Source organism: Maridesulfovibrio ferrireducens (assembly GCF_016342405.1).
GTDB lineage: Bacteria > Desulfobacterota > Desulfovibrionia > Desulfovibrionales > Desulfovibrionaceae > Maridesulfovibrio > Maridesulfovibrio ferrireducens_A.
On sequence record NZ_JAEINN010000002.1, the window covers coordinates 171891 to 396132 of the forward strand.

222 protein-coding genes and 1 pseudogene (1 of these 223 running past the window's edge) are annotated in these 224242 nt (G+C 42.3%); 145 read left to right on the forward strand and 78 right to left on the reverse strand.

From position 1 onward, the window contains the following. Both JEY82_RS02675 and JEY82_RS02680 read left to right on the forward strand, forming a co-directional pair. On the forward strand, window positions 1-87 hold the final stretch of the coding sequence (locus JEY82_RS02675; protein ID WP_304082312.1) for a helix-turn-helix transcriptional regulator. The gene continues 141 nt to the left of window position 1, outside the view; only the last 87 of its 228 coding nucleotides appear in the window; the start codon falls outside the window, past its left edge; the stop codon is at window positions 85-87. Window positions 88-242: 155 nt separating this feature from the next. Further along, window positions 243-422, forward strand: coding sequence for a hypothetical protein (locus tag JEY82_RS02680; protein ID WP_304082314.1), 180 nt, complete (start codon window positions 243-245; stop codon window positions 420-422). Here JEY82_RS02680 and JEY82_RS02685 read toward each other — a convergent pair. Beyond that, complete coding sequence (locus tag JEY82_RS02685) at window positions 403-630, reverse strand: hypothetical protein (protein WP_304082315.1); 228 nt, start codon at window positions 628-630, stop codon at window positions 403-405. The genes JEY82_RS02680 and JEY82_RS02685 overlap by 20 nt on opposite strands. A gap of 121 nt (window positions 631-751) precedes the next feature. Here JEY82_RS02685 and JEY82_RS02690 point away from each other — a divergent pair, with 121 nt between their 5' ends. The 6 genes from JEY82_RS02690 (at window position 752) to JEY82_RS02715 (ending at window position 7275) form a co-directional block, all read left to right on the forward strand. Continuing rightward, window positions 752-1219 carry a phage regulatory CII family protein gene (locus JEY82_RS02690; protein WP_304082317.1) on the forward strand — a complete coding sequence of 156 codons (468 nt, stop codon included), beginning with the start codon at window positions 752-754 and terminating at the stop codon, window positions 1217-1219. Window positions 1220-1221: 2 nt separating this feature from the next. Beyond that, window positions 1222-3588 carry a phage/plasmid primase, P4 family gene (locus JEY82_RS02695; protein WP_304082318.1) on the forward strand — a complete coding sequence of 789 codons (2367 nt, stop codon included), beginning with the start codon at window positions 1222-1224 and terminating at the stop codon, window positions 3586-3588. 417 nt (window positions 3589-4005) lie between these two features. Beyond that, entirely contained in the window at window positions 4006-4440 is a 435-nt protein-coding gene (locus JEY82_RS02700) for a hypothetical protein (RefSeq protein ID WP_304082319.1), read from the forward strand. A 100-nt stretch (window positions 4441-4540) separates the two neighbouring features. Further along, window positions 4541-5110, forward strand: a complete 570-nt coding sequence (locus JEY82_RS02705) for a hypothetical protein (protein WP_304082320.1) — start codon at window positions 4541-4543, stop codon at window positions 5108-5110. Next, the gene (locus tag JEY82_RS02710; protein WP_304082322.1) at window positions 5088-7049 is read left to right on the forward strand and encodes a terminase gpA endonuclease subunit; all 1962 of its coding nucleotides are present in this window, start codon (window positions 5088-5090) and stop codon (window positions 7047-7049) included. Before JEY82_RS02705 ends, JEY82_RS02710 begins: the two co-directional genes overlap by 23 nt. Window position 7050: 1 nt before the next feature. After that, window positions 7051-7275: a transcriptional regulator gene (locus JEY82_RS02715; protein ID WP_304082324.1), complete on the forward strand. Its 225-nt coding sequence runs from the start codon at window positions 7051-7053 to the stop codon at window positions 7273-7275. 24 nt (window positions 7276-7299) lie between these two features. Here JEY82_RS02715 and JEY82_RS02720 read toward each other — a convergent pair whose 3' ends face one another. From JEY82_RS02720 to JEY82_RS02745, 6 genes are all read right to left on the reverse strand, one after another. Beyond that, the gene (locus tag JEY82_RS02720; RefSeq protein WP_304082326.1) at window positions 7300-7536 is read right to left on the reverse strand and encodes a type II toxin-antitoxin system BrnA family antitoxin; all 237 of its coding nucleotides are present in this window, start codon (window positions 7534-7536) and stop codon (window positions 7300-7302) included. Further along, the gene (locus JEY82_RS02725; RefSeq protein ID WP_304082328.1) at window positions 7526-7786 is read right to left on the reverse strand and encodes a BrnT family toxin; all 261 of its coding nucleotides are present in this window, start codon (window positions 7784-7786) and stop codon (window positions 7526-7528) included. The genes JEY82_RS02720 and JEY82_RS02725 overlap by 11 nt, the downstream gene beginning before the upstream one ends. Before the next feature lie 169 nt (window positions 7787-7955). Then, on the reverse strand, window positions 7956-8987 hold the full coding sequence (locus tag JEY82_RS02730; RefSeq protein ID WP_304082329.1) for a toll/interleukin-1 receptor domain-containing protein: 1032 nt from the start codon (window positions 8985-8987) through the stop codon (window positions 7956-7958). A 94-nt stretch (window positions 8988-9081) separates the two neighbouring features. Further along, on the reverse strand, window positions 9082-9675 hold the full coding sequence (locus JEY82_RS02735) for a hypothetical protein (protein WP_304082331.1): 594 nt from the start codon (window positions 9673-9675) through the stop codon (window positions 9082-9084). A gap of 3 nt (window positions 9676-9678) precedes the next feature. Next, a complete protein-coding gene (locus JEY82_RS02740; protein WP_304082333.1) occupies window positions 9679-10083 on the reverse strand; it encodes a hypothetical protein in 405 nt (134 codons plus the stop codon). Between the two features lies 1 nt (window position 10084). Continuing rightward, window positions 10085-10720 (reverse strand): hypothetical protein, encoded by a 636-nt coding sequence (locus JEY82_RS02745; protein ID WP_304082335.1) that lies wholly within the window; start codon window positions 10718-10720, stop codon window positions 10085-10087. Between the two features lie 360 nt (window positions 10721-11080). Here JEY82_RS02745 and JEY82_RS02750 point away from each other — a divergent pair, with 360 nt between their 5' ends. The 3 genes from JEY82_RS02750 to JEY82_RS02760 all read left to right on the forward strand — a co-directional run bounded on the left by JEY82_RS02750 (window position 11081) and on the right by JEY82_RS02760 (window position 12188). Next, complete coding sequence (locus JEY82_RS02750; RefSeq protein WP_304082337.1) at window positions 11081-11593, forward strand: Rha family transcriptional regulator; 513 nt, start codon at window positions 11081-11083, stop codon at window positions 11591-11593. Window positions 11594-11713: 120 nt separating this feature from the next. Next, window positions 11714-11956, forward strand: a complete 243-nt coding sequence (locus JEY82_RS02755) for a hypothetical protein (RefSeq protein WP_304082339.1) — start codon at window positions 11714-11716, stop codon at window positions 11954-11956. Then, window positions 11949-12188 carry a hypothetical protein gene (locus JEY82_RS02760; RefSeq protein ID WP_304082341.1) on the forward strand — a complete coding sequence of 80 codons (240 nt, stop codon included), beginning with the start codon at window positions 11949-11951 and terminating at the stop codon, window positions 12186-12188. The genes JEY82_RS02755 and JEY82_RS02760 overlap by 8 nt, the downstream gene beginning before the upstream one ends. Window positions 12189-12238: 50 nt before the next feature. On the opposite strand, the gene JEY82_RS02765 is transcribed toward JEY82_RS02760, so the two are convergent. Further along, window positions 12239-12796 carry a hypothetical protein gene (locus JEY82_RS02765; protein ID WP_304082343.1) on the reverse strand — a complete coding sequence of 186 codons (558 nt, stop codon included), beginning with the start codon at window positions 12794-12796 and terminating at the stop codon, window positions 12239-12241. A 179-nt stretch (window positions 12797-12975) separates the two neighbouring features. Between JEY82_RS02765 and JEY82_RS02770 the strand changes: the two genes are divergently transcribed. The 24 genes from JEY82_RS02770 (at window position 12976) to JEY82_RS02885 (ending at window position 31261) form a co-directional block, all read left to right on the forward strand. After that, entirely contained in the window at window positions 12976-13185 is a 210-nt protein-coding gene (locus JEY82_RS02770; protein WP_291329977.1) for a hypothetical protein, read from the forward strand. Beyond that, window positions 13182-14645, forward strand: a complete 1464-nt coding sequence (locus JEY82_RS02775) for a phage portal protein (RefSeq protein WP_304082345.1) — start codon at window positions 13182-13184, stop codon at window positions 14643-14645. The genes JEY82_RS02770 and JEY82_RS02775 overlap by 4 nt, the downstream gene beginning before the upstream one ends. Beyond that, complete coding sequence (locus tag JEY82_RS02780) at window positions 14638-16725, forward strand: Mu-like prophage major head subunit gpT family protein (RefSeq protein ID WP_304082347.1); 2088 nt, start codon at window positions 14638-14640, stop codon at window positions 16723-16725. The genes JEY82_RS02775 and JEY82_RS02780 overlap by 8 nt, the downstream gene beginning before the upstream one ends. 11 nt (window positions 16726-16736) lie before the next feature. Then, window positions 16737-17063 carry a DUF2190 family protein gene (locus tag JEY82_RS02785; protein WP_304082349.1) on the forward strand — a complete coding sequence of 109 codons (327 nt, stop codon included), beginning with the start codon at window positions 16737-16739 and terminating at the stop codon, window positions 17061-17063. Window positions 17064-17125: 62 nt separating this feature from the next. Continuing rightward, complete coding sequence (locus tag JEY82_RS02790; protein WP_304082350.1) at window positions 17126-17695, forward strand: phage holin family protein; 570 nt, start codon at window positions 17126-17128, stop codon at window positions 17693-17695. Further along, the gene (locus JEY82_RS02795; protein ID WP_304082352.1) at window positions 17688-18065 is read left to right on the forward strand and encodes a D-Ala-D-Ala carboxypeptidase family metallohydrolase; all 378 of its coding nucleotides are present in this window, start codon (window positions 17688-17690) and stop codon (window positions 18063-18065) included. Before JEY82_RS02790 ends, JEY82_RS02795 begins: the two co-directional genes overlap by 8 nt. A 9-nt stretch (window positions 18066-18074) precedes the next feature. Continuing rightward, entirely contained in the window at window positions 18075-18542 is a 468-nt protein-coding gene (locus JEY82_RS02800; protein WP_304082354.1) for a hypothetical protein, read from the forward strand. Continuing rightward, entirely contained in the window at window positions 18508-18759 is a 252-nt protein-coding gene (locus JEY82_RS02805) for a hypothetical protein (RefSeq protein ID WP_304082355.1), read from the forward strand. Before JEY82_RS02800 ends, JEY82_RS02805 begins: the two co-directional genes overlap by 35 nt. Continuing rightward, window positions 18759-19052: a hypothetical protein gene (locus JEY82_RS02810; protein WP_304082356.1), complete on the forward strand. Its 294-nt coding sequence runs from the start codon at window positions 18759-18761 to the stop codon at window positions 19050-19052. Before JEY82_RS02805 ends, JEY82_RS02810 begins: the two co-directional genes overlap by 1 nt. Window positions 19053-19064: 12 nt before the next feature. Further along, complete coding sequence (locus JEY82_RS02815) at window positions 19065-19583, forward strand: hypothetical protein (RefSeq protein ID WP_304082357.1); 519 nt, start codon at window positions 19065-19067, stop codon at window positions 19581-19583. Next, window positions 19565-20107 carry a hypothetical protein gene (locus tag JEY82_RS02820; protein ID WP_304082358.1) on the forward strand — a complete coding sequence of 181 codons (543 nt, stop codon included), beginning with the start codon at window positions 19565-19567 and terminating at the stop codon, window positions 20105-20107. Before JEY82_RS02815 ends, JEY82_RS02820 begins: the two co-directional genes overlap by 19 nt. Then, window positions 20076-20897: a phage baseplate assembly protein V gene (locus JEY82_RS02825; protein ID WP_304082359.1), complete on the forward strand. Its 822-nt coding sequence runs from the start codon at window positions 20076-20078 to the stop codon at window positions 20895-20897. The genes JEY82_RS02820 and JEY82_RS02825 overlap by 32 nt, the downstream gene beginning before the upstream one ends. Next, window positions 20894-21235, forward strand: a complete 342-nt coding sequence (locus JEY82_RS02830) for a GPW/gp25 family protein (RefSeq protein WP_304082361.1) — start codon at window positions 20894-20896, stop codon at window positions 21233-21235. The genes JEY82_RS02825 and JEY82_RS02830 overlap by 4 nt, the downstream gene beginning before the upstream one ends. After that, window positions 21232-22113 carry a baseplate J/gp47 family protein gene (locus JEY82_RS02835; protein WP_304082362.1) on the forward strand — a complete coding sequence of 294 codons (882 nt, stop codon included), beginning with the start codon at window positions 21232-21234 and terminating at the stop codon, window positions 22111-22113. Before JEY82_RS02830 ends, JEY82_RS02835 begins: the two co-directional genes overlap by 4 nt. After that, on the forward strand, window positions 22113-22793 hold the full coding sequence (locus JEY82_RS02840) for a phage tail protein I (protein ID WP_304082363.1): 681 nt from the start codon (window positions 22113-22115) through the stop codon (window positions 22791-22793). Before JEY82_RS02835 ends, JEY82_RS02840 begins: the two co-directional genes overlap by 1 nt. Then, a complete protein-coding gene (locus JEY82_RS02845; RefSeq protein WP_304082364.1) occupies window positions 22790-24985 on the forward strand; it encodes a phage tail protein in 2196 nt (731 codons plus the stop codon). The genes JEY82_RS02840 and JEY82_RS02845 overlap by 4 nt, the downstream gene beginning before the upstream one ends. Before the next feature lie 13 nt (window positions 24986-24998). After that, on the forward strand, window positions 24999-25604 hold the full coding sequence (locus JEY82_RS02850) for a hypothetical protein (protein ID WP_304082365.1): 606 nt from the start codon (window positions 24999-25001) through the stop codon (window positions 25602-25604). A 2-nt stretch (window positions 25605-25606) separates the two neighbouring features. Then, the gene (locus tag JEY82_RS02855) at window positions 25607-26809 is read left to right on the forward strand and encodes a phage tail sheath C-terminal domain-containing protein (RefSeq protein WP_304082366.1); all 1203 of its coding nucleotides are present in this window, start codon (window positions 25607-25609) and stop codon (window positions 26807-26809) included. Continuing rightward, window positions 26810-27319 carry a phage major tail tube protein gene (locus JEY82_RS02860; protein WP_304082367.1) on the forward strand — a complete coding sequence of 170 codons (510 nt, stop codon included), beginning with the start codon at window positions 26810-26812 and terminating at the stop codon, window positions 27317-27319. It abuts the gene before it with no gap. Between the two features lie 2 nt (window positions 27320-27321). Then, window positions 27322-27561 (forward strand): phage tail assembly protein, encoded by a 240-nt coding sequence (locus JEY82_RS02865; RefSeq protein ID WP_304082368.1) that lies wholly within the window; start codon window positions 27322-27324, stop codon window positions 27559-27561. Window positions 27562-27687: 126 nt separating this feature from the next. Next, window positions 27688-29700 (forward strand): phage tail tape measure protein, encoded by a 2013-nt coding sequence (locus JEY82_RS02870; RefSeq protein WP_304082369.1) that lies wholly within the window; start codon window positions 27688-27690, stop codon window positions 29698-29700. A 9-nt stretch (window positions 29701-29709) separates the two neighbouring features. Further along, the gene (locus tag JEY82_RS02875; protein ID WP_304082370.1) at window positions 29710-30090 is read left to right on the forward strand and encodes a phage tail protein; all 381 of its coding nucleotides are present in this window, start codon (window positions 29710-29712) and stop codon (window positions 30088-30090) included. After that, window positions 30087-30287: a tail protein X gene (locus JEY82_RS02880; RefSeq protein WP_304082371.1), complete on the forward strand. Its 201-nt coding sequence runs from the start codon at window positions 30087-30089 to the stop codon at window positions 30285-30287. Before JEY82_RS02875 ends, JEY82_RS02880 begins: the two co-directional genes overlap by 4 nt. Next, window positions 30278-31261, forward strand: coding sequence for a contractile injection system protein, VgrG/Pvc8 family (locus JEY82_RS02885; RefSeq protein ID WP_304082372.1), 984 nt, complete (start codon window positions 30278-30280; stop codon window positions 31259-31261). The genes JEY82_RS02880 and JEY82_RS02885 overlap by 10 nt, the downstream gene beginning before the upstream one ends. A 5-nt stretch (window positions 31262-31266) precedes the next feature. Here the strand turns inward: JEY82_RS02885 and JEY82_RS02890 are convergent, their stop codons facing one another. The 3 genes from JEY82_RS02890 to JEY82_RS02900 form a co-directional block, all read right to left on the reverse strand. Beyond that, the gene (locus JEY82_RS02890) at window positions 31267-32304 is read right to left on the reverse strand and encodes a retron St85 family RNA-directed DNA polymerase (RefSeq protein ID WP_304082373.1); all 1038 of its coding nucleotides are present in this window, start codon (window positions 32302-32304) and stop codon (window positions 31267-31269) included. Between the two features lie 221 nt (window positions 32305-32525). After that, window positions 32526-32834, reverse strand: a complete 309-nt coding sequence (locus JEY82_RS02895; RefSeq protein ID WP_304082374.1) for a hypothetical protein — start codon at window positions 32832-32834, stop codon at window positions 32526-32528. Next, a complete protein-coding gene (locus JEY82_RS02900; RefSeq protein ID WP_304082376.1) occupies window positions 32834-33694 on the reverse strand; it encodes a hypothetical protein in 861 nt (286 codons plus the stop codon). Before JEY82_RS02900 ends, JEY82_RS02895 begins: the two co-directional genes overlap by 1 nt. A 697-nt stretch (window positions 33695-34391) precedes the next feature. Here JEY82_RS02900 and JEY82_RS02905 point away from each other — a divergent pair. Next, window positions 34392-34649 carry a hypothetical protein gene (locus JEY82_RS02905; protein ID WP_304082378.1) on the forward strand — a complete coding sequence of 86 codons (258 nt, stop codon included), beginning with the start codon at window positions 34392-34394 and terminating at the stop codon, window positions 34647-34649. Between the two features lie 541 nt (window positions 34650-35190). Here the strand turns inward: JEY82_RS02905 and JEY82_RS02910 are convergent. The 7 genes from JEY82_RS02910 to JEY82_RS02940 form a co-directional block, all read right to left on the reverse strand. After that, window positions 35191-37200, reverse strand: a complete 2010-nt coding sequence (locus tag JEY82_RS02910) for an HD domain-containing phosphohydrolase (protein WP_304082380.1) — start codon at window positions 37198-37200, stop codon at window positions 35191-35193. Between the two features lie 28 nt (window positions 37201-37228). Next, entirely contained in the window at window positions 37229-38524 is a 1296-nt protein-coding gene (locus JEY82_RS02915) for an HlyD family type I secretion periplasmic adaptor subunit (protein ID WP_304082382.1), read from the reverse strand. Window positions 38525-38526: 2 nt separating this feature from the next. Then, a complete protein-coding gene (locus JEY82_RS02920; protein WP_304082384.1) occupies window positions 38527-40785 on the reverse strand; it encodes an ATP-binding cassette domain-containing protein in 2259 nt (752 codons plus the stop codon). Between the two features lie 85 nt (window positions 40786-40870). Continuing rightward, window positions 40871-41734 carry a hypothetical protein gene (locus JEY82_RS02925; RefSeq protein ID WP_304082386.1) on the reverse strand — a complete coding sequence of 288 codons (864 nt, stop codon included), beginning with the start codon at window positions 41732-41734 and terminating at the stop codon, window positions 40871-40873. A gap of 42 nt (window positions 41735-41776) precedes the next feature. Continuing rightward, complete coding sequence (locus JEY82_RS02930) at window positions 41777-64237, reverse strand: Ig-like domain-containing protein (RefSeq protein ID WP_304082388.1); 22461 nt, start codon at window positions 64235-64237, stop codon at window positions 41777-41779. A gap of 38 nt (window positions 64238-64275) precedes the next feature. Further along, window positions 64276-65934 (reverse strand): TolC family protein, encoded by a 1659-nt coding sequence (locus tag JEY82_RS02935; protein ID WP_304082390.1) that lies wholly within the window; start codon window positions 65932-65934, stop codon window positions 64276-64278. A gap of 55 nt (window positions 65935-65989) precedes the next feature. Then, the gene (locus JEY82_RS02940; RefSeq protein ID WP_304082392.1) at window positions 65990-67057 is read right to left on the reverse strand and encodes a hypothetical protein; all 1068 of its coding nucleotides are present in this window, start codon (window positions 67055-67057) and stop codon (window positions 65990-65992) included. A gap of 573 nt (window positions 67058-67630) precedes the next feature. Between JEY82_RS02940 and JEY82_RS02945 the strand changes: the two genes are divergently transcribed. From JEY82_RS02945 to JEY82_RS02975, 7 genes are all read left to right on the forward strand, one after another. Beyond that, the gene (locus tag JEY82_RS02945; RefSeq protein WP_304082394.1) at window positions 67631-67765 is read left to right on the forward strand and encodes a hypothetical protein; all 135 of its coding nucleotides are present in this window, start codon (window positions 67631-67633) and stop codon (window positions 67763-67765) included. Between the two features lie 245 nt (window positions 67766-68010). Beyond that, window positions 68011-68322: a tetratricopeptide repeat protein gene (locus JEY82_RS02950; protein ID WP_304082395.1), complete on the forward strand. Its 312-nt coding sequence runs from the start codon at window positions 68011-68013 to the stop codon at window positions 68320-68322. A 270-nt stretch (window positions 68323-68592) separates the two neighbouring features. Beyond that, on the forward strand, window positions 68593-69900 hold the full coding sequence (tig, locus tag JEY82_RS02955) for a trigger factor (protein WP_304082397.1): 1308 nt from the start codon (window positions 68593-68595) through the stop codon (window positions 69898-69900). 285 nt (window positions 69901-70185) lie between these two features. Beyond that, the gene (clpP, locus tag JEY82_RS02960) at window positions 70186-70794 is read left to right on the forward strand and encodes an ATP-dependent Clp endopeptidase proteolytic subunit ClpP (protein ID WP_092163430.1); all 609 of its coding nucleotides are present in this window, start codon (window positions 70186-70188) and stop codon (window positions 70792-70794) included. Window positions 70795-70800: 6 nt separating this feature from the next. Next, on the forward strand, window positions 70801-72051 hold the full coding sequence (clpX, locus tag JEY82_RS02965; RefSeq protein ID WP_304082400.1) for an ATP-dependent Clp protease ATP-binding subunit ClpX: 1251 nt from the start codon (window positions 70801-70803) through the stop codon (window positions 72049-72051). Window positions 72052-72270: 219 nt separating this feature from the next. Further along, window positions 72271-74724, forward strand: coding sequence for an endopeptidase La (lon, locus tag JEY82_RS02970; protein WP_304082402.1), 2454 nt, complete (start codon window positions 72271-72273; stop codon window positions 74722-74724). Window positions 74725-74869: 145 nt separating this feature from the next. Further along, complete coding sequence (locus JEY82_RS02975) at window positions 74870-76027, forward strand: serine hydrolase (RefSeq protein WP_304082404.1); 1158 nt, start codon at window positions 74870-74872, stop codon at window positions 76025-76027. Here the strand turns inward: JEY82_RS02975 and JEY82_RS02980 are convergent. From JEY82_RS02980 to JEY82_RS02990, 3 genes are all read right to left on the reverse strand, one after another. Next, window positions 76017-76322 (reverse strand): hypothetical protein, encoded by a 306-nt coding sequence (locus tag JEY82_RS02980; RefSeq protein ID WP_304082405.1) that lies wholly within the window; start codon window positions 76320-76322, stop codon window positions 76017-76019. The genes JEY82_RS02975 and JEY82_RS02980 overlap by 11 nt on opposite strands. A 193-nt stretch (window positions 76323-76515) precedes the next feature. Further along, window positions 76516-76824 carry a hypothetical protein gene (locus JEY82_RS02985; RefSeq protein ID WP_304082407.1) on the reverse strand — a complete coding sequence of 103 codons (309 nt, stop codon included), beginning with the start codon at window positions 76822-76824 and terminating at the stop codon, window positions 76516-76518. 261 nt (window positions 76825-77085) lie between these two features. Further along, the gene (locus JEY82_RS02990; protein WP_304082408.1) at window positions 77086-78414 is read right to left on the reverse strand and encodes a M23 family metallopeptidase; all 1329 of its coding nucleotides are present in this window, start codon (window positions 78412-78414) and stop codon (window positions 77086-77088) included. A 290-nt stretch (window positions 78415-78704) separates the two neighbouring features. On the opposite strand from JEY82_RS02990, the gene hysB reads away from it, so the two are divergent. The 3 genes from hysB to hysD all read left to right on the forward strand — a co-directional run bounded on the left by hysB (window position 78705) and on the right by hysD (window position 81865). Next, window positions 78705-79649, forward strand: a complete 945-nt coding sequence (gene hysB / locus JEY82_RS02995; protein ID WP_304082410.1) for a NiFeSe hydrogenase small subunit — start codon at window positions 78705-78707, stop codon at window positions 79647-79649. Window positions 79650-79673: 24 nt separating this feature from the next. Beyond that, window positions 79674-81131, forward strand: a complete 1458-nt coding sequence (gene hysA / locus JEY82_RS03000) for a NiFeSe hydrogenase large subunit HysA (protein WP_369681146.1) — start codon at window positions 79674-79676, stop codon at window positions 81129-81131. Window positions 81132-81391: 260 nt separating this feature from the next. Further along, the gene (gene hysD, locus JEY82_RS03005; protein ID WP_304082412.1) at window positions 81392-81865 is read left to right on the forward strand and encodes a NiFeSe hydrogenase maturation protease; all 474 of its coding nucleotides are present in this window, start codon (window positions 81392-81394) and stop codon (window positions 81863-81865) included. A gap of 57 nt (window positions 81866-81922) precedes the next feature. Here hysD and JEY82_RS03010 read toward each other — a convergent pair whose 3' ends face one another. Further along, entirely contained in the window at window positions 81923-82360 is a 438-nt protein-coding gene (locus JEY82_RS03010; protein ID WP_092163406.1) for a CBS domain-containing protein, read from the reverse strand. A 366-nt stretch (window positions 82361-82726) separates the two neighbouring features. Here JEY82_RS03010 and JEY82_RS03015 point away from each other — a divergent pair, with 366 nt between their 5' ends. The 19 genes from JEY82_RS03015 (at window position 82727) to JEY82_RS03105 (ending at window position 100842) form a co-directional block, all read left to right on the forward strand. Continuing rightward, window positions 82727-83371 carry a protein-L-isoaspartate(D-aspartate) O-methyltransferase gene (locus JEY82_RS03015; RefSeq protein ID WP_304082414.1) on the forward strand — a complete coding sequence of 215 codons (645 nt, stop codon included), beginning with the start codon at window positions 82727-82729 and terminating at the stop codon, window positions 83369-83371. Between the two features lie 23 nt (window positions 83372-83394). Further along, window positions 83395-84354 (forward strand): DUF368 domain-containing protein, encoded by a 960-nt coding sequence (locus JEY82_RS03020; protein ID WP_304082416.1) that lies wholly within the window; start codon window positions 83395-83397, stop codon window positions 84352-84354. 53 nt (window positions 84355-84407) lie between these two features. Next, complete coding sequence (locus JEY82_RS03025) at window positions 84408-85298, forward strand: Mrp/NBP35 family ATP-binding protein (protein ID WP_304082418.1); 891 nt, start codon at window positions 84408-84410, stop codon at window positions 85296-85298. Window positions 85299-85434: 136 nt separating this feature from the next. Beyond that, the gene (gene pgsA, locus JEY82_RS03030) at window positions 85435-85980 is read left to right on the forward strand and encodes a CDP-diacylglycerol--glycerol-3-phosphate 3-phosphatidyltransferase (protein ID WP_304082420.1); all 546 of its coding nucleotides are present in this window, start codon (window positions 85435-85437) and stop codon (window positions 85978-85980) included. Between the two features lie 40 nt (window positions 85981-86020). Next, a complete protein-coding gene (locus tag JEY82_RS03035) occupies window positions 86021-86299 on the forward strand; it encodes a hypothetical protein (RefSeq protein ID WP_092163382.1) in 279 nt (92 codons plus the stop codon). Between the two features lie 9 nt (window positions 86300-86308). Then, the gene (locus tag JEY82_RS03040) at window positions 86309-86635 is read left to right on the forward strand and encodes a septum formation initiator family protein (protein ID WP_092163381.1); all 327 of its coding nucleotides are present in this window, start codon (window positions 86309-86311) and stop codon (window positions 86633-86635) included. Continuing rightward, window positions 86619-87482 carry a M48 family metallopeptidase gene (locus tag JEY82_RS03045; RefSeq protein WP_304082424.1) on the forward strand — a complete coding sequence of 288 codons (864 nt, stop codon included), beginning with the start codon at window positions 86619-86621 and terminating at the stop codon, window positions 87480-87482. Before JEY82_RS03040 ends, JEY82_RS03045 begins: the two co-directional genes overlap by 17 nt. An 88-nt stretch (window positions 87483-87570) precedes the next feature. Next, complete coding sequence (locus tag JEY82_RS03050; protein WP_304082426.1) at window positions 87571-88371, forward strand: hypothetical protein; 801 nt, start codon at window positions 87571-87573, stop codon at window positions 88369-88371. A gap of 89 nt (window positions 88372-88460) precedes the next feature. Beyond that, a complete protein-coding gene (fbp, locus tag JEY82_RS03055; RefSeq protein ID WP_304082429.1) occupies window positions 88461-89477 on the forward strand; it encodes a class 1 fructose-bisphosphatase in 1017 nt (338 codons plus the stop codon). Next, complete coding sequence (gene tsaD / locus JEY82_RS03060; protein ID WP_304082430.1) at window positions 89477-90553, forward strand: tRNA (adenosine(37)-N6)-threonylcarbamoyltransferase complex transferase subunit TsaD; 1077 nt, start codon at window positions 89477-89479, stop codon at window positions 90551-90553. Before fbp ends, tsaD begins: the two co-directional genes overlap by 1 nt. 207 nt (window positions 90554-90760) lie before the next feature. Continuing rightward, complete coding sequence (gene trxA / locus JEY82_RS03065; protein ID WP_092163361.1) at window positions 90761-91081, forward strand: thioredoxin; 321 nt, start codon at window positions 90761-90763, stop codon at window positions 91079-91081. 4 nt (window positions 91082-91085) lie between these two features. Next, window positions 91086-92009: a thioredoxin-disulfide reductase gene (trxB, locus tag JEY82_RS03070; RefSeq protein ID WP_304082432.1), complete on the forward strand. Its 924-nt coding sequence runs from the start codon at window positions 91086-91088 to the stop codon at window positions 92007-92009. After that, a complete protein-coding gene (locus JEY82_RS03075; RefSeq protein WP_304082433.1) occupies window positions 92002-92733 on the forward strand; it encodes an outer membrane protein assembly factor BamD in 732 nt (243 codons plus the stop codon). The genes trxB and JEY82_RS03075 overlap by 8 nt, the downstream gene beginning before the upstream one ends. A 196-nt stretch (window positions 92734-92929) precedes the next feature. After that, the gene (locus JEY82_RS03080) at window positions 92930-93742 is read left to right on the forward strand and encodes a histidinol dehydrogenase (protein ID WP_304082435.1); all 813 of its coding nucleotides are present in this window, start codon (window positions 92930-92932) and stop codon (window positions 93740-93742) included. Window positions 93743-93798: 56 nt separating this feature from the next. After that, window positions 93799-95850, forward strand: coding sequence for an elongation factor G (gene fusA / locus JEY82_RS03085; RefSeq protein ID WP_304082437.1), 2052 nt, complete (start codon window positions 93799-93801; stop codon window positions 95848-95850). Window positions 95851-95943: 93 nt separating this feature from the next. Further along, window positions 95944-96447, forward strand: a complete 504-nt coding sequence (locus tag JEY82_RS03090; protein WP_304082439.1) for a DUF2062 domain-containing protein — start codon at window positions 95944-95946, stop codon at window positions 96445-96447. A gap of 174 nt (window positions 96448-96621) precedes the next feature. Further along, complete coding sequence (locus tag JEY82_RS03095) at window positions 96622-98910, forward strand: chemotaxis protein CheA (RefSeq protein WP_304082441.1); 2289 nt, start codon at window positions 96622-96624, stop codon at window positions 98908-98910. Next, a complete protein-coding gene (locus JEY82_RS03100; RefSeq protein WP_304082442.1) occupies window positions 98904-99767 on the forward strand; it encodes a protein-glutamate O-methyltransferase CheR in 864 nt (287 codons plus the stop codon). Before JEY82_RS03095 ends, JEY82_RS03100 begins: the two co-directional genes overlap by 7 nt. A 7-nt stretch (window positions 99768-99774) precedes the next feature. Further along, a complete protein-coding gene (locus tag JEY82_RS03105; protein ID WP_304082445.1) occupies window positions 99775-100842 on the forward strand; it encodes a chemotaxis response regulator protein-glutamate methylesterase in 1068 nt (355 codons plus the stop codon). 103 nt (window positions 100843-100945) lie between these two features. Here JEY82_RS03105 and JEY82_RS03110 read toward each other — a convergent pair whose 3' ends face one another. Further along, window positions 100946-101290 (reverse strand): DUF190 domain-containing protein, encoded by a 345-nt coding sequence (locus JEY82_RS03110; RefSeq protein ID WP_304082447.1) that lies wholly within the window; start codon window positions 101288-101290, stop codon window positions 100946-100948. A gap of 43 nt (window positions 101291-101333) precedes the next feature. Continuing rightward, window positions 101334-101714, reverse strand: a complete 381-nt coding sequence (gene crcB, locus JEY82_RS03115) for a fluoride efflux transporter CrcB (protein ID WP_304082449.1) — start codon at window positions 101712-101714, stop codon at window positions 101334-101336. 73 nt (window positions 101715-101787) lie between these two features. Between crcB and JEY82_RS03120 the strand changes: the two genes are divergently transcribed. The 4 genes from JEY82_RS03120 (at window position 101788) to aat (ending at window position 106057) form a co-directional block, all read left to right on the forward strand. Further along, a complete protein-coding gene (locus JEY82_RS03120) occupies window positions 101788-102366 on the forward strand; it encodes a class IV adenylate cyclase (protein WP_304082452.1) in 579 nt (192 codons plus the stop codon). A gap of 126 nt (window positions 102367-102492) precedes the next feature. Then, window positions 102493-102801: an ATP-dependent Clp protease adapter ClpS gene (gene clpS / locus JEY82_RS03125; protein ID WP_092163324.1), complete on the forward strand. Its 309-nt coding sequence runs from the start codon at window positions 102493-102495 to the stop codon at window positions 102799-102801. A 6-nt stretch (window positions 102802-102807) separates the two neighbouring features. Then, entirely contained in the window at window positions 102808-105150 is a 2343-nt protein-coding gene (gene clpA / locus JEY82_RS03130) for an ATP-dependent Clp protease ATP-binding subunit ClpA (protein ID WP_304082455.1), read from the forward strand. 181 nt (window positions 105151-105331) lie between these two features. Next, the gene (gene aat / locus JEY82_RS03135; protein WP_304082457.1) at window positions 105332-106057 is read left to right on the forward strand and encodes a leucyl/phenylalanyl-tRNA--protein transferase; all 726 of its coding nucleotides are present in this window, start codon (window positions 105332-105334) and stop codon (window positions 106055-106057) included. Window positions 106058-106135: 78 nt separating this feature from the next. Here aat and JEY82_RS03140 read toward each other — a convergent pair whose 3' ends face one another. Then, on the reverse strand, window positions 106136-106627 hold the full coding sequence (locus JEY82_RS03140) for a hypothetical protein (RefSeq protein WP_304082459.1): 492 nt from the start codon (window positions 106625-106627) through the stop codon (window positions 106136-106138). 102 nt (window positions 106628-106729) lie between these two features. Between JEY82_RS03140 and uvrB the strand changes: the two genes are divergently transcribed. The 5 genes from uvrB (at window position 106730) to JEY82_RS03165 (ending at window position 114564) form a co-directional block, all read left to right on the forward strand. Then, a complete protein-coding gene (uvrB, locus tag JEY82_RS03145) occupies window positions 106730-108736 on the forward strand; it encodes an excinuclease ABC subunit UvrB (RefSeq protein WP_304082461.1) in 2007 nt (668 codons plus the stop codon). 27 nt (window positions 108737-108763) lie between these two features. Then, window positions 108764-109801, forward strand: a complete 1038-nt coding sequence (locus tag JEY82_RS03150) for a TrkA family potassium uptake protein (protein ID WP_304082463.1) — start codon at window positions 108764-108766, stop codon at window positions 109799-109801. A gap of 82 nt (window positions 109802-109883) precedes the next feature. Further along, a complete protein-coding gene (locus tag JEY82_RS03155; protein ID WP_304082465.1) occupies window positions 109884-111731 on the forward strand; it encodes a BRCT domain-containing protein in 1848 nt (615 codons plus the stop codon). 42 nt (window positions 111732-111773) lie between these two features. Then, window positions 111774-112550 carry a 4-hydroxy-tetrahydrodipicolinate reductase gene (gene dapB, locus JEY82_RS03160; RefSeq protein ID WP_304082467.1) on the forward strand — a complete coding sequence of 259 codons (777 nt, stop codon included), beginning with the start codon at window positions 111774-111776 and terminating at the stop codon, window positions 112548-112550. 148 nt (window positions 112551-112698) lie between these two features. Continuing rightward, on the forward strand, window positions 112699-114564 hold the full coding sequence (locus JEY82_RS03165) for a potassium transporter Kup (RefSeq protein WP_304082468.1): 1866 nt from the start codon (window positions 112699-112701) through the stop codon (window positions 114562-114564). Between the two features lie 31 nt (window positions 114565-114595). Here the strand turns inward: JEY82_RS03165 and JEY82_RS03170 are convergent, their stop codons facing one another. The 4 genes from JEY82_RS03170 to JEY82_RS03185 form a co-directional block, all read right to left on the reverse strand. Next, on the reverse strand, window positions 114596-114970 hold the full coding sequence (locus JEY82_RS03170) for an Hpt domain-containing protein (RefSeq protein WP_304082470.1): 375 nt from the start codon (window positions 114968-114970) through the stop codon (window positions 114596-114598). 12 nt (window positions 114971-114982) lie between these two features. Then, a complete protein-coding gene (locus JEY82_RS03175; protein WP_304082472.1) occupies window positions 114983-116410 on the reverse strand; it encodes an RtcB family protein in 1428 nt (475 codons plus the stop codon). Window positions 116411-116486: 76 nt separating this feature from the next. Beyond that, entirely contained in the window at window positions 116487-116918 is a 432-nt protein-coding gene (locus JEY82_RS03180; protein WP_304082473.1) for an ACT domain-containing protein, read from the reverse strand. Window positions 116919-116945: 27 nt separating this feature from the next. Then, a complete protein-coding gene (locus tag JEY82_RS03185; RefSeq protein WP_304082476.1) occupies window positions 116946-118253 on the reverse strand; it encodes a phenylacetate--CoA ligase family protein in 1308 nt (435 codons plus the stop codon). 77 nt (window positions 118254-118330) lie between these two features. Between JEY82_RS03185 and JEY82_RS03190 the strand changes: the two genes are divergently transcribed. The 4 genes from JEY82_RS03190 to JEY82_RS03205 all read left to right on the forward strand — a co-directional run bounded on the left by JEY82_RS03190 (window position 118331) and on the right by JEY82_RS03205 (window position 120896). Then, on the forward strand, window positions 118331-118453 hold the full coding sequence (locus JEY82_RS03190; protein ID WP_304082477.1) for a hypothetical protein: 123 nt from the start codon (window positions 118331-118333) through the stop codon (window positions 118451-118453). Between the two features lie 254 nt (window positions 118454-118707). After that, the gene (gene rsfS, locus JEY82_RS03195; RefSeq protein ID WP_304082479.1) at window positions 118708-119088 is read left to right on the forward strand and encodes a ribosome silencing factor; all 381 of its coding nucleotides are present in this window, start codon (window positions 118708-118710) and stop codon (window positions 119086-119088) included. Between the two features lie 30 nt (window positions 119089-119118). Continuing rightward, window positions 119119-120651, forward strand: coding sequence for a 2,3-bisphosphoglycerate-independent phosphoglycerate mutase (gene gpmI / locus JEY82_RS03200; protein WP_304082480.1), 1533 nt, complete (start codon window positions 119119-119121; stop codon window positions 120649-120651). A 2-nt stretch (window positions 120652-120653) separates the two neighbouring features. Next, entirely contained in the window at window positions 120654-120896 is a 243-nt protein-coding gene (locus JEY82_RS03205; protein WP_304082481.1) for a hypothetical protein, read from the forward strand. Between the two features lie 80 nt (window positions 120897-120976). Here the strand turns inward: JEY82_RS03205 and JEY82_RS03210 are convergent, their stop codons facing one another. From JEY82_RS03210 to JEY82_RS03240, 7 genes are all read right to left on the reverse strand, one after another. Next, on the reverse strand, window positions 120977-123235 hold the full coding sequence (locus JEY82_RS03210) for a carboxyl transferase domain-containing protein (RefSeq protein ID WP_304082482.1): 2259 nt from the start codon (window positions 123233-123235) through the stop codon (window positions 120977-120979). Between the two features lie 9 nt (window positions 123236-123244). After that, the gene (locus JEY82_RS03215) at window positions 123245-124663 is read right to left on the reverse strand and encodes a biotin carboxylase N-terminal domain-containing protein (RefSeq protein WP_304082483.1); all 1419 of its coding nucleotides are present in this window, start codon (window positions 124661-124663) and stop codon (window positions 123245-123247) included. Between the two features lie 415 nt (window positions 124664-125078). Further along, a complete protein-coding gene (locus JEY82_RS03220; RefSeq protein ID WP_304082485.1) occupies window positions 125079-125678 on the reverse strand; it encodes a lipopolysaccharide assembly protein LapB in 600 nt (199 codons plus the stop codon). Window positions 125679-125852: 174 nt separating this feature from the next. Continuing rightward, the gene (locus tag JEY82_RS03225; RefSeq protein WP_304082487.1) at window positions 125853-127124 is read right to left on the reverse strand and encodes a Y-family DNA polymerase; all 1272 of its coding nucleotides are present in this window, start codon (window positions 127122-127124) and stop codon (window positions 125853-125855) included. Further along, window positions 127121-127561, reverse strand: coding sequence for a LexA family transcriptional regulator (locus JEY82_RS03230; protein WP_304082489.1), 441 nt, complete (start codon window positions 127559-127561; stop codon window positions 127121-127123). Before JEY82_RS03230 ends, JEY82_RS03225 begins: the two co-directional genes overlap by 4 nt. A 152-nt stretch (window positions 127562-127713) precedes the next feature. Then, window positions 127714-128628: an exopolyphosphatase gene (locus JEY82_RS03235; RefSeq protein ID WP_304082490.1), complete on the reverse strand. Its 915-nt coding sequence runs from the start codon at window positions 128626-128628 to the stop codon at window positions 127714-127716. 164 nt (window positions 128629-128792) lie between these two features. Continuing rightward, window positions 128793-129215: a universal stress protein gene (locus JEY82_RS03240; protein ID WP_304082492.1), complete on the reverse strand. Its 423-nt coding sequence runs from the start codon at window positions 129213-129215 to the stop codon at window positions 128793-128795. 766 nt (window positions 129216-129981) lie between these two features. On the opposite strand from JEY82_RS03240, the gene JEY82_RS03245 reads away from it, so the two are divergent. From JEY82_RS03245 to JEY82_RS03260, 4 genes are all read left to right on the forward strand, one after another. Further along, the gene (locus tag JEY82_RS03245; RefSeq protein WP_304082494.1) at window positions 129982-130554 is read left to right on the forward strand and encodes a TetR/AcrR family transcriptional regulator; all 573 of its coding nucleotides are present in this window, start codon (window positions 129982-129984) and stop codon (window positions 130552-130554) included. A gap of 375 nt (window positions 130555-130929) precedes the next feature. After that, window positions 130930-133032, forward strand: coding sequence for a transporter substrate-binding domain-containing protein (locus JEY82_RS03250; RefSeq protein ID WP_304082496.1), 2103 nt, complete (start codon window positions 130930-130932; stop codon window positions 133030-133032). Window positions 133033-133061: 29 nt separating this feature from the next. Beyond that, window positions 133062-133964: a TIGR01777 family oxidoreductase gene (locus JEY82_RS03255; protein WP_304082498.1), complete on the forward strand. Its 903-nt coding sequence runs from the start codon at window positions 133062-133064 to the stop codon at window positions 133962-133964. Window positions 133965-134094: 130 nt separating this feature from the next. Next, complete coding sequence (locus tag JEY82_RS03260; protein WP_304082500.1) at window positions 134095-135471, forward strand: esterase-like activity of phytase family protein; 1377 nt, start codon at window positions 134095-134097, stop codon at window positions 135469-135471. Window positions 135472-135506: 35 nt separating this feature from the next. Here JEY82_RS03260 and JEY82_RS03265 read toward each other — a convergent pair whose 3' ends face one another. Continuing rightward, window positions 135507-136547 (reverse strand): IS481 family transposase, encoded by a 1041-nt coding sequence (locus JEY82_RS03265; RefSeq protein WP_304082502.1) that lies wholly within the window; start codon window positions 136545-136547, stop codon window positions 135507-135509. 248 nt (window positions 136548-136795) lie between these two features. Then, the gene (rsgA, locus tag JEY82_RS03270) at window positions 136796-137845 is read right to left on the reverse strand and encodes a ribosome small subunit-dependent GTPase A (protein ID WP_304082504.1); all 1050 of its coding nucleotides are present in this window, start codon (window positions 137843-137845) and stop codon (window positions 136796-136798) included. A 219-nt stretch (window positions 137846-138064) separates the two neighbouring features. Between rsgA and JEY82_RS03275 the strand changes: the two genes are divergently transcribed. Genes JEY82_RS03275 through JEY82_RS03290 form a run of 4 tightly spaced genes read left to right on the forward strand, consistent with a single transcriptional unit; the run spans window position 138065 to window position 140940 of the window. Further along, window positions 138065-139030, forward strand: coding sequence for a serine/threonine protein kinase (locus JEY82_RS03275; RefSeq protein WP_304082506.1), 966 nt, complete (start codon window positions 138065-138067; stop codon window positions 139028-139030). A 40-nt stretch (window positions 139031-139070) separates the two neighbouring features. Further along, the gene (locus JEY82_RS03280; protein ID WP_304082508.1) at window positions 139071-139559 is read left to right on the forward strand and encodes a universal stress protein; all 489 of its coding nucleotides are present in this window, start codon (window positions 139071-139073) and stop codon (window positions 139557-139559) included. A gap of 24 nt (window positions 139560-139583) precedes the next feature. Continuing rightward, entirely contained in the window at window positions 139584-140570 is a 987-nt protein-coding gene (locus tag JEY82_RS03285; protein ID WP_304082510.1) for an ABC transporter substrate-binding protein, read from the forward strand. 40 nt (window positions 140571-140610) lie between these two features. Next, entirely contained in the window at window positions 140611-140940 is a 330-nt protein-coding gene (locus JEY82_RS03290) for a multidrug efflux SMR transporter (RefSeq protein ID WP_304082512.1), read from the forward strand. A gap of 7 nt (window positions 140941-140947) precedes the next feature. Here JEY82_RS03290 and JEY82_RS03295 read toward each other — a convergent pair whose 3' ends face one another. Further along, window positions 140948-142435, reverse strand: coding sequence for an ATP-binding protein (locus JEY82_RS03295; RefSeq protein ID WP_304082514.1), 1488 nt, complete (start codon window positions 142433-142435; stop codon window positions 140948-140950). 245 nt (window positions 142436-142680) lie between these two features. Here JEY82_RS03295 and JEY82_RS03300 point away from each other — a divergent pair, with 245 nt between their 5' ends. The 14 genes from JEY82_RS03300 to JEY82_RS03365 all read left to right on the forward strand — a co-directional run bounded on the left by JEY82_RS03300 (window position 142681) and on the right by JEY82_RS03365 (window position 159481). Then, the gene (locus JEY82_RS03300) at window positions 142681-143124 is read left to right on the forward strand and encodes an arsenate reductase ArsC (protein WP_304082516.1); all 444 of its coding nucleotides are present in this window, start codon (window positions 142681-142683) and stop codon (window positions 143122-143124) included. 46 nt (window positions 143125-143170) lie between these two features. After that, complete coding sequence (gene arsB, locus JEY82_RS03305; protein WP_304082518.1) at window positions 143171-144361, forward strand: ACR3 family arsenite efflux transporter; 1191 nt, start codon at window positions 143171-143173, stop codon at window positions 144359-144361. Window positions 144362-144556: 195 nt separating this feature from the next. Then, window positions 144557-145768: an L-serine ammonia-lyase gene (locus tag JEY82_RS03310; protein ID WP_304082520.1), complete on the forward strand. Its 1212-nt coding sequence runs from the start codon at window positions 144557-144559 to the stop codon at window positions 145766-145768. Window positions 145769-145845: 77 nt separating this feature from the next. Beyond that, window positions 145846-146880, forward strand: coding sequence for a metallophosphoesterase (locus JEY82_RS03315; RefSeq protein WP_304082522.1), 1035 nt, complete (start codon window positions 145846-145848; stop codon window positions 146878-146880). 202 nt (window positions 146881-147082) lie between these two features. After that, window positions 147083-148201 carry an FIST signal transduction protein gene (locus JEY82_RS03320; RefSeq protein WP_304082524.1) on the forward strand — a complete coding sequence of 373 codons (1119 nt, stop codon included), beginning with the start codon at window positions 147083-147085 and terminating at the stop codon, window positions 148199-148201. Continuing rightward, the gene (locus JEY82_RS03325) at window positions 148198-151137 is read left to right on the forward strand and encodes a PAS domain S-box protein (protein WP_304082526.1); all 2940 of its coding nucleotides are present in this window, start codon (window positions 148198-148200) and stop codon (window positions 151135-151137) included. The genes JEY82_RS03320 and JEY82_RS03325 overlap by 4 nt, the downstream gene beginning before the upstream one ends. A gap of 621 nt (window positions 151138-151758) precedes the next feature. Then, a complete protein-coding gene (locus JEY82_RS03330) occupies window positions 151759-152235 on the forward strand; it encodes a cytochrome c3 family protein (RefSeq protein WP_304082527.1) in 477 nt (158 codons plus the stop codon). A 5-nt stretch (window positions 152236-152240) separates the two neighbouring features. Further along, window positions 152241-153380 carry a 4Fe-4S dicluster domain-containing protein gene (locus tag JEY82_RS03335; protein WP_304082529.1) on the forward strand — a complete coding sequence of 380 codons (1140 nt, stop codon included), beginning with the start codon at window positions 152241-152243 and terminating at the stop codon, window positions 153378-153380. 72 nt (window positions 153381-153452) lie between these two features. After that, entirely contained in the window at window positions 153453-154424 is a 972-nt protein-coding gene (locus JEY82_RS03340) for an RnfABCDGE type electron transport complex subunit D (protein WP_304082532.1), read from the forward strand. 3 nt (window positions 154425-154427) lie between these two features. Continuing rightward, a complete protein-coding gene (rnfG, locus tag JEY82_RS03345) occupies window positions 154428-154997 on the forward strand; it encodes an RnfABCDGE type electron transport complex subunit G (protein ID WP_304082533.1) in 570 nt (189 codons plus the stop codon). A gap of 9 nt (window positions 154998-155006) precedes the next feature. Beyond that, window positions 155007-155693 (forward strand): electron transport complex subunit RsxE, encoded by a 687-nt coding sequence (rsxE, locus tag JEY82_RS03350; protein ID WP_304082535.1) that lies wholly within the window; start codon window positions 155007-155009, stop codon window positions 155691-155693. Between the two features lie 17 nt (window positions 155694-155710). Next, window positions 155711-156286 carry an electron transport complex protein RnfA gene (locus JEY82_RS03355; RefSeq protein WP_304082537.1) on the forward strand — a complete coding sequence of 192 codons (576 nt, stop codon included), beginning with the start codon at window positions 155711-155713 and terminating at the stop codon, window positions 156284-156286. A gap of 24 nt (window positions 156287-156310) precedes the next feature. Beyond that, window positions 156311-158425: an FAD-dependent oxidoreductase gene (locus tag JEY82_RS03360; protein ID WP_304082538.1), complete on the forward strand. Its 2115-nt coding sequence runs from the start codon at window positions 156311-156313 to the stop codon at window positions 158423-158425. A 3-nt stretch (window positions 158426-158428) separates the two neighbouring features. Further along, window positions 158429-159481: an FAD:protein FMN transferase gene (locus JEY82_RS03365; RefSeq protein WP_304082540.1), complete on the forward strand. Its 1053-nt coding sequence runs from the start codon at window positions 158429-158431 to the stop codon at window positions 159479-159481. Between the two features lie 244 nt (window positions 159482-159725). Here the strand turns inward: JEY82_RS03365 and JEY82_RS03370 are convergent, their stop codons facing one another. From JEY82_RS03370 to JEY82_RS03390, 5 genes are read right to left on the reverse strand one after another with little or no spacing between them, the layout of a single operon-like run. Continuing rightward, on the reverse strand, window positions 159726-160709 hold the full coding sequence (locus JEY82_RS03370; protein ID WP_304082542.1) for an ABC transporter ATP-binding protein: 984 nt from the start codon (window positions 160707-160709) through the stop codon (window positions 159726-159728). Next, complete coding sequence (locus JEY82_RS03375; RefSeq protein WP_304082543.1) at window positions 160658-161587, reverse strand: ABC transporter ATP-binding protein; 930 nt, start codon at window positions 161585-161587, stop codon at window positions 160658-160660. The genes JEY82_RS03370 and JEY82_RS03375 overlap by 52 nt, the downstream gene beginning before the upstream one ends. Next, a complete protein-coding gene (locus JEY82_RS03380) occupies window positions 161587-162438 on the reverse strand; it encodes an ABC transporter permease (protein ID WP_304082545.1) in 852 nt (283 codons plus the stop codon). Before JEY82_RS03380 ends, JEY82_RS03375 begins: the two co-directional genes overlap by 1 nt. Further along, on the reverse strand, window positions 162431-163381 hold the full coding sequence (locus JEY82_RS03385) for an ABC transporter permease (protein ID WP_304082547.1): 951 nt from the start codon (window positions 163379-163381) through the stop codon (window positions 162431-162433). The genes JEY82_RS03380 and JEY82_RS03385 overlap by 8 nt, the downstream gene beginning before the upstream one ends. An 11-nt stretch (window positions 163382-163392) precedes the next feature. Beyond that, complete coding sequence (locus tag JEY82_RS03390; RefSeq protein ID WP_304082549.1) at window positions 163393-164928, reverse strand: ABC transporter substrate-binding protein; 1536 nt, start codon at window positions 164926-164928, stop codon at window positions 163393-163395. Window positions 164929-165042: 114 nt separating this feature from the next. Here JEY82_RS03390 and JEY82_RS03395 point away from each other — a divergent pair, with 114 nt between their 5' ends. Together JEY82_RS03395 and JEY82_RS03400 are read left to right on the forward strand one after the other, a co-directional pair. Further along, a complete protein-coding gene (locus JEY82_RS03395) occupies window positions 165043-165864 on the forward strand; it encodes a class I SAM-dependent methyltransferase (protein ID WP_304082551.1) in 822 nt (273 codons plus the stop codon). A gap of 101 nt (window positions 165865-165965) precedes the next feature. Continuing rightward, the gene (locus JEY82_RS03400; protein ID WP_304082553.1) at window positions 165966-166448 is read left to right on the forward strand and encodes a GNAT family N-acetyltransferase; all 483 of its coding nucleotides are present in this window, start codon (window positions 165966-165968) and stop codon (window positions 166446-166448) included. Between the two features lie 75 nt (window positions 166449-166523). Here JEY82_RS03400 and JEY82_RS03405 read toward each other — a convergent pair whose 3' ends face one another. The 5 genes from JEY82_RS03405 to JEY82_RS03425 all read right to left on the reverse strand — a co-directional run bounded on the left by JEY82_RS03405 (window position 166524) and on the right by JEY82_RS03425 (window position 170088). After that, a complete protein-coding gene (locus tag JEY82_RS03405) occupies window positions 166524-167639 on the reverse strand; it encodes a carbon-nitrogen hydrolase family protein (RefSeq protein ID WP_369681147.1) in 1116 nt (371 codons plus the stop codon). A 353-nt stretch (window positions 167640-167992) separates the two neighbouring features. Beyond that, window positions 167993-168271, reverse strand: coding sequence for a hypothetical protein (locus tag JEY82_RS03410; RefSeq protein WP_304082555.1), 279 nt, complete (start codon window positions 168269-168271; stop codon window positions 167993-167995). 99 nt (window positions 168272-168370) lie between these two features. Further along, complete coding sequence (locus JEY82_RS03415; protein WP_304082557.1) at window positions 168371-169006, reverse strand: hypothetical protein; 636 nt, start codon at window positions 169004-169006, stop codon at window positions 168371-168373. A gap of 115 nt (window positions 169007-169121) precedes the next feature. Then, window positions 169122-169451: a hypothetical protein gene (locus JEY82_RS03420; RefSeq protein WP_304082559.1), complete on the reverse strand. Its 330-nt coding sequence runs from the start codon at window positions 169449-169451 to the stop codon at window positions 169122-169124. Then, window positions 169420-170088 carry a nucleotidyltransferase family protein gene (locus JEY82_RS03425; RefSeq protein ID WP_304082561.1) on the reverse strand — a complete coding sequence of 223 codons (669 nt, stop codon included), beginning with the start codon at window positions 170086-170088 and terminating at the stop codon, window positions 169420-169422. The genes JEY82_RS03420 and JEY82_RS03425 overlap by 32 nt, the downstream gene beginning before the upstream one ends. A 132-nt stretch (window positions 170089-170220) precedes the next feature. On the opposite strand from JEY82_RS03425, the gene JEY82_RS03430 reads away from it, so the two are divergent. From JEY82_RS03430 to JEY82_RS03455, 6 genes are all read left to right on the forward strand, one after another. Then, on the forward strand, window positions 170221-170769 hold the full coding sequence (locus tag JEY82_RS03430; RefSeq protein WP_304082563.1) for an RNA polymerase sigma factor: 549 nt from the start codon (window positions 170221-170223) through the stop codon (window positions 170767-170769). After that, window positions 170762-171328: a hypothetical protein gene (locus tag JEY82_RS03435; protein WP_304082565.1), complete on the forward strand. Its 567-nt coding sequence runs from the start codon at window positions 170762-170764 to the stop codon at window positions 171326-171328. Before JEY82_RS03430 ends, JEY82_RS03435 begins: the two co-directional genes overlap by 8 nt. Continuing rightward, window positions 171318-172064 carry a hypothetical protein gene (locus JEY82_RS03440; protein WP_304082566.1) on the forward strand — a complete coding sequence of 249 codons (747 nt, stop codon included), beginning with the start codon at window positions 171318-171320 and terminating at the stop codon, window positions 172062-172064. The genes JEY82_RS03435 and JEY82_RS03440 overlap by 11 nt, the downstream gene beginning before the upstream one ends. 86 nt (window positions 172065-172150) lie before the next feature. Next, window positions 172151-173110, forward strand: a complete 960-nt coding sequence (locus JEY82_RS03445; protein ID WP_304082568.1) for a tetratricopeptide repeat protein — start codon at window positions 172151-172153, stop codon at window positions 173108-173110. 23 nt (window positions 173111-173133) lie between these two features. Then, window positions 173134-173931: a helix-turn-helix domain-containing protein gene (locus tag JEY82_RS03450; RefSeq protein ID WP_304082570.1), complete on the forward strand. Its 798-nt coding sequence runs from the start codon at window positions 173134-173136 to the stop codon at window positions 173929-173931. Between the two features lie 186 nt (window positions 173932-174117). Continuing rightward, window positions 174118-175062, forward strand: coding sequence for a proline iminopeptidase-family hydrolase (locus JEY82_RS03455; protein ID WP_304082572.1), 945 nt, complete (start codon window positions 174118-174120; stop codon window positions 175060-175062). A gap of 219 nt (window positions 175063-175281) precedes the next feature. Here the strand turns inward: JEY82_RS03455 and JEY82_RS03460 are convergent, their stop codons facing one another. Next, entirely contained in the window at window positions 175282-177195 is a 1914-nt protein-coding gene (locus JEY82_RS03460) for an ankyrin repeat domain-containing protein (protein ID WP_304082574.1), read from the reverse strand. A 283-nt stretch (window positions 177196-177478) separates the two neighbouring features. Here JEY82_RS03460 and JEY82_RS03465 point away from each other — a divergent pair, with 283 nt between their 5' ends. Next, on the forward strand, window positions 177479-177691 hold the full coding sequence (locus JEY82_RS03465) for a type I restriction-modification system subunit M N-terminal domain-containing protein (RefSeq protein ID WP_304082681.1): 213 nt from the start codon (window positions 177479-177481) through the stop codon (window positions 177689-177691). 100 nt (window positions 177692-177791) lie between these two features. Here JEY82_RS03465 and JEY82_RS03470 read toward each other — a convergent pair whose 3' ends face one another. The 6 genes from JEY82_RS03470 to JEY82_RS03495 form a co-directional block, all read right to left on the reverse strand. Next, window positions 177792-178073: a peptidylprolyl isomerase gene (locus JEY82_RS03470; protein ID WP_027722859.1), complete on the reverse strand. Its 282-nt coding sequence runs from the start codon at window positions 178071-178073 to the stop codon at window positions 177792-177794. Window positions 178074-178508: 435 nt separating this feature from the next. Beyond that, on the reverse strand, window positions 178509-178820 hold the full coding sequence (locus tag JEY82_RS03475; protein WP_031483976.1) for a HigA family addiction module antitoxin: 312 nt from the start codon (window positions 178818-178820) through the stop codon (window positions 178509-178511). A 10-nt stretch (window positions 178821-178830) separates the two neighbouring features. After that, window positions 178831-179115 (reverse strand): type II toxin-antitoxin system RelE/ParE family toxin, encoded by a 285-nt coding sequence (locus JEY82_RS03480; protein WP_304082579.1) that lies wholly within the window; start codon window positions 179113-179115, stop codon window positions 178831-178833. Window positions 179116-179510: 395 nt separating this feature from the next. After that, window positions 179511-180563 carry an ABC transporter ATP-binding protein gene (locus JEY82_RS03485; RefSeq protein ID WP_304082581.1) on the reverse strand — a complete coding sequence of 351 codons (1053 nt, stop codon included), beginning with the start codon at window positions 180561-180563 and terminating at the stop codon, window positions 179511-179513. Between the two features lie 9 nt (window positions 180564-180572). Next, the gene (locus JEY82_RS03490; RefSeq protein WP_304082582.1) at window positions 180573-182234 is read right to left on the reverse strand and encodes an iron ABC transporter permease; all 1662 of its coding nucleotides are present in this window, start codon (window positions 182232-182234) and stop codon (window positions 180573-180575) included. 1 nt (window position 182235) lies between these two features. Further along, window positions 182236-183237 carry a Fe(3+) ABC transporter substrate-binding protein gene (locus JEY82_RS03495; RefSeq protein ID WP_304082583.1) on the reverse strand — a complete coding sequence of 334 codons (1002 nt, stop codon included), beginning with the start codon at window positions 183235-183237 and terminating at the stop codon, window positions 182236-182238. Window positions 183238-183899: 662 nt separating this feature from the next. On the opposite strand from JEY82_RS03495, the gene JEY82_RS03500 reads away from it, so the two are divergent. Further along, window positions 183900-187052: a transporter substrate-binding domain-containing protein gene (locus JEY82_RS03500; protein WP_304082585.1), complete on the forward strand. Its 3153-nt coding sequence runs from the start codon at window positions 183900-183902 to the stop codon at window positions 187050-187052. Window positions 187053-187110: 58 nt separating this feature from the next. Here the strand turns inward: JEY82_RS03500 and JEY82_RS03505 are convergent, their stop codons facing one another. Both JEY82_RS03505 and JEY82_RS03510 read right to left on the reverse strand, forming a co-directional pair. Beyond that, a complete protein-coding gene (locus tag JEY82_RS03505) occupies window positions 187111-187341 on the reverse strand; it encodes a hypothetical protein (RefSeq protein ID WP_304082587.1) in 231 nt (76 codons plus the stop codon). Between the two features lie 154 nt (window positions 187342-187495). After that, window positions 187496-187816 (reverse strand): annotated as a pseudogene (locus JEY82_RS03510) (DUF3987 domain-containing protein); the annotation flags it as partial. A gap of 403 nt (window positions 187817-188219) precedes the next feature. On the opposite strand from JEY82_RS03510, the gene JEY82_RS03515 reads away from it, so the two are divergent. Continuing rightward, the gene (locus tag JEY82_RS03515) at window positions 188220-189413 is read left to right on the forward strand and encodes a site-specific integrase (RefSeq protein ID WP_304082589.1); all 1194 of its coding nucleotides are present in this window, start codon (window positions 188220-188222) and stop codon (window positions 189411-189413) included. Here the strand turns inward: JEY82_RS03515 and JEY82_RS03520 are convergent. The 11 genes from JEY82_RS03520 to JEY82_RS03570 form a co-directional block, all read right to left on the reverse strand. Continuing rightward, window positions 189408-189635 (reverse strand): hypothetical protein, encoded by a 228-nt coding sequence (locus JEY82_RS03520; protein ID WP_304082591.1) that lies wholly within the window; start codon window positions 189633-189635, stop codon window positions 189408-189410. The two genes, JEY82_RS03515 and JEY82_RS03520, sit on opposite strands and share 6 nt — an antisense overlap. Before the next feature lies 1 nt (window position 189636). Then, on the reverse strand, window positions 189637-190032 hold the full coding sequence (locus tag JEY82_RS03525) for a hypothetical protein (RefSeq protein ID WP_304082592.1): 396 nt from the start codon (window positions 190030-190032) through the stop codon (window positions 189637-189639). Between the two features lie 66 nt (window positions 190033-190098). After that, window positions 190099-190260 (reverse strand): hypothetical protein, encoded by a 162-nt coding sequence (locus JEY82_RS03530; protein ID WP_304082594.1) that lies wholly within the window; start codon window positions 190258-190260, stop codon window positions 190099-190101. Next, entirely contained in the window at window positions 190257-190706 is a 450-nt protein-coding gene (locus tag JEY82_RS03535; RefSeq protein ID WP_304082595.1) for an ASCH domain-containing protein, read from the reverse strand. The genes JEY82_RS03530 and JEY82_RS03535 overlap by 4 nt, the downstream gene beginning before the upstream one ends. Before the next feature lie 41 nt (window positions 190707-190747). Then, complete coding sequence (locus JEY82_RS03540) at window positions 190748-191014, reverse strand: hypothetical protein (RefSeq protein WP_304082596.1); 267 nt, start codon at window positions 191012-191014, stop codon at window positions 190748-190750. Continuing rightward, window positions 191014-191847: a hypothetical protein gene (locus tag JEY82_RS03545; RefSeq protein ID WP_304082597.1), complete on the reverse strand. Its 834-nt coding sequence runs from the start codon at window positions 191845-191847 to the stop codon at window positions 191014-191016. Before JEY82_RS03545 ends, JEY82_RS03540 begins: the two co-directional genes overlap by 1 nt. Window positions 191848-191916: 69 nt before the next feature. Further along, window positions 191917-192651, reverse strand: a complete 735-nt coding sequence (locus tag JEY82_RS03550; RefSeq protein WP_304082598.1) for a hypothetical protein — start codon at window positions 192649-192651, stop codon at window positions 191917-191919. Further along, window positions 192651-193064 (reverse strand): hypothetical protein, encoded by a 414-nt coding sequence (locus JEY82_RS03555; protein WP_304082599.1) that lies wholly within the window; start codon window positions 193062-193064, stop codon window positions 192651-192653. Before JEY82_RS03555 ends, JEY82_RS03550 begins: the two co-directional genes overlap by 1 nt. A gap of 588 nt (window positions 193065-193652) precedes the next feature. Further along, on the reverse strand, window positions 193653-193925 hold the full coding sequence (locus tag JEY82_RS03560) for a type II toxin-antitoxin system RelE/ParE family toxin (protein ID WP_304082600.1): 273 nt from the start codon (window positions 193923-193925) through the stop codon (window positions 193653-193655). Window position 193926: 1 nt separating this feature from the next. Further along, window positions 193927-194493 (reverse strand): hypothetical protein, encoded by a 567-nt coding sequence (locus JEY82_RS03565; protein WP_304082601.1) that lies wholly within the window; start codon window positions 194491-194493, stop codon window positions 193927-193929. Window positions 194494-194802: 309 nt separating this feature from the next. After that, window positions 194803-195123, reverse strand: a complete 321-nt coding sequence (locus JEY82_RS03570; RefSeq protein WP_304082602.1) for a hypothetical protein — start codon at window positions 195121-195123, stop codon at window positions 194803-194805. A 54-nt stretch (window positions 195124-195177) separates the two neighbouring features. Between JEY82_RS03570 and JEY82_RS03575 the strand changes: the two genes are divergently transcribed. From JEY82_RS03575 to JEY82_RS03625, 11 genes are all read left to right on the forward strand, one after another. Then, the gene (locus tag JEY82_RS03575; protein ID WP_304082603.1) at window positions 195178-195432 is read left to right on the forward strand and encodes a hypothetical protein; all 255 of its coding nucleotides are present in this window, start codon (window positions 195178-195180) and stop codon (window positions 195430-195432) included. Window positions 195433-195670: 238 nt separating this feature from the next. After that, a complete protein-coding gene (locus tag JEY82_RS03580; RefSeq protein ID WP_304082604.1) occupies window positions 195671-196144 on the forward strand; it encodes a hypothetical protein in 474 nt (157 codons plus the stop codon). Continuing rightward, window positions 196141-196320 carry a hypothetical protein gene (locus JEY82_RS03585; protein WP_304082605.1) on the forward strand — a complete coding sequence of 60 codons (180 nt, stop codon included), beginning with the start codon at window positions 196141-196143 and terminating at the stop codon, window positions 196318-196320. The genes JEY82_RS03580 and JEY82_RS03585 overlap by 4 nt, the downstream gene beginning before the upstream one ends. Beyond that, entirely contained in the window at window positions 196298-196492 is a 195-nt protein-coding gene (locus tag JEY82_RS03590) for a hypothetical protein (RefSeq protein WP_304082606.1), read from the forward strand. The genes JEY82_RS03585 and JEY82_RS03590 overlap by 23 nt, the downstream gene beginning before the upstream one ends. Window positions 196493-196589: 97 nt before the next feature. Continuing rightward, window positions 196590-197627, forward strand: coding sequence for a hypothetical protein (locus JEY82_RS03595; RefSeq protein ID WP_304082607.1), 1038 nt, complete (start codon window positions 196590-196592; stop codon window positions 197625-197627). Next, entirely contained in the window at window positions 197596-197991 is a 396-nt protein-coding gene (locus JEY82_RS03600; protein WP_304082608.1) for a hypothetical protein, read from the forward strand. Before JEY82_RS03595 ends, JEY82_RS03600 begins: the two co-directional genes overlap by 32 nt. Continuing rightward, complete coding sequence (locus JEY82_RS03605; RefSeq protein ID WP_304082609.1) at window positions 197967-198413, forward strand: hypothetical protein; 447 nt, start codon at window positions 197967-197969, stop codon at window positions 198411-198413. Before JEY82_RS03600 ends, JEY82_RS03605 begins: the two co-directional genes overlap by 25 nt. Then, a complete protein-coding gene (locus JEY82_RS03610; RefSeq protein ID WP_304082610.1) occupies window positions 198403-198879 on the forward strand; it encodes a hypothetical protein in 477 nt (158 codons plus the stop codon). The genes JEY82_RS03605 and JEY82_RS03610 overlap by 11 nt, the downstream gene beginning before the upstream one ends. Next, window positions 198880-199104, forward strand: a complete 225-nt coding sequence (locus JEY82_RS03615; RefSeq protein WP_304082611.1) for a hypothetical protein — start codon at window positions 198880-198882, stop codon at window positions 199102-199104. 149 nt (window positions 199105-199253) lie between these two features. Beyond that, a complete protein-coding gene (locus JEY82_RS03620) occupies window positions 199254-199865 on the forward strand; it encodes a tyrosine-type recombinase/integrase (RefSeq protein ID WP_304082612.1) in 612 nt (203 codons plus the stop codon). A 4-nt stretch (window positions 199866-199869) separates the two neighbouring features. Continuing rightward, a complete protein-coding gene (locus tag JEY82_RS03625) occupies window positions 199870-200073 on the forward strand; it encodes a helix-turn-helix domain-containing protein (RefSeq protein WP_304082613.1) in 204 nt (67 codons plus the stop codon). 41 nt (window positions 200074-200114) lie between these two features. Here the strand turns inward: JEY82_RS03625 and JEY82_RS03630 are convergent, their stop codons facing one another. The 3 genes from JEY82_RS03630 to JEY82_RS19675 form a co-directional block, all read right to left on the reverse strand. Then, window positions 200115-201233, reverse strand: a complete 1119-nt coding sequence (locus JEY82_RS03630; RefSeq protein WP_304082614.1) for a hypothetical protein — start codon at window positions 201231-201233, stop codon at window positions 200115-200117. A 104-nt stretch (window positions 201234-201337) separates the two neighbouring features. Next, the gene (locus tag JEY82_RS03635) at window positions 201338-201754 is read right to left on the reverse strand and encodes a type II toxin-antitoxin system HicB family antitoxin (protein ID WP_304082615.1); all 417 of its coding nucleotides are present in this window, start codon (window positions 201752-201754) and stop codon (window positions 201338-201340) included. Between the two features lie 47 nt (window positions 201755-201801). After that, window positions 201802-202044 (reverse strand): type II toxin-antitoxin system HicA family toxin, encoded by a 243-nt coding sequence (locus tag JEY82_RS19675; protein WP_369681148.1) that lies wholly within the window; start codon window positions 202042-202044, stop codon window positions 201802-201804. A gap of 325 nt (window positions 202045-202369) precedes the next feature. On the opposite strand from JEY82_RS19675, the gene JEY82_RS03640 reads away from it, so the two are divergent. The 14 genes from JEY82_RS03640 to JEY82_RS03705 all read left to right on the forward strand — a co-directional run bounded on the left by JEY82_RS03640 (window position 202370) and on the right by JEY82_RS03705 (window position 211272). Beyond that, window positions 202370-202552: a hypothetical protein gene (locus JEY82_RS03640; protein ID WP_304082617.1), complete on the forward strand. Its 183-nt coding sequence runs from the start codon at window positions 202370-202372 to the stop codon at window positions 202550-202552. After that, window positions 202549-202995 carry a hypothetical protein gene (locus tag JEY82_RS03645; protein ID WP_304082619.1) on the forward strand — a complete coding sequence of 149 codons (447 nt, stop codon included), beginning with the start codon at window positions 202549-202551 and terminating at the stop codon, window positions 202993-202995. The genes JEY82_RS03640 and JEY82_RS03645 overlap by 4 nt, the downstream gene beginning before the upstream one ends. Window positions 202996-202997: 2 nt before the next feature. Then, the gene (locus tag JEY82_RS03650; RefSeq protein WP_304082621.1) at window positions 202998-203249 is read left to right on the forward strand and encodes a hypothetical protein; all 252 of its coding nucleotides are present in this window, start codon (window positions 202998-203000) and stop codon (window positions 203247-203249) included. A gap of 15 nt (window positions 203250-203264) precedes the next feature. After that, a complete protein-coding gene (locus JEY82_RS03655; protein WP_304082623.1) occupies window positions 203265-203474 on the forward strand; it encodes a hypothetical protein in 210 nt (69 codons plus the stop codon). Continuing rightward, window positions 203474-203836 (forward strand): HNH endonuclease, encoded by a 363-nt coding sequence (locus tag JEY82_RS03660; protein ID WP_304082624.1) that lies wholly within the window; start codon window positions 203474-203476, stop codon window positions 203834-203836. Before JEY82_RS03655 ends, JEY82_RS03660 begins: the two co-directional genes overlap by 1 nt. 207 nt (window positions 203837-204043) lie before the next feature. Continuing rightward, the gene (locus JEY82_RS03665; RefSeq protein WP_304082625.1) at window positions 204044-204472 is read left to right on the forward strand and encodes a phage terminase small subunit P27 family; all 429 of its coding nucleotides are present in this window, start codon (window positions 204044-204046) and stop codon (window positions 204470-204472) included. A 3-nt stretch (window positions 204473-204475) separates the two neighbouring features. Beyond that, the gene (locus JEY82_RS03670; RefSeq protein ID WP_304082627.1) at window positions 204476-206167 is read left to right on the forward strand and encodes a terminase large subunit; all 1692 of its coding nucleotides are present in this window, start codon (window positions 204476-204478) and stop codon (window positions 206165-206167) included. After that, window positions 206168-207493: a phage portal protein gene (locus JEY82_RS03675; RefSeq protein ID WP_304082629.1), complete on the forward strand. Its 1326-nt coding sequence runs from the start codon at window positions 206168-206170 to the stop codon at window positions 207491-207493. Beyond that, on the forward strand, window positions 207490-208248 hold the full coding sequence (locus tag JEY82_RS03680) for a head maturation protease, ClpP-related (protein ID WP_304082631.1): 759 nt from the start codon (window positions 207490-207492) through the stop codon (window positions 208246-208248). The genes JEY82_RS03675 and JEY82_RS03680 overlap by 4 nt, the downstream gene beginning before the upstream one ends. A gap of 42 nt (window positions 208249-208290) precedes the next feature. Continuing rightward, a complete protein-coding gene (locus JEY82_RS03685) occupies window positions 208291-209583 on the forward strand; it encodes a phage major capsid protein (RefSeq protein ID WP_304082632.1) in 1293 nt (430 codons plus the stop codon). A gap of 13 nt (window positions 209584-209596) precedes the next feature. Next, the gene (locus JEY82_RS03690; RefSeq protein WP_304082633.1) at window positions 209597-210070 is read left to right on the forward strand and encodes a hypothetical protein; all 474 of its coding nucleotides are present in this window, start codon (window positions 209597-209599) and stop codon (window positions 210068-210070) included. Window positions 210071-210080: 10 nt separating this feature from the next. Further along, window positions 210081-210305, forward strand: a complete 225-nt coding sequence (locus JEY82_RS03695; protein ID WP_304082634.1) for a hypothetical protein — start codon at window positions 210081-210083, stop codon at window positions 210303-210305. 59 nt (window positions 210306-210364) lie between these two features. Beyond that, window positions 210365-210952 (forward strand): phage head-tail connector protein, encoded by a 588-nt coding sequence (locus JEY82_RS03700; RefSeq protein WP_304082635.1) that lies wholly within the window; start codon window positions 210365-210367, stop codon window positions 210950-210952. Beyond that, entirely contained in the window at window positions 210952-211272 is a 321-nt protein-coding gene (locus JEY82_RS03705; RefSeq protein ID WP_304082636.1) for a phage head closure protein, read from the forward strand. The genes JEY82_RS03700 and JEY82_RS03705 overlap by 1 nt, the downstream gene beginning before the upstream one ends. Before the next feature lie 168 nt (window positions 211273-211440). Here the strand turns inward: JEY82_RS03705 and JEY82_RS03710 are convergent, their stop codons facing one another. From JEY82_RS03710 to JEY82_RS03735, 6 genes are all read right to left on the reverse strand, one after another. Further along, on the reverse strand, window positions 211441-211677 hold the full coding sequence (locus tag JEY82_RS03710; RefSeq protein ID WP_304082637.1) for a hypothetical protein: 237 nt from the start codon (window positions 211675-211677) through the stop codon (window positions 211441-211443). Further along, complete coding sequence (locus tag JEY82_RS03715) at window positions 211670-212482, reverse strand: Bro-N domain-containing protein (protein ID WP_304082639.1); 813 nt, start codon at window positions 212480-212482, stop codon at window positions 211670-211672. The genes JEY82_RS03710 and JEY82_RS03715 overlap by 8 nt, the downstream gene beginning before the upstream one ends. Further along, on the reverse strand, window positions 212479-212916 hold the full coding sequence (locus JEY82_RS03720) for a hypothetical protein (RefSeq protein ID WP_304082641.1): 438 nt from the start codon (window positions 212914-212916) through the stop codon (window positions 212479-212481). The genes JEY82_RS03715 and JEY82_RS03720 overlap by 4 nt, the downstream gene beginning before the upstream one ends. A gap of 75 nt (window positions 212917-212991) precedes the next feature. Then, window positions 212992-213159 (reverse strand): hypothetical protein, encoded by a 168-nt coding sequence (locus tag JEY82_RS03725; protein WP_304082643.1) that lies wholly within the window; start codon window positions 213157-213159, stop codon window positions 212992-212994. 96 nt (window positions 213160-213255) lie between these two features. Beyond that, the gene (locus JEY82_RS03730; protein WP_304082645.1) at window positions 213256-213810 is read right to left on the reverse strand and encodes an HIRAN domain-containing protein; all 555 of its coding nucleotides are present in this window, start codon (window positions 213808-213810) and stop codon (window positions 213256-213258) included. Further along, a complete protein-coding gene (locus JEY82_RS03735; protein ID WP_304082647.1) occupies window positions 213807-214181 on the reverse strand; it encodes a lipoprotein in 375 nt (124 codons plus the stop codon). The genes JEY82_RS03730 and JEY82_RS03735 overlap by 4 nt, the downstream gene beginning before the upstream one ends. A gap of 73 nt (window positions 214182-214254) precedes the next feature. Here JEY82_RS03735 and JEY82_RS03740 point away from each other — a divergent pair, with 73 nt between their 5' ends. The 9 genes from JEY82_RS03740 to JEY82_RS03780 form a co-directional block, all read left to right on the forward strand. Beyond that, window positions 214255-214653 carry an HK97 gp10 family phage protein gene (locus JEY82_RS03740; protein WP_304082650.1) on the forward strand — a complete coding sequence of 133 codons (399 nt, stop codon included), beginning with the start codon at window positions 214255-214257 and terminating at the stop codon, window positions 214651-214653. A gap of 244 nt (window positions 214654-214897) precedes the next feature. Continuing rightward, on the forward strand, window positions 214898-215296 hold the full coding sequence (locus tag JEY82_RS03745; protein WP_304082652.1) for a hypothetical protein: 399 nt from the start codon (window positions 214898-214900) through the stop codon (window positions 215294-215296). Between the two features lie 5 nt (window positions 215297-215301). Beyond that, a complete protein-coding gene (locus JEY82_RS03750; protein ID WP_304082654.1) occupies window positions 215302-216006 on the forward strand; it encodes a hypothetical protein in 705 nt (234 codons plus the stop codon). A gap of 77 nt (window positions 216007-216083) precedes the next feature. Then, window positions 216084-216479 carry a hypothetical protein gene (locus tag JEY82_RS03755; RefSeq protein WP_304082656.1) on the forward strand — a complete coding sequence of 132 codons (396 nt, stop codon included), beginning with the start codon at window positions 216084-216086 and terminating at the stop codon, window positions 216477-216479. A gap of 17 nt (window positions 216480-216496) precedes the next feature. Continuing rightward, window positions 216497-216856: a DUF1799 domain-containing protein gene (locus JEY82_RS03760; protein ID WP_304082659.1), complete on the forward strand. Its 360-nt coding sequence runs from the start codon at window positions 216497-216499 to the stop codon at window positions 216854-216856. After that, entirely contained in the window at window positions 216846-221417 is a 4572-nt protein-coding gene (locus tag JEY82_RS03765) for a phage tail tape measure protein (protein WP_304082661.1), read from the forward strand. The genes JEY82_RS03760 and JEY82_RS03765 overlap by 11 nt, the downstream gene beginning before the upstream one ends. Beyond that, complete coding sequence (locus JEY82_RS03770; protein ID WP_304082665.1) at window positions 221414-222553, forward strand: hypothetical protein; 1140 nt, start codon at window positions 221414-221416, stop codon at window positions 222551-222553. Before JEY82_RS03765 ends, JEY82_RS03770 begins: the two co-directional genes overlap by 4 nt. Further along, window positions 222550-223389, forward strand: a complete 840-nt coding sequence (locus tag JEY82_RS03775; RefSeq protein ID WP_304082667.1) for a hypothetical protein — start codon at window positions 222550-222552, stop codon at window positions 223387-223389. Before JEY82_RS03770 ends, JEY82_RS03775 begins: the two co-directional genes overlap by 4 nt. Then, on the forward strand, window positions 223386-224242 hold an 857-nt coding region (locus tag JEY82_RS03780), incomplete at its 3' end, for a hypothetical protein (protein WP_304082670.1). The genes JEY82_RS03775 and JEY82_RS03780, both read left to right, overlap by 4 nt.

The window sequence follows — 224242 nt, forward strand, 5'->3', positions numbered from 1 at the left end:
CATATTAATCTTGGTCTTCCGCTCAAAGTGCTTCGCCCTGATCTTTTTTGCTCCAACAATGAACCTCCACCACCGGAGGCACCATAAAACATATCATCATTCCGCTTTAAACCAGACCTGACTAAGCGCGGTTTGTTTCGAATATTTATATCAATCTTAAAAAGCTAAATAACACCAGAGTGAAGGGGCTATCTACTACAGATCGGTTTTAACTTTGGAAGTCAAAAGGGGAGGGGGAAGTCATGAACAAGAATGAGTTAGCAAGTCAGTTTGAAAAAGCTGTGAAATTAAAAGGAAGCGAAAAAGGCTCTAGCGATGTTTTGAAAGAATTCGCTAGAGCCTTGGGATGGGATGTGAACAAATTGTATGTGCTGTCCAAAACGTTAGTTACAGAAGAACGTATTAGACACCTTCAAGAATAATCACGAGGTCTTCTGTGTTTAATCGGCGTGTCTGATCAGGTAGCCAATTATATTTGTCTGCGCAGTATCTGCAAATGGCATCCATTCCCCTTAAATTGGGGTAGCCATAGTTTTCCCCGATTAAATCGCCCTGCCTGATCAACTGATACATGAGTTTTTTGTCGGCTTTTAAAAGTTTTAAGCGAGAATCATCTTCTTTAGCACTCATAAAGTTCTCCTTATAAAGTTTATTTGATTGCTTTTGATATCATCGATGGACCTAGATAAAAAGAGTAATGATTTACTTAATTATTAGCCTAATTATTGACCGTAACTTTAGAGGGTTATTCATGAATAAATCACGCAAAAGCGTAGCAGTAGAAATTCAAAATATGGTGTTACGGCATCATAATATGTCGGTTGAGGTCATAACAGAACAGACTTTCGGTTCTACCAAAAGTCACTGGACCTTATACAAGGAACTGAACCCCGAAGATTCCACCGCGAAGATGGGCGTGCTGGACCTTGTGCCACTTATGAAGACATGCGGATCAGTGGCCCCGCTTGAGGCCATAGCCCACCAGATGAATATGGTGGTTGTCCCGCTACCTGAAGCGGGTATTTTTTCGGCCTGTCTGGAAGACGACATGAACCGGACTACTAAAGAATTCAGCGATTCCGTAACTAAATTTGTTGCCATCATGGAAGACGGCAAGATTGATCGGGCAGAGTTTGAGCAGTTTGATAAAGAGATAATGGAACTGATTTCAACAGCTCTTTACTGGCGTGACGGTATTAAAGCTATGGTGAAGGGCTAAATATGGGGTGGGCTGGAACACATCTATCTGAAGAAGAGCGCAAGACCATAGCGCGTTCACTGTTTGAGGATGCAAAAGAAGAGGGTAAATGGCTGAACGGTAAATGTCCGTTTCATGCTGATGATAATCCTTCCTTTGGCTACAACTTTGAAGACGACTATTTTAAATGCCTTGCCGGATGCACCGACTGTGGCGATTTGATCAAGCTTTACAGCTTGGTTAACGGTTTGCCCAATGATGAAGGTTTTACTGAATTTAAAAAGAAGTTCGGACAGGGCGTAAACGATGGGCCGCAATCTAAAACCACTGTTCAGCAGAAGCGTAAGCCTAGTAAACGCGGTGCTAATGTCGTGATACCGGAATCAGCATGGGGCCGTATGGCTTTGTTACCTGATGATTGGTTTTTCATTCTGAAAAAAGAGCGCGGTTGGAATCCAGACGTTATCAAACGGCTAGACCTACGTATGCAGATGGTTTTCCGAAATAGTGAAGGTGCAATACTTCCTGTTAACGGTGCGCCTATGCGTGTGGCTATCCCCATTCGTGGCAATGATGGACAGCTTTATAATGTGCGCCTTTATCGTAAGCCCGGCACGAATTTGAAGAGTAAGATCATATCGTGGGGCAGGGGCTACGGTAATGCCCGTTTGTTTCCTGCACCTTGTACGCTCAGTAAGTCCGGACCTGTTCTGCTATGCGAAGGAGAACCGGATACCATATGCGCTATTTCTAACGGCTTCAGTTCCATTACTCAAACTTCCAAGACGGCTAAGTGGTCTAAAGAACATATGGAGCCGTTCACGGGCCGTGATGTGATTATAGCTTATGATGCTGACCAGCCGGGACAGGTTCATGCTGAAAACGCGGCGCGGTCTTTGGTTCAGGTGGCGCGTTCGGTGCGTATTATCGAATGGCCGGAATTCATGGGCCGTAATGCGGACGGTAGCTTGCCTGAAAAAGACGGGCTCGACCTTACCGACTTCTTTGTGCGTTTCAAGCAAGGGGCGAAGGATTTGCAAGCCCTGTTCGCCACGGCCCGCAAGGTTGAGATTCCGCAGGGCTGTGAAACAGGCGGGGAGTGGGCCTTTTTCCTTGATAATAGGTTCAAGCCTCGTTTGTTGGCGGATCAGCTTCTACGGGATCAGCCTTTGCTTGCTGATGATATGACGGGTTTGTTGTATCGCTGGAACTCAAAATACTGGGAACAGATTTCACGCGGCAACCTTCAGCAGTCGGCTACTCATTATCTCGGCATAGAGGCTTCAACCGCCCGTGTGAATGATGCAACGTCGCTGGCTATCAATTTAGCTAATCTTCCGCATGGGCGCGCGGTCAACGATCAAGGTGATTGGGTGTGTCTGCAAAACGGTATGCTTAATCTTAGAACTCTTGAGCTAAAGCCGCATGACCACGATTACTATTCCACTATATGTCTCGGTGTATCTTTCAATCCGGATTCAGAAGCTAAGTGTGATCGCTGGCTTAAATATCTGGCTGATACGGTTCAAACACCTGAACCTATTGCCCAGCTTCAAGAGTTCATGGGCTATAGCCTTACCCGTGATACGCACTTTGAAAAGTGTTTGTTGTTGCTGGGTGACGGTTCGGACGGTAAATCAACATTTCTAAATATCACGCGCGCGTTGGTTTCACCTGAAAATTGTTCGGCAGTTGCCTTTCAGGATTTGGAAGACCAGTTCCGGCGCGCCAGTCTCTATAACAAGCTGCTTAACATTTCTACGGAAATAGGTTCGGCGGCTATGGAAACACCCATATTTAAGGCTGTCGTATCCGGTGACCCTATTCAGGGCGCATTTAAGCATAAAGATTCATTTGAATTTATGCCGTTCTGTAAGCTGGCTTTTGCCGCTAACAAGTTGCCACGTGTGCTTGATAATACAGACGGTTTTTTTAGGCGCATGTTGCCCATCAAATTCAAGCGGCAATATCTGGAAGGTGATCCAGACCGCAATCCGAACTTGTTTAAAGAATTGGTTGCAAACGAATTGTCCGAAATCTTTCATTGGGCATTGGTCGGACTGCATAGGCTGTATGAGCAGGGGCGGTTTTCATCCTCAGATGAAACCATTGATCTGCTGATGGATTACAGGCGGCTTAATAATCCAGTTCAGGCTTTCGTTGAAGATAAATGTGAGCTTGCGGACGGGGCTAAAGAGGCCAAGGACTCACTTTATAAGGCTTATCGTGAATACTGTTCTTTAAACGGCTATCAGGCCATGCACAAAGAGAATTTCTTTAGAGAGTTATACTCAGCGGTCAAGACTCTGCGTGAAACTCGTCCTCGTGTAGATGGGCGGCGTTGTCGTATGATTTCAGGCATTAAAACTAAGTTCGAGCTTACAGCCTAATGAACTTCTTTACTGGCATATATGTAAGTGGGGCGGCCTGTGCTGTTTCCCCCGCACCCCCTTCAGTAATAACCCAGCGGCGTAGCCACGCCTTACCTACTGGACAAATTAATACATGTTCGGAATTTCTGCTTCCCCCGGCGAAGCGGTTCCAATGTGTCGGTACCACACGGTCCACGTGTCAAAGCTTGGCAAGCCCCGTGAATACTGGATCGGTCCACGGTGGTACCAACGGTCCACGGTGCAGGGTGAAAGTCCCTTATATGCGTGCGTGGGCGCGTACGCATACGCGATACTCTCAGCATTTGGTTTTTAGCCTTGGTACATGGACTTCTGGAACAGAAAAGAAAAAGAGTAATGTTCTCAGTGGTTTTAATCATCAGTTGACTCGGGTTTAACCTTGGAACCGGAACCAATATGAACGCATTAACAAAGCTTCAAAGCAAATACAAAAAGGCAGAACCTGAAAGTCTTTTCAACAAGTACTGCCGTATGTGTAGGCAGGACAGTATTGAATCTATGCCGGAAAATGAATTCAATCAGCATTGGCAGACTTTCGAAACGGGGCATGAAGCAATGAAGACGCTAGGCCGGATGATTCGTGAACAAGGCCAGCGGTTCATGGTCAAGCGGAACAAGGCTGATGATTTGGTTGTGGTCATTGATGAAGCATGGGGCAGGGCCAATGGTGAAACCGTGTGGCAAATGTGGGAGCTATACGAAAAGGCCGCGCCGTTGATATGTTTATGCTACCTGAATCGCTTACCTTTTCACGGTGAAGAACCACCGAAGAAAATTACAAGCACCATGTTAACTTTAGGTACTCCCCAGCGGTTCGCGAAACACGGGTAACGTGAGGCTCGAGTCTTTTGCACACGGAATGTTTTAAAAAATATGCACACTGCACAAACTGTATCAAACGTGTCACTTTCACAATTCAGGTGCTACTTAAATGGTTGAAAAATTTCACAAATCGATAAATCAGGCGTGGGTTCAGTTCGGGCAGGAGAACTGGCAGATTTCGCGGCGGACCTTCTTTAATTACGTCGGGAAGAACAAACAGGTGAAGCCCATCGGCGGCAAATATTACGAAGACGATATTTCAGAACTTGCTCAGCAACTTGGCTGGGTTCCCATCGGTAAAAAGGTGGAAGCGGACCAGCCGGATGAGGAAGGATTAACTGGAGATTCGGCAAAGCGTTTTCAGGAAGCTAAAGCCAAGGACAAGGAATACGAAGCGGAGCTTAGACGGCTGAAACTTGAGCAGACACAAGGCAAGCTCATTGACCGTGAAAGCGTGGAAATGCTCATGGCTGGTAAAACTTCGGTACTGGATACGGGCCTTCGCCAACTGTTTTTGATGAAAGGGCGTGAATTAATCCATGCTGTTGAAGGTAATCCGGAACATGAGGAAGCATTTATCCAGCTTATGAATGATGAGCTTGACGAATTACTGAGCGAGTTTGCGCGTACTGATCAAATCACAATGGAGTTTGTAAGTGGAAGCCAGTTCGATAGTTAAAAATATGGTCGGAAAGCCGGTACTCGTTCCGGTAGGTCGTTTTTCATTGTCTCCGGAAATGATTGGGAAGCGGTTCACCTTTTCATTCAGCCGTGGTGAAAAGCAGATTTTGCGGAAGCGTAAAAAGATCAAGGTCAGCAAGTGGGCGGAGCAGTCGCGCATTCTGGTTCCTGAATCCAGTTCCTTACCGGGCATGTGGCGCAATGATGTAACGCCTTACCTTACCGATATAATGGATAGCCTTTTTCATAGCGGAGTTCAGACCGTTGTTGTTTGTGCCGCTCCGCAGGTTGGTAAAACCGAAGTGCTGCTTAACGCGCTGGGCTATGCCGTGGATCGCGAACCGAGTCCGGCAATGATCATCTATCCCGATATGACAGCGGCGAAGGATTCGAGCAGGGATAGAGTTCTGCCCATGCTTAAAACTTCACCTAAACTATCCAAGTATCTGACTGGCTCAACGGATGATGAAGCATCACTCCGCATAAACTTGCGGCACATGCCGATCTATATGGGCTGGGCGCACTCTGCATCCCGTCTGGCATCGAAGCCTATCCGGTATGTTTTCTTTGATGAGATTGATAAATATCCAACCACCGCAAACAAGAAAGAAGCTGATCCGCTCAGTTTGGCGGAAAAGCGCGGGCGTACTTATCGCAATCGCAAATTTTTGAAAATTTCCACACCGACAAATGAAAGCGGCCCTATCTGGACGGCTCTGAATATCGAAGCGCAAGTTGTATTCGGCTATAAGGTGCGTTGCCCGATCTGCGGGCATGAGCATGAAATGGATTTTGATCAAATCAAATGGCCGGAAAGAGAAACGGCTGATCCTTCCCAGCATGCCGAACGGGTCGAGGCTGAAAAGCTGGCGTGGTACGAATGCCCGAACATGGGTTGCAAGTGGGATGATGGAACACGGGATAAGGCCGTAAGTTTTGGCGCATGGTTCGATCGTGTGTCCGGCACTCCGCTTGAAGCTTACCTTAAATCGAAGCGGCCCAAGAAGATCGGTTTTCATATTCCTAGCTGGCTATCAAGATTCGTTTCCTTGTCCGAAGTAGCCGCCGCATTTTTGCGGGGTCAGAAGTCCGGCCTTAATCCTGAATGGCGCGAAAAGCTGAAAGACTTCATGAACTCTCACAAGGCGGAACCGTGGGTTAACTATCAGCAGGAGCGCAGTGAAGATAAGATTCTTGCGCTTAAAGATGATCGTCCGCGCTTGCTTGTTCCCGGTGGTGATGTGGTGGCTTGTCTCACTGCCGCCATTGATACGCAGTCCGGCAGGGGCGGTTATTTTCCCTATGAAATCCGCGCGTGGGGTTACGGCATGGTGCATGAATCATGGCTGGTTGCTGATGGCGAAGTTGATAGCTTTGAAGCTTTGGCGGAAGTTTTGTGGGATCGGGAATACAAGGACGCAGAAGGCAACCCTTACCTTGTGCGGCTGGCTCTAATAGATGCAATGGGGCATCGGACAGATGAAGTTTACGATTTTTGCCGACTGAATCGGGGTCGAATTCTGCCGCTGAAAGGTGAGCAGACAATGGCCCGCCCGTTTTCATACAGTCAGATTGATATTTTCCCCGGTTCAAACAAGCCGATTCCCGGCGGCCTTAAGCTTTTGCGGGTGAATGTGACGCATTACAAGAACGCTTTATCCAACCGCCTTGCCATTAATCCCGCTGATCCGGGAGCGTATCACCTGCACAGTGAAGTTTCGGATGCGTGGGCGCGGGAAATGACCGCTGAATACGTGAATGAAAAAGGGTTTTGGGAATGTCCGAAAGGAAGGCCCAACCATGCATGGGATATCGCCGGATACAATCTTGCGGCTGCGGACCTGCTGGGCGTTAAGTCTTACAAGCAAGCGGGTATGAAGACCAAGAAGAAAGCTCCGAAAAAGAAAGTAAACCCTTACACTAACGGCGGTAGATAGTATGTCAGCCAAGTTAATAGCGGCGGCAATGGCTAAAGCGAAAGAGGGCGTGATATTCAGCCCTAAAGATGGCGCTGTGTGTCCGTGGTGCGGAGCTGTGAGGATTCCGGTTACTTCATCGCCTAAGTGGGATGGGGGGATTAAAGTTCGGTATCATAAGTGTAAGGAGCATGGTTGTTTGCTGGCTCAGATGGGGCAGGGGGTTAAGAGTATTCAGGGGGAATAGGTAACCCCGCCGGAGCGGGGTATATTAATGTTCTGCGGGGTGTTGTGAGTCTATGCGGTTTGCAATCCATGTTTTGATTACAGCCTGTCGGTTGACTCCCAGCCGTTTTGCTTCACGATCCAAAGCTATTATCATCCATGCGGGGAAATCTACGTTTACCCGTTTAATGTCTTTATTCGGTCTGGTGGCTTTGGATAAGTCTAGTTGTTCAGTTATGTCCTGATCTGATTCAAAAGCTTCATCAAATTCTTTAGCTTTCATAAAGTTCCACCTCCTTTTTTCTGGAACGGCGCACTGATATAATGCGGGTAACTCCATTGCGTGGAGTTGTTACGGCTGACCAGTGTTTGCCGTTCATGATTCCAATAAAAAAAATACGGGGTTCGTCTTGAGTCCGTGCCGGAATTTTCAGCAAGTTTGGATCATTCCAAAGGGCTTGCGCCTGTTTGAAGTCAATCCCGTGTTTTTCTAAATTGGATGCACTTTTGTTTTCATCGTATTCAAACTGCATACCTGTATTGTATATTTTTGTTGTTTGTTGTCAAGATGGGGTAGCGGGATTACGGTTCGGTATCATAAGTGTAAGGAGCATGGTTGTTTGCTTGCGGAGATGGGGCAGGGGGGTAAGAGTATTCAGAGGGAATAGACAACCCCGCCGGAGCGGGGTTGTCCTAGGGCTCTTATACATCTAAGCAAATAGACCAAAATTCTCTGGAATCTAAAGAGAATTTTTCTTCATGCTCTTCTTCAAAAATTCCAGCAAATTCTTCATAGTTCTCTTCCATAAAAATAGCTAATTCGTGGATTGCAGTCTCTGTTTTTTGTGCTTTAGGACTCTCTTCATCAATGTGATATCCATCATTAGCTTCATATACAAGTGTCTTATCCAAAGCATCTTGTATCTGATATGCTTCATAATCTGCTGTTTTGTATGGAAGGTCTAAGCCTTTAGTATTGTAGTAAAAAACGTCACAAACGAATATACTAAATGAATTAAGTCGTTGTTTTACATTATCACATAACTTTTCAAACTGTTCTTTTTGAGGTAAAGCTTCAAATTCAATTCTTTTTACTTCGTCATTATTTTTAGCATTTTTTATTTGTTCAATTAGTTGACTCTGCATGTTGGTTTTGTCTTTTAAAACATCTACCCTGTTTTTATATGAATCTAAAGTCTCCTCTAGTTGGGAATACTTTTCTGGAGTTATCAAGGTTGGACTAGGGGTATCTGCAATTATTTGCGGAATATCGGTTAGAAAATCTTTTAAATTGTCGTCCCATAGGGCCGCATCAAAAGCTTTAAGCTCTAGTTGTTTTATTATGCTATTGCAAACTTCACCTAGATCAGAACTTTCTGTAATATTAAGTAGTTGTGAGTTAGAAATAATTGATCCTAAATCACTAAAACTAAGGTCAGAAACTTTTAAAGGAATTAAATCATGTTTTTTCGCCCAAATGGCCCCCCATTCACATAAGCAAAATTGGCTTTTCAAATAATTGGAAGTTATCAACGCTATTGCAACTTTGGGTTCTTGTATCTCGTTATGAATTCTATTCATAAAATTTTCGCCTGGTCCAATTTTTGACCCAACCACTGACGTGCAAAAAAAATCATTACTAGACAGATTAAGACCAAGCTTTAAAAAAATCATTAAACGCTTAACAATTGCATGATCTGCACTAGCATGACTTACAAATATATCCTTACTCATTTTAACCCTTTTCGTTGTTAGTTTTATTTCTGAACACCATCAGCCAAAATCCGAGCAACCCATTTCGTCCCAGCCGTAACCTGCTTAGTCCGTCTTACGATGACCTGTCTTTAACTTTTAGTTTAATATTTTCAATAGATTCTTTGTATTTATCTAAATCAATTCCTCTCATTGGAGCTGATAAATAAAAAAGCATATTGGTTACAGACATAGCAAATATAAATTTAAGCCGACTAACTGATACCTCTTCAGGATTCTTTGATGATTTCTTTTCAGCCTTATTTAACAAATCCCATACATTGGAATTTACATCAGCTAATGATAGTCTCATAATTTCATCTTCAATATCATCAAGTGAAAAATTTGAATAATTATGGGCTGTACTATTACGTATCTTTTTTATTAAAGATAATTCATCATGCACATCTTTGGGGATAAAACCAAGAGCATGGCAAGCAGTCATACGTTTATGGTATGAGTGTAAAGATTTTATAAACTCTTCTTTTACCGTTTTATTTGAATTGCATTTCTTTAATTCATATCGGAGTAGTTCTACCATAAAACTATCTAGTAAGGCTGTTGCAACAATGAAAACGCCTCTATCTGATTCTTGTAATAGTGTTTTAAACATTTCTTCATAGGCTTCAGTTGCAGGCTGGCCTTTGATATCAAATTTCATGTAGTTCATTTGCTATCCTTTCACTCCATCCCCCAAAACCCGCGCAAACCGCTTCTTCTCAGCCGTAACCAGCTTTGCAATCTTCTTCTTCTCAACTTCGAATTTTGCAAGCTTGGCTTCATACTCTTTCATGAGTTTATCAAGTCCGTACTGCGTTACCCATTTTAAAACATGGGCATACTCAGCCTCGCGCCCATTCATATATTCAGGATTCATGATTGAACTGTCACCCTTGATGAGAGCCGCTTTGTGCTTGCACATTTGACCTCGTGATCCGGCGGGGCAGTCACAAGAAACCATTAAGCCTTCACCGTCTTCGTATGCTTCGAAGGAAACAACATAGCCACTTCCGGTGCTACCAAGAACGTAAATCTGGATTATTTCTTCATCTTCTAAAAGTTCTTCAATTGTACTCATTTTATCCCTCAATCAAGAATTTGATAAATTCATCTTGGCTTAATGTCTTAAGTTCTATTTCATCGTTCTGGCTAAATTCAAAAGTCACTTTTCCTGAATACCTTTTGTGGTGGATTTTTTCTTTAGTTTCTCTATCGATAGTTGTGTACGCTGGCACTGCTTCATTTGCATCTTTTACAAGGATATATGTGGTGGATTTATCGGGCCATCCTTCAATCCGGATAGGATTTTTATTGCCTTCAGAGTCGACTAATACATAAGCCGCAGGTGTCTTTTTAATTACGTCATTTTTCTTGAAGCAAAAGGCTGATGATTGAAACTCAATATCTCTGGCAATACTTGTCATGCCTTTTTCATCAGGTTTGCACATTATCTTTTCTTTTTCAGTAAGTTCTTCATATTGCAAACGGGATGTTTCTTTTCCCACTTTGCATCCAAGGCGATTGTGAAACCATTCAGGAACAGCAAACTCCCAGCCTCTAACAAAGTGGTAGTATTTAGGGCCATCTGGAAAATCAAAAAAAGGTATATTCTTACTCTGTTTTGCTGTTTTACGTGGCGTTGAAACTAATTTGTCGAGTAATTTAAGGGCTTTTTGTTTAGATTCTAATCTATGTAGCTCAGAGATATTATTCATTCATACACTCCATTATTTCTCTTAAGTAGTTAATAATTGGATTGCTATATTTTTTCAACGTCTAAATATAATTCCTTGCTTGACAGTAGCTCTGTAGGTTTGTACGTATGGGGTTATGGAGAGAAAGCTTAAGTCAATCACAATCAAAGTGGATGAGGTAACGCACAGGAAGTACAAGGTGTACTTGGCTGAAATGGGATTAACCTTCAAAGATATTTTTAATGAGGAAATGGAAAGAAGAATAGCCGAAGCAGAAAAGCAAAAGAAAGAAGAAAAGTAGCCCAAATAAAATCGGCCCGGAACGGTGCGCCAACACCAGAACCGAGCCTAACCACAAACAACCTAACAGAGGAGGTTGTCATGGCTGGAAAGAACTTAGCCAATTCAAACACTTCTGACAACAGTTCAGTTGTCGGTTTCCCTACGCTTGTCATTACGAATGGTAGGCCTGTTGTTTCGTCCCTTACTGTTGCCGAGCATTTCGGAAAGCAGCACAAGAATGTTTTGCAATCCATTGAGCGGCTTGAAGTTCCAATACATTTTACTGAGCTGAATTTTCAGCCCAGTGAATATTTAGACAAGACTGGCCGTAAACTTCCCGCTTACAACATAACCCGTGACGGTTTCACCCTGCTAGTAATGGGCTTTACCGGAAAGAAGGCCATGCAATGGAAGATTCGCTATATCGAAGCTTTTAATGCAATGGAGCAGGAACTTTTGCGTGTGCGGAACAGGCCGCTAGAAAATAAAACTATAAAAGCAATCTCGGATTGCCTGATCCGTGACAATTCGGTGCATGCTTTTATTGAAGAAGCTTGCGAAGTAGCCTCATGGGGCAGGGTTTCAAAAACTGAGCTTTTCGAAAGCTATTAGACTTATTGCAAACGCACACAATGCCGTTCTGTGCATCGTGCAAGATTTTTTACCGACCTTTACGCCATGATAAGAAGCGTTAAGGAAACCCGCCCTCGTGTAAAGGGAGCGCGGCCCCGTATGCTTTTGGGCATTGCTCCATACAATCAGCTTCCGGCAGGATCGGAGCCGTTAGAGCTTCCAGTGTCCGCAAATCATGATTACAGCCTGAATTCTCCAGAATCCTGCATTGCCACCGCAAAAGAACTCCTGCTTAAAAACCTGTCCAGCCTCCCAAGGTCGGAAAGACAAGCCATGCTTTTAGCTTATGATGCCCTGATCGAAGCGGAACAGGGGCTTTGTGCGGAGGTGCGTCATGCTTAAAGATGAATTATGTCACCATGTTTCGGATATGATGTCTGCGGCCTGTACGCTTGAGTACTTGCAAGAAAAGCTAGAAGATGAACACCGTTATGGCGAAGCTTTTATGTTGGGCTTAATCAAAAAGACAATTTCAGAAGGTGCCGAAGCTTTCAGTATGTATGAGACACAGGAGCAGAGGAAGAAGGCGGGTAGGGGTAAGCCTGCGGCGGTTTTGGAGTTGGTGCGGAAGTGAGGGGAATAAGCGAAGATGGAAAGAAAGAAGCCCCGCTTTAGCGTGGGGCTTTACTTTGTCCTGTTATCAACCGTCTGCGTGCTATATGTAGAGTTATCTATTTTATTTTCTATAGCAGTGTTATTCTTTGAAGATTCAACTTCTTTTGGATTAAAATGTGCGAGGTATGCAATATAAAATGCACCTATGGTAAAAAACAGGGTAAGAGTCGATACAATTGTGTGTTTCGTAAATTGATACGATATCCACCGACATACAACGTTAAATGTTTTTTGAAATAAGTTTTCATGAAATAATTCAACTTCTTTTATTGATGAATTAAGAAAGATTTGAGCTTCTTTTAAGCCTTTCAAATAGGCTGTCTTTTTTTGTTCATGGCTTCTAGTTATAGAGTCCTCAGTAACAACGCCCCAGCAACTATATAATGCCCAAAAATCAATTTCTTGGAACTGTTCTAATCTTTTAGGGTTGTCTTTAAAAATATTTTCGATAACTCTGCTAGTGTCTTCATACCAAGTTTTAAAATCTTCTTCCATTTCTTGATTAGATAATTGAGAAATACTTTTAAGTTGATTCTTTAATATTGAAATTGCTTTGTGTTTATTCATGGTTATACATGGGGTGTTGGTTGTTTTTTACTTGTAATTAGGCAAGGAATAATCTTTTATTGTTAAGATTTCAATCAGTAAATTTTACTCCCCAGTAAACAACCCCATTCCAAAATAACCACCTCGATTGTTATGATTGTCCCAACTTGAAGGACAACCATAATAATCGAGGTTTTTTAATGCTCCAGAAACGGCTGGACTCTCTAAATAAGGCAATCGAAGCAATTGAAGGCGGCGCACAGTCCTATACCTTGAATGGTCGGACTCTCACCCGTGGTTCTTTGCAGTCGCTTTATTCTGAGCGGGACAAAGTGGAAATGCGCCTTGCTTTTGCTGGTAACGGCGGCAAGGGATTCATTGCCCGTGCTTCGTTTCGGGGGCGTAGATGAACGTCTATAATGGCTGGACTTCTTTTGTTGCTCAGTGTGTAGGTGCTTTTTCGCCGGATGCTGCTGCAAGCTGGTGCCGTAGCCGTGCGAATCTTTCTGCTTACTCTGCGGCTTCCCGTCGTGGTCCCAATTCTAACTGGCGACCAACCAACCGCAGTGCCGATAACCTTTCCCGTCATGAACATGCTTTGATTGTGGCCCGTGCGCGTGATCTGGTTCGCAACTCTACTCATGTTTCCGGTGCGCTGGAGCGCATAGCAAACAACGTGGTTTATACCGGAATCAAACCGCAGGCCGCACAGCTCAATGCTGATGGTGATCTTGACCACGCATTTAACCGTAAAATCGAACAGCATTATAAAGACTGGTCGGAAGCGGATGAAGTTGGTTTTGAAGATAAGCAACGGCTTATTATGAATCACCTTTGGCAGGATGGAGAATGCCTTCTCCGTTACTATCCTGATCCTGATTTGATGAAGCAGGGGCTTGCGCCTTTAGGTGTTGAACTTCTGGAATGTGACCACTTGGACAGCTCCGTTGATGGTCCTTTAGAAGGTGGCGGCTATGCCATGCGGGGTGTTGAGTTCAACCGTAAAGGGCATCCTGTCGCTTATCATCTATTCAGTGAACACCCCGGTGATATGCGCCGCTTGATGAGCCGCGAATCTGTTCGAGTTTCGGCTCAGTGGGTGCGCCATATATTCCGGCCTATTCGCTCCAGCCAGAACCGTGGCATTTCGTGGATGGCTCCGGTTGTTATGGAAATGCGCGATTTCAGTGAATTTCAGGACTCGCACCGTATTGTTGCACGGCTGATGGCGGCTTTCGGATTCTTTGTTGAAACTCCTTATGCCGAAATGGTGAATCCACTCGGTGGCGAAATGGGTGATCAGTCCGAAGGCGTGGACGGGTACATTCCCGACTACGTTGAACCGGGCCAGATTGTGACCCTGCCGCAAGGTACTAAAGTTCACGAAGCCCAATTTCAGCACCCCGGCCCGACCTATGAACCGTATGTAAAAACAAGCTTGCGCGGTTCTTCCACTGGTTTCGGCATGTCTTACGAAGCCTTTTCAAACGATTATTCAGATGCCTCCTTTGCGTCCGCTCGTTCCGCCACTCTGGAAGAACGGCGCGGCTATCGCGTTCAGCAAAATCTTCTAGGTCGTAAGGGCATTATGCCAACTTGGAAAATGTTCTGCCGGATGCTTTGGCTGGGCGGGCTTGAGCCTTTAATGACTGGCCCGAGTGTTCCGGCAAGTTGTCAGTTCCCCGGTTGGCCTTGGGTTGATCCTATGAAGGATGCCAAGTCCGCAGACATGATGCTGTCTATGGGATGCACAACGCGCCGCAAAATATGCGCGGAGCGGGGCGAAGATTATGATGAAGTTGTTGAACAGTTGGCCCGTGAAAATGACGACCTCAAGAAACGGGGACTGATGGAGAACAAAAGTGAATAAACATTTCCCTTTGAATCTTGCAGAAAATGAAAATGCACCACTGCAATTAACAGCGGGCCTGAACCTTTCAGAACAGGAAGAAGGCAAGCCGCGCCGTTTCCATATTGTCGGTTACACCGGATCAGTTATTCAGCGTTATTTTGTACGTTTTGTAATTGAGCTTTCCGGCATTCGCACTGAAAAGCGCATTCCTATTCTTGAAGAACACGACCCTAAAAAGAAGATCGGTATTGCTGATTCTATCAAGCTTGAAAAATCCGGCTTGGTGCTGGAAGGGTTCTTTCTGGATACGGACGAAGCCAAGGAAGTCGTTAAACTCTCTGACCAGAAATTCCCGTGGCAAGCATCCATAGGCGTGTGGCCTGAAGCTGTTGAAGAAGTAAAAGCAGGCGCAACCGTTATTGTTAACGGTGAAGAGCTTGCTGGACCTTTATATGTGTGGCGCAAGTCATTTGTGCGTGAAACATCCTTCTGCGTTCTTGGCGCGGATGGGGAAACCGAGGCCGTAGCGATGAATGAACGGCCAAAACCTAAACCGGAGGAATCAGTCATGAAGAAATGGTTGAAACTTTTCCTGCGGGCTAATGGCCTTGAAAATGTCACTGAGGACTCTGCCCGCACCCTACTAAAAGAAATGGGGCTTGATTACGAAGCCCTGAATAATCTTGAAAATGCACCTGCATGGATGAGCGCGGTTGATGCTCCTAAAGTAGATCCTGTGCAAACTCCAACTCCGCAAGCACCTGCGAATCAGAGTGCTACTCCCCAACTACCGCAGGTTAACGAACAGGAGGTGGCTCTTGCGGAACGCCAGCGCATTAATTTTATTGATGATCAGGTAACTATGTTCGGGCTGTCTGCTGATTTCCGTAAAAAGCTGGTTGATGGCGGTAAAGGGGCAAACGATTTGAATAAGCTTATCCTGTCTGAACTAAGTTCCCAGCACCAGCCGCTTGCTCCTTCAGGGCATATTTTTGCCGGACGTACTGAGGGTGAAAAGCTTCATGATGCCGCCGTATCCGGAATGCTTTTCCGTGCTGGAATAAGTGAAGAAAAACCCGCACCGGGTTATGAAGATTTCCGCGTGATGCGTCTTACCGATCTTGCGCGGGATATTCTGGAAAGAAGCGGCGTATCTACCCGTGGAATGTCACAATCAAAGATAGCTTCTCAAGTTCTCAGACCGCAGAACTTCGGAGCATCCACAAGTGATTTTCCGTCAATTTTTGCAGCAATAACTAATAAAGTATTGCTCAAAGCTTATGCAGAAGCTCCGGCAACATGGCGGCCTTGGGTAAACATCATCCCCGCCAATGATTTTAAAGAAATTCACGGCGTGAGTTTGTCCGAAGCTCCCGATCTGGAACTTATCAACGAACACGGCGAATACAAGACCGGATCATTCAAGGATTCCATGGAAAGCTACCGCATTGCCCGTTACGGCAAAAACGTGCGCCTTACCCGTGAAATGCTGGTTAATGATGATCTGCGAGTCTTCACCCGTATTCCGCAACTGTTTGGTAATGCTTCGGCCCGCAAGGTTGCAGATATTGTTTACGGTTTGCTTCTTTCCAATCCAAGAATGAGCGACAATTACAACCTGTTCCATGCAAAGCATAACAACCTTGAAGCCACTGTTAAGGGGCATGTTTCTGCTGCAACTTTGAATGCTGGTCGTAAGGCTATGCGTATGCAGAAGGGACCGAATGGAGCGCGTCTTGATTTGCGTCCACGCTTTCTGCTGACTCCAGTCGCACAGGAAACCGAAGCAGAAGTGCTTATCCGTTCTGCGGCTCTGCCTGATGCAAATATGTCTTCCGGTGTCCACAATCCTTGGGCCGGAAAGCTCGAACCCATTTCTGAACCCCGCCTTGATGATATTGACCCCGATGCACATTATCTGATCGGTGATCCCGCACAGGTGGATACTATTGAAGTGGCCTTCCTTGATGGTATTGAATCCCCATTTGTTGATGAAGAGCCTGATTTTGATTCAGACGGCCTTAAAATCAAGGTTCGTCTCGAAGCTGGTGCAGGGCTTATGGATCATCGCGGATTCCAGAAGAACCCCGGTAAATAAGGAGAACTAACATGGCTGGTAATCACGTTCAGATTGGCAAAACCATGACTTGGGTAAATAGCACCGGAGCGGATGTTCTGTCTGGTTCTCCGGTCATTGTCGGGGTTTTGGTGGGCATTGCGCTTGTTGATATTCCCGATGGCGCAACTGGTGAACTGGCAACCGAGGAAGTGTGGGAGCTTCCTAAAACAGCGGCGGCAATTGAGCATGGCGCACAGGTTTATTTAACTCCCGGAAATAGCATTACAGCATCTTCAAGCGGCAATACTAAAGCGGGCGTGGCCTTCGCTTTTGCGGCGGATATTGATGCAACAGCGCAGGTGAAGCTTAACGCTTAATCATTTTCAGGTTCGGTTCCGGCTTATCAGGGCCGGACCTGAAAGAAGAATCAGAGACAGATATGAACCAATTTTTCGACAATATCACAATCAAAGCAGTCTGTTCTGTATTTTGTACATGTATTTCATGGCTGATGGGCGGTTATGATTTGGCCCTTGCCGCTGTTTTGGTTCTTATGTGTGCGGATTTTATTTTAGGGCTTTCCTTCGCCCTGTGCGCCGGAACCTACAACCGTAATAAATTTCTTTATGGTTGTGCCAAGTTCCTCATTTACGCAGGAGTAATCGCCATTTCTAACATGGTGGACGTTACTATCGTAGAAGGTGAGTTTCCTTCGGTTTTGGCAAAGTTTCGTGAATTTGCAGTCTTTTTTTTGGCTGCTACCGAGTTCATCAGTATTTCAAATCATTTTAAAAAGTTCGGTATTTCCTTTGTTCCCAAGCGACTTATTGAACGTCTTGAAAATTTCCGTGATGGGTATGACCCGCTTACAGGGCGTATGGATTACGGACACGGGGTTGGTCGGCACAACTCTTATCCCGGTGGATACCAGCCTATAAGGGGGCAACGAACACCGCCGAGTTCGCCACATGTAAATAATAATGAAAACGAGGAAGATCTTTATGGTTAATTCAGAATTCTTTTCACTGGAAACCGATCCAAAGCTTGCCTGTGGATGTTGCGGAACTTGTGATCTTGTTCCCGGCTTGCTTGAAAAGCTGGACGTAGCCCGTTCACTTGCCGGGGTGCCGTTTACAATTAACAGCGGATTCCGTTGTCCTGAACATAATGCTGATATCGGCAGTAAGCCCACATCTTCACATGTGGGCGGGTATGCTGTGGATATTGCGACCGGAAACGGACCTGAACGTGCTGCAATTCTTAAAGGGCTGATCATGGCAGGGTTTGAGCGTATCGGCATCGCTAAAAGTTTTATCCATGTGGATATTGACCCCGACAAGCTTAATAGCTGGGGGCCTGTAACTTGGGTCTATTCCTAAGAGGTTATTATGAATCCCATTTCATTAGTCATGGGCTTTCTAGGCGGTGGCAAAGGCAAGCTCGTAATCGGGCTTGTTGCCGCCTTGATCCTGCTGGTTGTTATCGGTGGCATGTATGTTCGGATTCAATCTTTGAAAACTGATGTTGCTAAGACTGAAAAAGCCAACGCTGAACTTGAAGCGGACATAGCTGGTTACAAGCTGGAAATAAGAACCGGGGAAACTGAAATTACATTACTTCAGCAAAGCCGTAATCAGTCCATGCGGGTAGTTCAGAGTTTACAGGGACAACTTGCAAAGGTTCAGGAATCAGCAAAGTGGTTCCGTGTTCAAAGAACTAAGGCTTTAAAGCTTTTGAATTCAGCCTGCAATTACCCGGTAACTAATTCAACAGGAGTTATCAGTCATGAAAAGAGTTGTCTTGCTGCTGAGTTTATTAACAATGCTCTCGGCTTGCAATCAGAAGCGAGTCAGTAAAATTGATAAAGTTCGGCGGGTTGAAGTTGTCGCTAAATATGAAAAATGTCCTGCTCCTGAAAAACCTGAACTTAAACCTCTACTTGAAGGTTTACATCTAGGTTCTAAGGAAAACGTAAACCGGATCATGGAAAATACAGTTGAAAATCAGGCTTACATCAAAGGTCTTAAAAGCACTATTGAGTGCTACGAATTTCAATCAAGCACAGGTGAGTAATGGGCATTAATGATGATCTGGATATCTTCTTTATCGGGATGGATGCTGTGGAAGTAACGGTCTTCGGGCGGGAGCAACCATTCAAAGCATACAAAGACAACGACATGGATGAAGCCGTATTAGGTCGCGCAATGACCTTTAATCCTGATGAGCCTGTTTTAACATGTAAGCAGGTTGATGGAACCGGACTTGAGCGAGGCGACAGCGTGATTTTGGAAGGCAAGAGTTATGACGTTTTAGGGTTTCAACCTGATGGCTCCGGACTTGGAAAACTTGAACTTGTTTTGGCTTAGTAAGGGGCGGAAATGGCTACTACTTATCTTAATATCAAAGGCGATAGGCTTAAAGCGATTGCGGACGATTTTGCCGTTACGCAAAAGCAGATTGATTTAGCATGTAAGAGGGCCATTTCTAAGCTTGCGAGGCATCTGAAAACTATTGCTTTACGCAATATTTCTGAACTTACCGGAATTAAACAAACAGTGATCAGGCGAAGAGTTTTTTTGAGTTTAAACGGGCAACGTCAAACCGCAAGAATTTGGTTTGGTGTTTATGCAATCCCTTTAAGAGAAATGAATCCTCGGCAAACAAGGACGGGCGTAAGAGCTGGGAAAATTGAACGTAACCATGCTTTTATTCAGCAGAAAAATGGTGGGCCTGAAGTCTATAGGCGCGTTGATGATAGGCGCAAGCCTATAGCTATTCAATACGCACGGATTGAGAGCGAAGTTTCAAGCGTAATTGACGCTGATGTTCTCAAGGCATTCGATAAGAAATTTTATGTATTTTTTGAAAGGGAAATAAAATGGGAATCAAGCAAATAGACATATCCGAAGCACATGAAGCGATTGTTCAAAAGCTTAAAGAAGCTTTTCCCGCTTGTTCCGTGGGTGATTATCGTCGCGAGTCCGGAAAGGTAATTGCTCCAGCTCTTGCTCTTGAGCTTGCCCATGTTGAGCCGGGTGAGAAAGACCCCGGAACAGGACAGCTTGAAGTCAATTTTAACTGGGTTGTTTATCCGTTGGTTCATTTCAAAGTGAAGAACGCGGCCCGCGAAGTTGCCGCTCTTGTTTGTGCTTTGGCTAAATTTATTGATGGCAACCGCTTCGGGCTTCCGGTTTCGGCTACAAAGTTTATCGGTGGTTACCCTGAAGACTTCAAGCCTTCAAAAGATGGATACGAAGAATGGCGGGTTGAATTTGAGTTTAGCGGGATGCTTGGCGAATCCGTCTGGACTGGTGAAGGCAACACCCCGCAGACGGTTTTTCTTGGCTATACTCCATTAATCGGCGCGGAAAACGAAGAGGAATATACGGATGTCACAGGGCAACCCTTACCAGCAGTCTGAGACTGACCGCCGCTTATCAAACTTAATCCGCATAGGAACCGTTGCCGAAGCTGATTACAGCAAGGCACGTGTTCGTGTGTCCTTCGGTGAAGCTGTTTCTGATTGGCTTCCTTGGGTTACTTTCCGCGCTGGTGGCGACCACACTTGGTGGGCTCCGGAAGTGGGCGAACAGGTGATTGTTTTGTCTCCGTCCGGTGAGATTTCCGGCGGTGTTGTTTTGGGTTCTATTTTTTCCACTGACCATCCGGCCCCGGCGGATCGACCTACTATTCATCGTACTACTTATGAAGATGGCGCGGTTATCGAGTATGACCGTTTGAATCATATTTTACACGCTTATATTCCCGGCTTTGAAAATCGCGAAATTGATAAGGATATGACTGTTCAGGTTCACAGGGATGTTTTCAGAACCATTGACCGTGATGATTTTAAGCAGGTTGTGCGTGATGTTTTTAACGATATTGGCGGCAACCGTACTGATACTATCGGCGGTAATGTTTCAGATGATATTGGCGGGGATGTAAACCGCACTGTAGGCGGTAAGGTCGTGCTTGATGTGCAGGGCGAAGTTGTCATTAACAGCGCAAGCCGGATAACCCTTTCCGCTCCTTTACTTGTGCTTGATGGTCCGTTTGTTCAAGGCAACAGCAATCATGGTGGTGGCGGTGAATTCTACGGAAAAATAAATCAGCATAACGGTGATTTTGTTTCCGATGGTGTCTCTCTGCAACATCATGTTCACCCTGAAAAAGGCACTGTCACAGATGAACCCACTGGCGGTGCATTATGAAAGGTGTATGCGCTCAGACTGGCAAGCATTTAGACGGGATTGCACACCTTCGCCAGTCCATTACCGACATTCTTACTACTCCAATCGGTTCAAGAATTATGCGCCGCACTTACGGCAGTCGTTTATTCCAATTAGTTGATAGGCCGTACAGCTCCGACTTGTTGGTTGAATACTATTCTGCCGTTGCTGAAGCTCTTAAGAAATGGGAACCACGCTATAAACTTACTCGTGTTGCCGTTGAAAGTCTCGATGCTGGCGGGCAAATCATTATCAATTTGGTTGGTAAATATCTGCCGGAAGGAAAGGAAGTAACCTTAGACGGGATAGTTATATCATGAGTGGATTTACACCAATTGATATGTCTAAGGTTCCGGCCCCTGATATTGTCGAGCTGCTTGATTATGAATCAATTCTTGCTGAACTGCTGGTAGACCTCCGCGCCCGTGATCCGCAATTCACCGCTATTGTTGAATCTGATCCGGCTTATAAAATTTTAGAAGTTGCCGCTTACCGTGAACTCAATTTGCGCCAGCGCGTTAACGATGCCGCCCGCGCGGTGATGGTTGCTTATGCGCGTGGCACTGATCTTGAAAATTTGGCGGCTCTTGCGCCAGTTGAGCGCAAGCTAATTGATGCTGGTGACTCTGAAGCCCGTCCGGTTATCCCACCTACTTATGAAGCTGATGAAGAATTTCGCGCCCGCGTTCAAATGGCCCCGGAAGGATTTTCTTCTGCTGGACCTGATGGGGCGTATGTTTTCCATGCTTTGAAAGTGCCCGCTGTACGCGGTGCTACTGCTTTAAGTCCGTTGCCGGGCGAAGTTGAGGTTTACGTTTTATCCCGTGACGGCGACGGCTTGCCGGATGCTGAAACCCTTGCCGCTGTAAACGGTGTGGTCAATGACCGTGAAGTCAGACCATTAACCGATCATGTGACCGTAAAACCTGCTGATATTGTAAACTACGAAGTTAAAGTAACACTTTACATTCAGCCCGGTCCGGCTCCTTCGTCTGTTATTGAATCAGCCCGTGCCGCCGTAATTAAATACGCAAATGAAAGGCATAGCCTCGGTTCAACCGTTCCGCTTTCTGGTATTTATGCCGCCTTGCACGTTGAAGGCGTGGCAAAAGTTGAACTTGTTTCTCCGGTTTCAGACTTGGCTATGCAACCAGAACAGGCCGCTTATTGCGCCTCATTTGAAGTAGGAGAAGGCTAATGTCTGATCTTCTACCCATTAGCGCAACTAAACAGGAACGGGATTTATCCAACGCTGTTGCTAGAATTGAAGTCGTTCCGGTCGATATTCGCGATTTGTGGAACCCTGATAAATGTCCGGTTGTTTTTCTGCCTTGGCTGGCGTGGTCGCTTTCCGTGGACCTTTGGAAAGACTCATGGCCCGAAGAAACAAAGCGCGCGGTTATTAAAGCAAGCATAGCCATTCATCGTATCAAAGGCACTCCGGTTGCTGTTGAAAAGTACCTTGAAGCCCTTGGCATTTCAGCCGACGTGCTGGAGTGGTTTGAATATGATGGTGATGAATACAAGTTCAAGGTGCGTACTTTTAACCGTATGGCTAATGTGGATTATTACAAAGTTTTAGAGGCAGTCAGTGTTTCAAAAAATGTGCGTTCGCATTTAGATGCAATTCAGGTTCCACATGATTCCGAAGCACAACCTAGTGCTGTCGGTCTGCCGTTGCTCGGAATCTCCATAAACGGACACATATGGATTGATGTAAAAATTAAAGAAGTCCCAACATATGCGACGGGTGTACCTCTGCTTGGGGTTAGCCTTGAGGCAAAAATGCCTGATCCTACAATTCGCACTAATCAAGAAAATATTTATTCATCCGGCTTTGTCCGTTTAGGCAATCAGATAACAGGAGTAATGCAATGAGTGATTTTAGAAAAATGTCTCTGACTGAGTTGGGCAAAGACTTGTTAGCCCGTACTCATACCGGGGTAATTCTTGACCTTGAAAACATTGTTATAGGTAATGGCGAATGGACTGCTGAAGAACAGAACGGCAACCCGCCTACCGAGTTGAAATTCTTACAGAGAACCGTGGCTATTTCCAGTGTAGAACAAAACGGCAAAGTTGCTGTTGTTCACGGAATACTTTCAAACGCAGATCTCGAAAATGGTTTTTCGATTACTGAAATCGGGGTTACGGCTAAACATCCGATTGAAGGTGAAATCTTATATATGGCGGACTATGCGCCAGAAGATAAGTCTTCTTACATTCAGGATAAGGACGGCGCACCCATCGAAATACCTATCAAGCTAGAAATTATGGTCAGTGATACTCAAGATGTGACGCTGACCATAACTGATAGTTTTTTCAGTGCCAGTAAAGAGGATTTGGCAAATGATCTTGCCACACATAATGCGGATGAAACTGCACACCCGGAGCTGTTTGCACAGGTAAGCAAAGAACTTCCCCGGATTTTGAAACCTGAGAATGTTTCTCCAGTTGATTTAAGCGCCGGAGTTGTCGCCCCTATCTCATTTCAGGGTTCTGCATATTTTAGCCTTTATTCAATCCCACAAAAAGCCTTGCACTATTGGATAGCAACAGACGCTAACATGGTGAATATAGTTAAATCCGGCACCGTGAATGGAGTCGGAACCGTATTCGATTTATCAAATGAAGACGTTGCTGTTGACGAGAATTATTGGTGGACAATTCAATATGAGGACAAAAAAGACAATCTATCTGAAGTTTCAGAGCCAACAGCGTTTTCGACAGCATCTATCTTTTTAGAAATAGCCAATGACGGAATAATTGCACCTGTAAACGGCGCAACTCATATTATGGATGGTCCAGAAATTTCTGGATTCTACCCCATCATATCCGGCCCGACATCCGCAGATTACAGCCATATAAATACTGATTGGATACTCGCTCGTGATGAAGCTTTGACTGACATTGTTGAGCAGAGTCTTGCCGATACTGTCAACCTCAATAGCTGGCTAAGTTCCAAAGGACTTGCCGAAGATTTGCCCTATTGGGTTGGTCGTCTGGTTCGTTTTTCTGATGGAGCAAATACTGTTGACGGAAATTTGCAAAAAATCAGCTTTCAAACAGCTCCTAGTTTTATCACAAACTATTGGGGCGACGGAACCGACGGCGATGTCACAATCACAGCTAATACGTTCCTGCCAGTCCCCAATGGCGATATGATCGTCAAAAATTACAAATCGCTAAAAATCAACTCCGATGCAACGCTGACAGTTGATGACCCGTGTCGAGGGCTACTTATCTATGTTGACGGTGATTGTGAGATAAACGGAGCCTTATCATTTGATAATATGGGATTGTGTACAGTTGATCCGACTAAAACAATAAGTAGTGACGGAGCTAAAATGCCTACCTCCGGTCTTGTAATAGCAAAACATATGGGTGGCGGGACTGATAGCGGAAACAGTAATTTACTCGGTTGTGGTTTCGCCGCTTTAAATTCTGAGCAACAGCAGCAACGAGTTGACAACGGTTTTGTACTTACGCTGACTCCTGGTTGTTGTGGAAAAGGCGGCGATGGCGGAAATGGTAATACATCAGGTTGGGGACTCGGAGGTCCGGGGGTTCTAGGTAATTATTGTGGTGGATCTGGCGGAGGTGGTGGAGCTCCATTTGTCCCGGGAGGGAGGGGTGGCGGCGGCGGTGCAGGTGGAGCAGGAACAGGTGGCAGAGGAGGAATAACTTCTCAAATGCATCCACAAAACTCACCACAAAGTGGTCTTGGTGGACTAAATGGAATTGGTGGAAATGGAGGTAGCGGAGGAGCTCCTAACTATTCTAATTCTGGAGAAAATGGAGGTAATGGCGCAGCTGGATTGCTCATACTGATTGTTCGAGGGGAATTAAAGGGGACTGGAGTTATATCTAGTTCTTCTACTTTTTCGGGAGGCGACGGTGGGACGGGTGGCGGTGGCCCCGGCGGCGGTTGTGTCACTGTTCTTCATGGGCAGGCATTAAGCTCAACATTGTCAGTACGCGTGGATGGAGGTTCGGGCGGAATTGGTCTTGCTAATAACGGCCATCCCGGAGCTGCCGGAACAATCGTAACCCAGCAAATTGATATATAATAGGTACACTTAAATGATCATATTATTTAACAAACATGATTCGGCAAGCGTAGCTTTTGCCGAGCAGTATAAAGATTCTGCAAATGTCATTGACTGGTACGAAAATCAATCTCTTATAAAAATAGAATTTTTAACTCGCGATATTTTGCCCCGCTCGTTTCCGTCAATCGCTAGTGACGTTTTACCCGTCATTATTGAGCCCGAAACCGATCCAGCAAGTGAACTGCTAGAAGCTGAAAAAAAATATCTACAGGCCCATCTCTCCACTTATGGAGCAACATGTTTTGGATACTCTTTTTCATCTATAGTTGCAGATGGCGTGCTTGATTTAGATCAGGCACGAAACGCAATTACTGCTGCGATAAAAGTTGAATCACAAAGGCGTATTCTCGAAATATGGTCCGCAAACGATATTGAAGAATCACTTATCAAGCAGATGAATGTATTACGAGCTGATATGAATGATTCTCGCTTTATTAAAACTGATGCTATCCGCACCGCAAGTAATGACTTTGAAATTTCTCTCAAGAATATGACGCGTAAGGCGTTGTCCGCGTTGGTTATAGCTGAGTGGGATGGTTGGCCTAGCATCGAAACCGAAACAATTGAAGGAGAATAATTATGCCTGAACAATTTTTACATGGCGTTGAGGTTGTCGAAATTGACTATGGCCCGCGCTCAATCCGGACCGTTCGGTCCTCGGTTATTGGTATCATAGGCACGGCCCCTGATGCTGATGCAACGGCATTCCCGCTTAACACTCCGGTGTTGATTGCTGGTCGCCGTACTGAGGCCGCAAAACTCGATACTACTGGCGATGGTAAAGGAACACTTCCAACCGCATTAGATGCAATCTTTGATCAAATCGGGGCGGTGGTGGTTGTGATCCGCGTTGATGAAGGCGCGAATGATGCCGCAACAATGACCAATATAATCGGCGGGGTTGATGCGAATACCGGACAGTATGAAGGCGTTCATGCTTTGCTTGGCTCAAAATCAGCAATCGGATTTACTCCGCGTATCTTACTCGCTCCGGGCTTTACTCACCAGCAAGAAGAGGATTCAGAAAATCCTGGTACTTTTTTTAAGAATCCAGTTGTTGCGGAACTTGAAGGGCTGGCCCCTCGTTTACGTGCAATCGTTCTTGTTGATGGTCCTAACACTAATGATGCTGATGCAATCGGTATGATGAAAGATTTAGGCGCACGGTGTTACATGGTTGATCCGTGGGTGAAAGTTTTCCGTAACGGGGTTTATGTGAATGAACCGCCATCCGCACGGGTTGCCGGACTCATTGCCAAAATCGATAACGATAAAGGGTTTTGGTGGTCGCCTTCCAATCAGGCCATTATGGGCATTTCCGGTACGGCCCGCCCTGTTGATTTTGCGCTCGGTGATGCTAATTGCCGCGCTAATCTGCTGAATGAAAAGAACGTATCCACCATTATCAATGAAGGCGGCTTTCGTCTTTGGGGCAACCGTACAGGTTCTATTGATCCGAAATGGGCTTTTCTTTCCGTGCGCCGCACTGCGGACATGATTAACGAATCTTTGCTTCAGGCTCATTTGTGGGCGGTAGATCGCAACATAACCAAAACATACATGGAAGACGTGGTTGAAGGCGTGAATGCTTATCTTCGCCACCTTATGAATGTAGGCGCGATTCTTGGCGGCACTTGTTGGGCCGATGAAGAACTGAATTCACCGGATCAGATTGCGGCGGGTAAGGTTTATTTTGATTTCGATTTCACACCGCCAGCACCAGCGGAACACGTAACTTTCCGTAGTCGTATGGTTAACGATTACTTTGAGGAGATTTTTTAAATGCCAGTAGCAGATAAGGTTTTAAAAGATTTAAATCTGACTGTGGACGGCTTCGGATTTGCCGGAAACATTGAGGAATTCAAGCCGCCGAAGCTTGCCCTTAAAACTGAGGATCACCGCGCGGGGGGTATGGATTCATCCGTGCCTGTTGAAATGGGTATGGAAGCTCTTGAAGCTTCTTTTATTTTGACCGGGCACTTTCCCGAGGTTCTTACAAAGTGGGGCGTTTCCGTTGGTGAGAAAACACAACTTACCGCGCGCGGCTCTCTTGAATCATATGATGGTTCTGTAATTCCGGTGGTGGTTAATTTGCGCGGTCTTATCACCGAAATTGAAGATGGTGCATGGAAGCCCGGCGAAAAGAATAACCAGACTTTCGCTATGAAGCTTGAATATTACAAGCGTGAACAGAACGGCGTTGTGCTTCATGAAATCGATATCCCAAACATGAAGCGACTTATTAACGGAAAAGACCAGCTTGCAGAAAGACGCAAAGCATTAGGATTATAAAAATGGCCACTATTACACTTGAATATCCGGTTGAAGAGAATGGTTTGAAAATCGATAAACTTGAAATGCGCCGTCCCAAAGTTCGTGATCAGATTTCAGCGAAGAAAACTAGCAATGCGGATGAAGATGTTGAAGTTAAACTCTTTGCTAATCTTTGCGAAGTTTCCCCGGCAGTAATCGAAGACATGGATATGAAGGATTATAAAACTCTTCAGAAGGAATATAAAAGTTTTTTATCCTAGAAGCTAAAAGTGTTCGGCGCGCGGTTCTGGCTCTGGCTCATTTTACGGGCTGGAGCCGTGCCGAAATTATGAACATGGATACGGAAGACTTTAATAATGATCTGCACGAAATGAGGCGGCTTTTAGATGGCAAATAAAAAATATTCCGCAATAGTTGAAGTGGGCGGAGCTGTTAAAGAAAGCTTTAGCAGTTCTATGGGGTCCGTTCAAAGCGGCCTTGTTTCGGTAGGTAATAGCATTAAAAAGACAGATTCTAGGTTCGGCGATTTTAATACAGGAGCCGTGGAAACTGAAAGCGTGATTGATAAGGTCGGTTCCGCTTTTAAAGAAATGGAAAATCGGCAGGGGCAAATAGGGGATTCGTTGAAAATTCTGTCCGGTGATGTTTCTCATTATGCTGATAGCTTGAAAGATGCCCGGTCAAAAATGGATTTGCTAAATAAATATGATCCTGCCGCCGTGCGTGAATCCGGTAAAGCTTATCGTGAATTAAATCGTGATGCCGTGAAAATGCGTAAGGAATATGAAAAGCATCCGAAGCCCACTAAAAAGATGCTGAACGAACTTAAACGAACCGAAGCCGCCGCAAAAAAAGCAGGTAAAGCCTACAACGCTAATCAGGATAAACTTAAAGGTTTAGGTGAAGAATTAGCAAGGGCGGGTGTTGATACTAAGAACTTTACCGGAGCGCATAGAAAGCTTTCCAAGGAACTTGATAAGTCCCGCAAGGCTTATAAAAAAATGTCCGCTGCTGTTAAAGCTGGCGGCAAGATGAAACAGCAAGTCGGTGATTTGGCTCGGACTGGTGGCATGGTTGGCGCAACTATTGTCGCCGGGGTTGGGGCTGTTGGTGCGGCTGTTACAATCGCGAATCAGGCCACGGGTGAACAGGTTAAGCTTGCAAGGGCTCTCGGTGTTTCTGCTGAAACTTTTCAAGCATGGGGCGGAGTTGCCAAGGAAGCAGGATTCGAAGTTGATACAATTGGCGACCTGATTGAAGAAATGAATAATAAGCTCGGTGAAAGTGCCGGGCTGGAAGAAATCACTCCGGTAACTGAATCTTTAGAAATGTTGGGGCTATCATTTGAAGAGCTTCAGGGGCTTAAGCCAGAAGAGCAATTCAAGCGCATAGCCGAGGCTATCAAGGCCATGCCGGACGGACAGCAAGCTTCTGCCGCCGCTGATATCCTTATGGGCGGTGAGGCTAATAAATTTTTTGGTTATCTGCGTTCCCGCAAAGAAGGCGTGAATGAAATAATAGATCAGCAAAAGCGGCTTAATGTTTTATCCGAAGAAGGGCGCAAAGGCGCGGCTGATTACAATACGGCTTTTTCTCAGTTCACCACGGTTGTAGGTTCGGCGGCCTCGGAAGTTTCCGGTCTTATTGGTGGTGCGTTGGCTCCGCTCATTTCAGAATACGCTCCTAAAATTGCCGACTTTGTACGTTCCCACAAAAAAGACTTGATGGGCATAGGCGATGCCGTGCGTGATATGATTCCGGCGGTAATGGATTTCGGGCGCGGTATTTATAAGGTCGGTTCTATGGTGGCGGGTTTTATCTCTGCCGTGGGTGGGATTGAAAATGTAGCTCTCATCATTGGTGCTGTGATGGCTGGTAAGGCGACTATAGGAATGGTCAGTTTTGCAAGTTCGCTGGTGACAGTCGGGCAGAGTCTTCCCTTTGTTGCTACCGGAATAAAGGCTATCGGGGCCGCTGTAATGGCAAATCCTATAGGTTTAATTGTTGGTGCCGTTGTCGGCGGGGCTTTGCTTATCTGGAAATATTGGGAGCCGATTAAAGAATTCTTTTCAGGGCTGATTGATACGGTTGGAAGTGTTGTTTCCAGTGTAGGAAGCTTTTTCGGTTTTGGTGATGATGAAGAGGAAGCAGAATCAGTTCCGAAAGTCGGGGATGCCGTTAAAAGGTCTATCCCCGTTGCCACTGCCCGTGCTGAAACCATAACGGAAGCTATGCCCGTTGAGCTTCTTTCAAATAAGTCACAGCAAAGCGTTTCCAATAAATATGAAATTAATATTCACACCGTGCCGGGACAGTCTGCCGATGAAATAGCGGAGGCTGTAATGCAAAAATTGGCTGAAACTGATCGCGATAACGCACGTCTTGCGATGCACGATTAGGGGAACATTATGGGAATGTTGAAACTAGGTAAATTTATTTTCAGCGTTGATACTGCCGCGTATCAGGCTTTGCAACGGTCAACCGCTCAGAAATGGGCAAGGATTGAACGTATAGGCAAACGTGCCGCTATGCAGGACTTAGGGCCGGGCAAGGATGAAATTACCCTGCCCGGTGTTGTCTATCCTCATTACAAGGGCGGTCTAGGTCAGATTGATAAAATGCGAGAAATGCAAGCGGCGGGTGATCCGTTGATGCTGGTAGACGGGTTGGGCAATGTCCATGATGAGTGGGTGATTCTTTCCGTTAGTCAAAAAGACTCCGTTTTTTTTAAGGACGGAGTAGCTCGTAAGCAAGAATTTACCTTAAAAATTCAGCGGTACGAAGAATGATATACAGAACTAAAGACGGCGATATTTTAGACCGGATATGTTTTGACTATTACGGTTTCGAATCTACGGTTGCAATCGTGCTTGAAGCTAATCCCGGCCTTGCTGATAATGGTCCGGTTTTTATTGCCGGCACTGAAATATTATTGCCAGAAATCGCCACGCCGGAACCGGATCAGGGAATCAGCTTATGGGATTAACTTATAAGCCAGCATATAGAGTTGAGGCCGACGGCAACGACATAACTGAAGCCATTCGGGAAAATTTAATATCTCTTACCATAACCGATGAAGCTGGCGTTAAGTCTGATTCATTGGCTATTTCTCTGCACGATAAAGGTTACAGACTGCCGAAAGCGGGTGGACAACTCAAAGTGTGGTTAGGCTACGGACAAGCGGCAACCTTTATGGGGCTGTATGTTTCGGATGAAATCACGCTTTCAGGTCCGCCGGATAAAATGGACATTAAAGCGGCTGGCGCACCGCAGGAAAAGAGCGCGGCTTATTCCCATCTTCAGACGCAGAAAACCCGCTCATGGCTTCCGCAAACTATAGGCGCATTGGTGGCAACCGTCGGAGCTGACCACGGCCTTGACCCTGCCGTTGCTTCTGATTTGTCCGGTGTAGGTTTGCCGCATATCGACCAGATAAACGAATCTGACATGCACCTGCTTACTCGCATTGCGGCGGATCACGATGCAATAGCAAAGGCCAACGGGGGCAAGCTTGTATTTGCTCACAAGGGGCAAGGTAAAACTATTTCCGGCAAATCAATGCCCACCATGGCCCTGATCCCCTCAGAAGTTACAAACTACCGCGCAACTATCACCGCCCGAACTGACTATAATAAAGTTGTCGCTATTTGGCGTTCTGTAGAGTCCGCAAAGGATATTGAAGAGATTGCGGGAGTAGGGGAACCTGTTCACCGTATTCGGCATATTTATCCAACACCTGAAGCGGCGGCAAAAGCGGCAAAGGCTAAGCTTGAGGCTTTCCAAAGGGGTAAACAAAGCCTTTCGGTAAGCCTTCCGGGAAGGCCAGAATTAAGGGCAGAGTGTAGGCTTTCGCTTTCCGGCTTTCGTGATGGGGTTAATGGTCTTTGGAGTATTACCCGTGCTACTCATAAGTTGGGGAGTGGTGGGTATGTAACTAGTGTTGAGGGGGAGAGGGTGTAAGTTATTTATTTTTTGTTTAACAAAGGTTTTAAAACGGAAAGAGCATTAAGGGCATCAGCGTCTTTTGGGTTTATGAAAAGTATATGATTAGCTATTCCAAGTAGATGTCTTACGTAATTTGATTTGTATATTTTTTCATGATTTTGGTGTGAGGAAATTCCATATTTTTTTATATAGAATATAGATTGGCGCAGATTTCGTCTTGTTTTACGAGGTACCTGCATTTTTTCATTTACGACTATCCCCGTGACTCTTTGTTGCTGACCTTGGCCTAATATTCGTGTTTTAGTTGGATTAAGATCCATTTTTAAATCAGATAATGCGGATGTAATAAATCTGATTATTTCTTTTGGAAAAAAAGTGCCTGAAAAAGTTAAATCGTCGGCATATCGTGTATATCTTATTTCGCGTTTTTTGCAAAAACCAGCTGCCCTTTGGTCAAATCCTTTCATAATAATATTAGATAGAGCCGGACTTGTTGGTGCTCCTTGTGGCAATGCGTCATCGTAAATACATAAGTTTGTTAATAAGCTTGCAATGCTCGATCGATAGCCTATTGTTCGAAATAAATTAAATATTATGCCTCCGTGGATACTTCCAAAAAAATCTTTTATATCAAGGCATAAAACTGTGGGTTGTTTGCGGTGGAATCGGGCATTTGATTTGATAGATTCTTTGCTTATGTATGCCTTAGCATACTTGCTGACAGGAATGTTGTTTAAGATGTTTGTAAGAATCCAGTGTTGAATTTCTTTTAGGCTGGGGAGTGGTTCAGTTATGTTTCTAGATCCACCATTTTTTTTAGAAATTGAAAATTGTCTATAAAAATTATCAGGACTATTAGTTACAGCCATTATATATTTGGGAGAATAACCTACTAATAAGCTAAAATGTACAGGGTCAAATATTATAGGAGCTGATCTTTTATACAATTGTTCTGCATAGTTGAGGCAAGTATGTATATATTCTTTGCTGTGCCCTTCTTTTTTGCCTTTTTTGGCGAATGCTTGAGAATATTTTTTCCAGATTAAAGAGCTAGGCATGACAAACTCCACTACACACAAATCGTATCTTAGCACTATCCTTCCAGCCTGCTTCAGGGTGGAAGGATAGTGCGCGAGAGCCCGCAGCGTTATGATTGTAGTAGCTGTCTCCTCCGGAGCAGCTGCTACGATCATAAAAGGCTTGAAAGGATGTTCGTTCGGGAATGGCGACTCGCCACTCTATTGGGAGTAATCCCAAAGTTCTAATGAAGCTGTCATGCCTAGTCAAAAGTAAATTCCTTAGGAATGTATGTTTCGTCAACCTTTATTTTGTCAATCCTAAAATCGTTAGCAGGTTCAATCCAGCCTGCGTCGGTTCTAGGTTTGCTCATAGGGCCATTTGTTTGAAGAAATTGATTACCTTCAAATGTCAAAGTGAGACCTTCCGTTGATTCTTTCAAATAGCTAAGTGATATTGCTATGCCAATTAAGTCAAATATTTGTGAATAATCTAAGCCTTGATTTAATAACGCCTCAATGCTTGATGATTTTTTTACTAGCCGAAGAAGTAGACCTAGTTTGGGCTCCATTAAAACCTCGGAAATGGTACATCAAGTTTTTTGTTAGTGAACCAAAAAAGTGGAAAAGTGTTGTTAGGTGTACGTATCATAGAAATAAGTGCTTCAGAGCGACCGTATCCCAGTTCGTACGTAGGGGGAACTGAAAATTCTTTTTCAATGTCTAACATGGTATTTATGTTTTCGGTGATTTTTCCTGATAGATATGGATCATCACTAATTCCTTTGTTTGCCATTTCTCCTACTCCAATATTAACACCGGAGTCGTAAAGTCTTTCAAGCCCATGCTGCATTGCTACTAGTGATATCAGATATATGTCTTTAAAATCAATATTATACTCATCAGAAAATTCATTTATAGTTCTAATTGCGGTATCTCCAGTTCCAATGAAATCATCAAAAAAAATAAAGCATTTTTTTTGAGTTTTAAATGATTCTTTTTTGGAATCGTAAGCAACATAGTCTCTAAGAATTTCGATTTTTTTACCGTGCAGTGGTGGAGCTATCTTTATAAATGATTGATTTTGGATTTGATATAAAAAACTGTGACCGCTTTTAAATTTTTCTTTCTTTATATCTTTCCAATGTACTAAAGGAATAAGATAAATTATTTTTGCATCTTGATGATTTGAAAAACTTATATCTTCAAATGCTTTTTTTAATAAAAATGAATAGTTATCAGCTTTGTATATCTTGAACTTGCTAATAAGGTGAAGTAAGAGAAGGGATTGTTTTTCATTTAACTGTTCCATAATCTCAGCGAAAATCTGGAAAAGTTTTTTTCCAGATTTCTTTTCTTCGCGATCTGTCCCCCATCCTTTTTCAGTTAAGATGGTATGTAGTTTTGTTATTAGTTTTATATTAGTGCTCATGATTAAATTAATTAATAAGAAATAAAGGTGTTGATGTAAAGGAAGATAACCATATACTTGTTTAAAATACGTGTTAGGGACAAAATGCGCATTAGAGCCTATTGAAGATGGTCTGGGCGTGTGTGAAATGTGTAGTTTATAGTTTTATGAATTTTCAAAGTAATTGTTTGTACCATCTGTAAAGTACTGAGTTGCCAGTATGGAAATTATACATATTTATGGGCTAAAATGTCACTCACGATTTACTCACCTTTCCACCAGCAATAACCATATTTCAAGGGAATAGAATGGGTGTTAACTAGCTGAAATAACATGATGCACATTCCCTTTCGTGGACTCCGGAGCTGAAGGTCGCAGGTTCGAATCTTGCATTGCCCACCATATTTTAAAAGCCCATCCTGTGTAAACAGGGTGGGCTTTTGTTGTTTGCTGATCAAAATTAGTTAAAAATATATAGTTCACCACATTCGGCATATTTACCCAACACCTGAAGCAGCAAAGGCTCTCCCTTTACCCGCTTTCTTTTGGTTCATCCGGCTCGAGTTTATTTTTCGCAAAAAAGGTTTTGTGGCGAAATTGCAAGTGTCTTTCCTGTTTGATTGCGGTTTATTCGAATAATTACGCTATTTCCTAAAGATTTTAAGAACATGTGTCGATAATAATTACAAGAATAAAAAAGAGATCCAAGGAGGATTGCATGGAAATCAGTGGAATCAGTCAAACGATGGTACTGCCCAAGCAGCAAGCAGCTGAGCAGAGAGTGACGGAGCAGCAGCAAAGCGGTGCAGAATCGAACGCGAACGATATTAAGAACATCAAAAAAGCAAAGATGGAGCGGCAGGTCATGGCTGATCCTTCCCTTGCGGGCAAGCTTGTAGCAACTAAAGCTGCTCCCACTTACAACACAAATGGGTCTGTTATCCAAGCCACGTCTAACTCTCTGGGTGAAGTATAGTCGGCAACGTTTCTTTTATATGACAAGATAGGCCCTCTGTATTATGTGCAGGGGGCTTTTCTGCTTCTTCGTCTTATCATGCAATTTGTTGTTTTTATAGTTTGAGATTAAAAGAAGGAATGCGGAAAAGTTAAATTTTTCTATTGAAGAGTATTAGATAAATAGTCTTAATTGGAGCCGACACGGGGGGCTAAGCATCCAGCTTTTTTTTGGGGGGGGCGGATGTAAAAGAAAAATTATTCTTCAGTAAGTATGTTCGTTAGCAAATCTAAGGCAATCTTGGCTATTGCTGTTGCGAAAACTAGAAGTAAAACATGGTCCCATGACGGTTCACAGGCTACCTTAAATATGGCGTAAAAGAATGGAGCCCAAAAGGGGAATGAAAAGATAATCGCTATGATAGCCAATATATACTTCATTTCTTTTTATAGAGTAGTCGAATGTTAGTAGTAAATACTAATTGTTATAACTGATAGAAGTGAGTCTGCTGCGCGAAGCTCTTACTACTAATCAGTGTTTATCTTGAATTCGGGCAGTAATTTTAAAACTCAATTTTATTTTCAGTGAGAATCTTTTTACCGCGTTGTGAATTGATAACAGCATTCAGAGCATGAATTACTGTTCCATCAAATTTTTTATCTGCCATGCTTTGCAGAACTCCAACGGCTTCTTGAGCTGTTTTAGCTTTTCTGTATGAGCGATGCTGTACCAATGCACTGAAGGTGTTTGTTACCCCCAGAATTCTTGCGAGGAGTGAAACTTCTGTTCCCTTTAGTCCGTTTGGATACCCTGAACCGTCGATGTTTTCCTGCATCTGCCAAAGAGTTTGTGTGATGGGAAGAGAAAATTCGATTCCTTCTAATATCTTACAAGTGTGCTCAATATATCTTTGTGTTTCAAGAAGTTCTTCCGGAGTAAGCTTACCCGTTTTTTGCATAATTTCTTTTGGAATAAAACTTTTCCCGACCTGAGACAAAATAGCCGATGCTTCAACGGTTGCACAGTCTGCATTGCTTAAAAGCAGGGTCTCAGCAATTTCTACGGAGAGGAGACGCATGAGAGCGGTGTGACCGTCGAGGAAAGGTACGCTTTCTACAGCACGGACCAAAGCATCAATAATCTGCTGGCGCATTTCAACATTTTGTGTGTTGGTTATTTTTTCTTCGGATATATCTCTAAAGAGTCTTAGTATTGAGTCGTTATCCTTTTTTTGTTTATACGGTATTCCAAGCACTTGAAGATGAGTTTGGTTAGAGCCTCTGTCTAAAGTCATTTCTTGAGAATAGATATTTTCTGACATATTAGTCATTTGCCCAATATGCGTTAATATTTTTGTCTCAGAGTTAAGGAAAGTTCTTTGGTCTGTTGAGCCTATTGCATTGTTAAAATTAGTTCCGGTTAAATCGGCAAAAGCTTTATTCACAAAGACATATGATTCTGTTGTGTTGTCTTTTAAACAGAGTGGAATCGGCAAAGTTTTGCAAATTTTTTCCAGCATGTCTTTACGTATTTTTGTCGGGATAAGTTCTGAATTAAGTTCCTGACTTCGGTTAAGATATTTTTTGCGTGAGAAAAGTAAGATTATGGTCAGGAGAAGAAAAGTTGTAGCAGCATAAGCAATAATAGCTATTGTTTCAGCAAGTTCCTTATTCTTATTTAATTGAGCGTAAATTTGATCTGCATCAGTTTCCACCATAACCCACCAATGAATTGTCGGGATGCTTATAGCAGAGGAATAGACTTGTTTTGCTTTATATAAATCGGAGCGTATTCCAAACTGTATTTCAGAAACACCTTTTAAAGAAACACCTACAGATTGCAGTTTGAGGTTGTCCGGGTAGCTAAAAGAAACTTCCTGAAATTTATTTTCATCTTCTTGAATAATATGAACCGTACTTCCATAATTCAGTCTTTGATCGGTGGCTAAAAAGATGCGAAGAATTTCAGTCATGGGAACGGTCAGTACAAGTACTTTTATCGGGGCAACAGAATCCGAAAGCGCTTTGGCGGGAAAGATAGGAAGAAAAAGTTCTGATACTAACTGACCATATGACGGGCGCAGTCTGGAAAAAACAGGAGTTCGAGTTTGTAATACGTACTGAATGGATTTTTGATATGAATTTTCAGAACCTTCGAGTCTTCCTTCAGTGGTTGCAAATAATTTGCCGTCTAAGTTAAAAAGATGGCCGGCTGTAAAACCGGATACTTTGATAAAGTTGTCAAAATCTTCTTGAGCTTTTTGGACTTTTTCTTCTTTTGTACTGGCTAAACCTTCAAGGGAAAGCCTGAAAATTCTGGCTTTAGCAAGATTTCTTCCCTGAACAACAAATTTAACCAGTTGTGAAGAGAGTGATTCAGTCTCACTATTCAGCACTACCGATTGATATTTTTCCAAGTCATTGATTAAAATATTCTCTTGTTTTTCCAAAAAGATTGAAACGAAGTAAATTGTTCCTGCTGCAATGAAAAGTAGAGCACACAAGAGGAAAACTTTTTTTCTGTTAAAAAGTTTTTTAATCTTATTCAATACATTTAATATTTTATTTGCCATCAGAAGTACCTAATTTTTCGTAAATTAACTATCGCGTATTGTGTTCGGAAAGAGCGCCACGCATCCCGCGGGTGATGGGCGAGAGGAGATATTCCAGTACGCTTTCTTCCCCTGAAAGAATGTTGACCTCAACAATCATTCCTGGCAAAAAATTCTTTGTTTTGTCCATGTCATCTCCAACAGTGTCAAATATCACACGGTAATACCATGCTCTAGTCAGGTCATCGAAATATGTCTTTGCAGAGATATTAACAATCTTTGCATGAAGCATAGTGTCATTTGAAAATTCATATGACGAAGGCCTTATTTTTGCCAGCATCCCGTTCCAAATTTTAGTACGGTCGCTAGGTTGTATTTTTCCCTCAATGCGAATGGTTGCGGCAGAAGGAACAATTTCAGCAAGGGCCTCACCGGATCTAACAATTCCGCCGATGGTATTTGCGCTGAGTTTGTAAATGGTTCCCTCAATAGGAGATCTTATTAAACTTCGTATTATTTGTTCATTAGCCGCATTAAGTTCTTCAGTTACAGTCTGAATCTCAGAGCTGACGGTGCTCATTTCTTCACGGATATCACGATAAAAATTAAGTTGTTCACCTTTTATACGCTGTTTAAGTTCTGTAATTTCCAAAGAATATTCTTCGCGTTTACTGAAAATTTCAGCAATGCTGGTAGTAATTTTAGCAAGCTCTGCTTTTCTTTGTAAAAGAAGCTGTCTTGAGCCTATTCCTTTTTTTACCATTGGTTCCAGCATGTCATATTGCTGTTTCAAAACGGACTCTTCATCAAGCATGTTTTTCATGTGATTTTCACTGGCAGCGATGGCGGCTTGAGTCTGTTGTATTTGTGTTTTTAATATGTTGATTTTTTCGTCTAAAGAATCCTGTCTGTAGCGTGCGAATTGTAATTCTCCAAGTTCTTCAGAATCCATTGAATCTTTTTGAAGATCGTCAGTTGTATTGCCTATTTCTGCTGAAAGACGACCCAGTTTAGCCTTTAAAAGTTTAAGCTTAATCAAAGATTTATTTCTTTCTTTGGTAATGTTTAAATTGGCGATAGTAAGCAGCTTTTGCCCCTTTTTAACCTTGTCGCCTTCCCGAACAAATACATTTTCAACGATTCCACCTTCAAAATGGCCTACGATCTTATCTGTCAGGTTGGTTTCAACGACTCCTTGGGCTCGAACCGTTTTTTCAATTTGATTAAAATTAGCCCAGACCAAAAAAGAAATTACAAATATAAGAATGAGAATGAGGACAACAAGGTTGCCCATACTTCTTTCAAGAGACCAAAAAAGGTTATATTTCCAAGAATTACGTTTCATATCTATTGGTTGGATAATTTAGAAATTATGCGGTCTCTTGTGTCATCCGCGACTATTTTTCCCTGATCAATAACTAAGATTCTATCCACAATCTGTAAAATATGGGGTCTGTGTGTCACTATAAAAAGTGTTTTCTTCGCCATAGTGTTTTTCATACGTTGAATGAAAATTTTTTCCTGTGTGGAATCCATTGAACTGGTTGGTTCATCCAGCAACATTAAGGGAGGATTATCAATGAGAGCTCTGGCTATTGCTACAGCTTGCCGCTGTCCTCTGGAGAGGTTTTTACCACCTTCAAGTATTTGCATTTTTAGCCCGAGTGGATGTTTTGATACAAATTTTTCAATTCCGGAAATAGCCAGCGCATTCTGTAAAGTTTCCTGGGTAACTGTGCGGGCCCCCATCAAAAGATTAAATTCTAATGTACCATAAAAAAGAACCGGAGATTGCGGAACAACTCCCATATGCTCGCGTACTTTTTCGATATTCAAATAAGCCATGTTGTGGTCGTCCAAAAGAATTACTCCCTCTGTAGGAGTGGCAAGTCCGGCAATCAATTTCAAAAGGGTTGTTTTTCCGCTTCCCATAGGCCCGATGATACCTATTTTCTCGCCCGCTTTTGTTTTAAATGAAACATTTTCTAAAACAAACGGAGATTCTGGAAAGTAGCGAAAAGAGACTCCGTCAAAGCTTATAGCTCCATGAACTTGTTGAACTTTATATTGTTTTACTTCAGTGGTTTCTTTTTCGAGGCTGAGTAATTCTTTTAAATCTTTGTAGGATCTTCTGGCGAAAAGGTAGGATGTTATCAAGTTTGACATGCTTGCAGATGCAGCAATGCAGCGGCCTGAAAGTACCATCGTGGCAAGAAGAGCTCCGCTTGTCATTGATCCTTCGCTAATCAGAAAAAAGGCAACTATCAGTAATCCCGCAGAGTTAAGTTGACCCAAAAAGCCTGTAGTCATGGAACATCGGGCTTGAGCAATGCGGTATTTGGAACTCATTTCGCCTGATTTTTCTACTTCGGTAGTCCAGCGTGAAATAAAGAGGCGGGCCGCATTTGTGGTCTTAATTGATTCGATGCCTTGAAACACTTCATTCAAGAAGGAGCTTTTACGCGATTGTAGTTTGCTTTGTGCCGAGACATTGTTGTCAATGAAGAAACCGTAAACAATAGAAACAAGAAGAACCAGAAAGGATATTAATGCTGGTACGATAAAAAGCATTCCGCTGTTCAGATAGATAACGAAAAGGAAAAAGAATAAGAAGAAAAAGTCAATAGATCCAACAACAAGCTGAGTTGTGAAAAGAGATTTTATGCGAGAAAATTCTTGAACAGAGTGAGTAAGGTGGCCTGATGATGATGGAAGCTTTGCATGAATGGTGTCGAGTATCTGGGCCAATAAGTATGGCTCTGCTTCCCGTTCAACTCGTAATGCCGCTTTTTCAACCAATGATGTGCGGATATTTTTCAGGATGTAATCAAAAAATAAAACGAAAATTGCGCCTGTTATAAGAACCCGCAAAGAGTTTTCTGCAAGGTTGGGGAGAATTCGGTCATAAAAAATCCCCATTAATAACGGGATTACCAAAGTAAAACAATGAATAAGAACTGTTGCCAGAATTACTTGAGAATACAAAGGCCACATTTTTACGACCTGTCCGATAAACCAAGATAGGCTTAGGAATGAAACCCTGTCCGTTTCGAATATTATATCGAAAGAGCAAGTCCAATCGTTAAAATGGCATAAGTCTTCTTTATTATTTCTAATTGTTTCATTTTTGCCACTCCATATTGAAAGTTGTTTACCTATTTTTTTTTCAATTACGGCAAAACTTCCATCGGGATATTGAACTATCGCAGGGATATCTTCTTTGGTCAGTTTTGGAGGAAGTGGAGTGAATGTGGTGTCAAGTCCCATGTTTTCGGCTTGCAGTCGCAGATACTCATTGAGTGAAGAAGTGTTTCCCATCTGTAAGGACTGTTCCGTTGCCACTATACCGAATTTGTCTGCAACTTTCTTCAAACATGAAGCAATGGTCGTGCCTAGTTCTTCTATTTCGTCATCTTCATTATCGAAGATTCCGATATCTTCATCAGCTTCTGCGCTATCACTGTCATTTTCTATTTTCGTACTCACAAGAGAACCGTCGGTTGCTTCTTTAGAAGTAGCAACACCGACTGAACCGGAGTTAACAGTTGTACAATCCTCGTTTTGAGTTTGTTCAGAAGAGCTGTTTTGATCATTTGAAGAAGTCAATAATACTGTCCTTTAAATAAAAACATAATGAGACTGGAGCTTAACATGTTGTATTAGGTTATCGCACTTTAATTACGGGTAATTTTTATTTTTTACCTAAATTAATGACCACCTGATTAGTTCCGGGGACACCATCACCTAATGCTCTGAATGTGATTTTGGCTTTCGGGATTTTTCCGTCCTGATTAACAACCTTTATCAGCCCGTAGAGCCTTTTATATGAGACTGAGTTAGACATGCTGGAAGAAACACCATTGTGGTTGAGAGTTGCAGTTAACTGCAATCCTTTTTGCATAATGGCTGCTTTGTTTTTCGCAATCCATGACAGTAATTCAGTTCTTGTTGAATCTTCAAGAGTACTTGTGAGCTGGTTATATAGGATAATAATACGGTTTTTACTATCTATACCTTTTACCAGTTTAGTCACGAATGGTGTGTTCTGAGGCGTTTCTTTTGCGTCTATTTCGCGTTCTATTCCTCCGCTGGAGGATTCGAGCTCTGCAATTCTAGCTAAGGCTTGTTGCAGTTTTTTTTCTGTTGCCGGATCATTTACAAATAGCCTTATTTTTTTTGCGGCAGCTTCAGCTTTGATAAGGCGTGCTTGAAGGACTGCTTTTTCCTGCTCAATTTGTTCAATAGTAACTTCCGGTTGAGCCGGGGTGGGCATGAGGTCTTCTTTTTTTAATACAACAGCCTCATTCAATGTATCTTGCAGGGCCGTCATAGCTGTAGAGCTTTCCGGAGATGCAAGGTCTTGAGAGGCGGCGACCATTGTCTCAACCTGTTCTGTTGAGGCCGACGCATTCGGGGTGACTTCTTTTAACGCAACAATATACGACAAAGTCCCGACGACTAAGACCATGATCAAGGTAAAGAATACCATCATCATTAAAACTGTTGATAGAGCATCAACAAATCCAGGCCACGGAGGCCCGTTATCAGCGGACATATAGTTTCATTCCCTTTTTGTTATTAACGTAAAGTTTTATAATCAAGCTAAGCTGTCAATATGTTCAGGTTCAACAGGCGGGGTGTCAACTCCGTCAGTTGTAAAATGAGAGTTTTCTTCTGCCGGTCCATCACTTTCAGCCGGAGGTTCACTGGAACTTTCAAATAAACTTTCGTTTTGGACGGCTTCTGACAGTTCGCTTGCAAGCACAGAAAAGTCATATGTCTGATCGCCTGCTAAATCAACAACCTCACCACTTGTATTTAAAGCTTCAAAGTTGAGGTCATAAGTTCCTTCACCAAGCTCATCAAGGAAGTCGTAAGACCAACTGCCATTCTCTCCATCTACTGAAATTGTTTCTTCAATGACAATATCAGGATTGTTGTCTCCGTCAGTATCCCCTTCAATAGTAAGCTTTATTTCAGTTACATCAGAATTATGAACAACTCCTTCTATCGTGGGAGTGTCCGTGTCGGCAATGTCATCACCATCTGCATCGGAAGATTCAGAGAGAGACATTGATGATTCTTCGCTGCTGTCTGCTTCGTCATCAGGAGTGTCCGCTTCTGGCTCGTCAGTGGAATCCGAGGAAGGTTCAGACTCTTCCGGAGCGGCGGCATGTACCTCTTCTTCAGGAGAAGGATTGCGGTCCGGTTCCGAATCTGGTTCTGCGTCAGGCTCTGTGTCCGGTTCAGGTGCGGCCGCGTTCATCATCATAGGAGCCGCCATTGCACTCGATGTCGGTGCAGGTGCCGGCGGAGTTATTCCGTCAGTTGTATCAAGATCTACAACAGTCTGGGCAGATACGTTACCTGCCGGGTCCAAAACTTCGGCAGTCACATAGTCATATTCGGAAATTTCAGGCAGGGAAACAGCAATACTACCTGAGCGCTGGGCTAAGATTGTTATGACTTCACTCGCATCACTACCGTCTATGCCGTGGAATGTCAGTCTTACCTTACACTCATGGTCTTCCGCTACTGCAAATCCGGTGTTACCGACAAGCAGGAGGGTTCCCCATGCATCCACCAGATTCAAAGTTGGAGCCGCCAGAACTTTATCGTAAACAGTAAAGCCTATTGAACTGTTACTGACGTTACCGGCGAGATCTTCTGTGTGAGAGGTCGCCACGTAGTGAGCGTTGTCAAGAGAACTCAAATCTCCTTCACCGAAGTTAATTTCCCAATTACCGTCAGCATCAAGTGTCAGATTATCCTGTGTGAAAGTTTTGAAAGCCGCACCGTCTTTAGTGATGGTGATGCTGTATTTTCCCGTATCGGTGACTATCCGTCCGTTTAAACTGAGATTTTCATCACAGGTCAGATTGTCATTATTATGAAATCCAAGGTCATCAGCTGCTGGTAAATCAATTGAGGTGACGGGATTTTCAGTGTCAACAACCAAATTGAAGGACTTGGAGTCTGCGTTATTGTAGTTACCCGCTGTGTCACTGAATCGCACTGTTACTGGATATGAGCCGTCGACCACCGCAGGATCGACTGTGAATTGAACAATACCGTCTTCATCTGTGTCTTTTGCCCAGTGTCCACTGAAACCTGCTCCGCTGATGGAAGCCCATGTTCCCTTTTCCACATTAATTTGCAGAGTGGGATTGTTTACATTGGTTATGAAGTCGCCTTGAACTCCGCCGTCCTGCAAAAGAACAACAGGGGTATCCTGAATGAATGGATTATTTGTATCAATGGTTATGGTCAGGGGAGAGGATTGCTCTACATGTCCTGCCTGATCCGCTGTTACCAGTTTATAGATGTGTTCCCCGTCTGGAAGATCATCGTCAGGTGTGTAGCTCGCATAAGTACCGTTGAACACGTCTGTTTTTACGAGCACATCATTTAAAAACAACAGGTAAGTTGCTCCGTTGTCTCCATATAAGGTGAATGAAGGTCTGGATGTGTTGGTAATATTATCATGCAGATAGCTGCTTAGGGACGTTCCAAACGGGCCGTGATCCGAGGACTCATGCATATCAATGGATGTAGATCTTGTCTGGGTATCTATGGTTACATCAAGTGATGGAGTGTGAAATTCATTACCTGCCATATCTACAGACGTAACAACGAAAGAGTAAGACCCGTCCGGCATTACTCCGGTGGGGTAGGTCCATTTTCCGCTATCATCCACGATGAACACATCGGATTCACCATAAAGTTCGCCACCATTATAGTAGGTGGTTATTTTTATTCTTGAGCCTGCTTCGGCTGTTCCTTCCAACGGAAGATTGTTCACGCTTGTGAATCCGTCTTTATGGGAGGAAAAGTTATCCGGTAAATCTGATATCTTAGCCGGAAGTGGAACAGATTCAACCATTGTGTCGGCACTGTCCGGCAGATCCACAAAAGGCATATTCAAAGTAGAGTCAACTTTTAAAGATTGCTCAACACCTACAACAGTGTTGCCGGCTTCGTCGGTGTTGATGATTCTGATGGTATATTCGTCATTAGCCAACTGTGGGAAAGTGAAAGCCCAATCTCCGTTAGTTTCCATAGCTTCTGGGGTAATTATTCCCATGTTGATAAATTTGAAGCCGCCGGGAGATTCTGAGTCTTCAACTTTTCGTTGAACTTGAACAGTACTGCCGATTTCAACAGAACCCTCAATAGTAGGACTGGCATAGTTAGTTTCCCAGTCCTTGTAGGTTTCAGTGTTAAAATCTATTCCTTCTGCAATTTCTTTAGGGGTGCGCCATTCATTATCAAGACCTGTGTCAACATTTTCAGCAAGTCTCAGAGTAGATGCTGCTGTCCCTGAATCTATTTTCAGTTCAAACGGTTCGGATGTATAAGTTGTTCCGTTAAAATAGGTACTTTTGACGTAGTAGGAGTAATCACCGTCGGCAACTTCTCCTTCTGAGTTTTCAGGAAGATCCCATTTCCATATACCGTTACCGGCAGATCGGACAGTTGTAACGAGGGCATTGTTTTTGTCGTATATTTCAACATCTGTGAATGATTCGGCAATACCTGTCAGGGTTACGTCTTTATTAATATTTGTTATTCCATCTAGTAAAACATTGGAATCATCTTCTTCGATCAAACCGATGGTGGGCGGCTCAGGGTCGACCGCACTGACCAGAAGGCTGGTAGTGCTTGTACTGCTGTTACCGGCATCGTCTGTACTGGTTATGATCGCGTCATAAGGTCCGTTAGGAAGTTGATCCGAATCCGGAATCTGATATGACCATTTGTTGTCCGTACTATCTACTTTGAAAGAGTATTTTCTGAATTCATCCTCTCCACCATACGCTAGTGTCACAGTAACCGTTGTTCCGTGTTCAGCTGTTCCGGAAAGCATCGGAGTAACATCTTTGGTCATATTCGGGGTTAAGGGATCAATATCCCCACCGGTTCCGAATTGCATGGTAGGAAGCTCTGGATCTACCGTGTCTATAGATACTACAGTTGTGACAGTTCGCGTATGCCCGGCTTTATCTTCCGAAACAACGGTGATTTTATATGATCCGTCACCGGTTGTAATGCTTGGAGTATAATCCCATGAATTTGTATCGTCTGGGAGTATAAATTCTGATTTTAAACTGCCGCGTTCTGTACTTTCTTCCGCTATTGTTTTGGTTTCATATCGTTCGCTGACAAAGACCTGGATAGCACTTCCGGCTTCGGCGTTTCCGCCGAATTTAGGTGAAGGTGTATTTGTCAGACCGTCTGAGTTTGAAATTCCGGAATCTGAATCAGTATGAAGCTGAACAGAAAGTTCCGGAGTATACGAAAAGTCAACAGTTATAGGCAGTGTCGTTGTACTGGAATTTCCGGCACGATCAGTACTTACTATAGTATAAGTGTGATCATCGTTCGTCAGTTTGTCGACTTGCTTATAAGTGTATGAGCCTGTGTTTGCTCCCGGTTCAAGGGTAAATGCAGGAGTAGCTGAACCGTCCAGGAATATTTTAACCTGAGTATCGGCTTCTGTTGTGATCTTGAACTGCGGAGTTTTGGAACTGGTTATGTTATCCGTATCGCTTCCAAAGAATGTTCCTTTGGAGTCAAACGCTTCCAACATATCTACGCCTGGTTCCATGGGGTTCACAAGGTCTACCGTATAACTGAGAACTTTATCTACGGTATTTCCTACGCTGTCAGTTGCCCGCAGGGTGTAGGTATGTGTTGTTGTCGTTCCGTCTGTTTCGGCAGGGAAAGAAAATGTCCAGTCTCCGTTAGCATCTACTGCTCCGGCTGAATAAACAACATTCTCACCATCAAGAATTGTGATAATAGAACCGGTTTCTCCGTTGGTCCCGAGTATCGTTACAATCTCTGTATTTACTATGTTGTCATTATCAAACAGTCCGGTGTCGGTTGCAATTTTAAAATCAAAATCTGGCAGAGCTCCGTCGATGGTCAATGTTTCTGAATGGGTGGAAGGATTTCCTGCTTTGTCCTTCGCTTCAATCACGATTGTGTATGACCCCGTATCAAGGGAAATGTTGGCCTCAGAAAGTGCCGGTTCCCATATGCCATTTGCCGGAGGTGTGTTTTCCGTGAGAGAGTAAAGGGTATCACCATCGCTGTTAAGGATGGTGAGAACTGCTTTGTCTGAATTAGGTTCCAGAGTGATATGAAATGTCGGGTCAAGGACACTTGTTTTCATATCGGTGTTGGATATACCGGTATCGTGGGCGGAAACAAGAGCGATAACCGGAACATCTCCAGCTTTGTCTATTGTTACAGTGATCGGATTCGAGTGTTCGGAAAGATTGCCAGCCACGTCATAGTCTTTGACAGTAACGAGGTGATTCCCTTCAGAAAGGGCTGCCTTATCGGCGGGGAAGGGGAGTTCCCATTCTCCGGCTGCGTTAGCTGTAGTTGTTCCGTATAGTTTATAGTCAACGTAGACCTGTACTTCAGTATTGGCTTCTGCTCCGCTACCTTTGAGGTCGGGAGTGTCATCACTTGTGTAACCGTCAGAAGTATTTTCACCTGTGTCGGAAGAGCTTGTTACTTCCGTCAGTAAAAGATCTTTATTCGGTGCGGTTGTATCTATTACAACTACACCTGTTATAGAAGCCGTGTTTTCAGCTTCATCCTTGATGTCGGCTATGAAAGTGTTCTCTCCTTCAGTCAGATTCACTTTATCAACTTTTATAGACCAGTTACCTTCGTCGTCAGCCAGAGCTGTATGTGAGCCTGCCAGTATCTTGTTTCCGGACCCATCTTCCCAATATAACGTAACAGTTGAACCCGGCTCGGTTTTACCTGTGATAGTCGGGTTTTTGTTGCTGGTAATATTATCTGTAGTGTCGCCGGTATTGGAGATAGGATCGGAACTAAGTAAAACTTCACCTGTTGGAGAAACTGAACGGTCGATCGTAAGTGTTTTTTCAATAGAAGTTTTGTTGCCGGCAACATCCTCTGTTACAACTTCGATGGAATTGTCGCCGTCGTGAACAGAATCTGCAGGCAGGGTGTAAGACCAGTTTCCGCTAGCGTCGACTGTTAGGTAACCGTCCCCTTCGGTATTAACTTGACCTTTTTTGACGTAAATATAGAGACGGGATCCGCCTTCGGTAGACCCGGTTAAAGTCAAGTTTGCAACATTACCGTTAGTGGTCCAGTCTCCTTTGGTACCTGCGTCGGAGTCGTTGTGCAGGTTAACTTCAACAGCAGGGCCGATGTTATCCACGACAAGGTCACTGACGATTTCTGTGGCGGAAATGTTGTCGGACACATCTTTGAAAACAGCTTCTACCCTGTAATTGCCGTCATCAAGGGATTCTTCACCGGGGATACTCCATATATTGTTTCCGGTTGGGGAATTTACCGTGAAGGTTTTAATCAGAGTATTGTCATCTTTGTTATATACTGAGATCGTTGCAGTTAAATCTTCTTTTGCGATCCAAGTAAAAGTTGGTGTCGCATTCTGCGTGTTATGGTCATTGTTTTCAAAACCTGAGTCGTTTCCATCTCCGGCAAGCATATTAAAGTCGGTGGAATCTACGCTTTTATCAATTTCGAAATCATAAGTAGTGGTCGCAGAGTTACCGGCGTAGTCGGTTGATTTGATGGTGGCTGTATAGTTACCTTCATCAAGTTTTGCCTGACTGTCAGGAACAGCGTATGTCCATTCACCAGCTCCGTTTGCGGTTGTTGTCCCGGTTTTACCGTTGATAGTTACTTCAATGGTTGATCCGGCTTCCGCCTTACCTTCAATTTGCGGGCGGGTGACATTGGTGATGGCATCATTTAATGCTCCGGAATTGGATATATCGGAGAGTGATACTCCTAATATCTCTTTTGCGTAGGTATCAACATTGAAAGTATAAGTCACTGTCTGCGAAGAATTACCAGCCTCATCTACCGCTGTTACGGATATGTTGTGTTCTTCGTTGGGGGTAAATGTGGTGTTGTCGTATGTATATGTGCCGCTTGCGTCGACAATTGGAGAATCTACGGTTACGCCGTCTACTTTGATATTAAGCTTGGTTCCTTCTTCAAGGTTGGTTAAGTTGAACGAAGGTCTTGTGGAATTTGTGTATACACCGTCGTTTATGCCGTTATTGATATCAGCATGAGCGGTTGTCATGGATATTATCGGGTCAACTGGGTCAACGCGATCGACAGTGACTGTGATATTTTCTGACGTTTCAGATTCATTCCCTGCAATATCGATGGCTTTTACATAAAATTTATACTCGGTATTATCGGGTATGGAACTCTTAGGAACAGTGATACTCCAGCTTGTCGCATCATCAGTAAGGGTTACTGAACCTACAGGTGTATCCACTCCTTCGATATAGAGATAAACTTCGGAGCCGGCTTCAACTGTTCCAGTCAAAGTTATATTATCTTTGTTTGTTAAATTGTCGCTATCGCTACCGAAAGCGAAACTACCATCTTTATAATTTGAATCGGAAGTAGTCTCGAGATCAATATCACCGGGTTTGTCTATTTTCCTGTCTATTTCAACGGGAACAGATGCTGATGAATTAGGGTTTCCGGCATCATCTTCAGTTTCGATATGGAAAGTGTAGGAGCCGTTAGCATCAATCTGTGTTTTGTCGGCATTGTCAGCATGGGCTGAACTGCCGATTGTGTAAGTCCAGTTTGCGTTTTCAGCAACAAAACTTCCTACTTCTGCTTTGGCTCCATTTTCATAAACTTTATAGACAGTTACAGTGTCTCCTAAATCCGAAGTTCCAGAGAAAACTAGATCCGCTGCGTTTGTGATATTGTCGTCGTTCTCACGTCCGAGGTCCGATTCCGTATTTAAAATAAAAGTCGGGTTGGTGATTTTTCTGTCTATTTCAATAACAACATCAGCATGGCTTTCGTTGCCGGCATTGTCAGTTGTTATACCTCTGAAAGTATAGAACCCGTTGTCAAAAGCTGAGGCATTCATTTCAAGAGACCAGTCAGAACCACTTGTTGGATAGCTAATGTGTCCTTCCACTTCTGTCAGCGAGTTATCGCTGTTCACAAGGTAGACTTTAAATTTACTGTCACCAGTTAAATCTGTGTCACCGCTGAAATTCAGTGTGGTGGCGTTGGTCAGATTATCGTCGCTTGTGCCTTGTCCGCCCATGGTGTCGGAATCAAGATTGATGGTGGTATCTGCGATAGTCCTGTCGACCGTGATATCAAGAACATCGGACCATGTTTCATTTCCGGCTTCATCCTGAATGCGGACTTTAAAGACATGGTTTCCTTCGCTAAGGTTGTTGTCGGCGAGTGCATCATTGTCATTAAAAGTATAGCGCCATCCAGACCCGGCGTTATACTCGGCTTCACCTATTTCGGTAGGTTCTGCTCCGCTTACTTCAAATAGGGTGACGGAAACTTTGTCAGAAACTTCTACGACATTGCCGATATTCAGTCTGATAAGCTTGGAATTGGTTAGCGAATCACTCTTGTCGGCAGAGTTGGAGGTGTCATCCAGCTCCAAAGTAGGTTTTTCAGGGTCTACACGGTCAGAAGTTACAGAAATGGTTGCCGGAGCCGTGTTGCCAGCCAAATCTTCTGCAACAGCGGTGAGATCCATTACTTCATATGTATTATCTGTCGTATCGACTTGTGCTGTCCATGTTGTTACACCGTCGACCGTTGTGACAACTGCTGTGGCTACATGTGTGCTGTCATTAAAAGTGTCTGCGCTGTTGTAAATTTTTACAATGCTTCCTTTTTCAACCGTTCCCGTGAGATTGAGAGTTTCAGCATTGGTAATAGAGTCTGTATCAGACCCGATATGCTGACCTTTCGAGTCTGAGTCGGTATGAAGGTCAATATCGACGGCAGGGGGGCTGTTATCAACCACAACTTCCTGCACTGGGGATGCGGTAATGTTGCCGGCGTTATCTTCCACCAGAATCTGATATTTATATGTTCCGTCGAGATTATTAAGGTTGTCTCCGCTGAAGGTCCATGTCTTGTCTGCGTTGATGGTAGCTTCACCGAGAGCTGGTATTGCTTTGAGTTGCTCGGCGGTGTTCTCTCCGTTTACAAGGTAAACATGTACGGAAACATCATTCGCCCCTTCGTCAAGTGTGCCTTCAAGTACGATATTTGTAGCACTGGTAATATTATCATCAGTGTCACGTCCAAGGTCTGTTGCATCAGTAAGTGAGGGGGCGTGTGCAACAGGTGCGGTGCGGTCTATGGTAATGTCCAATTCTTTTGTCAAAAAATTACCCGCAAGGTCTTCTGCAACGGCTATAATTTTATAGCTTCCGTCATTTAGCGCAGTGGAAACATCTTCGGGTATGTCAATGTTCCATTGTTTGTCACTGCCGACAGTATATGTGTACTCAATTGCAGTCCCTTGAACAGTCAGCGTTACGGTGCTTCCGGCATCAGCTTCACCGTCAAAAGAAAGAATCTTTGCGTTGGTCCGGTTGTCTGTATTTGATCCATCAGGCTCGTTACCCGAAGAATCTGAAATATCCATAAGATTTAGACTTAAAGTCTCAAATGTTCTGTCGACTGTTACAACCAGCTCTGTCGATTCATCGGACTTGTTACCTGCATTATCAACTACATATGCAGTGAGTTTGTGTTTATCTTGTGTTGGAGTATAGCTGTAGGTCCATGTGTTTGTTCCGTTGTCTATGGTGGCTTCACCTACAAAGACGTTGTCATCATAAAGATAGACAGACACAGCGTCACTGTCTTCTGCCACAGCTCCGGTAAGAACCAGCGGAGAGCCTTGTGTGTTGTTATCCTCGGCAGATGAACCTGTGTCGCTTCCGGTGGCAATATTGACTGTGGTTGCATCAGGAGTGGTGCGGTCAACAGTTATGTCATGTGTTGAAGTCTTGTGGTTGTTAGCGTTGTCTTCCACTCTAGCTTCAATGGTAAGCCCCTTGGTCTCTCCGTCAGCCACGTAAGAACTGACATCTATTGTGGTGGACCAGTTGCCGGAGGCATCAACATTTATTCCGGCAACAGATCCGACCGAAGGGTCTACTTCGGCGATAAGTACTGTTCCGATATATAAAGAAACTGTGCTGTCTGTGTCTATTTTCCCGGTTAGTTCCAAGCTTGTATTTTTTGTAGTGTTATCAAAGTCTGTTCCGGTATTTGCACCGTCCGGGTTTTCGAAATAACTGTCTGATGTCGCTTCAAGGTCAATGGTCGAAGCCGAAATCTCTCTATCTAGGGTTATGGTGAGATCTGTAGAATTTATATTTCCTGCAATATCAGTGGCAACGGCGGACAGAGTGTATTCTCCGTCGTCAGCGAAATCTGCATCTCCGTCGATATTAATCGCGAAGGTGTAATCTCCGGTGACTGCGTTTGTTATGGTAGCGTTACCTAGTGAGCGTGTGCCGTAGAATATTTCAACAGTGCTGTCTGTGTCAGTTGAACCGGAGAACTGTAGGTTTTCAATATTGGTAAGGGTGTCCTCAGGGGTTCCGACGTTTCCTATAGAGTTTGAATCAAGCTGAAAGTTGGGTGCTGCGAGTGTCCGATCGATTTCAACAGGAAGTGCGTCAAGAGTCGTTTGATTTCCTGCGTTATCTTCAACCACGGCCGAAAATGAATGATCTCCTTCGGTTATGTAGTTTAGCACAGAACCGTCATTGCCGACAGTGAAGCTCCACTTGTAACCATCGGTTGCATTTCCGGTTACGTCTGCAAGGCCGAGTTTTGTTGTACCATCAAAGATTGTTACTTTAACAGCTTCGGCACCTTCTGCACCTTCTGCAAGAGTTCCGGTTAAGAGAATCTCTTTAGCATTGGTAATTTCATCGTGTCCGTCTTTTCCAAGGTCGGAAGCATCAGCAAGGTCAATGATTCCGGCAACCGGATTTACATCATCGAGAGTAAAAGAATATTCTTTTAAATCTGTGTTTCCGGCTCCGTCGGTAGAAACCGCAACAAATGTCAGGTCTGTAGTCTGTCCGACATAGGTTGAGGCTGAGGCATCAAACGGAACCAGTGACCAGTCTCCGTTTGAGTCTACAGTCGAAGTGCCGACATAAAGATCATCACCACCGGATACTTTGAGAAAAACTTCGATGGTACTGTCAGAGTCTCCGCTAACACGCAGATTCAGGATGTTTCCATTACCTTCAACGAATCCGGTGTAATCATCCCCGACAACTCCGGCAGGGCCGCCTGTTGTATCTGTGCTGCTGTCGAGGCTTATGTCCGGAGTATTGATATCCCGGTCGACTGTTACGGCTAATGGGTCAGAATAAGTTGTGTTACCTGCTTTGTCCTGCACGAGAACACTGAAATTATATTGGCCCTTATCCAGTTTCACATTGGTGTCAGCGTAATTGTAAGTCCATTCACCCGTAGTAGCGTTTATGTCAGCCTGTCCGACAATGTCGTCACCGTTTTTAAGGTAAACAACTACATCGTCATTTGGATCGTTTAACCAGCCTTTGAGTACAAGATAGTCTGAGTTGGTTATATTATCCGCTATACCTGTGTCGCTATCGAGTGAGATTGCAGGGTCACCGAGTTCGGGAAAATCTTTATCAACAACCAGTTCAAGGTCAACAGTCTTGTCATTGCCTGCAATATCGACAACTTTTGCTTCAAAAGTGTAGGTGTCTGAATCTTTCACCCAATCACTGTCGACGGCATATTCCCATGTTCCGTCTGTTGCAGTGACTGTGCCCAGTATATGCGTAACACTATCACTGTCACTGCCTGTTACAGAGATTGTTACGGAGCTGCCTTTTTCGGCATTACCTAAAAGTTTAAATTTCGTGAGCGATGTATATTTGTCTGTGTTGTCGCCGTAGTATTCACCATACGTATTATGATCCTCAAAAAGTTCAATAGTCGGGTCTGTAAGTTCAGTGTCGACCGAGACTGTGAGTGATGAGGACTGATTAGTGTTTCCGGCATTATCTTCAATGATAACATAGAAGCTGTGATCACCGTGTGTGACATCAATATCGGGATATTCCCACACGTATTCTGTTCCCACGAGGGATATAGTAGCTTCTCCGGCGGCTTTGGTCCCATCAACGTACAAAAATACCGCAACAGGGTCAGTTGTCGGATTATATGAAGCAAATTTACCTGTGAGGGTAATCTGTTTAAGTTTGGTTATGGTGTCACTTTGGCTTCCGGTATTGCTTGCATCTGCCAAGGTAATAGACGGAGCGTCAACAATTGTTGTGTCGCGAGTCACAACAAGATTTTCGGTCGCGGACCTGTTACCTGCGGCATCAACAGCGACAGCAGTAAAATTGTATTTGCCGTCAGCATCACTGGCGTCAAAGGTTGCGGTGTGTTCCCATTTGCCGTGAACATCTGCGGTAACGGTTGCTATGTAAGTTCCGTTCCTGAATATTTCAACAGTGGAATCGGCTTCGGCATTTCCGTTGAAAGTTGTGTTGAAAAATTTGGTCTGGTTGTCCTGAGCTGTTCCTTCGTTACCGTAGGAATCAGACGTATCGAGCATGTCGATGGTTGTCTGATCTATGGTGCGGTCAAGGGTAACCTCAAGAACGTCCGAGACGCGGCTGTTGCCCGCAGTGTCGGTAACCTTGGTGACAAAATCATGTTTGGCGTTAGCCAGGGATGAAGCGTCATAGGTTAACTGCCATGTGCCGGTGGCGGAAATATATACAAGATTACCGGACTCTACAGTAAGCGCCGCGCCTATGGGGTTTCCGGATGCGTCGGCTTTGTAAAGTTCGACAGTGTTTTCCTGTCCTGACTTAATATCGAAAACAAGAGTTCCATCCGCACGAGCCTGTGTGATTTTGTCAGAGTTCGACCCCACATCAACGTGGTGGTCTGTTACGCCGTAAGTATCACTTCCGGCTTGAAGGTCTAATTCAGGAATCTGAAGAGAGTTGTCATAATTCACGACAAATTGTGTTGAGTCGGAATAGTTTCCGGCATTGTCTACTGCCCGGGCGACAAATGTATATTCAATTTCACCTTCTGAAAGATTATATTCGAAACTCCATGTCCCATCGGTAACAGAATCCGCATCTGCGACATAAACTAATGTCCCGGCACCGTTTACACGGTAGATTTCAACACCAACAGAACCGTCGGTTTCTGTGATTGATCCAGTGAGCACGACCGGGTTGGCATTGGTCAGTCCGTCAGTGTGGTCGTCTCCTGTATCGGTCGCCATGGTTAGCTGGATATCAGGAGTGCTCGGTGGAATTTTGTCAAATTTTATATCTATGCTTGATGTTGCAAGGTTGTCTGCAATATCTACAGATTCGACCGTATAAGTGATAGTTTCAAGACCTGCATCTCCGTAAGTTCCGGTAGAAACATTAGGCAGTGTCCAGTGTCCGGTGGCGTCGGTTGCCACACTTCCGATAACGGTATCACCGATAGAAACAGTTATATACGTTCCGAGATCGGCAGTGCCTTCAAGGACAATGGTATTCTTATTGGTCAGATTATCTACGGAGGTTCCAGTATGTCCTTCGGAGTCTGATACGGTTGCCAGATCAATGGTGACGCCGCTGTTTAATCTGTCAAAAGTCAAATCCAGATTCTGAACTGAATCAGCAGTGTTTCCGGCGTGGTCAGTGGCTTTAGCAACAAATGAGACTTCTCCGTTAAGACCGGAGACATCAAGATCTTCAAGAGTCCAGTTACCGTCTGCATCAGGAGTAAGTGTTGCAATCGGATTTATCAGATCGTTGGTATTGAATATTTCAACAGTACTGTCAGTGTCCGTAGTTCCTTTAAGGGTGATAGTAGTTTTATTTGTGATATTGTCAGTGTTGGAGCCGAGGGTTCCGATACCGAAACTGTCCGATTCATCTATAAGGTCAATGGTCGGGGGTGTTACATCGCGGTCAATCAGAACTGAATATTCATCAGATTCTGAGTGGTTACCTGCAACGTCTTCGGCAACGGCAATAAATTTGTATGACCCTTCATCAATGCTCCCGTAATCATAAGACCAGGTAAAAGTTCCGTTACCGTTGTCAGTGATGGTAATATCATTTGTTCCGTCAGCGTCGGAATCAGTTGCACTGTTGGCAAGTTCTGTTCTGGTTGTACCGTCGATTTTGTAGATGGTTACAATCAGGTCATCTCCGCCTTCGGTGACAACTCCTTTGAGGGTGGCCTCAGTATGTTTGACGATGGCATCATAAGTTGCGTCAGTTGACCCGTCCATATTATCAAGCTCAATGGTGGGTACTGCGGGCAAAGTGCGGTCAACATTAACAACAAGATTTGTTTCAGCTGTGTTGTTCGCTTTGTCACTGGCAACAGCTCTGAAATTGAGAGATTCTTTTCCAGCCAGTCCGTTATTTGTGGAGTCGTACGAATATTCCCACAAACCGGTAGTGCTGTCGGCGTAAATGGTACTAAGCAGTGTTTCTGTGCCGTCTGCAACGGTCAGATATAGATCGATAGGATCGCCTAATCCGGCTGTTCCTTTCAGAAGAAGGGTCTCGGATTTGGTGTAGTTGTCATGATCATTCCCGATTAAATTATGAATTTCCGATGTATCGGAATCTTCATGCAGATCAAGCGTCGGCTTAGTCGGTGGAGTTCTGTCGATTGTTATGCTGATGCCTGCGTCGGTTGATATATCCTCGACGTTTCCAGCTATATCAGTAGCTTGAGCTACAAACTTGTATTTCCCGTCGTTATCAATGTAGGTGTTTTGAACTTCAAAAATCCAGTCTCCACCAACTTTCGAAGCAAAACCGATGGATGTGTATGTTGTTCCGATAACTTTGAAAATTTCAACAGTTGCGGTGTCCGAACTGCTGTTGATTGTAAGATTCAGAGTTTTTTCGTTTGTATAATTATCAGTATTTTCCCCGCCGGCCTCAGTATCAAAGGAGTCGGATTCGTCATTAAGGTCAATACTTGATGAGGGTAGAATATGGTCGATAGTTACTTTTAGCGGAGTTGCCGAGTCTATGAAGTTTCCGGCATTATCCACTGCTCTGGCGTAATAATTGTGTTCTCCTTCGGCTGGATCATAAGTGAAGGTCCATGACGTTCCTACTACGGTTGCCTGTCCGATGGAATTTATGTTGCCTTCTTCAAATATATAAACAGCTACCGCGTCCGGGCCTGCATCATCCGGGGACAAAGTCCCTTTTAAGGTGACGGTGGTTGCGCTGGTTATATTATCAGTGTCTAAAATTCCGAGATCGCTTGCACTGTCTAGGTCAACCTGAGTGGCAGCCGGAGGGGTGCGGTCTATCTCAATACTGAATGGGTTGGTCTGCACCATGCCGGCTAAGTCGGTGGTATGAGCTGTGAATTGGTAAGTTGCATCATCGTAATCCGTTGCATCTATTTCAATAGACCATTCACCCGTAAGTGAGTTTGCAATTACAGTGCTTCCGACCTGTGTGCCGTTGAGAGTTATATATACTTCGGAGGAACCTTCGGTCACACCTGTGATCAGCAGTTTGTTAGATGAAGTGAGAAGGTCGTGATTAGTTCCTATATTACCGGATGTATTTGTGCTGGTATCCAGAGCAATAGTAGTTCCCGCATTGGTACGGTCAATTGTTACATCAAAGATTTCAGAGGTTGTGACGTTTCCGGCAGCATCCTCAACTTCAATTTTGAAATTGTATTTACCTTCTGCAATGGAATCATAATCGTATTCCCAATATGAACCGTTAACATCTGTTTTTATGTCCGCAGTACTTTTAAGAATTCCGTCTTGAAATACCCGGACTTCAACAGCGGCTTCGCCGAGTCGGCCTGTGAGGACTACATCCTCTGCTTTTGAAATGTCGTCGTTGTTGAATCTTCCGCTGTCAGTCTCATCGGAAAGTCCGGCCTCCGCTTGAGTGGGAGGGGTGCGGTCGATTGTTACACTTTGAAGAATGTCATCCGAGACGTTACCCGCAATGTCTTCGGAGCGGGCATAGAAATTATGCACTCCGTTATCATAATCCGTAGCGTCAATAGCTTTGGTCCAGTTGCCGTTTTTATCGGCAATGGTATAGCCTATGATATTTCCTTTATAAACAATTGATACTGTTGAAAAAGCTTCCGCATCTGTTCCGTCAAAGGTTAGGAAATTTTCATTAGTGAGGTTGTCTGTCTTGGTTCCGCCGGTACTTGCCGGACCTGTGGAATCAGAGGCAGAGTTTAAATCAATGGTCGGATTCTTTGTGTCGTAATCTACTTCAACAGTAAGAGTGTCGGAAACAATTGATCTGTTTCCAGCGTAATCTTCGACTACGGCCGTAAACTTGTGAGTACCTACTCCAGCTTTAATGGCGTCTGCTGGATAGGTGTAGCTCCATGTTTTTCCGTCAATGATAGCTTCCCCGAGATAGACTCCGTCTTCATATATATAGACGCTGACTGCGTCTTCAGTCTCAGTAATATTCCCTTTCAGCTTTAAGATCTTTGCATTTGTGATGTTATCAGTGGACGATCTGCCGAGGTCCGATGAACCATCAAGATCAATGGTACTTTTTGTCGGATCTGTTGTGTCCAGAGTAATTTCCAGAGACTTGGAAGCGGAGTTGTCAGCTTTGTCCGTAGCAGTGGCTGTGAATGTGTAGGTGTCATCCACAAATCCGGTGGCATCGACTTCAAAAGTCCAGTCCGTTCCATTGTGGGCTATTGTTGCAAAACCTAGAGATTCATTGCCCCTAAAAATTTCAAGAGTTTTTGTGTCGGAATCGGTTGTTCCAGTGAGCAGAAGTTTAGAATCTCCGCCACCGCTGGTGTACATATCACCCGCAACACCGTTACTGCCGATGGTATCATCAGCAGGGTCGAGAATCATTGTCGGAGCATTTATTTCTTTGTCGAGTTCTATCTCAAGCATACTGGAATTTGCAGAAGGGTTACCGGCTATGTCGGTTGATTTTACAACGACTTTGTAAGTTCCATTCGTAGTTCCAAGGCCGGAAGTCTGATATTCCCAGTTTCCGCTGTCGTCTGCTTTTACAGTGTTACCTGTATTGAGTTTTACTGTCGTATTGTCAGGCTTGGTTACATAAATTTCGATAACACTTTTAGCTTCTGCTGTTCCGGTTAGCAGAACATTACTAATATTGGTTATATTGTCCGATGTGTCACCGGAATTGGAGCTGCTGTCCAAAACTACTGTCGGTTGAATTGTGGTCCGGTCAATTACAACGGGCAGTTCGTTTATTTCAGAAACATTACCTGCGGCGTCAGTTGCAGTGGCTTTAAAAGTATAAGTTCCATTTGAACTTAGTGCGGAGTTGGGTATTTCCTGTGATACCCAGTTTCCGGCTGCGTCAGCAGTAACGGAATAGGTTATGCCGTTCAGAATCAAATTAACGGTGCTGTCCGGTTCAGTGGTTCCTTTAAGGACGAGAGAATCTTTGTTGGTGATATTATCACCGTCGATATTGCTGTCATATCCGTCAGCAAGTTCCATGAACGGTTTTTCTGGAGCACCAGTATCAAGATAAATATTAATGGTTTTAGTGGTGACATTTCCAGCTCCGTCTTCAGCTTCGACTGTGACGAAGTTTTCTCCTTCGTTCAGAGAAACTGTGTTGGGGGCGAAAGTAAAATTCCACGCTCCATCTGGTTCAAAAAAATTATGCTGTTCACCGTTTGCAATGATCTTGAAATATAACCCTTTATCACCGCTTCCGGTTAATGTTGCAGTGGGTTCATTGGTAATATTGTCATATTCACCGGAAGACAGCCCGTCTTCAAGATTTACGCTGAAAATAGGATCTATTGAGTCATAGGTGAACGTTATATCAGTCGGAGTGGATTCATTTCCGGCGAGGTCTTTGGATATGACTGTATAAGTGTGCTCACCCTGAGTCATGTTTGAATTAAGCACAGGGTGATCACTGAGGTTCAGTTTCCATGTTCCGTTGGGATTAAGAACAGCTTCATATTGGTTGTTTATGTCTTTATCAAGCGTAACCAGCACTTGATTAACTTCATCCCGATCAAATGTTCCAGTCAGGTCTGCAACGTTGGTAATATTGTCGCTGTCAAGACCGGAATCTGTGAAAGCCACACCGGGGGCGGGCGGATTCACTGTGTCGATAATCAAGCTCGGAGTAAGAGTTCTGCTTGCGGTATTTCCTGCTTTATCTTCTGAAGTGATAGAGACTGCATAGGTTCCGTCATCCAAATAGTTTCCGTTATTCAAGTCAGATGGAATGTCGTAGTGCCATGCTCCATGTTCGTCCGCAGTAAGAGATATAGATGGAAGCCCCCCAATGGTAAGGGTCAACTCTGTGTTCGCTTCTGCTGTTCCTTCCAAAGTAGGTGTTTTTATAGAAGTGCAGTTGTCGTCTTTAAAATTGGTGTTGTCGTCACTGTTCAGTTGAATTGTCGGTGTCGCAATCTCGTTATCAATGGTTATTTCTATTGTTTTGACAACAGACTTGTTACCCGCCAGATCTTCGGCAAAAACTTTTACGGAATACTTACCGTCTTCCAGATTTAAATCATTCTGAGCGATTTCCCATTTACCGTCAGCACCGACACTTGTGTCTACTAGTACTGCGTCATTAACCTTGGTTCCGTCTTCTTTATATATATTAAGAAATACATGAGAACCTTCTTCAACTATGCCTGTGTAGGTAGGGTTGGTGTCCGTTGTGATCAAGTCATCATTCGACCCTGAATTGGAATCATCATCCAGATCGAATGCCGTAATCTCAGGAGGTGTTTTGTCAATAACAAGTTGATACGGTGTTGCTTCATTGGAAGCCATGTTACCGGCGATATCTTTAACTTCGACTATTACAGTGTAGTTGTTTTCTGGGATTCCTTCCAATTCCGTAGTATATAAATTGGGATCAGAAGATGTAGCATTATCGATCTGAAATGTTTTTACCAGATTGTCTTTGGGGTCAAATACTTTTACAGTGACAGTGCTGTTTTTTTCTGCACGTACATCAAGATATGGGCTGGCAACATTGGTAACCCCGTCAGTTTGATCTCTTCCCGAATCACTGTGATATTGTATATTTACACTGTCGAGGTGAGTATTTGTGTCTATGGTAACGTTGAAATCTGTTCTCGTGAGGGATTCATTTCCTGCAACATCAGTTGTGTTGATGGTGTAGGTTTTGTCTCTGTCTATTCCTATTTTTGGAAGATCGGTAGTCCAGTTACCAAGGTTATCGGCTACAGCTTCCCCTACCTTGATACTCCCATCAAAAATTCTAACTGTGGAGTTCGCTTCCGCAGTACCAGTGATGGTAATAGGATCAATGTTTGTAATGTTATCCCCTAAAAGTTCGCTGTCTGTAACAAGAGTTACATCTGCCGGAGCATCGGGAGGAATTGTATCAATTGTAAAATCATAAGTTGCATCTTCAGAAACGTTTCCTGCCGCATCAGTGACTTTAACCGTTAAAGTATATTCTGCTGAAACGAGATCATTTTCAGGATGCCAGTCCCATTTACCGTCAGCTCCTGTTCTGAAAGAATCATTGCTGACTTCTGTTCCGCTTGAATTGGTGAGAATTATTTCTACTCTGGCGTTTTTTTCACATTCGCCACTGAAATCAGGTTTGATTACATTTGTTATGTAATCAAGTTTGGCGCCTGAATCATCTGCCGGATCAAGCACAATAGAGGAAACTTCAGGCTTTACGGTATCTATTTCAAAACTGATTGACGATTCTTTTGTATTAGATGCGATGTCAGTTGCTTTGACAGTTGCGGTATACTTGCCGTCGTCAAGATTTTCAGGGTTGTTAAGATACCATGTCCCGGAGTTTTGCCCGAGATCGTATGTCTCAACTGTTGCACCACTTTCATTTTTAATGACGACTACAATCTTACAGTCCGCATCGACGTGACCTTTAAAATGAGGATGATTCATATTGGTAATCAGCAATGCGTCTGATTGGTCTCCATGATCATCTGCTGCATCCATCTCAATATCGAGAGTGCTGATACTGCGGTCGATTGTTAACGTTTCGACCTTTGTTCCGGATGAATTTCCGGCCTGATCAGTTCGGGTTACTTTTATTTCGTATTCACCCTCGCTGTAATTTTCGAGGTCGGAGGTCCATTCTCCAGACACACTATCCGGAATGGCTGTGTAAATTGGTCCACCGTTAATTTGTATGGAAATTTTATCTGTAGGATCTACGGTTCCGCCCAAGGTGACGGTGTCGCTGTTAGTGGTCCAGTCTATGGGGTCGCCGAGGTTGCCGGAATTTGTAAGCAGTTCAACATTTGGAATAGTGGGGGCCAGAGTATCTATGACCAGAGGACTGAGCACCGCCGCCGGTGATTTGTTTCCGGCTGCGTCTGTTGCAACAACGGAAACCGTGTAAGTTCCGTCTCCGAGTGTGTCGGTTCCGTAGTTGTTATAGATCCAGTTTCCGTGTGCATCGGTAGTCACATCTGCGGTATGAACAACTATTTCCTCACGTTCAAAATCAAGAGTGACCGTAGAGTTTTTTTCGGCTTTACCTGTTAATTTTGGAGTGGAATCATTTGTATAATCATCGGTTGCATATTCAGGATTTTCTGGAAAACCTGAATCAGAGGTGGCAGCAAGATCAACAGTCGGCGCAATCGGTGCTGTTCCGTCAATAACCAGAGTTCTTTCTAAAAAGGCTTCATCGGATTCATTGTCAGCCACGTCTGTAGCAACGGCCTTAATAGTGTAGGTTCCGTCTGTTAAATTTGAAGAGAGAGAAGAAGTGTTCCATTGTCCGAGGTCATCTGCTGTTGCTGATGCTGTCGCGACAACAACTCCTAAGTTATTAACAACGGAAACAATAACCGTACTGTCTTTTTCTGCTGAGCCGCTGAAGAGGGGAGTCCTTTCGCTTGTAAGAAAGTCTCCAAGAGTTTCTGTGTCGGAAAGTGAGTTCAGATTGATTGTCGGTAAATCAGTCTGTGAATCAATTGTCAGATCAAGTGCAGCCGACTGCACTGAACTTGTTCCGACGTCATTTGTAGCCGCTGCGCGTATTTCGTATTCGCCGTCCGTCAGGTCTACCGGACTTGTCCATTCCCAGTTTCCACCGCCTTTCATTGTCGCGGAGTATTCCGTGATTACACCGGTTGTTACGTGCGTAACATATACCGTAACTTCAGTGTCCGGATCAGCGGTACCTGTTATAAGGGGCTTCTTGAAAGATGTTATGTTGTCTGTGGTTATTCCTGAGTCAAACGCGGCAGGCAGGTCCAAAGTCGGCACTGTCGGGTTTGATGTATCGATTGTAAAAGAATATTCAACAGTCTCTTCATTTCCCGCATAATCAGTAAGAACCAGCTTGGCGGTGTATGTCCCGTCGCCGCCATGCAGGGTGGGAAGTTGTTGTGTCCATGTTTCGCTGCCTTCAGGAATATTAACGGCATGCAGTGTGACAACGCCGTCCGGACCTTTGACCGTCAGTTGTCCTGTTGATCGTTCTTCTCCGGTTCCGGTAAGGATAGGATTGAGAATATTGGTTATGCCGTCGATTGCGCCGCTGTCGGAGCCTGCCGCCAAAGTTATTGTCGGATCAGGGCTGACATCTGTATCTATGACAAGCGTATGTTCAGTAGGGTGCTCACAGGTATTTCCTGCTAAATCCACAGCAGTGGCAGTTACTTGATAAGTTCCGTCAGAAAGTTCTCCTGAAGGATGAATGAGGTCAAGATTTAAATCGGCAGTGGATAAATTCCAATTTCCGAACTCGTCTGAGGTCGTGGTTCCAACAAGTTTTCCGTCAATAGAAAGTCTTATTTCTGAATTTTTATCAGTGGTTCCTGAAAATTCTGGAGTGGTGTCTTTTGTAAGCCAGTCTAAAGCATCTTCACCGCTGTCTTCAGTTAAATTTAATACAGGTGCAGCCGGTCGCGTGGTATCAATGGTTACGTGATGAAGATAGGCCGCTTCGCCATCGGAACTGGTGTTTCCTGCAAGATCAGTTGCGGTTAATTTAAAGGAGTATTCTCCTTCCGGGAGTTCTTCTGTAAGTGTGTATTTCCATGTTCCGTCTTCTCCTATCTCGATGGGGGTAGTTGTTTCGATTTCAATATAATCACCACTGCCAACTAATAAATAAGAAAGAGTTAGAGTGCTGTTCGGGTCTCCGCCTGTCCCCTGTAAGGTCGGAGTAGTGTCTTTTGTATAGTTGTCGGTTGCATAGTCGGGATTTGATAATGTTCCTGTGTCTGATTCAGGAGCGAGGTCCAATGTCGGGACCGGCGGAGGGGTAAGGTCGATTACCAGTTTAAATGAGGCTGAACGGGCGGACATTCCACCGATGGTGGAAACCGCGTATACAGTGTGATCTCCCTCATCAAGAGAGGGTATGCTGGTGAAAAGAAATTTGCCGTCTCCGCTGGATGCGGTAGTACTTTCTACAAGTGTTCCGTCAACATAAATTTGGACAATAGAATTAGGTTCGGCTGTACCTTCAAAATCCGGCTCTACTTCATTGGTGACATTGTCAGTCTTGAGTCCGCTGTTGGTATCTTCCGTAAGATGCAACATCGGGGTGGCAATTGTTTTGGGAATGACAGTTACCGGATTACCACCTTCGTTTTCATTAGGGTCGGCATTTTCAGGGGCGGAAGTACTTTTTACCGGTTCAACACGATCAATTTTCTCATTTTGAGTTTGAAAATGTCCGGATCTTGTGGAGGTATTCGGATTGAATGGTTGTTCTAGATTATCGTTTGCCCCTTCACCGTTTTTTTGCTCGAGTTCTTCCTGATCCTGCATAAGTGCCTGATTCAGATCTTGAGGAACCTCTGCCTGTGCGGGGGGGGTCTCGGGGTCTTTTGATCCTATTTCTTCTGAAACATTGCCTTCTTTTTCATCTCCGCTGTCTTCGTCCCGCTGGTTGGCATCCCAGATAGTTTCTTCTTCGTCGAACCTTTCCATGTCGGGGATTTCTGCGCGAGTGAAAAGTTCATGAGATTCGAGGGCTTGTCCACTGGCAAATTCCATGCGGACATTGCCTTCAAGGCTCATTATGTTACCGACAAATAGAAAAACCTGTTCTTGATTGTTGCCATCAATAAGAACGAGGTCCGCTCCTCGGAGTTCAAAAGTATAGTCGTCTGGAGACCCAGTTACGTTATAAATCGTTGAAGGAGCGATTCTCTCCTGTGATGCTGTCTTTTGTTCTGCCATGACTCCCCAGTCCTCCTGCGCTCCACAACGCTAATTTATTATAAAAAACCTTTTTCTATCGGTAAGTTAAGAACTTCTGCAAGTCGTCCTTCTTCTAAAATAATATTCAAAGTTGCCCGGATTCTGGCAAATCGTGCGTTTACTTCTCTTACTGCCGCACTGGTCTGTCCTTCTCTTGCTGTAATAAGGTCCAGCAGAGTTCGTATTCCGAGATCAAACTCGCTTAAGTAAAGGCTCATCAAATAAATGCTTGAATCATAGGCTTCTTTTGCAAGCTGGTATTCTTTTGCAGAAGAGTCGTAAGAGTTAAATGCATTATCTAAAATGTTTTTGATTTCCAGTTCGGTTGTATGTTTTGTCGCTTCCAATCTTTTTAATATTGCTTCTTCTTTTTTTATCTTTTCGTCTGTAGCAAATCCGTTAAAAAGATTCCAATTCAGTGTTAGTTGTGCGTCAAAAGAGTTTTTGTCGTCATTGTGTTGTTGCATCTCATTTTTTGCCTGTAATTTATAACCTAGAGATGGAAGGTATTCTGTCGATTTAGCTGAAATAACCATTTTCTGAGATTCTATTTCTGCTTGGGTTGCTCTTAAGCTTATATTAAAATTTAATGCTCTGGAATAAGAGTCTTCAGCATTACCGAGTATTCCCACTTTGAGTAAATTTACATTCGGTTCAATATCTGTGACCGATTGTTTTATTATGTTTTCAAGAAGTACTTTAGCCGTCTTGAATTGTTCATTTTGAATGACAAGTTGTGATTCAGTCGATTTAAGAGATACTTCTACTTTTTGAGCATCAGCTTTGGATGAAATACCTGCGTTGTATCTTTCCCAAAAGGTTTCAAGCAGTTTTTGGTAAAACTGCAGCGAATTTTCATAAACCCGTAAAAGTTGTTTTGCCTGTAAAATGGTCAAGTATGAATTTATGGTAAGGGCGGCAATATCTTCATTTGTTCTCGCAAAACGTAATTGTGCACTGTCTGCTTTCAGTCTTGCGCTTGCAACTTCGTCTTGCAGTCCACCGAAGTTAAAAATGGTTTGAGTCATGGATACTGAGCTGTCGCCATATTCCGTGATATCGGTTTTCAGATCATGCTTAGGTCCAAGGTTAGCTTGAAAATCAATGCGCGGATAATAGACGCTTTTAGAAATATTGTAGTTGGCTTCTTCTTCCTGTCTGGTCGCTAAAGCTCTATCTATTAATGGATGGTGTATCACTGCAAGGCGGCACGCCTCGTGTAACGTAAGTACAGCGCCTTTGTCCGTGGAAGCAGGGTTTGCTGTCGTAGAAGCTGTTGCGTTTTGTGTAATCTCTGGTTTGGCTACTTCTATTTGAGTTGCATTGGAGACCGATGGACCCGTTTGATTCGCCGTAGATTCTCTTTTAATCGGTGTCGCATTGGTATCAAAAAAGTTTATATCGTCTGCACTGATATATTCTTCATCAACATTAATTTGAGAGAGCGCGTTTGAACCCGTTTCTTGAGCAGGTACCAAATCATTCTGGGCAATCTGTGTGGAAAGTTCATTTAAAGAATTCGAAGGATTTTGTTTTAAGTGTTGTGCTGTGTTGCTATTAAGTTCTGGTTTTGTTTTTAGGTCAGGAGTGACAGCATAAGCGTTCCCGTTCAAAGGAAAAAAGGGGGCGCATATTACAAAAAGAATACAAATAATATTAAAAGTAGCCTGAAACATTTTTCACCATAGGGTTATTAAAAACTGAAGAATGAAGTGTTAAATAGAAAAATTTTTAACTATCCGTTTTTTTGGTTTCAAGGGCTTGCTCAAGAGCTATGACCATCTGTCGGGATTCTTTTATAAGCCGTCCGGAAAGTTCATTTCCAAGTTTGACTTCTTTTGTTGTTTCGATGGACTGGTCTTGGACAGTTTTCATTACTTCTGCTGAACTTTGCTGCAAAATAGTCATTTCAAGTAAAAATCTATTTGTATTAGTTAACGTTTCGATAAGGGCTTTGTTATGTTGGACAAGTTGTTTTGAAATAGCTTTAAGCTGGCTTGATAATCCTTCATCTGAAGGAAAGTCTAGAGAGTCCTCAGAGTCAGTTTTACAGGCAAAGTTAGTTTTTTGGTTTAGCCAATTTTCCAGTTTACTTTTGAGCTGATCATGTATCCGGCTTAAAAAAATGGAAAGAATGCCTACAACTCCGCTACCTGCAAGCCCGAAGAGCGATGTTGAGAAGGCCGTTCCCATACCCGCCATGGGTTCTTTTAACTGTATGATAAGTTGAACCATAACAGTTAAAATGGAGCTGTCTCCTGTATCGCTGAGTCCTCCGGCAAGCGCGCTTAATATCTCACCCATAGATTGTAAGGTAATTGTTAGCCCTAAGAAGGTACCCATAAGCCCCAGTAAGACGAGGAATCCACCCAAAAAAGAGACTAGAGAGGTTCTGGACGATATGCTTTGTTCAAGTCCTTCAACGATAGATCTAGTGTCACTTGAAGAGTTTACAAGAATATATCCATTCTTTTGAACGGATGAGATCATAGGTTTTAATACTGTAGTAAGGAGGCCGCTTTTATAATCTTCTGCGTCGAAAGATGATTCTGAGGGGTTTTCACACCACTTGGTAAATTTTTCAAATATAGATATTTCATAACAGACAGAGACAATATAATGAAAGACTAAATAAATACTGCCAACGATAACGGTTGTAATAATTGAATTAATTGGAATTGAAGTCTTAAATAGTGACGTTATGAAATCGAAACTCAGCACTACTCCAAGCAAAAGCGTGGCTAAAAATGCAATAGAAAAATATAAATAAAGTTTATATTTGTTAGATTCTTTAAACATTATATAAATCCTAATAATATAGAATGTTTGCATTGCAAACATTCTAAGATTTGTAGTAGATTATTGTGACTTTAATAATAAAATCAAATGTATTTAGAAGAGCCCAACCCCTCGTTTCGAGTATAGGCCTTATAACGCAGCAATGTAAAGCTTAAGGGCTTTATTTACTTGATAACACGACTCCCTATCATGTTCAAATTTATTGTCAATAAAAAACTATAAAAAATAACTGAATAGTGTTTTGAGATCAATTTGTCGGTAGAAATTGTGTAAAATTAAAAAATGTAGAAATAATTATGGATATTCACGATAGGGTGAAGCTTTTAAGATTCAGCAAGATCTAAATGAAAAAATGGGTAAGTTTGAGCAGATTAGAAATGGTTTTGAGTCGAAGTCTAAGAAAAATATTAATAATAAAAAATTGAAGGAATATTCTTTTAATCAGTTTGTTTGTCTGTTAAAAATCAGTCTCTTAATTCAGGACATATTATTATAGATAAGAGTTCTGTTTAATTTATCACGGAATATATTAACGGTTAACTAAGTAAAATATTCCTTTCAGCAGAAGGACATATGATGGATTGGTGGGGAACACTTCCGGTTTTTTGGCAAGGCTTTATTGTTGGCGGCGTGGTTGTCCCGCTTTCTATTGTGTTAATTGAGATTGTTGTAAAAATGGTCTTGTCCCGGAAAGTCATACTGAAATAAGGTTATAGCTTCTAATCTTATCTTTCTAAATAAAGCTGTTAAGGATTTACGTTGTTAATGCACCGTGAACCCTTTTTTTATAAGTTATAATTGCGAATTTTAATTGAGTTTAAAAAAGTTTTTAAAAATAACCCCGAAATTCATTGACAATGAAAGTCAATATCAATACATTGTGCTCGTTGAGTGTGTCGATGAAAACAAATTATTAGATTGAAATAAGATATTAGATTTGAAAGGAGTCAGTTATGTGTAGTTTCAGCAATGCTTGGAAATTGAACAGGGAAGGAATGGCCGCTTGTAATGAAGGAGATTTTGAAAAAGCTGAGGATAGTCTTCTAGAGGCTATCAGGTTGGCTTCATGTAAATCTCGTAAAATTCACCGGGCAACAATGTTTAACAATTTATCAGTAATATATCAGATGAGTGGTAGAATAAACGATGCCGTACAAGCTTATAGTTCTGCGATCAGTTACTTAAATCCAGAACATAAAGGTCAAGCCGCGTTGATTGCCAGAATGAAAGGTAAGCTTGAATCTCTGAAAGATATTGCAGCGTAACAATAGCCTATTCTATTTTTAATAAACCGGAAAATCTGAGAGGGTTTTCCGGTTTATTTTTTTTTACAAAATCAATTATCCATATATTTTAGTCTAATTTATAAAGGAATCCTTAACAGGGCTTGACTTTGTGTGGAAACTGCCTAAATAATCCCAGTTCTTTTGCTATATATTGTGAAAGGGTTCACTTGCCTTTTTTATAGCATTGCTTACGTACACAACCGTCGTATTTTCGAGCACGGCGAATATATTTTAGAAGGAGTACTTAAAATGGAATTTAATATTGAAGAGACATCCCCGGTAGAAAGAGCTGTTAAAGTTGTTGTTCCAGCAGAAGAAGTTGGCGCAGCCCTTGATGCGACTATCGCTTTGTATAAAGTTCAGACACCTATTAAAGGATTCAGAAAGGGCAAGGTCCCTGCTTCTGTCGTTCAGTCTAAGTACAAAAAACAGATTGTAACCGAAGCAACAACTGATCTGATTAACTACCAGATCAATGAAATTCTTAATGGTCAGTCTATCGTGCCTGTTTCCAAAATTGATGTTGATGCAGCTGAACTTGTTAGAGGCGAAGACTTCAATTACACTATTTCATTTGAAATTGTTCCTGAATTTGATACCCCTGTATACCTTGGCCTTGCTGTTGAAGAAGAACGTGCTGAAGTTGCTGAAAGTGAACTGAAAGACGTTGAAACAAGACTTCTCCAGAATATGGCTACTATTGCACCTATCGAGGATGATCGTCCTGCAAAAGACGGCGAACTTGCTTCTGTCACTTTCTCTGCTGAAATGGACGGACAGCCTATTCCCGGTGTTCAGGCTGACAACTTCGACCTTCCCATCGGTGAAGGGCATTCTTTGAAAGAATTTGAAGAGTACGTAAAGACTCTTAAGTCCGGCGAATCCGGACAGACTGATATTACTTTCCCTGATGATTTCATCAACGCTGAATTGGCAGGTAAGACAGCAACTATGAAAGTTACTGTTCATGCAATTAAAGAGCGTAAAATGCCTGAATTGACTGATGAGATTGTTAAGCAGATCGGCGGTTTTGAATCCGTTGATAAAATGCGTGAAATCATTAAACAGTCCTACACTGCTAACCGTAAACAGCTTTGCAAGAGCACCGCTCTGACCAAACTGATCAGTAGCATTGTTAAGGATCTTGACTTCCCGCTTCCTCCTTCTCTTCTTGCCGACCGCACAGACCGTATGGTTGCTGACGTTATTACCCGCGCTGAACGTTCAGGACGCAGCTTTGAATCTATTGGTAAGAGCATGGAAGAACTTCGCGCAGAACAGGCTACTCTTGCAGAAGAAAGTGTCCGCACTGAAATCTTCCTTCTTACTGTTTCCAACCGTGAAGAACTCACCGTTGAACCTCAGGAAGTTGAGGGAGCTCTTCAGCAGATCGCTCAGCAGACACGTCAGGACTTAAATTCTGTCAAGTCTTACTATGAAGAAAACAATCTTCTTATGCCTCTGAAAGATAGACTTCTTGCTGATAAAGCTGCTGAGTTCATCTACGAAAATGCAAGTGTTACTGAAGTAGAGCCTGAAACAAAGGGTGACAAGTAACACTTACGTTTTGCTATAGACAAAAAATGGCGGCACGGTTTACAAAAACGTGCCGCCTTTTTTCTTTATCCGGGAAAAAGGTTGTCTATGATCGTATATCTCGTTAACTACTGAAATTAGAAAGGGCTGAAATCGGTTTTGTTCCGATTTATACTTGTACTTGGGCTTTCAAATGATTAGAATATTTTTTTGGTAAAATGGCCCTTATGAAGGGTGGTTGAATTCATAATTGTGAGAATTTTACCCTTCTTAATTATATTACATTTCTTCTCCCGGGAGATATTGATGTCTGGAACTATACCTATTGTTATTGAAACTACCGGACGCTCTGAACGCGCTTACGATATTTACTCACGCCTTCTAAAAGATCGAATTATAGTACTTGGAAGCGCGATTGATGATCATGTTGCAAGTGTTATTTGCGCACAGTTACTTTTTCTGGAATCGGAAGATCCTGAAAAAGAAATTTATATGTACATCAATTCCCCCGGCGGGTCCGTAACTGCCGGTTTGGCAATTTATGATACCATGCAATACATTTCAGCACCTGTGGCAACCCTTTGTATGGGCCAGGCTGCAAGCATGGGCGCATTTCTTTTATGTGCCGGAGAGAAAGGAAGCCGCTATTCTCTGCCGAACAGTCGTATCCTTATTCATCAGCCTTTGGGCGGTGCACAGGGACAGGCTACTGATATTGAAATTCAGGCGAAAGAGATTCTTAGACTAAAGGCGAACCTGAATGCCATCATGGCTGAGAACACAGGAAAGAGCCTTGATGAAATTCAGAAAGATACGGATCGCGACTTTTTCATGTCAGCCGAAGAGGCCATTGAGTATGGTCTTATTGATAAAGTTCTAACTTCGCGTGGCAAACTTGAAGCCAAGGAAGGTTAATTCCTGATGAGTAAAGATAAAAAAGGTTCAGGACAGGACCTTCATTGCTCCTTTTGTTCTAAATCTCAGGATGAGGTTCAGAGACTGATTGCCGGACCTGATGTTTATATCTGTGATGAATGTGTTCAACTTTGTAATGACATCATGGCACAGGAAGCGGTTAGCGAGGAGTTTGATGCAGGAAATCTGCTGTCTCCTCAAGAAATTAAAGAATTGCTTGATGAATATGTTATCGGACAGGACCATGCTAAAAAGATTTTGGCGGTTGCTGTTCATAATCATTACAAGCGTGTATTTTATACTAAATCAGGTACTGATGATGTTGAAATCGATAAAAGCAACATCCTTTTAATCGGCCCTACCGGATCTGGTAAGACTCTGTTAGCTCAGACTCTCGCAAGAGTTTTAAAAGTACCTTTTGCAATTGCTGATGCTACAACTCTCACCGAAGCAGGTTATGTTGGTGAAGATGTTGAAAATATTCTTGTTCAGCTTTTGCAGAATGCTGATTATGATATTGAATCAGCTTCCCGCGGAATTATCTATATCGATGAAATAGACAAAATATCCCGTAAGGGTGACGGCCCGTCTATCACTCGTGATGTTTCCGGTGAAGGTGTTCAGCAGGCATTGTTGAAAATAATTGAAGGAACCGAAGCTAATATTCCTCCTAAGGGCGGTCGTAAGCATCCTCAGCAGGAATTTATCAGACTTGATACTTCGAATATTCTATTTATTCTTGGCGGTGCATTTATCGGGCTTGATTCGATTGTACAGCAGAGATTGCAGGGAGCCGGAATCGGTTTCGGAGCAAATGTTGAATCCAAAAAAGAATTGGGTATCAGCGAAATGTTCCGTAAATCAGAACCAGCTGACCTTGTTAAATTTGGTTTAATTCCCGAATTTGTTGGGCGTATTCCTGTTCAGACAGCTTTATCAGAGTTGACTGAAGAAGATCTTGTCCGCATTCTTCAGGAACCTAAGAACGCTCTGGTTAAACAATACAAAAAAATGTTTGATCTGGATGGAGTCCGTTTGACTTTTACAGCGAATGCTCTTGTCAGCATTGCCAGTCTGGCTGTTAAAAGAAAAACAGGTGCCCGTGGTCTTAGAAATGTTCTTGAATCAATCATGCTTGATATAATGTATACGCTTCCTTCCCTCACTGGAGTGAAAGAGTGTGTTATCAATAAAAGTGTGGTTGAAACGGGAATGGAACCCTTGCTGTTTTTTCAAAACGAAGTAAAAAGTGCATAAACTTCTCAGCGCCTCCAGTCGATAAAACTGGGGGCGCTTTTTTTTAGTTCGCCCGCCTTGATCAATTTTCTATATAATTTTTTCAATTTTTGTTATTTATTGATATTGCAATAAATATTCGTTTTTCGGTTTGACAAAACTGTTGTGGGTATTATTTCAAGTTCTTAAAGGTTTATAGTTAATTTTGAAAACTTTTCCAGATTAAAAGCAGGAGGATAAATGTCGTCCACAATATTCGAAGGTGGCAACGAATCCGCCGAAAAAAATATTCTTCCAATGATGTCACTGCGGGAAGTCGTAATGTTCCCGCGTTCTATAGTACCTCTTTTTGTAGGGCGCGAGGCATCTATAAAAGCCATTGAAGAAGCTATTTCGGAACATGACAAAAAGATTTTTCTTGTCACTCAGGAATTTCCAGAGAAGGAAAAACCTGAGCCTGAAGACCTTTTCAGGGTCGGTACAGTAAGTAAAATTCTCCAGATGCTCAGACTTCCTGACGGCACAATTAAAGTCCTTTTTGAAGGTCTTTACCGTGCACAGTGGGATCCTCAGGCTGACGGGAAAACTTTTGATGATGTTTTTCCTCTGGTCAGTCTGGAAACGATTGAAGATCTTCCGGCTGATGTAAATGTTACAGAGGCGCTTGTCCGTTCTGTTCACACCGCTCTTGAGAGTTTTGGGAAAGTTAATAAAAAGTTGGCTCCGGAAACTGTTCTGGCTATTTCGACCATTCGAACAGCTGGAAAGTTAGCTGATTCAATTATGCCTCATCTTAAAGTCGAGTTTACCAAGAAGCAGGTTATTCTTGAAATGACTGACCCGCTTAAGAGACTTGAGGCTGTTTATGAACTTTTGCTGGGTGAAATTGAAATCGTGTCCATCGAAAAGCGTGTGAAAAATCGCGTGAAAGGGCAGATGGAAAAGAACCAGCGTGAATATTATCTTAACGAACAACTCAAAGCCATCAACAAAGAGATGGGACGCGAGGATGATCCGCAGTCGGAAGCTCAAGCTCTTGAAGAACAACTTGACGCTAAAAAGATGGATGATGAATCCCGCGAGCGCGTTCGTAAAGAAATTAAAAAACTTCGCCAGATGGCTCCTTCTTCCGCAGAATACACAGTTGTCCGTAACTATGTTGACTGGATTATGGAGCTGCCTTGGAACGAATATAAAAAAGTTGAACTTAATATTGCAGAAGCCCGTAATATCCTGGATGAAGATCATTATGGTCTTGAGAAGCCGAAAGAGCGCATTCTCGAATATATGGCTGTTCAGTCTCTTGTTGAAACAATAAAGGGACCGATTCTCTGTTTTGTTGGTCCTCCCGGAGTTGGTAAGACTTCTATCGCCCGGTCCATTGCAAGAGCTATGGATCGTGAGTTTGTTCGTCTGTCTCTCGGTGGTGTGCGCGATGAGGCCGAGATCAGAGGTCATCGCCGTACATATGTCGGAGCGCTTCCCGGTAAGATCATTCATTCACTCAGACGTTGCGAATACAGCAACCCCGTTATCTGTCTTGATGAAGTTGATAAAATGAGCACTGATTTCAGAGGCGATCCTTCTTCTGCCTTGCTTGAAGTCCTTGATCCTGAGCAGAACGGAACCTTTAGTGATCATTACCTTGATTTGGACTATGATCTTTCAAAGATCTTTTTCATAACTACTGCTAATGATCTAAATTCTATTCCGGGTCCGTTGCAGGACAGAATGGAAATTATACGTCTTCCGGGGTATCTTGAAACTGAAAAAACTCAAATAGCCAAGAAGTTTCTTTTGCCCAAACAGATCTCTGAGCACGGTTTAAAAACTGATAATATTGCTGTTTCTGACAGTGCTATGCTTGAGATTGTCCGTACATATACAAGAGAAGCCGGTGTTCGAAGTCTTGAACGTGAGATTGCTAAAATATGCCGCAAGACTGCAATGAAGATTGTTGAGGCTGACGATAAAGCTCAGAATATTCATGTAACAAAAAATAATCTTGCAAAGATACTGGGTGTTCATAAATACAGTCATGGCTCCAGTGAAGAAAAGTCTCTTATAGGTGTTGCCACAGGACTGGCTTATACTCAGGTCGGCGGCGAAATGCTTATGGTTGAAGTCGTTCTTATGCCGGGTAAAGGGAAAGTTGTTATCACCGGGAAGCTTGGCGAAGTTATGCAGGAGTCTGCACAGGCCGCTCTTTCATATATCCGCTCACGTTCGGACCTGTTCGGTTTGAAGCCTAACTTCCATGAGAAGATAGACATTCATGTTCATGTTCCCGAAGGGGCAATCCCTAAAGACGGACCTTCTGCGGGGATTACTCTTTGTACCGCGATGGCGTCAGCGTTTTTGAACGTGCCGGTGCGCCATGATCTAGCCATGACAGGTGAAATTACGTTGCGTGGACGAGTCCTTCCCATCGGGGGGCTTAGAGAAAAACTGCTTGCCGCTCATAGAGGACTTTCAAAGGTAGTTCTTATTCCTGCTGAGAATGAAAAAGATCTTAAAGAAGTTCCAGATACAATTTTGAAAGATCTGGAAATTATCCCGGTTGAAAATATGGATCAGGTTTTAAGTCATGCTCTTGAAAGTCTGACGGCGGAAGAATTATTCAGAGGAAAGAATAACATTACTCCTATCGCCTTGACTCTTATAAAGGAGGAGTATCAGCCTCCTACTCATTAATTTATATCACTGAAATTGTTTTTGTGAAGGGTGTTCTCTTAAAGGGAGCACCCTTTTTTTATAAGCATTTTTTAACAGGTTTATTATTAATCTTAGTTTGTGTTAGTGTGAGAAGAAAGGTGAATTGATATAAAAAAGATAAATTATGAATCACATAAAACTAAAAAAGATAATTGTAACATTCATTTTTATCATAGCACTTGGGATAGCTGTGAGGACTGCTGTTTCAGCTTCTACAAGTGCGACTGATCGTAATGAACTTGAAACAGCTTTTAAAGGTGCTGTACAGGAGCTTCATATTCCAGGAGGGGTTATGTTTATTCGTAGTCCTACTGGAGAGCGATGGGCTTTTTCTGCTGGAGTAAGGACTATCAGCCGTGGTGGGCCATTGGTTCCCATGACTTCAAATTTAAAATTTAGAATAGGAAGCATAACTAAAACATTTGTTGCATCAGTAATGCTCATGCTTGTGCAGGAAGGAATTGTAAATCTTGATACTCTTGTGCGTGATGTTTTGCCCGGAGTTATCGAAGAGGATGATAACGTTACAATTCGTCAGCTTTTACAAATGAGAAGCGGACTCGGAAATTTTTCAACCGATAAATTATTTTTAAAAAATTTTAGAAAACAGCCGTGGAAATCATGGTCTCCTGTCGAACTCCTGTCTTTTAGTCCTGATAAAAAATCTAGATCAGTTTCCAATGTTTCCTTCGATTCAAGTTATTCTTTTGAGTACAGTAATTCAAATTACGTTGTGCTTGGGTTGATTATTGAAAAACTCACCAAAGACAAAATTGAAAATCAGATATACCGCAGAATTTTGAAACCTTTAAAACTGAAAAATACGTCCTTTCCAACCCGCAGTTCCAGTTTGTCCGAGCCTTACGCAAAAGGGTATGATTTCAATCCGGTAACTGGAGAAGTTACTAACTTGAGTCAGAGGATTAATCCTTCGTGGGCATGGGGTTCTGGAAACGGTGTTTCAACGGCACAAGATTTAATGAAATGGCTTAGGGCTTATTTAAACGGATTCAAAATTGATGAGAGTTTACTGAGCGAGCAGATGAAACTGATTCCGACAGGTTTTTCGGGCGTTTCGTATGGTCTTGGAGTAATGAGTAAGCATGGAGCCATTGGTCATAATGGTAATTATGCAGGAATATACACTTCAATTGCATGTAGATTCAGAGGTTATGATTTTGTTATTTTAACAAATGGCCAATCAAACGGAGGAGGGAGTGATGCCACTGCTGAATCTGTTTTTTGGCAGGTCGTTAATAATTCGGGTCTTTTCAAAAACTAAAGCTTAGTCCCACCCCAACGTCACGCCCTTTTTTTTCAGGGGTAATCCTCTGATTGTTTTTTGGTGTATTTTCGTTATGTTCAAAAAGAAGACCTGCACTAACCCCTTCTGATATTTTAACATCATCGTGCGGTTTAAATTGTTTTTCAATATTATCCTTCATTAAAGAGGTCTTTTTACTTGAATCCTGTTTAACGGTTAAATCATTTCCCAGATTAATTTCAGCAGCCTGAACTTGAATTGCTGCTATTGATAGAATTAAGGATATTATTAATGTGATGGTGAATTTAGACATATGATATTTTTCTTGAATTTGTATAAAATTGTTAAAATTTTTTCTTTCATTATTAATATAAGAAATATGAAGCATTAGTATAAAATCAATAAACTTAAAGTTTGAATAATGAGTATTATTATATTCAATAATATTTTCGTTATAAATGGGTGCTCATTAACATGGAGGGAAGCACGTAATTAAGACGATTTTTTTAAAAGCTGAAACTGAATCCCAGTCCAAGGCCGAATCCCTGTTTCTCGGGGGTATAGCTCTGACTGTTTTCAGGAATATTCGAATCAAGTCCGAAGATGAACCCGGCGCTTACTCCCTCAGATATGTTAAAACTATTAGTAACTTTAGAGTTATTAGTCAGACGACTTGTATTGCGGGAATTGTTTTTTTCAGTATCAAGCCTGATAGTAAGCTCTTTCCCTGCATAACGTTCTGCAGCCTGAATTGAGGCTGTAGTCAGTCCTATAAGTATAATAGTTGTTATGATTATGATGATCGTTTTCCACATAAAATCACCTTCCTTTTATGGCTCGCGGAAAAATTTTCTGAGACCTCCTTTCTGTATATAATTTATACAAGAAACAGACCGTCTTGGTATAAAACTAATAAATTTAAGGAGTGCGAAATGGGGATTTTTTTTAAGGGAAAAAAGTGCACTGGGAATTGTAAATTCAGGAAAGCGAATCTGGATTGCAATGCAAAAAAAGAGCCTGAAGATGAATGTCTTCAGGCTCTTTTTTTGTAGTATTATGTTTTAATAATTAACTGTTTAGTCCGATGGCTGGTCCATTTTGCTGGTGATATTGTTTTTTATCCATGTTTCGTCCCACCATTCATATGGATTGACGGGAATTCCGGAACAAATAACTCCATAGTGGAGATGATCTCCACCGGCCATACCGGTTGCTCCTGTTTTTCCTATTATCTGTCCGGAGTCTACGACATCCCCTACAGCAACGTCGATCTGGCTGAGGTGTGAGTACAGAGTTTGCAGTCCTAAGCCGTGATCAATAATGACTGCATTTCCATATATCCCGAAATCCTGAGCGGCCAGAATAATGCGCCCTTTGTTAGCCGCTGGAATAGGAGCATGTCTTGTGCTTGCGAGGTCTATTCCCAAATGAGTCTGGTTATCTATTTTTTTGCCATTGTGCAGGTAGGTTCTACGATCCCCAAAGCTGGCACGTGATGCGGAATTCGGCAATCTCAAGAATTTCTTTTCAAAGAGAAAGGTCGGAGAGGTATCAAGCCCGAGTTTTCGTAGTTCAGCTCTGTTGGTTACACGTAATTCGCGATTAACTTTCAGAAAGAGATCTACCGGATTTGTAACTCCCGGGAAACTGCTTTCAAATTGAGGCATTTTTGTGCTCAAAAAGCGGTCTGAAATATTAATGTTGTCGTGTTTATATTTTTTGGCATTCGTATGATACCAAAAGGTGCTGGTTCTTTTGTTTTTTGCTGCATCTTCAGCTACTAAAACTGGATTGAAGGTTTTTACATCAGAGTAAAACGGCATGGCAAAAAGGCACGCATATTCGCCGTTAGGTTGTTTATACCCCGGGAAAAAATCATCTCCCGACTTCACGCCTGTTTTCATTGGAGTTTCATCAAGCGTATAAAGAATCAAAGCGCAGCCGCCTTGAGTCAGGTTATGAGTGCTTGTCTGCACTGTTATTTTGGGGGCAATGGTATCAAGCGTGTAGTTGCCTCTGGCAATAATCGCATTTCCGCTGCCGAATCCGGCAAGCGAGCTGTCTACAGCCCATACAGCAATCTCAAAATCACCTTGTTTAATTTGTTTTTTCTTGATTATGATTTCTTGATTATAATCAAAAGTTCCTTTCGGCAGAGTTTGTTCCTTAAGAGTGGTTTTCTTTTTGCCTTGAGTTAAAACAATTTTTACAGCTTTAAGACCTGACTCCGCATCATTTATATTAACTGCGATCGGTGTTGTAAACGTTATAAAGCCATTGTCCGGGGTTATTGTAATTTGTGGCGCGTCTGTATCTTTATATAATAGATATGCTCCTCCACTGAGAAGCCCTAAAGTTATAATCAATATTATGAACGGAACCACGCGACTCTTGTTTCTTGCCATTACGTATCCTTTAGTTCTTTAATTAAGTCTGAAAAAAATGAGAATCTGTTTAACAGCGTTACTCTAACAGCAAACAGGTGGTTTGTTCAATGTACAACATTGGCAAGTTTCAATACGCCTATTAGTGCTATAGATTTATCTGATGGCTTTGTTAAATTTGTATTGGTATATTGTTGACGTAAAACTCTGGAGTGTGTATGTGATATTAAAAAATAAAGTCAATGTGACGCTATTTTTTAGTAAGTAAGGACAGCGCCTTACTAGCGCCGGCAACTACCAAGGAGGTAGGGATGAGTTTGACCAGGCGAGATTTCGTGAAATTGTGCACAGGAACAGTGGCTGGCTTTGGGGTTTCCCAGATGTTCAACCCGAGCGTTGTGCAAGCACTTGAGAAGTTTGTACCACATGTATTCTGGATACAGGGACAGGGCTGTACCGGATGTTCGGTTTCACTTCTTAATTCAGTGCATCCTTCCATTGCGAAGGTTTTGCTAGATGTAATTACACTCGATTTTCATCCGACCATTATGGGGTCTGAAGGTGAAGTTGCTTGGGGACACATGACAGATGTGGCTAAAGAGCAGAAGGGTAAATACATTGTTATTTTTGAAGGATCAGTACCAGTGGCAGAAAATGGTCACTATTGTATCCTCGGTGAAAAAGACGGCAAAGAGTATACCATGCTTGAGACTACTCTTGAAATGGCCAAGAACGCTGCCGTTGTTGTTAACGTCGGTACTTGTGCTGCTTATGGTGGTATTCCTGCTGCTGAAGGTAACGTTACTGGATCTACTTCCGTAACAAAAGTACTTGCTGATAACGGTATTAAGACTCCTGTAGTCAATGTTCCCGGCTGTCCTCCACATCCTGATTGGATGATTGGAACTCTTGTTTACGCTATTAATGCGATTGAAGAGAAAGGACTTGAAGGCGGACTTGGTGAAGTTGTCAAAATTCTTGACTCCGAAGGGCGTCCTACACCTTTCTTTGGCGAAAACATTCATGACAATTGTCCTTATCTTTCTAAATTTGATGAGGATGAATTTTCTAAAGTTTTCACTGATAAAGAAAACTGTCGTTACGAACTCGGCTGTAAAGGTCCGAGCGCTAATGCCGATTGCTTTAAACGCAAATGGAATGGCGGCGTTAACTGGTGTGTAGAGAACGCAGTATGTCTTGGTTGCGTGGAACCGGGATTCCCGGATGAAATGTCCCCATTCTACGAAGCCGGTTAATAGCTAATAGGAGTATTTTTCCTAATGTCAAAATCAAGTACGCCCGCTAAAGACGGGAAAATAAAGATTGCCATTGACCCGGTTAGCCGGATTGAAGGTCACCTCAAAGCTGAGGTTGTTGTTAAAGACGGAAAAGTTGTAGATGCCTGGCTTTCAGGTGGTATGTACCGCGGTTTTGAGAATATTCTGGTTGGTCGTGATCCTCGCGATGCAGCTCAGTTGACTCAGAGACTTTGCGGTGTATGTCCTACAGCTCATTCTACCGCAGCTTGTTTAGCTCTTGATGACGCTTGTGATGTCAAAATTACCAAAAATGGTAGAGTCACAAGAAACCTCATCTTCGGTGCTAACTACTTGCAGTCTCATCTTCTGCATTTTTATCATCTTGCAGCTTTGGATTTCGTTAGAGGACCAGGTAAAGCGCCTTTCGTCCCTCGTTTCGATCAGCCAGATCTTCGTTTGGATGAAAAAACCAATGCAGTAGCAGTTGATCAGTATATTAAGGCTCTTGAAATTCGTCGTATCTGCCATGAAATGGTAGCTCTCTTCGGTGGAAAAATGCCTCATATCTCTGGTCAGGTTGTTGGTGGAACTACTGAAATTCCGACTAAGGAAAAGCTTGCAGAATATGCCAGCCGCTTCAAAGAAGTTCGGAAATTTGTAGCTGAAACCTATCTTCCTACCGTTTATCTTATCGGATCTGTTTATAAAGATCTGTTTAAGATCGGTGGTGGTTACAAGAACTGTATGTCATACGGTGTATTCCCAATGGATGAAGAGGGTACTAAAACTCTCATCGATTCCGGTGTATACATTGATGGTAAAGATGAGAAATTTAATCCTGCTCTTATTAAAGAGTTCGTTAAATATTCATGGTTCGAAGACTCTTGTTCCGATCTCCATCCGAGCAAAGGTAAGACCATTCCGGATGTTCACAAAGAAGGAGCTTACAGCTTCATCAAAGCTTCTCGTTACAACAAGAAGCCTGTTGAAGTTGGTCCTCTTGCTCGCATGTGGATACATAATCCAGAACTCAGTGAAATCGGTAAAAAACAGCTTAAAGACCTCTACGGTATCAAAGCTGTTAAATTCCGTGATCTCGGAGAAGATCTTGCATTCTCTCTTATGGGTCGTCACGTTGCACGTGCTGAGGAAGCTCTCATTGTTGCTGATGCAATCAATGATACTTGGCTCAAGGAAATTAAAGCCGGCGAAGATACATACGTCGAGTCTAAAGTTCCTGTAACTGGTGAAGGTATCGGATTCACTGAAGCTCCTCGCGGATCTTTGCTGCATTACATAAATATTCAGGATTCTAAAGTAGCTAACTACCAGCTTATGCCTGCTACTCTCTGGAACACAAACCCTCGTGATGACATGGGGCAGCGTGGACCTGTTGAGGAAGCTCTCATCGGTTGTCCAGTTCCAGACACTGGAAGTCCTGTAGACATATCAAGGATCATTAGATCCTTTGATCCATGACTAGGCTGTGCCGTGCACGTGTTGCACGCAGACACTGGTAAGAAAACTGTTCATCACATTCAGGAAGGATGCTAGGTTAGCTGGTATAACCATAGCGGGGACGTAGTCCCGTATTTTCTATAGTGAGAACTATTCAGGATCATAATAGCTCCCGGGCGCAGGAATTATCCCGTGTCCGGGAGTTTTCTTTTACATTATTTGTCCTGAGTTGTTGATATAACTGAGAAAAGTTTTATTGAATTGTTTCAAAGGATTAAAAAATGAAGAAGCTACTTGTTTTGGGGGTGGGAAATATTCTACTCATGGATGAAGGCGTTGGCGTTCATGCCATTGAGGCTTTGCGCAAAGAAGAATGGCCTGAAAATGTTCACATGGTCGATGGCGGAACATTTACACAGGATCTTTTTCATGTACTGGAAGGGTATGATGGCCTTCTGGTGCTTGATATTGTTCACGCAGGAGAGGCTCCCGGAACAGTCTATATGTTTGAAGAAGATGATCTCATTCAAAATGATGATCAACGTTTATCTTTACACGATATTGATTTGATTGATTCTTTGCATATGGCCGAGATGGTTGGAAAAAGGCCAAGAATGCGCGTTATAGGTATGGAACCCAAAAGTTATACAGAATGGGGTCTGGAAATGACTCCTGAGGTTCAAAAAACTTTCCCGCATTTTCTGGACGTTTCAAGAAAAGAAGTGAACAGATTTATTGAAGAATTCAATAGCTGATTGAATTATAGGCGGTCCAGGAAGATAACAGCCGGGACCGCCTTTAATATTAGTATGTTACTCTTCGGTTTGTTCTAAAGCTTCCATAAGGCTTATAGTCAGCTTCAAGAAGTCTGCTTCAGTCAGAATCCCTGTCAGTTCACCTACTTCATTTACCACGGGTAAACATCCGTATTTGTGGTTAAGCAGCAAGTACGCAGCCTCTTTCAGCAGTGTTTCTGAGGTAACGGTCTTAATACCGGTTCTCATTATTTCCCCTACGGGAATACCTGAGTCAATTTCACCCTGAGTTGTGGGATCAATTCCTGCTAAATGTGAAATAGTTGCTCCAAGTATGTCTCTGTGGGTAATCAGGCCGATAAAAACACTCTTTTCGTTTACGATCGGGATATGTCTGATTCTTTGTAGATCCATCAAGGAGCGGGCCATTCTCAAGGTGTCATTTTCATTGAGAGTGAACAGTTTGTTTGTCATTAGATCAGTAACTTTCAGCATGTGATCCTCCTTTTCCTTACCTATAATCTCTCTTTATGAACCTTTCGTGTCAAGAGGCGTATGCATAAAATTGAAGTTTAAATGGTTGGATGCTGTATTCTGGTTGACTTGCCCGGTAAAATCTGATTTGCAACTGCGAACGATAAAATTTAAGTTGGCACAGGTTAGAAGCTTGATGTCTTTAAGTTTCTGACGTTTATTGTATAGTATTTTGATAATACCTCAAAGCTGAGGGCTAACATAAAAAATTTTGCAGACGGTCGATTTAGGGAGAAATAGAGTTTTAGTTAATAATATTATAAGCTAACTCTGTTTTTGTTTTATTGATAATGTTTGTTTTGAGGCAAAACCTCATCGGGGGAGAGTGTGCGGATTGATCCAAAGTTCAGCAGAACTAAAATGGTTGAAGAGCAGATTGTAGCCCGTGGTGTGGTTGATCAAAATGTTTTATCAGCTATGCGTAAGGTTCAAAGGCATCTTTTTGTGCAGGGAGCTCTTGCTGACAGGGCATATGCCGACAGTGCTCTTCCTATCGGGGAAGGGCAGACTATTTCTCAGCCGTTTATTGTTGCTTACATGTCGGAACTTTTACAGATCAAGTCCGGACATAAAGTTCTGGAAATTGGAACCGGTTCTGGATATCAGGCAGCAGTACTGGGTGAAATGGGCGCTGAAGTTTATTCCGTTGAAAGAATACGTAAACTTTTTATTGCCGCACGAACTCTTCTTTTTGATCTGAGGTATTTTAATATTCGTCTAAAACTTGATGATGGTACAATGGGATGGCCTGATGAAGCCCCTTTTGACCGGATTATAGTTACAGCCGGTGGGCCGGAAATACCTCAATATTTGATAGATCAGCTTGCCGATCATGGCAGAATGGTTATACCTGTTGGGAAAGAAAAGAGAAGACAGCAACTTATTCTGGTTACAAAGGAAGACGGTAAAGTCACAGAGACAGATATGGGCGGATGTGCATTTGTTGATCTTGTGGGGAAACAGGGCTGGTAATCGAGTATATTTTGGGAGAATAAATGAATTTAATTCAAGCATGGAACAACGGTCCCGGGCCGAACTCTATTCGTGAGTATCTGATTTTGATGCTCAAGGGATTGTGTATGGGCGTTGCCGACATTATTCCGGGAGTATCCGGCGGAACAATGGCCTTTATCACAGGTATCTATGATCAATTGATAGATTCCATCCGTTCGTTTAATGGAACCTTCATTAAGAAATTAGTTACATTTGATTTGATAGGCGCTGTGGCTGTGCCTCATTTGAAATTTATAATTCCACTCCTTTTTGGCATTGTTCTGGCCATGGTTTCAATGGCCCGCATAATTCATTCTCTTCTTGGCAGTCACCCGGTTCAAGTCTGGTCTCTCTTTTTCGGGCTTATTGCTTCTTCCATTTTGGTGGTAGGCCGGAGAATTGGTAAATTTTCCTTTAAAAATATTTTGTCCGGTGTACTCGGGGCTATTTTCAGTTTCGTTCTGGTCGGATTGATTCCTGTTACGACTCCTGATACTTTGTGGTTTGTTTTTATATGCGCTTCAATATCTATTTGTGCCATGATTCTGCCGGGAATAAGCGGAGCCTTTATTCTGCTGCTGCTCGGTAAATATGAGTACATCACTGGAGCACTTCGAAACCCGGCAAGTCCTGAAAATACAGCTATCCTGATCGTATTTGTATGCGGGTGTGCCTGTGGAATTTCTCTGTTTTCTCGCGTTCTTCATTATTTTCTTGAAAAGCATCATGGTGTTACGATCAGCATCCTTACAGGATTTATGGCTGGTGCCATGCGTAAAATATGGCCGTGGAAAGAGGTTCTTGATTCAGTGGTTATTCGCGGGAAGACTCATGTTTTGAGTGAAGCAAATATTTTGCCTTCCGCTTATAATGAGGAGTTTGCTACGGCTGTTGGATTAATGGTTGTCGGCTTTGCAATAGTAATAATTTTGGAATGGATATCTTCAGCTCAAAGGAGCTGATTTTGGTCGGGAGTAATTCTCCCTTAAGTTAAATATACAACAAAGGTATAAAAATGAGTTCATCATGTGGATCCTGCTCAACAGAAAAGAAAGAGGGCGATAAACCAAACGCTGCTCATGCTCTTCAGAATGAGTTAATTTCTTCTACCTTGAAGAGAATTAAATACAAAATTTTTGTTATGAGCGGGAAAGGCGGAGTTGGTAAAAGTTCTGTAGCAGTTAATATTGCTGCAGCTCTCGCGGATAAGGGCTTTAAAGTCGGTATTCTGGACGTTGATATTCATGGTCCAAGTGTTCCGCATTTGCTTGGAATCACCGGACAGCTTGAAGTTGAACGTGGAAACCTCGTTGTTCCCAAGAAAGTGAATGATAACCTCCATGTTGTTTCAATGGAATCTTTGCTTAAAGACCCTGATCAGGCTGTTCTTTGGCGTGGTCCTATGAAAACTTCCGCTATCAGACAATTTATTTCGGACGTTCAGTGGGGAGATTTGGACTTTCTGGTTATTGATTCCCCTCCAGGAACCGGTGATGAGCCAATGACTGTGCTCAAGACTATTCCGGAGTCTTTAGCCGTTGTTGTAACTACTCCACAGGAAATTTCTCTTGCGGATGTAAGGAAAGCTATTAATTTTCTTCAGTATGCCAAGGCTAATATCATGGGCGTTGTAGAAAATATGAGCGGCCTTATTTGTCCTCATTGTCATGAGCAGATAGATCTGTTTAAAAGAGGTGGCGGTGAGCAGTTGGCTGAAAAATACGGATTGCCTTTCCTTGGTGCAATTCCTCTAGATCCTACAGCTGTTGTTGCAGCGGATCTCGGTAAACCTGTTGTTCTTCTTGAAGAGAGCTCTCCCGCTAAAACAGCATTCAGAGCTGTTGCTGATAAAATAGCAGAGGCTGCTGAAAGTAGTTTGGAAATTGCTTCCAGCACTCACTCTTAGGTTTTTATAGACGATTTTAGTTGCAGGGAGTTTATATGACAATCTCCCTGCAATTTAAAATCAGGCAATCCTTCAGGGTATAGTTTATAAAGCTAATGAGCTCTGATTAAATGTATTTACCGAATCGGGACACGCTATGATCAACCTCGCTAATTCCCTTACTCTTGGACGCATTCTTACGGTGCCAGTTCTCGTGGTTCTTCTTTATTTTCCTAGTAAGATCACGATGTTTTTAGCTGCGTTGCTGTTTTTTCTGGCATCGTTAACTGATATTTTTGACGGAATGATCGCACGTCGGCAAAATCAGGTTACGACTCTGGGCAAATTTCTTGATCCATTGGCTGATAAGCTTTTGATCAGTTCTATTTTAATTATGCTTACTCAGCTTGGTTATGTAGATGCGTGGATAACTGTTGTTATTATTTGCCGCGAACTGATTATTACAGGATTACGTGCTATTGCTATGGATATGGGGTTGGTTCTTGCCGCGGATAATTTCGGTAAGATGAAAACAATGGCTCAAAGCCTGGCTTTAGGACCGCTATTGTTGCATTATCCTTATTTCGGAATAGATATGCATGCCTTGGGAACTCAGATTCTTTACGTAGCATTAGGATTGACTGTGTTTTCTGCTGGTAATTATATGTACAATTTGCATAAAATTTGGTTAACTAACGAATAATTTTTTAAAAGCAAATAAATAATACTCAGCTAGGTGCATCATGAACCGTACTGAACGACATAATCTTGTGCTCAGGCTCAATAATTGTCTTGAGACTATTCTTGAACTTGAGCAGGAGTTGGAAAAGCTTGATTTGAACCGTAATTTTCTTGAGGAACTTGAGCTTCTTAAGGATTTTATGCAAAAGGTGGAGAAGGTTCAAGTTAGTGAGGACGATGTTCAGAGAATTGAAACAGCTACAGGCAGTTTTTTGAAAGAACTTAAAGAACCTCTTAGTCAACTTGATTCATCTAATAAACTTTTTATGCGTCTACAGTAGGAGCTTATAGTGCTGAGGCGTAGACTTTTGCTGGGCCTTCTGGTCTTAATAAATGTTGTGTTACTCTTACGGCTGGGTCTTAGCGAGCAGGGGGTTTTCGGGTACCTTGAGTTAGATAGAAAGGTGCAGGAACTTGAACTTAAAATTGAAGATGCAGACAGTCGCACTCTTGAGTTAAGCAGAGAAATTCGACGGCTGAAATCTGATAGAGCTTATCAGGAAAAGATTATCCGCAGCCGGATGAATTATGTTAAAGAGAATGAATTGTTATATATTTTCCCCGATTCCGGGAAGCTAAAGCCACAGGGAGAAACCTCAGATGCAAAGCAAAATTGAGTGGTATCAGGAAGTTTTGGCACTTGAACCCAGCTCTAAAGTTTTTTTCCCTTTAGCTCGCCTCTATGTTGAAATCGGTAATCTTGAGAAAGCTGTTACCTCACTTAGAATGGGCCTTGATAGGCATCCTGATTATCTCGAAGCTCGTTTGTTACTTGTTGAAACTCTTGCCAAGCTTGGTAGAGATTCAGAAGCAAAAGCTGCAGTTGCACCGCTTACCAGACTTTTTTCTTCATACCCCTCATTTTGGAAAATGTGGGGAGATTCTGTTGCTGAAGGAAATACTGATGTCGCTGGAGCGATGGCATTTCTTTTTTCAGCGCTTCATGGAACTCCTTTGTCCTGGGCTGACGTTATGTCTGAAGGGATCAGGAAACTGACAGGTATCGGGGGGGCTTTTATAGATAGCGGTCCGTCTGATACTGCTAAAGGCGTTTGTTTAGATTCTAAAGAAACGGATGCTCTTGCTGATAGTGAAATTCTGTCGCGTGAAATAGAGCAGGCTTCTGCCGATGTTGAAGTTGATGGTGAAATTGATGACGATTCACTGACCAGCCATGTTGTTATGGATAGTCTGAGGACGCGGACTATGGCTGATGTATTAGCTTCTCAAGGTGAATTGGTGGGAGCTTTGGATATCTACCGCGATCTTCTTGCAAGCGCCGATGTTTCTCATAAAGATGAACTGCTTATGATTATGGCTGATATCTCTTCTCGAATCAGTACTGAACAAAATCATTGTAGTGGTGATGATTGTGATGATCCATATGTTAAACACGCTAAAAGTAAATTGATGAGTACTCTTGAGCTTCTTGCCGAGCGACTTGAAGCCAGAGCAACCCGTTAATTTACTTTCTTTTTATTTTTAAATTATTTAAAAATCAATTTTATATAAAAATGCCGTTTGATTTAATCATTCGGTATTCGGGTTAAATATGAGATTTAAAAATTCAGTGCGATTTGTCGCACTTTTTGCTTTTTCCATTATGATGATATTTTCCGCAGGTTGTGATTACGGAAGTAAAGTCTGGCATGATGCACAGGACACCGTTAATCCTAATCCTACAATCGATCTACACTCCGCAGGTATCGAAAATCCTGACGACAATAAGCTGGCTCTTTTGTTTACTCCAGTGGATGAAAAAATTCTTTCGTTGACTTCTTTTCTTTCCAATATAGATTCCCATCCTGACGAAGATTGGTTTAAGCTCTTATTTATGCGTTTTCCTTGGATCACCGGTGTCTTCACTGTTGATGAAGAAGCAAATATGCTGGTTAAATTGCCAGCAGAAAGCATTAAGCCGTTTAAGCCCGGACCGCTGGTTGAATATGAGGGGGACTGGTCTGAAATAAAAATGAAGTCTTTCATTAGTTATTCAGAATTCGGTCCTGAGATGTATCTTTGTATTCCTTTTTTTAAAGATGCTGATTTTAAAGGACTGGTAGTCGTTCACTTTGATCCAAGAATTTTGCTTAACTTTTGTCCTGCTCCTCAGAAATTGATAATTATGCAGCCTGATGGCGGCGGTATATGGACTGGAGATGAGAATTTAGACAAAGAAGCTTTTTTAAAGATAGATTGGGATGCACTTCTTGATAAAGACGTTCATGGGATCACTAAAGTAGGCGAAGTCAGATATGTTTGGCTGTCACGCTATGTTAGTGATACTCAGATAATGTATGTTACGAAGGCTGTCTCAGAATCTGATGAAGATGATGGATTTTTGATTTTCTAAAGTTGTTTAGTGATGTATATTCTAATTTGTTTCTATCTAATTAAATCACTGAGCGACCGTGCACCAGGGACATTCCTTAAGGAGGATAAATGACCCAGCAGATAACAGTCACTGAACACCTTTTATTGCATCAAAAGCAGATTCCAGGTGCTACAGGACAGTTTACGCATCTTTTTAATGAGCTAGTTCTTTCGGCTAAAATTATATCACGGGAAGTTAACAAAGCTGGTCTTGTTGATGTTCTGGGGTTTACCGGAGAAATTAATGTTCAAGGCGAGGAAGTTAAAAAACTCGATGAGTACGCGAATCGAATTTTAATTCATCGGATGGCTCGATCTGGAGTCCTCTGTGCGATGGCTTCTGAAGAAAATGCCGATATCATTGATATTCCTCACGGCTTGCCTCAGGGAAGCTATATAATAATTTTTGATCCACTCGATGGGTCTTCAAATATTGATGTTAATGTTAATATTGGAACTATTTTTTCGATTTATCGTCGTAAAAGTAAAGTGGGGACTCCTGTACAATCCTCTGATGTGCTTCAGTGCTGTGAAGAACAGGTAGCCGCCGGATATATTCTATACGGCTCGTCTACTATGCTTGTTTTTACTACAGGAGATGGAGTTCACGGCTTTACACTTGATCCGGGTGTAGGTGAGTTTCTACTTTCGCATCCTAATATTAAAATTCCTGAAATCGGGAAAATTTATTCGGTAAATGAAGGATATTGGCCTTATTGGAGTGAAGCAACTAAGAAGGTTGTTAACCATTTCAAATCCGCTGATAATGTTCACGGACACCCATACAGTCTGCGCTACATAGGCTCTTTAGTTGCTGATTTTCATCGCAACCTGATCTATGGCGGTGTATTTATGTATCCGGCTGATCACAGAGAACCTTCTAAGCCCGTTGGTAAACTTCGGCTTATGTGTGAAGCTGCACCTATGGCTATGCTTGTTGAGCAGGCTGGTGGCATGGCCACAGATGGAACTAAACGCATTCTTGATATTGTTCCTCATGAGCTTCATCAACGAGTTCCTCTTTTCATTGGTTCAAAACACGAAGTCTCAATTATACGTGATATTTATGAGGGGCAGGACGGCTAATGCTATGTCTTGGAATTGAAAGCTCTTGTGATGAAACCGGATTGGCATTGGTGCGTGATGGAAAATTTATTGCCGAAAAATTAGCTTCTCAGGTAGATGTGCATGCTCTTTTTGGTGGCGTAGTTCCTGAGATCGCTTCCAGGGAGCATTTGAGAGCTTTGCCGGCTTTGTATAATGAACTTATGCAGGAGCAGTCACTTACGGCTGATGATATTGATGTCGTAGCCGTAGCCCGTGGTCCCGGACTTCAAGGGTGTTTGCTGATGGGGTTGAACTTTGCAAAAGGTCTGGCTCTTTCGACCGGTGCAACCTTGATAGGTGTTAATCATCTCTGGGCTCATCTGACCGCCGCTGGTCTTGAGCAGGATTTGCAATACCCTTCACTCGGATTGCTTGTTTCCGGAGGGCATACTCATATTTATCTTATTAAAAGTTCGTCCGAGTTTATCCTTTTAGGTAGAACCCTTGATGATGCCGCTGGCGAAGCCTTTGATAAGACTGCAAAATTGTTAAATATTCCTTATCCTGGCGGTAAGATTGTTGATGATTTAGGACGAGCTGGCAATCCTAACCGTAAAATGTTTCCGACTCCTTATATAAAAAATGATAATCTGGATTTTAGTTTTAGCGGATTGAAAACAGCTGTAGCTCTTTATGTTCAAGCTAATCCGGAATTGCGACTTTCTACCATGGGTATTCCTGATCCAGAAACAGAAGATCAGGAAATAGTAAAACGAAGAAATGATATGTTTGCATCCTTTAATTACTCGGTAGCAAAAACTCTAAGTGTAAAAACCGTGCGAGCGCTAGAGCGTAATAAAGGCGTTAAGTCACTTATTGTTGCCGGAGGGGTTGCCGCTAATTCTGTGGTTCGTACCGTTATGGCTGAAGTTGCTCGCAAATTTTCAATTCCTCTTGTTTTGCCTTCGCCTAAATTTTGTACGGATAATGGTGCAATGATAGCTTTTTCAGGATATCTTTTAGCTAAAGAAGGGTTTCGGCATAGTTTCGATCTTGAGGCTATTCCCAGAGGCCGTGTAGTTCCCGAAGACTGGACTCGTGTTGCAGAAATGTAGTCCATGCGTATTGCCATTCTCTCTATACGCAGTTATCTTGATGATACATACGAGTGCGATAGTTGGATACAGCTTGACACTTTAACCAACGATAATTAAATTTCATAATTGAGTTGGGGTCTTAAGACTCTGCTCCAGAAATTAAAATTCGATGTGATCTCTTCGCAAGGGATATTATTACTGAAATACTAAAACAAGGAGTACGTCATGGCTTTACAGGTAACCGATTCAAATTTTCAAGAAGAAGTTCTAAATAGTGACAAGCCTGTTCTTGTTGATTTCTGGGCTCCTTGGTGTGGACCTTGTCGCGCGATGGGACCTGTAATTGACGAACTCGCTGAAGAGTTTTCCGGACAGATTAAAATTTGTAAGATGAATGTTGATGATAATCCTTCATCTCCCGGTAAGTATGGTATTCGTGCTATTCCTACTCTTATTCTCTTTAAAGATGGAGAAGTTGTTGATCAGACTACAGGAGCTGTTTCTAAAAGCAGTATCAAGGAAATGATTACCAGCAAGGCTCTTTAATTTAATGAAGTCTTATGACGCCATTGTTATCGGGGGCGGCCCAGCCGGAATGGCGGCCGCCCTTTATCTCGTACGGGCAGGTGTAAAAATACTTGTCGTGGAGAAGCTTGCGCCCGGTGGCCAGATGCTTCTCACTGAAGAGCTTGAGAATTATCCGGGTTTTCCCGGAGGCATCAAAGGTTACGAACTTGCTGACTACATGGCTGAACATGTTCAACAATATCCCTTTGATAAAATATATGACGAAGTCCGAGAGATTATTCCGGGAAAGGATTCTCACGAGATTGTTGTTGATGGTGTTCATTTCAAGGCAAGAGCAATCATTATTGCTACCGGTGTGGTTTTTAGAAAGCTCAAAGTTCCGAATGAAGAAAAACTTCTCGGGCGTGGAGTTTCATATTGCGCACTATGCGACGGTAATTTTTATAAAAATAAAGTCGTTGCTGTTGTCGGCGGTGGAAATTCTGCTCTTGAAGAGTCACTTTACCTTGCAAGGCTTGTAAAGAAGCTTTATCTCATTCACCGCAGGGATGAGTTTAGAGGGTTGAAGTGTTATCAGGATAAATGCAACGCAGACCCTACAATTGTTCCGGTTCTAAATTCCGTAGTATCCCGCATTGTCGGAGATAACGAAGTGGTAGGTATCGAAGTTAAGGATGCTCTTACCAATGAATATTCTGTTTTAGATGTTGATGGTGTGTTTATATTTGTTGGATTTAATCCTTTAAGTACTTTTTTTCCTGTGGAGCTTCAATTGGATCATTCTGGTTTCATTAAAACAACTTGTGAAATGGAAACCAATATTCCCGGCATATATGCGGCTGGTGATATACGGTCCAAAAATTGTCGGCAGGTAGTTACCGCAGTAGGTGACGGCGCAACTGCGGCAACAGCAGCTTTTGCGTATTTGGAATATAATGATGCGTAATAGAATATTTTGTTTTGTTTTGCTTTTTATTTTAATTTTCAGCACCACCGGATGTGGTGTTATCGATTACTATTTTCTTCCTAAACCCGAAGATACCGCGCAGGAACTTTATGAAGCCGGCGTAGAGTCCATGAAGGATAAAGATTATTATAATGCTTCAGATTTTTTTGCGAAGTTAAAAGATCGTTATCCTTTCAGTCCGTTCACAGTAAAAGCTGAAATCAGCCTCGGTGATGCGTATTACCTTGATGGCAAATTTTTTGATGCTTCAGAAGCTTATAAAGAGTTTGCAGCTCTTCACCCTGGTAACGAAGAAATTCCATATGTCCTTTTTCAAATAGGACTCAGTAATTATTCACTGTTCAGTTCAATAGATAAGCCTCAGCATAGTGTGAGCGAAGCTCTTGAATATTTTTATCGAGTTGAAGAAGCTTACCCTGATAGTGAGTACGCAACTGCATCAAAAGAGTATATTGTAAAATGCCGACGGGCTCTTGCAGATCAAGAATTGTTTATTGCGGACTTTTTCTGGAGATCTGCTAAATTCGGGGCTGCGTGGAAAAGATATGCTTTTGTAGTACGTAATTTTAAAGATCTTCCTGAAGTGCGCAAGTATGCTATGAAGCAGGCTGAAATGTCGTACTATGAATATCAGAAAACTCTTTCCCAAGCTGAAAGAGAGAAATTACAAGGTACTTGGAAAGAACTTGTAGATTGGTTGTAATTATAGCCTCAAATCCATAGTAGTTTGTGATTAAAATGTATTTACCCGACTGACTTTTGTCTGTCGGGTATTTTTTTAGCAATTTTATCTCATTGTTTTACTGAATTTTTAAGTCTATATTTGTTGCCAAGATAATCCTTTATGTTTTCTCGCCTATAATCCTTAAAAGAACTTAAATGTAGCAGGCTGATAAATTATGAACGAAGATATTTTTGCTTTTCCTGAATGGCTGGATGATTTTCAAATTACTGATAAAGTTTTTGCTGTAGCCTATGAGGCTGTTTTGCCTCCTCAAAGAGCCTGGATGAAAAAGACAATTGCTCAGGTTTATGCTGTAAGCTCTCCTGATTCACCACAAAGCAAGTGGACCGTAAACACATGGAAGGGCGGATTTGAAACAGAGATAGCAAATTCGCCGCTTGATTGTGTACTTATGCTTGTTGACAAGGGAGCTACTTCCGCAGTCAGAATTCTTGCAGCACTTACACCCGCTTTAGCGGTCGGGGTTCAGAATATTTTAGTTGTTTTTGTCGGAGAAGGAGAACTTTCTCAGCCTGTTTTGACTGGGTTTGAACTCGCCGGGCAGGAAGCTGTTGTTTCGCTCTCCGACAATAAATTCTCAGAGCTGATTTCGTTTGTATATGAATCAGACGCGTCAACTGCGATTCTTGATCTCAGATCATGTCCGACTGATCTCAGCTATTCTGAGAACGTACGATACTGGCGGGCTCCGAATATTTCGGTTATTTCAATCTGCGCGGACGAAGATGGTCCTGATATGGATGTTGTGAAGTTTGCTCACCCTGATGTGACAATCGAAGAAACGACAATAGAAGACCTTGCTGAATCCGGCGGAGACGTCGCAATTGTTCCTGCTGAACTTATAGGGGAAGCTTTAGTTGATTTTAAAATGGTACTTTCTCATGAGCAGGAAGGTTGCTGGATGTGGAATAATCTTACAGACCGATTCTTTAGAAAAGATTCTGTAGCGCTGGCTGTTTGTTTATAGACAGTACATGGTTTAATCTTTTTATTAGATAAGATTTTTATCTGGAAGGTAATTTTATGAGTGATAACTCTGATTTTTCTGCAAAGAGTATTGAGAAAATACGAAATATTGGAATTATTGCACACATTGATGCCGGTAAAACAACTGTTACCGAGCGTATGCTGTATTTTTCTGGCAAAATTCACAGACTTGGTGAGGTGCATGAAGGCACAGCCACGATGGATTATATGCCGGAAGAACAGGAACGCGGAATTACGATTACTTCCGCTGTAACTACTTGTTTTTGGGCTAAAAATACAATCAATATAATTGATACTCCCGGGCATGTCGATTTTACTATAGAAGTGCAGCGTTCACTTAGAGTTCTTGATGGCGCTGTCGGTGTTTTTTGCGCTGTCGGTGGTGTTGAGCCGCAGTCTGAAACAGTTTGGCGGCAGAGTGAAAATTTTGGAGTTCCAAAGCTTGTTTTCATAAACAAAATGGACAGGCTCGGAGCTGATTTTGAAGCTGTTCTCGAAGCTATGGTGGAGCGGCTTAAAATAAAAATTCTTCCAGTTCAAATTCCAGATGGAGCCGGGGATGAATTTGCAGGAGTTTTTGATCTCATCCGTCTAAATAAAATTGTATATGACGAAGATGAGAACGGCGAAATATTTGAGATATCGGAGCTCAGTGAACAGGAATTGGAACGGGTCTCTCCTTGGCGTGAGAGAATGTGCGATACACTTTCTGAATTTGACGATGAATTTTTAGAGCGATATTTAAATGATGAAATAGATCCCGATTATATAGAATCCGTTATCCGCAAAGCGACATTGCAGCTTGAACTTGTTCCTGTCTTTGCAGGGTCCGCTTTAAAAAATGTCGGAGTGCAGCCTTTAATGGACGGTATCGGCAAATATTTACCAAGTCCGCTTGAAGTTTCTCAGGTTAAAGGGGTTGATCCTCTTACAGGTGTTGAAAGGACGGTTGACCCGTCTGTATCGGCTGATTTCCAGGCTCTAGTTTTTAAGATCGTTATGGATTTAGGGCGCAAAATAGTGCTTATGCGAATCTATTCCGGAAAAATAGACGCTGGTGACACCGTTAAGAACGTGACTCAAGGGACCGTTGAAAGAATTGATCGTCTTTTCAGGATGCATGCCGGTCGTAAGGAAAAGCTGGAAGTTGCAGGAGTCGGGGATATTGTTGCTGTGGCCGGTCTTAAGAATTCCCGTACCGGAGATACTCTTTCGACTTCCGAAAAGCCCATTATACTTGAACAGATTGAATTATATAAGCCGGTTATTTCGTTGGCAATTGAGCCAAGAAATTCCGATGAATCTGAAAAACTGGATGATGTGCTAGATAAATATCTGCAAGAAGATCCTACTCTTAACCTTAAAACGGATGAAGACACCGGACAGATAATTTTATCTGGTATGGGAGAGCTTCATTTGGAAGTTGTGCTGGAAAGAATGCGCAGAGAGTACGGACTTGCACCTAGAGCCGGTAAACCGCAGGTCGTTTATCAGGAAGTTCCGGGTAAATTGGCGGAAGCTGAAGAAGAATTTGATAAGCAAATCGGTGATGAAAAACATTATGGCTGTGTAAGATTGTCTGTTGAACCTTCAACGCGAGGTGATGGACGAAATGTCAGTTTTGAAATTGATACTGGATTGTGGACTTCTGAATGGCTTGATGCTGTGGCGGAAGGCGTAGACGACGGCCTTCAGTGCGGAGTTTTAAAAGGATTTCCCGTTCAGGATATTAGAGTACGTATTTTAGAACTTAAAAAGAAAGATGGGGAATCCAGCGTGCAGGGTTATCATCTTGCAGCAGGGCGTGCGCTTAAGAAGGCCTTATCTGCTTCTTCTCCAAAGCTGATGGAACCTATTATGGATATTGAAGTTTCCGCTCCTGATGATTTTATAGGTGAAGTTATAGGATTGCTGGGAGCTAAAGGGGCCCGCATTGAGAATATGCTTGACCGGAATGGTCAGAAAGTTGTGCAGGCGCTTGCTCCGCTTAGTAAAATGTTCGGATTTTCCACTGAGCTACGGTCGTCAACGCAAGGGCGGTCAGGGTTTGTAATGAAATTTCATAGTTTTGATGTTCTTGATAAGTAATCAATATTTTAGTACTTTTTATGAGTCCTAGTTAACTATATTAGTTCGTTTATTTTGATTAGTTTTTAATTGTCAGGTAAAGAAGGGATTTTGATGTCAAAAGAAGTCAGCAGGTATGCTAGGTTAAAAAGATTTATTCGTTTGTACTACCTTAAAGTTGTGCGTCTTAATGCCTCTCCTCATCAAGTTGCGATGGGGGTGGCCAGTGGTGTTTTCGGTGGATGTTTTCCCGTTATTCCGGGACTTCCTTTGCAAACAGTTATAGCTGTTATTGCTGCTTTTATTACCAGAAGCAGCAAAGTTGCAGCTATTGTCTCCACTTGGATCTCAAATCCTCTTAACTGGCTTTTATTTTATTATATTCAATTTAAAATCGGATCCTTTTTGCTTCCAATAGATGTTAAATTTGACCCTGCAACATGGCAAGTGTCAGACTTTATGGCGATTGGGTGGCAAGGGGTTACTATTTTAATGTTCGGTGGCTTTATTTTAGCTATTCCAATGTCCATCGCTTCATATTTTATTGCTCTATTTTTTATTAGAAGACATAGAAAGCGCAAGGCTTTGCGTATGCTGGCAAGAAGAAAAAAATTGTGATTTGTTTAATTTCAGCCCAGTGATTTCATTATCATTTAAACCTCCCTTAAGGGAGGTTTTTTTTTGAAAGTTCTATTTTTAATACGGTTTATTGTAATACTTCTTGAAAGAATTGAATTAAATGTTTAAAAATGAAAAGAGAATTTATTATGAATACTGACGGGGAGACTTTTTATGTCCGATGATATGACTACTCAGGTTTTTAAAGAGGAGGCTTTTGAGCTTTTAGGTGAGCTTGAATCCTCTCTTTTAGAACTTGAAGATCTGCCAGATGATATGGATTTGATCAATCGAGTCTTTAGAGCTCTTCACACGATCAAAGGCTCTGGTTCCATGTTTGGTTTTGATGCGATTGCCGGTTTTACTCATCACGTTGAAACCGTTTTTGATATGGTTCGAAACGGCGATCTTCCAATTACCAAAGAATTGCTGACCTTGGTTTTGTCTTCCCGCGATCATATTTATACAATGCTGCAATCTCCTTCCGGTGAGGGAGAAGCAGGTCAAGGCGATAGTATTCTTGAAGGTCTTAGGATTATTGCATCCGGGGACTCCGCCGACGAAGTGTTGCCTGATACTGAAATGAATGCAGCTGTTGAAGTTGACACTGAAGATTTTGAAGCAGAAAAGTCAAAAATAGAAGATTCTAAAATTGACGATGCTGATGTCGAAGAAGTGCTTATCTTGGATAACTCCGTTGTTTGGAAATACCTTTTTAAAATAATTATCAGTTCTGATGAAGCGGATGATGTTTCAAAAGATGCTTTGTTACCTCTTTTTGAAGAGCTTGCCCGTATCGGAGAAATTAAATCGGAAGTAGTTTTTACTGACTTTGAAAATAATTCATCACATTCTGGAATATGGTGGGAAGTCCTTTTTCTAAGCAACAGTGACAGCTCCTCTATTGAAGAAATTTTCTTTTTTACCGACGTTCCTATTACTGTGAAGGTTTGCGAACAGGATCAAGCTAAATTAGATGAATATCTTGCTGAAATTAAGGTTGAAATAGATAAGCCTGATACAAGTATTGAAGAACTCGCAGTTCATGACAGCTCGGACGACGAGAACTTTGGCCCTCCCGTGATTGACAAATCTACCGGTGTTAGAAAGCTTGGTGAAATTCTTGTCGATAGAGGTGATCTCACTCAGGATACTCTTAATGAAGCTCTTGCTGATCAAAAACCCATTGGTGAATTGTTAGCAGCCAAGGGTGTTGTTACCCGGGATAAAATTGACAGTGCTTTAGCCGAGCAGAGCGCCAGTAAAGAAACTGTTGCTACCCGCCGTAAAATGGATGTGACTTCTTCACTCAGGGTTTCAGCGGAAAAACTTGATTTACTGGTTGATCTGGTAGGTGAATTAGTAATTGTTCAGGCTCAGATATGCCAAGTTGTCGGTGAAAAAAACGATCCTTCCCTCACGGCTCTTTCGGAGGAACTGGAACGTCTTTCTGACGAATTAAGAGATAGCACTCTCGGAATAAGAATGCTTCCTATCGGTACAACTTTCAGTAAATTCAGAAGGTTGGTGCGTGATCTTTCTGATGAACTTGGTAAAGAGATTGATTTACATACAATCGGGGCAGAGACAGAATTAGATAAGACTGTGATTGAAAGGCTGGGCGATCCTTTAATTCATTTGCTGCGGAACTCTATTGATCACGGTGTGGAACTTCCTGCTGTCCGTGAATCAAAAGGAAAGTCTCGTCGCGGGAATATAACTTTAACCGCGGAACATTCCGGCGGAGAAGTTGTTATTTTGATCAAAGATGATGGTAAAGGTATATCGAAAGATGTCATTTTTGCGAAAGCCGTTGAAAAAGGCATTGTTACTGCGGATGCAGAGCTTACAACGAAAGAAGTTTTCAACCTCATTTTTGAGCCTGGTTTTTCTACAGCTGAAAGCGTTACAAGTGTTTCCGGCCGAGGTGTCGGAATGGATGTTGTAAAGCGCGCAATTGATTCATTACGAGGGCGCATTGATATAGACAGTCAGGAAGGGAAAGGTTCTCTTATTACAATCAGATTGCCATTGACTCTTGCTATTATTGATGGATTGCAGGTTAAAGTTGAAGATGGGTATTTTGTAATTCCTCTCTCTCTTGTTGAAGAGTGTGTCGAACTGACTCGTAAAAATGTTGAAGAAGCAAATGGTCAGCAGTTTGTTAATTTGCGCGGGGAAATTGTTCCTTACATTCGTATCAGAGAGTGGTTTGACATAGAGGGAGAATCTCCACCTATAGAACAAATTGTAATAACAGGACTTGAAGGTAGTAGAATAGGTGTAGTTGTTGATACTGTAATAGGTGAACATCAAACCGTTATTAAAAGTCTCGGTAGAGTTTATAGAGATGTGGAAGGTATATCCGGTGCAACTATTAAAGGCGATGGAACTTTAGCTTTAATATTAGATATACCAAAGCTTTTCCGTACTGTTCTGGCAGAAATAAAGGCAGCATGTTAAAATCTAAAATGAAAGATACTGATGAGGCTGTTTCTATCACTCCTAAAATGAAGGATACTGATTTTAAAAAATTCAGTAACTTGATCAAGAGTGAATTCGGAATTAAAATGCCGCTTTCGAAAAAGACCATGCTTGAGGCAAGGCTTCAGAAAAGATTACGCGCTTTAGGGATGATATCCCATTCTGAGTATTGCAATTTTTTATTTAGTCCCGGTGGACTTGAAAAAGAACTTACTTCGCTTATTGACGTTGTTACGACTAATACAACTGATTTTTTTCGTGAGCCTAAACATTTCGAGCTTCTCCTCACTACTGTTTTGCCTGAATTGACCCGACGTAGTTCTGCTCCTGTTAAAATTTGGTCTGCCGGCTGTTCCAGCGGTGAAGAGCCTTATACTTTGGGTATTGTGTTAAGTGAGTTTGCTGAAAAAAATCCTGATTTTAATTTTTCAATTTTAGCAACGGATATTTCAAACGAGATACTCAATAAAGCTATAAATGCTGTGTACCCTATGAGTAAAGTTGATGTTATTCCGATGGGTATGAAAAAAAAATATCTGCTTAAAAGTAAAAACAAAGCTAATCAGTTAGTTAGAATTGCTCCTGAAGTAAGGCGCAAGGTGGAGTTTCGCAGATTAAATTTTATGGAAAGTTTTCCATTTAAGGATGAAAAAGATATAATATTTTGTCGCAATGTTGTGATCTATTTTGACAGGGCTACGCAATATACTCTTTTTAGTAAATTTTGTGCAAAACTGTCTAAGGGTGGATTTTTGTTTATTGGTCATTCCGAAAGTATTTCAGGAATGGAATTACCCGTGAGGCAAATAGCCCCTACTGTTTACCAGAAGATTTGAGGGAAGAATGAGAAAGAAAACTCGTGTATTGATCGTCGATGATTCTGCGCTTGTTAGAAGTACTCTGCTTAGTTTGTTTAATACAGATGCAGATATTGAGGTTATAGGCAGTGCTTCTGATCCATTTGCGGCTGCTAAGATAATGGAAACAGTTATTCCGGATGTCATCACTTTAGATATTGAGATGCCTCGAATGGATGGGCTGACTTTTTTGCGTAAGTTGATGACTCAGCATCCAATTGCGGTTGTTATTTGTTCAACTCTTACTGAAAAAGGATCGGAGAGTTATATGAAAGCTCTTGAATTCGGTGCTGTTGAAGTCATAACCAAGCCTAAGGTCGGAACAAGGCAATTTTTCGAAGAGTCCAGCATCAGGGTTTGTGATGCTGTTAAAGCCGCAGCTTTGACCAAGCCTAAAAAACTTACAGCTAAACCAATGATAATTCAGCCGAAACTTACTGCTGATGCAATGCTCCCGAAAACAAGAACTAATTGTCTGAAGACAACTGAAAAAGTTGTTTTAGTCGGAGCTTCAACCGGCGGAACAGAAGCGTTACAAACTTTTCTTCAAGGTATGCCTATAGATAGCCCGGGGATTGCTATTGTTCAGCATATGCCGGAACATTTTACTGCTGCATTTTCCCAAAGACTTGATACTATCTGTCAAATAAGAGTGAAGGAAGCCGTTGACGGCGACAGTATACTTAGAGGACAGGCTCTTATTGCTCCCGGTAACAAGCATATGCTGCTCAAAAGGTCGGGCGCCCGCTATTATGTTGAAGTAAAGGATGGTCCGCTTGTCAGCAGACATAGACCTTCTGTAGATGTCCTTTTCCGGTCTGGAGCTCATAATGCGGGTAAGAATGCAATCGGTGTTATTATGACCGGGATGGGTGATGACGGTGCAAAAGGCATGAAGGAAATGCACGATGCCGGAACATATTGCATCGCGCAGGATGAAGCTTCATGCGTTGTTTTCGGTATGCCTCACGAAGCCATCAAGCATGGCGGAGTTGATAATGTTTTATCACTGAAAAGGATCGCAACTGAGGTTGTGGCTAAGTGTCGTAGCTAATAAGATTTATAATTTCTATCAATTTTGACGAAAGTTTTTAGCTGTCAGGATACTTCTTAAAAGTATCCTGACAGTTTTGTATTACTTACTGGGTGAGTTTTATTTATTTTTTACCTTCATTGTGTTTATGAAAAACAACTTTTACCTCTTCCGATGTAACTAATCCTTCGGTCAAAGTTTCTTTTAAAAAATCTTCGAAAAGTAATATCTTTTCAGCTGTGTCTACAATTTCTATGATCATGGGCAAATCTTCAGAAAGTCTTAGAATAGAAGTTGTCCGAACCTGACTGTTAACACCATACCCCATTACTCCACGATAAACCGTAGCACCTGCAAGTCCGCGCTTTCTGGCTTCATTAACAATGACTTCAAAAGTGGGGCGATGGTTGATGCGATTTTCTTCTCCGGTAAAAATTCTGAGTCGTACAGCTTTTTCAGGCAGATTCATTCTAAGCTCCGTTTTATAAATATTTAGCGAATTATTCAGAATTTTAGGAAACGAGCATTCTTCCAAGTGCCAGTCCGGCTATTACACATAAAAAACCAAGCGCACTTTGTCCCCCTATGTTAAGGGCTGCGAGTGGCCATTGTCCGGTTTTGATTAATTCGGTTGTTTCAAACATATATGTTGAAAAGGTCGTAAATGCACCCATAAAACCGGTCAGGATCATCAATCTCATTTCTGGCGAAAGTCCTAGCCTATCCTCGAATGTTCCGCTAATAATTCCAAATAGTAAACATCCGAGCATGTTGACGGTAAAAGTTCCTGCCGGAAAAGACGTATTGAAAAAACGTTGAGCAGCACCGGAAACAAAATATCGGCAAAGTGTGCCGGCTGCACCGCCTGCCGCTAGAAAAAAATACTTTTGCATACCTTACGTCCTGTATTATACTATTCAATGCTGAAAAAATCAGTACCACTTCAAGCTATAAGAGAAAAGAGAAATGGCTTTTGAGATAGAACTTAAATATTTGAATGCGGATCATGACCAACTTAGAAAATTACTTAAAAATCTAGGTGGAGAGTTTCTTTCACGTCATTATGAGCGTAATGTTGTTTTAGATGATCCGGCGAGAACTTTATTTAAAAGGTCTGCGTTGTTACGAGTCAGGCAGGCTGATAAAATAACTATGACCGTCAAGCGGGTTCCTGCTAACTTTGTTCCGGGAAAAGCTAAGGTTTATATTGAACATGAAACAGAAGTTTCAGATTTTGATGAAACTGTTTCTGCTCTTGAAGTTTTAGGGTATCTACCTGTATTTAAATATGAAAAATTCAGAGAAGAATGGAAGTTTTCGGATTGTTTAATTTGTCTTGATCTTTTGCCTTTCGGATCGTTTATTGAAATTGAAGGTGCGGAAGAATCTATTCTTTCATGCGCAGTGAAGCTTGGGCTTAAAGATTCGGATGCAAGCAAAAAAACATACCACGAATTAAATAGAATTTATCGTGCGAAGGCAGAACTTGAACCCGACGAAAACTTTGTATTCAGTCCTGAAGAATTGAAACTTTTACAACCATAAAGTTTAAAAAATGGTTTGTTTAAACGTCAGAATTAAATTTTACTGTTATTTCTTGCTCGACAGGGCAGGAATTAGTTCTTATTGTAAGCTAAGATAAAAATAAATATTTTAATTATGTAGTGGAATATGTCTAAATATAATGAAGAATTTGATTCAGATGTAATCTTTAAAGATGAACTTAAAGAACCTAGAAAGTATAAGGTATTATTGCACAATGATGATTATACTTCTATGGAATTTGTTATTGCAGTGCTCATACAAGTGTTTAGAAAAACTGAGGAAGAGTCCACTGAAATTATGCTTAAAGTTCATAATGAAGGGTTCGGAATCTGTGGAATATACACTGCTGAAGTCGCTGAAACACGCGTGGAAATGGTCAGGCAGCTTGCAACGCAAGCCGGCTTTCCTCTTAAATGTACAATAGAAGAGGTCTGATAATATATGCTTAGCAAAGCCCTTGAACAAGCTCTGACTTCTGCGGTTAACGAAGTCAGACTTAGAAATCACGAGTTTCTTACTCTTGAACATTTGCTTTATGCCATTGTTCAGGAAGAAATAGGCGCGGATATTCTTTCTGGTTGCGGTGCTGAGCTTTTACAGCTCAGGAGTCAACTCGAAAGATTTTTCGATGAAAACCTTGAGCCGCTTCCCAGTGGAGTGGAAACAGAAGTCATTCAGACTCTCGGTGTAAGGCGGGTTCTTCAGAAGGCCATTTGGCAGAAGAAAGCAGCCGGTAAAGATGTTGTTGAAGTCGGAGATGTGCTTGCAGCCATGTTCGAGGAAGAGGACTCATACGCGGTTTATTTCATGAAAACTCATGATATCAGTCGCTTAGATGTTCTTGAATATATTTCACATGCCCTTAGCAATGAAAATGATTGGACGGAAGGTCTTAACATCAGTCCTAATCCCGGAGCTGGGCACAATCACGGGCATAATGATCCCGGTCAGAAGACGGGAAGACCTCAAGGTAAGCCCGGTGCGGGGAATGATGATAAAAAGTCTCCGCTCGAAGAATTTACAAGCAATCTGACGATGAAAGCCCGTGACGGTAAAATCGATCCTCTTATCGGTCGCGATTCTGAAGTTGAAAGAACTTTGCAGGTGCTTTCCCGCAGACGTAAGAATAATCCTATTTTTGTAGGTGATCCCGGTGTAGGTAAAACCGCCATGGCTGAAGGGCTTGCTCTTGCCATTGCTAAAGGAAAGGTTCCAAAGTCCTTTGAAAATGCAGAAGTTTTTGCTCTTGATATGGGCGCTCTTCTTGCGGGAACAAAGTACAGAGGCGATTTTGAATCCCGCCTGAAAGGTGTGCTTGGTCAGATTAAGCATATTCCGGGCGCGATTTTATTTGTGGACGAGATTCATACTATCGTCGGAGCTGGAGCTGTCAGCGGTGGATCAATGGATGCGTCCAATATTCTTAAGCCTTTTCTGGCTTCCGGTGAAGTCCGCTGCATAGGGGCGACAACTTATGAAGAATATAAGAATCATTTTGAGAAGGACCGGGCTTTATCTCGTAGATTTCAGAAAATAGATATTACTGAACCTTCGGTAGAAGAGACTATTGAAATTCTTAAAGGCCTTAAACCTTATTATGAAGAACATCATAAAGTTGTCTATTCGCCATCGGCGATTAAAGCTGCTGCTGAGCTTGCAGCGAGGCATATCAATGAACGCTTTCTGCCCGATAAGGCTATCGACGTAATTGATGAGGCCGGAGCTTTTTATGGTCTTAGTCAGCGTAAGCGCAAAGGTGACAGGATACTTGTTTCCGATGTTGAGAAGGTTATTTCAAAGATTGCGCGGATTCCTACACGGCGTATCACCATGTCTGACCGTACCCGGTTGCAGGAGCTTGATGTAAATCTTAAGTCCGTTGTTTTCGGGCAGGATGAAGCTGTTGACCTTATTTCTAAGGCAATTCTTCGTTCAAGAGCGGGCATGAAGCAAGTTGGCCGGCCTACTGGTTCATTTTTGCTTACCGGTCCTACAGGGGTTGGTAAAACAGAACTTGCCAGACAGCTTGCCACAACGATGGGTATTCACTTCATGCGTTTTGATATGAGTGAATATATGGAAAAGCACGCTGTTGCCAGACTCATTGGTGCCCCTCCCGGATATGTGGGATTTGATCAGGGTGGTTTACTTACTGAGGGAGTTCGCAAAAATCCTCACTGTGTTATTCTTTTTGACGAAATTGAAAAGGCGCATCCTGATGTTTTCAATATCCTGTTGCAGGTTATGGATTACGCAACTCTTACTGATAATAACGGTAGAAAAGCCGATTTCAGAAATACTGTTTTGCTCATGACTTCCAATGCCGGTGCTCGCGAAATGACTAAAAGCGGTATTGGTTTCGGAGCAGGTGTTCAGGGTGCAGAGGATAAGGGGCTTTCAATTAAAGCTATAGAGAAGGTTTTCAGTCCTGAATTCCGCAACAGGCTTGATGCTATTGTTTCCTTCAATTCCCTTAAGCTGGATGTGATGGAAATGATTGTGGATAAGTTTATCAAAGAACTTAACCAGCAGCTTTCAGATCAGAGAATAGTTGTTGAAATTGATGACAAATCCAAACGCTGGCTTGCAGAAAAGGGGCATGATCCCGCATACGGAGCGCGTCCGATGGCTAGGTTGATTCAAACCTCCATTAAAGATGAAATTGCTGACGAAATTCTTTTCGGTAAGCTTGTTAAGGGCGGGCGTGTTATTATTTCTACTAAAAAAGACAAAGAAAAAGGTGAAAAATTATCCTTTAATTTTGTAACAGCTAGTAGTGATTAATAATTAGATTTAGCCTTTTGATGAATTTAAAATTTATTAGGACGGGACAGTATAAATATTTAAAGGGCGGACGTTTTACGTTCGCCCTTTTTTATTTGCAGGTTGAAATAATTAGATAATAGATTATAATAAATAAAAGTTAATTTATAGTTTTATAATTTTATAATTTCAGGGGATTTTTATGGTTGTGTACAGGCTCATTGAGGAACCTATATTTCCTCACCCAGATGAGGCCGAACCTGATGGACTGCTTGCGGTGGGAGGAGATTTAAGTTCCGAGCGGCTTCTTTCGGCTTATGCTTCAGGAATCTTTCCATGGTATGATGAAAACTCCCCGCTTTTATGGTGGTCGCTTGATCCTCGTCTGATCTTGAATTTTGATAAATTACATGTTTCAAAACGAATGAAACGTAAAATAAAAAAGAAAGAATATCGTATTACTCTTGATACGGATTTTTTAGGAGTTATTTCTAATTGTGCTTCTAAAACTCGTCCGGGTCAGGAAGGCACCTGGATTTTACAGGAAATGATCGATGCTTATGTTGAATTGCATAAACTTGGATTTGCCCACAGTGTTGAAGTTTGGAATAAGGAAGGAAAACTTGTAGGCGGGCTTTATGGTGTTTCGCTTGGCAGAGTTTTTTCAGGTGAGTCTATGTTTTTTCTTGAGCCGGATGCGTCTAAGATAGGGTTTTCTTATCTGGTTCGTTATTTGGAAAATCGAGAGTTTCATTTTGTGGATTGCCAGCAGCCTACCGACCATCTTAAGTCTTTGGGCGCGGAAGAAATACCCCGAGATGAATTCCTTGTAATGCTTGAAGATTCTCTCGAATATTCAGCGCTGAGGGGTAACTGGGATTTTTTACCGGGCGAGTATGAAATAATCACGGAAAATCTTTGCAGCTAAGGTGTTTTATTTTATCAAAAAAATGGAGGTTTTCGATTTTCGAAAACCTCCATTTTTTATAATTTGTCGTTGAATAAATTAATCTTCTTCGCGCGTTTCAACAAGCGGGCGATGAGCACTAAGATTATAAAATCCTCTGAGTGTAAAAGGTAGGTTGAAATGAGGTACCTTTTCAAATTTAATTAAACCGAAGTCTTTTCCTTCATCCATAGAGCAAAGAGCCGGAAGGCCGGAAGGGATTGGAAACTCCATCGGGTTGGAGTTGATTGAATCTAGTCTTGAAGAGTAATGCTCTTTAAGATAGTCAATAACCTGATTGCGTTCATCCAGCGTAAAGGACTCCATAACTATTTTACGGTCTTTTTCTGCATTCGGCACAGCATCAAGCATTGCCGGAGGTCCGAAAATGTTATCCCATGAAATTTCGTTTTCTTCGTTTGCCGACCATTCCGGTCTGAACAGGTGAACTTCAACATCACGACGTCCTTTAAAACTGCGGACGATCATTGAGACAGCATAGCCTCGTGCAATCGGAATATCACCATTCTGTATTTGAATTATAGGAATCATTGCTACCTCGTGAAATGAGTGTTTTAATGCTTTTAGTTTATTTAAGAATTTAAATATCATAACTTTTTTAGTTTAACTACACAAGTCGAGAAAAATATCAGGATGTCAGAAAAATTTCAGCTTGTCAGCGACTTTACACTGAAAGGTGATCAGCCGGAAGCAGTTAAACAGCTTCTGGAGAACCTTAATCATGGTGTTAAAGATCAGGTTCTGCTTGGTGCCACAGGTACGGGTAAAACATTTGCAATGGCAAATGTTATCAGCGAATTAAATCGTCCGACTCTTGTAATGGCTCCCAACAAGACATTGGCGGCTCAGCTTTTTAATGAGTTTAAAGCATTGTTTCCTCATAATGCTGTAGAATATTTTGTCAGTTATTACGATTACTATCAGCCTGAAGCATATCTTCCTCATTCTGACACTTTTATTGAAAAAGATTCATCAATTAATGATGACATTGATAAACTCAGACATTCTGCTACGCACGCACTGCTGACACGGCGCGATGTGATTATAGTTGCTTCTGTGTCATGCATTTACGGCCTCGGTTCTCCTGAATTTTATTCACGCATGATAATTCCGATTGAAGAAGGGCAGGAATTTTCCATGGAAAAGCTCATGGACCGTCTGATTGAAGTTCAATACACTCGTAACGATTATGATTTTCATCGCGGAACATTCAGGGTACGCGGCGATGTTATTGAAATTATTCCTGCTTACAGTCGGGAACAAGCTTTAAGAATTGAATTTTTTGGCGATGAAATAGAGTCAATTCAGGAAACTGATCCGCTTACTGGTGAAGTTACGGGCCGCAGGCGCAAAACCATTATTTATCCGGCAAGTCACTTTGTTTCTGATAAAGATAATCTTGAGAGAGCTGTTGAAGATATCCGGGTTGAACTTTTCGATACGCTTAATAATTTTAAACGTGAGAACAAGCTTGTCGAGGCTCAGCGCATTGAGCAGCGAACTATGTATGATCTCGAAATGATTGAAGAGATGGGGTTTTGCAGCGGAATTGAAAACTACTCGCGTCATCTTGACGGGCGTAAAGAAGGTGACCCTCCGGCTACATTGCTTCATTATTTTCCTGACGATTTCCTCCTTTTTATGGACGAGTCTCATATTGCTGTTTCTCAGGTTGGAGCCATGTATAACGGGGACCGGTCCAGAAAAACAACTCTCGTGAACTTTGGGTTCAGACTTCCATCGGCTCTTGATAACCGTCCGCTTTGTTTTGATGAATTTTTAGAGAAAGTAGGTCAGACTGTTTATGTGTCGGCAACGCCGGGGCCTTGGGAAATCGATCGTGCGCAGGGGCTTGTCGTTGAGCAGATTATCCGTCCGACGGGACTTCTAGACCCTATTGTAGAAGTTCGCCCTTCCAAGGGGCAGATGGATGATTTGATGGCAGAATGCAAACTTCGGGAAAGTCGAAATGAACGGGTGCTGATTACTACTCTGACAAAGAGAATGTCGGAAGATCTGACAGACTATTTTAATCAAATGGGCGTTGAAGCAAAGTACCTCCATTCCGATATTGATACAATGGAGCGCATGGCTATAATTCAGTCATTGCGGGCTGGAGAGTTTACCGCTCTAGTTGGTATCAATCTGTTAAGAGAAGGGCTCGATATCCCTGAAGTTTCCTTGGTAGCAATACTGGACGCTGATAAGGAAGGTTTTTTAAGATCAAATCGTTCATTGATTCAGACCTTCGGCAGGGCTGCTCGTAATTCGGAAGGGTTAGTAATTCTCTATGCAGATAGAATCACCAATTCTATGCGGACTGCCATGGATGAAACTTCACGCAGACGTTTGAAGCAGATTGCTTACAACAATGAGCATGGAATTACTCCGCAAACCATACGTAAATCACTGGATAATATGCTCGGAACTCTGTATTCTGCTAAAACTTCAGGTGAAAAAGCTAAGATTGCAGCTGAAGAACTTGCTGAATATGGATTTGATTCCGTTAAAATTGAGAAAATGATTCGCAAGCTTGAAAAAGAAATGCGTAAATATGCAAGTGAACTTGAATTTGAAAAAGCCGCTGAGTTAAGAGATCGTATTCAGCTTTTACGTGATAAACTTATTACTCTGGGTTAACCCCCGTAAAGTTATGGACAGCTAGGAATGAAATCCAAATCCATATATGTGAGAATGCTCAATCTCAGAAGAGAATTCGGTATGTTCTGGGGGCTTGCTGCTGGTTTCATTTATATGACTCTGGTTTTTATCGGTGGTATTATTGGATACATGTGGCTTGAAGGATGGAATTTTTTAAATAGTTTTTACATGGTCGTAATCACTCTTTCCACCGTTGGTTTCATGGAGGTTTTACCTCTTTCTGAAAACGGTCGGATTATGACAGCCTTGTTGATTCTTGGCGGTGTCGGTGGTTTTGCATATTTGATCGGTGCTTTTTCGCAATTATTAGTCGAAGGACGTTTGCAAGTTATTCTCGGGAGACGCAGAATGAAGAAGACAATCGGAAAATTTAAAGATCATATCATTGTCTGCGGATACGGCAGAATCGGGGCTATTGTAGTCGAAGAAGTAATGAATGAAGGGTATGATATAGTTGTCATCGAGAATAATCCCGAATTGGTAGCTCACATGGAAGCTGCGGGGATAACTTGTCTTGAGGGAGATGCTACTAAAGACGATACTTTGAAACTGGCTGGTTTAGACAGGGCAAAATCTCTTATAGCAGCGTTATCAGATGAAGCAGCCAACGTTTATGTTACTTTGATTGCCCGTCAGTTTAGTTCTAAAGTTAATATTATCGCTCGCGGTAATAATAAAACCAGTATCTCCCGCCTTGAATTTGCGGGAGCAGACAGAGTTGTGCTTCCTCATACGATTGGCGGGATACGCATGGCTCAATCCGTGTTGCGTCCTACAGTTACCAACTTTCTTGATATTGCAATGCGCGGAAAGATTGATCTGCAAATGGAAGAGCTTTTTGTTACTGATACTTCTGAATTTGTGGGTCAGGATCTTATTGAATCTAAAATTCGTCCTCGTTTCAATTTAATTATTATTGCTATCAGAAAACATACCGGAGAGATGGTTTTTAATCCGGGACCAAAAGAAGTTATCGGAGCCGGGGATACCCTGTTGACTGTTGGTAAACTTACCGATCTTTCAGCAATTCAGAAAATTTTATAGTTGATTGAATCAGGTCATTCCGTTAAACCGCTGAAATCCATTCAAATTCTTATCAAACATAATTATCAAATATTAGTATATCGTGAAAAAAACAGACGAAAAAAAAATTGCTGAGCTTGTAAAAAGGCTCGAAAAACATAACGAAGATTATCGCCGCGGCATGCCGACCATTAGTGATGCCAGATATGATGAACTGACTGAGGAACTCCGCGATCTTGCACCTGAGCATTCTTATTTAACGAAAGTAGAACCTGAAAGTTTCAGTAATAAGATCGAGATAAGGCATCCTAAACCGATGCTTTCAACTGAAAAGGCTTACACTGTCGAAGAGCTTGAAAGGTTTGTTCAGCGAGTTAAAAAGGAAGCTAAATCGCTTGGCATTCAAACTGTTGAATACAGAATTACTCCCAAGCTTGATGGTTTAGCTGCCCGTGATGACGGGAATATTTTTGCTACCCGCGGTAACGGTGAAGTCGGATATGAAATTTCGAGCGCTTTTGCCAAGGGCGTAATTGCTGTTGGTGGACGCGGTCAGGGTGTCGGCGAAATTGTGTGCAGTCAGGATTATTTTGACGAGCATCTTTCAGATGTATTCGAGCACCCACGCAATATGGTTGTGGGTATTGTTACCTCAGATAACGTAAATGAAGCATCAAAACAGGCTCTGCAAGACGAGGCTATCCGGTTTGTTCCTTACAGTACTTTGCCTAAAAAAGTCGTGAACGGTGAAGAGCTTGTAAGGGATGTCTGGAAGATTACAGATGAGCTTTGGGAACAGGCTGATTATCCGCTTGATGGAATGGTTGCCGAAGTTACAGATAAAAAATTGCAGGATGCTCTGGGGGCGACAGCCCATCATTACAGGTGGCAGATTGCCATTAAGAAGAAAGGCGAATCTGCTGTAACCACTGTTAATGAGATTCGCTGGCAGGTTGGTCGTATGGGCGCAGTTACTCCTGTTATGGAAGTGGAACCTGTTTCTGTTTCCGGCGCCACAATCAGTAATGTTACGGCTCATAATGCCGGAATGTTGCGGGATCATTCCATAGGCAAAGGCGCAATTATCAGAATTATTCGTAGCGGTGAAGTTATTCCTAAGCTTGAAGAAGTCATAAAACCGGCAGATTCGGTAGAGCTTCCTACTCTTTGTCCTTCTTGTGAGGCGGAACTTTATTGGCAGAATGATTTTTTGAAATGTCCTGATTTTAATTGTCCGGCCAGAGCGGAACAACGTCTTGAATATTGGTTCAAAACTTTGGGAAATGCTGACTGGTTCGGAAAAAAGACTATTTCAAGACTTGTAAAAGCAGGTCGTAGCTCTCTTGAGTCTGTTTATACAATGGGAGAAGAAGACTTTAGTAAACTTGGTTTCGGCCCTGTTCAGTCTTCCAATCTGGCAGAAGCAATTTATATAAGTCGAACTAAAGAAACAGATGATTGGAGATTTTTGGCCGCATTCGGTATACCTGATTTAGGTAAGGCTGACAGCCGTAAGTTGCTTGGAAATTTTAAGCTTGAAGATATTGTTACGGTAAAACAGGCGCAACTGGCAGATATTCATGGTTTCGGAGCGATTACCAGTTATTCTGTTACAGCCGGAATTAAGGCTATTAAAGAAACTATTCTGCATATGCTTGAATTTAATTTTAACTTGCGCCGTACTCCGCTTGAAGTCGAAACAGAGAGTATTGAAAGCCCTATTACCGGTAAAGGAATCGTTTTCACCGGAAAAATGATTCAGGGATCTCGGGAAGATATGCAGGCTATGGCCCGTAAATTGGGAGCCAATGTGCAGACATCTGTTACCGGAAAGACTAATTTTCTGGTTTGCGGAAGCAATGTTGGTGAGAAAAAAATGGAAGCCGCCCGAGCTAAGGGCGTAGAGATAATGACTGAGAGTGAATTTATGGATATAGTCAGCAAGGGCTGAGAATAGATTCCTTTTAAAACCGTAAAATTTTAGGAGCACAAAATGACTGATATAGTAATTATTGGAGCAAAAGGGCGCATGGGGGCAACTTTGGTGCGTCTTGTTCAGGAAAGTGATGAGCTGAACCTGTCGGCTGTTATGGAACGTTCAGGGTGTGAGCAGGGTCTTGATGCTCTAGGGTGTGTCTGCGGAACATCTCCTGATGAAGTTCTGGTTAAAGTTCCCGGTGCGGTTATTATTGATTTTACAGCTCCGGCAGCAACATTGAGACTTCTTGAAACTGCGTCAATTACTGGAAACCCGGTTGTTATCGGAACTACAGGTATGACTGCGGATGATTTGCTTAAAGTTGAAGAGTTCGCGAAAAAAGTTCCTGTATTCCTTGCCCCGAATATGAGTGTCGGTGTTAATGTTCTGCTTAAAATTCTGCCTGAACTTGTACGTATGTTAGGGCCTGCTTATGATATGGAAATGACTGAAATTCATCATAATAAAAAAGTTGATTCTCCAAGCGGAACAGCTCTTAAGCTGGCTGAGTGTATGGCCGAAGCTCGTGGTCTTGTTTATGATGAAGTTAAAAAACATGGTCGTGACGGTATTGTCGGCGCGAGAACAAAGGATGAAATCGGTGTGATGGCTGTTCGCGGCGGAGATGTAGTCGGTGATCATACCGCTTACTTCTTCGGCCCCGGTGAACGTATAGAAGTTACACATCGTGCTCATTCCCGCGATACCTTTGCTCAGGGCGCGCTTAGAGCTGCCGCGTGGCTCGCTGATCAAAAGCCTGGAAAAGTTTACTCTATGGCTGATATTTTCTAGTCACAATCGTCTTAAAAGGTTAATAAGGTCGTATCGGTTTATCCGATGCGGCCTTTTTTTATTAATAAATTCAGATTAACTTTTTATATTTTTGCTAAAGTTAAATTAAAACTTTAACTTTTAGTTTTCGTAACTAGATTTAATAAATATGACTAAAACAAATAATGTTTCAAGACAGGCTGCTTTATCGATTGGGGCTCTTGGGGTTGTTTTCGGTGACATCGGAACCAGCCCTCTCTATGCCTTGAAAGCTTGGTTCAGTGGACATCATGCAATTGCATTAACGGACGGAAATGTACTGGGGGTTCTTTCGCTGATTATTTGGTCTCTTTTGATTGTTATCAGTCTCAAGTATGTCACGTTTGTAATGGCTGCGGATAATAAAGGTGAAGGCGGAATATTTGCACTCTATGAGCTTGTAAGCCAAAACAGGAGCGGACGTTCAGTTTTCGTGATGCTTATAGCTACGCTTATCGGGGGAGCGTTGTTGTACGGAGACGGGGTAATTACGCCTGCTATTTCAGTCCTTTCCGCTATTGAAGGGCTTGATATCGCAACAACGCTGGCTCACGGTTATATTACTCATATTTCCTGTGCCATCTTGCTTCTTCTTTTTACTTTTCAAAGTAGCGGGACTGATAAAATAGGACGTTTGTTCGGCCCGGTTATGCTGCTTTGGTTCATTGTTATAGGTGCTTTCGGTGCGCTGTCGATGCTGAATAATATTGTCGTATTAGAAGCTTTCAGCCCGCTGCATGCCGTTCGTTTTTTCGCTGAAAACGGGATTGCCGGAACACTTGTTCTCGGAGCGGTTGTCCTGTGTGTTACAGGGGGAGAGGCTCTTTTTGCAGACATGGGCCATTTCGGGCGAAGACCTATTACTCTTGCATGGTATTTTGTGGCGTTGCCGAGCTTGCTCTTAAATTATTTAGGGCAGGGCGCTCTGCTGATAAATAATCCAAAATTTATTGTTAATCCCTTTTTCAGTTTATTTCCCAAAACAATACTTTTACCGATAGTCGGTCTTGCCACATTGGCCGCAATTATTGCTTCACAGGCTATTATTTCAGGTGCTTTTTCACTCACAGCTCAGGCTGTTCATCTAGGTTTCATACCGCGTATTCGTGTTTTTCAAACTTCTGAACTTAATCCGGGGCAGGTTTATGTTGGATCTGTTAATTGGATTATGGCTGCGCTCAGTATTTTTTTAGTGATATCGTTTAAGCATTCAGAAGAACTTGCAGGCGCTTATGGAATAGCAATTACCGGAACTATGGTTATTACAACTTACCTTTTCTGGTTTTATTTAAGAAATATTCGTAAATGGAATGTGGTTCCGGCAGCAATTTTAATCAGTTTTTTTGCGTGTTTTGATTTAGGTTTTTTTATTGTTAACTTCACTAAAATTGATGGAGGCGGATGGTTTCCTATTCTGCTGGCCTCGATTGTTGCCTATATAATGTACGTCTGGTTATGGGGTAGGGAGGAAGTTTATGATTATGTTATGGAAAGAGGGCTGCATATAACCGACCTTGAATCTGAAATTGAAAAGTATATTCTTGCAAAAACACCTGGTGAAGCCGTGTTTCTTGCCGCCTCGGATTATATTCCTCATGCTTTTTTGCAACATCTTAGAAGGAACAGAGTTGTACCTGAAAAGCTTATTTTTTTGCAGGTTAAGAGTTTAAACGAGCCATATGCTGATTCAGGACAGCGGATTTTTGTGAAGAAGTTGAAAAATAACGTTTCATGGATGACTGTTTCGTACGGGTTTATGGAAAAACCGAACGTGCCCGTGTCAGTTCTTCAAGCTTGGAATCAAATCGGAATTAGAAAAGAGGAGTGTAATTACTATGTTGGAAGGGTTTTTATAAAGTATGATGACGAACGCACAGATCATAAAATTAAAAGGAAACTTTTTATTTTATTAAGCTCAATTTCAGATAATCCAGTTGATTATTTTAAAATACCTGAAGAGCTGGTTGTTACTATAGGTACTGGAGTCAAGTTGTAGAGGGAAATTAATTATCCAATCCTTTAATTTTTTATTTGATAAATTCGCTCATAAAGTCATAAACTGATTTCATTTCATGCTCAAGAACGAGCATGTCTTTGTAAGCTTGGTCGGTATTTCCGGCCAGTGCACTTCGTTCAAGATCGAGGCAGGCTTCTTTGACTCTGTCGGCACCCATAGTAGCGGCTGCTCCTTTTAGGGAGTGAGCCAGAAACTTTAGCTTGTCCATTTCACCCGTTTGAAGGGCGTCTCTAATTTTGTGAACTCTATCCGGTTCATCGCGAAGAAACACAGAAAAAAGTTTTTTGAGGAACTCTTTTTTGGTGGATGCCATGGATTTTAGCCAAATATCATTAATTACGTCGTTAGCTTTCATTTTAGGACGATAGGTTAAAACCAAATTCATTTCTACAAGTTTTCAGCCTTTAACACATATAATTGGCTTAAGGCGGGCGATTATTTTTGAAATTCCCGCTTGGTCAGCGACGTTTATTACTCTTTCAACATCTTTATATGCTTTTGGAGCCTCTTCCGCCAGTCCTCGTATTGATCCACTTTTTATAATAATTCCATCAAGATTGAGTCTGTCTTGAATGTTTTGTCCTTTAAAAGATTTTAATGCCTTGGTTCGGCTCATTACTCTTCCGGCACCGTGACAGGATGAGGAGAAGGAAAGCCCAGCAGAAGCTGTTGTGCCTGCAAGTATGTATGATGATGTTCCCATACTGCCGCCGATTATTACTGGCTGGCCATATTTTTTAAATTCATGCGGAAGTTTCGGTGAGTTAGGCTCCAGAGCTCTAGTCGCTCCTTTGCGATGTACATAAAGCGTTTTCATGTAACCGTTAATGAGGAATTCTTCCCGGTTGCAGGTATTGTGGCTTACATCATAGAGAAGTTTGAGATCTGCTTCCGGTAATATGTCTGCAAAACAGTTTCTCACCAGATGGGTTATCCTCTGTCTATTGGCAAGGGCGCAATTTATGCCTGCTCCCATGGCTTTAAGGTAATCTTGTCCCAGACTTGATTTTATAGGCGTGCACGCAATGTCTTTATTCGGTAGTTTTATTCCATATTTTACAGCACTTTTGACCATGAGAGGTAAGTAATCTGTTGCTATTTGATGACCTAACCCTCGCGAACCACAATGTATGCTGACAAGGATTTCATTTTCGGCAATTCCGAATGCTTTTGCTGTTGGCTCATCAAAAATTTTTTCAACATATTGAACTTCAAGGTAATGATTTCCTGACCCCAGAGTTCCGAGCTGATCGGTCATTCTTTGTTTTGCTTTCTTAGAAACTTTAGAAGGATCGGCCTGTCTGAAAACTCCATTGTTTTCGATGCGGCGTAAATCATCAGGAAATCCCATTTTTTGTCCGACTGCCCAGGAAGCTCCGCCTGAAAGCATTTCGTCCATTTGATCATTTGTAAGTTTGAATTTTCCGCCGACTCCTGTTCCTGAAGGTATATTTTTAAAAAGAGAATCTGCGATTTTTTCTGAGACTTCTTTCAGGTGATGTTTCTTAAGTCCTGTGGTCAGCGTTCTTACTCCGCATGAAATATCGAAACCTACTCCTCCGGCTGAAATAACACCTTTTTCAGGATCAAAAGCACCGACTCCGCCAATAGGAAAGCCATAACCGGAATGTGCGTCCGGCATAATGCAGACCGGTCCGACAACCCCGGGCAGCGATGCAACATCCCGCATTTGTGAAACGGTTTTGTCATCGAGATCGTGAAGTATTTTTTCATCGGCAAAAATTACAGCATCAGTATTCATAGGGCTTATTTTTTTAATTTTCCATCTGCATGGCCCTAATTTGGTGAGCAGTTCAAGATTCATTAAAATCTCCTGAAATTAAAAAAGGGCCGGGAAAAATTCCCGGCCCTTCAAGTAAATCATAATAACAGGTTGTTTGCTACAGTTTTGAAAGTTCTTCGCTGGGGATCATCTGGATATTATTCTCAGCAAGCAGTTCAATTGCCTGATCTGTACGGTCAAAGCGGAAGATAATGACGGCATTATTACCGCTTTGCTGAACAAATGCGTACATGTATTCAACGTTGATGCTGGCATTTCTGAGCATTTCCAGCAGGCTGTGAAGTCCTCCGGGATGATCATCGACAACGACGGCGACAACAGTTGTTTTACCAACAGTGAATCCTGCGTCTTTCAGAGTCTTCTGAGCTTTATCAAAGTCAGAAACTATGAGTCGTAGAATGCCGAAATCTGAAGTGTCGGCAAGGGAAAGAGCGCGTATATTAACTTTTGCTTCACTGAGAAGTCTGGTTACTTCTGCAAGTCTTCCGGCACGATTTTCAAGGAATATAGATAGCTGATCACATTTCATAATGTACCTCGCTTTTATTGGGTTCGGTTATTGGTTCTCGTTGCGAAGGTCGACAATTCTTTTGGCTTTACCGGTCGAACGCTCAATAGAGTTAGGTTCTACCAGTTTAATCCGGGCTGTTACACCAAGGAATTCTTTGATATTTCTTTGTATCTTTCTTTCGAGGCTCTGTAAATTTTTAATTTCATCGGAGAACGCGGTTCCTGCGACTTCAACTTTGATAGTAAGAATATCAAGGTTTCCATCTCTATGGATTTCCAGCAGATAATGTGGAGACAATCCTTCGGTTTCGATGAGAATAGATTCAATCTGAGACGGGAATACATTCACGCCGCGAATGATCAGCATGTCATCGCTTCTACCTTTTACGCGCTGCATTCTTGCAAGTGTTCTGCCGCAACGACAAGGTGTGTAAGTGATTTTTGTCAGGTCGCGGGTACGGTAACGGATGAGTGGGATGCCTTCTTTTGTGAGTGTGGTTACAACTAATTCACCGACTTCACCGGGTTTGGCCAGCTCGCCTGTATCAGGGTTGATGATCTCAGGAATAAAATGATCTTCCATGATATGTAGTCCGTCCTGTGCTTCAGCACATTCCATTGCGACTCCGGGTCCCATTATTTCAGAAAGTCCATATATATCAAGAGCTTTGATGTTAAGCTTATCTTCGATCTCTCTGCGCATGGATTCGGTCCATGGTTCCGCTCCGAAAATACCAACTTTAAGTGGTAATTCTCTGAAATCGATACCCATCTCTTTTCCTGTTTCGTACAAGTAAAGAGCATAAGAAGGTGTGCAGCAAATTGCTGTTGCACCGAAATCTTTAAGAAGCATAATCTGGCGTCTTGTTCCGCCGCCGGAAATAGGAATGATAGTAGCTCCGAGAGCTTCTGCTCCGTAATGTACGCCGAGTCCGCCGGTGAACAATCCATATCCATAAGCATTATGAATGATGTCTTCCGGGGTTGCTCCCGCCATTGCGAACGCGCGAGCCATCAAACCCGCCCAGTTTGCAATGTCGCGTTTGGTGTAGCCCACGACAGTTGCTTTCCCGGTGGTTCCTGAGGAAGAGTGAATCCTTACAATGTTTTCACGGGAGACCGCGAACAAACCGAAAGGATAATGATTGCGCAGATCCTGCTTTTCGGTAAAAGGCAATTTTTGAAGGTCGGAAAGGGAATTGATATCATCGGGTGTAATTCCGAGTTCTTTAAACTTTTTTGTGTAGAAAGGTACATTGGCATAAACGCGTTCACAAAGTTGCTTCAAACGTTTAAGCTGAAGTGCTTCCAATTCTTCTCTAGGCATTGTTTCTTTATCTATATCGAAGATCATTAATTGCCTCCTCTCCTGTTTACTCCTTAGTATAAAAGGAGATCTATGGGAAAAAAAAGAGCCACAGGGGTGTACCCATGGCCCTGAAAGTTTTATTAGTGCTTATCTCTGTAGCCAAGAATTGGCTATTAGTCATTTTCGAAAAAGATGAATCTGAAAAGAAAAAACTGGGATTAAGCCTGTTTGGTTATATCTCATAAGTAGTTACTCGCAGTCAAGTTTGAATGTGCGGTATCTTATTTTCAGTGTTTTTGATGGTATTGATTGCGTACCGGGCATAAATTCTCTATATAATCATATTGTAGGTTAAATACTGTGAGTGGGACTGTGCATGGTTGTTCATGACGGATGAATATCGCGCAGGGGATTTAAAACCCTATATCCTGTTTTTCGCAGTTTCTTCAAAGTGCGTTCCTTTGTTTAAGGGGGCGCCGAGTTAATAAAATATAAAAGAATGAAAACTAAAAGTAAAAAATTTAAAGAGATCGAGACTCAGGACAAACTTCAGCTCGTTGCAGAATGGCTGGATGAAAAACAAGCAATTGACCTTATAGCTATTGATGTAACCGGGATTTGTCCGATTTCAGAAATAGTAATGGTTGTCAGTGCAAAAGGTATTCGTCACGCTCAGTCATTGGCTGATAACACTCTCGAGAAGCTTTCAACTGGAAATATTGAGTATCTTGGAATGGAAGGTTACCAGACCGGAGATTGGATTCTTCTCGATTTGAACGATATTATCATCCATATTTTTCAGGAAGATAATCGTGGTTTTTATAATGTTGAAGGATTGTGGTCCGAAGGGACTAAAGTTGAATTGGATATTAACCGGTAGGCCACGAGTCTCCGTTTTGAGGTCTATATCATGTCAGAGCAGTCCGGTACTCCCACAGTTCTCCTTATTCTAGACGGATGGGGAATTGCCCCGGCTGGTAAAGGTAATGCTGTGCAGCTTGCCAATACTCCGGTTTTGGACAGTCTTTTTAAGACTTATCCTAATACGCATCTCAAATGTTCTGGTAGAGCTGTCGGTTTACCTGATGGTTTTATGGGAAATTCTGAAGTTGGTCATACCAACATCGGAGCCGGACGCGTTGTTTATCAGGACATGACTCGGATTGATATTGATATTGAGAAAGAAAAATTCGCTACGAATGATGCAATATGCGATTTAATTGATAATGTGAAAGCCTCCGGTGGGCGTCTCCATTTTATGGGGCTGCTTTCGGATGGTGGAGTGCATTCACATATCAATCATCTTTTTGCTTTGCTTAAAGTAGTTAAGGATGCCGGAGTAAGTGAAGTGTTCGTCCATGCTTTTATGGATGGGCGAGATACTTCGCCTACTAAAGGCAAAGAATACATGCGCCAACTGGTCGATAAGATGAATGAAATCGGAATCGGGAAGGTTGCGACCATCTCGGGCCGATATTATTCAATGGATCGCGATAATCATTATGAACGGAATGAAATTTCCTATCGTGCTTTGGTTCTTGGCGAAGGTGTCGAGGCTTTTGATCCGGTTAAAGCGATTGAAGATGCCTACGAAGCAGGTGAAACTGATGAGTTCATTAAGCCGCGAGTTCTTGTTGAAACTCACGGACTGATGCTTGATGAAGATGGTGTTTTCTTTTTTAATTTCCGGGCAGACCGCGCTCGTCAGATGTGCAGGATTTTAAACGACGAAGATTTTAATGAATTTGAACGTCCTGTTGTTCCTGCTTTTAGCGACTTCGTGACCATGACTCGTTATGAAGGTGATTTTCCTTTTCCTGTAGCCTTTCCTCCGCAAAATATTACTAATCCTATTGGAGAAGTAATATCGAATGCCGGACTCAAACAGTTGAGAATTGCTGAAACGGAAAAATATGCACATGTTACATATTTTATGAATGGCGGAAGGGAAGAACCTTTTCCTAATGAGGATAGAATTCTTGTTCCTTCGCCCCGTGAAGTGGCTACATACGATCAGAAACCGCAGATGAGCGCCGAAGAAGTTACTGAAAAACTTATTAATATTCTGCCGGATTATTCTTTGTGTATTTGTAACCTTGCCAACCTGGACATGGTTGGACATTCCGGAATAATCCCTGCGGCCATTTTAGCCTGTGAAACTGTCGATGCCTGTGTCGCTAGAATTATTGAAGCCGTTACCAAGCTTGGCGGGCAGGTTTTCCTTACTGCTGATCATGGTAATGCGGAAGAGATGATTGACGCTGACGGCGGACCTCAGACAGCCCACAGTTTGAATGAAGTTCCTTTAATTTTCATAGGTGACGTTTTTAAAGGACGAACTCCTTCTTCCGGAGCTTTGTGTGATATAGCTCCTACTATTCTGAATTCAATGGGCATTCCTGTTCCAAAGGAAATGACCGGTAAAAATCTTATTGAGAGTTAAAAATGTCTGAATCTGGAAAGCCGTTATCTCCTGTCCGTCCAAGCGGGATGGAAATAATTTTTCTATATCCCTGTCCTTTTTGTGAAAGATCTGTTCCCTTTGTTGCTCCTACACGGCCTGTTATGGTTCAATGTGATTCGTGCCGTAAGAACTTTCCAATTGTTCCGGTCGATGAAAAAATAGTCAGGTTTTATAAAACTATGCTCGCAAATGGGCATGCTGCAATTGATCCTGATTTTTTCTAGTCGATCACTTTAAAAATAATAAAAAAAGCCTCTTTCTACTAAGCAGAAAGAGGCTTTTTGATTTTGTTCGGGGATGCTTACTATCTGTAGTACAGGTTTCTTCCACCAACGGTAAGAAAAGCCTGATGCAGATTTCTGCGGATGTCTCTGCGGTCCCAGATGTCCTGAATGTGACCACGGGAGAGAGCGTTGTAAGCGGAATGGTAATCCGGTGGAATGTCGAGTCCTGTAGTTTCTTTAATAACCCCGGGACCGGCAAAACCGAGACGGGATGAACGAACTGCGTACTGATATGGTGAGCAGCCTAGAAAACTGGCGACAGGTCCTGCGTAGGAGTTTGTATCATATAAAACGATATATAGTCCGCCAGATTCAATGTAACGGCGAACTGCGAGAGTACAGCGCGGCATTTGGATCAGTCCGTTTGTTCCTTCCTGAATCCTGATTCCGGCAGTTCCGTGAACATATGCCAGAAATGGATATCTCTTTTTACCGGCAAGTTCGAGGGCGCGAATAAACTTTTCACCTTCCGCAGCGCCGACTGATCCACCTCTGAAGGGGGCGACAAGTGTAGCGCAAGTGACTTTGGTGTGTTTAATATGGCCTTCAAAAGTAATACAACCGCTCTGTAGTCCGGTTTTTTCTTTCGCCGCGTCCAGCCTGTTCTGATAGTTAGGAAAGTTGGTCGGGTTGGATGCGCAAATTGATTTATTGAATTCGCGCACAGTTCCCCAGTCAAATACATTGGCAAGATACCAACGGTATTCCATAGGGAAGTGATGGCCGCAAGTAGGACAGACCCCGCCGAATTCGTCAAACAGATCACGTGACCATATTTCAAGGCAGCCGTCTTTTTCAGCATTAGGGCAGGTTATTTCCCTGTCTTCTGAAGCTCTGGGGCTGACAAAATGTCTATAATCTGCTGGTGGAATATCGTCATCTTTCTGTGCGGAAAGTTTTGTCAAAGCAAATTCGACTTCGGAGCTTTCCTTGGTAGAAAATCCGACTTTGCCTATAACGCGTTGTTTCAATTGGTCAACTTTATTCGTTATGACATGAAGTTCGTCTTTAGTTTCTTCAACAAATCTTTGAAGTTTGGATTGATATTTTTTTATTAAATCATAGCGGATAGTGGAATAAGCAGCAGCCATAGCATCCACTTTCGCAGAATTGATTTTTTCTACCAGAGTTCTTTTATCTTCGTAGGCATCTTGAGCCATTCGACGGTATTTTTTATACCTCTTCCACAGCAAGCGGTCTTTTTCATTGCTGTTGATAGACCAGCGTACAAATACAGATTCATCCGTCAGTTCTTTTTTATTACGGCTTTTAATCGCTACGCCACGAAACGGACTAAGGCCTTTCACGCTTAAAACGATTTCATCAGTGGCTCTGATAACTTCAGCTCTTATAGTTTTATAAAATTCAAAATGTTCAGGGCGGGAACCTAGTGCGGGTTCCTTGATAATACCGTCGATGTAACCGAATCCGAGGTTGTCTTTCGCAGTAATGCGCTGATTTTTGGCGCAAGACTCAATCAACTCAGTCGGGGCACGTTGTCCACCGCGAAGTCTGCCTTCGATTGCAGCCGCACCCTCAGGGGATATAACCGAGTAATAACCGTGGGAAAGCATGAGGCGTTTATCCGCCATGGCAATGGCTTCTGCTCCGCCTGATCCACCCTCTGAAATAACGGAGATGATCGGAACATCCAATCCGCACATTTCATAGATGTTTTCAGCAATTTGCTGAGCAGCACCCGGGTAGTCTTCAATCGGGAATGAGCCGGGAGTAAAGACATAGGTATGGATGGGAATATTTTCGCGGGCAGCGACTTTCATATAGCGAAGTGCGTTAGCATTTCCCCAAGGTTTGATACAGCCGCCGTTACGGAATTCCTGTCCGTGTCCTTTTTCCTGTCCGACTACCATGACGGGCTGATTATGCACTTTTTTGCCGATTCTTCTAGAGATGTAGGCTCGCGCAATAACCATACCGGGGTCGATGCTCATGTCATCCTTGCCGCCGACAACAGTGTAGTTGTCATAAACATTTTCAAGAATGTCTTTAAGACAGATTCTTTCGGAATGACGAACAATACGGACTTTATCCATGGGAGTAAGGGTATTATCAATATCCTTTTCCAGAACAGCGAGGCTTTCAGCTACGGTGTTCAGTTTATCCCACAGTTCTTCCTGAGTCAGATTAATATTTCGATCTAGGAAGGTGTCAAGCTTTTGGGCAAAAGCAGTAAGGCGTCTGTCCTCGGTGTCTCCGAGGATGTCGCGCGCATACTGGACCCGCTTGATTAATCCATCCAGTTTTTTTTCTATATCCATAATGTATAATTAGAATTCCAGTAGATTGTTTGTTTTTTTGGCCAGAAACTTCAGGTTGGACTTAAGTGAAATGTTCTTTCTGTCCTTTCCTTTCAGCACGAATTCATTAAGGAATTCGTGTCCGCGTTTTTTGGCTTCATTCAAGTCTTTTCCCCAAATAATGGCTAGAGCCAGATTCGGGTCAAATTCGGTAGGGATCTGATAGGGCAGTTCTTTAGGAATATGAGTGTGCATTTTGAGCCACGGATGTTCTTTCCAATGAAGTTCTTCAATTTCTCCAGCCCATGGAGAGAATTTGTCATCGGTGTCTTCTGCGATAATTCTATATTCAATCCCGACACCGTTAAGTGTTATGTCGTCTTGTGTGTAGCCAAGTTCTTCACCAAGTGCGAGTCTGATCTGTTCTTTGATCAAATTCACATTCGAGTCGCCGTTAATACTTGAAATCTCAGCCGAAACACCATTTTCAACCTGAATACGAGTATTTACTTCCATTAGGAAAGGGTCTCCCTTTGGAGTTACAATCCATTCCCATGTGCCAACGCTGTCATAGTTGATTTCGTGAGCCATACTTAATGAATGGTCAACAATATCTTTAATGACTTTTTGAGCGTCAAAAGAATAGGTCATGCCTTCCGGGAAGAATCCTGGAGCTACTTCGATTCTTTTCTGTCTGCCGGGGCTTTGCACCGAACAGTTTCTGGTGCCGAAGTGGACATGGTGTTTACCGGATTTTTCAGAAACAATCTGGACTTCAAGGTGGTTGAAGTTGAATATGCGCTGTTCAATAAGAACACCTTCATCATTAAAGGTACGCAGTGAGTAGTTTCTGATTTGACGGTAAACTTGGCGGAATTCTTCGATGCTGTAGACTTCATCGATTCCCATTCCACCGCCGCCTGCTGACGCTTTAACAAGAACTACAGGGCTTTTAACACCTTGTTCGTTTTGGAATTCAAATAAATTAGAAGCAATTTCTTCTGCTTCCAGTTCATCGTAAATAGCCCGGTCAGAGCCGGGAATTGTAGGTACATCAAGTTTTCTGGCTAAACGTTTGGTGTTAATCTTGTCACCAAGATCACGAATAACCCGCCATGAAGGACCGATGAAAATCATTGGCCTGTCTCTTTCTGTTACTCTGCGGGCAAAACGGTAGTTTTCAGAAAAAAAACCGTAACCCGGGTGAACCGCTGTACAAAGCGTTTCATCTGCAACGGAAAGAATATCACCGGCATCGTTGTAGGATCTGATTTTGTAAAGTGATTCTTCCCCGCCGAGCTCTCTTGCAAGAGTGACGTGTCCTGAATCTTTATCCTCAGTCGTGTATACACTGACAAAATCGAGATCGAGATCTTTACATGCCTGCATGATACGCACGGCAATCTCGCCTCTGTTTGCAATTAATATTTTATCTTTTTGAGATTTCAAAGCGACTCTCCTGAGTCTTGCGAGTTTGTTCGATATATTAAGGAGAATAAACCTATTTTTTTTAAAAAATACGCAATCTTTTTAAGCCAAATGGTGAACCTGTCAAGTTAAATGAAATTAACGCTTATGAAGGTATAATTTTAATTAGGTTAGGGTTAATGAAAAATACAAGTAATTATAGCTCGTTATCCAATTGGATAACAATAAAGATGCTTGATTTTCTAAATTCTATCAGTTTTGCAGTCTGTTATTGTTTTTAAGCAAGGTTGCCATATTAAACTACTATAGGTTGATCTGATAAAACAAAGACAGCCTGTCGTCAAATTTGTAAAAATCTGTCGCAAGGGCTGTTTTGTCAAAAAAAAATCCCGCACTCTTTTGCAGGGTGCGGGATTTTAAGGTGTTAAGAGTAATCTTACATAATGTCGAACATATCTAACAGGCTTGATTCATTCTCTTTTGCCGTTTTAGAACTTTCTCTGGCTTTAATGGTGTCTTCCATTATTTTGGAAACAGAAACAACTTCATGTCCTTCCGGAAGAGGTAATTCTGCTACAAATCGTTCAGTATCATTTAGTTTTTGAGGACTAAATTTTTCTTGATACACTGACATTCTTGTATAGATAGTGATGTGTTCAAGAGCCTTTTCAGGTTGAGCTAGCTCTTTATAAGCGCGGGCCAGTTTTCTGTGTGCAAGTCTTTCTTGACCTTCATCAAGATTCATTTCGAATCCTTTGAGGATGATATCGACTGCTTCCTGATTTTTACCTTCACGAAGGTAACAGTCTCCGAGCATTATGTAGCTGGGACCGAATTCTGGGTTGGCATCAAGAGCCTTCTTAAAATAGGTCGCTGCAGACTCGTCGCAGTTAAGCATGAATGCTACAGTTCCTGTCTGGTGAAGGCCGGCAGCCTCCTCTTTTGTTCCGCATCCTGTAAGAAGGATGGCAAGAATCAGGGGGGCACCCATAAGTTTGACGGTTTTTATTAGTCGGGCAGACGAATTATTCATCATATATAGGATTATTCCTTTTTTGCTAAAAATGGTTTCGGTAGCTTTTTACTTCTTTTTTGTTCATGCCCTAATCTTTTGGAATGAGCAAGTTTTAGCAGATATGGGGAGCAGTACAAAAGTAATATCCGTTTGATTTCTGAATTGATAATTATCATGCTGTTAGACTGGAATATATTATTTTATTTCAGGAAGTTCCGTCCAGCATGTAGTATAGTCCGGAGATTTAAAATTTCTGCTCATCTGCCAAGATTGATTAATTCCTTCCGAAGCATAGTTCAAAGTCCCTTTGCCGAATCTGGTGTTTGCCGCATCCAGAATTTTCATCAGATTATTTTTCTTTTCGTTTTTGATATTGTTTGTAAACTCTAAAATATTTGCCTGCCGGTTATTTTTATTAATGATATCCAGCAGAACTACTCCTGTTTTTTTGAATCGGTATCCGGTCTTGTAAATTGATCTAAGGCTTTTGACAGCGGCTGAAATAAGTTCGGGAGTGTAGTCCGTTGCTATTTGAAATTTTATTGTTGCGGAATTTGAATATTGCGGAAGAGTGTTGTGTATATTGGTTTCAATATAAACCATTATTCCTCCAGCAAGTGATTGCTGTTTTCTTAATTTTTCAGCGGCTCTGGTCACGTAAGATGCAACTGATTCTTCCAGTTCCGGCAAACTTAAAATGGGTTTTCCGAAAGATCTGGACGTAACAATGGTTTTCTTAGCTGGTTGGGATTTATCTAAAGTGAAACAGGGGATACCGCGCAATTCCATTGCTGTCTGTAGTCCCGTAACTGTCAGATTTTTTTTAATCCATAAGTCGGGCAGTTCTTTAAAAAGATACGCACTTGTAATATTATGATCTGATAATTTTTTACCGTTTTTTCTGCCGATCCCCCAAATGTCATTTACTGGAATCTGCTTTAGAAAATCTTCGTTTTTATGCGTGTCGCAAAGTTCGAATACTCCGTTTGTCCATTTTTCCTTTTTAGCAAATTTATTAGCAGCCTTAGCAAGGGTTTTTGTGATTCCGAAACCTACGGATACTGGGATTCCTGTCCACTTTAAGACTTTTTGTCTTATTTTTTGTCCTATTTCATTTAGATTTTTTAAATCCGCCCCGGAGAATTCCAGAAAAGATTCATCTATAGAATAGACTTCCATTGATGGTGCAAAGGTTGAGAGAGTGTTAACAACTCGTTGCGACATATCTCCATAGAGTGCGTAGTTTGATGAAAATACGCGCACACCGTGTTTTTCAAAAAAAGCTTTATATTTGAATGCAGGCGCTCCCATAGGAACTCCAATAGTTTTTGCTTCTTGTGAGCGTGCGATAACACAGCCGTCATTATTTGATAAAACCACGGTCGGAGTGTTCTGCAATGACGGGACAAAAACTCGTTCACAGGAAACATAGAAATTGTTGCAATCAACCAGAGCTAAAATTTTCATGATCCAGCTTTATGAATGATGTAGGTTACAACTCCCCATATCTCGAAAGAGGTTTCTTTAGTTACTTCCAGTACTGGGTAATCTTTATTTTCAGGCATGAGGAATAATTTATTTCCAGTTTGTTTTAGCCTTTTGACCGTTAACTCTCCGTTATATACTGCAATTACAATCGAATTATTAATTGCTTCCAAAGCTCGATCTACAATCAGTATATCTCCAGATTCAATATTTGCGTCCTGCATAGAGTCTCCGTATGCACGGACGAAAAAAGTTGCGGCAGGGTGGTTGATAAGGTGTTCATTCAAGTCCATTTTTTTATCGATATAATCATCGGCCGGAGAAGGGAAACCGGCGGCGACTTCTGAGATATAAAAAGGAAGCGCGGTTATATTTTTTGTTTCAGGAAGGAAAAAATCAGTACTTTTTATATAATTCATAGGGCTTAAAGGTTCTCGTTTTTTTGTTTTCTGAAATTAAAATGTGTATTTATTATTAACAAAAAATGAGAAATGTCAATCTTAACTAAACATAAGAAGCAAAAAAAGAGCCGTCGATTATGGCGGCTCTATGTGTAGTTAATTAGTAGTGATTACTTGTTCATAAATTTCGCGATCAGTTCTCCGAGAACTGCATCAGCCTGATCGTGGGGGACCTGACATGTTCCAACCTGCTTGTGGCCACCACCGCCGTATTCCAGAAGTGTGCTACCCACATCAACTTTACAGGTGCGCTTAATAATACTGTATCCGATAGAAAATACTGTGTTTTGTTTCAGTTTACCCCAGATAATCTGAATACTTACATCACACTGTGGGAACATCGAGTATACTGTGAATCTGTTACCGGGATAAATTTCATCTTGTTCACGAAGGTCTAATATCAAAACATTTGCAAAGACTTCTGCTCTGTTTTTGAGCATATCCCGGAATTGTTGATCTCTTTCAAGGTAAAGGTCTATACGTTCTTTAACATCAGGCAGTTCAAGAATTTCGGTAATGTTAAGAGTCCGGCAATATTCGATTAAGTTTTCCATCAACTGATAGTTACTTACATTGAAATGTCTGTATCGTCCCAGTCCTGTTCTCGGGTCCATAATGAAACCGAGCATGATCCATCCGATCGGGTTTTCGACTTCTTCAGCTGTAAGGTCGCCACTATCTACTTTATCAACATAGTATAGCATTTCGTCGAATTTATCGTCGAATTTTTCATGTCCGCCGAAGTATTCCCAGATGACCCTTGCAGCACTTTTTGCTTTTCTGGACATTCCCTGAAAATCAAGATCCATTCCAAGTCGCTCTTCTTCACTGGAGTGGTGGTCAAACCAGTATCCGCAACCTTCGATATACGGAACGTTTGCAACGATGTCGTTGGGGTCTCCGGGGTATTTGCCGTCCTGAACATCTTTAGGATGGACAAACATCCAGTTATCCATAATTCCGATATCTGTTAGAAGGACTGCACAAGCTAAACCGTCAAAGTCAGATCTTGTCAAAAGCCGCATGCACCTCTCCCTGTGGGTTAGGAAAATATAATTAAATTTTATTCAGAGATTCAAGTTAAATAGATTATTTGTATTAAATTAAATTAAAAATTATTTAATTACAATCTGATTTTTAAGAGAAAAAAATACATTTAAAAAATAACTGTGTTTAATCGTTAGTGAATCTATTTTATTATTAAAACAGGACAATTCGCGGTGTTCAACACCTTATGTGTAACACTACCAATGAGTAACCCTTCTAAGTCTGATTTTCCTTTTGATCCCATTATAATCAAGTCGCATTCTTCAGTTTCTGATACTGTTATTATTGAGTTAGTTGTATCTCCGCCAATAGTTTTATCACTAAGTGATATTTTTTCAGCCTGAGGGTCGTCCATGTATTTTTGAAGAATAGCGTAAGAGTTACGGGTTGCTGTGTCTATAGCTTTTTGAAAATTAGGTTCACCCAGTCCGGATGGAACAGGAGGGTGGCAGTGCAACAGGATTACTTTCGCTCCGCACATTTCGGCCAGATCAAAGCCATATTTTACAGCGTTGTCTGAGTGTATTGAGCCGTCAACAGGGATTAATATTTTTGAAAAAATCATGCTTACTGTTCTCCTGTAATTTTTTATACATTACTTGAACCTTGAGTGAGGCGCAACCCGGTTAAGAAGTTAATAATTATTTTATAATTTAAAATTCGTAATTTGTAAGTCGACAATATAGGTCTAAGTTGAATGATCAATCAGTGTTTTTTAAGGGTATTAATTGTGTTTTTATTATATGTATTTAAGTTTTTATATGATGTAAATTGTCCAATTGTATTTTATTAGTCAGGTATAAATAGGGTTTATGTGAAAAAGTATTTTGTTAAATATTTTTTCACAATTTGTTGACAAAAATAAAAACTGAACGTAGATACTGTCTCAGTTGATGCCGATCAAGATTGATCTGAGCGGATTGTGCAAGGTTTGATGTTGTCTTTTGCAGCTGTAGAATTCCTTCAATTAAGACTGTAGGGGTCTTGACATGGAGTGTGAATGGCGGCGGCAAAAAAAGTAGAAATTTTCTACCGCATTTTACAATGTGAAATAGCTTAGATACAACCTTAAAATGCGACCGCATCGTATTTTAAGGTTGTCAGGCATTGATTAGATCATTTAAATATCACTGTTTAGTTAAGATATAATTGTTAGCAGCAGTTTTTTATTGATCAGTTAGTAAACCCACCTTCAGTTTCCATTCCTTAAAGCAGTAGCCCCTCTTCCCAGAGGGGCTTTTGTCTTTTTAGTGTAGCGTTGACGTTTACAAAGGATTTACGTAAAAATATTTTTATTATTATAGATATTAAAGTAAAAAAAGAGATTCTTGATGACAAAAAAAGAAATAGTTTTAAAAACAGCTAAAGAGATATTCGGTGAACTTGGATATAGCGGCACAACCTTTAAGAAGATTGCTGACCGGGCAGGTGTTGCGGTCGGACTGCTTTCACATCATTATGGAAACAAGGAAAAACTGTTCAAAGAAGCCGGATTTGATGTAGCTGAAAGACTTAGTTCTACTCTTCAGGACGAGGTTTTACAGGCAGAAAATGGTTATGATGCTGTATACAGGTTCGCTAAACGTTATCTGGAATTTTCAATTGATCCAGATGAAGATTTTCTAGTTCTTGTTCGCTGTTCACCTTTTAGCGATCTTAAAACGGGAGCGGATCGGGATGCTATGGTCCATAAATTTGCTCAGATCCCTGTTTTGCTGGAAAATTGTGTTGCACGGGGAGTTCGGGACGGTTCCATCCCTAATTTGTTGGTAGCGGAGACAGCTTCTGTTGTTTTGTGTAACCTTGTAGGTGCGGTTCGAACTAAACTTTTAACTCCATACAGTCCTCCCAAATTATACGATGAGGCTCTTAAATTTATGATGCGCAGCTTGAAAGCCGCTTAGATTTTAAGAAGATCTAATTAAATAATAATTTGTGTTTTCACTAATTCTTTTTCTAAAAAATGATTGATATCAGTTCACACTCTTTATTGTTTATATCTGCAGAATATATTTACCACTCCCTTTCTTAGAACTTGTTTTATTCTTATTTTACAGTAGCTTATTCTAAAGTATTAATTAAAATATTTATAGTAATTAATACGTTATGGAATGAGTCTGCTCTTTTTTTGTGATCTGGACATCATTATAAAAAAATGGTTTATTGTTATTAAGAGTAGAAATTTAGCTATTCTATGATGGTGTTGTTGTAAGTGAAAATGGGTGAAGCAAATTCATGGACAGTTCCGTTGGACCTGTAGAAAGTACTCGGAGATTTTAATGACTTCGAATTTTCACGTCAGAGATTTGTTTATAATTTTTACTTTTTTGCTATGTCTTTTCGTTTTTCCAGCCAAAGTATTTGCCGCTCACATTCTTGTTCAGGGAGATTATAATTATCCTCCCTACGAATTTCTCGATAACGGTATCCCTTCAGGGTTTAATGTTGACATAATGCGTGCTGTCGCTGCGGTTATGGGACTGCATATTAAAATTGATCTCGGGTCATGGAATGAGGTTCTCAGTTCCTTGAAACGTGGAGAAATTGATGCTTTAACAGGTATGTATTATTCTCCTGAACGTGCTAAATTTGTTGATTTTTCTATGCCTCATAATATTGTTTCTCATGCAATTTTTGTTCGTCAAGGCTCTGATATACGTTCTTTAGATGATCTTTCCGGAAAGGAAATTCTTGTTCAGCGTGGCGACATTATGAACGATTACGTTGTGAAAAATTATCCTGACGCTAAGATTGTTCAGGTTCGTTCTCAAATTGAAGCTTTGAAGCTTTTGGCTTCAGGTAAGTATGACGTCGCTTTGCTCGGAAAATTACAAAATCTTTTTTGGGCTAAGAAAGAAAACATTACTAATATCATAACTGTTGGACCTCCTATTGAGCCGGGTGATTACTGTTTTGCTGTACATAAAGGAGATAAAAAACTTCTTGGGCAGCTCAATGAGGGTTTGTCCTTAATCAAAAATTCCGGCAAATATGATGAAATTTATAATAAGTGGTTCGGTGTTTACGAACGTAAATCTGTGTATCGTGAGTATGCTCAATATGCGATATGGATTTTGACTCCTCTTATCGCTTTTCTCGCATTTTTTATTTTGTGGTCTTGGATGCTTCGGCTTCGGGTTAAAGAAAAAACAGCGGAATTAACTCGTGAATTATCTGAACGTCATCAAGCCGAAGAGCAACTTAGAAAAGTTCAAAGTTATTTAACTAATGTTATTAATTCTATGCCATCCATGCTTATCGGTGTTGATCAAAAAGGTATTATTACACAATGGAATACTGAGGCTGAGCGTGTTACGGGATTGTCTCCCAAAGAGGTTGTAGGTCGGTCTTTGGAGTTAGTCATACCTCATCTGCGAGAAGAAGTTGAGTTTATTCCCCATACTATAAACACTCGTCAAGAACATGTTTCGCGTAAGCGGAATTGGAAGGGGAGTAGTGAAATTCATTATGAAGATGTGACTATTTATCCCTTACTTTCTAATGACGTTCAAGGAGCTGTTATCATTATTGATAATGTAACCGAGCGCATTAATATGGAACAGATGTTAATGCAGACGGAGAAAATGATGTCTTTGGGAGGTCTTGCGGCGGGTATGGCGCATGAGATCAACAATCCTTTAGCTGTGATTCTTGGGTCTGTGCAAAATATTAAAAGGCGTATTTTTTCCGAAGTCCTACAGAATGAAGACATTGCAAAGGAATGTGACGTTTCACTTGAGAATGTTCGTAACTATTTAGAAAAAAGAGAAGTTCCAAGAATGCTGGATGCAATTCAGGATTCTTGCAGCCGTGCAGCTCAGATTGTGAGCAACATGCTCAGTTTCAGTCGCAAAAGTGATAAGAACTTTAAACTTCACAGCATAACTGAAATTATGGATAGAACTTTGGAACTAATTTCGAATGATTATGATCTGGCGAAGGAGTACGACTTTCGAAAGATAGAAATTGTCCGTGACTACGCTCCTGATCTTCCGGCTGTTTTTTGCGAAGGTAATGAAATTCAGCAGGTTTTTCTTAATTTATTTAAGAATGGAGCCGAAGCTATGGCTGAAAAGAATTACAATGGCGAATATCCACGTTTTACACTCAGAGTGCAGAGAGCGAATGATATGGCTGTTGTTGAAATTGAAGACAACGGTCCTGGAGTTGATGAGGAAAAATGTAAGAGAATTTTTGAGCCTTTTTTTACATCGAAAGGAGTCGGAAAGGGAACCGGGCTTGGGCTGTCCGTATCTTATTTTATTGTTACTGATCACCACAAAGGGAGTATGGAAGTTACTTCTTTGCCGGGTAGTTGGACGCGTTTTATTATTAAACTGCCTGTCTCCGGTAAAATCGAAGAGCGTGAATCGATGAGATAATTTAGTTTTAGAGTTTAGCAGGGGGGCTTATGCGAGTTGTTATCACGGGCGGAACCGGATTTATAGGCAAAAAGTTAAGTAAAGCTCTGGCAGTTAAAGGATATCAAGTCTTTTCTTTAACAAGATCGACAAGAGTTTCTGATATTTCCGGCGTAAGAAATGTTGTTTGGGATGGAGAGTCTTCATCGGGTTGGGAGGAATTTGCAGAAGGCGCTACTGCAATAGTAAATCTTGCCGGGGAAAACATAGCTTCAGGTCGTTGGAATGAGGCTAAAAAAAATAGAATTTTAAGCAGTAGATTAGCAGCAGGACAGGCTGTAAATGAAGCTGTTGCAAGAGCAAAAGTTCGTCCGAAGGTCGTAATACAAGCCTCGGCTACAGGTTATTACGGTCCAACAGGAGCTGAACCGGTTACTGAGGAGTCCCCGGCCGGCGATTCTTTTTTGGCTGAAGTTGCTAAAAAGTGGGAAGCTTCGACCGCCGGAGTCGAAACGCATGGAGTTAGAAGGGCAATTGTTCGAACAGGTATGGTTTTAGGATATGGCGGAGCTCTGAGTAAAATGATCGTCCCTTTTAAGTTGGGTCTGGGGAGTTATCTCGGGAATGGTCATCAAGGCGTTTCTTGGGTTCATATTGATGATGAAGTCAGGGCAATTATTTATTTGATTGAAAACAAATCTTGTAAGGGTGTTTATAATTTGAGTTCAACGCACCCTGTAACTTCGAATAAGTTTATGGAAACACTTGGGCAGGTTTTAGATAAGCCTGTTTATTTACGGGTGCCTGCATTTATTCTTAAGATTATACTCGGTCAGATGGCAGAAGAAGTGCTGTTAAACGGTCAGTTTGTATTACCTGAAAGACTGATAACAGCCGGATTTAATTTTGAGCATCTGGATCTTAAAGAAGCGTTAAGTCACTTTATTGATTAAAAAATGTCTGAGACTATCATTAATTAATAATACTTTGATAAATTTACATTAGTGTTTCATTTGTAACTTGATTGAAACCTATGTTTGCCGGAAAAGGTGTAGCTGATCTTAAAAAAAGGAGGCTACACTAATGTTTAAGAAATTTATCGTTGCAGGAGCTTTGCTTGCCCTGAATGTCGGGTTTGCATGTGCCGCTGATTTTGAAATTGAGAAATATGAAATAGAAACTCCTCTAAAGTACAATGTTTCGTACAATGGGAAATATGCTGATCGTTTTTCTGAAGGTTTTCCTATCGGGATAGGCTCAGGTATGACTTATGTAGGGATGGCCAAAGATGGTACCAGAATTTTTTATGCAATTGGTGATCGTGGTCCCAATGCGGCCAGTCCTTATGTTTTAGTTGATGGCAAAAAGGTGCCGTCAAAGGTTTTTCCCGCCCCTGATTTTACTCCTTCATACGGAGCAATAGGTCTTAAAGACGGAAAAGTTACTCTTATGAGTCTCATTGAAATTAAAGACATGAACGGCCAAAGAATCTCAGGACGTCCTTTACCTGTAGGCCTTGTTGGTTCTACTGGTGAAATACCGTTGTCCGATACATATAAGATCCTCAGCTATGATAAAGAAGGGTTGGATACCGAAGGGATAGCTATTGACCGTAAAGATGGAAACCTCTGGATTTGTGATGAATATGGTCCGTTTATAGCTAAAATGGATGTGAACACAGGCCGTATAATTAAAAAGTATTCTCCGGGAGACGGACTGCCTGATATTCTCGCAAAACGTCAACCCAACCGAGGAATGGAAGGAATTGCAGTAACTCCTTCGAATAAAGTTCTAGGAGCTATTCAGTCTATTTGCGATGTCGATGGAAAAGTTGCATCAAGTAAAGCTCCTTTTACCCGTCTGGTATTACTTGATCCTGAGACTTGTGAAACAAAGATGTTCGCTTATCCCGTTGATGTTGACGCTTATAAAAAATGTAAGGATGTCAAGATTGGTGATCTTCACGCTGTAAGTGATACGGAATTTTTGATTATCGAACAAGGATCAGGAAAGGACGGCTTGCGTAATATAATTTATTTGATTGATATAAAGGATGCAACTGACCTTACAGATAAGAAAACAGAGAAAGGTGAGGAACTCGAAATGGTTTCAGGTGTTGATGAGTTGAAATCTCTCAGCATAAAAATGGCTGAAAAGAAGAAAATTATAAGTCTCCGTGATTATGGATGGAAACCTGAAAAGGCCGAAGGACTTGCTCTTCTCCCTGACATGAAAACCCTTGCAATCTGTTCTGATAACGATTTTGGATTTGGTTCTGTGACTGTTAAACCTGTAAAAGACAAAGACGGTAAGAATGTTAAAAAGCTAACAAAATACGTTATTGATGATGATAAGATGACTTATGATGGAGCGAGAGTTGAAACGTCATTTGAACTTAAATCAACAGGTGAAAAAGCCGGTTTTTGGATGATTAAATGTAGTGGTTCATACTTGATCTGACAGCCTGCCTTTTTGATGGAGCTGCAATTGTCAGTTTAGTCTAAACTTTGGACCTTTTCATCCCAAAGTGGTTTGGCCTCTATCATAGTTGCGAATGGTGTTCGACCGCAACACATTTTCCCTTGATGAGAACGTTGCGTGTTATATTCATCTATCCAAAGATCCAAATCTTCCTGTAATTGATCAATCGATGAATATATTTTGCGCCTGAACGTCACCTGATAGAATTCATTTAAAATAGTTTTGTGGAAACGTTCGCAGATCCCGTTTGTTTGTGGATGGCGTACTTTTGTTTTTGTGTGCTCAATGCCACAAACGCCAAGAAACAACTGGTAATCATGTGTTTCTAAATTACCGCAATATTCTGTGCCTCTATCAGTGAGAATACGCAAAATCCCCATATCCTGTTCAGCAAAGAAGGGAACAACCTTATCATTCAGCATGTCAGCGGCAGTGATTGGTGTTTTGGTCGTATAGAGTTTTGCTGCTGCCCACTTGGAGTAGGTGTCTACGAAGGTCTGCTGATAGATCCGGCCTACACCCTTTATCGTACCAACATAAAAGGTGTCTTGGCTGCCAAGATAGCCAGGATGGGCTGTTTCGATTTCCCCGTAAGCAATGTCGTCATCCTTTTTTCTTTCCAAAGCTTGAACCTGTGCTTCGGTAAGGACGATTCCTTGTTCTGCTGAAATCTTTTCCAAAGCCTTCAGACGGAGCTTAAAATTATGGAGACCATGTCGCATCCAAATAGATCTAATGCCGGACGGCGAAACAAAGACACCTAATTTTCTTAGCTCGTTACTGGCTCTTGTTTGTCCATGAGCAGGGAAGTCAGTTGCGTAAACAAAGACTGCATCTTCGATAGCCTGATCAACTCTATTTTTCAGGTTTGGCTTGCGGCGGGATTTATCAAAAAGAGCTTCGACTCCACCTTCATCCTTGGCTGATTGATACCGATAAAAAGTATCACGAGAAAAGCCCATCAACTTGCAAGCTCTTGAAACATTTCCAAGCTCTTCAGCCAGATTCAGCAGACCAATCTTGTGTTTTATAATGTTTTGATTGAAACTGGACATGTGGTTCTCCTTGGGCATGGTGCCCTGTTTTGATGGTTCGTTAGTATTTCCATCAAAAAGGAGAACCTCTTTTGTTTCAAGAGGAAATGTCAGATCAAGTCGGAACTAATACAGATTAAACTACCGAAAGCTATTACCAATTATTAAAGTATTCTGATTGCTGTGAGTCGTCCTAAAATAGGTTGAGGTTATAGGTTGTTACTATTCGGCTGTGAGGTTAACCTCACAGCCTTTTTTGTGACAAAATATTAGCCAATCCATTTAGATTTAGCCTGTTTCTTCTTTTTACCTGAGCTTGATTTTCTTTTAATTTTTTCAGAAATGTTTTCTTTGTTTTGCAGTGTTTCGCTTAATAATTTAAGATAATTTTTAAGTCTTCGGATATCAATTCTGTCTTCATCAAGAGCTTTTCTTATTGCACATCCCGGTTCTTTTGTGTGGCTGCAATCTGCAAATCTACATTCTTCAATCAGTTCAACAATTTCTGAGAATGCATTATACACTCCGGCTTCGCAGTCGTGAAGTTGTAATTCTCTTATACCGGGTACATCAATCAACAAAGCACCGGATGGCATGACATGGAGAGAGCGTGTGGTGGTAGTGTGACGTCCTTTGTCATCTGCTAGACGGATTGAGCCTGTTTTGTTTTTTTCGGTTCCGTTGATAGTGTTCAGCAGGGTTGTTTTTCCTACTCCTGAGGAACCTAACAAAATTAGAGATTCACCTTTGCTGAACCATTTTTGTAAGCAGTCAACACTGTCTTTATCTTTAGCATCAACAACCATAATCGGCATAGTTTTGTGCAGCTGTCTTGCTTTGGTTTTAAATTCCTCAGCGTTATCAGCTAAGTCTGCTTTGGTCAGAACCATTACAAATTCAATTCCGGCATCAAGTGCAAGGCATATATATCGTTCAAGGCGGTTAAGGTTAAATTCCGTATTGCAGGAAGAGACAATTAGTAGGGTGTCGATATTCGCTGCAATTGGTTGAAGTTTAACTTCCTGCCCCGGGCTCATTCTTTGAAGAAGGCTGGAGCGTGTCAGTAAACGTAAAGGAACTAATGATTCGCCATCCAATAAAAGCCAGTCTCCGACAGTGGGCTGTTCGTTTAAACTGCCAACACCGGTTTCAGCTATTTGTAAAAGATGTTCATTTTTTCCAGTAGAAACAACTAGATGGCCCTTGTGAGTTTTTATAACTCTGGCAGGCAGGGAATTAGTCTGTTCATCGGCAGAGAGTTGGTCTCGGAAAGAGTCTTTCCAACCAAGTTCAGCTAAAGAATATTCATTTTGATTCAAAGAAACCTCTTACAAAAGACAAAAATGGGGATAATGATTTAGTTTTCAAAATAAAAACTTACGTAACAAATAAACAACAAGCAAGAATCATTTTCAAGGAGTTTTTTAAAGATCGTAGAATATCTTTCTTTCGGTTTTATTTTTTACTGTGTTGTGATATATTTTAAATAGTTGTTATGCGTAGTTTTTGCTGAATAATACACGACATCGGGAGTTGCTATGAGTAGCGAAGTTCGCGACCTGTTGCACAAGTATTTGCCGGATTACAAAAGTACACGTTTCGGCAAAATTTATACTGATACAACTGAATTTATGAATATTGATCATAGTGATGTTATCAAACTTGGTGATCAGCACTTTCTGGTGCTTAAGAATGAAGAAGAACGAAGATTCGGACTGGTAGACCCTAAGTATTGGGTGAAGCGTGGAAAGCATTTAGAATCAGGGCAGCCTCAAATTTTGAAATTAGCGTTTTATGAAAAATTCCCTATGAATATCGGTCCATTTAAAATTGAATGTTATAGAAGTCCACGCAAGGAAGCCAGAATTCTTGAGCTTGTTAAGGGTGATATGCGTTTTATGCAGGGATGTTCGAATGAAGATGAAGTTGGTAATAATGTCAGGGTTTTAGATATAATTCGTGGTAAACGTCTTGATATTGTTGTTCATAATATTCCTGTCGATCATAAGACTTATTTTTATGAATATTTTCCCGATATTTTGGAGAAGTATATCGGATCATGTGAAGCTATTAAGTTTTTGCATGACCATGATGAAAAGCACGGGGATGTGCGGCGTGATCATCTGTGGGTTGAAAGTGGAACAGGGGATTACAGGTGGATTGATTTTGATTACGCTTTTGAATTGTATGAAAATCCTTTCGGCCTTGATGTTTTCGGACTTGGAAGCATCCTTATATATCTTGTAGGTAAAGCTAATTTTACGATGCAAACTCTGCTTGATTTAAAAATTGAACACTCAATTCTCGAAACGCTTAACAGTGGAGACTATTCTGTCGTTATAGGAAACAGAGTTGTTAATGTTCGTAAAATATATAGTTATATTCCGGAATCTTTGAATAATATTTTGATGCATTTTTCATCTTCGAGTACAGTGTTTTATGAGTCGGTAGATGAACTGTTGTTTGATATGCGAAGGTGTTTGAAAGAAATTCGTGGCTTATAGCTTTCGGTTGCCTGTTCAAATTTCGTAGGAGGGTTAAACTGTGAAACTTAATAAGATACTTGTTGCTTTTGATGGTTCCGAAAACTCTTTTAAGGCAGTAGAGTACGTAGTTGATATTGTAAAAAATTGTCCTGTCAGCGTAGTTACAATACTTTATGTTGAACGATTACCTGATAAAGATATTTTCCCGGATGAAAAATCATGGGTTAAACAATGCGAAGAAAATGAAAAAGAGATTAATCAGAAGCTTGCAGAAGCCAAAAAGATTATTCTAAATGCTGGAATTTCGTCTGAAATAGCTTTCGTTGAATACTTTGCAAGTTGTCAATCTCCTTTTCATGAAACAGATATTTGTACTACAGGACGAAGTATAGGGATGGATATTTTAAGAATCAGAGAAGAAGGTCAATATGACACCCTTGTGGTCGGAAGGAGAGGAGTCAGCAAGGCTCAGGAATTTTTATTCGGTTCTGTTTCAACAAAAGTTGTTCAGTCTGCAATTGATTGTACAGTATGGGTCATAAACTGATTATTTTATGGCAGGTGGTGATTTATGTTTAATAAGGGCTTAATTCTTTTAGCGGCATTTATATTTTTAATATGCTCAACCAGCGCTCAGGCTAAACCTAAAGTTTTAGTTATTGAAAGTTATCATGCTGAGTATCAGTGGGATATCAATTATGAAAAGGGACTTGAGTCAATTTTGAAAGATGTTGCTGATATTTATTATTTCAGAATGGATACTAAAAGAATAAAGACTGAGCTGCATGAAGAGAGAGCCGCTCTTGCTTGGCAGGCTTATACAACGTTGATGCCGGATGTTGTTGTTTTAGCTGATGATAACGCTATTAAGTTTTTAGGAAGCAAGTTTATTGAAACAGAAACTCCGGTTGTTTATCTTGGGATTAATAATAATCCACGGAATTACATTCCGCTTAATAAGAATATTACCGGAGTGCTTGAAAGGCCGTTGTATAAGCGCTCAGTTAAATATTTAAAGAAAATATTGCATATCGAACAGGGTAAAATTTTAGTGTTATTGGATACAGGAACAACCTCTAAAGTATTGTGTGATTCTGTATTTGAAGGATGTAAAAGTTTACGTATTGGTGATGTTCAGGTAGATATCGAGCTCGTTGGTTCCTTTAATGATTGGAAAGATATTGTAAATCGATCTGATGAAAAAGGTTATTCCGCTATCATACTCGGCCTGTTTCATACCCTTCATGAACGAGGAAAAAGTGTGAGTAGTCCTGATATTATGGCATGGACTTATGAAAACACTCCAGTTCCTCTTTTTTGTTTTTGGGAAATGGATGTTGGTAAGAATAAAACTATCGGCGGATTAGTTTTAAGTGGAGAGGTTCAAGGTTCAACAGCAGGTGAAATTGTTTTAGATATTTTGAATGGAGTACCCGTTAATAAAATTAAGCCGATTATTCCGACTCAGGGGCTTTTTCTTTTTAGTTCCTCTGAACTTAAAAAATGGAGAATTGTGCTTCCTCGCCAAATCAGGGATAAAGCTACTTTTGTGGAATAAGTATAAATATTTTAGATGATTATATATAACTGGAGAAAGGATGCTTTATAGCTGGATTATTCTTTTTATTTCAATTTTTGCTGAAGTAAGTGGAACTTTGTGTCTGAAATATTCTCATGGTTTCAGCAGGATAATTCCGACCATTTTTGTTTTTATTTTTTATGGTCTTTCTTTTTGGGGGCTTTCAGTTGTATTGAAAAAAATTGAAGTAGGTATTGCATATGCGGTTTGGGCCGGTATCGGAACGGCAGCCGTTGCTCTTATCGGGATTTGCTTTTTAGGCGAACGAGTGTCTGCGATGAAAATAGCATCACTTTTGCTTATTATTGTCGGGGTTGTCGGTTTAAATTTTTCAACTTCAAGTCATTAGATTTAATTTAAAGCTCAAATTGTTTCTGAACATAATCTTTAAGTTCTCTGGCAAAATCTGAGTGGATATGCACTTTCTCGAAATCCGGTTCAGCATTATTCAAATATTGCAGTACGATATTTTCATTTCCATCATCGCTCAATCCTATTCCTGCGAAAAAGAAATCCATATTTTCAAATTTTTCGCTAATTGCAGGCGTTGCAGGATTATTTAGTGGCAGCATAATCTGGATTGAAGGAATTCCGTGAGCGCAGGCGTTATGGAATTGATGTTTAATGTGTGGAAAGAAATCAATTCCGTATTCGAGGACAATTATGGAAGTCCATCCTTCTTTCAAATCTGCTTTGGTATAAATTTGTGAGTGCTGTGTGGTTATTTGTGCAGATTTTGGCGTTTCCGCCTGAGTAATATTAGAGCCGAGATGTTCGTAAATTCGCCGGACCATCATTTCATGTCTAGCTGGAATGTATAATTTTTCTGATTTATCTGTTTTAAGTTCTTTTAAAAAAACTAAATTTCCGATTCTGGCAGGTATGTTGTCATTTGAGTTGTTCCAACAGTGGGATGCCGGGCTTGCTGCAAGAAAAAGAGAGCACTCCTTAAATCCTTCTGCAAGGAGGATACGCTGCGAATGAACATGGTTTGTTACAGCCATGGAGTAGATAGCGTAAATTCCACGTTTGCTCGCCTCATTAATCACAACTCCGGCAAGTTCAGTCACCCCGCGACTTCTGAAACGTCCGTCCATCACCCCGTATGTAAATTCTTCAACTTTAGTCCCGGGTGTATCGGCAACAAGTGCGCAATGACCTATCAATTCACCGCACTCGGCTTCTGCCACTCCCGAAACCATTTCGCCGGATTCAAGCATTTCTTTTACTCGGTCAGGGTAATAAATATGTTCACAGAACATAACTTCTCCATGCGCCCTGAGAACCAGACGTGATATTGCTTCAGCGTCGTTCGGGGTTGCAAGTCGAAGAATGTGCGTGGTATTTATTCTTTTTAATTTAGGACGGCCTTTTTCGGATTTGGCTTCCTCATTGTTTTGGGCACAGTTCTCCATTTTTATACCGGGTAGATATTTGGTCATCAAAAGTTCCCGTTCATCTCCATTTTTGATGGATATTGAAACTCGGTCCATCAGTTTTTTCATAAGAAAGAAACTGAGTCCTGATGTGTCGTCAAATTCATCCATTCTTTCGGGTTTATATTGTGGGAGACGTTCCTGTTCTAATGGGATACCCAATGATTGAAGTTTCGTTCCTAATCCTTGTGCTGTTCTAAAAATATTTATCTCAAGTTTATCTCGAGATGCTCCGTAGCTGAATTCAATTGCATTGTTCACGGCTTCTTCTAATGCAAGGCTTATTCGTTCCGCATCTATCTGCGTAAAGCCTCTTTTAACTGCGCATTCATAAGCCGCGAAACTGGCTATCGGTATATAAGCAGGATCTGCCGGTATGCGTATTGAAACAGAAATATTTTTTTTCATAACTACGGATTCTCCTGCTCATATTTTAGATCGCAAGTGGCTTTTATAGTCAAGTTTAAAACATGGTGTAATCAATACGCTAAAATTTTTAATAAGTAAGTTTGATTTTGATGTTTGCCATTCAATGCACTTGTTAGTTAATTAGATAACTATGCAAGTGGGGTGTATACGCAGATTTTTAAGAAAAAATGGCCGATGGATAAAATATCGTTTAAATGTTGTTTTAGATAAGGAGATATTTATAGATGGATAATAAACTGAATATACTTTTTCTTTGCACCGGGAATTCATGCAGAAGCCAGATGGCTGAAGGGTGGGCGCGTCATCTTAAAAGTGACTTGATTAACGCTTATTCCGCTGGAATAGAGATTCATGGTTTGAATCTGAATGCTGTGAAAGTAATGGCGGAAGCTGGAGTTGATATTTCGGGACATAAATCCCGCCATATCGATGAGTTCAAGGACGTTGCAATTGATTTTGTTGTTACCGTTTGCGGGCATGCGCATGAAACCTGTCCATATTTTCCAGGTAATTGTAAAGTTACGCATGTCGGTTTTGATGATCCTCCGAAGATGGCGAAGGAATTAGCGGATAAAGGCGCATCAGAAGAAGAACAATTCTATTGTTACAGAAAAGTGCGTGATGAAATTAAAGCTTATGTTGAAACGCTTCCTGAGAGTTTGAAGTGAAATTTATCATTATAACCATGAGCGGATTTGGGAGGTGTTTTTAGAAATGACTAAGAAAACCTGTTCAGCAAATGATCGGAAAATGACCAGCATATTTGAGCGCTACCTGACGGTCTGGGTTGGCTTATGCATTCTCGGCGGTGTTTTCCTAGGCAAAGTCGCACCGGGATTAGCCCAGACACTTGATGGCATGTCGATCAATGTTAACGGTGCTCCGGTTGTTTCCATTCCGATTGCGATCTGCCTCTTTTTTATGATGTATCCAATTATGGTAAAAATTGATTTTGCCAGTGTTATCAAAGCTGGGAAGAGCGGTAAGCCTGTATTTCTGACTCTGTTTGTTAATTGGTGTATTAAGCCGTTTACCATGTACGCCATTGCGATATTTTTTCTCGGGTACTGTTTTAAAAGTTTCATCGGGGTTGATGCGGTCGATCTTGTAAAAATGCCGTTTGGACTCGATTTGGCCGTCGGTTCAATACACGGCGCAGGGACGGTTGTTTTGCAGGACGGAATCAAGATGCTGCAAATTCCGCTTTGGCGCAGTTATTTTGCCGGGTGTATTCTTCTGGGAATAGCGCCTTGTACGGCAATGGTGCTGGTTTGGGGCTATCTTGCGCGAGGCAATGACGGGCTGACGCTGGTCATGGTTGCCATCAATTCATTGGCGATGTTGATTCTTTATGGTTTCCTTGGTGGATTTTTACTTGGAGTAGGTCAACTTCCTGTTCCGTGGCAGGCACTGCTTTTATCTGTCACTATTTATGTGGCTCTACCTTTGTTTGCAGGATACTTGTCTCGGAAGTGGATTATCAAGTCGAAGGGTGAGACTTGGTTCAAAGAAAAGTTTTTGCACGTATTAACGCCTATAACTATCAGTGCATTGCTTTTGACTTTGATCCTGCTGTTCAGCTTCAAAGGCGAAGTAATTCTCGCTAATCCATTAACTATTCTCTGGATTTCAATACCGTTGTTTCTCCAGACTGTTTTTATTTTTGCATTAGGATATGGCGCTGCCAAATTTATGAAGTTGAATTACGAGGATGCCGCTCCTGCTGCGATGATCGGAGCTTCGAATCATTTCGAAGTCGCAATTGCTACAGCCGTTATGATTTTCGGACTTTCATCCGGTGCCGCTCTCGCCACTGTTGTAGGAGTTTTGATCGAGGTTCCTGTAATGCTTATGCTTGTTGGTGTTTGTAAGCGAACAGCCGGTTGGTTTCCACAGGAAAAATAAATGTTTAGTTGTCCTTTTTTCTAATTACTTAAATTAGCTTTGACCTAATTCCTTTTACCGTTATTATACGAACGGATTCGGAGTTAATATGTATAAATTAACCTAATTTATTGCGTATTTATGAATGTATTAATTCTGCTATAGTATACGAAATAATGAAGTTTGCGACTTGCTTAATATTATAAGGAATAGAAAATGGAATCATTAAAAGAACTGTATCGCATCGGGGTCGGACCTTCTTCCAGTCATACTATGGGGCCGCGAATGGCTGCGGAACGTTTTCTTGAAAAACATCCGACAATTCCTTTTTTTCGCGTAACTCTTTTTGAGAGTCTTGCGGCAACAGGAAAAGGACATCTTACCGATTGGGCAGTGATTTCTGTGCTTGGTGAAGAAAAGACAGAAATAGTCTGGAAGGCGGAAGAAAAGATGGTTGAGCATCCTAACGGTATGCTCTTTGAAGCTTTAAATGAAAGCAAAAAAGTCGTTGATTCGTGGAAAGTATATAGTGTCGGTGGTGGAGCCATTCGGGAAGAAGGTAAAGGTTCATCCAGCATTGAACCTGTTTATAAAGAGCAGCATATTGCAGCAATCATGGCTCACTGCGAAGATAAAGGGATAACATACTGGGAATATGTCGAGCAGTGCGAAGGACCTGAAATTTGGTATTTTTTGCGTAACATATGGACTGCAATGGAAAAATCTTTAGAGCGCGGCCTAGACGCAGAAGGCGTACTACCAGGTTCCATCGGACTTAGGAGGCAGGCGAAATCATATTTACGCCGGACACATCTGGCTAGTCATGATATGCAGTTGACCGGACTTACTACAGCCTATGCGCTTGCAGTTTCTGAAGAAAATGCTGCTGGCGGTGTAATTGTAACGGCTCCGACCTGTGGCTCCTGTGGTATTGTTCCCGCAACCCTCAGATATCTCAAAGACCTTTACGATTTAAAAGAAAATGATCTTATCCGCGCTCTGGCAACTGCTGGATTATTCGGGAATGTAATTAAAACTAATGCTTCAATTTCTGGAGCGGAAGTAGGGTGTCAGGGAGAGGTCGGTTCAGCTTGTGCCATGGCTTCCGCTGCGGCAACTCAGTTGATGGGAGGAACCCTTCGTCAAATAGAATATGCGGCGGAAATGGGACTTGAACATCACTTGGGACTTACCTGTGATCCTGTTGACGGATTGGTGCAGATTCCCTGTATCGAACGTAATGCCTGCGCTGCAACTCGTGCATTGGCCCGTGCACAGATGTCTATTCTTTCAGACGGCACTCACAGAATTTCATTTGATGAGGTTGTCACAGTAATGAAAGAGACCGGACACGATTTACCTAGTCTCTACCGTGAAACTTCAAACGGCGGACTTGCTAAAGCTTATAATGCTCGTTGTAAGTGCTAAAGTTTATGTCTTTTTACGTTAAAGCTACACTGATCTATTTCTTCTGCTATTTTTATATACGGCTGTGGATTTGCCGTATGTTGAGCGAGAAGCCTAAAACGAAGCGCGGAATTCTCATCCTTACCGATGTTATGACTGTTTCGTTACCTCTGACTATTTTTTTTAAAGCTGATATCCCATATGCCACCAAGCTTTTCCTACAAGGAACCGGATATACATGGGCCGCCATTATTGCCTGTATGGTTCCGCTGGGACTTTGTATCGAGCCTATCCGGTTCGGTATGAAGCTTATGGCTCCGGATTTTATAATACCTAAAGTTAAAATTTTCGCAGGATTATGTCTCCTTTCGGCTCTTATGGCTATAGGAGGTTATATTAATGCAACATCTCCTGTTATTCGTGAGCTTGAATTTGATCTAAGAAGTAGTAACGCGACTGCCGGGACAGAATATGACATTGCCGCAATAACAGATCTTCATGCCGGAAAACTTATGAGCCGCGTGCGGGTTGGTAAGATTGTTACATCCATTAACCAGATGACGCCCGATATAATCCTTTTAGTTGGTGATATTCTTGATGATCGAGACGCAGAACTTAGCGGTGCCGTTGATGAACTTGCGCGTTTGAAAGCGCCTTTGGGAAAATATGCGGTTCTTGGGAATCATGAATATTATCTAGGTGACAAGTGGGCTAAAAAAATACTTGAAGAGCAGGGGATCACGGTTCTGTCTGACGAGGCGGAATCTGTTGATGGCAAGTTCTTACTTGTCGGGCGCAATGATTTTTCGGCAACCATGCGTAATAGTACTAGAAAATTATTAATTGAAATTGTCCCGGACAATAATGATCTGCCCATAGTTGTACTCGATCATACTCCTCGTAAACTTGAAGAAGCTGATAAGGACGGGGTTGCTTTGCAAATCTCCGGACATACTCATAATGGTCAGCTTTTTCCGTTTAATTTTATAATTGATGAAATTTATGAAAAGGGATGGGGACCATTTCAAAAGGGTAAGACTTGGTATTACATCAGTTGTGGTGTCGGTTTTTGGGGTCCTCCGATGCGCACTAACAGCCGTCCTGAAATTTTGTTGATTCACATTAAGATTTAGTTATATTTTTTTCTAAAAATCGGGGTGGTAAATTTATGTTGATAAAGGCGCGAAAATTATTTTTGCGTCTTTAATTTTATTCTGCATATATGCAGAGTTCTTTTTATAAGTTATTATTAGATTCGTAAATGTGAATAAAACAAGCTTGATTTGCAAGGAAGTCATGCTATAGTGCTAGAGATGCTAATAATGTGGAGTATACATGCAATTAAAAGTGGATACATCAGGTACAGTTCAAAATTTTCAGGACATACTTTTAAGTATGAAGCAAGATCCTACTATTACGGGTGTTATTGTTTTTGCCTGCCATGCGAATGGCTTCACTTCAGATCAGCTTGACCCTATTTTAACTGAATATTCCTTACCTGTGATCGGAGGTGTTTTCCCTTCTATTTTTCATAATATTGAAAAAATGGATAAAGGAACAGTCGTTGTGGGGCTGACATGCCCGTTTAGTACACATATTGTGAAAGGATTAAGTAATTTCAAAGCCAATTATAACGAAATTTTAGAAAAAGCCTTTGCCCAGAATAAGATACCACCAACTTTACTGATTTTTGCGGATGCGATGGCTAAGAGAGTTTCCTCGTTTGTTCAATCTTTGTTTGAAGTTTTAGGACTGGAAATAACTTATATAGGCGGCGGAGCCGGGTCTTTGGATTTTAATCAGGCTCCATGTCTTATGTGTAATGAAGGGTTGTTAGTTGACGCGGCAATTCTCGCAGGAATTGATATTTCCAGTTCTATCGGCGTAAAACATGGTTATCGTCCTGTTTGCGGCCCTTTTAAAGTCACTGAGTCAGATCATAATGTTCTTAAATCGTTGGATTGGCAGCCAGCTTTTGAAATATACAGGCAGGCGGTTAATGAGCATTCACAATATCATATGAGTATTGCAACTTTTAGCGGATTATCTAGAAATTATCCTTTCGGGCTTGCCAGACTTTTTGCAGAACCTGTTGTTCGTGATCCGGCAGTGCTGGATGAAGAGGGCAATATCGTTTGTGTTGGAGAAGTTCCAGAAGGCTCTTTTGTTAAAATTTTGCATGGAAAACCAGAGAATTTAATTGAAGCCGCGAGTCAGGCCAAGCAGGTTGCTATTGAAAATCTGGAAGGAACAGCATCTCTGAGTTTCTGTATAGATTGTGTTTCGAGATTTCTTTTTTTGCAGGACGACTATGAGCGTGAACTTTCTGTAGTTCAAAGTGAAGGCGTTCCGCTTGTAGGGGCTTTAACTTTGGGCGAGATCGCTAATATTGGCGAGGAATATTTGGATTTTCATAGCAAGACTGTTGTGATTGCGATGTTGGAGAACGTATGAGCATACGTATTCAGGAGCAGATCCTTTTGGATTTGGCAATGACCTTCGGCAACAGTTTGGATTTGAAAGATGTTCTTTCAGAAGGAATGTCTGTTTATCTGCGTCGCCTCGGATGTATGTCCGGGGTTGTTTTTATGGAGAAGGCAGATAGTCAGGAATCAATCCGGCATGAAATTGTTTCAGTTATTCCTCATTTAGGGCAGACCTATAAAGCGATAAATTTTTTTGCTGATATAATAATGGGGTGTTCGAATCGTAAAGAGTTAAACGAGGTTCGCTTACAACTTCCTTTGTATAAAGTTGTTGATAATCGCCATGCGTACCTTTTTAATTTACCCGGATTCGGTTTTATAGCCCTGCTTAAAAGTGGTGAACCTTTTGAAGATTCGTTGATAAAGTCTTTGTTACCTTTAAATACGAAGATAGCGAATGTCTGTCTTTCATGTATCAGTTACCAACGTTATGCCGAACTTAATGCTGAGCTGCATCGAGAAGTCGCCGAACGCAAGCTGGCTGTGCAGGAGCTTGGGGCAAATGAGCGTCGTCTCCGGGTTATTTTTGAGCATTCTCCTCTTGGTATGATTCATTTTGATGCAGAGGGAGCAATTGTTGATTGCAATAGTCAGTTTGTCCATCTCATGGGATCAACCAGAGAAAAATTATTAGGATTTAATACTGCGCGTGACAGTTCTCCAGAGATGGGAATTGCTCTGACTAAAGCTTTGTCAGGTGAGCCTTCATGTTATGAAGATTATTATACTTCTGTTACAGGTGGCAAGCGAGGCTATCTGAGAGCTGTCTTCAATCCCGTTACTCCCGAAAATGAGTCGTCAGAAGTAATCGCAATCGTGGAAGATTTTTCAAAGCGCAAGCAGATTGAAGAATCATTGTCACAAAGTGAAGCCCGGCTGAGCATGATACTTTCTTCTATTCAGGCCGGAGTGATACTTATTGATCCGCAAACCCGCATTATAAAAGATTCTAATGTGGAGGCTTGTAGATTAATCGGGCTGGATCGTGAACAGATTATAGGTCGAGTCTGTCATGATTTTATTTGTGCTGCGGAAAAAGGAAAGTGCCCTGTGCTTGATTTGGGCCAAGAGGTGGATAAGTCAGAGCGCATTCTTGTTACAGCAACAGGCAAAAATCTAACTATTCAAAAAACAGTCAGTACTGTCGTTATTGACGGTAAAGAGCAACTTCTTGAATGTTTTGTGGATATTACTTCTCGCAAAAAAGCCGAGGAAGAACTTCTGCAAGCGAAAGAAGATATTGAACAATACGTTATAAGTCTGGAAAACACGAATAAACAGCTTATCGAAACAACGGCTTCACGTGACGAGTTAGAACAAGAAGTTGCGGATCGTAAACTTGCTGAAAGGCGACTCAGAGAAAGTACTCAACTTTATGAGGAGTTGGTAGAAAATGCTGCCAGCATTATCTTACGTCTGGATCAAACTGGTCGCGTAACCTTTTTCAATGAATTCGCAGAAAAACTGTTTGGCTATTCGCGCGATGAAATTATAGGTGAAAGCATTATTGGAACTATAGTTCCTGAGATGGAGAGTTCCGGGCGTAATCTGCGAAAGATGATTAATAGTATTTTTGATAGGCCCGAAGATTTTACGAACAATGAAAACGAAAATATGCTTAAGAATGGCAGTCGTATTTGGGTGAATTGGTCCAATAAAGCTTTATACGGTCCCGATAACGAGTTGATTGAGATATTGTGTGTCGGCTCTGATATAACTGAGCGTAAGATAGCTGAGAAAACTTTAAAGCTGGCTAAACAACAGGCAGAGGCTGCAAATAAAGCTAAGTCTGAATTTTTAGCTAATATGAGTCATGAAATACGCACTCCGATGAATTCCATCCTCGGGGTAGCGGATTTGCTTACTGAAACAGAATTGACCGAAGAGCAAAGCCGCTACATAGCCCTTTTTGAATCTGCTGGAAAAAGTTTGTTGTCCCTGATTAATGAGATTCTTGATTTGTCAAAAGTAGAAACAGGACGGATGGAACTGGAGTCTTTATTCTTTGATTTGACGGATGCAGTAAAGGAAGTTGACTCAATCATTGCAATTGCTGCCAAAAGTAAAGGACTTGAATTTTCCTGTACAATGGAACCGGATTCTCCCAAATTTATTTTAGGTGATCAAATCCGCTTGAAGCAGATTTTACTGAACATAATGGGTAATGCAGTAAAATTTACTGAGCATGGTTCTGTCTCTATTAATGTATCGTCCATTCCAGCAAGAGAGAATAGCAGACTTTTTAGATTTAGTATTTCGGACACAGGAATAGGGGTGCCACAAGAAAAATTACATACTATTTTTGATAGCTTTGCTCAGGCCGATTCTTCTACTACACGTAAATATGGCGGAACAGGATTAGGTCTTGCCATTGCCAAGCGGCTGGCCGAGTTGATGGATGGTGAAATTTTAGTAGAATCAGAAGTCGGCAAAGGTACAACGTTTCATTTTGTTGCCCCGTTTGAGACCTGCTACGACATAGACCAAGAAGTTTGTTTTAAAGATGAAAAGTTTCATTTTGCTAGTTCTGGTGTCGGTAAAAAACGAGTCCTTGTCGTGGAAGACTCAGAAAGTAATCGTATGCTTATTGATTTCTACCTTGAACAGTCTGAGCATGAAGTTGTTCTGGTAGAAAACGGGCTGGAAGGATTAAATGCCTATAAAAAAGATGATTTTGATATAGTGTTTATGGATATTCAAATGCCGGTTATGGATGGCATTGCTGCAACTAAGGCGATTAGAGATTACGAAAAAGAGCATTTATTCGATCCAAAGCCAATTATAGCTCTTACAGCTAATGCTTTTAAAGAAGACAGACAACGTTGCTTTAATGCCGGATGCAGTAGTTTTTTAGCAAAACCTATTAAGAAAAATGATCTTTTGATGATAATTGATAGCTTTTAAATCATATTGAATTTGTAATAATACACAATGCTCGCTATATTTATTTGTCTTAAAAAAAATATCTATGTCTGATTTATCGGAATAGGTTCAGTCTCCTGTTATTATTCGCCTTTTGTCTCCATCATGATTTGCACAGTCTTGTTTTTAGGATTTTGTGCTTAATATCATAAAAGAAGTCTCACTGCTTAATCCAGTCTCTTTTCTTTTCTGAGTCTTTAGTCATGTCTAAAATATAATTTTTATCTTGTTTTATCAGTACTATATATAATTATAGTGAAGTCCAGCTCTCCTTTTATTGAATACGGCATACTCTTTGCTTTTAGAATTGACTGGATGAGTAGTCAATCTCAAAAAGAGTTGATCTTGATTAAAAGACGGACATAGTTAAAGTGTTAGTTCTTTAATAGCCTCATTTGTTCAGGCTAAGTGATGTTTTTTTAATTATTTTGATTGAGTTTTTAGTGAAAAACTGATTGATTACCCAATCTGTATTACTCTCTCTGTAGAATTTAAAAGTTTGAGGAGGATGAAACTGCAATCAAAGCAGAACTCTGCTTTTTATTGTTAGTTTCCGACCTTTGGGTCTTAATCGTGAATTATTCTAAATCAAGGATTGGTTCGTTGAACAACAGATATACCCCACTAACTTTAATTGTTGTTGTTTTATCTCTTGCGGCTGTAGCGGGTTTTCTTTTCACTCCCTCTGTAAAGGAGAATCCAGTTCGCGTTGTCATGGATAACAGCGGCGGAAGAGTGATATTTACCCATTTAAATCATGCTGACGAGTATGGGTATGAGTGTGCAGATTGTCATCACGACGACATTGGTCAGGAATTGCCCATAGCTTGCGGGTCCTGTCATCCTGCGGCTTTTGATGAAGAGTTCAAAGCACAGCATCAAAAGAATTTCCCCAGTAAAGAAGCATGTCTGCGTTGCCATGATGATATTCCTACAGGTCCTTTGGCAGAAGAGGATAAACCTGACACTGAGAGTATTCCTTTAAGAGCGGATGCTTTCCACGGGCAATGTATGAGTTGCCATGAGTCAGACGGTGGGCCTTATGGTGAAGATTCCTGCTACAAATGCCACGCGAGGTAGGTTAGATGCTTAAGATTCATTATTCACTCGAATCAGATGTTCTGAACATAATAAATGATATCACGGCACCCTCTGAGATCAATATCCGGGTGCGCAACCTTGTTCTGAAAGCAAAGAAAGGGCAGAGCGTTGCCCGTGGTGAGATAATTGCTGAACATCCGTCAAAATTCGGCGGCGCATACCATGCTTCCGCTTCCGGTAAGGCAACAAAAGTTAATTATCATCACCTGACCATAAAATGTGATTGTGCTGAAAATTCCGTTGAGCCGGTTGACGTTCAGTCCATGGGACCGGGAAAAGAACTTCTGCATACTTTGCAGGAATTGGGCATTGATGTTGCTCCGTTTTCTTCCCACTGCGATAATTTAGTCATAAACGGTCTCAATCCTGAACCCGGTATATTTGTAGCCGAACTGCTTCTTGAGTGTGAAAAAGATATTCTTGAAACCGGACTCCGTCTGGCTGAATCCTTGATCACTCCTATACATACAATGTTGGCGGTGGCTCGCGGGACATCATATTCTCTTTCCGGAACTGAATCTGTTTCGGTTAAGCCTAAATATCCTAATTCTCTTAATTCTCTCGTAATTAAAGCTGTCACAGGAAACGAGTTTGCTGACGACACTAAAATTATGAGCATTATGGACATTTACAATCTCGGTCTGGTCGCTAAGTTCGGTCTGCCTGTAACTGATACCATAATGACCATATGCGGACATAATTACCGTGTGCCTTTGGGAACACCAATCCGCCATCTGCTTAATGAACTGGATATACCTGTTAAGTCCGGTGACAAGGCTGTTCTTGGCGGACCTTTCCGCGGCGAGGCTGTCTATAGTCTGGATGAAGGCGTGAAAAAGGGTGATCACGGATTGTTTATTATTTCAGCAGGTGAATTCCCGTCAGTTGAAGATACTACCTGTATCAACTGCGGCGAGTGCGTTTTGAGCTGTCCTGCCCGAATTCTTCCGAATCTGATCAGTCGTTATGCGGAATATGAGAAGTTCGAAATGGCTAAGAAGTATGATCTGGACAGTTGTTTTGAATGCGGTCTGTGTTCCTTCAATTGTACAATCAGACGACCCATCTTGCAGTATATCCGCTTTGCTAAGGATCAACTCAGGGTCAGCGGTAAGGCTGAATAGTCTTAGTGTCATGACATTAGTCACCGGATTAGCCGGTAAAACATACAAGTTTTCAGATTTAAAGGTTAAAATATGACTCCACCAGTAATTAAAGCAATGTCGAACATTGCAGTCAGGCTCACGGTTTCGCCTGCTCCTCACTGGCGCAGCAGACGTACTTTGACGAAGATGATGCAGTATCATCTTCTGGCGCTGCTGCCTGCACTGATCATGGCTTTCAATATGTTCGGCCTGTCTGCACTTTCAACTGTCGGCCTTGCGGGATCGGTGGCTGTAATCACTGAAGCTATTTGTCTCAAGATGCAGGATCGCGACATCAATGTAGATAATTTCACAGCATTATATGAAGGCATCCTTTTTGCCTTTTTGCTTCCGGCAACTGCGCCCTGGTGGGTGGTAGTTTGCGGGTCTGTTTTGACCATCGTTATGGGTCGCACTGTCTTCGGCGGATTCGGCACCAACCCCATTTGTGCCCCCCTGGTCGCCTGGGCGTTCTGTCGTCTCTCATGGCCTGCTGCCATGGATATCGATTTGAATCTTTCCCACTTCGTTATCAATGCTCCTTTAGATCAGCTTAAATTCTTCGGTCTAGAGAGTCTTGACCAGTTCAACTACATGGATCTTTTCCTCGGGCAACAGCTCGGCGGGCTTGGTTCTTCTCAGATAATTGCAGTTCTGGCAGGAGGAATTTTCCTCATTGCCACCGGTTGGGTGCGGGGGTTTATTCCGGCGGCTTTTCTAATCGGCGTGACTGTAACATCTGGAGTTTTCTGGATGATTGATCCTGAAGTTTACGCAAATCCTATGTTTCATCTATTGACCGGATCAGTAATGTTCGGAGCTTTCTTTCTGGCTCCAGATGTTGCTTCCAGTCCTGTAGGCAGGATTCCGCAAGTTCTTTTCGGACTGATTGCCGGAGCTATGGTGATAATTATTCGGGTCTACGGTGTTTATCCTGACGGTGTGCCTTTTGCCATAATGGTGGCAAATCTGCTCACTCCTCTTTTGGACAGGGTTAGGCCTAAACCTTTCGGAGGCAGATAAGTCATGCGTGAAATAATATATATGCTTGTGGTTCTGTCTGTAATCTGTGCGTCCTCCGGGGCTTTACTGGTTAACTTGAAACAGGCCACTAAAAGTCAGATCGAACAACAGGTTTTGACCTATGTTCAAGGACCGGCTCTTTTGTCAGTCCTTGAAAACCGCGACAATGATCCAATTATGGAACGTGTGCAGGTAAAGGATGTGACTATTTTCCCTGCTATGAAGGATGGAAAGCTGGTCGGCATTGCTCTTGAAACCTTCGCCTCGGGTTATTCCGGTAACATCGGAGTTGTGGTTGGTTTTGATGTGCAGAAGGATGAACTTCTCGGGATTGGTATCACTACTCAGACCGAAACACCGGGGCTTGGAACGCGTATCGCAGAACCTGCTTTTACCCGTAAGTTCACAGCTCACGGTCTTGATTCCATGCAGGTGACATCTAAAGGTGGCGACATCGACGGTATTTCCGGTGCGACATATTCTTCTGTCGGAACTGTGGAAGCTGTGCGCAAGGCCATTGAAGTTTATCAGTCCCTTAAGCCTGAGATCAATATGATCTGGAAGAATTCATAAGGAGTCCCTATGAGCCGTATAGTCAAAGAATTTATCAAAGGACTCTGGGTAGAACTTCCTCCGTTCAGGGTGCTTTTAGGCCTGTGTCCCACACTGGCTGTTACTTCCACTGCGGAGAACGGACTGGGTATGGGAATAGCTGTCCTTTGTGTTCTGACCATGTCCAACATGATCATTTCGTGTTTTAGAAAAATTATTCCTGCGAAAGTTCGTATTGCTTGCTTCATCGTAATTGCAGCTTCTTTGGTTGTTGCCGTTGAGTTGCTCATGCAGGCTTACGTCTATCCGCTTTATTTGAAACTTGGAATTTTTGTTCCGCTTATTGTTGTGAACTGCCTGATTTTGGGGCGCGCTGAAGCTTTCGCTTCTAAGAACGGTGTTCTTCTGTCCGTTGCGGATGCACTCGGTATGGGAATCGGTTTTACCGTGTCACTGACTTTTCTGGGCGCACTTCGAGAAGCTCTTGGGCATGGAACCATCTTTGGAACTCAGGTTATGTGGGATTCTTTCGAGCCTGCGGCCCTTATGGGTATGGCTCCCGGGGCATTTGTCGGACTGGGAGTAATTTTAGCTTCCATGAACGCTCTGAACAGATACCTGAGTCGTAGAAAGGGTGAGGCTCCGCCTAAAGTTATGAATTCCGGTTGCGCCTCTTGCGGTGCCTGTGGCGGCATTGAAAACCTCAACGCTAAATAAGAGAAAGGTTTATTAAAATGGAATATTTCCTACTGTTTATCTCTGCGATTTTCATAAACAACATTGTACTGGTTCAGTACCTTGGGGCTTGTCCTTTCATGGGAACCTCCAAATCTACAGATGTTGCGATGGGAATGGGTGGAGCAGTTATATTTGTTGTCCTGATGGCTACAGCTCTAACTTGGCCCCTGCATCAGTATGTGCTCATTCCTTATGGTCTTGAGTATTTGCAGACTATCGTTTTTATTCTGGTCATTGCATCACTTGTGCAGTTTGTTGAGATGTTCCTCAAGAAAGTTCTTCCGCCTCTATATAAATCACTAGGGCTTTTTCTGCCGCTCATCACCACCAACTGTGCGGTGCTCGGTGTGGCAATTATGGTTCAGCGCAACGAATACTCATTTATCAAGTCTATGATGTACGGGTTGGCTTCAGGTATCGGCTTTCTGATTGCTCTGGTTATTATTTCGTCCATCCGGGAAAGACTTGATATTGCTCCGGTTCCGTATGTTTTCAGAGGTGTACCTATCGCTCTGATTATGGCCGGTGTCATGTCACTGGCGTTTTTCGCATTTCAGGGAATGGCTGCTTAACCGGACAATCAAGGATATATTAAAATGGTAACTTCTTCTATTCTGATTTTATTTTTACTAGGTCTTATCGCGGCTTCTGTTCTGGCTGTGGCATCAAAAGTTCTGCACGTGGAAGAAGATCCGCGTATTGCAAAAGTTGAAGGATGTTTTCCCGGCGCAAACTGTGGTGGCTGTGGTTATCCCGGTTGTTCTGCTGCTGCGGGAGCAATTGTTCAAGGTAAAGCTGGTCCTGAAATATGTGTTGCGGGCGGTGCCGAGATTGCAGAAAATATAGCATTAATCATGGGCGTAGATGCTGCATTCAAAGAACCCAAGGTTGCTAATAATATTTGTACAGGCGGTTCTCGCGCAAATTTATTGTTTGACTATGAGGGCGTTGAAGATTGCCGCGCTGAAGCATTGCTTTACGGCGGTGAAAAAACTTGCGGGCTTGGCTGTATAGGGCTTGGCTCTTGCGTCAAAGTTTGCGGTTTTGATGCCATCCGTCTTAACGACGACGGTATTCCAGTAGTCGATATGAACGCCTGCCGTTCCTGTGGTAAATGTGCCGACGTCTGTCCCACCGGAGCCATCCGGATCAGCGGTATGACTATGGATCTTCTGCATCTTAATAAAATTGACGATTGTCTGGCCCCTTGCATGCAGAAATGTCCGGCTCAGATAGACGTTCGCACTTATATTAATCAGATGAAGCTCGGTGATATGCGTGGAGCACTGCTGACCATGAAGGAGCGCAACCCGCTTCCGCTGGCAGTAGGGCGTCTTTGTCCCGCCCCGTGTGAAACTATTTGCCGCCGTAATATTGCTGATGACGGCGTTGCTATTCACACCTTGCATCGTTTCGTTGCAGATTGGGAAATGAACTCCGGTTCACGCCTCAAGCTGGATTGCAATCCGGCGACAGGTCATAAGGTTGCAATTATAGGCGGGGGACCGGCAGGCCTTTCCTGTGCATATTTCTTGCGTCGTATCGGTCATGAACCTGTTATCTTTGAAAAGCGTGAACAGATAGGTGGTATGATGAAGGGGATTATCCCTGAATACCGCTTGCCTGCAAAGGTTGTTGACTGGGAAGTTCAGTCTATCCTCGATCTTGGTGTCGATGTGCATACCGGAGTTGAATTCGGTAAGGATATTACTATTAAGAGTCTTGAAGAAGAAGGTTACGAAGCAATCTTTATTGCAACCGGAGCATGGAAAGTCCCTGACCTTAAAGTTGAAAATTCTGACGTCGAAGGCGTTGTGGATGCCGTTACTTTTCTTGAACAGATTGGTAAGTCTATAACAGATTTAAAAGGCAGAAAAATAGTTGTTGTCGGTGACACTAACACTGCCATGGATGTTGTTCGCAGTGCAGCCCGTCTTGGTTGTGATGTCACTTCATTAATAGATTGTATTCAGCGCAAAATGTCCGCCAATAAAAACGAAGTTAAACGCGCCGCCGAGCTTGGCAGTGATCTTAGATTTCTGACAAGACCTACCCGCATTCTTGCTGAAGATGGAAAAGTCAGTGGTATTGAATATTGCGAAGTTCAGTATGATGACCCCAAAAAAGCTACAGGAGTCCCCAAACCTGTTGAAGGAACTGATACTGTTATAGACGCGGATCTGATTGTAGTTGCAACCACACGTCTGATAGATATTGCTCCCTTTATGGATGAAGAAGGCGCTCTTCTTTTTGCTATAAACAAGAAAACAGGTGGAATCGAAGCAAACACTCTTTCTTTGCAAACCAAAAACCCCAAAGTTTTTGTCGGTGGAGAAGTTCATTCCGGTCGTAGTATTCTTATTCAGGCAGTAGCTGACGGAAGACGAGCCGCACGTGGTATTCATCACTTTATCACCGAAGGGGCTATTCCAGAGCCGAAGAATCCGCAGCTTCGTGTTATGCCGGAAACCATTCTTAAGAATATGGCTGTGACCTATACCATTCCTAAAATCAAAGTTCCGGAGATTTCCGTTGAAGAACGGAGATCGACATTCAAAGAAGAGGTCAAAGGTTCCATTGTGTACGAGGCAGCCCGTAAAGAAGGTAGTCGTTGTCTACGCTGTGGACTGACTTGCTACGACGCTGAAGCCGGTGCTGAGTATGCTCAAGATGCTGATGTGCAGAAATTCTCTGAGCTGGGCAAGGAGTAGAGCGTGGCTAAAAATCGTTTTTCCAGACGTTCATTTATGAAAACCCTTGCTGCAACTGGAATCGGAGCGGCATTTGTGTCCACTCCGGTTGCTGCAGCAATGCGCATCGCCAGTGCCATGCGTATAGGCGATAAACGTTACAAAGTCAGCGAAACCCGTTTTCTCATGGGAACTTATGTAGCCATTACAGCTCTGCATGAATCAAAAGATGCGGCAGAACAGGCTACAGCCAAGGCTTTTGCTGAAATTGACCGCCTTGCAGCATTGTTTGACCGTCATCAGTCCAGCACACCTGTATCCGTGCTTAACGAAACGGGCAGATTAACTGATGTGGCACCTGAATTATTTTACGTTATGAAAAAAGCTCAGACATTCAACAGCTGTTCTAAAGGTGCTTTTGATGCCACGGTTCTTCCTGTTGTGGAAATGCTGAGCAAGCATGCCAATCCTAAAGGGCAGATAAATCTGACTAGAAACGATCTGGATGATGCTCTGGATCTTGTAGATTCAGATGCACTTAAAATTTCTAATAGAGAAATTTATTTCGACAAGCAGGGCATGGCTGTGACTCTCGATGGCATTGGTAAAGGGTTTATTGTTGATTGTGCCTCTGAAATTTTGTCTGCAAACGGTGTGATCAATCACCTGATTAACGCAGGTGGCGACATTCGTGCCGGTGGTGAGCGTTCTAAGGGGCAACCTTGGATCGTCGCTATTGAAGATCCTGCTAAAAAGGGCAATTACCCTGCTGTAATTCAACTTAAAGATGCGGCAGTGGCTACTTCCGGTGGATATGAAGTCTATTTTGATGCGGACCGGTTCCATCATCATGTAGTTGATCCGCGTACGTCCGTATCCCCCACACAGATCTTGAGTGTTTCAGTCATCGCTCCCACTGTTATGCAAGCGGACGCACTTTCCACTTCCGCATTTGTTATGACTCCTCAAAACAGCATTAATTTTGTTAATGAACAAAAAAATAGTGAATGTTTGATAGTCAATGCCTTAGAAAAAAAATTAAGTTCTAAAAATTGGAATTGTATGGTAAGAGTTTAGTAATCTCTATTTTTAATGATTAATTAAATAGCGTGTCGTTGACTGAAAGCAAGTGACTAACCTCCTCAATCCCTAAGTCGCTTGCACCTGTAAAATCGGAGTAACCTGTACTCCGGTTCTGGGCATCTGCAGGTCAAATCGGAAAACGGCAATCTGCATAAGGGAAGACCAACCTCACTTCCCACGACCCCTTAAGCGGGCCGGAAGCTCACTCTTCCGGTCCGTTTAACTTTTGTTTCAGGCGTTAGTAACAGCATCTAACCTTGTGGTCTTTATTTATTTCCCGAAGCGGTGGAAGTTCATTTGTACATGATTCAACTGAATTTGTGCAGCGAGGATGAAACGGACATCCAGAAGGAGGAGTTGAGGGGCTTGGTGATTCTCCCGTTAATTTGATTCTTTCAGAACCCGGCTTTAGTCCCAGCACGGATGAAACCAGAGCTTTAGTATAGGGATGGTATGGTGTGTCTATTATATCTGAAACGGTCCCATACTCTACGATATGCCCGTAATACAGCACTGCCACATAATCTGCCATGAGACGCATCGATCTCAGATCATGTGTAATTAAAATAAGTGACTTGTTATTTTCTTCAACCTTTCTTTTAAGAATTGATAAAACATGAGCTTGTATTGATCGATCCAGAGAAGCTGCCGGCTCATCTGCAATAATCAATGAGGGATCAAGGCTAAGAGTGCGGGCGATAGCTATTCGCTGGCGTTGTCCGCCCGACAGCTCATGCGGGTATCTGTCCAGAAGGTCGCGGGTGAGTTTGCCTGTCGCCAGTGATTTTTCAATTAGAAAATTCCGGTTATCATTTATTGTTCGGGAAATTTTAAAAGGCTCAAGCAGCAGGTCTCGTACTTTCATAGCTGGATTCAAGCTTGCTGTTGCATCTTGCGGGATCATTTGAGTGTCATTGCGAAAAAATGTTTTTTTATTATTACTGAAAATATTCTTTCCATTGCAATACACAGTTCCGCTTGATGGTTTTTCCGCACCAAGAATAATTCTTCCGATGGTTGTTTTCCCTGATCCAGATTCCCCTATTATTGCTAGACATTTGTTTTGTGATAGAGAAAAAGAAACGTCTTTCAGGGCTTGATTTTGAGTTCGGCGTATGAGTCCTGTTGTAAAATTTTTTCCGATATCTTCCACTCTAAGTATTTCTTCAGCTATCTGGGACATCGCACACCATTCTTCATTAGCGGCTTTTGGGTTGAACACAATTTTTCAGCTTCAGGGCAGCGAGGGTGAAAACGGCATCCTTCGGGGGGACACGTGAGCGGAGGAGGACTGCCTCCGATGGGGCGGAACCTGTTATGATCAAAGGTCTTCATCAAGGCTTGCACGTATGGATGGCGGGGAGAGTTGAACACCTTGTGCAACGATCCTGTTTCAACAATCTGTCCAGCGTACATTGCCGCAACATTTCCACAAAGTTCCGAAGCAACATCCAGATCATGAGTAATGAGCAGCAGTGATGAGGATAATTCGTTTACGACATCTTGAATAAGCTCAATAATTTGTATCTGCACTGTTGGATCAAGGGCTGTAGTAGGTTCATCCGCAATCAGCAGTTTGGGCTTGGCTGCGAGGGCCATCGCGATCATTACGCGTTGAAGCATACCTCCCGAAAACTGATGCGGAAATTGGCGTGCCCGTTTTTTGGGATCAGAAACACCAGTTCTGGCGAGTAGCTCTTCTGATGCATTACGTGCTTGTTTTCTGGTGAATCCCTGCCGTTTGATTACCTCAGAAATCTGGTCTCCAACACTCATAACCGGGTTAAGACAAGATGCCGGAGTTTCAAATATTATGGCTATATCTTTGCCGCGGATCTGTCTTATTTCGGCAGGTTTGAGATCAAGTAAGTTTTTGTTATTAAACAGTACTTCCCCTTCGATAACCGCTGATGACGGCAGGAGGTTCAGTATAGACAAGGCTGCTACAGTCTTGCCGCAACCGGATTCGCCGAGCAGGCAGCAGTGATCGAACCTGCCGATAGAAAGATTAAAATCATCAACAACCGATACAACTCCTGCTTCCGATGGAAATTTTATTGAAAGATCCTTTATTTCAAGAAGCGGGGAAGGATTTTTCATTAGATTTCCTCCAGCTGAGGGGACGAAAGAGCTTTCTTATAACAATGCGGATCAAGCATATCCCTTAACCCTTCACCCGCCAGAGTAAATCCCATTGCAGAAACAGCAAGGCAGAGTCCTGCGATAAGGGGGATGTGAGGAGCTATTGCTAGTGTTGGGAGCCCCTTGCTCATCATTGTTCCCCATTCCGGTGTGGGGGGCTGTATGCCAAGCCCCAGAAATCCAAGGCCTGCTATGGCAGTTACTTTTCCACTGACACCTATAGTTGCAATTGTAGTTATCTGGGGCCAAAGCTCAGGAAGGACGCAAGTCCTTATGATATATATTCTTCCTGCTCCCATTGCCCGCACTGTTTCTACATGGAGGCCGTTCATGGCTGTACGTGTAATACTGCGGGCAACCCGTGCGAATTTGGGCCATCCGGGGATAGAAATTGCCAGTATGAGTCCTGTTAATCCCGGCCCTGTAATAGCAATGCACAATAGTGCTGCGACAATTCCCGGAAAGGCAAAGAAACAATCGGTTATGCGCATAATCAACCCGTCAAGTCTTGGAAAACATCCTGCTATTACTCCTACCGCCATTCCTACCAGTGAAGTGATTATTGTAACTGTCAACGCAAGTCCTATAGAAGGACGAATAGCGTAAATAAGTCTGCTGGCTACACATCTGCCTAGATAGTCGGTTCCGAGGGGATAGGTTGAGTCCGGTCCTTTCAGGCGATGCCTAAGATTTTGCTCCAATGGATTATTGGGAACAATCTCAGGTGCTGCAATACCTGCTGCCACGATTGTTGAAATTATGAGTAGTCCTAGAATGAATGACTTGCTGATGAAGCGAGGCTTAAACATTGGCAGTTCCTTCAATTCTTGGGTCCAGTAACAGGTTTAAAAGATCCGTGATAATTATGATCAGTACGTAAGCAGTTCCGATGGTAAGAATGCAGCCTTGCACTACGAATATATCGCGGGAACGAACCGATTCTACAAGCAGCCGTCCCAGACCGGGCCAGAGAAATATTGATTCAACAACGACAGCTCCCCCGACCATATGTCCGGCCTGAGCCCCCATGTAATGCAGTACTGGCGGAAATGCATTTTTCAGTGCGTGTCGGCCGATGATTGCAGTTTCACTTAAACCTTTTGCTCTTGCTGTTAGAATATATTTACCCCGCAGACTTTGCAGCATTGAGGTTCGCATCAGGCGGGCTGTAATAGAAGAGTTGATCAGGGCCAGCGAGGCCGCCGGAAGTATAAGGTTATACCAGTGCCCGTATCCTGCAACGGGAACAAGGTGTAGGTGTAGTGAAAATATAAAGATAAAAATCACAGCAAGAAAAAAATCAGGTATTGACGATAATACAAGCGAAACTCCCAGCGCGATTTTATCTATTGTTTTTCCGGCATGCACTGCCGCCGCCGTTCCCAGTGGAATGGCGATCAATGCTGTAAGCAGTATTGCGGTGGAAGCAAGGAGCAGTGAAGGGATTATTGCCTGTGCTACTTCGGTTGTAACCGCCTGCCCTGATTGAATTGAGTATCCAAGATCCCCTTTTAATGCTCGTCCCAGCCAGCAGACATACTGGACAGTAATGGAGCTGTTGTAACCCAATTCCTCCCTCATTTGCATAACAGCTTCTTGAGGCGGGGATTCTGTTTCCATCAAATGGACGAGTGCAATTTCAGCAGGGTCGCCTGGAAACATTGCCAGAGACAGGAAGGCTGCGACGCTGACCCCGAAAAGTACGGGAATCAACGTCGCAACTCTAAGAATAGCTGATTTAAAAATAAACACAGAGCTACTGTCTAATTCAGTTCAATTCTTTCAAGATGAAAGCACTGCTCAACAGGATGCATAACATATCCTTTAACATTAGGTCCTACTGCATCTATATTGGTATAGTAATTCAGATATGCCATTGGAGCATCTTCAAGTAGGATAGTCTGAATCTTGTCATAGATCTTTTTGCGTTTGTCAGTATCAAATTCGTGGCGTCCCTGATTTAAAAGTTTATCAACTTCAGGGTTGTTGTAATGATATGCACCCCATCCCGGATTTACTGTGAGAGTGGAGAAGTAGTCGGCATTGAGATTGTAATCAGGGTCTGAAACAAAAAACAGATTGCGTCCTACAAGGAACATTCCGAATTCGCCACTATCACGAATCTTTTTGGCTGCATCCGATTGTACAACAACAAGATTAGTCTTGATACCGACTTTCTGAAGCTGGCTCTGCATTACTTCCGCAGTTGGAGGAAGAGTTGCCCTTTCAGTGTAGGTGACAAGTTTAACTTCGAATGGAATTCCGTTTTTATCGAGTATTCCGTCTCCGTCGGTATCTTTCCAACCTGCTTCTGCAAGAAGCTCTTTCGCTTTTTCCGGTGAATATGGGAAACCTTTAAGCTTCGTGTTTGCCCAGAAAATTACCGGAGGAAACAATGAAATTGCCGGTTCTCCGATGCCTTCTAGCACGTAATCAACAAGGTCTTGACGGTTGATGGCATAGTTTACCGCGAGTCTTACTTTTTTATCTGTGAAGGGACCCTTTTCAAGGTTGAATCCGACAATGCGTGTGCGTCCGATAGGCTTGGTCAGGATCTTTTTGCCGTAGCTCTTGAGAGATTCAATTGCCTCAGGAGGCATAATTTGTGCAATATCAAGCTCTCCTGATTTCATCATGGCTGTGCGGGTCATTGCATCCGGAATACCTTTGTAAATTACCTTATCAACCTTTGCTTTCAGCGGTCCCCAGTATTCGTCAAACCTTTTGGTTGTCATGTAATCTTTGAGTTTGCATGATTCAAAAGCAAACGGTCCGGTGCCGATAGGTTTGATCACTTTTCCGTTTGCATCAAAAGAAGAGGGGGCCAATGCAGATGCTTCACCTTTAGAAAGATATGCAGGGAGCGGAGCAAACGGTTTGGATGTTTTGATTTTTAATACAAGTTCATTTTCAGCTGTAATTGATTCAATGGGGATAGATTTCAAAAGAGATCCGACTTTCATGAGCCTCTTCAGATTATCCACCATTATTGAAGCTGTTAAAAGTGTTCCATCGTGAAATTTTACACCTTTTCTTAGATTGAATGTCCATGTCAGCTTGTCGTCAGAAATAGACCATTTTTCAGCTAGAAGCGGTGTGAATTTAAGATTGAAGTCCACCCCTAACATAGATTCAGTTATGCCTATTCTTTGGAAAACGTAGCCGGACTTGTGGACATCCAATGTTTTGGGGCCCCACGGAGAACCGACTCTAAGCGTTCCTCCATCAGCATACGCCGATGCGGCAATTAAGATTAGTAGAGCTGTAAGTAAAATTGATTTTAAATTAATACATTTCATCTGGGCTATCTCCTTAAAAAATTGCTTTGACAGTGGCACGATATTTAAATTAATAAAATTTATCAAGTAATAAGTCTTTATTTTTATATACTTAATTAAAGGGAGCAAGAACCAATGAACGAAGTCAAGTTACAGGATGTCGACTGGGTTAAAGAGTGGCGTGAAAATATGAGCCAAATGAATGAAATCAGTAGTGTTGATTACTGGAATGGTCGTGCCGATGACTATGACGACTTTATCTGCACATCAGAATTTTCTTATGGATATGAAATTGTAAAGATATTGGAAGAGAATGAAGTTGTCAGGCCGGACTTATCCGTGCTTGAAATTGCGTCCGGTGTCGGGGCCGTCACAATTCCGCTTGCACGAAAAGCTTTGAAAGTAACCGGTATTGAACCTGCTCAGGAAATGGCTGCAAGGTTGGCGAAGAACTCCAAAGCGGCTGGAGTTGATAATATTGAGGTGAAACTTATGACCGGGCAGGAGTATGCAGAAGGTGTCCAGTCAGCAGATCACGGGTTGAGCCTTTTATGTCATGCTTCATGGCAGTTTCCTGAGATAGCCGAGATTGCATCGATGATGGAGAACGGGAGCAGCGAATGGTGCTGCATTTGCGATACTGCGCTCAACCGTAATTCAGAAAGTGCAAAATTACAGAAAGAATTAGGTGTTGTTTCAAGCTCATTTGACAGGGTAGAAGGTCTTTATAACGGCCTTAAGGTGTTAGATCGAAAGCCTGAAATAAAATCCTTTGATTACATCATGAGAAGGTCTGTTGATTCAGCATACAGTATGCTCACCAAAGTGTTAACTAAACAGCGGGTTCCCACTGAGAACGATATCAAATTGATTAATGATCATATCGAACGACATTCCGACGAGGGTGTTTATAATGAACCGGGTAAGATGAGTGTAATTTGGTGGCGTAAGGAATAGAAGTTTAAAGGAGAGACTTTACAAAATAGATATTATGCTGTTTCTTAATAATTATATGCTGCGTGTAACGTATTTTATTTTATATAGGGGGCATTTAATTAATGAAATATATTATTGAAGAAATTCAAGAAGTTCATGATAGTGATGTTTGCCGAATCATCAAAAAAGTTGGTGCAGAGTATGGCGCCATTGGTGATGGTTTTGGTCCTTCAGATCCAGAAGTATCCTCAATGAGCAAGTATTATAAGGATGAGAACAAAAGTGTTTATTTAGTTGCGACCATTGAGGGAACTGTTGTGGGAGGCAGTGGAATTGCACCATTTAACAATAGTTCCGATGTGTGTGAATTACGCAAATTATTTTTACTGCCGGAAAGCCGCGGTTTAGGTCTTGGTAAAGATTTGACACTTCGGTGTTTAAGTTTTGCTCGTTCCAAAGGCTATAAGCAATGTTATTTAGACACACTTTCCTGTATGAAATCAGCAATAGTACTTTATGAAAACCTTGGTTTCACACACTTGAAGGAACCTCTTGATGGTACCATTCATGGAGGCTGTGATGTCTGGATGTTAAAAGAACTATGAATCCCTTCCAAAAAAAAGATACCCCCTTGCAATTCTTATAAAAAGCAAGGGGGTATTTAATATTGTAATTCTTCCTTATTGTTCGCGACCGATTTCTTTTCCGTCTTTAAATGTGGGGTATGTCCAGCCCCCGGGCAGATTGGCTTTAGGGGCTGTGAGCGGCGCGTATAAATCCGGGCGTCTGTCCCTGAGGTAATTATACTTGGGTGCGGGGTGGGTCATGCCGTAGTATTCCGGGATGCAATCCGATATCAACAGGGTGTCCTGCTGGTGTCCCGCTCCGATGATCACATCTCCGTGGGGACTGATGATGATGCTGTTGCCGCGATAATGCCATTCATCATTTCCGCGTTTTTCATAACCAGCGCGATTGGCGTAAGCGAAAAATACGTTGTTTGCGTAAGCATATGCGGGAAGCATCACGGTGGAAATGTCGGGGTAGGGGACAGCACTTCGTTTGCCGTTGGGCAGTCTGTAGTAGCAATCCGCAGCAGTAGGCCCGACAATGAGTTTGGCGCCATTGAGAGCAAGGATTCGTGAGAGTTCCGGGAATTCATTTTCATAGCAATTCAGGACGCCTACGGGAAAACCGAAGGTTTTGAACACTGGCGGAGGTTCACTGCCGAAGGACCAGTTATCACGTTCCTGCTGTCCGTATAGGTGCGTTTTTTTGTAACTGGTCGCTAATTCGCCTTTTTCATTGATAACGGCGATTGAATCGAAATATAGAAATCCGTTTTTGGTTTTGACCTTCTCGGCGTATGGGACGAGCATCGCCATATTCAACTTGGCGGCGATTTTTTTGGCTCGGGTGATGCTGGGACCGTCAGAAAATTCTGCCACCTTTTTTGCTTCATCAGGGCTCAGAGTGTAACCGGTCACGTAGAGTTCCGGAAAAGCCAGAAGCTGAACTCCTTGATTTTTAGCCATCTGTGCAACCTTTTCCAAGCGATTCATGTTCTTGAGACTTGCGCCGTGGCCGTAGTCGGCTTGAGCTTGATAAATGCCCAGTCGGAGTCCTTTACCTTTAGGCGGCAGGGTTTGATAGACCGAACTCTGAACTTTCAGCTTGCGATAGCCGTCCAATACGGTCTGGTTATAATCCGGGGTGCAGCAGTCAGGAGTGGGGGCACCGGCAAACGCTACGATCGGCAACAGCATAGATAAGAATAAGGCGATAAGAGTCTTCATAGATTCGTCTCCATCGTTATTGGTGGACGGGGGATTTGCCTGCCCTCCAGATAATATACAGATTCTCTTATTATATGCACTTTAATCGAGCTGTTTGTCCAGCTCGATTAAAGTCGACGATCCGGACATCAGTCTATTCCGTTTTAAGTTTTTCGACTGCTTCGGAGAGGTGCTTATGCCAAATTTTGCGGAAATCAGCGTGTTCGAGAGAGCCTTCCCGCTCTGCTTTTAGGATAAAGACATCGTTGGCAGGTCCCCTGGCTTACGAGTCTTGAACGATTCTTCCAGTCTTCCCAGTTTCCCAGTGACTATTTGAAATGAAAAATCGTCTCGTCGTTTACATGCCGAAAGACTTATTTCTTCACCCTGCCTCGAGACTTCATACAATCATTATAAGTGCCCATTGCTTTGTGGTTGTCTGAAAATTTAACACGATTACTTGTTAACATTCTAGATCCATTGTCATTCTTTGGTCCGATAGGGTGTTGCTGTGCGGTTCTTTTAGTACAAAATGTCCTGTCTTCATTATACCTTTTTTTTGCCATCTCCGGGTCAGTCATGTTGTGGTTATGCCACGAGGAACAGCCGCCGGGAATTGTCAGCAATGTTGCAAATATAATAAATTTTTTCATATTTTAGCTCCGTTAGGAAAGATAAAAAGGCCTAGTTATCAATTACGAGAACTAGGCCTTTTCGTTTTTGCTAAAATCAAAGGGAATAGCTGATGCTGATTATTTTTCAGCAGGGAGAGTAAAAAGTTTCTGCAAGTAGTCAGTAAGTCCCATGTTTACACCTTGACCGCACTGAGCAAAAGGGCATCCCAGTTCGTATGGAACTTCGATAGGTTCCGGAATTCCGGAATATATCACAGCATTCTGATGAGTTTGGTTTTGTTTTATGAGAAGTTCCACGGCCAAATAGCATGCGTTAGGACTATTTTTTACACGTTCAATTCTAGGAGACCATTTATTGACGACTACTGGGTAATTCCTAAATGAAGGTCCGTAAGATAATTCATTTGAAAATCCGACTTGTTGTGAGGCTCTGTGAGCAAGCATCTTGGGTGAAATAGAACCGACGCGAGCCTCAATTAGATAATCCACTTCGCCATACGGCTGATATTTGTAGCCCATACCGGCTAAAGTTTTAATTGCATTTTGTACAATAGGGAGAACGCCGGTTTTTACTAGTTCCGGGTTGCCGTTTCCTTTTAACTGAAAAAGAACAACTTTAACGTTAAACGTTCCAAGGGCTGGGGTGAAAGCAGACATCGGTGCGGGGGGAGTTATTGTGCGAGTGGAGCAGCCGCCCATGCAAATTATAATAAAAAGTGCCAAAAATTTAATCACAGTGAAATTTTTACGCATGATGATCCATTTGTTGTTCAAGTTAAAGTAATTGATTAAATTTTATTGTATTATATAAATACTGGCAATGAAGATATTATATTTTTGCATAATAGTGATCTGATTTAATGATAAATCAACAAAATGAGTGAATCTCAAAAACTGATGGAGAGTAGAGTGTTGTTCCTGCCACAATTTTTTTTAATTGCGGATCGAACTGAGTCATATTTATAATTATTTTGTGGGCATTTTCGAGGTCTTCGGTGATATCTGCTTGATTCAGCCATATAATTTTTTGTGCTGATTGCGGAGTTCCTTTAAATGCTCCCTGTTTATGCTCGAAAAAAGTAAGAATTGATTGTAATGACACGGCGGCGGATGTGGGCAGTCCGGTGAGTTCTCCATATATTTTGCTTCTGCATACATGTTGTTCTTCAAGAGTTTTGCCAGTCTTCAGGAGTATCAATATCTTGTAAAATGCTTTGATTTTTTACATCGAGCAAGCAAACACCACTTTTGTTCCGTAGTATTTTTCGAGGTCCGATGTCGCCTTCCAGATTTTTTAATTCCGCATATAAGCTGGAGTTGATGAGAACCGGATTTCCCATAATCCTTTCACACGTAGGGATTATGGCCAAAGGTTTTTGGGATTTGTGTTTTTTAATAATCAGATTGATTATGTCCTGAGCGACAAAAGGCTGATCTCCCAGTAAAAATAAAGCTGATTCATCAGCTTTGCAGTGGTTAATACCGCAAAGCACGGAACTACTTTGCCCGGATTCATATTCAGGGTTATATAATGTCTCAGCTTCTTTAAAAGCAATACGTTTTAATATTTCAGAACGGTAGGAACCCAGAATAACGATAACCTTGTCGAGATCGGATTGAAGAGCATTGTCAATAACACATTGTAGTATAAGCTTACCTCTACAATCAAGAAGTTGTTTGGCCTGTCCCATACGGTTTGCACGGCCGGCAGCCATAGTGGTCATTCCCAATAGTCCAAACCAAACAAAAAGCCCGGTCGGCGTCATTGGATTGCCGAAAGCGGTTTCGTCCGTCAGCAACACCAGACCGAGCGCTGCAATAATTAAGATTCGCATGTTGGGACCAATATTGTATAAAATATTATTGATAAATATTTGCTTTTAGAAATAATGTGACCAATCATATTTTATTAACGTCTATAGATATAGAAAGGATATTACTAAAATTAAAAGGAAGTGTCAGAATTCATGAGCATTGAGAGTGAAAATTATGCGGTAAAAAAAGTCTTGAACGGCGACGTTCAAGTTTTTGAAATTCTTGTGCTCAAATATCAATCTCCAATCTATAATCTGATGTTTAGAATCTTCCGCGAAGAAAATGAGGCAAAAGATGTTGCGCAAGAGGCTTTTCTCAAGGCTTTCAAAAAATTGAATAAATTTCACGGCGGGCGTTTTTTTTCGTGGCTGTATTCTCTCAGCCTGAATGTTGCCCGTGACCGTTTGCGTAGTAAGAAAAAATTTGATGCTCTTTTTTATATTCCGGAAAATATAGCTGACTATCCTGATATGACTAATGAAATTAAGGATATGGAAGATATGAGGGATGCTGAAAAAATGTATGCACTCATTGAAACGCTCCCTTTAGGATATACCGAGCCTCTTCTCTTGCGGTTCAGAGAGGATCTGTCCCTCAAAGAAATAGCGGAACTAACAGGATTAAGTCTGAGTGGAACCAAGATGCGTATTCACAGAGGACTGGCGATGGTCAGGAAAAGACTGGAGGAACTAAATGACTGATAATAACGAAAAATTGAATGCAGAAGACTTGAAACTTGCTGCTGAACTAAAAAAAATGGAAGTAAGAAAAGTCCCACACGCATTTTCTAGATCAGTTATGGATTCGGTTCATAAAGCTAATAAGCCGCTGTGGAAAGTAATTATTTGTTGGCTTAATGCCCCCTTCAACCTGCGGCTGACACCTTTAAGGATGGCTTTGGGAACAGCTTTGCTCGTGCTGGTTTTCTTTTTAGTACCTAAGACGGACACGGGGCATATGGTTGAAGATCATTCTGTTCCCGTTCGCTTTGAATTTGCGTCACATTCAGGTTCAATAAAGCATGTTTCAGTTATGGGCTCTTTTAACGGTTGGTCAACCGAATCTTCCAGCATGCGCTATGATAAAGAGAGAGGATTCTGGGTATATGAAACCAGTTTGCCACCCGGTGATCATGAGTATGTTTTTCTTGTTAACGGAGTTGAGGTTGTTCCAGATCCACAAGCTGATTTTTCGAGAAAAGATGATTTTGGAAGTGTTAATTCAATAAAGTTTGTGCGGAGCAGCGAATATGAAATATAACAACTTCTTATATGCCTGCTTGTTGCTAGTACTGTTTTGCTTTGCTTCTCCTCAATTTTCCCATGCGGTTGGACTTGAAGATGCAGTTGAGCGAGTTTCTGTTTGCACCGATGGAGAGAAATCCGTCAATAGGCTCCTTGCGGCTGTTCTGGACTCAAGAATCAGTGCAGAACAGGCCGAGTCTATACTTGATATTATGATTGATGTTTGTGAACAGAGATATCCTGCGAATATGTTTTTCGAAAAACTAGATGAGGGGATGGGTAAACGAGTTCGCGGTCCTCTGATAGTGGCAGCCTTACGGCGCATGCACGACAACTTTTTATTCATTCGTACGGTTGTTTCAGCAAATGGCGAAACAGCATTACAACCTCTTGTAATTTCCGGAACAGTCGCCGCCAACGAAGGCTTGTCCACAGAATTTATAAAATATTGTATCCAAAAATATGGACTGAGCCTTGGACCGGAAACTCTCGGCACGGCTTTTTCCATGGCCGGAGAATTGGCCCGAATCGATTTTGATCCGCAGCTGATAGAAAAGATAGTCAATGCGGGACTTGAGAGCGGCTCTCTGAACGGTAGTTGGAAAAATATTTCAAGAGTTGCCGTTGTGGTCAGATTAAAAGATGTTTCCGATTCTGATTTTTGTACTTCAGTTATTGAAGTTCTTAAGCAAGAAGGATCGCTAGCTGACCTGATGGTGAAAATGGGTTTCACAGAAAGAAATAGAAAATAAACAAATTAATGTGACCTATAAGCAGATCTGAACGTATATTATTATGAGTACTCATTACATCACAAAACCATTAATGGAGACGTTAAATGAAATCAGTCAAGATTGTAGCAATGGCCTTAACCTTAGCTATGCTATGTTCCTGCTCCAGCTATATGACGGGTTCATATTACATTAAAAACAGGAAATATAACAGCTGTATAGATGAAATGAAGAAATCATTAGGGGAAGATTCTCAAGACTCTGATGCAGCTTATTTCCTAGGCAGATGTTATTTGGCTGACGGAAAAGCGCAAGAATCACTTCCTGCCTTTAAAAAGGCTGTCCAGCTTGAGCCGGACAATGCGGAATACAACTTATGGTTAGGAATTAATCACTGGGCTTTGGCAGACTTTGAAAATGAATTCAAGTCTTACAGGAAGGTCATTGAAATTGACCCTGATCATACCTCAGCAACCCTTTACCTTGGTCACAGTTATTTTGATAGGTCTAAATGGACCGAAGCTGTAGCCTATTATGACAAGGTTATCAAAAAGGATCCATACAACCCGGAAGCTCTTTTTAACAGAGCTGAAGCGAAGTGGCAGCTTGGCGAACGCAAGGAGCTGACAGAAGAATGGAAAAAATACCTGGAATATTATCCTGACGGTGTCAGGGGGATGCGGGCAGTTCTTCGACTAAATGCATTGGGGGATTTCTCCTATCGCAATTACCTTCTGGGACAGCGAGTTTTGACATTAAAAACTCCTGAGTTCAAACAAGGCAAAGCTGATATGAGTTATAAATCCATGGCCTCCACGTCCGTAATTGCCGCGATCATGGATAACAATAAGGATCTCAAAATTAACGTAATATCCTTTGTAAAAGGAGACAAAGAGTTGGCTAAGATGAGGAGTATTGAAATACGTCGCCAGATTCAGGCGGGGCATGCCAATATAGATTCAAATCGTATCCTTCTCAGTTGGTTTGATATTCCTGATGAAGTTCAGACCTCCGAAGGTTTAAAAACAATAGATGAAACAGTGTTGTTTATAACAGAAGTAAAATAATCCTTCTCTAAGGAGAATTGAAAATGAGAGTTATAAAATATTACTTTATAGTCGCTTTCTTAAGTTCCTTGCTATTGTCAGCAACAGCAGTCCGTGCTCAGGATATAGAAATTACGGATTCTATTGAAACCGTAGAAACGGATACCATCGAATCTAGGTTCACAAGTCCCTCACAGCTCGAAAAAGCTGATGCGCTGGCAGCAGCCGCAGCAGGGACAAGCTCTGATGAATTGTCTCAGGCTGAAGAAGACTTAAGCAACGCGCAGACTGCTTATGATAGCGCAGTCGAACTCGGTGATACCGACGCCATAGCCGAAGCAGAGGAAGCTTTGACAGCTGCAAAAGAAACAGCTGATGCCGCAGCGGCCTCGGCTGCTGGAATTACTTCGGCAGACATTGCCGATATGCGTGATGCAGGCATGGGATGGGGTGAAATAGCTCGTGAATTAGGAGTGCATCCTTCTGTTCTAGGTCTGGGTCATACTAATAGATATGGTGCTGTTGAGACTGTGAGAACTAAAAATGGCAATGCCTATGGCAAAAACAGCCTTACTTCCCGTAATCTGGAAACAGGGACAGCCAGCACTCCCGGTGCAAAGGGTAATGGAAATGATAAGAGTCTCGGACTAAGCCGTGCATCATCCTCTGCGAAAAGCGGTTCTGCCGATTCTCCGGGCAACGGTAATGGAAATGGTGCCGGTAGTGGCGGCGGAAATGGAAATAGCGCTGGTGGCAATAGCGGCGGTCGCGGAAATAGCGGCGGTGGCAACGGTGGAGGAAATGGCAATGGTGGCGGCAATGGAAACGGTGGTAATAAATAACCAAGATCCAGTCTAATACGCTTAAATCATATTCATAAAACAAAGCCTCGTTTCTAATTGGAAACGAGGCCTTGTAGAGCGGTTGCGATATACATAATCAACCGCAGGCGTTTTTTATATTGGAGCCTGTTTTGTACGTTAATTATAGTGATGCTGATCGGTTGCGTGTCGCGAGGCGAAAAAACTATGAATAAAGAACAAGCATACATAGACAAAATTTTAACTGAACCTGCTTATGATAGCGAAGGTTTTGTTGATTACACTTATAAAGGTCATGCCTATAAATTATGGTACGGTAGAATTGGCTCCGGCAGCGCACCACCTGCATTGGTTTTGCACGGCGGCCCTGGCGGTAATCATCACAATCTCGTAGCGTTTCAAGAATTAAGTGATGAACGCCCTGTAATTTTCTATGATCAACTGGGATGCGGAAAATCAGAGCGTCCGGATAATCCGTCTTTGTGGACTGCTGAACGATATTTTGATGAGGTGAAAGCTGTTCGGAATGGTCTGGGCTTGAAGAAGTATCACTTGATTGGTCACTCATGGGGAACCGCTCAAGCTGTTGGATTTGCCGCCAAACATCCCACTGGTATATTGTCTATTTCTCTCCATAGCCCAATATTGAGCTTTCCTTATTATATCACTGATGTTGCCCCGGCACTTAAGCAGGGTTTGAGCTGTCTAAATGGAAAAGGCGGACAGGTGATAGATGATTATGAGTTGAGGGGAGTAGGAACAAAGAGCGACTACGACGAAGCTTGTATGGAGTTCACTAAGAAACATGTTACGCATACATGGCCATTACCAGAGGCAATGAAGAAATTGGCTGCCGCACGAAATTCTGCAATTCACGATACGATGGTTGCCGGTGGTTCGGAATTGAATGTACTGGGAAATATAAAAACGATTGACGTAACCGCGCAACTGTCCAAGTTGAATGTTCCTATTCTTATGACTTGTGGAAGCGACGATTTGTGTACGCCAGCCTACACTAAATGGCAGTCTGAATTTGCCAATAATCCCCAATATTACATCATACAGGGAAGCGCCCACATGACCCCGGTGGATAAGCCATTGGAACTCATCGAGCGGGAACGGGTGTTTTTAAGAGAAGTGGAAAAATTGTAGAACAAAGGTATGCACGTAAAGTTAGCCATTGATCCTAATGCTTTGTTTTTAAAGGGTAATTCAGAGACGTAAAAAGCCCTTTGAATTTAAGAAGTAATATGAGTTGTGAGTTTAGATTTATCAGGCCAAAAAAAAAGCCTCGTTCCCAATTGGAAACGAGGCTTTTGAAATGAAATGTAGCGTGAGGTCTCCCTCATCTCTAGCGCGCAGCAGAGCTTCCTATTTAACCTTGTTCAACCGTATTTTGTTGTCGATGATCAACATGCCTTTTACAAGTTTCCACTTCATGGATGTTGGCGGAGCCCCCTCAGGATTCCAGATCATAGTGTCGCCATTGAACGTATACGTTCCTTTCTGGGCGACTATTGTCGCTTTCATTGAGCCTTTGGGAAATTGCTTAAGAATTTCCGGCGTTAACTTCGAATTAAAATTGAAGTTTCCGTTCTTGTTCAACACTACGGTGTAGATGGCCTGCGGAAGTCCGTCCTGAAAGCCTTTCCATGTACCGATGAGCGCGTCCACGATTACACTTTCCCGGACGATGGGTGTTTCCGGTTTGATTCCCTGTGACTTGAGGAGCTTCGCGCTGTCCTTGTTGCCCGCACGATTGGCGTAGCTCATGACTGTTTCGCCAGCGCCATTCTTCATTTGGGCATCCGCGCCCTTGTTCAAGAGTAGTTTGACAAGTTTTTTATTGCCCGCGCCAGCTGCAAGCATCAACGCTGTCTCGTCCTTATTGTTCACAATGTCGAGCTTTGCGCCTTTGCTGATCAACAAAGCTGCCCGCTCATACCCTTGCGAGGTGTTGGATTGCTGAGCTGCGCTCATAAGCGCGGTGTTTCCGTTTCCGGCCTGAAAATCAACGTCGCCTTTGCCGGATAAGAGGGCCTTGATGATCGCAAGGTTGGCTTTGTGCTTGAAAGGATCAGGATTCGAAGCGGCTTTTATCAGCGGAGTAACAAGAATGTTGACGGTCGACTTCGTATTAGTATTCGCGCCAGCATTGACGAGCACACTCACCATGTCCGCATCTGAATGAATCACGGCGACGATGAGCGGCGTGGACCCGGTTTTATCTACAAGGTCAAGTTTCGCGCTGTGCTCGATCAGGCATTTTGCAATGTCGATATGACTCGCGCTTGCGGCTACATGCAACGGCGTTCTACCCGTGTCCAGACTCTTTAAATTGATGGAAGCGCCATTTTTCAGCAGGAGATTAGCGCAATCCACAAAGCCAAAACGTGCTGTAAGATGCAGTGCGGCACATCCTCCATTGTTATTTACAATCTTCTGCAAGTCTAACTTCGGATTTAAGGTCAGAAAATTTTGTATGAAATTGAACACGGTTTTTGCATTATCGTCACCAAGCAGTAAAATGGCATCCATGAGCGGGGTAATTCCACTATGATTGACATGATTGATGTCCGCACCGTTGGCAAAGAGGTAATCAAGCACTTCACGATTTTTGTGAAGAAACGTAGTTACAAGTACGGACGAACCTTGATTGTCCGCAATGTTAATCTTCGCACCATGTTCGTGCAGAAGCTTTAACGTCTCAAGGTCCTCGCATTCGGAAATAAACCAAAGTGCCGTTTGGCCGTTTTTGGTCCGCGCGTGGATATTAAGCCCCGCCCCTTGGGTGACAAGCACCCTGATTACGTCGGCATGGTCCCGTTGCGCGGCTTTTATGAGTGCGGTATTACCCCGCGATTCAGGGGTGCTGTCCGTCCGGTCCTTCTCGTTTGGTTTGGCACCTTTGTGCAACAAGATACTGACCATCTCCGCCTGTCCCATGTGCGATGCAAGGATGAGCGGCGTGCGCTCCCATTCGCCCCAAGCGTCATAACTCACACTGCGCTGGTTTACGTTCACTCTGGGAGACTGCAAGATCAGCTTTGTAATATCTGTATTCTCGTTTCGTAAAGCCCAGCACAACATGGAATCGCGGTCATAGATGGCGTTCACATCTGCCCCGAGCTGAATGGCAGCTTTAGCCTTGGCGAAATCGTTTTGGTTGATGGCTCTATACAGAGGTGGCCGAGTATCTTTATTCCCTTTTGCGAAAAGCGGAGTTGCCGCACACAAGATAAACAACATTATCACCGATATCTGAAACACATTCACATTTCTCACAGGTCACTCCGTAATATTCAGATTGGTGTTTAATAGCTTTAGTTCGTCTGCCGTTTTTATAGCCTTCATATAATTGTATATAGTCTCTCTACCTCCATAAGACAACATACCCCTGCATTTCATTTCCCCGAACATTAAATCTTGCACTTTCTCAACATGTGTACGAAACCTTCTTGGGGCAGTGTGTCACATTACGATTTATATTATAGACACTGTTGTTATCTTGTTATAAATAAAGACAAAACCAATAAGAATACTGATGTTTTAGCAGACATTTAAAAATATAGACGATGTACTTTGGAAAGAAGCCGGATGCTCCTCAGAGCTTGATTATACCGAACAGACTTCGTGGATGTTGTTTCTTAAATATCTTGATGATCTTGAAGTTGACCGTGCGGGCAAAGCAGAGCTGCGCGGCCTGCGGAGGTTGGAGACAGGAACGCCATTAAAGCTAACCTGCTTCTGCAGATGCTGCTGGGACCGGGATGTCCTGTGAATGGATAGAGGATATTTTTGCTGAAGAGAGTGTGTAACTCAAAAAAGAATAAAGCCCCGACTAAGTCAGGGCTTTATTTGTTATAACGGTGAAGAGTTGTTTAGTCTTCGCGGCTATCGATGATCAGCAGGTGGTAACCGAACTGTGTTTTTACGGGGCCATGAACTTCGCCAACGGCTTCATTGAACACAACGGTATCAAATTCCGGGACCATCTGGCCGGGGCGGAACTCACCGAGATCGCCACCGCGCTGACCGGAAGGACAGCTGGAGTGTTTTTTTGCCAGTTCACCAAAGTCTGCGCCGTCCTGAATTTGTTTTTTCAGGTCCAGACAGGTCTGTTCATCACTAACCAAAAGATGGCGTGCAGATGCTTTTGTCATGTATGTACTCCTGTAAGTTTTAATATAAAAATTTTAATTAACCTTGTAGTCTTGCCATTGCGATTTAATGCGTCGCAAAAAATGACCTTGCATGAATACGCAAGGACTGCAAGGTTAAATACTGCATACATACCTTCCAGATCAATCCGGTCCGCGAATTCAACCAAGTGCGCACGTCGAATTACGAGAATTACAGGCGGAGTACCAGTTATCGGTTGTCTTTATCAACATCTCCCACCAACCGATCAAAATCAGATACAAAAAACCTATCCTGAATGATGCGATATTTCTCAAATTCGGATTCAGCGTGAAGCATGGCATCTAGCGCTGTTACTTTACCGCTGCCTTGCAGGATTGTATGGTCGATTGAAATTTAAAAAGCCGGGGCTATCCAAAAGGACAATCTCGGCTTTATTCTCTCCAACTACAAAAAAATCAAGCGCACAAATGAAGCTCTTCACATGTCCGCACTTCTCTATCAATTCGGACAACAAGTTTATCATCCTTCGCAACTTCAAGATCATACCGCTGCTGAATATTTAACCAAAACTGCGGAGTTGTCCCAAAAAACTTAGCTAATCGCATGGCTGTATCTACGGTGATGCTTCTCTGTCCCTTCACCACCTGTCCGACGCGTTGCGCTGGAACACAAAGAGCCGTAGCAAGCTTATTGCGGCTTAATCCTAATGGTTCCATGAATTCTTCCAGTAAAATTTCACCGGGATGAACTGGGCTAAAATCTGCCATATTTATCTCCCTAATTGTGATAATCAGTTACTTCCACCTGTGAAGCGTGGTCCATGTCCCAGACAAAACAAATTCGGTACTGATTATTAATTCTTATACTATATTGTCCGGCTCTATTGCCTTTCAAAAGTTCAAGCCGATTGCCCGGAGGAACTTTTAAGTCTTTAAGATCATGAGCCGAATCAATTTGAATTAGTTTCTTATAAGCCGTTCTAGCTAGCTGATTAGGGATAATCCCCGAATACTCACGCTTAAACAGCTTCTCTGTTTCACGATTCTTAAATGACTTAATCATGAATCAAATGTATAACGCGTAGAGTATCACGTCAAGCGTTATACTGAGGTTTATCTTTTAGATTTATGACCCAGCATTAAATTTAACACCTTATGTCATAAGTTTACCACTAGATTGCTTGTTTTTGATCATCTCAATTTTAATACACATTATTGGCATCGCGACAAATAAAACCTCTATTCATCGCATGGTATGCGGCGAATAAATCCATATTTACTGCATCTGGCGCAATGAATAGCTAGCATGATTACCGCAAAGCAGTTTAAAAGAGCGCGGAATTCTCGAGCAAAATGTTGGAGAAGGGCGTAGTACCAGCTATCGTTTATGTACTTTAGAGAAAGTGCTTAAATAATAGATAGATATTTAAACTGCTTTGATTCATTATAGCTGTTCCTTTAAAGACAGCTATCCGCCGGAAATACAACCAGATCTTCTACTTCTTGATATATTCCTATACGTTGACCTATTGCATGCTGGTGGTGGCTTGGCACAAGTGAGAGAATTTGTTCTCCACTGTCCAGTTCAAGTGTATAAAGGATAGTTGGGCCGCGGAAGGTCTTGGATATAATTGTAGCTTCGTATGGACTGTTATCATGATGGACTACGTCTTCAGGTCTGATCAGCAGGTTTACTTTTGAATTTGGGCTGTACTCTTGTGGAAGTTCTCCGCTGAGCGTTCCAAGGGCGCATTCTACTGTGCTTTGGCTAGTAACCTCACCTTTAATGAACATTCCTTCCCCCACAAAACTTGCCACTACTGGATTCACAGGACGATGATAAACAGCGTGCGGAGTGTCCCATTGCTGCATGGTCCCGCTGGAAAGTATCCCAACTTTGTCCGCCATGGCAAAGGCTTCATTCTGGTTATGAGTTACCATCAGCGCTGTTATAGAACGATCCTTAAGGATTTTCCTGATCTCTGTGGAAAGGGTTTCGCGCAAAGCTACATCAAGATTGGAAAATGGTTCATCCATGAGTAAGAGCTTAGGTTCGGGAGCGAGAGCCCGGGCAAGAGCCACACGTTGCTGCTGTCCACCGGATAGTTCGTGAGGATATTTATCTCCTTCTCCCAGCAGTTCAACCGTTTGGAGCAACTCTTCAATCCGGTTTTCCTGTTCCTTTTTCGAAAGTGAATCTATTCCGAATGCAATATTTTCTTTCACTGTGAGATGAGGAAAGAGTGCGTAATCTTGAAAAACCATGCCGATACTGCGTTTTTCCGGTGGGACAGTTTTGTTTCCAGCAACTTGTCTGTCTGCGATTGAAATGGAACCGGCTGCTAAATCTTCAAATCCGGCTATCGAGCGCAAAAGTGTTGTTTTGCCGCAGCCGCTGGGGCCAAGCAGACAGCCGATCTCTCCCTGTTCGAGGGTGAAACTGACATTTTTAACTGCATGAAAATTATCATAAAATTTATCTATTTCGTTAACTTTAAGAAGTTCCGGCATAGTAGCCTCCTATTTATCCATCTGTTTGGTGAGCAGCAGCACAGGTATAAGCCCGACAAGTATTAGGGCTACGGCTGGGGTCGCCGCCAGCTCCCATTCTCCTTCGGAAGTGTACTCATATATTTTGACAGCAAGAGTATCCCAGCCAAAAGGCCGCATCATCAGGGTTATGGGCATTTCTTTCATGATGTCTACAAGAACAAGAATGGCTCCGGTAAGTAATCCTTTTCTGAGCATAGGAATGTATATGCGGCCCAGCAAAGCCGTTCCTGTTGCTCCAAGAGTGCGGGCGGCTTCGCCTATGGATGGAGTTATGCGCTGTATTGCACTGTCCACAGAACCGAATCCGGCAGCAAGAAAACGAATGCAGTATGCCGCGATCATTAGACCCAGTGAGCCCTGTATAAATGGTGTGGCATTAAATCCAAGTTCTTTAAGCCCACCGACTACAGTATTATCCAACCATGCTGCAGGAATAAAGATACCTACGGCCAGAACTGTTCCGGGCAAGGCATAGCCAAGCGTAGCAAGGCGTGTGGCCCAGTTCATAAGTGGACCGGCATCATTTCTTTTGACAAAGGCAAGAGCAAGGGCAGCGGCGATAGTTAAGGTCGCTCCGACAAGGCCAAGTAAAAAAGTATTTAATCCGTATTCAAGATATCTGGAAAGATCTGAATCAATGGATTCAAGTCCCCACATAATCAGTTTGAAACATGGAAGAGCAAAGGCCAAAAAAAACATTAAAGCACAGGATGAAAAGGCGACCCATTTCCAAGGGCCGGATAGTTTTAGGCGTTCAGTGTTGTTTGGTCTTCCTGCTTCTGTGAAGCGCATGCGCGAGCGCATTTTCTGCTCGGTAACCAGTGCGACAAGAACTATTATTCCTAATACGGAAGAAAGCTGTGCTGCACTTGCAAGGGAAAACATACCGAACCACGCTTTATAAATGGCTGTGGTGAAAGTGTCGTAGTTGAAGATCGAAACCGCACCGAAATCAGCAAGAGTTTCCATGCAGACCAGCACAAGTCCGGCTGCTATAAAAGGACGGGCCATTGGTAGCGCTACTTTAAAAAATGCTTTTGCCGGTGAATGACCCAGCGTGCGGGCTGCTTCAAGGGCAGTGCGTCCTTGAGTCATGAAGGCGCTACGACTCATGAGATATACATATGGGTAGAAGGCAAGAGAGAGGATTGTCGAGACCCCGAATCCGTTGCGGATATCTATAAATTCAGCTGAAGGAAATATGTTTCTTATGAGAGACTGTACTGGGCCTGTGAAATCGAAAATTCCAAGGTAAACAAAAGCAAACACATAAGGAGGAATGGCAAAGGGCAGAACCAACGCCCATGAGAAAAATTTGCGGCCTGGAAAATCACAAGCTCCGGTGAGCCAACCAAGTCCCACTCCGGCTATAGCTGTAAGGGGCAAAATGCAGGCCAACAGTACCGCGGTATTAAATATAAGTCCGCCGAGCACGTTTTCAGTCAAGTGCGACCATATTTCCTGCTGTGGAGAAAAAAGATAGCTCATGATTACGAGTAGAGGCGTGGCTGACGCAGCCGCAAGTGCTCCGGCAATGGCGAACCATGCCGGAGACTTGAGGCGAAAGATATTCCGCCGGAATGCTGGAGGTCGAATTCCGACTGAATTTCGGGAGTTCTTTAAAGACATGTTATTTGTATCCGGCTCTATCCATCAGCTTGATAGCTTCTGCCTGATATTCACCGTATTTGGATACGTTCATAGGATTACCTTTGAATTCTCCCCAAGCTTCAACAATCGGGTCTGGCTTAACTTCTGGGTTAACAGGGTATTCCATGTTCAGAGATGCAAATTTACCTTGAGCTTTGTCAGAGGAAAGCCATTCAAGTAGCTTAACAGCTTCTTTTTTGTTCTTTGCATTTGCAGTCACGCCTGCTCCGGAAACATTCATGTGAACGCCGCTTGTTTTCTGATTGGGCCAGAATATATCGAGCGGGAGAGCTGGATTCTTTTTAAGCAGACGACCGAAATAATATGTGTTGACTACTGCAACATCACCAACGCCAGCTGCAACTGCTTCAAGAGCTTTGGTGTCGCTGGAGAAAGGGGCTACAGACAGATTCGCCACCCATGATTTAACAATTTTTTCAGTTTCGGCTTCACCTTTGTCGGCGATAATAGATGCTACGAGAGACTGGTTGTAAACTTTTTTAGATGTTCTGAGCAAAAGACGTTTATTCCATTTGGCCTCACCGAGCGCTTCATAGGTGCTCAGTTCCTCAGGGGAAACCTTTTCTTTATTGTATACGATTGTACGAGCTCGTACAGAAAGTCCAACCCAGCGGTTCTGGGGATCTCGAAGATGCGAAGGTACGTTCTTTTCAAGAATATCAGAATTAATCGGGGCTAGAATTCCTTCCTCTGCAGCATGCCAAAGGTTTCCGGCGTCTACTGTGATGAACAGGTCGGCGGAAGTGTTAGCTCCTTCCGCTTTGATACGCTCAAGAAGAGCTCCTGCTTTACCAGTAATGTATTTTACTTTTACTCCGGTTTCTGCAGTATATGCATCAAACAAAGGTTTGATGAGGTGTTCTTTACGTGCAGAATAAACAACTACGTCTGCAGCAAAAGCTGACGCAGACCATACTGCAACCATAATTGCGGTGATGGTAAGGGTGATAAGTTTTTTCATATTTTTCTCCGTTGTTTTATTTTTCGCTTTGTTGATGTTGAAAGTGAATTTCAATAACAAGTAAGGGTGTCATTCAGTTTTGTCAATAAAAATATACTAAAAAAGTATGAAATTATTGGAATACAAATTTAAGCTCTTGTTATTAGTAGCAGTATTCCGGAATTTCCGGATAACTGAATCTTCTTCTAGTTCTTAACTTTTAATGATGTTTTTCAAGTGTTCGCGATAGTGCGTACATCGACATCAAACAACTCTGCCATAAGTTTTTGACTAGAGCCAGAGTAACTCCTCTTCATAACGTGCTTCAATGTTGCCTTTTCCAACCTGTGCGGTGAAGATCAAGAATTCTGCGGTCTATTTCTAATTTGTAGTGATTTGGGTATATTTGATTTATAGACTGTGGATTCATAAAGAAAGAGCAATATTTGCCTTTATCAGTTTCTTATAAGCATTTGATGTATTTTTGCCTATTTTTGTTGTTTTAGTTTATCTTGCTATGTATTAATAATATACATTTTTTTCGGATCTATTTTTAAAAAACGTCAATATTTTAGTAATAAAATTATTATTTTTCTTTATAAGGGATGATTATGTTTGCCTATCATCAATGTCGATTTATCATATTCAATTGCTTTTTAATTCTTTTGATGAGTTTTCAACAAGTGCAGGCAAAGGATAAACTTGTTGTTGCAATCGACAGCAACTACGCACCTATGTCTCTACTTACACCCGCAGCTGTTCCGGCTGGTATTATGGTTGAAATGTGGAAGTTATGGAGTGATCAGACCGGCACAGAAGTTGATTTCCTGTCAGGGACTTGGGAAGAGACTTTGAATATGGTTAAGACCGGTAAGGCGGATGTTCATTCGGGATTATTTAGAAATGATCAGCGCGCCGCATGGCTGGATTTTTCAGACACTTTGCATTCAATTAAAAGTGCATTTTATCAGAGAGCGAATTCTCAGCCGTTTTCAATGGATAAATTGGATGGCATAAAGTTTGGTGTTGTCGCTGGAACCTACCAGTCTACCTATTTGCGGGACAAATTCCCTGATATTTTGATTAATGAATATGATGATCATGACTCCTTAATAACAGAACTTATTGCGGGCAAGATCGATATTATCTTCGATGAAGGTACTACTGTTTCAAGGATTTTAGCTAGGCTTGGGTGCGAAGGACTTGTCAGCCGTGTGTCAGGTTCAACCACCGCGAATACGGTGCACGCAGGGGTATTAAAAGGAAAAACAGAGTTGATTAATCGTATTAACAAAGGCTTTCGAAATATTAAACATGATAAGCTTTCGTCAATCGATAACCGTTGGATAAAAAGCCCTGAAGATCGTTTTTATCAGAAAAATAAAGCCGGGTTTGAAGTTGTACTAACCGACGAAGAAAAGTCCTATATTCAGAAAAACACTTCATTATCCCTGACCTCAACTCCAAACTGGCCTCCATTCGAAATGAAACAGGATGATGGTTCCTATGCTGGTATAGCTGCAGACTTTATTCGCGTAGCAGCAGGTAAGGTCGGACTCGATATAACTCCTGTTTTTGATACAAACTGGCAAGCTCATATGGATAAGCTGAAAACAGGAAAACTTGATGCCGCTCCTGGATTGAATGAGACTCCAAAGCGTCTTAAGGATTTTGTTTTCACTAAGCCATACATAGAATATTATTCCGCCATATTCACTACAGCGGATCGTGAGGATATCTTCTCTCCTGAAGATCTGGCTGGAAAGACGGTAGCTTTGGAAGAGGGATATGCCATTGCACGAAATCTACCCACTGATCGCCCTGATATCAAGATGTTGCTTGTTAAGAGCACGCAAGCTGCTTTGGAAGCTGTAGCAACAGGAAAGGCTGATGCGTACATTGGTAATCAGGTTGTAGCTTCTTATCTTATTAAAAAATTTACCCTGCCCAATCTAAAGCTTGTCAGCCTCTGGCGAACTGATCTTCCCGGTCAGCTACGTATTGCCGTGGATAAGGATAATCCCGTATTAAAAAATATTCTTCAAAAAGGACTTGATGCTATAACCAAAAAAGAAAGGGAAGCTATTCTTTCAACCTACCTTGATGCTACAGGTTTTCAGCAAAAAGTTTTTTCACTCACAAAAGAACAATGGGCGTGGCTGAAATCTCATCCTCAAATCAAGCTTGGAATAGATCAGCAAAGTGCTCCCTTTGAGTTCATTGATGAAAACGGCAAAATGCAGGGGATTGCGTCGGAATATATTGCATTCATTCAGGATAAGTTGAAAGTGGATATGATTCCAGTTGATGGTTTGAACTGGAATGAAGTTCTGCAATATGCCAAGGAAGGGCGTTTGGATATTCTTCCGTCGATTGCCCGGACTCCTGCCAGAGAAAAATACCTTCTTTTTACAGAGCCTTATATTGAATTTCCGGTCGTTATTTTTTCTTCTAAAGAAGCACCTTTGATAAGTAAACTGGATGACATTGTACATGGCAGGATTGCTTTAGTTGAAGGGTATGCCGCCCATGAATATATCACTTCGGATCATCCAGACTTTGAACTTGTTCTTTATCCTACTGTCCCTGATGCTGTTACTGCACTTGCTCTCGGTAAAATAGATTGGTTTATCAATGACTTGGCTACTAGTAGTTACGTTATTGAAAAGAAAGGAATAACCAATTTGAAAGTGGCTGCTGCAACTGAGTATGTTATGTCATTATCAATGGCTGTTCGTAAGGATTGTCCTGAATTACTTGAGATTGTTAACAAGGCTTTAAGTGTTCTTTCAGATGAAGAAGCAGAAGAAATCAAGGGCAAATGGCTTGCATTAAAATTTGAGCACGGCTTGGATATGTATACCGTTATGACATGGGCATTGCCCATTACTGGCGGTGGGCTCTTGATTATAGGTTTGATCGTGTTTTGGAACAGAAAGCTCGGAAGTGAAATTTCAGAAAGGAAAAAAGCGCAATCAGAACTGGCTGAAACTTTGAGCTCTCTTGATAAAAAGAATACAATGCTTGAAGGGTTGTCTACAAAGCTTGCGAAATACCTGTCTCCACAGGTGTATGATTCAATTTTTTCGGGTAATCGTGATGTTGTTTTATCCACAGAGCGTAAAAAACTTACGGTCTTTTTTTCTGATATAAAAGACTTCACTCAGACCACAGATGATATGCAGCCGGAAGACCTTACTTCCTTGCTTAACCATTATTTCACAGAGATGTCTGCCATCGCACTTGAATATGGAGCTACCATTGATAAATTTATTGGTGACGCTATGCTTATGTTCTTTGGAGATCCTGAATCAAAGGGCGTAAAAGAAGACGCTGAACTTTGTGTGCGTATGGCTATCGCAATGCAAAAAAGAATGGTTGAACTTGAAAAAGAGTGGCACAGCATGGGGTACGATAAGCCGTTTAAAATGCGAGTGGGTATCAATACTGGATATTGCAATGTTGGCAACTTCGGTTCTGAAGCACGTATGGATTATACTATTATTGGAGGTGAAGTTAACCTCGCAGCCCGTCTTGAAGGCCAAGCTGATCCGGGCGGAGTGCTTATGTCCTCAGAAACATATAGTTTAGTCAAAGACATAGTAAACGTTGAAGAGCGCAAACCGATAGAGGTTAAGGGGATTCGCCGCACTATTCAGCCTTATGCAGTCCTTTCAATCTGCGGAGAGGATGTATCCTGCTCCGATTATGGCAAAGTGATCCGTTACAAAGAACAGGGGTTTAATCTTTCCATAGATCTTAACAAGCTTTCTCCAGAGAATCGGGTTAATATTTCACAGCGTTTAAGTGAAATAGCTTTGTCTCTGAAAGAGTAAGGCTATTTCGTTGTTTAGTATTGAATATATTGTTAGATTTTATAGTTGAAAACTGCTTTTAAAAGCCCCTTCCAATCTGCCGAAGGGGCTTTTTCTTAATCCTTTGCATTAACTTTTTCATTGCCTGAACAACATTTCCAACTCGCTCCAATTCGCTCAGCAAGTCCCGGCAGCCGTGCAGTGCCTTTTCCATCTTGGGTATCCGCTGATCTTGATCGTCCAGACGGTGACTCTGTTCTTTTTCCATTCGGTTCAATGTTTCCGATAAGGTCTTCTTTAATTCGTTCATGACTTATCCTTGAGTAAAATGGCGAGACGGTTTCCGACTTTCCATATCTGTTCCGTATTCGTTCCTGACGGAAGAATTATGAATCTCCGGTGCTTTTCCTGATATGTTGATACACCCCAACTTTTGAGTTTGTTTTCTATTACTTTCTGGCGTTCTATCTTCTGGTAAATTCTGATGTCCATAAGGGAGTAGCTTCCTGCTCACAGCGGATGAATAAGAATCTTGGAAGAAATCCAGAAACAGTGTCTTTGTGTTTAAACAGAGATGGAAGCAGGGCAGGTTGAACTGTTCCGAAAATTGAAACACAGCCGTGTGGTATGTGTAGAGCGTCTTTTGTGCTGCGGGACACTTTCCAAGGGCCGCAATCGTAAGCTGAAAGCAGCCGGGTTTTATCGCCTCCGTCGCCGCCTTTATTGTCGTACCTTCCGAGATCTGCGAGCATGCCGGATAGCTCATCACGATACCAAAGTATACCACGGGGATTATTCGTTCATGTATTGGTTTTAGTATGGTATTTGAACAAGGGCTTTTGCCCAGCAAGGATTTTGATAGGATCAATTCCGCTTTCAAGCTTATCACAGGAAAAGGACCGAGTCTCACCGATGTCAACGCGGTTAACAGAACTATAACGAACGCAGAAAAAAACAAAAACCCTTGCTATTCGGTTGAATAACAAGGGTTTAGTTGATCTTATGGGATCGTATAGGACAATATGAAATTGGGGTTATGGTGGAGGCGGGGGGAATCGAACACCCTTTTTATGTGTTTTCTATAATCCCGCTTAAAGCATAACTTGCCGTAAAATATGAATTTTGTATGTAAATAGATTTCTCTAAACCCGCTTGACCGGATCAAAAAGGTGGGGCTATAGTGGGGCCATGAGAGCTAAGAAAGAACCCACGATTTACCCCGGTGTCAGATATAGATCCCACGCGACTCGTATGCATGCGGGTAAGCCTGATAGGTACTTTTTTATCAGATATAAGCTTAATGGGAAAGGGGTTGAAGAAGGCCTCGGTTGGGCCAGTGAAGGAATGAACGCTAAACGAGCATCATTAGAGCGTTCAAAATTGCGTGAGTCTCAAAGGACTGGAAGCGGTCCGCAAAGTTTGCACGAGGCCCGTGAAGATGTTCGAACTGAGCAGGAATCAGCGCGGCTTGATGTGCTTGAGCACAAGCAAGAAAATATGCTTTTTGATGAGCTGGTTCCTCAGTATTTGAAGTGGGCTGAAGCTAATAAAAAAACGTGGATATGGGATGAACGCAGGCTTAGAAATCACATACAGCCGGTTCTCGGAGTATTGAAACTTAAAGAGATATCAGCGACAGAGCTGGAAGAATTGAAATTTCAGTGTCAGAAAAAAGGACTCGCGCCGGCAACAATTAATCACTGTATAAATTTAGCCAGTAGCTTGTTTAACTTTGCCAATCGACTCGGTATTTATGAAGGCAAAAACCCTGTACGAGATATAAAAAAGATTAAGCATGACAATAAGAGAGTGCGGTTTTTAAGTCATGATGAAGCGCGGAAACTTATGAAAGAGGTTAAGTCGCGAAGTGAAGATTTCTATCATATCTCGATGGTTTCGCTGTATGCAGGGCTGCGGTTTGGCGAGATAACGGGGCTTACTTGGTCTGATATAGATTTAGAGCATAGAATCATTCATGTGCTTGATCCAAAGAGCGGATATAATCGGCAGGCTCATCTTGTAGACTTGTTATATGATTTATTCTCAATTCGGTTCCGTGAACAGGAATCGAACCCAAGTCCCAATTCTTTAATTTTCCCCGGTCGGCAGGGGCAACAAATTTTTAAAGTAAGTCACACATATAAGCGTTCTGTTGATGATCTCAAGATGAATGAAGGGATAACCGACCATAGACATAAAGTTGTATTCCATACTTTGCGGCATACGTTTGCAAGTTGGCTGGCTTTGCAGGGGACGTCTTTATATATGATTAAGGAATTGCTTGGGCATAAGACACTTGAAATGACCATGCGCTATGCCCATCTGTTGCCGGATCAGAAAAAGAGTGCAGTTGAGGAAATGGCAAGCAAGGCCGCATTATAGCATTTCCTGCGATCTGTTTTCTATCCATGCAACGAGTTCAACGGAAGGGTAAGCTATTTTTCTGCCTGATTTAAAACGCTTTGGACCTTTGCCATCTGCGTCTAGCTTCTCCATGTAGCTCCGAGTTAAAAGCCCTCCTGTTAGTGCTTCAATGGAATCGCGAGAAACGATAGCAGGTAGCTTGTCCAGCATGAATGAAAGATCTGGTGTCTTTTTAGGCATTTTATTTCTCCTCATCAATAAATGGGCAGTCTCCACCCAGTTCAACTCTTTTAAATTCTGAGACATCACAATTCTTACATTCTCGCGTCCACATTCTGTACGGCTCACGATCAGAGATTGCATTCCAATGTTCTTTATTCCAACGGTCAATAACCTCTTGGTCTATGTCGTGAAATGTAGGTTCGTCCCATTCGTGAGGGATCGGTGGTGTTTGATCTTTGCAACTGATTTTCTCAGTTGAATAATCTATTTTAATGTTGACGGTTAGAGCAAACTCTTTTCCGCATTCTGGACAGTCAACTTCTGAGCATTCGTCAGAGTCGTTAAATTCCCAGCTGTCGGAGAATTCATAGTCGCAATAAGGACATTTTATTTCGTTGGTATATTCGTGAGCCATTTTATTTTTCCTCCGCCTACGCGGATTTTCTGAGTGCATAGAGTGATTCTTCGTAAGCAAAATTTTCTAGTCACGTGCGTTTAGCTCAGACAGTTCAAAATAAATTGCAAACAGCATATTGATGACAGCCTTTTCGTTTTCTCCTCTCCAACAAGAAACAATAGATATTCCAAAGAACAAAATTGAAAAGAATTTATAGCCATTTTTACTAAATATTTTACGGATCATGACGCATCCCTCAACTCTGCCTTGAATATTCCAAGCTGACCTTTCAAAGGCTGAAACGGAAAGGGGTTTGCCTGTTCAAATATCCAGTGAATTGTTCCCGTTGTGGGTTGTGCCCACGGTGAATGGTGCAGTTGCGTACAGCCTGTTAGCACTGCGGAACCGACTATGCCGCCAGTTTGAAAAACGTGTTCATTGCCCGGTAGTCTGGCTCTAAAATCATCAAACGATGCCCCGACGTATGAAACAAGTCCTTCAGCCGCGTCTATGACGCTGGAACTGCCACACATTGCTTCCCGGTCAACCTGCTTACCTGCGTGAATAATGAAAGTTTGTCCGTAATATTTAGGACTTGCGCTCCATGACCTATTTTCAATGTCTTTAATGCCGAGGGCGATTAGGCCCGCCCACGGTTGACGTACTGATAAGGTTGGGTAGATTTTAATCATTGTTGCCGTCCCACTTGCGGGAATCTTGGATAAAATATTCTTTACTCATCGTCATTTTCCTCTGTTTCCCAAAAGGTCGGAATTTCATCGACTTCATCACCAAGGTCTGAAAAGTTTTTCTGATCCTCGTCGTAAAGACAGTATGTTCCGGCTATTTCATTCGCTACAGAGTCAAAGTCTTTTTTTACTTGGTCAGTTTCCCACGAATGGTCACCATCAAGCTCTTCAAAAAGCTTCTCAAGGCTATGGAATAAGCTGTCGCAACTGTTGCCAAGCTTGCGACGGAGGTTGTCAAAATTAACGCTCATTACGCCGCCTCCCGCATATCCGCGACAATGCCCGGACACGCGAACAGTTCTAGCAACATGCCGTATGTTGTTACTTTTCCGTTGTATTCAATCTTGGCTTCGGGAACTAAGCGCGAAGCGGACAGCTTAATAAGGCCGTAATGCTTTTTGACGATCTTTAGAGCTTCGTCTTTTGCGTATGCGGCGACGGCGAATCTGTCGGACACGTTCCACATTTTGAGGGCTGGCTTTTTGAGTGCAGTGGATTCATTCCATAAAGCTAACTTGAACGCGGTGTAATCCTGTTCAATCCTGTCACAGTGCTTTAAAATTTCGTCTTCGTCATAGTGACGTTGCAGGGCCGTGAGTGCTGCTTCTGTCCAGTTCCAACACTTGAGTTGCTTATCGCTGTAGCCTTTGGCTTTGAAATGCTGAATTACATCAGCAACAAGAAGCTGGAGAACGTCGGCAATGTGAGCGAGTTCAATGTTGCTTTTGTGAGGCCAAATTTTAACAACTTCACGGTCATATTTTGTTTGCTGAGCAATGGCGTATTGAGGCGACACTTTGAATTGCTGAGATTCGTCGCAAGCTTGATTTGTCCATTTGTGAAGCCGTTCGCCAATCTGAGCAAAAGGTTTATCTCCGTCTTTAACCCCTTGTTTTACGATAGCTTTACCGACCATGCGCGCTAGAAGTGCGGGCATGGTCCACATTGTCCAATCCTTCGCGATCATAGGTTGTACTATACGGAGCTGGACGCATACGGGTGAATGGCAACGGCTACCTGAAACAGTGTTCCCGCAGTGTGGGCAGATTCGGGGAGCCTTGCGGCATTTTTTACGTTTTGACATAGGGGTACTCCGAAAATATGGGGCGGGGTTGGTGGAAGCCCCGCCCTTTATTGAGGGGGTGTAATGCTGTTAAGCAATTACGGTTACGTTAAGCTTGCGCTCTTCATTCAGCTCTTTATTCAGGAAGTCTTTTACGGATAGGGCGGCAACCTGTTGCCATGCGCCGCCGTCGGCTTCAAATAGCAGACAAGAACTGTCTTCTTTAAGCCTGAAGGTGAACAAACGTTTCGGCTGGTCAACGTCGGGGAAAGTACAATATGGGATTAGTTCCAACGGGTTTGGAATTTCCGCGCCGTCAACGCGGCTTGCTCCGGTGTGAACTGATACAGTCTGCGTTATGCCGTCGTCCTTAATATCGGCTGATCCTTCGACTCTGACTGTTGCCAGAGTCTTAAGCAAAAGTTCCTGATGGGGATTAGGGAGAAACATAGATTGAAGCAGCGGGATAAATTTATCCTTCGCCCATGCGCGGTTGAACATGTCCGCGTAATCCGGCAAACGGGGTTCTGCTCTGATATATTCGTCACGCTGTTTAAATTCGCCGATCAGGTTGGACAGAATACGAACCTGCGTCGGGCCTTCAACTTGAACAATCAAGGTGTCAAGGTCGAGCTTATCTTTGTTGGCTTCGATATAGTCCACCAGAGAGGTCAGAGTAGAAACGTTAAGCACTACAGGGGTAGGCTCTTTGACTGAAAAAATATTTTTTGAAGTATATTTTCTGCCGCCAATTTCAAATTCTTCAACCTTTGCAAGCCCGAGAAGTTCTTTCAAAAGTTCATCGTTTACTTTAATATTATTCATTATTTATTACCACCAGCCGCACGTTTAAGCGGTGTTACATTGTCCCTTTCTTCATCTTCTTTCGCATCACCTGCCGCCGCTGACTTGTTGTCAACATTTACGCCGGGAAGCAGGGCACGGTTAGGGTCCACGTTGCCGAATTCGGACATTGTGGCGCATCCGTCTTCGTCTGTTCCGAAAGACGCGTTGCACTCAACAGGTGCTTGCGGTGCAAGCTTGCAGCTAGGCTTAAGAATGATCTTGCCTATCTCGCGTTCCTTGTCTGGCTTAAAGGAAATTTCAATAATAATTTTACGCTGAGCGGTGGCTTCGGTGTTCGGGTCTAGTACATTATCCGCCACCTGCATGAGCATATAGTCGACCATTTCAATAGCGGCACCGTTCTTAAGTGTCGCAAGTGAGAGTCCAGACATATCAATACCTCTCGTTAAATTTTAAAGTTCTGAGCCTTTGCCAAAAATCGAAGCCTTTAAGGGGGCCGGGACCAATTCCCGGCACTCCCAATCAGCAATTACGGAGAGGGCATGTCAGACCCCTTATAGACTTCGATAGTTTCGGTGCTTCTTCAAAAGAGTGAGTCTGCCCTGAGCGTCCATAGCTGATATGGGGAATCTCCTTTTGTGTAAGTGGCTCGTAGGCTATCTTTATAAGTGGCTCGTAAGCTATCTTTACAAAAGGACAGGGCTGTTTGTTTTGCTTGCCCCTGGTTCACTCTTTTAAGGAAACACCGAACATTAAACTTTCAAGAAACTGAACTTGTAAGGATTACTTACAAGTTGGATTAACACTTGATTTAAGCTGTACTTGCTCCGGCTATTTCGCGCGGAGTGTTCGGGCTTGTGTCGCTGTGTTGAATAAATTCTTGCGCAATTTGCGCTATCTGTCAATATAAAAATATAGCAATTTGCGTCAACACGCGTGGGCGGTTATTGCGGAGTGTTTAGTACAGGTTGAAAATTGGGCAAAAGAAAACCCCGCCGGAGCGGGGTAGGGAGTGTCTTTTAGGAGTGTTTATTTTTTTTGTAAATCTTTTTGCGGTCAGCTATTTTTAGTAAGTAAACAGTCAGTTCTTTATCTTCTATTGAGTAGATTATTCTGTAGTTGCCTGATCTTACTCTATAAAAGTCATTTAGTTTACCACTAAGTTTTGTATATCCTTGTGGGCGTGGATCTTCCTCTAGTCCCTCAATCGTCTCTTGAAGCTGATCCTGAATTTTAGCCGGAAATTTTTTAAATTGTCTGTAGGCTTTTTTAGTGAATTCTACTTCGTACATATTATTGAAGTTTGCATTCTGCCTTAACTTGTTTCCAGCTAACTGTTCCCTCAGTTTCGATAGATTTGAGGGCTTCCAGAGCTTCTTCAGCGTCTTCGATTTCTTCTACTATCGGGTGAGGTTCTCCCTCATTGAGTTTTGCCCATTGTTCAAGAAGATAGTCAAGGCGTTGGTCGTCTGCTTGATAGGCTCCGATGATCGCTGAGTTCAGGTGTCGGAGATTTGTCTTGTCATGCTCATATGCTTTGAAGAGATAGTCAGCACCTTCTTCAGCGTAGCCCATCCCACAAAGAGAACAACCAAAGTTGAACATGAAGAGTCCGGGGAGTCTCCTTGTTTCGGTTGCGAGTCTTATTGATTCAAGGTGATTTTTTCTCATTTTGGTTTCATTTTTTTCAATGAAACCAAGAATTCCAAGAGCACAATAAGCAATGATTGGCATAGAGTTTAACAGGTTCTGTGCTCGCTTATTGTACATAGCGATTTCGAATTCACTTAGTGCCCCTTCGGAGCAACGAACTCTCAAATCGTCAATTATGTTGTCTACTGCTGGTTCTGCTGCAGTCATTTTTATATCCTCTAGGTTGATCAAATGCTTTCGCCTTATTTAGGCATATGCATAAACTATACAAATACAGTATATGCTAATTAAGCTTAGTCAATCAATTCAAAATTTGCATTTTTCACATGACTTCAACGACGATAAGCCCGTTGTAGTAGATTTCAAATTTGCTGTATGCATATTTTAATCATTCTTATTTAAAATTCAATCTGTTTTTGAATTCTCTTAACCTGATTATTTTTAAATTACTACCAATGTTCTTATAATAGTCTCTGTGAAATTGACGAATAGGTCTACCGGACGAATATATTAATTTTAGGCAGACTTGAGGGTTTGCTGAGATGATTTAAGTTTTTGTTTTTCAATCTGCATTTTAAATCTTTCCCCAGCTCGGAACGTTAAGGTACCGAAATCAATGCCTAGCCCTACGCAAAGACGATATGTGTCTGCAATCGTAAGAGATTGGGGTTTGCCTGTGTTTTTGCGAGGGTGTCTGAACTGTCTCCATCTTGTTATAGAACTACCTGAATCACCAAAGGCCGCTCTTGCAAGTTGGCTATGGTTAAGTTCTTTTTCTTCCGCGATTAGACAGATTTCCTCAATAACAATTCTTTCAAATGTTTCTGCGTCCTTCATAGATATAAATTATAGTAAAAAGATTTTTGTCATAAGCTTAAAAATTGCGCTTGCATGATTGGCGCAATTTGCGCTAAGTTCAACTTCATGAAACGAAGTGAACCATTTCCACCACAATTGATTTCTCAACTGGAGAAAAAGCTGGGCAAAAATAATGTTGCTGAAGCTTTATCAGTGCATCCTGCGTCTTTTCGCAGAATTAAAGCTTCAAATCGTGCAGATTCGACAGTGGTTAAGCTTGCACAGCATATTGCTAACCCTGAAAAGTTTCCTTTACCGTGTGCGCCTTCTCCAAAGGAGGCCGCCTAGTGCCACCTCCACCCCAATTAATATGCAATGAAGATTGCCCACTTTACCCGTTGAAACATTCACATTCACCGCCGCTTTCTTGCGTCGATTGCAATTGCCAAGAACGCCAGCCGAATAAGTGCGACGACAACGGCGCTCGTTCATCACGATGAACTGCATAAATAATACAACGCTTTCTCAGCTTAAGCACTGGGAAAGGAAACTGATAATTATCAATTAAAATTCACAGGAGGGCAGTATGGCTCATAATTCCGACCCTGAGAAAATTCCGACTACGTCTCACGGTTTCTTCACTGACTGTATCGGTCTTTTGACAGCTAAAGGATTAGCTGAAGCTCTCGGAATCAGCATTACAACTGCATACCGTCAAGCGGAAGATCCAGATTTAACAGCTGAACCTGTCCGTAACTATTTGGATAAAATCAAGGCCGTTTTTCGTCGGCTTGAGAATATCGGACGTGTAGATCTTGCTGTTTCAGGGCTTCAATTTTTAGCGGATTCAATTGGTATGCGTGTTATTCCGAAAAGTTCGCCGGTTCCGGACAAAGATTCACTAGAAGCGGAACTGTTGGACGATCTGCCGCATCTTGCAGCTGTTCATACCGCGATTATGGAGAAAAAGCCGCTTGAGGAAGTTGAAAGACTTGCCTTTATAGCTATTCGGGAAATTGAAGAGGATGTCGTTAAATATAAAGGGGAGCTTGCAAAATGAAAAAACAAATACCTTCACCTGAACCTTGCCCAAAGTGCGGCGGGTATGGCGTAAAATTCAGCTACATAGGCCATTTTAAGGCCGTTTGCGATACGTGCGGACATTCTTCGGCTCTTGAAGAGTCAAAGCCGTTAGCAATGGAAAGCTGGAACCGTGAATCAAAAGCCGGAAAGTAAAATTTGTGAAGGGCGTGACTGCTCAAATGTCCTTTACCGTATTCATCCGGCAACGGGAGAATATCGAAGTGATGAGCGTTGGAAAGCTTTACGATTCTGTTGTGCGGGTTGTTTTAACGGCAAGGCGCGTAAAGAGCAGCTAGAAGCAAAGAAAAAAGCCCTAAGATTTTGACCATCAGGGCTTTTAAATAAAACCGCATATAAAATGCGACTTAAGGAGCAATGATTATGATTATACTTTGCCCGAAAGTCAAGGAGAAAGGCGAATTATGATTCGTGGATATATAAAGTTTTGGCGGAAGATTGAAGACAGTGTTTCATGGTCTCGTGGTATTGAATACCGCGGTTTAATGTCTTCTATTTTAATTCGTACCAGTCGGAAAAAAACAGCATTTAGAGGAACCGAAATTCAACCCGGTCAATTCGCGGCTGTTCTTTCTAACTGGTGTGATGAGCTTAACCTTGAACGCACAAAGCTTAAACGAATGCTCAAGGTTTTAAGTGAAGACAGCTTTATAAGTGTTGAAAATGTGCACAACCGTTTTATGTTGGTAAGTGTCTTAAATTGGGCAACTTATCAAGAAAACAGGGAAGGTATATGCCCAACCAATGCACAACCGATACCCGACCACCGCCCAACTGATACCCAACCAATGCACAACCGATGCACGACCGACGACCCCACCAATGCACAACCACCGCACAATGACCGCCCAATAGAACAAGAAATAAAGAATATAAGAATTAAGAAAAAGACAGAAGAGAGTACGTCACCTTCCGGCGACGGTTCGTCCGCTGATGTTCTTCTCGTAGCCGAAAGTAATAAGCCTAAAGGCATACCGAATTGCCCGTATGACTCGATTGTCGAGGTGTATAACCGCATTTTGCCGCAACTCCCGCAAGTGAAGATGGTCACGGAGAAGCGCAAAAAGGTTTTAAATGCCGCTTGGCGGGGCCATGAAGCTCGGCAAAGTGTCGAGTGGTGGGAAGCTTATTTCAAACTTGTCCTCAGTTGTCCTTTTTTGCTTGGAAAGAAAAAAGACTGGAAAGCTAATTTTGATTGGCTCCTTTCACCGGGCAATATGGTCAAAGTTTTGGAAGGACATTTTCGTGAAGAGGCACAACCGCCAGCAACTTACGACGGGACGAATCAGCCCGCTAATGGCGACGCACCGTCTTACAACGGCATGAAAATTAACAGCGTCGCACAAGGTATGGCGGTGGAAAATGACGCATTAGCGCGGCAAATGATTGTTAACAGAGAGGGAGCGGAAAATGGAAACACCCCTGCAATTAGAACAAGTTAGAGACGAATTAATAGCCATGAAGATTGCTTATCCTCATTGCGGATTTACAGGGACAACGATCATGGCCATAGCTCCGCTTTATCTGCGGGATTTTGAGACAGAAGGCATGTCAGCAAAGGATTTTTTTGAAGCCTGTTCGCTTGCCAGACGAAATAACAAAATGTTTCCGACGGTGGGCGATATCGTCAAGGCTCATCGCGAATTGATGGCAGGGGCGCGGGTTCCGCGTAATAGGCCGTCGTTGCCACCGCCGCCGATTACTGATGAGCAGGTAGCAAAAGCAAAGGCGAATATTAAACGCATTATGGACATGGTGAAAAACGTAAAGCGAGTTCCAAAGTGTCGGACTTATGCGACCCGGTAGGTGATGCCGTCGCTCGAGTCTTTCGGGCTGGTGGTGATTTTGTAGATATGATTTTAGCCGCAAAGGAGGCGGAAAAGATGCAGAATAATAGCTTAGATTCAATGTGCACAACATGGCGGCACGATTTCGGGCTTTTAAGCGAAGACATGAAGAACAATGTCAGGAACGAACTTAAACAGCTTCATGCCCACCATGTCGAACCTTTGAACCGTAAAACGGAGTTGTTAGCAAAGGCTAATCGGTACGGTAGTGCTGCTTTCAGGCTTCACAAGTGGTGTTTTGGTCGGATGTTCACAGGAATAGACCATGCCACTGCAACAGCCAGCTTGGGAACTATCTATTATAACCATTTGGGTCATGCTCACAAAATTGCTGGTATGGCTGGAAAATTTTACAAGGAGGCCATGCGAAATGGGAATTAATAAAGAACAACTTTCAGATTTGATTAAACGAGTATTAACCGAAGCGGGGCTTTATTCTCCCTCGGCTCGGGAGTTATTGCTTTTGACAGCCGCGCAAGAATCGCTCGGTGGCACTTATTTGCGCCAGCTCGGAAAAGGGCCGGCACTTGGAATATTCCAAATGGAGCCCGCCACGCATGACGATATCTGGTCAAACTTTCTCGCATATCGTGAACCCTTGGGTGAAAGAATTCTTGAAGTTGCCGGAATGGGTAACGGGCCGGATGAAAAGGCGCTGGAATATAATATTGCTTATGCAATCCTTATGGCCCGTGTTCACTATCTCCGAGTCAAGTCTCGATTGCCTGATGGTGATGATATTAAGAGACTCGCTGAATATTGGAAGGATTATTTCAACACACCGCTAGGTGCGGGTACTGTTGAAGAAGCCATTCACAATTACAAGCGTTACTGTGAGGATGTTTAAATGCTAGGCGGAATCAAAGAAGTATACTCCGGCCTTGATGAAATAGCCGCATTCCTAAGACTCTCAACGGTCGTTTTGTCCCGGTATATAAATAACGGACAGGTGAAGATTAAGAAGCTTGGCGGAGCATATACCGCTCATCGTGAACAGCTTTTGAAGATCATTGAAAACGGTGTTGAAGAAGTTAAAGTGAAAGTTGAAGAAACAAAAGGAGAAGAGGGCTAACACTCTCTTTTTTTGTGAAAAATCTAGAAACGTGTGCTTTTAGTGCCGCGAATGCAAACTAATTACAAAACTATACATTCACTAGAACAACTTACACGAAAGGGCGTTAATTTCCGCTAAAAGGACATAAAAGCAAGTGAAGGTTAAAAATGAAGGGTTGCCGCCCACTTAAATCTCAAGAACTGGGAACAGCCTTGCAAAGTTTCCAAGGCTACTACGCAAAGCGCAACGCCGCTCTTCTCGCCCTCGGAGCCAAGAGCGGCTTCCGCATTTTCGAAATCCTGTCAATTCAGGTCAAAGACGTTGTTCATCAGCGTAAAATTATGCAAGACGTGTCGGTTCAGCGAAAGCATATGAAGCGCAAAATTGAAGGCCGCACGGTATTTTTAAACGAGCTGGCGCAATATGCTCTTGTCGAGTGTGTTTCGGAGCTGAAGAGTAGAGGCCATATTTCGCCGGAAACGTATGTTTTCAAATCCCGCAAAGGAACCAATCAGGCTATTTCAGTGCCGCAAGCATGGCGGGTGCTAAATCAAGTTTTCAAAAGGCTAGGATTTCAAGGCAAGCTCGGAACGCATTGTATGCGAAAAACTTTCGTTCAGGATGTTTATGACCGGCTAATCGAAATGCGTGAAGACGATCACAGCATAGACCCGCTTCCGATGCTCCAGATGGCGACAGGACACAAAACCTATGATGCTTTGCTTAAATACCTGTCATTCAGAAACAAGCCCGTTAGGGACGCAATTAGAAACATATGAGGATATGAGAATGGGATTAGAAAAATTACACTCAGTAAAAGAAGTTGCAGAGGCGTGGGGCTATTCCGAAAAGGTCATTCGCCAGCTTATCAAAGTTGGTCAGCTCAAGGCCGTGAAAGTAGGGAAGGGGTACAGGATCAAGGATAGTGATGTTAAGGCGTGTCTGGAGCTTGCCGTTGTGGATGGGGTTCATGATGAGGAAGTTTAGGAAATCCCAACCAATATAGGTAAATTGGTTGGGAAAAATTGTTATTCTAGGTCTTTAGCTAATATAAAGCCAAATTCAAACGGGTGATAAGTAAGAAGTTCAATATATTCTTCCCCATCTAACCCTATAGTTTTGCAATGTTGATTCCCTCGAAAATCTTCTTCAACAATTTTCTTGGGTGAAACATTTATTGATTCGGCCCTTTCATAAATGTGAGTTCCTTTAGGGATAATCTTGTGATGGAATTGATGGTAAGAAGATTTTAACTTTTCGTTGTAACGTTGCTTTGCCATTAAGATCGCAACTGTTGATTGCAGTATGTATTCTGAATTTTTTTTAATATTCTCATCGTATTTTAAACTATATATGTTTTTTACAATCCACTCTTCGTTATGGTTTAAGTAAACAGGTGGGGTCATTCTGAGGACATTCCAAAAAGTTATATGGTCAACACCGCTTTTAGTCATTTCATTGTCTACATGGTTGGTGTCTAGGCATATATAATCTGTAGGTGCTTTAACGTGCTCTTTTATATAGTCTGGAGTCTTTGCATAAGATGGGGCAAAAGAGAAAGAACTCATTAATTTCATGTGTTTTGTTATAGTTCTAAATTGTGAAATATCGTATGCTCTTTCTATTTCAATATGTATTGCTTTTCTACACGCTACCAATGTGTTGAAATAATTTTCTTCCTCGTATGAGGAGTATGCTTCATCTATAAAATTTTTTATTGTTTGGTTTGTAAGGTTGCGCCCCTCATTCATTATCCAAAAATCAACGCCCAAATGATCTAAAGCAACGTCGGAAAGAAAGCTTGAGATGGCAGGAATTAAATTATTAATGGCGGTTTTATTTGGTATAATTGCACTGTGTTTAGCACTAACTCTCATTTTATTAAGGTCGTTTAAATGAGTACGATATGGCAACTTTTTTGGGTCTATTTTTTTGTTGATTTTTTCAATGTATTTATGAAAAGCATCTTTGTCAGCAATATCAATATTTATATGGTCGCAGAGCGCGAGCAAAAGTGATTCTACCGCGTCTTGAAGAACAATAATACCAATGCAATTTAAAAAGTCGTTTTCTCTTTTGATATTTATTACAGCATCATCATACTGATGTTTAGCCAAACAAATTTTACTTAGAACTGTTTCATTCATTGGATTGCTCATTTTATGGTGTTTAACCCGGTCAGTTTTGAATAACTGACCGGGTTTGTTTTTAGCCGGTTAAAAACAAATCATATAATTCATAATTAAGCCATTTAATTATTAAGTCCCATGCGCGCGGCATAATCCAGAGCCGCACGAGTCATAAACTTTGAACGGTTATCCTTATCTACATCTGACTTCTCAACGGCCTTATCAATCTTAGCCAACTTCCATGCCGGAATGGTGAGATTAGCTTTAACGGCTGTTTCATCCAGGAACGAAGTATCAATATCGACAAATACTATTGCTCCGTCATTTGCGTACTCGTGTTCCAAAGCTTCAGCCAGCGTGGATGCTTTGCCGGGAAACTCGGACGAATCACGCCCATGCATCCACGTTTCTACAGCATCCTGCATTCCATCCATAAGGTCTTCAGGATCATCGCCAGAGGTTATACAACCGGGTAGATCAAGGAAGCCCGCGCTGTAACTGCCTGACGGCTCCTTCACTACTACTATAGGTAACTTCATATATATACTCCCTTTGAAGGGGCTTGCGCCCCCTCTGTTCGGGTTGGTTATTTAAGTTTCAATTTGGTCTGCTTCTCTTGTTCTCGGAGAAGCCAGCCTTCGATATCTTTGTTTCCTTTTTTTACTTGTGTTTCCCTCCCGTCCGGATGTTCGAACTTCCGGTGTTTTGAATTGTGTCCTTTGTTTGTTTCAATGAAGCCGTTCTGTTTCAACAATCTGATTAATTCCCTCGTCTTCATGAATATAGTTATACGCATTAGGCGTATTAATGTCAACAATAAAATGCGCATTATACGTATCTTTTTTTTAATAAATTGATATGAGAAAAATCAACCAAAATTCCCACAACAATTGCAAACGTATATCAAAGGGGGGGTAAACGTATGCTTAAAGTGGGTACATTTTAGGTTGTCACAGGCGTATAATTAAATCTCTTTATCGCACTAATTAATATTTACCGAATAAGGACCGAGGAATGGAAGCCATACGCCATCAGTTAAACGCACTGCACGTTTACTGCCTCCTTAAGAAGGCGGGATGCCCTGATAAAGCATCTCGCTTTCTTTCGTCTTGTTGGGAGAAGCTTGCACACCCTTTTCTTTATAGGGAGAAAAAATGACTAATGCTGAATTAGCTGTATACGCTGCCGCTGCTTCTGGTGCTTGCGCGGTACTAACCGCAATCTTTCCAGAACCGGAAAATCCTAAAGGGAAAAAAATCTGGCAGGTGATGAATTATGTTGGCGGTAATTTTCGCCACGCTAAAAATCTCGGAAAAATCGAGAAGGATAAGAAATGATGCGTAAGAAATTAACGATCCCCTTATTGTTGTTGATGCTTGTTGCCGTGACTGCCTCCGGCTGTGCCGTCGGTAACATCATGGATATGCAGCCTGTTGATCAGGCCACGTCTGCCGCTGACAAACTGATGGACACATATATAGACGTTTATGACACATACAACCAAATGAAAGCCAACATCCCCGCTGAATATGCTGAGACTAAGAAAGACTTTGTTGACGCCATGAACCTTGCACACCCTGCAATCAGTTTAGCTGTTGAAGCTGCTATCGGCTGGAAAGAGGCGGTTGAGACTGCGGAGAGTGTAGATCCTAAACATAAGGCTGATGCGGATCTTGCTGTCTCGGTTGCCAAGGCTAAGTACGATGTGAAGCAGTCGTCTGCTAGTAAGTGCTTGAATAAAGCGTTGGCTCTGTGGGTACAGATTAAAGGGGAGCAGTAGTCATGGATATGAACTTTAGTGCTTTTGATAATGTTGAAGTGACAGATGAAACAGCCGCAGAGGTTGCCGGAATTGTGACCGCTATTGCAACCGTTGCATTGGCGGGTACAGGCTTTGGTGCGGCTGCTCCGTTAATAGGTCTAGGCGTAAAGCTTGGTATGAAACTCTGCGATGGTAATTATGATTGTCCCGAACTTCCTGCATTGAAAGCAAAGCTTGCGGCGTTTGATGCTCTTCCTCCTTTGACAACTTAAAGCGGGAGTTAGGGCGTGGCACCTGATCCTCAAGACTCGCACGAACTGCTGATCCGCATAGATGAGCGAGTGAAGTCTATTCAAGAAAATATCTATGAGATTAATTGTGACCGCCGGTGTCATACTCACGCTGAAAAATTCAAAACTATTGAGCGTTTTATTTGGGGAATGGCTGCTGTTGTCGGTGGGCTTGCAACAAGAGCTCTTTACGAGGTTTTTAAGTAATGCCGCCACTGCCACCGACACCTTGCAAGTTCACTGGATGCCCCGGCTTAAGTCGTGACGGTTCCGGCTGGTGTCTCAAGCATAAAGCGCACGGTGAAACGAAGAAGCGCAAAGCTCAAAAGAAATATCAGAAACGGCGCGGAAGTTCATCAAGTCGTGGTTATGGGGCTGAATGGCGAAGGATTCGTAAGGCAAAGCTTACACTAAATCCACTCTGTGAAGAATGTGCTCAAAATGGGTGCGTAAGCCGTGCAACAACCGTTCATCATCGTGACCACGATCCGCATAACAACGAGGATTCAAACCTCATGAGTATGTGCAGAGAGTGCCACGAAATAGCACATGGAAGGAAGCGTAAGTAGGGGGGCGGGGTAAAAAGTCTAGAGGTCTAGCCCCCTTAGACCGTTGTGGTAGTTAAACTTTTACGCCGTCAAATTAGAGGAGGGGGGTCAAGGAGGGCCGGAAAGCGGTTTTTCTCACCTCTAAAAAGGGAAAACACATGAATATACATAAGAAAATTTCGAGGGTTTAGAGTGGCTCCTCGAGGTAAAAAACCGAAGCCGACGTCTTTGAAACTCCTTCAAGGAACAAATCGTCCAGATCGGGAAAACAAGAATGAACCGAAGCCGGATTTATCAATTCCGACACCGGGCAATCATCTTTTAGCAGAAGCTCTCATGGAATGGGGCCGGATGTCGCGAGAGCTTCATAAGCTCGGTTTGCTCACTGAATTAGATCGCCCGGCACTCGAAGCATATTGTCAGAATTATGGTCGATGGATCGAAATTGAACGAGAGATGCAAAAACCTGATTTCAAATATGTAATTCTTACAGCGAAAGGAAATGCGATTCAAAATCCCTTAGTGGGAATGGCGAATACAGCACAAGTTTTGATGCACAAATTTCTAACTGAATTCGGAATGACTCCAAGCTCACGGACACGCATCAGCGCACCAAAAACTAAAGACGATACAAACCCTTTTGCAAACTTTGGATAGATAATGTCACGGCAGAAGTACCCACATGTAAACACCGCTAATAAGTATGCACGGGATATAGTCTCGGGTAAAATTCCTGCGTGTGAATTTGTGAGGCTTGCTTGCCAACGTCATTTGAATGATTTGAAGCGTGAAAAGCAAAAGAATTATCCGTATAAATTTGATCGTGCTGCCGGTGAAAAAATTTGTGTATTTGCTGAACTACTTCCGCACGTAAAAGGTAAGTGGGCTGGTCAAAACATTCAATTACAGCCTTGGCAGTGTTTTATTCTTGCGGCTTTGTTTGGCTGGTTGAAAAAATCTGATGGATTACGCCGCTTCATAGAATTTTACGACGAAGTTCCTCGCAAAAACGGAAAATCGATTATCGGCGCGGTTATTTCTTTATATATGTTTTGTGCCGATGGTGAACCCGGTGCAGAAGTTTATTCCGGTGCAACAACTGAAAAACAAGCATGGGAAGTCTTTAGACCGGCTAAGCTTATGGTTGAAAGGACTCCTGCCCTTCGTGAGCATTACGGAATAGAAGTCTGTGCAAAAAATTTACATTCTATTGAAACAGGAAGCCGTTTTGAACCTCTCATAGGAAAGCCTGGTGACGGTTCAAGTCCGCATTGTTCAATTGTTGATGAATATCACGAGCATAAAACGTCTGAATTTCACGACACAATGAAAACGGGACAAGGGGCACGGACTCAACCACTGCTCGGTGTTATAACAACTGGTGGTTCAAATCTTCAATGCCCTTGTTATGACAAACGCAATGAAGCCATAAAAGTCCTACGTGGCGAAATAGAAAACGATGAACTTTTCGCCATTATTTATACTATCGATGATTCTGATGATTGGGAAGATTTTGACAATTGGATCAAAGCAAATCCTAATTATGGAGTCAGTGTTTTTAAAGAGTTTCTAGCTAGACAGCATAGAGACGCACTTCAAATAGCCTCAAAGCAAAATATTCTACGTTGTAAGCATCTAAATCAATGGATGAATGCTGATATTGCATGGATGAATATGGCAGAATTGAGGAAATGTGCTGATACTAGTCTTGAGATAAGCCAAGTCAGTCACTTGCCTTGCTATGTCGGACTTGACCTTGCCAGTAAAATTGACATTGCAGGTATGGTTTTTGCTTTTGTTGATGGCAAAGATATTTATGCTTTCTGGAAAAATTACCTGCCGAAAAGAACAATCGATCTTCCTGAAAACCGACATTATCAAACATGGCGATATGAAGAGCGTGTAATTGAAACAGGTCAGTCCGTAACTGATTATGCTTTAATTGAAGCTGATCTTCTCGAAGCCGCTGCAATCTATAATATTGAAGCCATTGCTTACGACCCATTTCAAGCAACTCAGTTTTTCACTCGTATGGATGCTGAAGGGCTTCCTATGGTTGAAGTCCGGAACACAGTTTTAAGTTTATCGGAACCAATGAAAGAGCTTGAGGCTCGTATTATGTCGGGACAATTTCACTATGATGGTGATCCGGTAGCAACATGGTTCTTTTCCAATGTCGTGGCTCACACAGACAAGAAAGATAATATTTTTCCACATAAAGAATTTGCACAAAATAAAATTGACGGAGCTGTGTCCCTCATCATGGCCATGAACCGTATTCTTGTTGGTCCTGAAGAAGGAACCGACGAAACCCCCGGTGTTTTTGACTGGGAATCTATAAACGAGAGTTAAATGAAGTTCTTCAGTCGCGCAAAAAAGGTTCAACCAGACCACCGTAATACTCGACGTAAGTATTTTTCGACCCCTCGTCGTGCTTATCGGGTGAAAAATTCATCTGGAAGAACTTTAACCGAAGATCAGGCTATTGATTACTTCGCTCGAAGCCTCGGTTTTCCGACTGCTACCGGCAATATGGTCAGTCGTGAAACTGCAATGCGAGTCAGCACCGTTTATCGGTGTGTCGGCTTAATAGCTGGAACGATTGCAAGTTTACCGTGTCAGGTATTTAGACAGTTTGCAGATGACAAAAAGGAGCTGGCTCTCAAGCATCCGGCTTATAAATTGTTGAATTCTGAACCTTCGCCCATGCTTACAGCTAACACTTTTTGGAAAAGCTTCATTTGGTATGCGCTGATGGGCGGAAACGGCTATTCACTCATTGGAAGAAATTCATCTATTCCAACAAGCATTAACCTGTTGCCTGATACCTGCGTAAATCCCAGATTTTCAGATGACTATTCAAGGATTTTGTACTCAATAAATCAGCAGGGCAAAAACTCGCTCGTGTATGATCAGGATGATGTAATTCATTACCCCTTTATCGGTTTTGACGGTTTGAAGGGGCGCTCACCGCTTGAATGTGCTCGGGAATCTGTAGGTATTGCTCAAGCTGGAGAAGAATACAACGGACTTTATTTTAAGCAAGGAGTCGGTAGCAACGTTGGTATCGAATACCCGTCAAAATTTGATGGAGAACAAGCTAAATTTCTTCGCGATACTGTAGAAAAGCAGATGGCAGGCATGAGCAATATGCATATGCCGCTGGTCACAATGGGCGGTGGTAAGATTGTGAAGCTTGCACTTAGTGCTGAAGACTCCCAGTTGATTGAATCACGCATGTTTCAGGTTGAAGATATTTGCCGCTTTTTTGGTGTTCCGCCTCACATGGTAGGACACACCACCAAAACAACAAGTTGGGGAAAAGGCATTGAAGAGCAGTCCCTCGGTTTCGTTAAATTTACTCTCCGCGACATTTTAAAAGGGCTAGAACAGGAAGTTAACCGCAAAATTATTCGTTCAAATGAATATTACTGCAAATTCAATCTTGATGCTCTTTTACGTGCGGATTCTCAAGGTCGAGCCAATTTCTATAAGGCCGCTCTCGGCGGTAATCAATTGCCCGGTTATATGACCGTGAATGAAGTCCGGAAGCTTGAAAATCTTTCACCGATTGAAGGTGGTGGTGATTTGTATATTCCTGTTGCTGGAGCTTCAGGAGAACCGGAAGAAGAACTAGACCCCTCCGATCCACGTCGGTGGGCGGAGCCTGAAAAATGAAAAAAATGAAAATTAAGGATTTGATGAATGATGCCCGCAAGCAAGCCATGGCTAGAATTGAAGCCGGGCAGGAAATGCGGAAAAGTCCCAAGGCTCAAGTGGAAGGAGATGTAGCCCATCTCTATATCTATGATGTCATAGATACTTGGTGGGGTGTCGATCCTAAAGAATTTATTGATGAGTTGAACGCTATTGAAGCCGGAACTATTCATCTTCACATTAATTCACCAGGTGGATCAGTTTTCGATGCCCGTACAATTCAAACCGCACTTGCTGAGCATCCCGCAAAAGTTATCACTCATATTGATGGTCTTGCCGCAAGTGCCGTCACATATATCGCGATAACTCAAGATGAAGTCCACATGGCAGAAGGCGCGCTTTTTATGATTCACAATGCATGGACTTTCGCATGGGGAAATGCAGAAGAATTAAAGAAATCCGCCGCGCTCCTTGAGAAAATAGATACCACCATTGTTACTGACTACAAGAATAAAACTGGTTCCGAAGAGAAGAAAATCCGCGAATGGATGAAAGCTGAAACATGGTTTTCCGCTGCGGAAGCTTTAGAAGAAGGGTTCATTGATACAATCTTTTCCCCTGCCTCGCAGAGCAAAGAAAACACTACTGAGGATTCAGAGGAACCAGAAGAAAACACAGATAAGGCAACTAATGTAACTGATGCCGGCAATCTGAAAAATAAATTTGATACAGCCGCCCGACTGCGTGAAGTCGAGCTTTTAGCAATGAGAGCATAGCGGAGTCCCGCAGCTCATAACAAAAAAATGGAGGATTGAACTATGTTGTCAATTCAGGCTCTGCGTGAAAAGCGGGATAAAAAGGCCGCTGAAGCTCGTAAATTGGTAGATGAAAACCCCGGTGACAAGTGGACAGATGATACTGAGAAACAATTCACTGCTTTCAAGGATAACATTGCAATTCTTGATGCTGAAATTTCCCGTCATGAAGATTTGCTCAATATTGGCGGACCTCAGAGTGATGATACCCCTGAAAGTGTTGCAGCTAGAGCTGCGGGTGCTAACATCGAAGTAAAGCCTAAAGCTGTTTATAAAAATCTTGGTGAACAGTTGATGGATGTTCGAGCTATGACTCTTGATAACGGTGATGCTCCTAAAGCTCGTGAACGTTTTAATAAAGTTGTTAATGCTGCCGGATCTGCCGCCACTGGAATTGATTCAGAAGGCGGGTATCTTGTTGAAACAGACCATTCAACAGATATCCTTTCAACGGCTATTGAAACTGGTATTTTTTCTTCCCGTTGTGATCGTCAACCTATTTCGGCTAACGCTGATGGTTTTGCTTATATGGCTGAAAAAGACCGTGATCGCTCTTCTGGGGGATTGCAGGTGTACCGTAAGGGTGAACGCGAAGTAATGAAAGATAGCGGTAAGCTAAAACTTGAAGAGCGTGAAATTCGAGTTGAAGACATGTATGGGCTGATTTTTGTTACTAACCGTATGTTGCGTGATGCTCCAGCCCTTGCAGCGTATACAAGAAGAAATCTGCGTAAGCAATTTGCTGTAAAATTGGACACTGAAATTTGGGACGGAACCGGGGCGGGGCAGTGCCTTGGTATTATGAATTCCGACTTGCCTATTAAGGTCTCAAAAGAAGCTGGACAGGCTGCAAATACAATTGTTGCTAAGAACCTTGCTAAAATGCTGTCACGTTTCCATGGCAATATTCAAAATTCAGCATGGTTTACCAATAACGATGTTCTTCCGGAACTCATCACTTTGACTCTTGGTGATAAGCCTGTTTATCTTCCCGGCGGTAATATTGCCGGTGCTCCTTTCGGGACTCTTTTCGGACGGCCAGTTATCCTTAATGAGTATAGTGAATCTCTTGGAACTTGTGGTGATATCTCGTTGTGTGATTTTGGCGAATACATGTTGATTGAAAAGGGTGGAACCGAAGAAGAAGAATCCATTCATGTTAAATTCCTTGAAGATGAAACAGCTTTCCGTTTCCTTGCCCGTAATAACGGCGCGCCTATTCATGACCAGCCCATAACCCCGCGCAAGGGAACTAATACACTCAGCCCCTTCGTAATGCTCGAAGATCGCGAATAAGGAGAAATCACTTATGCATACTTATTCTGAAAACGTTCATACAGTGGTCGGTATTCCTCCAAAAGCTAACGGTGCGGAGCTAACCGGGGACTTGGTTTCCCTGAAAAATTGCAATCACATTGCAGTGGTTTGTACTGTTACTCAGGGCAATGCCGCCGAAATGGTCTTTTCTCTCGAACAGGCAAAATCTGTTGATGGAACTGATGCAAAGGCTCTGACCAAAGCTGTTCCTATTTTCGCAAATCCAGATGTTCTTGCTTCTGATTCGCTTGAGCGTTTGGAAGCTGATGCTGTAGATTATCATTCCGGAGCAACCTTGGCCGGAAAGCATGTTGTTTTTGAGGTCAATCCTACTGATCTTGATATCAACGACGGTTTTACCTGTTTGCGCGTCAAGGCCGCAGCATCCAATGCGGCAAACATCGTATCTGTAAACTATGTGGCAACTGGCCTGAGATATTCCGGCAAGTCCATGATTACAGATTAGGGCGGGAGCAATGATGAAAGTAAAGCTCAAAAAAAGGTGGGGATCTCACCTTGCTAATTCAATTGTTTCGGTTTCAGAAGAGCGCGCTGAGTTCCTTGAAAAGAACGGAATCGGGAAGATTACTGATAAACCTAAAGAAGTCTCCATTTCCGACTCAGAATCTGATTCTGAAACCGAAGACAAGTCCGATCCCGAAGACAAAGCCGACAAGAAAGCAAAGAAAAACGGCAAATAGATTAAAACTCCGGCTCTGCCCTAAAAAAGCAGGGCCGGAATAAAAGGTAACAGGACACCATGTCACTTAAGTTAATAGCACGATCCGATACGGAGCAGGTTACTCTCGAAGAAGCAAAAAAGCATCTTCGGCTTTCGCCTGACTTTGTGGATCATGATGATAAAATCAAACTCATCATTTCAGCCGCGAGAGCACAGGGCGAAGCTCATACTCATCGGGTATGGAATAAGGCGCAATTTGAATTGCGTTGTCATGGGTTCCCCAGTCGTGACGGAGTGCTGGAATTGCCTTTGCCTCCGCTTTGTTCTGTTGAATCGGTAAAATATATCGATAACAAAGGCGTTGAAACTGTCTTGCCTGTTGAAAGCTACCAAGTAGATGTTGATTCGATGGTCGGTTCAATTTATCCGGCTTTTGAACAGACATGGCCCGAAGTACGCGCGGAACGTTTCGCGGTTCGTGTTGCATTCACTGCCGGCTATGAAAATTTTCCACCAGCTCTTCAGCAATGGATGCTTGTTCGAATCGCCGATTATTACGCAAATCCTGAAAGCGTGATTGTTGATACGCAATCAATCAATAAAGTCGATATTTCAGACGTAATAGATGGGCTTTTAGATCCGTTCATTATCCCGGTGGTGGCCTAATGAAGCTCGGCGATATGACTCATAAAATTTCGATTCAGAAAAAAGGAAGCGTTCCTGATGGCATAGGCGGGGAAGAATCCGATTGGGTAGATCATGCTTCGGTTTGGGGTAAGGCTATTCCTCTTTCCAGCCGGGAGTTTTTTCAGCAGCAAAAAGAACAAGCCGAATCTATTCTTGAATTTAGGTTCAGAGTTTGTGAAGTCCCAGTTGTGAAACTTTCGATGCAGATCGTTTATAACAGCGAAGAATACGACATTTTAAGCGCCGATCCTGTTGATAATATGCAAACTTGGTTAGTTCGCGGGAAAGTGACGAAATAAAATTTCGGAAGGCTTCTCGAAAGCCTTTAAGAAAGGTTGCCGGAAGGCTTAAGCAAAGGGTTTAAGGTTCCTACCCGAAAGGGTTAGGGGAAGTCTTTGAAAATGAAATAGTGAGTTTGTGAGATTGCCGCGCTCCTCAGTTTATTGAGGAGCGCGGGATTTGATTTATTAGTTTTTTGCTACCATTTTAAGAATTGCCGCAGACTTTCCTGTTTTCTTTGGTTTGAGGCTCATTTCAACAGCTTCAAGACCTGCAAGGCCATTAAGCATAGTGTCACGAACATGTTCTACAATAAATGCTTCGCCATACTGGTCACGTTTTTCAAACAATTCTTGCAAAGTTGTTAAAATACAACAAGCATCCTGCATTTTGTCTGTGTGAATGGAGAAATCAGTTTTATCCACAATTCACCTCTTTTGCTAAGAGAAGTTGTTCCGCTTCAATAACAGCATCATATGCAAAAAATAGAGCTTCACGGTCTCCCTTATTTGCACTGTATAAACCTCTCAAAAGCGCAAGTTTGGCAGCTTGAAAGCATCCTTGAACACAACAACTTTGACTTGCGGACATAGAGGCAAGAGCTTCAAGTACTGCATCTTTTCTTGTGAGTGGTGCGGAGGCTATCTCCTCGTGTTTTTCAGATACACCACAAAGTCTAGTCTGTTCTTCTACATATTGAATTGCATAGGTGAGATGTTCGAGTGGAATATCTTTAATACTGTCCACCTGCATAAATTCGTTTAATTCGGACCATGCCGCACGAAAATGGGAACTCGTAACGTTTTGGTGCTTCGTGCGCACCCATCTGTCTACGAGTTCACGTAAGTTTCGACGATCGTTAGAGGTTGAATCCGTCAAACTCTGCTTTTCGGCTTTCTGCTCGGCTTGGTAGGAACCTGTTTTGCGGATAGAAGGAAGAACTTCCGAAGTTACCCACTTTTTGAATTTTTTAGCTTCGGGTTTGCGGGAACGCAGGATTAAGGAGTAGAGGCCGGATTCGTTGATGATGGTGGCTTTGCTTCCACCATTTCCACTCGGATTACTAATCAGAGTGCGATCATCTTCATCGATATATTTGGTTGCGTCACTAGGGTTTTTAAAGCCGAGAGACGCACAAACGTCTTTAGCAACAAACCAAGGATTACCGTCTTTATCTTGAATGACTCGAATTTCAGATTGACCGAACTGGAAGGGAATAATGTTACTCATTGTTCCGTCTCCCGTGTCTGAGAATTATCAATATTTTCTGCGGCAGTTCTTACTTGACGACAAAGAAGATCAATAAGGTTTGCATCGCCTTCCCGGTTGGTTCTCCGGTAAGTTTCCACCAGTATATCCATACTGGCAACGGCTGAGTAAATGATTTGAACGGGATCGCCTGAAAAGTCTTTGGCGGGGTTGATGTTATTTTCATGGAAAAGCCCCTTGTGCAAGGTGGAAAGGGCTATGTTGATTTTATCTTCAACATTTTCGCATAAGCCTTCTATTAAAAGGACCATTGCAGGGTTCTTTTCTTGATCTACCACTTCTGAAAGAGCGGAAAAAAGATCGTGACATGCCCGCATGTTGTTTTCAACTGTGCGGTAAAGGATTTCTTTCTGATTGCTGGCCGTGCTTCTTTCGTGTAAATTGTTCTGATCCATGACTAACCTCCTATTAAGGTTTTTTGTGGTTAGGCTCGGTTGGGTGCTGTTACACCTTGCCGGGCCGAATTAAATTTACTTCTCTTTTTTCTTCTCTTCGTCTTTTGCTAAAATCCTTTCCATACATTCCATAAAAAGCTGTTTTATTGTTACGTCATTTTCCGCAGCGTAAATTTTTAATCGTCTACGAAAGTCCTTATCCAACCGTACTGAGAAGATAACTTCTCCTTCTCTTTTGCTCATGTCTGTTTATACTTATGTCAGTACAAAGTGTCAACAAAAAAATACCAACCGTCTTTGTTTTTTTGACGATTGGTATTTGCGGAGAGGTTATTTTGACTATTTGTCGAAAAGATAAATACTTATACTGCACCCATAAGGCCCGTTTGTAGGGTCTCCACATTTGTCTTCATATCCAAGGATATCAATAATAGAGGCTTGCACATTTGCTCCAGCATCCATTATTATTGCTAATTCCTTTGCCGTTTGAGAGTTTATGTAGCCTAAGACCTGACCTTTTTCTGTTACGACCTCAATTGCATTTGGGTCATGTTTATTGTCGGGGTCTCTTATTAAATCAATTTCTGTATATTTTGCTTCTTCACGGTATAGTTTCTTACCGATGCTTTTTAGATAAGACTGTCGTTTGCCAAATGACACGCCTGCAACTTTTGTATTGAACTCGCTAATAATTTTTGATCTCGGGATTGTTGATTTTGGCTTGTTATTACCTCCCCAATTTTCTGGGTTAAAGGGCATAACTTCCCAAAAGTAATAAACACCTGAAACAATTATAACAAGAACGATAAAAAGAATTATTCCAATTGTGGATATTTTGGACAGTGCTGAAAGAAGTAAAAGCACTCCTATAAGGTAAGCTACGCTGGAAATCATTTAACGTTCTCCTCATCATCAGGACATATATATGATTTGTCATTATAATTAAGTTCTGGAGGATTAAAGCCAGCGTCGTATACTTCTCTAATTGTGCCGTTTTTATCTGATTTAAGACAAATATAGCTATTTTTGCTGTAACCTTTTGACCTTCCACCAAAACTCATTTTGTGTGCATAAGGGACGCAAATTGTAGCTATTCCGTTTTCACAAATGAGGTGACTTTTATTAAGGCCAGCATAAGCTAACTTATAGTCTTTCCCTATAAACAATTGGCAATAGGATTCGGCTTGACCATAAAGGGTTACCCCGCATCCGCTAAGCCCTCCTGTTAATGTAACCACCAATATAATTAAAATTATTTTCTTCATAAAACCTCCATTGTTATGGCGGCTACCAGATACTAGAAATCAAATCAAGTCTCACAAACTGAAAAGGTGAATCATGTTGAAAGCAAACGTTGATTGTTCCCTTTTGGAATTTGATCAGGTTACAGCAGAACTTAAAGCTTACCTTGAAGATAATTGTGAAAGCCTTGCTCATCAAATCAAGGACGAAGCAATACGTCTTTGTCCTATTGATGATGGCAAAATGGTGAAAACCATCAAAGTTGCGAAAAATGGTGATGATTACCGTGTTGTAGTGCGCGATCCTAAGTCTCATTTGGTTGAATTCGGCCATGTAGTTGAAGATAAAAATGGAAACATTGTTGGCCATGCCCAGCCAAAACCTTTCTTGAGGCCAGCTCGTGAGAAAGTTATCGGTGAACTTTTGAGAGCCGGAACGAAAGGTATCGACTTTGTTAATTCGTCTGGATTCTTTGGTAATCATTGGGAAGGATAATTGTTGCTATGCAAAATAAGAAGAGTTACAATAATAAACAACGTTGTCCACATTGCAAAAGGCTACTTTTCGTTGGTGTAGCTTTGAATATAGAAATTAAATGTAAATGTGGTAAATGTATTAAATTTAATAAAAGCGGACCACTGAAAGCCGCATAACATTCGCATCGCGAAACTTGAGTCCTGAGAGGGCCTGAAAGCTGGAACAACCCGGCATTCAGGCCCTTTTGCGTTTGGTGGAGTATATGAAAAGACTTTATAAGGAAATACAGGATAAATTTAATACTGACTTAAGCGGGTTTAAAACTGCTGTTGGTCGTCTTTTCTATGCTCACGTTCCACCAGAAACAAAACAGCCTTACGCCATTTTGCATTGTATTAGTGATCTTAGTGCAGACACATTTACCGAAACTATAAATTCTATTGTTCTTCAATGTGATGTTTATACGGATTCAGATTCTTCCGGCTCATGTCATGACGCATTAAAGAGTGCCATTTCTTTTTTTACGAAAATCGTTTTTGAACCTGCTGGTTTTGCAAACGTTCGATTTATTAAGGACCGGGTAGAGCATCCCCGGCGTGAACATAAACTTTGGCGCGGCTCCGTTGATATTCGGGCAGTCGTCGAACAAACACAGGATTAAAAACTATGGGCAATAGACCACAGTATCAATTGGGTGTGGACTGCGCGGTTGTCTTAAACTGGCGCACTCCAGAAGCGTCTTTTGTTAAAGGACTTAACCGTCTTGGCTTACCTGAAATGAGTCGCGATGCAATTTCTGTAGAAGAATTTAGAAGAGATTTTTCTATTGAGTTTACTACTGGCGGTAAATTCGGGCGAGTTACTTTCTCAGGGAATACCATTTTTGGTGATTCTACCGGACAAGACTTACTTAAGCAGTACCTAGTTGATAATGCCAGAATCACGAATGCTGTCGTAATGCTGGATAAAATAAACTTCATGGCACTTGATCTTGCTCGTGACCCTGAAGGCTGTTTTCAGGTTTCAAAAGCCTCTCCCGGCGAAGCTGATAAGAACGGTGTTTTTTCTTTTTCTGGTGAGATGGTTTGCGGCGGCAGGGTTGCATATTTCACAAAACATATGGTTGCCGACACCATTGCATTTGTTGCCGGTTCTACTGGTGTAAATGACACCGTCACTGACTCAGGTAGTGGTTTTGTGACAGCTGGTTTTGCGGCTGGACAGACTTTAATCGTCGACGGATCTGCATCAAACAATGGCTATTACATTATCAAAGAAGTTGCCGCCGGCATACTGACTCTTGAAAGTGAAGGTTTGTTAACCACAGCTGATGCTGGTGTTCTAACTTCTCTCGACGGCGGAAAACTTTAATTCAATCGGGTTAATTCCCAATCGATAAAGGGGTAGGTCGGATTGCTCCTTTCCGACCTACCCACCAAGGAGCAAACATGAAAGTTTTAATGAACGATTTGAACCCCGGTACAAAATTTTATTTTAACGAAAATAAGCCAAAAGATGGTTGTATTTACCTACGCAGATTGGATTCTGAAGAAGGAAAACGAATTAATAAAGCATGCACAACTAAAAAGATTGAATACAAAAAAGGTCAAAGATTCGCCTTTGAAGAGTTTGATGACAGCAAATTTGATCTATTATTTTATGATTATGTGATTGTTAGTTGGGAAGGTCTTGAAGATGAAGACGGAACTCCGATCCCTTGCACTGCTAAAAATAAAAAGACTCTCGCAATGAAATCTCTTGTTTTCCAAAAAATACTTGCTGATGCAATGGACAAACTTGAAGAAGCTCACATTGAACAGGAAGAAGCTACTGAAAAAAACTAATTGAATTCGCACGATGGTTGGCTTGCGAGGGCCGTCTGCCGTGCGAAGAGTGCAGACGAGCTTATGTCGTCACGACTTGGGACAAAGAGGAAGAAAAAGAGCGCAAAAGTGACGGGCCTCCGTGCTGGGCATGTCGGCCGGAAATTTATCCGGAGAATGAAGAAGCTGTAGAAATTTATTCCCATTGTTCTGGTCAATGGATTTGCGGCGCAAGCGGAGTTGTAGATTTGAATATAGGGACAGCTCTTCAGGTTATGGATGTTTTTGAAGTTGACGATAAAAAGAGTTGTTTAATGGGTGTAAAACAAATTGCCCAAGTACAGCTCGCTAAATGGCGAGAAGAAAGGGAAGAACAGGAAAGCAAAAATGGGCATTAGAATTCCGGGCATATATGTAGAGGTTAAGGGGGATTATTCCGCTCTTGATGAAGATATGCGTAAAGCGCGTGCCATTGTTCGCAATGCATCTTCGGATATGTCTAATTCCATGAACAATGCTCTTGCACCTAAACAAGTCGAATCCAGCGTTAACACTCTTATTCGTAACTTGGGTCATGTTCAGCGAACAGCAAAGCTTACGGGATCAGAGTTTGATAACCTTGGATTAGATCTTGGTGAACTGCAAAAACATACAGGTCTTTCAGAAAAAGCCTTTGCAAAATTGCAGGGGCGCATGCTTCAGCAAAAAGCCACACAGCAAGCAGACCGGGCATTAAAATCTATTGCTCGGTCTGCTAATCTTTCCGCTAACGAAACCGCCTTGCTTCGCTTAAAGATGGGTGATGCTTCCGGCGCCATGCGCGATTTCGGGCGCATAGGGGTTAGTTCTCTCGGGGCTGTTCATTCTCGGGTGTTCTCATTAGGCACAGCTATCGCGGGTTTAGGGGTTGGGTTGGGTCTAACTCATGCCGTCAACTCTTTTGCTTCTATGGATCGTGGGCTTATTGGAGTTCAGAAAACTACAAATCTTACAGACAAGGAAATTCAAAAATTAGGGCTTAATATTCAGCAGATAACTACTGAATTGCCTCTTACAACTGAAGAGTTGTTAGGTATTGCTCAAGCCGCTGGACAGTTGGGGGTTCAAGGTTCCAGTAATATTTTAAAGTTTACTCGTACGGTTGGAATGCTGGGAACTGCTACAGACTTAAAGGGTGATGAAGCCGCGACTACACTTGCCCGTTTGTTAAATGTTACAGGCGAAACCGCAGATGAAGTAGATGTTTTAGGTTCTGTTATTGTTGCTCTCGGCAATAATATGGCCACAACTGAAAGCGAAATTGCTTTTATGGCAACTGAGGTCGGACAAGCAACTTCAACCTTTGGAGTTTCCAGCGCACAAGCGGCTGCTCTTGGTGCTACATTAAGATCATTAGGTGTTAGAGCTGAGCTTGGTGGGTCCGCTGTAGGCCGTGTTTTTAGGGCTATTGATGCATCGATTCGTTCAGGTGGTGAGTCTTTAAAATATCTTGAAAAAATGACAGGTCAAACCGGGGAACAACTTAAAAGGACATTTGCGACAAATTCAACAACTGTTTTTAAACAGTTTATCGAGGGGCTAGGCACAGTCATTAATTCTGGTGGAAGTGCTGCAAGTACTCTCGAAAAATTTGGTTTGAAAGGCGAAGAAATTTTAAAAGTTATGCCTACCTTGGCCCTACGCTCTGACGAGTTGGGTAAGGCCCTCGGTATTGCTGCCAAGGAGCAGGAAAACGCAACGGCTTTGACACAAGAAGCCTTGAAAGCCGCAACTTCCTTTTCTGCTCAAATGACTATTGTTTCAAATGAAGTTGATATTGCCGCCGCTGCGATAGGCAAAGAATTAGCGCCTCATATTATCGAAGCTTCTCGTGCTTTTGGTGATTTCGTAGAAGGTAGCTCCGGTGATTTTGCTGATTGGGCAAAGAAGTCTGCCGAAGGTATAGAAAGCCTTGCCCCTTTGGTACACACAGTTGGAGATGAAGCAGGTTATCTTTTTAATGCATTCACTGACATGCCTGTTGAACTACAAGCTGCGGGAGTAATTCCTGCGTTGTTGTTCGGGAAGAAGGGTATAGCTTACACTCTTTTAGCTCTCCATGCCGCAGAAAGTGTTTTTAATATGGGGCAAGGTCTTGCCGCCGTCCAGATGGGGCACATGAGTTGGGATGATTTATCATCTATGGACGGGAAAGAGCTTCAAACCCGCTTAGATCAACTTAAAAAGAATGCGTCCAATATTAACAAGCTGAAAGCGTCACAGAAGAAAGATTTAGAAATCATGTCTTCGGAAGCTCACCTTTCGGTTGGTAATTCCGGCATATTTGGTGAAGATCTTGCGCACCTTGCAGAATCCCCCTTTATAGGGCCGAAGCAGGTAGAAAAGGAAATTAAACATAAAGCGGGTTCGTCTGTTGTTGATGACGAAGACAAGTCAACTAAGAAACAACTAAAGACTCGCGAAAAATTCAACCTCGAATATAATAAACTTCTGCGTTCCCCATATGATTTTGAAAAAGGTCAGATTCAGAAACAAAAGGAGTTATGGATTGATGCGGGAGTCGATAGAATAAAGGCCGCGAATTGGGAAACTATTAGTCTTGAAAAATTGGATAAAGAACAGGCAGAGAAGCGGGAAAAGGTTCTTGATCAGTTTAATCAAAAATTTCAGTTAATAACTCTTAGTAAATACGAGTTTGAAAAAAATCAGATTGCAGCTCAATATAATGTATGGATTAAAGCCGGAGCTGATGAAGTAAAAGCTAAAAAGTGGGCTAATCTTGAACTCAAGAAACTTGAACAAAAACACACTAAAGATTTATCTCAAGAAGCTGCTAAACAGATTAAAGAAGAGAAAGAGACCGCGCGTAAAAAGCTTGAAGCTAGTGACGATTTTTTTGCTGGAATGTATCAAGGCTATCTCGATCTTACAGAGAAAGCTAAGACGTGGGCTCAGCGTGGAATAGAGATTGCTGGAAGCTTTGCCTCATCATCTAAAGCCGCACTGTCAGACCTAGGTTTCGATGCTCTTACCGGGCAAATGAAATCCTTCTCTAGTTACTGGTCTACTTTTTGGGGCGGTCTTGCACGATCTATTTCAAATCACTTGGCTGATCTCGCAGTAACCAAAGGTCTTGATATGCTCATGGGGATGGGCGGTGGTTTGTTTGATATGGCTGGTTCGTTCCTTTCAAATGTCTGGCATACGGGTAATATGCGCCTTGGTGCGGACGAGGTAGCGTCCATTTTGCAAGAAGGTGAAATGGTCGTTCCGGCTCGGCAGGCGGAAGCTATTCGTCAGTCTGTCGGTTCTGAAGGCATGAGCAAATCAAGTTTTTTTGATTCTGTTGTTGATCGTGTATCGGTTGGAAACAGTTCTGTTTTTGACAATATCAATAATAGTCAGCGGGATGTTTACGGGCATCATATGTTTAATTCCGCAATGTCTGCCGGTGCTGCTGGGCTGTGGAATGGTTTTTCAAATTGGCAAACTGTAGGACAGCAAGCCGATGTTATGCGAGGTGCAGGAATTAATGTCAGTCAAAGTGCCGTTGATAATTTGCAGTGGAATTCTGCTTTAGGCGGACTCGCAGGGACTATGTTCACGGGGTTTGCCGGGAATATGTTTGGTAGTTTCGGCAATCAGATGCTTGGAATGAATGATGAAAAATATAACCTTGCCGGACTTGAATTTTCGACTGCTAATATTGGTAAAATATTAGGTGCTGCGGCAGGTTTATTCATTGGTGGACCAATGGCTCCTGTTCTGTCTGGAGCTCTTTCTCCTGTTTTTTCTCTAGGCGTTTCAGGTTTGGCGGACATGTTTAATTTAAGAGACGATGAAAATTTACGTGATGCTCTCGAAGATAAGGTTGGTTGGCTTGAATCTCATGTAATGATGTCATCATTCCGTGATCGAATTACAAAGAATTATGAAGGTAATTATAATCCTCTCGGGTTAACTGAAAAACCCGCTACAGGGTCTTATGTATTAGTTAATGGTAAGTATATTCCTGTTGGTCCTAGCTTACCATATCAACAATTAGCCTTGGAAATTGAAGCTGCATATGAAGCGGAACGTCGTGATCCCGTTTCACAGGTTTTGTCTTTTGCCCATGCTTATGGCCATGAATATACGCAGGGTATTATGGATGGTAAGGGTGAAGGTGGACAAATTGATGCTTTGTCTGGAGCTGTTAAGTCTGATCCCGGATTTTTTGGATATACAACTCGCCAGTGGGCTGCGAAGCAATCTAAAACGGGATTTGCTTATGAAGATTCTTACTACACAGGAGATGGCAGGCGGGTTGATATTGACTCAATTTTTAACCCTAATTCTAAAGCCGCGCTTGGGTTAGGCCCAGGGTGGGAAAAGACATTAGGAATAGTTGAGAAAGTCCTTGGATATCAGTTCGGTGACGGGCTGAGTGGTGACAGAGGCGGACTTGATGGTCTTGGCGGGTATGGAGGTTATTCCGGTGTTAGCGGCAATTATGATTTAAGCGGTTTCGGTCATGAATTTGATTCCTTCTCCGGTTCTCTTGGTTCCGACGGCTCTGATAGCTCCGACAGGTCGAGCGGGGGCACTGGGTCAGGAAATGCAGGAGGGGCAAGTGGTTCTTCTGGTATAGGCCGCAGACACGGCGGCGATGTAAAAGCTGGCGGCAAATACGTTTGGCAGGAAACAGGGCTTCCCGGTGAAGTTTTCTTTCCTCAGACTAACGGCTACGTCATGAACCATGAAGACAGCGCACAAATGATTAACGCGCTTAAAGTTTTGGTTAATGAACAGAAAATAGGTACTTCCTCAACTTCTGGTTCAGGTGACGGCCCGATGCTTGTTACTCTTAATTTGGATGGGCAACAATTAGCCTCGGCTCTTGTTGCGGGACTTCGGGAACAGTCAAAAAACGGCGTTCAGTTCGTGCATAAAGATATGCTCATTGAGTCGCGGTCATGAGTTGGCAAGAGTTTGCCGAAAGGCCGCATAGTGTAAAAATTTACACAGTTGAAATTTCAGTTGCCGATCCTGCTAATCCTACGGCAGAGCGTGAAGTTTTGCGCTTTTCTTCTGATTCGATCGATCCCGCATTGACTGATCATATTTATGAACCGTGCATTAAAACCCTTCCAATTTTCACCCGCTCTTTGCAGTCCCTAACTTACGGGCGAACAGCCGCCACTTTTGGCAATATGGTTTTACTCATTGATGAAGTACTTCGCGAAAAAATAGCTAATAGACTTTTTGCGGGTGCGCCTGTTGTCATCCGTTCCGGCTTTGACGGGCTTCCTGTTTCTGATTTTAAGGATGTTTTTACGGGCAGGGTTTCCGGCTCTCCCAATTGGGACGATTTAAAAATTACTTTGCCGCTTGCAGATGGTGTTCTGGATTTACTCGATCACAAATTGACTGAACAAACATTAAGCGGCCTTTTGCCGACGGTCATTTCAGGGCTTCTTGATTCTGCAAAATTAACAGCGGACAAAAGAGATTCGGCTATGTGGGATAAATGGGTAGCTGAAAATAATTTTTCAATATGGCTTCCCGTCTCAGCTAATCAAACCCTTGGCAGTGTTTTAGATATTATCCTTTCTCCGCTTGCTTGCTGGTATGGATTTGACCGCAGCGGTAAATTCAGAATTGCCACGTTTTCTGCGCCTGCCATTGATGCTGTTCCAGCTTTAGAACTCACCGATATTGAACTGACTAAATTTTCTGAAAAGAATCATGGCAACCAAGCAAGTAAGGTTGTGGTTTCTTACTATTCCGTAACCGGAGAACTACCCGAAACTGCTGAACGGAGTTGGGAAGATTCAGCAATCAAAGAACTGAATCCTTCCGCCGTTGAAATGAGCAAAAACACTGTTCTTTCTACCGTAGCAAATGCGGACGCTGTTCGTGATCGCTGGAAAGACCTTTTCTCAGGACGTCGGTTTGTAGCTGATATCTCAGCAAAGACACAGTTGTTTGCTCTGAATATCGGAGATTATGTCCGCGTTATTCGTGACCGGCTAAATATTGATTATGTGTATCAAGTTCAACAAATATCCGACGACATGGGAAACAATAAAGTATCCGTGGGGTTGTTCAGATGAATACAAATATATGTTTTTTGTGGAACACCACAGGGATTGATAAGGCCGCATTTTCTGCAAATGGATCAGTAGAAGGATGGCCCGTTGCGAACCTTCAGCACCCGCAGCCGGCTAAAGCGTGGAAATGTCCCACTGGCAAAGGTGAAATTACTATTTTGTGTGATGACACCGAAATGATTACAGCCGTGGCTATCATTGGCCACAATCTTGGAGTTGATTCAACTCTAACAATTCGCGGATATGAAGACGATCTTGCAACCGAAGTATACAGTGAAACATTTGAAGTAATCCAGCCCGTTTATACTCCGGCAGAACTTTTGCCGTGTAACTCTTCCCCGCTTGGTTATCCGTCTGATGATGATCTTGCCGTTTTACCGCGCACAACGGCAGTCTTTTTTTTAAAGGAAGCCTTGTGTCAGTATAAATATAAAATTGAAATTGATAACGGGGATAAACCTTTCCATGTCGGCAGACTGATTATGTCTGATCATTTTGAGCCAGATCACAACATTTCGCCGGGCTGGAGAGAAACTCCGGTTGATACTTCTAACATTGGCTACTCGCTCGGTGGTCAACTGTATGCTGATGACCGCAAACGTCGTTATTCATTTTCATTTGCTCTGAATTATTTGTCGGAAGGCGAGATTTATGGAGCGCTCAGAAAACTGCTTTATCATTGCGGGATAAGTCGTCCACTGGTTGTTTCACTTATTCCTGATGATCCGCTTCTCCGTCAACAAACATCATTATATTGTACGCTGAAATCTTCTGTCTCTGTTGTTCACAATAGTAAAAATCAGTCATCAGCAAATTTTATAGTAGAGGAGTACTTATGAGTATTATTTTAGAAGAAATCGGATGTCGCGATTTTTCGTGGGTTCTGGTTGTAAACAAAAATACTAAGGCTCTTGAGGCTTATATAAACTCTCTGGAGACAAGACAGGGTGAAGCCATTACTGCTGTAGCTTCCGAAGTCGGAGCCGCAAGAGGCGGAACAGCCAAACTTGTAGATAGACTTGATGCTGTTGACGCGACTGTATCGGATGCCGTGGCATTATCCGAGTCTGTAATATTGGGAGATCAAGCAACAATTTTTGATCCGGCGGCAAGCTACACAAGCCCTAAATTGGTTGTTTATGACGGGGATACATATCGTTGTTTATCCGGTGAGAACGTTATTGGTGTTTTGCCGACCAATGTAACTGTTTGGAAAAAACTGACAAACATAAACAAAGCCGAAACTCCCAATCTGATTTTAAAAAGCAGTTCGGAAAATATGGGTGTAACTGCAAAGGGCAGGGTTGTTTTAGACTATGATGCAAACCTTGTATGGGATCATAACTTGCCGGATTTTGCTGTCGTTAAAATTACGGATATTGAAGATGAGGGTTACGTCACTGGAAAAGATCTATGGGAGTTTTCTTTTAAAGCTCCAATAGTGACCGAAAACACGGTGTTTTTGCTTAAGCTTGCGATTTGGTTCGGCGGGGTGAATATTTCAGAGGCCGCAGTTGCTTCTTTCACATCTATTTTTGTGCCTATTCAGGACGGCGCAACGATGGCTTACGCAAACACTGTTGAAGCTTTCCCCGGTGCAACTGTCGATGCAGCCGGAATTCAGCCTCCGGCTTATTCTGTTGGAGCAACTAACGCAAAACAGATTGTCAGTGGTAAAATGGAAGTTGAGGT

Coding starts and splice junctions, on each gene's coding strand:
- JEY82_RS03445 (WP_304082568.1), top strand. CDS start 172,151: ATGAAATCAGTCAAGATTGTAGCAATGGCCTTAACCTTAGCTATGCTA.
- JEY82_RS02910 (WP_304082380.1), bottom strand. CDS start 37,200: ATGGCAAATAAAATATTAAATGTATTGAATAAGATTAAAAAACTTTTT.
- JEY82_RS02950 (WP_304082395.1), top strand. CDS start 68,011: ATGTGTAGTTTCAGCAATGCTTGGAAATTGAACAGGGAAGGAATGGCC.
- hysB (WP_304082410.1), top strand. CDS start 78,705: ATGAGTTTGACCAGGCGAGATTTCGTGAAATTGTGCACAGGAACAGTG.
- JEY82_RS02865 (WP_304082368.1), top strand. CDS start 27,322: ATGGCCACTATTACACTTGAATATCCGGTTGAAGAGAATGGTTTGAAA.
- JEY82_RS02885 (WP_304082372.1), top strand. CDS start 30,278: ATGGGATTAACTTATAAGCCAGCATATAGAGTTGAGGCCGACGGCAAC.
- JEY82_RS02705 (WP_304082320.1), top strand. CDS start 4,541: ATGGTTGAAAAATTTCACAAATCGATAAATCAGGCGTGGGTTCAGTTC.
- JEY82_RS02860 (WP_304082367.1), top strand. CDS start 26,810: ATGCCAGTAGCAGATAAGGTTTTAAAAGATTTAAATCTGACTGTGGAC.
- JEY82_RS02855 (WP_304082366.1), top strand. CDS start 25,607: ATGCCTGAACAATTTTTACATGGCGTTGAGGTTGTCGAAATTGACTAT.
- JEY82_RS03335 (WP_304082529.1), top strand. CDS start 152,241: ATGCTTAAGATTCATTATTCACTCGAATCAGATGTTCTGAACATAATA.
- JEY82_RS02975 (WP_304082404.1), top strand. CDS start 74,870: ATGAATCACATAAAACTAAAAAAGATAATTGTAACATTCATTTTTATC.
- JEY82_RS03180 (WP_304082473.1), bottom strand. CDS start 116,918: ATGAAATGTGATCAGCTATCTATATTCCTTGAAAATCGTGCCGGAAGA.
- JEY82_RS19675 (WP_369681148.1), bottom strand. CDS start 202,044: ATGCGCATTTTATTGTTGACATTAATACGCCTAATGCGTATAACTATA.
- JEY82_RS02915 (WP_304082382.1), bottom strand. CDS start 38,524: ATGAAACGTAATTCTTGGAAATATAACCTTTTTTGGTCTCTTGAAAGA.
- JEY82_RS03020 (WP_304082416.1), top strand. CDS start 83,395: ATGAATTTAATTCAAGCATGGAACAACGGTCCCGGGCCGAACTCTATT.
- clpA (WP_304082455.1), top strand. CDS start 102,808: ATGCTTAGCAAAGCCCTTGAACAAGCTCTGACTTCTGCGGTTAACGAA.
- JEY82_RS03120 (WP_304082452.1), top strand. CDS start 101,788: ATGGCTTTTGAGATAGAACTTAAATATTTGAATGCGGATCATGACCAA.
- JEY82_RS02720 (WP_304082326.1), bottom strand. CDS start 7,536: ATGAAAGCTAAAGAATTTGATGAAGCTTTTGAATCAGATCAGGACATA.
- JEY82_RS02820 (WP_304082358.1), top strand. CDS start 19,565: ATGGGAATCAAGCAAATAGACATATCCGAAGCACATGAAGCGATTGTT.
- JEY82_RS03705 (WP_304082636.1), top strand. CDS start 210,952: ATGAAGCTCGGCGATATGACTCATAAAATTTCGATTCAGAAAAAAGGA.
- JEY82_RS03080 (WP_304082435.1), top strand. CDS start 92,930: ATGAACGAAGATATTTTTGCTTTTCCTGAATGGCTGGATGATTTTCAA.
- JEY82_RS03250 (WP_304082496.1), top strand. CDS start 130,930: ATGACTTCGAATTTTCACGTCAGAGATTTGTTTATAATTTTTACTTTT.
- JEY82_RS03600 (WP_304082608.1), top strand. CDS start 197,596: ATGGAAACACCCCTGCAATTAGAACAAGTTAGAGACGAATTAATAGCC.
- JEY82_RS03415 (WP_304082557.1), bottom strand. CDS start 169,006: ATGCGTAAAAATTTCACTGTGATTAAATTTTTGGCACTTTTTATTATA.
- JEY82_RS03585 (WP_304082605.1), top strand. CDS start 196,141: ATGAAAAAACAAATACCTTCACCTGAACCTTGCCCAAAGTGCGGCGGG.
- JEY82_RS03565 (WP_304082601.1), bottom strand. CDS start 194,493: ATGACTGCAGCAGAACCAGCAGTAGACAACATAATTGACGATTTGAGA.
- JEY82_RS02735 (WP_304082331.1), bottom strand. CDS start 9,675: ATGAACTACATGAAATTTGATATCAAAGGCCAGCCTGCAACTGAAGCC.
- JEY82_RS03395 (WP_304082551.1), top strand. CDS start 165,043: ATGAACGAAGTCAAGTTACAGGATGTCGACTGGGTTAAAGAGTGGCGT.
- JEY82_RS03190 (WP_304082477.1), top strand. CDS start 118,331: ATGGCCCTGAAAGTTTTATTAGTGCTTATCTCTGTAGCCAAGAATTGG.
- JEY82_RS03610 (WP_304082610.1), top strand. CDS start 198,403: ATGGGAATTAATAAAGAACAACTTTCAGATTTGATTAAACGAGTATTA.
- JEY82_RS03255 (WP_304082498.1), top strand. CDS start 133,062: ATGCGAGTTGTTATCACGGGCGGAACCGGATTTATAGGCAAAAAGTTA.
- JEY82_RS02700 (WP_304082319.1), top strand. CDS start 4,006: ATGAACGCATTAACAAAGCTTCAAAGCAAATACAAAAAGGCAGAACCT.
- tig (WP_304082397.1), top strand. CDS start 68,593: ATGGAATTTAATATTGAAGAGACATCCCCGGTAGAAAGAGCTGTTAAA.
- JEY82_RS02690 (WP_304082317.1), top strand. CDS start 752: ATGAATAAATCACGCAAAAGCGTAGCAGTAGAAATTCAAAATATGGTG.
- JEY82_RS03680 (WP_304082631.1), top strand. CDS start 207,490: ATGAAAAAAATGAAAATTAAGGATTTGATGAATGATGCCCGCAAGCAA.
- JEY82_RS03715 (WP_304082639.1), bottom strand. CDS start 212,482: ATGAGTAACATTATTCCCTTCCAGTTCGGTCAATCTGAAATTCGAGTC.
- JEY82_RS02905 (WP_304082378.1), top strand. CDS start 34,392: ATGGAAATCAGTGGAATCAGTCAAACGATGGTACTGCCCAAGCAGCAA.
- JEY82_RS02990 (WP_304082408.1), bottom strand. CDS start 78,414: ATGGCAAGAAACAAGAGTCGCGTGGTTCCGTTCATAATATTGATTATA.
- JEY82_RS02925 (WP_304082386.1), bottom strand. CDS start 41,734: ATGTCCGCTGATAACGGGCCTCCGTGGCCTGGATTTGTTGATGCTCTA.
- JEY82_RS03775 (WP_304082667.1), top strand. CDS start 222,550: ATGAATACAAATATATGTTTTTTGTGGAACACCACAGGGATTGATAAG.
- JEY82_RS02725 (WP_304082328.1), bottom strand. CDS start 7,786: ATGCAGTTTGAATACGATGAAAACAAAAGTGCATCCAATTTAGAAAAA.
- JEY82_RS02680 (WP_304082314.1), top strand. CDS start 243: ATGAACAAGAATGAGTTAGCAAGTCAGTTTGAAAAAGCTGTGAAATTA.
- JEY82_RS03430 (WP_304082563.1), top strand. CDS start 170,221: ATGAGCATTGAGAGTGAAAATTATGCGGTAAAAAAAGTCTTGAACGGC.
- JEY82_RS03110 (WP_304082447.1), bottom strand. CDS start 101,290: ATGAATCTGCCTGAAAAAGCTGTACGACTCAGAATTTTTACCGGAGAA.
- JEY82_RS02810 (WP_304082356.1), top strand. CDS start 18,759: ATGGGCATTAATGATGATCTGGATATCTTCTTTATCGGGATGGATGCT.
- JEY82_RS03295 (WP_304082514.1), bottom strand. CDS start 142,435: ATGAAAAAAAATATTTCTGTTTCAATACGCATACCGGCAGATCCTGCT.
- JEY82_RS03690 (WP_304082633.1), top strand. CDS start 209,597: ATGCATACTTATTCTGAAAACGTTCATACAGTGGTCGGTATTCCTCCA.
- JEY82_RS03230 (WP_304082489.1), bottom strand. CDS start 127,561: ATGAATTATATAAAAAGTACTGATTTTTTCCTTCCTGAAACAAAAAAT.
- JEY82_RS03740 (WP_304082650.1), top strand. CDS start 214,255: ATGTTGAAAGCAAACGTTGATTGTTCCCTTTTGGAATTTGATCAGGTT.
- JEY82_RS03505 (WP_304082587.1), bottom strand. CDS start 187,341: ATGAACGAATTAAAGAAGACCTTATCGGAAACATTGAACCGAATGGAA.
- JEY82_RS02745 (WP_304082335.1), bottom strand. CDS start 10,720: ATGAATAATATCTCTGAGCTACATAGATTAGAATCTAAACAAAAAGCC.
- JEY82_RS03560 (WP_304082600.1), bottom strand. CDS start 193,925: ATGTACGAAGTAGAATTCACTAAAAAAGCCTACAGACAATTTAAAAAA.
- JEY82_RS03440 (WP_304082566.1), top strand. CDS start 171,318: ATGAAATATAACAACTTCTTATATGCCTGCTTGTTGCTAGTACTGTTT.
- JEY82_RS03525 (WP_304082592.1), bottom strand. CDS start 190,032: ATGGCTCACGAATATACCAACGAAATAAAATGTCCTTATTGCGACTAT.
- JEY82_RS02815 (WP_304082357.1), top strand. CDS start 19,065: ATGGCTACTACTTATCTTAATATCAAAGGCGATAGGCTTAAAGCGATT.
- crcB (WP_304082449.1), bottom strand. CDS start 101,714: ATGCAAAAGTATTTTTTTCTAGCGGCAGGCGGTGCAGCCGGCACACTT.
- JEY82_RS03425 (WP_304082561.1), bottom strand. CDS start 170,088: ATGCGAATCTTAATTATTGCAGCGCTCGGTCTGGTGTTGCTGACGGAC.
- JEY82_RS03620 (WP_304082612.1), top strand. CDS start 199,254: ATGAAGGGTTGCCGCCCACTTAAATCTCAAGAACTGGGAACAGCCTTG.
- JEY82_RS03075 (WP_304082433.1), top strand. CDS start 92,002: ATGCGTAATAGAATATTTTGTTTTGTTTTGCTTTTTATTTTAATTTTC.
- rsfS (WP_304082479.1), top strand. CDS start 118,708: ATGAAAACTAAAAGTAAAAAATTTAAAGAGATCGAGACTCAGGACAAA.
- JEY82_RS03720 (WP_304082641.1), bottom strand. CDS start 212,916: ATGGATCAGAACAATTTACACGAAAGAAGCACGGCCAGCAATCAGAAA.
- JEY82_RS03260 (WP_304082500.1), top strand. CDS start 134,095: ATGTTTAAGAAATTTATCGTTGCAGGAGCTTTGCTTGCCCTGAATGTC.
- fbp (WP_304082429.1), top strand. CDS start 88,461: ATGACCCAGCAGATAACAGTCACTGAACACCTTTTATTGCATCAAAAG.
- JEY82_RS03625 (WP_304082613.1), top strand. CDS start 199,870: ATGAGAATGGGATTAGAAAAATTACACTCAGTAAAAGAAGTTGCAGAG.
- JEY82_RS03050 (WP_304082426.1), top strand. CDS start 87,571: ATGAGATTTAAAAATTCAGTGCGATTTGTCGCACTTTTTGCTTTTTCC.
- JEY82_RS03540 (WP_304082596.1), bottom strand. CDS start 191,014: ATGAGCGTTAATTTTGACAACCTCCGTCGCAAGCTTGGCAACAGTTGC.
- JEY82_RS03265 (WP_304082502.1), bottom strand. CDS start 136,547: ATGTCCAGTTTCAATCAAAACATTATAAAACACAAGATTGGTCTGCTG.
- JEY82_RS03090 (WP_304082439.1), top strand. CDS start 95,944: ATGTCAAAAGAAGTCAGCAGGTATGCTAGGTTAAAAAGATTTATTCGT.
- JEY82_RS02790 (WP_304082350.1), top strand. CDS start 17,126: ATGAACCAATTTTTCGACAATATCACAATCAAAGCAGTCTGTTCTGTA.
- JEY82_RS02935 (WP_304082390.1), bottom strand. CDS start 65,934: ATGTTTCAGGCTACTTTTAATATTATTTGTATTCTTTTTGTAATATGC.
- JEY82_RS03290 (WP_304082512.1), top strand. CDS start 140,611: ATGCTTTATAGCTGGATTATTCTTTTTATTTCAATTTTTGCTGAAGTA.
- JEY82_RS03220 (WP_304082485.1), bottom strand. CDS start 125,678: ATGATGAATAATTCGTCTGCCCGACTAATAAAAACCGTCAAACTTATG.
- JEY82_RS02900 (WP_304082376.1), bottom strand. CDS start 33,694: ATGAGCACTAATATAAAACTAATAACAAAACTACATACCATCTTAACT.
- JEY82_RS03435 (WP_304082565.1), top strand. CDS start 170,762: ATGACTGATAATAACGAAAAATTGAATGCAGAAGACTTGAAACTTGCT.
- JEY82_RS03730 (WP_304082645.1), bottom strand. CDS start 213,810: ATGATTTCCAGCGTAGCTTACCTTATAGGAGTGCTTTTACTTCTTTCA.
- JEY82_RS03640 (WP_304082617.1), top strand. CDS start 202,370: ATGACTAATGCTGAATTAGCTGTATACGCTGCCGCTGCTTCTGGTGCT.
- JEY82_RS03695 (WP_304082634.1), top strand. CDS start 210,081: ATGATGAAAGTAAAGCTCAAAAAAAGGTGGGGATCTCACCTTGCTAAT.
- JEY82_RS03770 (WP_304082665.1), top strand. CDS start 221,414: ATGAGTTGGCAAGAGTTTGCCGAAAGGCCGCATAGTGTAAAAATTTAC.
- JEY82_RS02715 (WP_304082324.1), top strand. CDS start 7,051: ATGTCAGCCAAGTTAATAGCGGCGGCAATGGCTAAAGCGAAAGAGGGC.
- JEY82_RS02890 (WP_304082373.1), bottom strand. CDS start 32,304: ATGCCTAGCTCTTTAATCTGGAAAAAATATTCTCAAGCATTCGCCAAA.
- JEY82_RS03685 (WP_304082632.1), top strand. CDS start 208,291: ATGTTGTCAATTCAGGCTCTGCGTGAAAAGCGGGATAAAAAGGCCGCT.
- JEY82_RS03550 (WP_304082598.1), bottom strand. CDS start 192,651: ATGAATAATATTAAAGTAAACGATGAACTTTTGAAAGAACTTCTCGGG.
- JEY82_RS03390 (WP_304082549.1), bottom strand. CDS start 164,928: ATGAAATGTATTAATTTAAAATCAATTTTACTTACAGCTCTACTAATC.
- JEY82_RS02980 (WP_304082405.1), bottom strand. CDS start 76,322: ATGTCTAAATTCACCATCACATTAATAATATCCTTAATTCTATCAATA.
- JEY82_RS03205 (WP_304082481.1), top strand. CDS start 120,654: ATGTCTGAATCTGGAAAGCCGTTATCTCCTGTCCGTCCAAGCGGGATG.
- JEY82_RS03670 (WP_304082627.1), top strand. CDS start 204,476: ATGTCACGGCAGAAGTACCCACATGTAAACACCGCTAATAAGTATGCA.
- JEY82_RS03765 (WP_304082661.1), top strand. CDS start 216,846: ATGGGCATTAGAATTCCGGGCATATATGTAGAGGTTAAGGGGGATTAT.
- aat (WP_304082457.1), top strand. CDS start 105,332: ATGGTTGTGTACAGGCTCATTGAGGAACCTATATTTCCTCACCCAGAT.
- lon (WP_304082402.1), top strand. CDS start 72,271: ATGTCGTCCACAATATTCGAAGGTGGCAACGAATCCGCCGAAAAAAAT.
- clpP (WP_092163430.1), top strand. CDS start 70,186: ATGTCTGGAACTATACCTATTGTTATTGAAACTACCGGACGCTCTGAA.
- JEY82_RS02875 (WP_304082370.1), top strand. CDS start 29,710: ATGGGAATGTTGAAACTAGGTAAATTTATTTTCAGCGTTGATACTGCC.
- JEY82_RS02765 (WP_304082343.1), bottom strand. CDS start 12,796: ATGAATAAACACAAAGCAATTTCAATATTAAAGAATCAACTTAAAAGT.
- JEY82_RS03580 (WP_304082604.1), top strand. CDS start 195,671: ATGGCTCATAATTCCGACCCTGAGAAAATTCCGACTACGTCTCACGGT.
- JEY82_RS03380 (WP_304082545.1), bottom strand. CDS start 162,438: ATGTTTAAGCCTCGCTTCATCAGCAAGTCATTCATTCTAGGACTACTC.
- JEY82_RS02825 (WP_304082359.1), top strand. CDS start 20,076: ATGTCACAGGGCAACCCTTACCAGCAGTCTGAGACTGACCGCCGCTTA.
- JEY82_RS03400 (WP_304082553.1), top strand. CDS start 165,966: ATGAAATATATTATTGAAGAAATTCAAGAAGTTCATGATAGTGATGTT.
- JEY82_RS03450 (WP_304082570.1), top strand. CDS start 173,134: ATGAGAGTTATAAAATATTACTTTATAGTCGCTTTCTTAAGTTCCTTG.
- JEY82_RS03320 (WP_304082524.1), top strand. CDS start 147,083: ATGCAATTAAAAGTGGATACATCAGGTACAGTTCAAAATTTTCAGGAC.
- JEY82_RS03735 (WP_304082647.1), bottom strand. CDS start 214,181: ATGAAGAAAATAATTTTAATTATATTGGTGGTTACATTAACAGGAGGG.
- JEY82_RS03170 (WP_304082470.1), bottom strand. CDS start 114,970: ATGAATTTGGTTTTAACCTATCGTCCTAAAATGAAAGCTAACGACGTA.
- dapB (WP_304082467.1), top strand. CDS start 111,774: ATGACTGATATAGTAATTATTGGAGCAAAAGGGCGCATGGGGGCAACT.
- JEY82_RS02845 (WP_304082364.1), top strand. CDS start 22,790: ATGAGTGATTTTAGAAAAATGTCTCTGACTGAGTTGGGCAAAGACTTG.
- JEY82_RS03650 (WP_304082621.1), top strand. CDS start 202,998: ATGGATATGAACTTTAGTGCTTTTGATAATGTTGAAGTGACAGATGAA.
- JEY82_RS02770 (WP_291329977.1), top strand. CDS start 12,976: ATGCTCCAGAAACGGCTGGACTCTCTAAATAAGGCAATCGAAGCAATT.
- JEY82_RS03245 (WP_304082494.1), top strand. CDS start 129,982: ATGACAAAAAAAGAAATAGTTTTAAAAACAGCTAAAGAGATATTCGGT.
- JEY82_RS03010 (WP_092163406.1), bottom strand. CDS start 82,360: ATGCTGAAAGTTACTGATCTAATGACAAACAAACTGTTCACTCTCAAT.
- tsaD (WP_304082430.1), top strand. CDS start 89,477: ATGCTATGTCTTGGAATTGAAAGCTCTTGTGATGAAACCGGATTGGCA.
- JEY82_RS02740 (WP_304082333.1), bottom strand. CDS start 10,083: ATGAGTACAATTGAAGAACTTTTAGAAGATGAAGAAATAATCCAGATT.
- JEY82_RS02730 (WP_304082329.1), bottom strand. CDS start 8,987: ATGAGTAAGGATATATTTGTAAGTCATGCTAGTGCAGATCATGCAATT.
- JEY82_RS03520 (WP_304082591.1), bottom strand. CDS start 189,635: ATGCCTAAAAAGACACCAGATCTTTCATTCATGCTGGACAAGCTACCT.
- JEY82_RS03635 (WP_304082615.1), bottom strand. CDS start 201,754: ATGAAGTTACCTATAGTAGTAGTGAAGGAGCCGTCAGGCAGTTACAGC.
- JEY82_RS03105 (WP_304082445.1), top strand. CDS start 99,775: ATGAGAAAGAAAACTCGTGTATTGATCGTCGATGATTCTGCGCTTGTT.
- JEY82_RS02850 (WP_304082365.1), top strand. CDS start 24,999: ATGATCATATTATTTAACAAACATGATTCGGCAAGCGTAGCTTTTGCC.
- JEY82_RS03025 (WP_304082418.1), top strand. CDS start 84,408: ATGAGTTCATCATGTGGATCCTGCTCAACAGAAAAGAAAGAGGGCGAT.
- JEY82_RS02805 (WP_304082355.1), top strand. CDS start 18,508: ATGCTCTCGGCTTGCAATCAGAAGCGAGTCAGTAAAATTGATAAAGTT.
- JEY82_RS03615 (WP_304082611.1), top strand. CDS start 198,880: ATGCTAGGCGGAATCAAAGAAGTATACTCCGGCCTTGATGAAATAGCC.
- JEY82_RS02830 (WP_304082361.1), top strand. CDS start 20,894: ATGAAAGGTGTATGCGCTCAGACTGGCAAGCATTTAGACGGGATTGCA.
- JEY82_RS02750 (WP_304082337.1), top strand. CDS start 11,081: ATGGCTGGAAAGAACTTAGCCAATTCAAACACTTCTGACAACAGTTCA.
- fusA (WP_304082437.1), top strand. CDS start 93,799: ATGAGTGATAACTCTGATTTTTCTGCAAAGAGTATTGAGAAAATACGA.
- JEY82_RS03575 (WP_304082603.1), top strand. CDS start 195,178: ATGATTGGCGCAATTTGCGCTAAGTTCAACTTCATGAAACGAAGTGAA.
- JEY82_RS03275 (WP_304082506.1), top strand. CDS start 138,065: ATGAGTAGCGAAGTTCGCGACCTGTTGCACAAGTATTTGCCGGATTAC.
- pgsA (WP_304082420.1), top strand. CDS start 85,435: ATGATCAACCTCGCTAATTCCCTTACTCTTGGACGCATTCTTACGGTG.
- JEY82_RS02755 (WP_304082339.1), top strand. CDS start 11,714: ATGCTTTTGGGCATTGCTCCATACAATCAGCTTCCGGCAGGATCGGAG.
- JEY82_RS03225 (WP_304082487.1), bottom strand. CDS start 127,124: ATGAAAATTTTAGCTCTGGTTGATTGCAACAATTTCTATGTTTCCTGT.
- JEY82_RS03175 (WP_304082472.1), bottom strand. CDS start 116,410: ATGAATCTTGAACTGCTCACCAAATTAGGGCCATGCAGATGGAAAATT.
- JEY82_RS03095 (WP_304082441.1), top strand. CDS start 96,622: ATGTCCGATGATATGACTACTCAGGTTTTTAAAGAGGAGGCTTTTGAG.
- JEY82_RS03515 (WP_304082589.1), top strand. CDS start 188,220: ATGAGAGCTAAGAAAGAACCCACGATTTACCCCGGTGTCAGATATAGA.
- JEY82_RS03410 (WP_304082555.1), bottom strand. CDS start 168,271: ATGAAAAAATTTATTATATTTGCAACATTGCTGACAATTCCCGGCGGC.
- JEY82_RS03285 (WP_304082510.1), top strand. CDS start 139,584: ATGTTTAATAAGGGCTTAATTCTTTTAGCGGCATTTATATTTTTAATA.
- JEY82_RS02795 (WP_304082352.1), top strand. CDS start 17,688: ATGGTTAATTCAGAATTCTTTTCACTGGAAACCGATCCAAAGCTTGCC.
- JEY82_RS03480 (WP_304082579.1), bottom strand. CDS start 179,115: ATGATTAAGTCATTTAAGAATCGTGAAACAGAGAAGCTGTTTAAGCGT.
- JEY82_RS02685 (WP_304082315.1), bottom strand. CDS start 630: ATGAGTGCTAAAGAAGATGATTCTCGCTTAAAACTTTTAAAAGCCGAC.
- JEY82_RS03645 (WP_304082619.1), top strand. CDS start 202,549: ATGATGCGTAAGAAATTAACGATCCCCTTATTGTTGTTGATGCTTGTT.
- JEY82_RS03210 (WP_304082482.1), bottom strand. CDS start 123,235: ATGGATATAGAAAAAAAACTGGATGGATTAATCAAGCGGGTCCAGTAT.
- JEY82_RS03405 (WP_369681147.1), bottom strand. CDS start 167,639: ATGAAGACTCTTATCGCCTTATTCTTATCTATGCTGTTGCCGATCGTA.
- JEY82_RS02800 (WP_304082354.1), top strand. CDS start 18,075: ATGAATCCCATTTCATTAGTCATGGGCTTTCTAGGCGGTGGCAAAGGC.
- JEY82_RS03310 (WP_304082520.1), top strand. CDS start 144,557: ATGGAATCATTAAAAGAACTGTATCGCATCGGGGTCGGACCTTCTTCC.
- JEY82_RS03235 (WP_304082490.1), bottom strand. CDS start 128,628: ATGCGGCTTTTGACAAGATCTGACTTTGACGGTTTAGCTTGTGCAGTC.
- JEY82_RS03750 (WP_304082654.1), top strand. CDS start 215,302: ATGGGCAATAGACCACAGTATCAATTGGGTGTGGACTGCGCGGTTGTC.
- hysA (WP_369681146.1), top strand. CDS start 79,674: ATGTCAAAATCAAGTACGCCCGCTAAAGACGGGAAAATAAAGATTGCC.
- rnfG (WP_304082533.1), top strand. CDS start 154,428: ATGCGTGAAATAATATATATGCTTGTGGTTCTGTCTGTAATCTGTGCG.
- JEY82_RS03355 (WP_304082537.1), top strand. CDS start 155,711: ATGGAATATTTCCTACTGTTTATCTCTGCGATTTTCATAAACAACATT.
- uvrB (WP_304082461.1), top strand. CDS start 106,730: ATGTCAGAAAAATTTCAGCTTGTCAGCGACTTTACACTGAAAGGTGAT.
- JEY82_RS02945 (WP_304082394.1), top strand. CDS start 67,631: ATGATGGATTGGTGGGGAACACTTCCGGTTTTTTGGCAAGGCTTTATT.
- clpS (WP_092163324.1), top strand. CDS start 102,493: ATGTCTAAATATAATGAAGAATTTGATTCAGATGTAATCTTTAAAGAT.
- JEY82_RS03475 (WP_031483976.1), bottom strand. CDS start 178,820: ATGGCAGATTTTAGCCCAGTTCATCCCGGTGAAATTTTACTGGAAGAA.
- JEY82_RS02785 (WP_304082349.1), top strand. CDS start 16,737: ATGGCTGGTAATCACGTTCAGATTGGCAAAACCATGACTTGGGTAAAT.
- gpmI (WP_304082480.1), top strand. CDS start 119,119: ATGTCAGAGCAGTCCGGTACTCCCACAGTTCTCCTTATTCTAGACGGA.
- JEY82_RS03485 (WP_304082581.1), bottom strand. CDS start 180,563: ATGCCGGAACTTCTTAAAGTTAACGAAATAGATAAATTTTATGATAAT.
- JEY82_RS02880 (WP_304082371.1), top strand. CDS start 30,087: ATGATATACAGAACTAAAGACGGCGATATTTTAGACCGGATATGTTTT.
- JEY82_RS03660 (WP_304082624.1), top strand. CDS start 203,474: ATGCCGCCACTGCCACCGACACCTTGCAAGTTCACTGGATGCCCCGGC.
- JEY82_RS02930 (WP_304082388.1), bottom strand. CDS start 64,237: ATGGCAGAACAAAAGACAGCATCACAGGAGAGAATCGCTCCTTCAACG.
- JEY82_RS03150 (WP_304082463.1), top strand. CDS start 108,764: ATGAAATCCAAATCCATATATGTGAGAATGCTCAATCTCAGAAGAGAA.
- JEY82_RS03700 (WP_304082635.1), top strand. CDS start 210,365: ATGTCACTTAAGTTAATAGCACGATCCGATACGGAGCAGGTTACTCTC.
- JEY82_RS03755 (WP_304082656.1), top strand. CDS start 216,084: ATGAAAGTTTTAATGAACGATTTGAACCCCGGTACAAAATTTTATTTT.
- JEY82_RS03360 (WP_304082538.1), top strand. CDS start 156,311: ATGGTAACTTCTTCTATTCTGATTTTATTTTTACTAGGTCTTATCGCG.
- JEY82_RS02760 (WP_304082341.1), top strand. CDS start 11,949: ATGCTTAAAGATGAATTATGTCACCATGTTTCGGATATGATGTCTGCG.
- JEY82_RS03470 (WP_027722859.1), bottom strand. CDS start 178,073: ATGACAAAAGCATCTGCACGCCATCTTTTGGTTAGTGATGAACAGACC.
- JEY82_RS03340 (WP_304082532.1), top strand. CDS start 153,453: ATGACTCCACCAGTAATTAAAGCAATGTCGAACATTGCAGTCAGGCTC.
- JEY82_RS03315 (WP_304082522.1), top strand. CDS start 145,846: ATGTTGAGCGAGAAGCCTAAAACGAAGCGCGGAATTCTCATCCTTACC.
- JEY82_RS03240 (WP_304082492.1), bottom strand. CDS start 129,215: ATGATTTTTTCAAAAATATTAATCCCTGTTGACGGCTCAATACACTCA.
- JEY82_RS02695 (WP_304082318.1), top strand. CDS start 1,222: ATGGGGTGGGCTGGAACACATCTATCTGAAGAAGAGCGCAAGACCATA.
- JEY82_RS03495 (WP_304082583.1), bottom strand. CDS start 183,237: ATGAAAAAACTTATCACCCTTACCATCACCGCAATTATGGTTGCAGTA.
- JEY82_RS03555 (WP_304082599.1), bottom strand. CDS start 193,064: ATGTCTGGACTCTCACTTGCGACACTTAAGAACGGTGCCGCTATTGAA.
- JEY82_RS03545 (WP_304082597.1), bottom strand. CDS start 191,847: ATGTCAAAACGTAAAAAATGCCGCAAGGCTCCCCGAATCTGCCCACAC.
- rsxE (WP_304082535.1), top strand. CDS start 155,007: ATGAGCCGTATAGTCAAAGAATTTATCAAAGGACTCTGGGTAGAACTT.
- JEY82_RS03570 (WP_304082602.1), bottom strand. CDS start 195,123: ATGAAGGACGCAGAAACATTTGAAAGAATTGTTATTGAGGAAATCTGT.
- arsB (WP_304082518.1), top strand. CDS start 143,171: ATGACTAAGAAAACCTGTTCAGCAAATGATCGGAAAATGACCAGCATA.
- JEY82_RS03630 (WP_304082614.1), bottom strand. CDS start 201,233: ATGAATGAAACAGTTCTAAGTAAAATTTGTTTGGCTAAACATCAGTAT.
- JEY82_RS02940 (WP_304082392.1), bottom strand. CDS start 67,057: ATGTTTAAAGAATCTAACAAATATAAACTTTATTTATATTTTTCTATT.
- JEY82_RS03745 (WP_304082652.1), top strand. CDS start 214,898: ATGAAAAGACTTTATAAGGAAATACAGGATAAATTTAATACTGACTTA.
- clpX (WP_304082400.1), top strand. CDS start 70,801: ATGAGTAAAGATAAAAAAGGTTCAGGACAGGACCTTCATTGCTCCTTT.
- JEY82_RS02895 (WP_304082374.1), bottom strand. CDS start 32,834: ATGGAGCCCAAACTAGGTCTACTTCTTCGGCTAGTAAAAAAATCATCA.
- JEY82_RS03535 (WP_304082595.1), bottom strand. CDS start 190,706: ATGATTAAAATCTACCCAACCTTATCAGTACGTCAACCGTGGGCGGGC.
- hysD (WP_304082412.1), top strand. CDS start 81,392: ATGAAGAAGCTACTTGTTTTGGGGGTGGGAAATATTCTACTCATGGAT.
- JEY82_RS03300 (WP_304082516.1), top strand. CDS start 142,681: ATGGATAATAAACTGAATATACTTTTTCTTTGCACCGGGAATTCATGC.
- JEY82_RS03045 (WP_304082424.1), top strand. CDS start 86,619: ATGCAAAGCAAAATTGAGTGGTATCAGGAAGTTTTGGCACTTGAACCC.
- JEY82_RS02985 (WP_304082407.1), bottom strand. CDS start 76,824: ATGTGGAAAACGATCATCATAATCATAACAACTATTATACTTATAGGA.
- JEY82_RS03675 (WP_304082629.1), top strand. CDS start 206,168: ATGAAGTTCTTCAGTCGCGCAAAAAAGGTTCAACCAGACCACCGTAAT.
- JEY82_RS03100 (WP_304082442.1), top strand. CDS start 98,904: ATGTTAAAATCTAAAATGAAAGATACTGATGAGGCTGTTTCTATCACT.
- JEY82_RS03530 (WP_304082594.1), bottom strand. CDS start 190,260: ATGATCCGTAAAATATTTAGTAAAAATGGCTATAAATTCTTTTCAATT.
- JEY82_RS03490 (WP_304082582.1), bottom strand. CDS start 182,234: ATGTCTTTAAAGAACTCCCGAAATTCAGTCGGAATTCGACCTCCAGCA.
- JEY82_RS03455 (WP_304082572.1), top strand. CDS start 174,118: ATGAATAAAGAACAAGCATACATAGACAAAATTTTAACTGAACCTGCT.
- JEY82_RS03185 (WP_304082476.1), bottom strand. CDS start 118,253: ATGATCTTCGATATAGATAAAGAAACAATGCCTAGAGAAGAATTGGAA.
- JEY82_RS03325 (WP_304082526.1), top strand. CDS start 148,198: ATGAGCATACGTATTCAGGAGCAGATCCTTTTGGATTTGGCAATGACC.
- JEY82_RS02835 (WP_304082362.1), top strand. CDS start 21,232: ATGAGTGGATTTACACCAATTGATATGTCTAAGGTTCCGGCCCCTGAT.
- JEY82_RS02870 (WP_304082369.1), top strand. CDS start 27,688: ATGGCAAATAAAAAATATTCCGCAATAGTTGAAGTGGGCGGAGCTGTT.
- JEY82_RS03165 (WP_304082468.1), top strand. CDS start 112,699: ATGACTAAAACAAATAATGTTTCAAGACAGGCTGCTTTATCGATTGGG.
- JEY82_RS02840 (WP_304082363.1), top strand. CDS start 22,113: ATGTCTGATCTTCTACCCATTAGCGCAACTAAACAGGAACGGGATTTA.
- JEY82_RS03375 (WP_304082543.1), bottom strand. CDS start 161,587: ATGAAAAATCCTTCCCCGCTTCTTGAAATAAAGGATCTTTCAATAAAA.
- trxA (WP_092163361.1), top strand. CDS start 90,761: ATGGCTTTACAGGTAACCGATTCAAATTTTCAAGAAGAAGTTCTAAAT.
- JEY82_RS03140 (WP_304082459.1), bottom strand. CDS start 106,627: ATGATTCCTATAATTCAAATACAGAATGGTGATATTCCGATTGCACGA.
- JEY82_RS02775 (WP_304082345.1), top strand. CDS start 13,182: ATGAACGTCTATAATGGCTGGACTTCTTTTGTTGCTCAGTGTGTAGGT.
- JEY82_RS03035 (WP_092163382.1), top strand. CDS start 86,021: ATGAACCGTACTGAACGACATAATCTTGTGCTCAGGCTCAATAATTGT.
- trxB (WP_304082432.1), top strand. CDS start 91,086: ATGAAGTCTTATGACGCCATTGTTATCGGGGGCGGCCCAGCCGGAATG.
- JEY82_RS03725 (WP_304082643.1), bottom strand. CDS start 213,159: ATGAGCAAAAGAGAAGGAGAAGTTATCTTCTCAGTACGGTTGGATAAG.
- JEY82_RS03595 (WP_304082607.1), top strand. CDS start 196,590: ATGATTCGTGGATATATAAAGTTTTGGCGGAAGATTGAAGACAGTGTT.